At 38.9% G+C, this 230,686-nt stretch carries 198 protein-coding genes, 1 other RNA gene and 1 other annotated feature; of the genes, 107 read left to right on the forward strand and 92 right to left on the reverse strand.

The window, feature by feature from the left end; all coding sequences use genetic code 11:
- Positions 1-283 precede the first annotated feature (283 nt).
- Positions 284-1,494, forward strand: a protein-coding gene (locus tag F1325_RS02225) for an IS3 family transposase (RefSeq protein ID WP_160229872.1) whose coding sequence is annotated in 2 segments (ribosomal slippage) — positions 284-626 and positions 626-1,494 — 1,212 coding nt in all. Because the reading frame shifts where the segments join, the coding sequence is not laid out codon by codon here.
- A 42-nt stretch (positions 1,495-1,536) separates the two neighbouring features.
- On the opposite strand, the gene frdD is transcribed toward F1325_RS02225, so the two are convergent.
- From frdD to frdA, 4 genes are read right to left on the reverse strand one after another with little or no spacing between them, the layout of a single operon-like run.
- Positions 1,537-1,896, reverse strand: a complete 360-nt coding sequence (frdD, locus tag F1325_RS02230) for a fumarate reductase subunit FrdD (RefSeq protein ID WP_006535438.1) — start codon at positions 1,894-1,896, stop codon at positions 1,537-1,539.
- A gap of 14 nt (positions 1,897-1,910) precedes the next feature.
- Positions 1,911-2,303 (reverse strand): fumarate reductase subunit FrdC, encoded by a 393-nt coding sequence (frdC, locus tag F1325_RS02235; RefSeq protein WP_088493866.1) that lies wholly within the window; start codon positions 2,301-2,303, stop codon positions 1,911-1,913.
- A 14-nt stretch (positions 2,304-2,317) separates the two neighbouring features.
- On the reverse strand, positions 2,318-3,055 hold the full coding sequence (locus F1325_RS02240) for a succinate dehydrogenase/fumarate reductase iron-sulfur subunit (RefSeq protein WP_075672948.1): 738 nt from the start codon (positions 3,053-3,055) through the stop codon (positions 2,318-2,320).
- Positions 3,048-4,844, reverse strand: coding sequence for a fumarate reductase (quinol) flavoprotein subunit (frdA, locus tag F1325_RS02245; protein WP_109374308.1), 1,797 nt, complete (start codon positions 4,842-4,844; stop codon positions 3,048-3,050). The genes F1325_RS02240 and frdA overlap by 8 nt, the downstream gene beginning before the upstream one ends.
- Positions 4,845-5,787: 943 nt before the next feature.
- On the opposite strand from frdA, the gene epmA reads away from it, so the two are divergent.
- On the forward strand, positions 5,788-6,765 hold the full coding sequence (epmA, locus tag F1325_RS02250; RefSeq protein ID WP_023583702.1) for an elongation factor P--(R)-beta-lysine ligase: 978 nt from the start codon (positions 5,788-5,790) through the stop codon (positions 6,763-6,765).
- A 43-nt stretch (positions 6,766-6,808) separates the two neighbouring features.
- Here the strand turns inward: epmA and F1325_RS02255 are convergent, their stop codons facing one another.
- From F1325_RS02255 to glpT, 6 genes are all read right to left on the reverse strand, one after another.
- Entirely contained in the window at positions 6,809-7,222 is a 414-nt protein-coding gene (locus tag F1325_RS02255; protein WP_109374309.1) for a hypothetical protein, read from the reverse strand.
- A complete protein-coding gene (locus tag F1325_RS02260) occupies positions 7,219-7,761 on the reverse strand; it encodes a LemA family protein (protein ID WP_109374310.1) in 543 nt (180 codons plus the stop codon). The genes F1325_RS02255 and F1325_RS02260 overlap by 4 nt, the downstream gene beginning before the upstream one ends.
- A 9-nt stretch (positions 7,762-7,770) precedes the next feature.
- Positions 7,771-8,844 (reverse strand): hypothetical protein, encoded by a 1,074-nt coding sequence (locus tag F1325_RS02265; protein ID WP_160229942.1) that lies wholly within the window; start codon positions 8,842-8,844, stop codon positions 7,771-7,773.
- A gap of 21 nt (positions 8,845-8,865) precedes the next feature.
- Positions 8,866-9,423: a LemA family protein gene (locus tag F1325_RS02270; RefSeq protein WP_160229943.1), complete on the reverse strand. Its 558-nt coding sequence runs from the start codon at positions 9,421-9,423 to the stop codon at positions 8,866-8,868.
- Between the two features lie 403 nt (positions 9,424-9,826).
- Positions 9,827-10,906, reverse strand: coding sequence for a glycerophosphodiester phosphodiesterase (gene glpQ, locus F1325_RS02275; RefSeq protein WP_109372059.1), 1,080 nt, complete (start codon positions 10,904-10,906; stop codon positions 9,827-9,829).
- Between the two features lie 135 nt (positions 10,907-11,041).
- Entirely contained in the window at positions 11,042-12,394 is a 1,353-nt protein-coding gene (glpT, locus tag F1325_RS02280; RefSeq protein WP_072063819.1) for a glycerol-3-phosphate transporter, read from the reverse strand.
- Positions 12,395-12,774: 380 nt separating this feature from the next.
- Here glpT and glpA point away from each other — a divergent pair, with 380 nt between their 5' ends.
- The 3 genes from glpA to glpC are packed head-to-tail and all read left to right on the forward strand — an operon-like array spanning position 12,775 to position 16,920.
- On the forward strand, positions 12,775-14,433 hold the full coding sequence (gene glpA / locus F1325_RS02285) for an anaerobic glycerol-3-phosphate dehydrogenase subunit A (protein WP_208797905.1): 1,659 nt from the start codon (positions 12,775-12,777) through the stop codon (positions 14,431-14,433).
- Positions 14,423-15,730 carry a glycerol-3-phosphate dehydrogenase subunit GlpB gene (gene glpB / locus F1325_RS02290; protein ID WP_109372057.1) on the forward strand — a complete coding sequence of 436 codons (1,308 nt, stop codon included), beginning with the start codon at positions 14,423-14,425 and terminating at the stop codon, positions 15,728-15,730. The genes glpA and glpB overlap by 11 nt, the downstream gene beginning before the upstream one ends.
- The gene (gene glpC / locus F1325_RS02295) at positions 15,727-16,920 is read left to right on the forward strand and encodes an anaerobic glycerol-3-phosphate dehydrogenase subunit GlpC (protein WP_088493856.1); all 1,194 of its coding nucleotides are present in this window, start codon (positions 15,727-15,729) and stop codon (positions 16,918-16,920) included. The genes glpB and glpC overlap by 4 nt, the downstream gene beginning before the upstream one ends.
- Before the next feature lie 179 nt (positions 16,921-17,099).
- On the opposite strand, the gene F1325_RS02300 is transcribed toward glpC, so the two are convergent.
- The 3 genes from F1325_RS02300 to F1325_RS02310 all read right to left on the reverse strand — a co-directional run bounded on the left by F1325_RS02300 (position 17,100) and on the right by F1325_RS02310 (position 20,447).
- Positions 17,100-18,245 (reverse strand): phosphoenolpyruvate-utilizing N-terminal domain-containing protein, encoded by a 1,146-nt coding sequence (locus tag F1325_RS02300; RefSeq protein WP_109372055.1) that lies wholly within the window; start codon positions 18,243-18,245, stop codon positions 17,100-17,102.
- Positions 18,246-18,304: 59 nt separating this feature from the next.
- Entirely contained in the window at positions 18,305-19,408 is a 1,104-nt protein-coding gene (locus tag F1325_RS02305; protein ID WP_088493854.1) for a glycerol dehydrogenase, read from the reverse strand.
- Positions 19,409-19,772: 364 nt separating this feature from the next.
- Positions 19,773-20,447, reverse strand: a complete 675-nt coding sequence (locus F1325_RS02310) for a 7-cyano-7-deazaguanine/7-aminomethyl-7-deazaguanine transporter (RefSeq protein WP_160229944.1) — start codon at positions 20,445-20,447, stop codon at positions 19,773-19,775.
- A 205-nt stretch (positions 20,448-20,652) separates the two neighbouring features.
- On the opposite strand from F1325_RS02310, the gene tusA reads away from it, so the two are divergent.
- On the forward strand, positions 20,653-20,907 hold the full coding sequence (gene tusA / locus F1325_RS02315; protein WP_109372081.1) for a sulfurtransferase TusA: 255 nt from the start codon (positions 20,653-20,655) through the stop codon (positions 20,905-20,907).
- A gap of 64 nt (positions 20,908-20,971) precedes the next feature.
- On the opposite strand, the gene F1325_RS02320 is transcribed toward tusA, so the two are convergent.
- Together F1325_RS02320 and F1325_RS02325 are read right to left on the reverse strand one after the other, a co-directional pair.
- Positions 20,972-23,359: a zinc/cadmium/mercury/lead-transporting ATPase gene (locus F1325_RS02320; RefSeq protein WP_160229945.1), complete on the reverse strand. Its 2,388-nt coding sequence runs from the start codon at positions 23,357-23,359 to the stop codon at positions 20,972-20,974.
- 179 nt (positions 23,360-23,538) lie between these two features.
- The gene (locus F1325_RS02325; RefSeq protein ID WP_109372048.1) at positions 23,539-24,165 is read right to left on the reverse strand and encodes a lysoplasmalogenase; all 627 of its coding nucleotides are present in this window, start codon (positions 24,163-24,165) and stop codon (positions 23,539-23,541) included.
- Between the two features lie 147 nt (positions 24,166-24,312).
- Here F1325_RS02325 and F1325_RS02330 point away from each other — a divergent pair, with 147 nt between their 5' ends.
- Positions 24,313-24,699, forward strand: coding sequence for a DUF2500 domain-containing protein (locus F1325_RS02330; protein WP_208797906.1), 387 nt, complete (start codon positions 24,313-24,315; stop codon positions 24,697-24,699).
- Positions 24,700-24,779: 80 nt separating this feature from the next.
- On the opposite strand, the gene F1325_RS02335 is transcribed toward F1325_RS02330, so the two are convergent.
- Positions 24,780-25,076 (reverse strand): DUF1145 family protein, encoded by a 297-nt coding sequence (locus tag F1325_RS02335; protein ID WP_109372044.1) that lies wholly within the window; start codon positions 25,074-25,076, stop codon positions 24,780-24,782.
- A gap of 17 nt (positions 25,077-25,093) precedes the next feature.
- A complete protein-coding gene (gene rsmD, locus F1325_RS02340) occupies positions 25,094-25,678 on the reverse strand; it encodes a 16S rRNA (guanine(966)-N(2))-methyltransferase (RefSeq protein ID WP_160229946.1) in 585 nt (194 codons plus the stop codon).
- 228 nt (positions 25,679-25,906) lie between these two features.
- Here rsmD and ftsY point away from each other — a divergent pair, with 228 nt between their 5' ends.
- The 5 genes from ftsY (at position 25,907) to F1325_RS02365 (ending at position 31,526) form a co-directional block, all read left to right on the forward strand.
- On the forward strand, positions 25,907-27,421 hold the full coding sequence (gene ftsY / locus F1325_RS02345; protein ID WP_160229947.1) for a signal recognition particle-docking protein FtsY: 1,515 nt from the start codon (positions 25,907-25,909) through the stop codon (positions 27,419-27,421).
- A gap of 5 nt (positions 27,422-27,426) precedes the next feature.
- The gene (gene ftsE, locus F1325_RS02350) at positions 27,427-28,092 is read left to right on the forward strand and encodes a cell division ATP-binding protein FtsE (RefSeq protein WP_023583735.1); all 666 of its coding nucleotides are present in this window, start codon (positions 27,427-27,429) and stop codon (positions 28,090-28,092) included.
- On the forward strand, positions 28,085-29,062 hold the full coding sequence (ftsX, locus tag F1325_RS02355; RefSeq protein ID WP_109372037.1) for a permease-like cell division protein FtsX: 978 nt from the start codon (positions 28,085-28,087) through the stop codon (positions 29,060-29,062). Before ftsE ends, ftsX begins: the two co-directional genes overlap by 8 nt.
- Positions 29,063-29,434: 372 nt before the next feature.
- Positions 29,435-30,289, forward strand: a complete 855-nt coding sequence (gene rpoH / locus F1325_RS02360) for an RNA polymerase sigma factor RpoH (RefSeq protein WP_023583733.1) — start codon at positions 29,435-29,437, stop codon at positions 30,287-30,289.
- A gap of 94 nt (positions 30,290-30,383) precedes the next feature.
- Entirely contained in the window at positions 30,384-31,526 is a 1,143-nt protein-coding gene (locus F1325_RS02365; protein WP_160229948.1) for a glycerate kinase, read from the forward strand.
- A 172-nt stretch (positions 31,527-31,698) separates the two neighbouring features.
- Here F1325_RS02365 and panM read toward each other — a convergent pair whose 3' ends face one another.
- The gene (gene panM / locus F1325_RS02370; RefSeq protein WP_109372033.1) at positions 31,699-32,106 is read right to left on the reverse strand and encodes an aspartate 1-decarboxylase autocleavage activator PanM; all 408 of its coding nucleotides are present in this window, start codon (positions 32,104-32,106) and stop codon (positions 31,699-31,701) included.
- A gap of 11 nt (positions 32,107-32,117) precedes the next feature.
- Complete coding sequence (locus tag F1325_RS02375; RefSeq protein WP_160229949.1) at positions 32,118-33,305, reverse strand: MFS transporter; 1,188 nt, start codon at positions 33,303-33,305, stop codon at positions 32,118-32,120.
- Between the two features lie 117 nt (positions 33,306-33,422).
- Between F1325_RS02375 and F1325_RS02380 the strand changes: the two genes are divergently transcribed.
- Complete coding sequence (locus tag F1325_RS02380; RefSeq protein ID WP_160229950.1) at positions 33,423-33,890, forward strand: MarR family winged helix-turn-helix transcriptional regulator; 468 nt, start codon at positions 33,423-33,425, stop codon at positions 33,888-33,890.
- Between the two features lie 55 nt (positions 33,891-33,945).
- On the opposite strand, the gene F1325_RS02385 is transcribed toward F1325_RS02380, so the two are convergent.
- The 5 genes from F1325_RS02385 to ugpB form a co-directional block, all read right to left on the reverse strand.
- The gene (locus F1325_RS02385; RefSeq protein ID WP_109372027.1) at positions 33,946-34,698 is read right to left on the reverse strand and encodes a M48 family metallopeptidase; all 753 of its coding nucleotides are present in this window, start codon (positions 34,696-34,698) and stop codon (positions 33,946-33,948) included.
- 495 nt (positions 34,699-35,193) lie between these two features.
- Entirely contained in the window at positions 35,194-36,294 is a 1,101-nt protein-coding gene (gene ugpC, locus F1325_RS02390; RefSeq protein ID WP_109372024.1) for a sn-glycerol-3-phosphate ABC transporter ATP-binding protein UgpC, read from the reverse strand.
- A gap of 1 nt (position 36,295) precedes the next feature.
- The gene (ugpE, locus tag F1325_RS02395; RefSeq protein WP_109372022.1) at positions 36,296-37,144 is read right to left on the reverse strand and encodes a sn-glycerol-3-phosphate ABC transporter permease UgpE; all 849 of its coding nucleotides are present in this window, start codon (positions 37,142-37,144) and stop codon (positions 36,296-36,298) included.
- Positions 37,144-38,028 carry a sn-glycerol-3-phosphate ABC transporter permease UgpA gene (gene ugpA, locus F1325_RS02400; protein WP_109372020.1) on the reverse strand — a complete coding sequence of 295 codons (885 nt, stop codon included), beginning with the start codon at positions 38,026-38,028 and terminating at the stop codon, positions 37,144-37,146. Before ugpA ends, ugpE begins: the two co-directional genes overlap by 1 nt.
- Positions 38,029-38,090: 62 nt before the next feature.
- The gene (gene ugpB, locus F1325_RS02405) at positions 38,091-39,398 is read right to left on the reverse strand and encodes a sn-glycerol-3-phosphate ABC transporter substrate-binding protein UgpB (protein WP_160229951.1); all 1,308 of its coding nucleotides are present in this window, start codon (positions 39,396-39,398) and stop codon (positions 38,091-38,093) included.
- Positions 39,399-39,572: 174 nt separating this feature from the next.
- On the opposite strand from ugpB, the gene F1325_RS02410 reads away from it, so the two are divergent.
- Positions 39,573-40,307 (forward strand): glycerophosphoryl diester phosphodiesterase, encoded by a 735-nt coding sequence (locus tag F1325_RS02410; protein WP_109372016.1) that lies wholly within the window; start codon positions 39,573-39,575, stop codon positions 40,305-40,307.
- A gap of 323 nt (positions 40,308-40,630) precedes the next feature.
- On the forward strand, positions 40,631-41,578 hold the full coding sequence (locus tag F1325_RS02415) for a carbamate kinase family protein (RefSeq protein WP_160229952.1): 948 nt from the start codon (positions 40,631-40,633) through the stop codon (positions 41,576-41,578).
- A gap of 100 nt (positions 41,579-41,678) precedes the next feature.
- Here F1325_RS02415 and F1325_RS02420 read toward each other — a convergent pair whose 3' ends face one another.
- A complete protein-coding gene (locus F1325_RS02420) occupies positions 41,679-42,869 on the reverse strand; it encodes a cyanate transporter (RefSeq protein WP_109372012.1) in 1,191 nt (396 codons plus the stop codon).
- A gap of 118 nt (positions 42,870-42,987) precedes the next feature.
- Entirely contained in the window at positions 42,988-43,728 is a 741-nt protein-coding gene (locus F1325_RS02425) for a hypothetical protein (RefSeq protein ID WP_160229953.1), read from the reverse strand.
- 140 nt (positions 43,729-43,868) lie between these two features.
- On the opposite strand from F1325_RS02425, the gene F1325_RS02430 reads away from it, so the two are divergent.
- Positions 43,869-44,396 carry an SMI1/KNR4 family protein gene (locus F1325_RS02430; protein ID WP_244185006.1) on the forward strand — a complete coding sequence of 176 codons (528 nt, stop codon included), beginning with the start codon at positions 43,869-43,871 and terminating at the stop codon, positions 44,394-44,396.
- A 4-nt stretch (positions 44,397-44,400) separates the two neighbouring features.
- Here the strand turns inward: F1325_RS02430 and F1325_RS02435 are convergent, their stop codons facing one another.
- The 11 genes from F1325_RS02435 to F1325_RS02485 form a co-directional block, all read right to left on the reverse strand.
- Complete coding sequence (locus F1325_RS02435) at positions 44,401-45,153, reverse strand: DUF3307 domain-containing protein (RefSeq protein ID WP_109372006.1); 753 nt, start codon at positions 45,151-45,153, stop codon at positions 44,401-44,403.
- 1 nt (position 45,154) lies between these two features.
- Complete coding sequence (locus tag F1325_RS02440) at positions 45,155-45,787, reverse strand: hypothetical protein (protein ID WP_109372004.1); 633 nt, start codon at positions 45,785-45,787, stop codon at positions 45,155-45,157.
- A 237-nt stretch (positions 45,788-46,024) separates the two neighbouring features.
- Positions 46,025-46,321, reverse strand: coding sequence for a DNA-binding transcriptional regulator Fis (gene fis / locus F1325_RS02445; RefSeq protein WP_004245342.1), 297 nt, complete (start codon positions 46,319-46,321; stop codon positions 46,025-46,027).
- A gap of 20 nt (positions 46,322-46,341) precedes the next feature.
- The gene (dusB, locus tag F1325_RS02450; RefSeq protein WP_069368388.1) at positions 46,342-47,313 is read right to left on the reverse strand and encodes a tRNA dihydrouridine synthase DusB; all 972 of its coding nucleotides are present in this window, start codon (positions 47,311-47,313) and stop codon (positions 46,342-46,344) included.
- Positions 47,314-47,634: 321 nt separating this feature from the next.
- Positions 47,635-48,516: a 50S ribosomal protein L11 methyltransferase gene (gene prmA, locus F1325_RS02455; protein ID WP_109371982.1), complete on the reverse strand. Its 882-nt coding sequence runs from the start codon at positions 48,514-48,516 to the stop codon at positions 47,635-47,637.
- A 23-nt stretch (positions 48,517-48,539) separates the two neighbouring features.
- Positions 48,540-49,985, reverse strand: coding sequence for a sodium/pantothenate symporter (gene panF / locus F1325_RS02460; protein WP_109372079.1), 1,446 nt, complete (start codon positions 49,983-49,985; stop codon positions 48,540-48,542).
- Positions 49,975-50,223, reverse strand: coding sequence for a YhdT family protein (locus tag F1325_RS02465; RefSeq protein WP_023582900.1), 249 nt, complete (start codon positions 50,221-50,223; stop codon positions 49,975-49,977). Before F1325_RS02465 ends, panF begins: the two co-directional genes overlap by 11 nt.
- 272 nt (positions 50,224-50,495) lie before the next feature.
- Positions 50,496-51,845: an acetyl-CoA carboxylase biotin carboxylase subunit gene (gene accC, locus F1325_RS02470; RefSeq protein WP_109371980.1), complete on the reverse strand. Its 1,350-nt coding sequence runs from the start codon at positions 51,843-51,845 to the stop codon at positions 50,496-50,498.
- Between the two features lie 12 nt (positions 51,846-51,857).
- On the reverse strand, positions 51,858-52,328 hold the full coding sequence (gene accB / locus F1325_RS02475) for an acetyl-CoA carboxylase biotin carboxyl carrier protein (RefSeq protein WP_023582895.1): 471 nt from the start codon (positions 52,326-52,328) through the stop codon (positions 51,858-51,860).
- 33 nt (positions 52,329-52,361) lie between these two features.
- The gene (gene aroQ, locus F1325_RS02480) at positions 52,362-52,805 is read right to left on the reverse strand and encodes a type II 3-dehydroquinate dehydratase (protein WP_006535378.1); all 444 of its coding nucleotides are present in this window, start codon (positions 52,803-52,805) and stop codon (positions 52,362-52,364) included.
- Between the two features lie 478 nt (positions 52,806-53,283).
- Entirely contained in the window at positions 53,284-54,258 is a 975-nt protein-coding gene (locus tag F1325_RS02485; RefSeq protein WP_109371978.1) for an MDR family oxidoreductase, read from the reverse strand.
- Between the two features lie 687 nt (positions 54,259-54,945).
- Between F1325_RS02485 and mreB the strand changes: the two genes are divergently transcribed.
- From mreB to F1325_RS02535, 10 genes are all read left to right on the forward strand, one after another.
- Positions 54,946-55,989 carry a rod shape-determining protein MreB gene (mreB, locus tag F1325_RS02490; RefSeq protein WP_023582893.1) on the forward strand — a complete coding sequence of 348 codons (1,044 nt, stop codon included), beginning with the start codon at positions 54,946-54,948 and terminating at the stop codon, positions 55,987-55,989.
- Positions 55,990-56,080: 91 nt separating this feature from the next.
- Entirely contained in the window at positions 56,081-57,133 is a 1,053-nt protein-coding gene (mreC, locus tag F1325_RS02495; protein WP_160229954.1) for a rod shape-determining protein MreC, read from the forward strand.
- Positions 57,134-57,138: 5 nt separating this feature from the next.
- On the forward strand, positions 57,139-57,627 hold the full coding sequence (gene mreD / locus F1325_RS02500; RefSeq protein WP_100159963.1) for a rod shape-determining protein MreD: 489 nt from the start codon (positions 57,139-57,141) through the stop codon (positions 57,625-57,627).
- Between the two features lie 52 nt (positions 57,628-57,679).
- Entirely contained in the window at positions 57,680-58,267 is a 588-nt protein-coding gene (locus F1325_RS02505; RefSeq protein ID WP_109371974.1) for a Maf family protein, read from the forward strand.
- On the forward strand, positions 58,264-59,733 hold the full coding sequence (gene rng, locus F1325_RS02510) for a ribonuclease G (RefSeq protein ID WP_109371972.1): 1,470 nt from the start codon (positions 58,264-58,266) through the stop codon (positions 59,731-59,733). Before F1325_RS02505 ends, rng begins: the two co-directional genes overlap by 4 nt.
- A gap of 45 nt (positions 59,734-59,778) precedes the next feature.
- Positions 59,779-63,579 carry an AsmA2 domain-containing protein YhdP gene (yhdP, locus tag F1325_RS02515; RefSeq protein WP_160229955.1) on the forward strand — a complete coding sequence of 1,267 codons (3,801 nt, stop codon included), beginning with the start codon at positions 59,779-59,781 and terminating at the stop codon, positions 63,577-63,579.
- The gene (nit1, locus tag F1325_RS02520; protein ID WP_151434176.1) at positions 63,576-64,436 is read left to right on the forward strand and encodes a deaminated glutathione amidase; all 861 of its coding nucleotides are present in this window, start codon (positions 63,576-63,578) and stop codon (positions 64,434-64,436) included. The genes yhdP and nit1 overlap by 4 nt, the downstream gene beginning before the upstream one ends.
- Complete coding sequence (gene tldD / locus F1325_RS02525; protein WP_109371966.1) at positions 64,433-65,878, forward strand: metalloprotease TldD; 1,446 nt, start codon at positions 64,433-64,435, stop codon at positions 65,876-65,878. Before nit1 ends, tldD begins: the two co-directional genes overlap by 4 nt.
- 86 nt (positions 65,879-65,964) lie before the next feature.
- Positions 65,965-66,465, forward strand: a complete 501-nt coding sequence (locus F1325_RS02530; protein ID WP_160229956.1) for a ribonuclease — start codon at positions 65,965-65,967, stop codon at positions 66,463-66,465.
- Complete coding sequence (locus F1325_RS02535; protein ID WP_109371962.1) at positions 66,465-66,746, forward strand: barstar family protein; 282 nt, start codon at positions 66,465-66,467, stop codon at positions 66,744-66,746. Before F1325_RS02530 ends, F1325_RS02535 begins: the two co-directional genes overlap by 1 nt.
- Before the next feature lie 73 nt (positions 66,747-66,819).
- Here F1325_RS02535 and yjgA read toward each other — a convergent pair whose 3' ends face one another.
- The gene (gene yjgA, locus F1325_RS02540) at positions 66,820-67,380 is read right to left on the reverse strand and encodes a ribosome biogenesis factor YjgA (RefSeq protein ID WP_088495963.1); all 561 of its coding nucleotides are present in this window, start codon (positions 67,378-67,380) and stop codon (positions 66,820-66,822) included.
- 187 nt (positions 67,381-67,567) lie between these two features.
- On the opposite strand from yjgA, the gene pmbA reads away from it, so the two are divergent.
- Positions 67,568-68,896, forward strand: coding sequence for a metalloprotease PmbA (gene pmbA / locus F1325_RS02545; protein WP_109371960.1), 1,329 nt, complete (start codon positions 67,568-67,570; stop codon positions 68,894-68,896).
- A 116-nt stretch (positions 68,897-69,012) separates the two neighbouring features.
- Here pmbA and rnk read toward each other — a convergent pair whose 3' ends face one another.
- From rnk to F1325_RS02605, 12 genes are all read right to left on the reverse strand, one after another.
- A complete protein-coding gene (rnk, locus tag F1325_RS02550) occupies positions 69,013-69,423 on the reverse strand; it encodes a nucleoside diphosphate kinase regulator (RefSeq protein WP_075671465.1) in 411 nt (136 codons plus the stop codon).
- Positions 69,424-69,598: 175 nt separating this feature from the next.
- Positions 69,599-69,871 (reverse strand): PTS phosphocarrier protein NPr, encoded by a 273-nt coding sequence (gene npr / locus F1325_RS02555; protein ID WP_006535359.1) that lies wholly within the window; start codon positions 69,869-69,871, stop codon positions 69,599-69,601.
- Positions 69,868-70,722 (reverse strand): RNase adapter RapZ, encoded by an 855-nt coding sequence (gene rapZ / locus F1325_RS02560; RefSeq protein ID WP_023582880.1) that lies wholly within the window; start codon positions 70,720-70,722, stop codon positions 69,868-69,870. Before rapZ ends, npr begins: the two co-directional genes overlap by 4 nt.
- A 79-nt stretch (positions 70,723-70,801) precedes the next feature.
- On the reverse strand, positions 70,802-71,269 hold the full coding sequence (gene ptsN, locus F1325_RS02565; RefSeq protein WP_023582879.1) for a PTS IIA-like nitrogen regulatory protein PtsN: 468 nt from the start codon (positions 71,267-71,269) through the stop codon (positions 70,802-70,804).
- 149 nt (positions 71,270-71,418) lie between these two features.
- Positions 71,419-71,706, reverse strand: coding sequence for a ribosome hibernation promoting factor (gene hpf / locus F1325_RS02570; protein ID WP_036913954.1), 288 nt, complete (start codon positions 71,704-71,706; stop codon positions 71,419-71,421).
- Positions 71,707-71,729: 23 nt separating this feature from the next.
- The gene (gene rpoN / locus F1325_RS02575) at positions 71,730-73,211 is read right to left on the reverse strand and encodes an RNA polymerase factor sigma-54 (RefSeq protein ID WP_160229957.1); all 1,482 of its coding nucleotides are present in this window, start codon (positions 73,209-73,211) and stop codon (positions 71,730-71,732) included.
- A gap of 59 nt (positions 73,212-73,270) precedes the next feature.
- Positions 73,271-73,996 (reverse strand): LPS export ABC transporter ATP-binding protein, encoded by a 726-nt coding sequence (gene lptB, locus F1325_RS02580; RefSeq protein ID WP_006535352.1) that lies wholly within the window; start codon positions 73,994-73,996, stop codon positions 73,271-73,273.
- A gap of 6 nt (positions 73,997-74,002) precedes the next feature.
- Positions 74,003-74,536 carry a lipopolysaccharide ABC transporter substrate-binding protein LptA gene (gene lptA / locus F1325_RS02585; RefSeq protein WP_075671459.1) on the reverse strand — a complete coding sequence of 178 codons (534 nt, stop codon included), beginning with the start codon at positions 74,534-74,536 and terminating at the stop codon, positions 74,003-74,005.
- Complete coding sequence (lptC, locus tag F1325_RS02590) at positions 74,517-75,095, reverse strand: LPS export ABC transporter periplasmic protein LptC (RefSeq protein ID WP_075671457.1); 579 nt, start codon at positions 75,093-75,095, stop codon at positions 74,517-74,519. The genes lptA and lptC overlap by 20 nt, the downstream gene beginning before the upstream one ends.
- A gap of 16 nt (positions 75,096-75,111) precedes the next feature.
- Complete coding sequence (gene kdsC / locus F1325_RS02595) at positions 75,112-75,669, reverse strand: 3-deoxy-manno-octulosonate-8-phosphatase KdsC (protein ID WP_109371956.1); 558 nt, start codon at positions 75,667-75,669, stop codon at positions 75,112-75,114.
- A 27-nt stretch (positions 75,670-75,696) separates the two neighbouring features.
- On the reverse strand, positions 75,697-76,671 hold the full coding sequence (kdsD, locus tag F1325_RS02600; RefSeq protein WP_109371954.1) for an arabinose-5-phosphate isomerase KdsD: 975 nt from the start codon (positions 76,669-76,671) through the stop codon (positions 75,697-75,699).
- A gap of 18 nt (positions 76,672-76,689) precedes the next feature.
- Complete coding sequence (locus F1325_RS02605) at positions 76,690-77,670, reverse strand: calcium/sodium antiporter (RefSeq protein WP_160229958.1); 981 nt, start codon at positions 77,668-77,670, stop codon at positions 76,690-76,692.
- A gap of 241 nt (positions 77,671-77,911) precedes the next feature.
- Here F1325_RS02605 and mlaF point away from each other — a divergent pair, with 241 nt between their 5' ends.
- The 9 genes from mlaF to F1325_RS02650 all read left to right on the forward strand — a co-directional run bounded on the left by mlaF (position 77,912) and on the right by F1325_RS02650 (position 84,308).
- On the forward strand, positions 77,912-78,724 hold the full coding sequence (mlaF, locus tag F1325_RS02610) for a phospholipid ABC transporter ATP-binding protein MlaF (RefSeq protein ID WP_100159974.1): 813 nt from the start codon (positions 77,912-77,914) through the stop codon (positions 78,722-78,724).
- A 3-nt stretch (positions 78,725-78,727) separates the two neighbouring features.
- Positions 78,728-79,507, forward strand: a complete 780-nt coding sequence (mlaE, locus tag F1325_RS02615; RefSeq protein WP_109371950.1) for a lipid asymmetry maintenance ABC transporter permease subunit MlaE — start codon at positions 78,728-78,730, stop codon at positions 79,505-79,507.
- Positions 79,508-79,510: 3 nt separating this feature from the next.
- Complete coding sequence (gene mlaD / locus F1325_RS02620) at positions 79,511-80,047, forward strand: outer membrane lipid asymmetry maintenance protein MlaD (RefSeq protein ID WP_099074096.1); 537 nt, start codon at positions 79,511-79,513, stop codon at positions 80,045-80,047.
- A gap of 96 nt (positions 80,048-80,143) precedes the next feature.
- Positions 80,144-80,773, forward strand: coding sequence for a phospholipid-binding protein MlaC (gene mlaC, locus F1325_RS02625; protein ID WP_109371945.1), 630 nt, complete (start codon positions 80,144-80,146; stop codon positions 80,771-80,773).
- A gap of 1 nt (position 80,774) precedes the next feature.
- A complete protein-coding gene (gene mlaB, locus F1325_RS02630) occupies positions 80,775-81,068 on the forward strand; it encodes a lipid asymmetry maintenance protein MlaB (RefSeq protein WP_109371943.1) in 294 nt (97 codons plus the stop codon).
- 140 nt (positions 81,069-81,208) lie between these two features.
- Complete coding sequence (gene ibaG, locus F1325_RS02635) at positions 81,209-81,463, forward strand: BolA family iron metabolism protein IbaG (protein ID WP_006535338.1); 255 nt, start codon at positions 81,209-81,211, stop codon at positions 81,461-81,463.
- A 47-nt stretch (positions 81,464-81,510) separates the two neighbouring features.
- On the forward strand, positions 81,511-82,773 hold the full coding sequence (gene murA / locus F1325_RS02640) for a UDP-N-acetylglucosamine 1-carboxyvinyltransferase (protein WP_088493805.1): 1,263 nt from the start codon (positions 81,511-81,513) through the stop codon (positions 82,771-82,773).
- A gap of 194 nt (positions 82,774-82,967) precedes the next feature.
- Positions 82,968-84,029 (forward strand): DUF2157 domain-containing protein, encoded by a 1,062-nt coding sequence (locus F1325_RS02645; protein WP_109371941.1) that lies wholly within the window; start codon positions 82,968-82,970, stop codon positions 84,027-84,029.
- Between the two features lie 33 nt (positions 84,030-84,062).
- Positions 84,063-84,308: a CPCC family cysteine-rich protein gene (locus tag F1325_RS02650; protein WP_109371939.1), complete on the forward strand. Its 246-nt coding sequence runs from the start codon at positions 84,063-84,065 to the stop codon at positions 84,306-84,308.
- 27 nt (positions 84,309-84,335) lie between these two features.
- On the opposite strand, the gene degS is transcribed toward F1325_RS02650, so the two are convergent.
- The 3 genes from degS to zapG form a co-directional block, all read right to left on the reverse strand.
- Positions 84,336-85,406 carry an outer membrane-stress sensor serine endopeptidase DegS gene (gene degS, locus F1325_RS02655; protein WP_109371937.1) on the reverse strand — a complete coding sequence of 357 codons (1,071 nt, stop codon included), beginning with the start codon at positions 85,404-85,406 and terminating at the stop codon, positions 84,336-84,338.
- A gap of 206 nt (positions 85,407-85,612) precedes the next feature.
- A complete protein-coding gene (degQ, locus tag F1325_RS02660; RefSeq protein ID WP_109371935.1) occupies positions 85,613-87,004 on the reverse strand; it encodes a serine endoprotease DegQ in 1,392 nt (463 codons plus the stop codon).
- Positions 87,005-87,235: 231 nt separating this feature from the next.
- Positions 87,236-87,640, reverse strand: a complete 405-nt coding sequence (gene zapG / locus F1325_RS02665; RefSeq protein WP_023582864.1) for a Z-ring associated protein ZapG — start codon at positions 87,638-87,640, stop codon at positions 87,236-87,238.
- Positions 87,641-87,843: 203 nt separating this feature from the next.
- Between zapG and zapE the strand changes: the two genes are divergently transcribed.
- The 5 genes from zapE to sspB all read left to right on the forward strand — a co-directional run bounded on the left by zapE (position 87,844) and on the right by sspB (position 92,044).
- Positions 87,844-88,959: a cell division protein ZapE gene (zapE, locus tag F1325_RS02670; RefSeq protein ID WP_109371933.1), complete on the forward strand. Its 1,116-nt coding sequence runs from the start codon at positions 87,844-87,846 to the stop codon at positions 88,957-88,959.
- Positions 88,960-89,393: 434 nt separating this feature from the next.
- The gene (rplM, locus tag F1325_RS02675) at positions 89,394-89,822 is read left to right on the forward strand and encodes a 50S ribosomal protein L13 (protein WP_006535327.1); all 429 of its coding nucleotides are present in this window, start codon (positions 89,394-89,396) and stop codon (positions 89,820-89,822) included.
- 15 nt (positions 89,823-89,837) lie between these two features.
- Positions 89,838-90,230 (forward strand): 30S ribosomal protein S9, encoded by a 393-nt coding sequence (gene rpsI / locus F1325_RS02680; protein ID WP_004245284.1) that lies wholly within the window; start codon positions 89,838-89,840, stop codon positions 90,228-90,230.
- Positions 90,231-90,886: 656 nt separating this feature from the next.
- Positions 90,887-91,528, forward strand: coding sequence for a stringent starvation protein SspA (gene sspA, locus F1325_RS02685; RefSeq protein ID WP_023582862.1), 642 nt, complete (start codon positions 90,887-90,889; stop codon positions 91,526-91,528).
- 6 nt (positions 91,529-91,534) lie between these two features.
- Positions 91,535-92,044 (forward strand): ClpXP protease specificity-enhancing factor, encoded by a 510-nt coding sequence (gene sspB / locus F1325_RS02690; RefSeq protein WP_160229959.1) that lies wholly within the window; start codon positions 91,535-91,537, stop codon positions 92,042-92,044.
- Positions 92,045-92,160: 116 nt separating this feature from the next.
- Here sspB and F1325_RS02695 read toward each other — a convergent pair whose 3' ends face one another.
- From F1325_RS02695 to gltB, 4 genes are all read right to left on the reverse strand, one after another.
- The gene (locus F1325_RS02695) at positions 92,161-93,429 is read right to left on the reverse strand and encodes an amidohydrolase (RefSeq protein WP_109371927.1); all 1,269 of its coding nucleotides are present in this window, start codon (positions 93,427-93,429) and stop codon (positions 92,161-92,163) included.
- A 14-nt stretch (positions 93,430-93,443) separates the two neighbouring features.
- The gene (gene dcuC, locus F1325_RS02700) at positions 93,444-94,718 is read right to left on the reverse strand and encodes a C4-dicarboxylate transporter DcuC (RefSeq protein ID WP_109371925.1); all 1,275 of its coding nucleotides are present in this window, start codon (positions 94,716-94,718) and stop codon (positions 93,444-93,446) included.
- Positions 94,719-95,227: 509 nt separating this feature from the next.
- Positions 95,228-96,625 carry an FAD-dependent oxidoreductase gene (locus F1325_RS02705; RefSeq protein ID WP_109371923.1) on the reverse strand — a complete coding sequence of 466 codons (1,398 nt, stop codon included), beginning with the start codon at positions 96,623-96,625 and terminating at the stop codon, positions 95,228-95,230.
- Positions 96,626-96,634: 9 nt separating this feature from the next.
- A complete protein-coding gene (gene gltB / locus F1325_RS02710) occupies positions 96,635-101,095 on the reverse strand; it encodes a glutamate synthase large subunit (RefSeq protein WP_160229960.1) in 4,461 nt (1,486 codons plus the stop codon).
- A 674-nt stretch (positions 101,096-101,769) separates the two neighbouring features.
- Here gltB and arcB point away from each other — a divergent pair.
- The 3 genes from arcB to mtgA all read left to right on the forward strand — a co-directional run bounded on the left by arcB (position 101,770) and on the right by mtgA (position 105,712).
- Positions 101,770-104,106, forward strand: a complete 2,337-nt coding sequence (gene arcB, locus F1325_RS02715) for an aerobic respiration two-component sensor histidine kinase ArcB (RefSeq protein WP_160229961.1) — start codon at positions 101,770-101,772, stop codon at positions 104,104-104,106.
- A gap of 236 nt (positions 104,107-104,342) precedes the next feature.
- The gene (gene elbB, locus F1325_RS02720; RefSeq protein ID WP_109371917.1) at positions 104,343-104,993 is read left to right on the forward strand and encodes an isoprenoid biosynthesis glyoxalase ElbB; all 651 of its coding nucleotides are present in this window, start codon (positions 104,343-104,345) and stop codon (positions 104,991-104,993) included.
- Between the two features lie 20 nt (positions 104,994-105,013).
- Positions 105,014-105,712, forward strand: coding sequence for a monofunctional biosynthetic peptidoglycan transglycosylase (gene mtgA, locus F1325_RS02725; RefSeq protein ID WP_160229962.1), 699 nt, complete (start codon positions 105,014-105,016; stop codon positions 105,710-105,712).
- Between the two features lie 5 nt (positions 105,713-105,717).
- Here the strand turns inward: mtgA and F1325_RS02730 are convergent, their stop codons facing one another.
- Positions 105,718-106,608: an AraC family transcriptional regulator gene (locus F1325_RS02730; protein WP_160229963.1), complete on the reverse strand. Its 891-nt coding sequence runs from the start codon at positions 106,606-106,608 to the stop codon at positions 105,718-105,720.
- 494 nt (positions 106,609-107,102) lie between these two features.
- Between F1325_RS02730 and F1325_RS02735 the strand changes: the two genes are divergently transcribed.
- Genes F1325_RS02735 through ureG form a run of 7 tightly spaced genes read left to right on the forward strand, consistent with a single transcriptional unit; the run spans position 107,103 to position 112,148 of the window.
- Entirely contained in the window at positions 107,103-107,939 is an 837-nt protein-coding gene (locus F1325_RS02735) for an urease accessory protein UreD (RefSeq protein WP_160229964.1), read from the forward strand.
- Positions 107,940-107,960: 21 nt separating this feature from the next.
- Positions 107,961-108,263 (forward strand): urease subunit gamma, encoded by a 303-nt coding sequence (locus tag F1325_RS02740; RefSeq protein ID WP_023582851.1) that lies wholly within the window; start codon positions 107,961-107,963, stop codon positions 108,261-108,263.
- Between the two features lie 8 nt (positions 108,264-108,271).
- Positions 108,272-108,598 (forward strand): urease subunit beta, encoded by a 327-nt coding sequence (locus tag F1325_RS02745; RefSeq protein WP_069368686.1) that lies wholly within the window; start codon positions 108,272-108,274, stop codon positions 108,596-108,598.
- Positions 108,595-110,298: an urease subunit alpha gene (ureC, locus tag F1325_RS02750; RefSeq protein ID WP_109371909.1), complete on the forward strand. Its 1,704-nt coding sequence runs from the start codon at positions 108,595-108,597 to the stop codon at positions 110,296-110,298. The genes F1325_RS02745 and ureC overlap by 4 nt, the downstream gene beginning before the upstream one ends.
- 26 nt (positions 110,299-110,324) lie before the next feature.
- Positions 110,325-110,831, forward strand: a complete 507-nt coding sequence (ureE, locus tag F1325_RS02755; RefSeq protein ID WP_160229965.1) for an urease accessory protein UreE — start codon at positions 110,325-110,327, stop codon at positions 110,829-110,831.
- A gap of 24 nt (positions 110,832-110,855) precedes the next feature.
- Positions 110,856-111,521 carry an urease accessory protein UreF gene (locus F1325_RS02760; protein WP_160229966.1) on the forward strand — a complete coding sequence of 222 codons (666 nt, stop codon included), beginning with the start codon at positions 110,856-110,858 and terminating at the stop codon, positions 111,519-111,521.
- 9 nt (positions 111,522-111,530) lie between these two features.
- On the forward strand, positions 111,531-112,148 hold the full coding sequence (gene ureG, locus F1325_RS02765; RefSeq protein WP_006535303.1) for an urease accessory protein UreG: 618 nt from the start codon (positions 111,531-111,533) through the stop codon (positions 112,146-112,148).
- A 113-nt stretch (positions 112,149-112,261) separates the two neighbouring features.
- On the opposite strand, the gene dolP is transcribed toward ureG, so the two are convergent.
- The 4 genes from dolP to F1325_RS02785 form a co-directional block, all read right to left on the reverse strand.
- Positions 112,262-112,840: a division/outer membrane stress-associated lipid-binding lipoprotein gene (gene dolP / locus F1325_RS02770; RefSeq protein ID WP_023582845.1), complete on the reverse strand. Its 579-nt coding sequence runs from the start codon at positions 112,838-112,840 to the stop codon at positions 112,262-112,264.
- A gap of 9 nt (positions 112,841-112,849) precedes the next feature.
- The gene (diaA, locus tag F1325_RS02775) at positions 112,850-113,440 is read right to left on the reverse strand and encodes a DnaA initiator-associating protein DiaA (protein WP_004245257.1); all 591 of its coding nucleotides are present in this window, start codon (positions 113,438-113,440) and stop codon (positions 112,850-112,852) included.
- A 22-nt stretch (positions 113,441-113,462) separates the two neighbouring features.
- A complete protein-coding gene (locus F1325_RS02780) occupies positions 113,463-113,840 on the reverse strand; it encodes a YraN family protein (protein WP_109371903.1) in 378 nt (125 codons plus the stop codon).
- Positions 113,841-113,920: 80 nt separating this feature from the next.
- Positions 113,921-115,678 (reverse strand): penicillin-binding protein activator, encoded by a 1,758-nt coding sequence (locus F1325_RS02785; RefSeq protein WP_160229967.1) that lies wholly within the window; start codon positions 115,676-115,678, stop codon positions 113,921-113,923.
- Between the two features lie 61 nt (positions 115,679-115,739).
- Between F1325_RS02785 and rsmI the strand changes: the two genes are divergently transcribed.
- Positions 115,740-116,618 carry a 16S rRNA (cytidine(1402)-2'-O)-methyltransferase gene (gene rsmI, locus F1325_RS02790; RefSeq protein ID WP_023582842.1) on the forward strand — a complete coding sequence of 293 codons (879 nt, stop codon included), beginning with the start codon at positions 115,740-115,742 and terminating at the stop codon, positions 116,616-116,618.
- A gap of 60 nt (positions 116,619-116,678) precedes the next feature.
- Positions 116,679-117,054, forward strand: an RNA gene (gene rnpB, locus F1325_RS02795) — RNase P RNA component class A.
- Between the two features lie 67 nt (positions 117,055-117,121).
- Here rnpB and F1325_RS02800 read toward each other — a convergent pair.
- Entirely contained in the window at positions 117,122-117,826 is a 705-nt protein-coding gene (locus F1325_RS02800; protein ID WP_109371899.1) for a pirin family protein, read from the reverse strand.
- Between the two features lie 113 nt (positions 117,827-117,939).
- Here F1325_RS02800 and F1325_RS02805 point away from each other — a divergent pair, with 113 nt between their 5' ends.
- Positions 117,940-118,842 (forward strand): LysR family transcriptional regulator, encoded by a 903-nt coding sequence (locus tag F1325_RS02805; RefSeq protein ID WP_023582840.1) that lies wholly within the window; start codon positions 117,940-117,942, stop codon positions 118,840-118,842.
- 86 nt (positions 118,843-118,928) lie between these two features.
- Here the strand turns inward: F1325_RS02805 and F1325_RS02810 are convergent, their stop codons facing one another.
- The 5 genes from F1325_RS02810 to F1325_RS02830 form a co-directional block, all read right to left on the reverse strand.
- Positions 118,929-119,321 (reverse strand): DoxX family protein, encoded by a 393-nt coding sequence (locus F1325_RS02810; protein ID WP_023580968.1) that lies wholly within the window; start codon positions 119,319-119,321, stop codon positions 118,929-118,931.
- Between the two features lie 183 nt (positions 119,322-119,504).
- Positions 119,505-119,810, reverse strand: a complete 306-nt coding sequence (locus F1325_RS02815; RefSeq protein ID WP_232797544.1) for a YqjK-like family protein — start codon at positions 119,808-119,810, stop codon at positions 119,505-119,507.
- Complete coding sequence (locus F1325_RS02820; protein WP_160229968.1) at positions 119,791-120,201, reverse strand: phage holin family protein; 411 nt, start codon at positions 120,199-120,201, stop codon at positions 119,791-119,793. The genes F1325_RS02815 and F1325_RS02820 overlap by 20 nt, the downstream gene beginning before the upstream one ends.
- A 6-nt stretch (positions 120,202-120,207) precedes the next feature.
- Positions 120,208-120,513 (reverse strand): DUF883 family protein, encoded by a 306-nt coding sequence (locus F1325_RS02825; RefSeq protein ID WP_098941181.1) that lies wholly within the window; start codon positions 120,511-120,513, stop codon positions 120,208-120,210.
- Between the two features lie 267 nt (positions 120,514-120,780).
- Positions 120,781-121,440 carry a DedA family protein gene (locus F1325_RS02830; protein WP_109371893.1) on the reverse strand — a complete coding sequence of 220 codons (660 nt, stop codon included), beginning with the start codon at positions 121,438-121,440 and terminating at the stop codon, positions 120,781-120,783.
- A 713-nt stretch (positions 121,441-122,153) separates the two neighbouring features.
- Between F1325_RS02830 and sstT the strand changes: the two genes are divergently transcribed.
- Positions 122,154-123,407, forward strand: a complete 1,254-nt coding sequence (gene sstT / locus F1325_RS02835) for a serine/threonine transporter SstT (protein WP_109371891.1) — start codon at positions 122,154-122,156, stop codon at positions 123,405-123,407.
- A gap of 104 nt (positions 123,408-123,511) precedes the next feature.
- Here sstT and F1325_RS02840 read toward each other — a convergent pair whose 3' ends face one another.
- The gene (locus F1325_RS02840; RefSeq protein WP_160229969.1) at positions 123,512-125,530 is read right to left on the reverse strand and encodes an FAD-dependent oxidoreductase; all 2,019 of its coding nucleotides are present in this window, start codon (positions 125,528-125,530) and stop codon (positions 123,512-123,514) included.
- 270 nt (positions 125,531-125,800) lie between these two features.
- Between F1325_RS02840 and F1325_RS02845 the strand changes: the two genes are divergently transcribed.
- Positions 125,801-126,217, forward strand: coding sequence for a DoxX family protein (locus F1325_RS02845; RefSeq protein ID WP_109371887.1), 417 nt, complete (start codon positions 125,801-125,803; stop codon positions 126,215-126,217).
- Between the two features lie 151 nt (positions 126,218-126,368).
- Here the strand turns inward: F1325_RS02845 and F1325_RS02850 are convergent, their stop codons facing one another.
- From F1325_RS02850 to F1325_RS02870, 5 genes are all read right to left on the reverse strand, one after another.
- Positions 126,369-129,167: a M16 family metallopeptidase gene (locus F1325_RS02850; RefSeq protein ID WP_160229970.1), complete on the reverse strand. Its 2,799-nt coding sequence runs from the start codon at positions 129,165-129,167 to the stop codon at positions 126,369-126,371.
- Positions 129,157-130,866 (reverse strand): ABC transporter ATP-binding protein/permease, encoded by a 1,710-nt coding sequence (locus F1325_RS02855; protein WP_109371883.1) that lies wholly within the window; start codon positions 130,864-130,866, stop codon positions 129,157-129,159. The genes F1325_RS02850 and F1325_RS02855 overlap by 11 nt, the downstream gene beginning before the upstream one ends.
- Before the next feature lie 63 nt (positions 130,867-130,929).
- Entirely contained in the window at positions 130,930-133,677 is a 2,748-nt protein-coding gene (locus F1325_RS02860; protein WP_109371881.1) for a TonB-dependent receptor, read from the reverse strand.
- A 103-nt stretch (positions 133,678-133,780) separates the two neighbouring features.
- Positions 133,781-134,809 carry a FecR family protein gene (locus tag F1325_RS02865; protein WP_244313541.1) on the reverse strand — a complete coding sequence of 343 codons (1,029 nt, stop codon included), beginning with the start codon at positions 134,807-134,809 and terminating at the stop codon, positions 133,781-133,783.
- Positions 134,799-135,347, reverse strand: a complete 549-nt coding sequence (locus tag F1325_RS02870; RefSeq protein ID WP_109371879.1) for an RNA polymerase sigma factor — start codon at positions 135,345-135,347, stop codon at positions 134,799-134,801. Before F1325_RS02870 ends, F1325_RS02865 begins: the two co-directional genes overlap by 11 nt.
- A gap of 171 nt (positions 135,348-135,518) precedes the next feature.
- On the opposite strand from F1325_RS02870, the gene F1325_RS02875 reads away from it, so the two are divergent.
- Positions 135,519-136,316 carry an energy transducer TonB gene (locus tag F1325_RS02875; protein ID WP_109371877.1) on the forward strand — a complete coding sequence of 266 codons (798 nt, stop codon included), beginning with the start codon at positions 135,519-135,521 and terminating at the stop codon, positions 136,314-136,316.
- A 208-nt stretch (positions 136,317-136,524) separates the two neighbouring features.
- Here F1325_RS02875 and F1325_RS02880 read toward each other — a convergent pair whose 3' ends face one another.
- Together F1325_RS02880 and ettA are read right to left on the reverse strand one after the other, a co-directional pair.
- Positions 136,525-137,100 (reverse strand): type II toxin-antitoxin system PemK/MazF family toxin, encoded by a 576-nt coding sequence (locus tag F1325_RS02880; RefSeq protein WP_160229971.1) that lies wholly within the window; start codon positions 137,098-137,100, stop codon positions 136,525-136,527.
- 560 nt (positions 137,101-137,660) lie between these two features.
- Positions 137,661-139,328, reverse strand: coding sequence for an energy-dependent translational throttle protein EttA (gene ettA / locus F1325_RS02885; RefSeq protein WP_160229972.1), 1,668 nt, complete (start codon positions 139,326-139,328; stop codon positions 137,661-137,663).
- A 342-nt stretch (positions 139,329-139,670) separates the two neighbouring features.
- Between ettA and sltY the strand changes: the two genes are divergently transcribed.
- Complete coding sequence (gene sltY / locus F1325_RS02890) at positions 139,671-141,590, forward strand: murein transglycosylase (protein WP_109371871.1); 1,920 nt, start codon at positions 139,671-139,673, stop codon at positions 141,588-141,590.
- A gap of 99 nt (positions 141,591-141,689) precedes the next feature.
- The gene (gene trpR, locus F1325_RS02895) at positions 141,690-142,001 is read left to right on the forward strand and encodes a trp operon repressor (RefSeq protein ID WP_036911763.1); all 312 of its coding nucleotides are present in this window, start codon (positions 141,690-141,692) and stop codon (positions 141,999-142,001) included.
- Positions 142,002-142,139: 138 nt separating this feature from the next.
- Here trpR and yjjX read toward each other — a convergent pair whose 3' ends face one another.
- Positions 142,140-142,676 carry an inosine/xanthosine triphosphatase gene (gene yjjX / locus F1325_RS02900; protein ID WP_023580954.1) on the reverse strand — a complete coding sequence of 179 codons (537 nt, stop codon included), beginning with the start codon at positions 142,674-142,676 and terminating at the stop codon, positions 142,140-142,142.
- A gap of 51 nt (positions 142,677-142,727) precedes the next feature.
- On the opposite strand from yjjX, the gene gpmB reads away from it, so the two are divergent.
- Positions 142,728-143,375 (forward strand): 2,3-diphosphoglycerate-dependent phosphoglycerate mutase GpmB, encoded by a 648-nt coding sequence (gene gpmB / locus F1325_RS02905; RefSeq protein WP_109371869.1) that lies wholly within the window; start codon positions 142,728-142,730, stop codon positions 143,373-143,375.
- Between the two features lie 43 nt (positions 143,376-143,418).
- Here gpmB and robA read toward each other — a convergent pair whose 3' ends face one another.
- On the reverse strand, positions 143,419-144,327 hold the full coding sequence (robA, locus tag F1325_RS02910) for an MDR efflux pump AcrAB transcriptional activator RobA (protein WP_109371867.1): 909 nt from the start codon (positions 144,325-144,327) through the stop codon (positions 143,419-143,421).
- Between the two features lie 227 nt (positions 144,328-144,554).
- Here robA and creA point away from each other — a divergent pair, with 227 nt between their 5' ends.
- On the forward strand, positions 144,555-145,013 hold the full coding sequence (gene creA / locus F1325_RS02915) for a protein CreA (RefSeq protein WP_171455359.1): 459 nt from the start codon (positions 144,555-144,557) through the stop codon (positions 145,011-145,013).
- Positions 145,014-145,223: 210 nt separating this feature from the next.
- Here the strand turns inward: creA and arcA are convergent, their stop codons facing one another.
- Positions 145,224-145,940: a two-component system response regulator ArcA gene (gene arcA / locus F1325_RS02920; protein ID WP_006535263.1), complete on the reverse strand. Its 717-nt coding sequence runs from the start codon at positions 145,938-145,940 to the stop codon at positions 145,224-145,226.
- A 663-nt stretch (positions 145,941-146,603) separates the two neighbouring features.
- Positions 146,604-146,724: a sequence feature (Thr leader region), on the forward strand.
- 22 nt (positions 146,725-146,746) lie between these two features.
- Between arcA and thrA the strand changes: the two genes are divergently transcribed.
- From thrA to F1325_RS02940, 4 genes are all read left to right on the forward strand, one after another.
- On the forward strand, positions 146,747-149,206 hold the full coding sequence (gene thrA, locus F1325_RS02925) for a bifunctional aspartate kinase/homoserine dehydrogenase I (RefSeq protein ID WP_109371865.1): 2,460 nt from the start codon (positions 146,747-146,749) through the stop codon (positions 149,204-149,206).
- Entirely contained in the window at positions 149,188-150,138 is a 951-nt protein-coding gene (gene thrB / locus F1325_RS02930) for a homoserine kinase (RefSeq protein WP_109371863.1), read from the forward strand. The genes thrA and thrB overlap by 19 nt, the downstream gene beginning before the upstream one ends.
- A 3-nt stretch (positions 150,139-150,141) precedes the next feature.
- Positions 150,142-151,434, forward strand: coding sequence for a threonine synthase (gene thrC / locus F1325_RS02935; protein WP_160229973.1), 1,293 nt, complete (start codon positions 150,142-150,144; stop codon positions 151,432-151,434).
- A 192-nt stretch (positions 151,435-151,626) separates the two neighbouring features.
- Positions 151,627-152,181 (forward strand): hypothetical protein, encoded by a 555-nt coding sequence (locus tag F1325_RS02940; RefSeq protein WP_160229974.1) that lies wholly within the window; start codon positions 151,627-151,629, stop codon positions 152,179-152,181.
- Here the strand turns inward: F1325_RS02940 and F1325_RS02945 are convergent.
- Positions 152,135-153,082: an IS30 family transposase gene (locus tag F1325_RS02945; RefSeq protein WP_140035165.1), complete on the reverse strand. Its 948-nt coding sequence runs from the start codon at positions 153,080-153,082 to the stop codon at positions 152,135-152,137. The genes F1325_RS02940 and F1325_RS02945 overlap by 47 nt on opposite strands.
- Before the next feature lie 69 nt (positions 153,083-153,151).
- Here F1325_RS02945 and F1325_RS02950 point away from each other — a divergent pair, with 69 nt between their 5' ends.
- Positions 153,152-159,310 carry an RTX toxin gene (locus tag F1325_RS02950; RefSeq protein ID WP_160229975.1) on the forward strand — a complete coding sequence of 2,053 codons (6,159 nt, stop codon included), beginning with the start codon at positions 153,152-153,154 and terminating at the stop codon, positions 159,308-159,310.
- Positions 159,311-159,330: 20 nt separating this feature from the next.
- On the forward strand, positions 159,331-160,893 hold the full coding sequence (locus F1325_RS02955) for a calcium-binding protein (protein ID WP_160229976.1): 1,563 nt from the start codon (positions 159,331-159,333) through the stop codon (positions 160,891-160,893).
- A 75-nt stretch (positions 160,894-160,968) separates the two neighbouring features.
- On the opposite strand, the gene yaaA is transcribed toward F1325_RS02955, so the two are convergent.
- A complete protein-coding gene (gene yaaA / locus F1325_RS02960) occupies positions 160,969-161,751 on the reverse strand; it encodes a peroxide stress protein YaaA (RefSeq protein ID WP_109371857.1) in 783 nt (260 codons plus the stop codon).
- A gap of 304 nt (positions 161,752-162,055) precedes the next feature.
- On the opposite strand from yaaA, the gene tal reads away from it, so the two are divergent.
- The 5 genes from tal to dnaJ all read left to right on the forward strand — a co-directional run bounded on the left by tal (position 162,056) and on the right by dnaJ (position 168,643).
- Positions 162,056-163,009: a transaldolase gene (gene tal / locus F1325_RS02965; RefSeq protein ID WP_109371855.1), complete on the forward strand. Its 954-nt coding sequence runs from the start codon at positions 162,056-162,058 to the stop codon at positions 163,007-163,009.
- A gap of 183 nt (positions 163,010-163,192) precedes the next feature.
- A complete protein-coding gene (locus tag F1325_RS02970; RefSeq protein ID WP_109371853.1) occupies positions 163,193-164,176 on the forward strand; it encodes a tetratricopeptide repeat protein in 984 nt (327 codons plus the stop codon).
- A gap of 224 nt (positions 164,177-164,400) precedes the next feature.
- The gene (gene mog / locus F1325_RS02975; protein ID WP_109371851.1) at positions 164,401-164,988 is read left to right on the forward strand and encodes a molybdopterin adenylyltransferase; all 588 of its coding nucleotides are present in this window, start codon (positions 164,401-164,403) and stop codon (positions 164,986-164,988) included.
- 484 nt (positions 164,989-165,472) lie between these two features.
- Positions 165,473-167,398, forward strand: coding sequence for a molecular chaperone DnaK (gene dnaK / locus F1325_RS02980; RefSeq protein WP_109371849.1), 1,926 nt, complete (start codon positions 165,473-165,475; stop codon positions 167,396-167,398).
- 105 nt (positions 167,399-167,503) lie between these two features.
- A complete protein-coding gene (gene dnaJ, locus F1325_RS02985; RefSeq protein WP_109371847.1) occupies positions 167,504-168,643 on the forward strand; it encodes a molecular chaperone DnaJ in 1,140 nt (379 codons plus the stop codon).
- A 75-nt stretch (positions 168,644-168,718) separates the two neighbouring features.
- On the opposite strand, the gene F1325_RS02990 is transcribed toward dnaJ, so the two are convergent.
- Positions 168,719-169,564: a DMT family transporter gene (locus F1325_RS02990; protein WP_109371845.1), complete on the reverse strand. Its 846-nt coding sequence runs from the start codon at positions 169,562-169,564 to the stop codon at positions 168,719-168,721.
- A gap of 455 nt (positions 169,565-170,019) precedes the next feature.
- On the opposite strand from F1325_RS02990, the gene nhaA reads away from it, so the two are divergent.
- Positions 170,020-171,198: a Na+/H+ antiporter NhaA gene (nhaA, locus tag F1325_RS02995; RefSeq protein WP_109371843.1), complete on the forward strand. Its 1,179-nt coding sequence runs from the start codon at positions 170,020-170,022 to the stop codon at positions 171,196-171,198.
- 190 nt (positions 171,199-171,388) lie between these two features.
- The gene (nhaR, locus tag F1325_RS03000; RefSeq protein WP_109371841.1) at positions 171,389-172,309 is read left to right on the forward strand and encodes a transcriptional activator NhaR; all 921 of its coding nucleotides are present in this window, start codon (positions 171,389-171,391) and stop codon (positions 172,307-172,309) included.
- 72 nt (positions 172,310-172,381) lie between these two features.
- Here the strand turns inward: nhaR and rpsT are convergent, their stop codons facing one another.
- Positions 172,382-172,642 carry a 30S ribosomal protein S20 gene (rpsT, locus tag F1325_RS03005; protein WP_004248964.1) on the reverse strand — a complete coding sequence of 87 codons (261 nt, stop codon included), beginning with the start codon at positions 172,640-172,642 and terminating at the stop codon, positions 172,382-172,384.
- A 431-nt stretch (positions 172,643-173,073) separates the two neighbouring features.
- Between rpsT and ribF the strand changes: the two genes are divergently transcribed.
- The 10 genes from ribF (at position 173,074) to F1325_RS03060 (ending at position 185,847) form a co-directional block, all read left to right on the forward strand.
- Positions 173,074-174,015 (forward strand): bifunctional riboflavin kinase/FAD synthetase, encoded by a 942-nt coding sequence (gene ribF, locus F1325_RS03015; RefSeq protein WP_109371837.1) that lies wholly within the window; start codon positions 173,074-173,076, stop codon positions 174,013-174,015.
- A 29-nt stretch (positions 174,016-174,044) separates the two neighbouring features.
- Complete coding sequence (gene ileS, locus F1325_RS03020) at positions 174,045-176,855, forward strand: isoleucine--tRNA ligase (protein ID WP_109371835.1); 2,811 nt, start codon at positions 174,045-174,047, stop codon at positions 176,853-176,855.
- Positions 176,856-176,858: 3 nt separating this feature from the next.
- Positions 176,859-177,374, forward strand: coding sequence for a signal peptidase II (lspA, locus tag F1325_RS03025; RefSeq protein ID WP_109371833.1), 516 nt, complete (start codon positions 176,859-176,861; stop codon positions 177,372-177,374).
- Between the two features lie 69 nt (positions 177,375-177,443).
- Entirely contained in the window at positions 177,444-177,914 is a 471-nt protein-coding gene (gene fkpB / locus F1325_RS03030) for an FKBP-type peptidyl-prolyl cis-trans isomerase (protein WP_075673711.1), read from the forward strand.
- The gene (gene ispH / locus F1325_RS03035) at positions 177,895-178,848 is read left to right on the forward strand and encodes a 4-hydroxy-3-methylbut-2-enyl diphosphate reductase (protein ID WP_109371829.1); all 954 of its coding nucleotides are present in this window, start codon (positions 177,895-177,897) and stop codon (positions 178,846-178,848) included. The genes fkpB and ispH overlap by 20 nt, the downstream gene beginning before the upstream one ends.
- A 233-nt stretch (positions 178,849-179,081) precedes the next feature.
- Complete coding sequence (dapB, locus tag F1325_RS03040; protein WP_160229977.1) at positions 179,082-179,903, forward strand: 4-hydroxy-tetrahydrodipicolinate reductase; 822 nt, start codon at positions 179,082-179,084, stop codon at positions 179,901-179,903.
- Positions 179,904-180,336: 433 nt separating this feature from the next.
- A complete protein-coding gene (carA, locus tag F1325_RS03045; protein ID WP_160229978.1) occupies positions 180,337-181,500 on the forward strand; it encodes a glutamine-hydrolyzing carbamoyl-phosphate synthase small subunit in 1,164 nt (387 codons plus the stop codon).
- 17 nt (positions 181,501-181,517) lie between these two features.
- Positions 181,518-184,745, forward strand: a complete 3,228-nt coding sequence (carB, locus tag F1325_RS03050) for a carbamoyl-phosphate synthase large subunit (protein ID WP_109371823.1) — start codon at positions 181,518-181,520, stop codon at positions 184,743-184,745.
- A gap of 488 nt (positions 184,746-185,233) precedes the next feature.
- Positions 185,234-185,374, forward strand: coding sequence for a Hok/Gef family protein (locus F1325_RS03055; protein WP_406588702.1), 141 nt, complete (start codon positions 185,234-185,236; stop codon positions 185,372-185,374).
- Between the two features lie 107 nt (positions 185,375-185,481).
- Complete coding sequence (locus F1325_RS03060; protein WP_109371821.1) at positions 185,482-185,847, forward strand: hypothetical protein; 366 nt, start codon at positions 185,482-185,484, stop codon at positions 185,845-185,847.
- Positions 185,848-185,910: 63 nt separating this feature from the next.
- On the opposite strand, the gene F1325_RS03065 is transcribed toward F1325_RS03060, so the two are convergent.
- The 3 genes from F1325_RS03065 to F1325_RS03075 all read right to left on the reverse strand — a co-directional run bounded on the left by F1325_RS03065 (position 185,911) and on the right by F1325_RS03075 (position 195,266).
- Entirely contained in the window at positions 185,911-193,035 is a 7,125-nt protein-coding gene (locus F1325_RS03065; protein ID WP_160229979.1) for an Ig-like domain-containing protein, read from the reverse strand.
- 214 nt (positions 193,036-193,249) lie between these two features.
- Positions 193,250-194,080, reverse strand: coding sequence for a 2,5-didehydrogluconate reductase DkgA (gene dkgA / locus F1325_RS03070; RefSeq protein WP_109371817.1), 831 nt, complete (start codon positions 194,078-194,080; stop codon positions 193,250-193,252).
- 28 nt (positions 194,081-194,108) lie between these two features.
- Complete coding sequence (locus F1325_RS03075; protein WP_109371815.1) at positions 194,109-195,266, reverse strand: iron-containing alcohol dehydrogenase; 1,158 nt, start codon at positions 195,264-195,266, stop codon at positions 194,109-194,111.
- 180 nt (positions 195,267-195,446) lie between these two features.
- Here F1325_RS03075 and F1325_RS03080 point away from each other — a divergent pair, with 180 nt between their 5' ends.
- A complete protein-coding gene (locus F1325_RS03080; RefSeq protein ID WP_109371813.1) occupies positions 195,447-196,229 on the forward strand; it encodes a class I SAM-dependent methyltransferase in 783 nt (260 codons plus the stop codon).
- A 161-nt stretch (positions 196,230-196,390) separates the two neighbouring features.
- Here F1325_RS03080 and F1325_RS03085 read toward each other — a convergent pair whose 3' ends face one another.
- Together F1325_RS03085 and metC are read right to left on the reverse strand one after the other, a co-directional pair.
- Positions 196,391-197,059 carry a DedA family protein gene (locus F1325_RS03085; protein ID WP_109371811.1) on the reverse strand — a complete coding sequence of 223 codons (669 nt, stop codon included), beginning with the start codon at positions 197,057-197,059 and terminating at the stop codon, positions 196,391-196,393.
- Positions 197,060-197,184: 125 nt separating this feature from the next.
- Positions 197,185-198,375 carry a cystathionine beta-lyase gene (metC, locus tag F1325_RS03090; RefSeq protein WP_109371809.1) on the reverse strand — a complete coding sequence of 397 codons (1,191 nt, stop codon included), beginning with the start codon at positions 198,373-198,375 and terminating at the stop codon, positions 197,185-197,187.
- Positions 198,376-198,704: 329 nt separating this feature from the next.
- Here metC and exbB point away from each other — a divergent pair, with 329 nt between their 5' ends.
- From exbB to yedF, 14 genes are all read left to right on the forward strand, one after another.
- On the forward strand, positions 198,705-199,715 hold the full coding sequence (gene exbB, locus F1325_RS03095; protein ID WP_109371807.1) for a tonB-system energizer ExbB: 1,011 nt from the start codon (positions 198,705-198,707) through the stop codon (positions 199,713-199,715).
- A gap of 6 nt (positions 199,716-199,721) precedes the next feature.
- Positions 199,722-200,150, forward strand: a complete 429-nt coding sequence (exbD, locus tag F1325_RS03100) for a TonB system transport protein ExbD (protein WP_075674386.1) — start codon at positions 199,722-199,724, stop codon at positions 200,148-200,150.
- Between the two features lie 1,873 nt (positions 200,151-202,023).
- On the forward strand, positions 202,024-203,148 hold the full coding sequence (gene hybO, locus F1325_RS03105; RefSeq protein WP_109371805.1) for a hydrogenase 2 small subunit: 1,125 nt from the start codon (positions 202,024-202,026) through the stop codon (positions 203,146-203,148).
- The gene (hybA, locus tag F1325_RS03110) at positions 203,145-204,158 is read left to right on the forward strand and encodes a hydrogenase 2 operon protein HybA (protein ID WP_109371803.1); all 1,014 of its coding nucleotides are present in this window, start codon (positions 203,145-203,147) and stop codon (positions 204,156-204,158) included. Before hybO ends, hybA begins: the two co-directional genes overlap by 4 nt.
- Complete coding sequence (hybB, locus tag F1325_RS03115; RefSeq protein WP_023580918.1) at positions 204,145-205,326, forward strand: Ni/Fe-hydrogenase cytochrome b subunit; 1,182 nt, start codon at positions 204,145-204,147, stop codon at positions 205,324-205,326. The genes hybA and hybB overlap by 14 nt, the downstream gene beginning before the upstream one ends.
- A complete protein-coding gene (hybC, locus tag F1325_RS03120; protein WP_109371801.1) occupies positions 205,323-207,026 on the forward strand; it encodes a hydrogenase 2 large subunit in 1,704 nt (567 codons plus the stop codon). The genes hybB and hybC overlap by 4 nt, the downstream gene beginning before the upstream one ends.
- The gene (locus tag F1325_RS03125) at positions 207,026-207,514 is read left to right on the forward strand and encodes a HyaD/HybD family hydrogenase maturation endopeptidase (RefSeq protein ID WP_023580916.1); all 489 of its coding nucleotides are present in this window, start codon (positions 207,026-207,028) and stop codon (positions 207,512-207,514) included. The genes hybC and F1325_RS03125 overlap by 1 nt, the downstream gene beginning before the upstream one ends.
- Entirely contained in the window at positions 207,511-208,005 is a 495-nt protein-coding gene (gene hybE / locus F1325_RS03130) for a hydrogenase-2 assembly chaperone (RefSeq protein WP_160229980.1), read from the forward strand. Before F1325_RS03125 ends, hybE begins: the two co-directional genes overlap by 4 nt.
- A 62-nt stretch (positions 208,006-208,067) precedes the next feature.
- The gene (gene hypB, locus F1325_RS03135) at positions 208,068-209,303 is read left to right on the forward strand and encodes a hydrogenase nickel incorporation protein HypB (RefSeq protein WP_109371797.1); all 1,236 of its coding nucleotides are present in this window, start codon (positions 208,068-208,070) and stop codon (positions 209,301-209,303) included.
- A complete protein-coding gene (gene hybG, locus F1325_RS03140; protein ID WP_006535180.1) occupies positions 209,294-209,560 on the forward strand; it encodes a hydrogenase maturation factor HybG in 267 nt (88 codons plus the stop codon). The genes hypB and hybG overlap by 10 nt, the downstream gene beginning before the upstream one ends.
- Positions 209,547-210,683 carry a hydrogenase formation protein HypD gene (hypD, locus tag F1325_RS03145; RefSeq protein ID WP_075674243.1) on the forward strand — a complete coding sequence of 379 codons (1,137 nt, stop codon included), beginning with the start codon at positions 209,547-209,549 and terminating at the stop codon, positions 210,681-210,683. The genes hybG and hypD overlap by 14 nt, the downstream gene beginning before the upstream one ends.
- Positions 210,680-211,699, forward strand: a complete 1,020-nt coding sequence (hypE, locus tag F1325_RS03150) for a hydrogenase expression/formation protein HypE (protein WP_109371795.1) — start codon at positions 210,680-210,682, stop codon at positions 211,697-211,699. The genes hypD and hypE overlap by 4 nt, the downstream gene beginning before the upstream one ends.
- 208 nt (positions 211,700-211,907) lie before the next feature.
- The gene (gene yedE, locus F1325_RS03155) at positions 211,908-213,134 is read left to right on the forward strand and encodes a selenium metabolism membrane protein YedE/FdhT (RefSeq protein ID WP_109371793.1); all 1,227 of its coding nucleotides are present in this window, start codon (positions 211,908-211,910) and stop codon (positions 213,132-213,134) included.
- Positions 213,131-213,373 carry a sulfurtransferase-like selenium metabolism protein YedF gene (gene yedF, locus F1325_RS03160; protein WP_006535172.1) on the forward strand — a complete coding sequence of 81 codons (243 nt, stop codon included), beginning with the start codon at positions 213,131-213,133 and terminating at the stop codon, positions 213,371-213,373. Before yedE ends, yedF begins: the two co-directional genes overlap by 4 nt.
- Positions 213,374-213,445: 72 nt before the next feature.
- Here yedF and rdgC read toward each other — a convergent pair whose 3' ends face one another.
- Entirely contained in the window at positions 213,446-214,354 is a 909-nt protein-coding gene (rdgC, locus tag F1325_RS03165) for a recombination-associated protein RdgC (protein WP_109371791.1), read from the reverse strand.
- A 1,332-nt stretch (positions 214,355-215,686) separates the two neighbouring features.
- Between rdgC and F1325_RS03170 the strand changes: the two genes are divergently transcribed.
- From F1325_RS03170 to F1325_RS03195, 6 genes are all read left to right on the forward strand, one after another.
- Positions 215,687-216,880: a porin gene (locus F1325_RS03170; protein ID WP_244185004.1), complete on the forward strand. Its 1,194-nt coding sequence runs from the start codon at positions 215,687-215,689 to the stop codon at positions 216,878-216,880.
- A gap of 86 nt (positions 216,881-216,966) precedes the next feature.
- Positions 216,967-218,922, forward strand: a complete 1,956-nt coding sequence (locus F1325_RS03175; RefSeq protein ID WP_109371787.1) for a bifunctional 2',3'-cyclic-nucleotide 2'-phosphodiesterase/3'-nucleotidase — start codon at positions 216,967-216,969, stop codon at positions 218,920-218,922.
- A gap of 86 nt (positions 218,923-219,008) precedes the next feature.
- A complete protein-coding gene (locus tag F1325_RS03180; protein WP_160229981.1) occupies positions 219,009-219,785 on the forward strand; it encodes a ribonuclease T2 family protein in 777 nt (258 codons plus the stop codon).
- A 19-nt stretch (positions 219,786-219,804) separates the two neighbouring features.
- Positions 219,805-221,427, forward strand: coding sequence for a bifunctional metallophosphatase/5'-nucleotidase (locus F1325_RS03185; protein WP_109371784.1), 1,623 nt, complete (start codon positions 219,805-219,807; stop codon positions 221,425-221,427).
- Between the two features lie 337 nt (positions 221,428-221,764).
- A complete protein-coding gene (locus F1325_RS03190) occupies positions 221,765-221,995 on the forward strand; it encodes a ParD-like family protein (RefSeq protein WP_004245167.1) in 231 nt (76 codons plus the stop codon).
- Complete coding sequence (locus F1325_RS03195) at positions 221,970-222,296, forward strand: type II toxin-antitoxin system RelE/ParE family toxin (RefSeq protein WP_109371782.1); 327 nt, start codon at positions 221,970-221,972, stop codon at positions 222,294-222,296. The genes F1325_RS03190 and F1325_RS03195 overlap by 26 nt, the downstream gene beginning before the upstream one ends.
- Before the next feature lie 144 nt (positions 222,297-222,440).
- Here F1325_RS03195 and F1325_RS03200 read toward each other — a convergent pair whose 3' ends face one another.
- From F1325_RS03200 to sbcD, 3 genes are all read right to left on the reverse strand, one after another.
- Positions 222,441-223,040 (reverse strand): nitroreductase family protein, encoded by a 600-nt coding sequence (locus F1325_RS03200; RefSeq protein ID WP_109371780.1) that lies wholly within the window; start codon positions 223,038-223,040, stop codon positions 222,441-222,443.
- Between the two features lie 131 nt (positions 223,041-223,171).
- Positions 223,172-226,900, reverse strand: a complete 3,729-nt coding sequence (locus tag F1325_RS03205; RefSeq protein ID WP_160229982.1) for an SbcC/MukB-like Walker B domain-containing protein — start codon at positions 226,898-226,900, stop codon at positions 223,172-223,174.
- Positions 226,900-228,129, reverse strand: a complete 1,230-nt coding sequence (sbcD, locus tag F1325_RS03210) for an exonuclease subunit SbcD (protein WP_109371776.1) — start codon at positions 228,127-228,129, stop codon at positions 226,900-226,902. Before sbcD ends, F1325_RS03205 begins: the two co-directional genes overlap by 1 nt.
- A gap of 221 nt (positions 228,130-228,350) precedes the next feature.
- Here sbcD and phoB point away from each other — a divergent pair, with 221 nt between their 5' ends.
- Positions 228,351-229,040: a phosphate regulon transcriptional regulator PhoB gene (gene phoB / locus F1325_RS03215; RefSeq protein WP_075673984.1), complete on the forward strand. Its 690-nt coding sequence runs from the start codon at positions 228,351-228,353 to the stop codon at positions 229,038-229,040.
- Between the two features lie 23 nt (positions 229,041-229,063).
- Positions 229,064-230,362 carry a phosphate regulon sensor histidine kinase PhoR gene (phoR, locus tag F1325_RS03220; RefSeq protein ID WP_109371774.1) on the forward strand — a complete coding sequence of 433 codons (1,299 nt, stop codon included), beginning with the start codon at positions 229,064-229,066 and terminating at the stop codon, positions 230,360-230,362.
- The last annotated feature ends 324 nt before the right edge of the window (positions 230,363-230,686 follow it).

Below are 230,686 nucleotides of genomic sequence, written 5' to 3' on the forward strand. Positions count from 1 at the left end.
ATTTTAAATTATTATGTTATTAATAAAAATTCAGTGACCTATTTTACTAGATGGAACCTATTAATATTCATCATTACTGTATGTGTATTTGGGATAAGTAATTTTGATATTTTTTATTAAAGGATTTTTTAATAAGACATAAGTTGTTTAAATATACTTTAATAAGATAGATGTAATTAAAAAATTTCATAAAAAAAGCCACTCAATTGAGTGGCTTTTAATTTTTACGTTGACCCGTCCTGAATAAGGTTGACACTTTTCCAATCTGAAATTGGAGAGTGTAATGAAACCAATCACTAAACGAACTCAACGCGATTATTCTCTCGCTTTTAAATTACAGCTTGTTGACCAAGTTGAAAAAGGCGAAATAACCTATAAACAAGCCCAAGATCGCTATGGTATACAAGGATGCTCTACTGTTTTAGTTTGGCTTCGTAAGCATGGTAGGTTAGATTGGTCAAACGGTACCCCTGATACTTTTTATAGAGGTTCAGCTATGACCCAATCTTCTGAACAACAAACGCCGGAACAACGCATTAAGATCCTTGAAAAGGAACTTGAAGAGGCTCGGCTTAAATCCGATTTCTTCGAAGCAGTGGTTAAAGTCATGGATAGAGACTTTGGAGTTCGTTTGTCAAAAAAGCGCAAAGCCGAGTTATTAAAGAAAAAACGGTTAAAAACCTCACCGTAACAATTGCTTGCCGTTTTATGCAGATCAGCCGACAGGCTTATTACAAGAGACTGGATAGAACTGAGGAACGAAAGAAAGCCGATTCGGCCATCATTGATGCTGTTAAATCTGAACGAGTCTTACAACCTCGACTGGGTGGGCGTAAATTACATTTTATTTTAAAGCAAAAACAGATGGTTATTGGTCGTGATCGGCTATTTTCTTTATTGAAGGAACATCAGTTACTGGTGCCTAATAAACGGGCTTATCATCGAACAACCTTAAGCCATCATCGTTTTTATCGGCATCCAAATTTAATTAAGTCAGGGTTTATCCCCACACAACCAGAACAGCTTTGGGTAGCAGATATTACCTATTTATCGACGCATGAAGGTGATACTTATTTAAGTTTAATTACGGATGCGTATTCACGAAAAATCGTGGGATATCATTTAGATAACAATATGAAAACAAGTTCAGTGAAGAAATCGTTGGTTCAGGCGTTAAAAAAACGGACTTCGACAACTTCGTTAATCCATCATTCAGATCGAGGGATACAGTATTGTTCTTCGGAATATCAGGAGATACATAAAGAGCATAATATTCAATGTTCTATGACTGATGGGTATGATTGTTATCAAAATGCCTTAGCAGAACGAATTAATGGAATATTAAAAATGGAGTATCTACTGATAAAACCGAGTAATCTGGAACAAGCAAGAAAATTAGTAGAAGAATCAATCCAACTCTATAATGAAAAACGGCCACACTTATCGTTAAACTATAAAACGCCCGATGAAGTACATCGAGCGTTTTATGCCTGAAAAGTTGTCAACCTATATCAGGACTAGTCACGTATTAATCAATTACAGTGTAAATACACCAATGATAGCGATAACGCTGATAATTGCTGCACCACCATAAAATACCCATTTGCTTGCAGGTACATGCACTTTAAAATCGTGCAGAGTATGGTGAATACGGTGTAATGCACACCAAACTGGCAGAATAATCATTAGCAGTAAGAACAGACGGCCAATGATGCTTTGGCTAAATGCCATAATACGTTCATAAGTAAATGCTTCTGGCGCAATACCCATAGGGATTAGGATACCGAGCAGGATGATGATTGCTGGAGAAACAATCGCACTCCACATACCACCTGCACCAAATAATCCCCAGAAAATAGGTTCATCAGAGCGCTTAGGAAGTTGATTCTGATTCATTATTTCCTCCTGGGTTAAATTAACGCCACTGCCAGAATAGCGGCAGTAACAACGATAGTGACACCCCAGAAACCACGAACGATGGGTTCTTGTGGCATTTTTTCATCTTTAACAACGATAACCACTGCTTTTGGTGCAAGTTTGAACCAAGTTGCAGAGTGGAAGACCGTTGCAATTAGGGTCACAATGTTAATTAGCATTACAATTGGGTTGCTCAGGAATCCAACGAAACCTGCCCAACTTTCTGGTCCATTTTTCAGTGCGAATACACCAAACAGTACAACCAGACTGAACCAAAGTTGTGGAAGACAAGTCCCTTCACGGGTGATATAGAAACGATAGAATCCAAGTTTCGTCCACCAGTTTGGTTGCATGCCACGAACATAAGGCTTACGTTTTGTTGTCATGTCTTGTTTCCTCCTTAACGTGGTTTCAGCATCGCAATGACAAAGTCTTGCGCACTGGCTGCTTTACCTTGCTGAATAGCGGCAGCAGGATCCACATGTTTTGGACAGACTTCAGAACAGTAGCCAACAAAGGTACAAGACCAGACACCGTTCTCACCATTTAACTGAGGCATACGCTCTTTTGCCCCATGGTCGCGACTATCTGTGTTGTAACGTTGAGCTAATGTAATCGCTGCTGGGCCAATAAACTCTGGGTTTAGACCAAACTGCGGGCATGCTGCATAGCAAAGACCACAGTTGATACAACCAGAGAATTGGTGGTATTTCGCCATTTGAGCAGGAGTCTGTTTATTCGTCCCTTCTGAAGGCTTACGATCATTACCGATGATATAAGGTTTAATCGCTTCTAAGCTTTCAATAAAGTGAGTCATATCGACAACAAGGTCACGCTCAACTGGGAAGTTACCTAACGCTTCAACTCTTACACCGTCTGGATATTCACGAATAAACGTTTTACAAGCCAATTTAGGCACTTTGTTGACCATCATGCCGCAAGAGCCACAAATCGCCATACGGCAAGACCAACGATAAGAAAGATCAGGCGCTAAATTGTCTTTAATATAACCCAATGCGTCCAGTAATGAGGTTTGCTCATCATAAGGAACATCATAAGTGACGAAATGAGGCGCTTCGTCTGTTTCTGGGTTATAGCGCATGACTTCCATTTTAATGTGCTTCATGTCATCAGCCATTCGCTTTCTCCTTATTCTGCTTGTCTTGTGCAGTCGCTTCACCACCATAGACACGTTTAGCAGGAGCAGATTTCGTGATCTTCACATCGCTATATTCTAAACGAGGGGCACCTTCTGGGTTATAGAACGCCAGAGTATGTTTCAGGAAGTTCACGTCATCACGCTCAGTACAACCTTCGTCAAGACGTTGGTGTGCACCACGAGACTCTTTACGATTGATTGCGGAATGAGCCATACATTCAGCGACATCTAAACCAAAGCCAAGCTCAATTTTGTACAGTAAATCTGTATTAAAGACGCTACTCGTGTCTTTAATTTCAACGCGTTTGAAACGTTCTTTTAATTCAGCCAGTTTATCAATGGTTTTTTGCATTAATTCAGGTGTACGATAGATACCGCAACCTTCTTCCATTGATTCACCCATTTCGTCGCGAATTTGTGACCAGCTTTCAGAACCTTTTTGGTTCATCAGATTTTTCAGGCCATCTTCGATATCACGAGTACGAGCATCTAATGCTGATGCGTTAGCTGGTGCTGCTTCTTGTGCACAACGAACCGCTTCTTCACCAGCAAGACGACCGAATACAACCAGCTCTGCCAGTGAGTTAGAACCTAAACGGTTAGCGCCGTGTAAGCCAACAGATGAACATTCACCCACCGCAAACAGACCTTTAATACGAGTCTCAGTTTGTTGGTTAGTTTCGATACCACCCATAGTGTAGTGAGCAGTAGGACGAACAGGGATTGGTTCATTAACTGGGTCAACACCCACATACGCTTTTGCCAGTTCACAAATAAATGGCAGACGTTCATGAAGTTTTTTCGCACCCAGATGACGTAAGTCAAGATAAACAACGTCACCACGGTGAGTTTTGATGGTACGGCCTGCGCGCCACTCATGCCAGAAAGCTTGAGAAACTTTATCGCGAGGACCTAATTCCATGTATTTATTTTCTGGTTTACCTAATGGTGTTTCTGGTCCTAGGCCGTAATCTTGCAGATAACGATAGCCATCTTTATTGACCAGAATACCACCTTCACCACGACAACCTTCGGTCATCAGAATACCTGAACCTGGTAGACCAGTTGGGTGATATTGAACAAATTCCATATCACGCAGTGGAACGCCATGACGTAAAGCGATACCCATACCATCACCAGTAACAATACCGCCATTGGTATTGAAACGATAAACACGTCCCGCACCACCGGTTGCCATAATGACTGCGTTAGCACGAATTTGAACTTTCGTACCTTCCATCATATTAATAGCAACAAGACCACGAGCGTGACCTTCATCAACAAGAATATCGAGAACAAAGTGTTCGTCGAAACGTTGAATTTGTGGGTATTTTAAGGATGTTTGGAACAGGGTATGTAGCATATGGAAGCCGGTTTTATCGGCTGCGAACCAGGTCCGTTCGATCTTCATCCCACCAAAACGTCGGACGTTGACTGACCCGTCTTCTTTCCGGCTCCAAGGACAGCCCCAGAGTTCTAGTTGAGTCATCTCTGTTGGACAATGCTCAACGAAGTAATCGACGACATCCTGTTCACACAACCAGTCACCGCCTGAAACGGTATCATTGAAGTGGAAATCATAGGAGTCGTGAGCCTGAGTCACTGCTGCTGATCCGCCTTCTGCTGCCACGGTGTGGCTACGCATTGGGTAAACTTTTGAGATCAGAGCAATTTTCAGTTGAGGATTAGCTTCCGCTGCAGCTATTGCTGCTCGTAAGCCTGCGCCCCCGGCTCCGATTATCGCTATATCGGCATTAAAGGTTTGCACTGCGCTTCTCCATTGTTCAAGTGAAAATTGGAATAATTGTCTAGAATTCAATTCACTGACATTATTAATTTGTAATGCTATTTTTTTACGCTATCCGTAACGAAATTGTTTCACTACCTTGTGACTGCGCTTGATAACATCTTTATTATCATTGACTGTAATTTTAGTATAACGAAATGTAGGACACCGAAATTTGATATGAATGATGGTTTTCCCGTATTTCGCAAAAAAAGTGTGATCTATGCCAAGAATTCTGGGTTTAACTAATAAGCCACCAGAGAAACTTGAAGATTAAATAGAATATATTTTTCTAAATTGAAAATTTATAAATAGTAATGAATAACCTATTTTGAAAGTATAGATAACTTTAATTGAAAATGACAATGATTTTTCATTAAATGTTGATTTTAAAGGGTAAATGTTTTTATCTTTCTTAAGTCTAATTTAAATTAATAAAAGTCCATTTTAAAAACTAAAATAAATTTTTTACTATTTATCTAAAACAAATCGGTTTGTCTTGTTAATTGTTAATAAAATATTAATAATATTTCTAAAGGTTTTTAATACTCATCAAAATACGTAGATTTAAATAGAAAGTTAACTTTGAAGTTAAGATGAGTTTGGCTATTTAAATATAAGCATAATGTTAGTTTATTGTTATTTGTAATTGAGAAAAAGAATTATTCTAATTAACTCTTTTTATAAAAATAGCGAAAAAGCACTGAGTTTCTTACTCTAAACTGGTGTTTATTTAAACGATAAAAAGTGCCAAAAAGTAGATGTTTTGTAGAATTATATTTATTTATCTTATGTGTTTTTACTTAATAAAAGAAAAATCAGTGAAAAAATATAAAATGAAACCTCTCTTTATTAGGAGAAATTTGTCTGTTGAAGAGGATGCGAGTAAACTGCACGCTTTGTTTTCTGTTGGAGTTTTTCGTTCATGAGTGAAATCGCGGATTGGCAGCCAAGCGCCTCAATCGCCAACTTATTAAAAAAGGCGAAAATAGTCAGTAATATTAGGCGTTTTTTCACTGATCGTGGTGTATTAGAAGTTGAAACACCGATGATGAGCCAGGCTACCGTTACCGATGTTCATCTTTACCCATTTGAAACCCAATTTGTGGGGCCTGGTGCTTCTCAAGGGCTAAAACTTTATTTGATGACAAGCCCTGAATACCACATGAAGCGTTTATTAGCTGCAAACAGTGGGCCGATTTATCAAATGGGGCGTTGCTTCCGTAATGAGGAAGCCGGTAGATATCATAATCCGGAATTTACGATGCTTGAGTGGTATCGCCCTTGTTTTGATATGTACCGGTTGATGAATGAAGTCGATGATCTACTGCAAGAAGTGTTAGATTGTGAAGCGTCAGAGTCACTCTCTTATCAGCAAGCATTTTTGCGTTATCTCGATATTGACCCTTTATCTGTTGATAAAGAAAAATTGCGTGAAGTGGCTGCAAAACTGGATTTATCAAATATTGCAGATACTGAAGAAGATAAAGATACGCTACTTCAGTTGCTATTTGTTTCTGGAGTTGAACCTCATATCGGTTTAGAAAAGCCAACCTTTATCTATCATTTCCCTGCGTCACAAGCGTCATTGGCTGAAATCAGCTCTGAAGATCATCGTGTAGCAGAGCGTTTTGAAGTCTATTTTAAAGGTGTTGAGTTAGCGAACGGATTCCGTGAGTTGACGGATGCACAAGAGCAACGTCATCGCTTTGAACGTGATAATCGTCAGCGAGTGGCAATGGGATTACCAGAGCAACCTATTGATGAGCGCTTTTTAGCTGCTCTTGAAGCGGGACTACCTGAATGTTCGGGTGTAGCTTTAGGTGTTGATCGCCTTATTATGCTAGCACTGGGTGTTGAACGCCTTAGTGATGTTATTGCATTCCCTGTTTACAGGGCATAAATGCGATATCGATAATGCTAAAAAAGAGAGCTTAGGCTCTCTTTTATTTTTTGGATTTTCGGCTTTTTCTGCGTTTTTCTTCTGCTTCAAGGGCTTTTTCTTGAAACTTCGCAAACTTATTTCCTGTTACGTCTTTTATATAGCGATAATTAATAAACCAAAACGTAATACATGAAAATAAAATAACCCACCAAATTAACAGTAGCTTTAATGCAGAATTAACACCCAGCATTAAATTAAAGCTAATTAAGACCATTAAGCTGACAAATATCGAGCTAAATAACCCTCCTGCAATCTGCGACATATATTTTTTTAAAGGCGTGATACTGATTAATGGCAAAATAATTGCCATAGAGAACAGTACGCCAAATGTGGCAAACATAATAATCGAGATAGGTTCATTAAAGCTGAGAAACCAATCCGTTATACCAAAAAAAGAAAAGGGAATTTCTATCATGATATTGCCTCCCTACTAGGGCAAAAAAGAGGGATATCTTTAAATTTAAAAATAAACGTAAACACTATATTAGGAAAAATACGTATTTCAGTATTATAGAGAGTCACCGATTGATTGAAGAATTCTCGCCTGTCAGCTATGCATTCTTCTAATTCTTTCGCTTGTATTTGTAATAGGTGCAAATTTTTCCCACTGATAAGTTCAGGATATTTTTCAGCAATAATGAGTGATTTTTTTATTTGTGGTAATAACTGATTAGCTAAATTAACTTTTTCATCTAATACATCTGCATGTAAATAGTGATCTCTATTTTCAGCCAATTTTTCAAATAAGGCTTTCTCATGAACCATTGCTTTTTGTGTAATCACTATCAGCATGGGGATCAAGTCGGCTTGTTTTTTTAATAAAACATCAATGTTTGCAAAGGCTTTATAGCAATTATTTTTTAGCATCACCATGTTGTTATAAATCATCACTAATTGGCGTATTAAAAAATACACTAAGGTGAGAATAAAAATAATGAAAATAAGCCATTCCATAATAATTAATTACCAAGGTGAAGAGGTGTTATTAAAATAAAGCGTTAAGATGCCGTCTTGATATTCCATCGGTATTACTAAAATTGAAAAGATAACAAAAAGAGCAAGGATAACGATGATAGTCGCGTTACGACGTAAAGGACGCGCTTTGTTCCAACTAACAATATAATCTTGTGGCGATAAACCCAGTAGGTAATGAGGTGCTTTACGTGTGATAACCACTTCGCCATTGACGGACTCTGCATCACCAATTAATAAATATGTTGTATTTTTGTCTAAAATGTACTCTTTAAAACGTTTACTGTTGGATTCAAAATCTTGATGAGGTTTGATACCAAAGTGTATAAAAGGAGTATCAGCCGCAAGAACTTGAATTGATCCAGTATCATCTGTCATCGTGAAATTATTGATTTCTTTTTCGCAAAGCGTTTGCTGATAGCTTTTTTTACCTTCTTTGTCTGTGGATATGTCGTATTCATAATAGAAATAGCCATAACACTCTTTTTTACCTAATCGACTATTTAAGATTTTCCCCTCAGTTATCTTGCCTTCAATTTCAACAAGCCCAATGGCTAAAGAGCGAATTTTAGATGTCGCTAGAATTTTTTGAAAACGTAAAAAACGTTTTTCAGGTGTTCTTCTGACGATTTGGTAAACGAACATTAAAACGAAACTTAAAAAGAACAATCTTTGGTCGATAAATAAGCTGAAGCTTAAACTCAGCAATAAAAGGCTAATAAATACTGTGTTGATAAGTGCTGAAAATTTAGAGGTTCCTTCATTTTGTAATTGATGGTAATTCTTTATCGCTTTCTCTCCAATATTCGCAATATGGGTTGAAATACCATATGCAAATAGCAAAATAACAGCGAATGCAATTCCGGAGATAAGATTAACAACAGAGTCTTCGCCACTAGGATAAACGTCCGTTTCTCTCGAAAAAAACAGATAATTTCCAGCAGCAAAAGCAATCCCTAAAAAGGGAACAATACTCAAGCTGTTCTTCTTTTTTTGAGGACGTTTGCTGCGTAAAAAATAGATTAATACACCCACAGCACAGCCGATAAAAAAATAAATTAACACTGCAATTTATCCTTAATGCGGTTATTTAAAGTGAATTCCTTCAAATTTCATTTCTTCTTTTGGTATTTCTAGTAATTGCATACGTTCAAAGCGGAAAAGGCCAGCAATTAAGCTATCAGGAAACATCTCTATTGCAGTGTTGTAGTTAGTTGTTGCATCATTAAAGCCTTCACGACGTTGAGCAATTTTATTTTCTACATCACTTACACCTGTTTGAAGTAGTGCTAATTGCTCACCTGAAATTAACGTCGGATAATTTTCAGCAAGGGCAATCATGCCTCGCAGTGCTGTATTCATCTCATTTGTTGCGCTGATTTTTTCGTTAATATTTTGTGCTTTAAAATAGCGTTGTCTTGCATCACTTAATGCAATAAATACACCTTTTTCGTGCTCCATGGCTTTTTCAGCTATTGCCATTAATTGAGGAATTTGGTCAGCTCTTTGTTTTAAAATAACGTCAATATTCGCAAACTGATTACTTACTTGATTGCGTGTCGCAATAAGACGGTTGTAAATGGAAATTCCCCAACCAATAAAAAGAACGATAAGAACAAGTAAAATAATCGCCATTATTGTCATCGTGATCCCTTCCTCTAAATATTTAATAAATAATGATAGCTAAATTAAAAAGTGATTATAATTTCTAATTAAATTATTAGAATAAGTTAGAGAAAGATGAAGGAATATACAATCAGAAAGGGCGCAAATATCTAGGATACTCGTCATACTTCAAGGTGCAGCGTTGTTGACTACATTCATTCGTACTAGTCACATACTTATGTATGCTCCTAGCATCTCATTCATTTGTCGCCTAGCTGCATCTTGAATTATTTAGAGTATCTACTGGCTATACTCTAATAGCTACACATTGAATTATTTAGAATATCTACTTGTTAGACTGCAAGGTGCAGCGTTGTTGACTATATTCATTTGTCACCTAGCTGCACCTTGAATTATTTAAGCGTAAATAAAAAACGATGAGTTATTTAGCTTGTTTTTGTAAGAATTTAACCCCTAAATCAGGGAAGTCTGTAAAGACACCCTCAGCACCTGCTTGGTTATAAATGATGTCGTAAAGCTGATCACCATCTTTTGCGTATTTAGGCAGTTTATCAATACGAACAGTAAACGGATGAATGGTTAGTTTATTAGCATGCGCATCAGCAGCCATTCCCGTTAAGGTGATTTTTTCTGGTGTTGAATTTTCTTCGACTAACATGTGGTAGTCAGGGCCAATACCATCGGCATAAGTGGCAATTTCTTTCATTGCACCTGGCTTAAACATCCACTCATAGCTGTAGTTTGTCCATGTTCCATCAGGTTGTTTTTCATAAGTCTCATTCCAGTCTGTATAGGCAATTAACTGAACGAGTTTTAAATCCATACCCATTTTAGGCATCAATTCTGTTTTGATGCGTTTTAGGTCGTTAGCATCGAAAGATTGCAGATAAACATTGTCGGTTTTTTTCGTGTAACCATATTGTTTAAGCACTTCGAGCACTTTAGAGGTAATGTCTTTGCCTTCTTGTTCATGGAACCAAGGCGCTTTAATTTCAGGGTAAATACCAATATCTTGACCCGTTGATTTGTTTAAACCTTGAACAAATTCAATCTCTTCTTGGAATGTGTGTACACGGAAATCGGATTTGCCCATAGGGAAACGGTTTGGATAACTTTGGACTTTTTTACCGTCAACAATGTCAAAACCTTCGGTAAATTTTAGTCCTTTGATCTCTTCAAGCGTAAAGTCGATAGCGTAATAACGACCATCTTTTCTTGCTCTATTTGGATAACGTTCAGCCACATCTGTTACACGATCAAGATAGTGATCATGTAAGACAACCAGTTCGTTATCTTTTGTCATCACTAAGTCTTGTTCGAGATAATCTGCGCCTTGAGCATAAGCTAATGCTTTGGCAGGAAGCGTATGTTCAGGCAAATAACCACTTGCACCTCGGTGAGCGATAACGACCTTATCACTTGCCGCTTGTGCGATTGCACTTAAAGATAGAGTTAAAAGAACGCCTGCAACTAACGGTTTTATTCTAAAAGATGTACTCATAAAGCTGCTCCATTTTAATTCTATGTACAACAAAGTTATGTACAGTTGGCAATAAAAAAGCCACATCAAAACAGTTGATGTGGCTTGGTTTTTAGAGATGAGATTTAACTAATTTCATAAATAATCAGTTAGCGATTATTCGTACTTCTGAAGCATTTCACGTTTGTGTTTGGTTTCAGTAACCATCACGATAAGTAATAACACAACAGATAGTGCACTACCGCCGATCATGACCATAAAGCCGCCATCCCAACCGAAGTAGTCAACGGTGTAACCTACGATAGCACTCGCCGCAACAGAGCCACCTAAGTAACCGAATAGACCGGTAAAGCCTGCTGCTGTACCTGCTGCTTTTTTCGGTGCAAGCTCTAGTGCATGCAGACCAATCAACATAACAGGACCGTAGATTAAGAAACCGATGATTAACATACATGCCATATCAACATTCGGGTTACCCGCTGGGTTCATCCAGAATACGATAGTTGCGATAGTTACTAAGGTCATGAAGAACACGCCTGTTGCACCACGGTTACCTCTGAATACTTTATCCGACATCCAACCACACAGCAGTGTGCCTGGGATACCAGCGTATTCATATAAGAAGTAAGCCCATGATGATTTATCCATTGCGAAGTCTTTTACTTCACGCAGATAAGTCGGTGACCAGTCCAGTACGCCATAACGCAGTAAGTAAACAAACACGTTAGCAATTGCAATCATCCACAGAAGTTTGTTAGGGAACACATACTTCATAAAGATTTCTTTTGCAGTCAGCTCTTGTTCGTCAGTTTCTTTATAATCAGGTGGATAGTCGTTTTTGTATTCTTCAATTGGTGGAAGACCACAAGATTGCGGGGTATCACGCATTAATGCGAATGCAATCATAGCAACTAAGATTGCGGCAAATGCTGGCATATATAACGCTGCTTTCCAGTCGTTAAACCACGCCATACCTAATAAGAATAGTAATGGAGGTAAGCCACCACCAACGTTATGCGCACAGTTCCAAATAGAAACAATACCGCCACGTTCTTTTTGTGACCACCAGTGCACCATAGTACGTCCACAAGGAGGCCAACCCATACCTTGGAACCAACCACAAAGGAACAACAGAACGAACATTACCATAATGCTCGAAGTTGCCCATGGTACAAAGCCCATAAATAGCATCACTGCGGACGCTAAAATAAGACCTGCTGGTAAGAAATAACGAGGGTTAGCACGGTCAGAGAATGAGCCCATGATAAACTTAGAGAAACCGTAAGCAATCGAGATCCCTGATAAAGCAAAACCTAGGTCACCTTTAGAAAACCCTTCTTCTACAAGATAAGGCATTGCTAACGCAAAGTTTTTTCTTACTAAATAATAAGCAGCATAACCGAAGAAAATCCCCATAAAGATCTGCCAACGCAGACGACGATAGACAGGATCTATCTGCTCTTTTGGCAAACGCGCTTTATGTGGCGCAGGTCTAAACAGACTTAACATATTAGCCTCCGATGGCTTTTATTTTAATATGTTGATATTAAATAATGACAAAACGAACAGTGAAGTTATCAAAAAATTTTCTTTAACGAACTTAATAGTAAACTTATACAATCAAATTTACTGTGAGGTATTACTCAGTTGTCGAATAATTTTTCAAGATGTGCAATTTTGAGTGATATGTTAACTTTATCAAATACTTTTTGTTAAATAATTTGTGATTAGTATCACACTTGTGGTTTTAATTTTTCACTCGTGAGCGTTTCTCTTTCGTTTTTGCTCATTATCAAACATTAACCACATTTTTTGTGTATCTTATACACTATAATTAACGCTAAAGAATAAATAAGCGTTTGTTGAATGTAATGTGAGAGGGCATCTCTATGATGAGCGGTTCACCAGTGACAGAAACTGATGTCATTATTATTGGCGGGGGAGCAACCGGTGCAGGCATGGCAAGAGACTGTGCACGCCGTGGATTACGTTGCGTTCTGCTTGAAAGGCATGATATTGCAACCGGTGCAACCGGTCGAAATCATGGATTGTTACACAGTGGTGCGCGTTATGCAGTAACAGACCCAGAGTCAGCGCGTGAGTGTATTGAAGAAAACATGGTTTTAAAACGGGTCGCTCGTCATTGTGTTGAAAAAACGGATGGCCTTTTTATTACCCTTCCTGAAGATTCTTTAGAGTTTCAACAGACCTTTATTCAATCTTGCCAAGCAGCAGGTATTGATGCTCAAGCGATTTCACCCGAAGAAGCTATTTGCTTAGAGCCATCTGTTAACCCAAATTTAATCGGCGCGGTTAAAGTGCCAGATGGTACTGTCGATCCTTTCCGTTTAACTGCCGCAAATATGTTAGATGCTCGCGAACATGGCGCCCAAGTACTGACTTACCATGAAGTTGTTGGACTTATTCGTGAAGGCGACCGTGTTAAAGGTGTGAAAGTTTACGATCATCAAGCGAAAAAACTGTATGAAATTCGTGCGCAAATAGTGGCAAATGCAGGGGGAATTTGGGGGCAAAAAATCGCTGAATATGGCGAGTTAAAAGTTCGTATGTTCCCAGCCAAAGGTGCGTTGTTGATTTTGGGTCATCGTATTAACAATATGGTGATCAACCGTTGTCGTAAACCTGCGGATGCCGATATTTTAGTGCCTGGCGATACCATTTCATTAATTGGTACAACATCAACACGAGTACCTTACGATGAAATCGACAATATGTATGTCACCCCTGAAGAAGTCGATATTCTCATCCGTGAAGGCTCAATGTTAGCGCCAAAACTGGCTCAAACTCGCATTTTACGTGCTTATGCTGGTGTGCGTCCTTTAGTTGCAAGTGATGATGATCCATCTGGTCGTAATGTTAGCCGTGGTATTGTTTTACTCGACCATGCGCAACGTGATGGATTAGAAGGCTTTATTACCATTACTGGCGGTAAATTAATGACTTACCGTTTAATGGCTGAATGGGCAACAGATAAAATCTGCGAAAAATTAAATGTCTTTGCTAAATGTACAACCGCAGAAGAAGCCTTACCGGGCTCTCGCCAATCTGCAGAGCAAGCATTACGTAGCGTTGTTTCATTACCTGCGCCAATTCGTGGTTCTGCGGTTTATCGCCACGGTGATTTAGCGAATAAATTATTGAGTAATGAACGTAGCGATAAGAGTTTAGTCTGTGAATGTGAAGCCGTTACGGCGGGGGAAGTTCGCTATGCGGTTAACTCTTTAACTGTCAATAACTTACTTGATTTACGCCGCCGTACTCGCGTGGGTATGGGAACATGCCAAGGTGAACTTTGTGCTTGTCGTGCAGCGGGTTTATTAAACCGTTTACAAGTCACTACTCCTCACGAATCAGAACAGCAGCTTGCCCATTTCTTAAATGAGCGTTGGAAAGGTATTCGACCAATTGCTTGGGGTAATGCGTTACGTGAGAGTGAATTCACCAGTTGGGTTTACCAAGGTTTATGTGGTTTAGATGCTGATATGATTGAAAAAACAGCTTCAGCGGAGGCAGATAATGAAATTTGACGTCATCATTATAGGTAGCGGGCTTGCAGGATTAACCGCAGGTATTCGTCTTGCTGAAGCAGGTAAGTCTTGCGCAATTATCAGTAATGGTCAAAGCGCACTACATTTTTCATCAGGTTCGCTAGATCTATTAACTCATCTTCCTGATGGTTCGTTAGTGACTCAACCTAAAAAAGCGTTAGCAGCATTGGCTGAGCTTGCTCCGAAACATCCTTATAGTCGTATGGGTGAAACTCAGGTTTCAACCTTAATTGAACAGGCTCAAGCATTATTATCAAGTACGAAAGGCCTTGAATATCAAGGTAATGGTGATGAAAACCATTATCGTATTACACCCGTTGGGCGTTCACGTATGAGTTGGATGAGCCCAAAACGTGTGCCAACGCATGGTGTTGATCAAGCGTTGCCATGGAAAAAGCTGGCTGTTGTTGGAATCGAAGGCTTCTTAGATTTTCAGCCACAATTTGCAAGCAATACGCTGAATGAGCAAGGTGTTGAGTCTATTCCTTATCATATCCACTTACCGCTATTAGACAGATTGCGTGATAATCCAAGTGAATTTAGAGCAGTCAATATTGCGCGCTATTTAGATAAACCTGAAAACACTAAAGCGTTAGCGGAAGAGCTGAAAAAGCATATCGATGATAGTGTTGAAGCAATTATTTTACCTGCATGTATTGGACTGGATGCTGAAGAGCCAGTGATGCTACTTCAACAACTTGTCGGTAAACCTATCTGTTTATTACCGACATTGCCGCCATCACTATTAGGTATTCGCTTACATCAAGCATTAAAACTGCGTTTCCAAAAAGCTGGCGGTTTAATAATGCCGGGCGATCGTGCAGAACAAGTTGATTTAGTAGGGAATAAAGTTACAGGTATTCATACTCGAAACCATACTGACATTCCGATTCGCAGTGAGCATGTTGTATTGGCAACGGGCAGCTTCTTCAATAATGGGTTAATTGCAGAGTTTGATCGTGTCTATGAACCTTTGATGGAACTTGATTTGCTAGAAACATTACCTCGCAATGAGTGGACACAAAAGAATGTCTTTGCGAAACAGCCTTATATGCGATTTGGTGTTGATACAGATAGTCAATTAAGACCGATGAAATATGGCGAAGTCTTAGAGAATGTTTACGCCGTAGGTGCTGTATTAGGTGGGTTTGACCCGCTTAATGAAGGTTGTGGTGCAGGTGTTTCAATGATCAGCGCACTTTATGCAGCGCAGCAAATTTTACAGCACAATAAATCAGAACAGACCACATCTGCGGTTGTGGAGGCAGCACAATGAGTTTACATGATAACAGTTTTGAAGCGTGCATTAAGTGTACTGTTTGTACGACTTACTGCCCTGTTGCAAAAGTAAATCCACTTTATCCGGGTCCTAAACAAGCGGGTCCTGATGGTGAGCGTTTACGCTTAAAAGATCCGATGCTTTATGATGAAGCATTGAAATATTGCACCAATTGTAAGCGTTGTGAAGTTGCTTGTCCGTCAGATGTGAAGATTGGTGACATCATTTCGCGTGCGAAACTGAACTACAATACAAAAACACCAAAACTTCGTGATGCTATTTTAAGTCATACGGATCTCATGGGCACATTATCAACGCCAATGGCGCCGATAGTAAATACCATTACAGGATTAAAACCTGTACGCAAGATCTTGGATAAAGCACTTAAAATCGACCATCGTCGCGAATTACCAAAATACTCTTTTGGTACATTTAGAACATGGATGAAAAAACAAGTTGAAGAGCAGGCGCGTTTTAAAGATCAAGTTGCCTTCTTTCATGGTTGTTATGCTAACTATAACCACCCACAATTAGGGAAAGATTTAGTTAAAGTATTCAACAAAATGGAGATTGGTGTTCAGTTATTAAAACGTGAAAAATGCTGTGGTGTTGCATTAATTGCGAATGGTTTTGTTAAACAAGCTAAAAAACAAGCCGCGGTAAACCTTGAATCTCTGACAGAAAAAATTGTTGAAAACAATATTCCTGTTGTTGCAACATCATCAACCTGTACTTTCACTATTCGTGATGAGTATGAACATATCCTTGATGTTGATACATCAAAAGTACGTGAAAACATTGAATTAGCAACACGTTATATTTATCGCTTATTAGAAGAAGGTCGTGAATTACCACTGAAACACACTCCGTTAAAAGTGGCGTATCACACACCTTGTCATATGGAAAAAATGGGATGGACAGCGTATTCCATTGATTTAATTAAGCGTATCCCTGGTGTTGAAGTCATTGTTTTAGATTCTCAATGCTGTGGTATTGCCGGAACTTACGGTTTTAAATCTGAAAACTACGATGTTGCTCAAGGCATTGGTGCGGGCTTATTCCGCCAGATTGAAGAGAGTGGCTGTGATTTGGTAATTACAGACTGTGAAACCTGTAAATGGCAAATTGAGATGTCAACGACGAAAAAATGTGAACACCCTATTAGTTTATTAGCAAGAGCATTATAAGTACTACCTATTCGATAATAAAAAATAATTGATTACTAAGATAACAAGCAGCTAGGGAATAAAAGAGGATCTTTTATTCCCTTTTTTATTTTTAGTAAAAAAAGTTGTGAAATATAAAAGAATAAGGAAATTAAATAACCTGATACGGTGGAACTCAGGTTATTTAAATACTCTTATTTTTAATGTGAGATATAGGTATTTTGATAAAGCCAAATATTTTGGACTTTTTTGAGCGTTATATTCTGCCCGTCGGTCAGCGAGAGCGCTTGTTTTCCAGCTTCATTAATAATTGGAATATCTAGTGCATTAGCCAATTCAGTTGTATTAGACAGAGGATTGCCGTGACTTAATAAAATTCCTTTAATCTTATTGGTATCAAGAGCCATTAATGTGGAGGGATGAAGCTGTTTTGTCACCAGAATTGCGTTCGTATAAGGAGGATGCGTGATTGGCGGAGGTGCTGAAGTTAAATAGCGTAGTAATCGAGATAAAATATCATCTAAATCACTTTCACGAGCACGCATATTATCATCATCCATTTGCGCATAAGTATCTATTAAATCAATGAATGTCTGCTGTAAGGCAAATTCAGCATTACAGTGATGTTTGCTTATCATGCTACATACAGTCAGCTGTAATTCTGTATTTTCTAATAAGAAGCGGTGACTAGAAAAAATATGGGCATATTGTTCTCCAATCGTGCGGTACGCTTCTTCTGTTAACCAGTCTATATCTTTTTTGGAGCGCTCAATGGCTTTTACGAGACGTTTTTGCTCTTCAAGTAATAAGTGAGAGGATATTTTTTTACGAGGGATCACAAAACGATGATAAGGGTATAGCCAAACAGGTGCGGTGATAATTCTGACAGGTTCGTAATTTGTGTTTTTAGGGTGAATATTAAAATTAGGCAGATTTTCACCTAATTGCAGTTTTTTAATTGTAATGGTTTTATGCGCCGCTTTTTCTGCTTCTTCAAGCGAAGCGCCTAACGCAATACTATTGGCGGCAGCCAAGGTGCCTTCAACAATCGGTGCTGAACTTAACGCGACGTTAGTGGCTACGCTATGCTCCAGATTAGCGATAGCGAGTGCTGCATTTTGTGCTGAATGATAAGTATCGAGTAAAACGAGTACACCTTGTTTGCTATAACACTTTTTAATTGCTGTGAGTATCGTTTCTGGTGACACTTCATTAGCAAGATCAGAGGGTGTTTGATAGTTGGTCGCAATGGCAATTTTTACTTGGCGATCTACAGTCTGATTAACGAGCTCTTTAATACCATTGGCGAGCGTAAGGCTCTTTGAAACTAATACGATACTGACCATAAATCACCCTTTTTTGTAAATGCAAACAGGGAGATAAACACTCCCTGTTTACTCAGGCTTTAATAAAGCCATTCCCGTCCTAATTGGTCGGCAGTTAAAATAGCGGCATAAACCTTATCGGAATCGATATCAAATGGCATGTTGTAAATTGTCTCACCTTCAGCACAACTTAACTCAGCAACCGCCATGATTTTTTCATTTAATTCATCGCCTGTTGCATTGATACCCAACTCTTCTAAAGTGACCGGTAGTCCGACTAAGATACAGAAATCGAGGAACTCTTCTAACTCTTCTAATGGACTGTTTTCTAACACTAATTGGACTAATGTACCAAAGGCGACTTTTTCGCCATGGTACATATTGTGACACTCTTCTAATGCCGTAAACCCATTATGAATAGCATGGGCAGCCGCAAGACCCGCACTTTCAAAACCGATACCACTTAAGAAAGTATTAGCTTCGATAATATTTTCTACTGCCGTTGTACAAACACCTCGGCTGACTGCGAGTTTTGCTTTATAACCATCTTCTAAAAGGGTGTTATAGCAAAGTTCAGCCAGAGCTAGAGCTGCTAGTGTTGATTTGCCTCCTGCCATAGTCTGTTTTTGGGCATGACTACAGGCTCTTGCTTCGAAGTAGGTTGCTAAAGCATCTCCCATTCCAGCCACTAATAAACGAGCTGGTGCAGAAGCGATGATATTGGTGTCCATCACAACGACATCAGGATTTGTTGGGTAGAAAAGGTAACTATCAAACGCGCCTAATTCTGTATAAATGACAGAAAGTGCGCTTGTTGGTGCATCAGTGGAAGCAATGGTTGGAGAGATGACGACAGGAAGCTGGCATTTATAAGCAACAGCTTTGGCAGTATCAAGTGTTTTACCTCCACCAACGCCGATGATCACAAGAGAGGCTTGTGCTTTTGCGAGTTCAGATAACCGATTGATTTCGTTGTGTGTGCATTCACCATTAAACAGTTCAAAGTGCCCATTCACTTCATATTGAGACATGCTGTCTTTGACGGTACTTCCGACGAGCTCCATAACAAATTTATCAGCAATAATCAGTGCTCTATCGCCAAAAGGTTTTGCGTATTTACCAATATGGTATAGCGCATCTGGTCCTTGAATATATTTAGCGGGGGATTGAATAACTTTTAACATAATAGACTCCTACTATTCGCAAAAGAGAGTAAAAAATCCTTATGGTGGGGCTTGTCATCCCAATTGACACAGAATTCTATGGAGATGAACTTAAATACATTAACAGTTTAATAGACGAATAAAATATTTCATTGGAAATAATTAATCATTTTTATATTAGCATGCAAAAAACATCATAATAATGATATTTAAGTAATATTCTGTACGTTGTTTGACTAATCATGCTAATTAATTACTATAAGAAATATTTACGTAAAATAATAAATTATTTCGGTCAGAATAAAGCTTCATAAAATTGATTTATGAAGCTTTATTGTTTGAATTATGACATTTATGTCATTATTTTTTTGCGAGGTGAGACAGATTATGAGCGAATTTCAGCATAATCTTGTTTTTGATTTTCTTGTGCGAAAAAGTGACGCAAAATAAAATTCAACAAAACACCATATGCAGGCAAGAAAAACAGCATACAGATGGTCAATTTAAACACGTAGTCAACCAATGCAATTTCAACCCAATTCTCCGCCATAAATGCGTCAGTACTACGATAAAATGCAATAAAGAAGAAGGCGAGTGTGTCGAGTAAATTACCAAAGAACATCGCTGCACTTGGTGCTACCCACCATTTTTGTTGTTGTCTTAGACGATTAAAGACAGACACATCCATGATTTGACCTAACACATAAGCCATAAAGCTTGCTGTCGCAATTCTTGCCACCATGATATTAAAATCAGTTAATGAGGCAAAACCTTGCCAACTTCCTTGGAAAAAGAGCGTTGAGATCAGGTAAGAAATTGCTAATGCAGGGATCATGACGGCAGTAATAATGCGTCGAGCCAAAGGCGCACCATAAATACGAACCGTTAAATCTGTTGCCAGAAAAATAAACGGAAAAGTAAAGGCACCCCAAGTGGTATGGAAACCAAAAATGGAGATAGGCAATTGCACAAGATAGTTACTAGATGTAATTATCAGAATGTGGAACAAAGAAAGCCATAACAGCGCCACCGCTTTTTGGCGGGGAGTAAACATATACATAAATTGTACCTTTTTAGTGATTGGGGTGAGGGAACCCAATAAAACAGTGATTTCTCTCTTAAATGAGAGGATGCGCATAATACGCCTGTTGCGCAACAAAAGCAAAGGTTAGCGGGAATACCTTTGTGCTTAATGTGCCGTGATGTGAACACGAAAGCGAGATATAATGACGCAATCTGTCAGTGTAAGAAGAATGGTTAATAGAATGAATGCTCAATTTGATGATGCAACTAAGACATTAGATACGCTAGGCCTACGTTGCCCTGAGCCTGTGATGTTAGTGCGTAAAACCATAAGAAATATGGCATTAGGTGATACGCTTTTAGTCATTGCGGATGATCCTGCCACAGTGCGTGATATTCCCGGCTTTTGTCGTTTTATGGAACATGATTTATTAAATCAAGAGACTGAATCTGCACCTTATCGTTATCTTATCCGTAAAAAAGAGAGCAATCTGTAATTTATCATCGCGCTAAAAAATAACCCAAACCTCAATTATTGAAGTTTGGGTTTTTTAGTTTACTTTATTCTTTGCTAGATGATTTAAGTTTTACTCTTAACAATCTTACGGCATTGGCGGTGACAAGGGCTGTTGCACCAGAGTCAGCCAGTACTGCAACCCAAAGCCCTGTTATTCCTAATAAGCTGGTCACTAAGAACACGGCTTTTAAGCCTAGCGCGATAGTGATGTTTTCACGAATAATTTTGCGTGTTGCACGAGATAACTGAATAATTTCAGGTAAACCTGTTAAACGGTTATGTGTTAATGCTGCATCTGCGGTTTCCAGTGCGACATCAGTTCCGCTTCCCATTGCAACACCAATAGTCGCTGCTTTCATTGCTGGCGCATCGTTAATACCATCACCGACCATCATGGTGTTATGCGTTTTACTGATTTCCATCACTGAAGTCACTTTATCTTCAGGGAGTAATCCTGCACGGAAATCCATGCCAAGTTTTTTCGCAATCGCCGCTGCGGCTCTTGGATTATCGCCCGTTAGCATTACGGCATTAATGTTCATCTCTTTCAATAATTTCATTGATTCGATGGCATCACTGCGTAAGGTATCTTGCATAGCAATAACACCGATTAGCTGACTCTCTTTTAATACAACAACAACGGTTTTACCTTCATCTTCAAGGCGTGCAACCTCTTGTTGCCATTGAGGCGATAATGTTGTTGTTTCTGATAATTGAGACGGCGCACTCACTAGAATGTGTTGGCTATTTAAATAACCTTCAATACCTTTACCCGCTAAGGCTTTACGATCTTCCGCTTCAACAACAAGCACGCTTTGTTCTTGTGCTTTATTGATAATGGCTTTTGCTAATGGGTGATGTGATCCGACTTCTACGGATGAAGCAAAAGTCAGGACTTCTTTTTCATTAAACCCCGTTTCAGCAACAACATCCGTAACTTGAGGTTTCCCTTCAGTCAATGTACCTGTTTTATCAAGTGCGATGGTATTAACGGTGCCTAATTGCTCTAACGCTGCACCTCCTTTAATTAACGCACCACGTTTTGTAGCAGCAGCTAATGCTGAGGTAATTGCTGCTGGTGTTGAGATAACCAACGCACAAGGACAACCAATCAATAACAGCGTTAAGCCGCGATAGAACCATGTTTCCCAAGGCTGAGCAAAGAACAGCGGTGGCACAATAATCACTAATGCAGAGAACAGCATAATAGCAGGGGTATAGTAGCGACTAAAGCGGTCCACAAAACGCTCAATTGGCGCTCTACGCTCTTCAGCCTCTTCAATCAATTGCAAAATACGGTCAATAGCATTTTGCCCTTGTTCAGATACCACTTTCATCTGTACAGCTCTATCCACAGATAAACAACCTGCTGCCACTTTTTCGCCTTGTAGACGCTCTACTGGCACGGATTCACCCGTTAATGCACTTTCATCAAAGCTTGCAAATGCACTGACTAATTCCGCATCTGTGGGTAAGCGTGAACCTGGTGCAATTTCGATGATGTCGCCTGGACGTAATTGCGCAACAGGCACAGTTTGTTTTTTACCATCTTTGACTAATGTCGCTTCTTCTGGCACTAATGCCATTAATGCACTGACACCACGACGAGCACGTCCTGCGGCATAAGACTCCAGCATTTCACCAATCATAAACAGCAAAATAACCATTGCTGCTTCTTCGGTAGCATTAATAAAGAGCGCACCAATTGCGGCAACACTTATCAACGTTTCTATGGCGAAAGGTGTACCACTGCGAATAAGTTGCAAAGACTTTTTCACAATGGGGAATAGGCCAATTAAGGTTGTTGCAAGAAAAGCGGCACGTCCTGCTTGAGGATCAATAAACTCAGCACCCCAGCTAATTGCCATTAAAATCGCAAGTACAATGACAAACGAGCTCTCTTTTAATAGGCTTTGCTTATCCACTTTTTTAGATTGAGGAGATGAAAGATCAAAAAGCTCAAATCCTGCACTTTTAATTGCGGCAATGACATCTGCGCGTAGATCGCTATCCGCATCAACGACCAATTTTTCGGTGGCAAAAAGGACTTTTGCTTGTTTTACACCAGCCACTTTAAGTGCTGCGGTTTCAATTTTTTGTGCGCAACTTGGGCAGTCCATACCTTGTACTTTCCAGCTAAAGCGTTGTTGTGCAATCTTTTCTGGCTCAATGTTAGAAACAGGGGCGTTGATATCACAGCTTCCATGAGCATGATTATGCCCATCATGGCTATGATCGTGACCATCATGATCATGTTTGTGGTGATGCTCATCCTCGCATTCAGGATCACTTTTATCTGTCTTGGTATGAGAATGTCCGCTTTCAGTATGTGAGTGCGTACTATTCTCTGAGTGACCTGAACAGCATTGAGAGCTTGAGCAGCAAGCATCGGTATGTTTATGATTATCGTGTTGATGAGCATGTTTAGTCATAACTGGCTCTCCTTGTTCAACAAAGTAAAGTTTAAATTCATTTATCTGATAAGTACTTTACAGCTTGGAGTAGAGTCCAGAGTCAAGATACCGAAGGCATATTCATTGGCAAAAAGTGCGAATTAGGTCAAAAAATTAACCCCTCATTCTATTTTGTAAAAACAAGGGGTTAATGGATGCTAAATGAATAAGGCTCTGACGATAAAGAAATGCCCAATAAAATAACAGGCGCTGACAAGCCCTTTAGAAGCCGAGAATGAGAAGCGGAAGCGGTTGATAAGCCATATTGAGTAAGCAATTACTAACAACAATGAGCCAATCATAATAGATAGGTTGTAATCGTTACTTAAGTAGAAGAATTTTTCTCCAGCAATCCAAAACATAGCAAATGCAGCTAATAAAGTAAGAGACGCAGGGATAGCTAATTTATCGAGCTTACTCCAAACAATCACTAAAATGATAATGAAAGCAAGAATGACGAATCCAAGTAAAGGAAGATAGAAAGAGAGTTGCAGTGGTAATAAAAAGCTGACCATATAAAGAATGTAACTTAAGAAAACCAAGGCAAAAGATGGTAGTAAATACTTACTATCAAACATTCTTAATATATCAGAAAGCAAAGTAGCTAATAATGCACCTACAATAAGGTAGCTATTAATACTGTGTTCAGGAACTTGCCATGCCCAAAGTAATAAAAGAAGTAGCGTGATAGGACGGAATAACCATCGTTGCCAATTAGGGCCTCGATATGCTGCATCGATATAAAGCCACCCGGAGAATAATACGGCGAGAAAAGGCCAACTCATAATATCTTCCTTATATTCAGAACTGTTTTATTATTGATAACAGAAAGTTTAATTTAAGAATAGCGGTTAATGACGAAACTGACGGACTTATTAAAATAATATAAAGCACCTTACTTTTTAATCCATATAACGATAGGAATTAATGTAATGAATAAAGCGGCTATTTTAGGAATTGCAGTACTTATCATTATTATAGCGTCAGCAACTTATCGTTTTTTTGAACAAAGAAAGCAACGAATAAGTGATGATAATGCGCCCGTTAAACTTTATATGGTTGATGTTATTGATAAAAGAGAAGTTGCTGCAAATGAACGGCGCTCAAGAGAAAATGATGTGAATGGCCCTGAAACAACACATTATTATCAAGTGACTTTTCGTTTGACCACTGACTTGCGTAAAGATTTAGTGTTAAAGATTGATAAATCGTCTTATCACGATATCGAGCCTAAAATGAAAGGGCGTTTATTTATGCAAGGCAGTCGTTTTGTGAAATTTGAAACTGATATGCCAAATGATGAATCAAACAAGAAATAAGAGAATTTGTTGATAAGATTGGCAACCTCTGGGGTTGGTTGACCACCCCAGATAATTGCGAGGATATAACGATATTACGGTTATTGTTTCGTTTTATTCTTTTGTTTTTCTTCATATTCTTTTCGTAGTTCTTTTTGTATTTTTAATAGCTCAAAAATACCAAAAAAGAAAATACGAAATTGTAATGCCGTTGACGGTTTTTGATCTTTAGGCTGTCCTGCTTTATACATGACAATTTGTAAACCATGCATAATCACCATAAAAATCATAGCGATATCCATAAAATATTTTAAAGGCTTAGGAAACGGGGAAATAATATTTAAAAATAGAAAGCCCCAAACACCGACCATTAAAAATCGGCCAAAAAAGATTAACATAGCAGCTCCATAAAAAATTAAGCAGATAGACTGCGAATATAAAGACGATACGCAACTTGCCCTGCGATCTTCTCTCTATGCAATGTCCAAGTGGTAGGAAGCGTATAAGTCTGTGCTTTAATTTCTTCCTCAATATAAATATAGCAATCTTGCGCTAACCAGCCGTTATTTTCTAATAATTGGATAGTGTCTGACAACATGCCTTTATGAAAAGGAGGATCTAAAAAAACGACATTATAAGGTGAACCTTGTTTAGCGAGATATGACAATGCACTGTCTTGAATGACATGCCCATTCTCTGCATTTAGTAAGGTTAAGTTTGCGGTAATTTGTTGGGCAACTGCACGTTCATATTCGATAAACGTGGTTTCACGAGCATAGCGAGAAAGAGCTTCAATTCCTAAACCACCGCTTCCTGCAAAACAGTCGAGGCAACGGGCATCTTGGATAACAGGCATTAGCCAATTAAAGAGCGTTTCTTTCACTCTATCCGTTGTTGGTCGTAATCCTTGGCTATCGAGAACAGGAAGTTTACGACCACGCCATTTTCCCCCAATTATTCTGATTTGTCCCATTGGGGCTTTTTGTGGTTTTTTGGCCATATTATTTTGATTTATATCGTTTAAACGTGAGTTTTGGAGTGTCTTTTGGAATAAGGAATTCGTGTCTGTTGTTATCTCGATGACTTCCCTTGATTTAATCCGCAATAATTTACCATAAAATTCGTATAAAAGATGCGTTTATCTATGATCAAATGATAGACTTCATTATTATTTTCAATATCGTCAATGTAATCGCGCCATGATTTAGTGCGAGGAGTTTAGTAGCTAATGGCAAAAGAAAAAAAAGGTTTTTTCTCGTGGCTCGGTTTTGGGCGTAACAAAGAAGAAAATATTGAGCAAGAGAAAGAACAGCAACGCTTAGAAGAAGAGCGTTTAGAACAAGAACGTTTGGCAAAAGAGGCGCAAGAAGAAGCGGCTCGCCAAGCGCAATTAGAAGCGGAACAAGAACGTTTAGAAGTAGAGCGCCAAGAAGCGCAACGTGTTGTGCAAGATAGATTGGCACAAGAAGCTGAAAAACAACGTTTAGAACAAGAGAAAGCTCAGCGCCAAGCAGAAATAGATGCAGAGCAAGCGCGTTTAGAGCAGGAACGTCTGGCTCAAGAGGCCGAAGCCCAACGTTTAGCGCAAGAAGAAGCGCAACGCCAAGCTGAACTAAAAGCGGAACAAGAACGTTTAGAAGCGCAACGTCAAGAAGCGGCGCGTTTAGAGCAGGAACGTCTGGCTCAAGAAGCTGAAGCACAACGTTTAGCGCAAGAAGAAGAAAACGAACGTCTTGCTATTGCGCAAGCGGAAGCTGAAGATATTGAATCTTTACGCGAAGAAGTACTAGCAGATAAAGTTGTTGAACAAGAGAAACCTAAGAAAGAAGGATTTTTTAGCCGACTGAAAAAAGGTTTACTGAAAACTCGTCAGAACTTAGGTTCAGGGTTCCTTAGCCTATTTCGTGGTAAGAAAATTGATGATGAGCTTTTTGAAGAGTTAGAAGAGCAACTCTTAATTGCTGATGTGGGTATGGAAACCACCACTAAAATCATCACTAGCCTGACCAAACACGCCACCCATAAAGATCTTAAAGATGCTGAAGCCCTTTACGGAAAATTACGTGAAGAGATGGGCGATATTTTAAGTAAGGTTGATAAACCATTAAATATTGAAGGTAAAAAACCTTTTGTTATTTTAATGGTTGGCGTTAATGGTGTTGGTAAAACAACCACAATCGGAAAATTAGCGCGACAATACCAAGCTGAAGGTAAATCTGTCATGTTAGCTGCAGGTGATACATTCCGAGCTGCGGCTGTTGAACAGTTACAAGTTTGGGGCGAGCGTAATAATATCCCTGTTGTGGCACAACATACTGGCGCTGATCCTGCATCTGTTATTTTTGATGCAATTCAATCAGCCCAAGCAAAAGGTGTCGATGTTCTTATTGCTGATACCGCAGGACGATTGCAGAATAAATCCCATTTAATGGAAGAGCTGAAAAAAATCGTTCGTGTTATGAAGAAATTAGACGAAGAAGCACCACACGAAGTGATGCTGACGTTAGATGCAAGTACTGGACAAAATGCAGTTAGTCAGGCAAAACTCTTTAATGAAACAGTTGGGCTAACTGGATTAACATTGACTAAACTCGATGGTACAGCAAAAGGGGGCGTTATCTTCTCCATTGCTGATCAGTTTAGTATTCCTATCCGTTATATCGGGGTAGGTGAAGGTATTGAAGATCTACGTCCGTTTAAAGCCGACGATTTTATTGAGGCTCTGTTTGCCCGCGAGGAGTAGTTTTAATGATCCGCTTCGAACACGTCAGCAAGGCTTATTTAGGTGGAAGACAAGCATTACAGGGGGTTGATTTTCATCTTCGCCCTGGTGAAATGGCTTTTTTAACGGGTCACTCTGGCGCCGGTAAAAGTACATTGCTTAAGTTAATTTGTGGAATAGAACGACCAAGTGATGGTGCTATTTGGTTTGCTGGTCATGATATCAGTAGACTAAAAAATAGTGAGATCCCTTTTCTGCGTCGTCAAATTGGGATGATCTTCCAAGATCACCACTTATTGATGGATAGAACGGTTTATGACAACGTATCTCTTCCCCTGATTATTGCTGGCGCGAGTGAAGAGGATATTCGGCGAAGAGTTTCAGCCGCTTTAGATAAAGTAGGACTATTGGATAAAGCCAAAAATTATCCTATTCAACTTTCTGGTGGTGAACAACAGCGTGTCGGTATTGCGCGCGCTGTTGTGAATAAACCGACAGTTTTGCTTGCAGATGAACCAACAGGTAATCTTGATGGTGAGCTTTCAGAAGGTATCATGCGCCTTTTTGAAGAGTTCAACCGTGTTGGTGTAACGGTGTTAATGGCGACGCACGATATGTCTCTGATAGAGCGCAGAAATTATCGCATTCTTACATTAGGGCAAGGCAGAATGGTGGGAGGACAAAATGGCTAAAGCAAAAAGTTCCCGTAAATCAATGCCAACGCCAGGTGCAAAAACCAAGGCGCTAAAAGGGGGAAGACGAGAACAATGGCGTTACGCATGGCGTAATACTATGGCTGATTTTTTACGCCAGCCGCTCTCCTCTTTTTTAACGGTAATGGTTGTCGCTATATCACTCACTTTACCTAGCATCTTCTATATTGTCTGGAAGAATGTCTCAACTGCGTCAGAACAATGGTATCCAACACCACAATTAACAGTTTATCTTGATAAATCTCTTGATGATTCATTAGCTGAAGCCACGATCAAAAAAATAGAAGCCTTAGAAAAAGTCGAAGATGTTAACTATCTTTCACGACAAGATTCGCTAGTAGAATTTCGTTCTTGGGCTGGCTTTAGCAGTGCGTTAGATATGTTAGAAGAGAATCCATTACCTGCGGTTGCGATTGTGACACCTGTTATGGAGCCTAGCGATCAACAATTAATGACGAATTTGCGTGATACAGTAGCGAAAATACCCGGTGTTGACGAAGTAAGAATGGATGATAGTTGGTTTACTCGGCTTTCAACGTTAACTTCATTAGTCGGGCAAATTGCTTTGGTGATTGGCACATTGATGGTTGTTGCCCTGTTATTGGTAATTGGTAACAGTGTGCGCCTCAATATTTTCAGTCGCCGAGACACCATTAATGTGATGAAGCTAATTGGTGCAACTGATGGCTTTATTATGCGTCCTTTCCTTAATTGGGGATTGATCCTCGGCTTTATTGGTGCCGTATTTGCGCTGATCTTTTCAGCTTTACTGGTGTGGAAACTCTCTGATGTAGTGACTCAAGCCGCGATCGTGTTTGGGACTTCATTTTCCATTTCAGGACTAGGTTTTGATGAATCTATCATTCTTATTCTAGTTGCTATGACAATTGGCTGGCTTGCTGCATGGTTGACAACAATGCAACATTTGCGTCAATTCACACCAGAATAATGAATTAGAGTGTTTTTATACTTATCCTCATAAATAATGAGAAGATATTTTTTTTATCAGGCTGGGTTACGTTAATATTGTCACCCAGCCATTTTATCGACGCCCCGTCTCTGGCATAATAATGCACGCACTCTTTTCTACGATAAGGCAACAGTCATATTTGCTTCTGTGATAGAAAAGTACAAAGATATGTAAACATAGATGCGAGATGAACCTTTAGTCTTTATGCTGGTCAAATAGTCGTTATGATAAAAACACATCGTAAAAAACCTTAACAGACTTCCTATTTAAGCTATATTTATAAGGCTCATCTACTTTCCCTTACAGCGATAATTTTAATTAATTATTTATTTGATTTTCATGAGGATTTGAATGACAAAAGAAATGCAATCCTTAGCATTGGTTCCGCAAGGCAGCATCGAAGCGTATATACGTGCAGCCAATTCCTATCCGATGTTAACCGCAGAGGAAGAAAAGGAACTCGCTGAACGGCTGCATTACGATGGTGACTTGGATGCAGCAAGAACGCTTATCCTTTCACATCTGCGCTTCGTTATTCATGTTGCTCGCAGCTATTCAGGTTACGGCTTACCACAAGCTGATCTTATCCAAGAAGGTAATATTGGTTTGATGAAAGCGGTTCGTCGTTTTAACCCAGAAGTGGGTGTTCGACTAGTCTCTTTTGCTGTGCATTGGATCAAAGCTGAAATTCACGAATATGTGCTACGCAACTGGCGTATCGTGAAAGTCGCGACCACAAAATCACAACGTAAACTATTTTTTAATCTGCGAAAAAATAAAAAGCGTTTAGGTTGGTTTAATCAAGATGAAGTGGAGCTTGTTGCAAGAGAATTAGGTGTATCAGAAAGTGATGTCCGAGAAATGGAATCACGGATGTCAGCACAAGATATGGCATTTGATATGACCGCTGACGATAGTGATGACTCACATCCTATTGCCCCTGTACTCTTCCTAGAAGATAAGTCTTCTGACTTTGCCGACGGCATTGAAGAAGATAACTGGGATAATCATGCGACAGATAAACTGACGTCAGCAATTGAAACTCTTGATGAACGTAGCCAAGATATTATTCGTGCTCGTTGGTTAGATGATGATAACAAATCGACATTGCAAGACTTGGCGACAAAATACGGTGTTTCTGCCGAGCGTGTTCGTCAATTAGAAAAAAATGCGATGAAGAAATTGCGTTTAGCGATTGAAGATTAATCACATTTCAGACCAAGCACACGCTCCCATAAAGTAGAGTATGTTATAAAAGCGATATGAAAATATCGCTTTTTTATTGCTTGGAGAAAATAACGTGAAAATAGTTATCGCCCCTGATTCTTTTAAAGAAAGTTTAAGTGCGAAAGAAGTTGCAACAGCAATAAAACAGGGTTTTTCACGTTATTTACCCGATGCACAGTATTGTTGTATTCCTATGGCTGATGGTGGTGAAGGAACGGTGATATCACTGGTGGATGCAACACAAGGCCGTTTTATCTCTACACAAGTGTGTTCGCCTTTAGGTAAACAAGTGACCGCAACGTGGGGACTTTTAGGTGATAACACCACCGCTGTGATTGAAATGGCACAAGCTTCTGGTCTTCATCTTATTCCTTCATCTCAACGTGATCCCAATTTGACGACTAGTTATGGTACAGGTGAATTAATTAATGCTGCACTTGAAATGGGTGTTAAAAAAATTATTTTAGGATTAGGTGGAAGTGCTACAAATGATGCTGGTGCAGGGATGATGCAAGCACTCGGTCTTGGTCTTAAAGATAAATTTAGTACATCTTTGCCTTTTGGTGGACGCTCATTAGCCCAACTTCATTCTATTGATATCACCAAACTCAATCCCAAACTAAAACATATTGAAATTGAGATTGCTTGCGATGTCACTAATCCATTGTGTGGCGAAAAAGGAGCATCCGCTATTTTTGGTCCACAAAAAGGAGCAACCAAAGACGATATTGCGCAACTTGATAACGCATTACACCATTTTGGTACTTATCTTGAGAAAATGACGCAACGCACTCTTATCCATATAGCAGGAAGTGGTGCGGCGGGAGGATTGGCTCTGCCTTTGCTTGCATTTACGCAAGCAACACTTTCGCAAGGTGTCGAATTGGTAGCTAAAACCGTTGAATTAGAAAGACATTTTATTGATGCAGATTTGGTGATCACGGGCGAGGGGAGAATGGATAGCCAATCGGCGCAAGGTAAAACACCAACAGGCGTTGCTAAGTTGGCAAAAAAATACCACCTTCCTGTTATTGCGTTGGTCGGTGGTTATTTACCGGATTACGATGTAGTTCATCAGCAGGGTATTGATGCGGTTTTTTCTATTGTTCCTGGTGTTTCTACACTTTCTGATGCGTTAAGTAATGCGCAAAAAAATCTTAATGAGACAGCTTATAATGTGGCTCGACTTTATTATTCTTCATATTTCAAGCCGTAGCGTTTACTCGTCATACTTCAAGTTGTAGTGTTGTTGACTGCGTTCATTCGCATTAACATACTGATGTATGCTCCTAGCGACTCTTTCATTTGTCGCCTAGCTACATCTTGAATTATTTAGAGTATATGTTGCATATATTCAAGTTGTAGAATTGTTTAGAGTAAGAATATTGTCAAATATTGAGAACATAAAGATCAGATTGTGGTGATGGATTAAATTGATGGTGTGTTAAAAAAGCATGTGCAACATCATATCCATTTTCTTCAGCGGATAAGCTTATTGCTTGCCAATGGGTAATATCAGGATATGCAGATAAACATTGTGTCAGTAAATAATGCCCAACACCACGGCGACGTGTTACTTCTCTGACCATAAAATCGGTGATTATCGCTTTATTACCCGATAATTGAATACGGCAAGCCGCCAGTAATCGCTCATTAAAACGTGCCACAAAGAGAGTGTTATCTTCGGTAATTTCGGTTGTTAGTGCATGTTGATAACAAGGCTCTTGCCAAATTTTACCTAAATCGATACGGTCTTGTGCTGAAAGCTGTGTCAGTTTTTCAATAGTCAGTTTCATCAAATTTCCTGTTAGTTTGCAGTGTGCCTTTTTTCTTTTAATGATGACATTAATGTTTTGAATGCGAAACACAATGCCAAACTCGTGAAGATCACACAAGAATAAAAGACATACTCATAACTATTACCAGTGACAAAATAGGTCGCCACCATAGGACCCGCAGCCATTCCACAATAACGAATAAAGTTATAAATCCCCATTGCGGTTGCTCTGGTTGAACTAAAATAGCTCGCCAATAATGTGGTGTGTGTTGGCATGGTTAATCCGAGAGAAAGCCCATATAACACGGTTAAACCCAACATCACAGGAAGTGATATTTGCCAAAAGAGTGCAAATAACGTCAACATGATCAGGTTAATACAAGAGGTAATAATCACACCATATTCCACATTGAATAGATGGCAGATCCTACGGTAAAGATAACTACCTAAAATCAGAGCAATCGACATAGGGATATATAATCCACCGATTTCGGTACTGTTAAGCTGATAGAGATGAAAGGCTATTAAGGGTAAAAATACTAAGAGACAAAAATAGTTATAAAACACCATAAAACTGATGATAAATACAGATTTACCCGCAGGAGCTATAAGCACTTGTTGCATTGCAGACATGCTTGTAAAGGCGTCTTTCTGTTCTGGACGTGTTTCAGGTAAATAAAAGAGATGCGTAATAAGTAATATGACACCGACTACGGCCAAGAAAATAAAAATACCTTGATATTGATAATGTTGCGCTAAATACCCGCCTAATAAAGGACCACAAGCAGGAGCTAGTGCTAATAACATTTGATATGATCCCATTGCTTTAGCACGCTCGTTTCCTTGATAAAGATCCCCAAGAATAGTGGCTGCAACCACAGGAATAGCTGCAATACCAATAGCTTGGATCACCCGCCAAAAAATAAATACCCCAATAGAATCAGACCAAACACAACCCAAAGCACCCACAATTGAGATGGCTAACCCACTGAGTAAAATAGGTTTTCTTCCCCATTTATCAATCAAGGAGCCGTAAAACAGTTGCATAACAGCCATAGCAAAAGTAAATGCAGATACCGTTAAATTAACCAATGATAGCGTGGTATTAAATAGCTGTTGGATCAAGGGAAGTACAGGGGTATAGATATTTTGCGCCAAAGAGCCTAGTAGTGCGCTAAAACAAATGAGATAAAACAGACTGCGGATTGATAATTTCATTATATTGCCTCTTGTTGTTTTTGTTTCCATGGAAACAAAACAAATAATAGCGATATTTTGATTGTTGTAAATACTTTTGGTACTATTTTTTAAAAATATCCTTTCCAAGGAAACAAAATGGCAAAAGAGAATGTGACAACAGAAGACTTGTTAAAAGGGTTAAGTGATTTTTTGCATCTTAAAGATGAACAAGCCGATAGCGATCATAAAAAAGTATTAAAAGAGAATGGGTTAGATAATTACTCACTCACAGAACTGCATGTGATCCATTGTATTGGTGAAGAGAGTATGAGAAATCTCACAACCATCAGTGAATATATGGTAATGACACGAGGTGCTGTCTCAAAGATATGTAGTCGATTACAAAAGAAAGGCGCGATTGAAAAAATAAAATTAGCAGATAATCAGAAAGAAATATTTTTTATCTTAACAGAAGAAGGCGAGCGGCTTTTTCACGCGCATGAGGTGTTGCATCAACAATCTCAAGCAAAATGGTCTGCGTTATTTGAACAATATAATCAGAGTGAAAAACAAGCGATCCAACGTTTTTTTGCTGATGTGACAAACACTTTTCGCCATTCGTAAAAAGGATAAACCTGAAAAGAAAACCCCCATATCATGGGATACAGGGGCAAGGTAATTATTTTTTATCTTCAGCAATGCGATTACGGATATTATCTGCACGCTCTTTTGATGGTGGGTGAGAATCAAACATACTTGAATCACCGCCACCTAGTTTAGCTAATTTCTCAAAACCTGTGACTAAACCTGCGGTGCTTACCCCACGTTTTTTCAGCAGATCGTAAGAGAAATTATCTGCTTCTGACTCTTGGTGTTGAGAGAACTGAGCATTAACCAGTTTTTGTCCCATTTCAGCCAACTGAGAGCTACTTAATTGCGCTGCTACACCCCCCGCGGATGCTGCCGCAGTACGTGCTGCAACTGTTGCGTGTGCAACTTGAATTGCTTTACGAGTATGACCTAAAGCAACGTGACCCATTTCATGACCTAACACGCCTTCAACTTCGTTATCTGTCATCATGTCCATTAAACCGCTATAAACACGAACACAGCCGTTAGCCATAGCCCACGCATTCACATCTTTAGTCATATAAACTTTGTAGTTTACTGGCGTGCCATTAACTTCATTACCTAACGCTTTAGCGATATTATTTAAACGTTTAGTGTAGGTACTATTTGCGGGTGCAACTTTATTTTGAGCGTCCATTTCTTTACAAGCATCATTCGTTAGCGCTTTGATATCGTTATCGCTTAATGTTGCAGCTTGGAATAGTTGAGTGCCTGATTTGGTCAACATATCGGTATTAAGGTTTTGACAACCAGAGAGTAGTGCTGCTGATACCATCACTGTAGCAAGTAATTTGATTTTCATTTTGATTTAAGTCCTTTTCTGCTGCGCAGTTTTATATAATTGCGTATTAAATACGAGCGGAAGAATAACAGTGCTTATCTATCGGTGCAATATAAGCATTTTATGTAATAAATATTATCTGAATATATATTTCTATTTTTTTCATCTAAAAAATATTATTTTTTATTCTTAAAATGATGATGGAAAAACATATTGGTTATTTTAACTTCTTTAAATTTAAGAAGATTAATATAGTGTCTAATAGGGAGAAGATAAATTTTTCTTAGTAATATCTATGTAGATCATTGATTATACTTACTCTGAGTGTACGTTATGCTGTTTTGAATTTACTTGGAATAATATCAAAGGAACGTTGTATTTAGATGTGGGTTTTATTTGTTTAATTCTGACAAATTTTATATTTTTAATATTTATTGCTTAGTGATAAATAAATAACGATGCTTAAAGCACCGCTATTAAGATTAAACCGAAAATGAATAAATTGATATCGATGTATCAGGAAACCATTAATTCACTGATGAGCATAAAAGGGCGGTTAATACGTTTTCCTGTTTGCTCATTAAAGAAATGAAGGTTTTCAGGATGAATGGTTAGACCAATTTTATTACCAATATTCACACCATGATTGTTAGGTGCGCGAATAACAATAGACTGTTTTTGTTTATCACAAGTCGTGGCATAAATTAAAACATCAGCGCCTAGTGCTTCAATAAATTCCACTTCAACATGAAAAAGGGGATGTTGATGGCTAATGATCAAATGTTCAGGGCGTAAACCTAATTTAATGGCTTGATAAGGAAGATGCTGAGATGAAACGGCAATATGCCCATCAGCGATTTCAATTACACCATGATTAATTAGGACATCTAAGATATTCATTGCGGGAGAGCCCATAAACGTTGCCACAAACACGGAAGCTGGACTTTCATAAATCTCTAAAGGCGTCCCCACTTGCTCTATATTTCCTTGATTTAAAACCACCAGCTTATCGGCTAATGTCATCGCTTCTACCTGATCGTGCGTCACATAAATCGAGGTTGTGGAGAGTTTTCGCTGTAATTTTTTGATCTCCAGACGCATCTGAACACGTAATTTTGCATCAAGGTTAGAGAGTGGTTCATCAAATAAAAACACTTTGGGTTTACGCACAATGGCTCTTCCCATTGCGACACGTTGACGTTGTCCACCGGAAAGCTCTTTGGGTTTTCTATCCAATAAATGACTGATTTCCAGCATGTTAGCCGCATTTGTGACAAGTTCTTCTATTTGGGTTTTGGGTGTTTTTCGATTACGTAAACCATATGCCATGTTGTTATAGACAGACATATGAGGATAAAGCGCATAGTTTTGAAACACCATTGCGATATCTCGCTCACTCGGTTCATGTTCATTAACACGTAAATTATCAATGAGTAAATCACCTTGTGTGATGGTTTCTAATCCTGCAATCATTCGCAGTAATGTTGATTTGCCACAACCACTTGGGCCAACTAACACCACCATTTCACCTTGCTCAATAGAAAGGTTCAATTTCGAAATAGCTTGGTGTCCATTAGGATAGCGTTTTTCTAAATCAGTGAGCGTTACGGTTGTCATATTATTTCTCCGTATCAATAAAGCCTTTTACAAAGGCTCTTTGCATCAGAATGACGATAAGGACTGGCGGCAACATGGCGATCAATGTAGTTGCCATAATTTTATTCCATTCAACGACACCATCAGAAACCGCAACCATCTGTTTAATTCCCATCACAATGGTGTAGTAGTGGGTATCAGTTGTGATAAGCATTGGCCAAAGATATTGATTCCACCCATAAATAAAGGTGATAACAAAAAGGGCAGCGATATTGGTGCGAGAAAGAGGAAGCAAGATAGTGAAAAAGAATTTAATCGGCCCAGCGCCATCAATTTTTGCGGCTTCAATTAATTCAGGGGTGATGGTCAGGAAAAATTGACGAAACAAAAAAGTGGCTGTGGCGCTAGCAATTAATGGAATGGTTAATCCGGCATAAGAGTTCAACATATTAAGATCAGTGACGACTTCAAATGTCGGCATAATGCGAACTTCAACAGGTAACATTAAGGTAAAAAAGATAGTCCAAAAGGCGAGCATCCGTCCCGGAAAGCGAAAGAAAACCACGGCATAGGCCGATAAAATCGATATAGCTAATTTCCCTATGGTGATCACTAACGCCATAACTAACGAATTCAATAACATGCTGTTAATTGAAATTGCACTATTTTGCGTTGTACCTGCCTGTGAAAATATCGTTTTAAAAATATTGAAGCCTTCAGTACCAAACCAAAGAGGAGAGCCTGTGGCAAACTCGGTGTTTTGATGGGTTGTTGCCACTAGCGCAATCCACACAGGGAATGCCACAGAAAGAATGCCAACAATAAGAATAAAGTGGCAGAAAGCATGAAATAAAGGTCTACGTTCAACCATCAGTAAGCCACCTTTTTCTCAACATAACGAAATTGAATAATGGTTAATATCGCGACAATAAACATCAAAATAACGGATTGTGCGGCGGAGGAGCCTAAATCTAATCCCACAAAACCATCGTTATAGACCTTATAAACCAGTGTTGAGGTGCTACTACCAGGGCCACCTTGCGTCATCGCGTGGATAATGGCGAAAGTATCAAAAAAGGCGTAAGCAAAATTAACCACAAGTAAGAAAAAGGTTGTGGGAGAAATTAAAGGAAAACTGATAGTAATAAAGCGTTTAATGGGGCCACTACCATCAATAGCTGCAGCTTCTAAAAGAGATTTAGGTACAGATTGCAAGGCGGCGAGGAAAAACAGAAAGTTATAACTCACTTGTTTCCATGTCGCCGTTAAAATCACCATCCACATAGCATGATGTGTATTAAGTACAGGATCCCAATTAATACCTATTTTCTTTAATTGTTGGCTTAATACACCAATTGTGGGATCAAGCATAAATAGCCACAGAAAGCCTGCAATAACTGGCGCAATGGCATAGGGTGAAATTAAAATAGTGCGATAAAACAGTTTGCCACGTAAGACTTGCTCTGCAATACCCGCCAAAATAAGCGCTGACAGCATAGAGAGAAACACGACACTGATACTGAAAATTAATGTCGTGATTAAACTGTCAAAATAATAGCGATTACTAAAAAGTCGCTGAAAATTTTCAAAACCAACAAATTCTCGACTAAGTCCAAACGCATCTTCTAATTGAAATGACTGAAAGAAAGCTTGCCCCGCAGGCCAAATGAAAAAGATAAGCGTGATAGCTAATTGAGGAAAAATTAGCGCGAGAGGTAACCATTTTTGTTTAAAATAAATGGATTGAGAAGCCATACAATGTCCAGTAAATCGATAAAAACAGAAGGCGAGCGACTTTGCTCGCCTAATATAAGTGACTATTGTTGAGTTCGTTCAAAACGGCGTAACTGCTCATTCCCACGCGCAACAGCATTATCTAACGCAGCCTGAGCGGTCTGTTTTCCTGACCACACTTTTTCTAACTCTTCATCAACGATTTCTCGAGTTTGCAGGAAATTACCAAAGCGTAATCCTTTGGAATTGGCGGTAGGTTCAGAGGTTGTCATTTGTAATATTGCCGTATCTGCGCCCGGATTTTGCTGATAAAAGCCTTGCTGTTGTGTTAACGCATAAGCGGCTTTAGTCACCGGTAAATAACCTGTTGCTTGGTGCCAATCGGCTTGTACTTCAGGGCTTGAAAGATAGGTAAAGAATTTGGCAACACCGTTATATTCGGCATCTGGACGTCCCGACATAACCCATAAAGACGCTCCGCCAATAATGGTATTCGCAGGTTTTTGTACAAGAGAATCGTCATAAGGTAATTGGCTAACACCAATATCAATCCCTTTCATATTCTCTTTAATGCCCGCAAAACCTGCTGATGATTCCATCACCATGGCGCATTCTTGGGTATAAAACAGTGACATTGCATCCGATTGACGTCCGCCATATTTGAAAATACCAGATTTCGACCAATCTGCCATTTGTTGAATATGATTAACGAAAGGCGCTTTATTAAAAAGGAAGGTAGTGTCAAAACCATCGAAACCGTTATTTTTTGTCGCAATAGGTAAATTATTACGCGCACCAAAATTTTCGATTTGTGTCCATGATTGCCATGTGGTGGTAAATCCACATTTTACTCCAGAATCGAGCAGTTTCTGAGAAACAGCTTCCATCTCTTTCCATGTTTTTGGTGGTTGCTCTATGCCTGCTTTTTTAAAGAGGGCTTTGTTGTAATAAAGTACAGGCGTAGAGCTATTAAACGGCAGTGACATCATTTTTCCATCGCTGGTGGTGTAATAGCCCGTGACAGTTGATAAATAACTATTAGGATCAAAAGGCTCGTTAGTTTTTTCCATTAATTGATAAACAGGAAAAACGGCTTTTTTTGCCCCCATCATGCTCGCTGTGCCCACTTCAAAGACTTGCACAATAGCGGGTTGGTTTTTAGCACGAAATGAAGCCACTGCACTGGTCATCGTTTCAGCGTAAGTGCCTTTATAAACGGGTTTTATCTCATATTCAGATTGACTGGCGTTAAAATCAGAGGCGATTTGATTTACTTTTTGACCGAGCGCACCTCCCATTGCATGCCACCATTCAATTTGTGTTTTTGCGTGTGTAGGAGAAGTAAATAACGCCATTGCAACAGCAAGACCTGTTATTGATTTTATCGACATGCAGAATTTCCTTTTTAATCGAAAGTTAAAGGTGCAATCTAATCTGCGAATTACCCTAAATGTTGTTTATGACAAATGGGTGACAATTAAATGAAGATATATTGATGGTATGACTGTCAAATTGCTGTCATAAATGGTTGTCATGATGTCGGCACAAATGAAAAGGAGAGAGAAATGAAGATAGCTGCTCACCGAGGTTTTTCTGGAAAAGCGCCTGAAAATACATTGGCTGCGTTTAAAATGGCGATTGATTTTGGGTGCGAATGGATTGAAACGGATGTGCAATTAACCGCGGATCATGTTCCTGTGCTTATTCATGATAAAACAGTTAATCGTTGCACGAATGGGCAAGGTGCTGTGCGTTTTCATACCTTAGATGATTTACATCGCCTTGATGCAGGAAGTTGGTTTAGTTCACTCTATCAAGGTGAGAAAGTTCCTTCTTTAAGACAAGGATTGCAGCTTATTAAGCGTTCAGGAACAAAGCTCAATATTGAATTGAAAACATGGCCTGATGATGATGTTGAACGTTTATGTTTAGCGGTTTCTGACATGATAAAAAGTGCAGATATTCCGAATGAGCAAATTTTATTTTCTTCTTTTGATACGCATGCACTGATCGTTATGAAACGATACCTGCCTTTTATTCGCAGAGGCCAATTGTGGGATGAAATTCCTGATAATGCGTTAGAAACACTAAAAGCGATCGATGGTTTTAGTGTGCATTGTAATTACAAATATCTCACACAAGAACAAGCTCAAATGTTGAAACAAGCGGGTTATGAAATTTATTGTTATACCCCGAATAATCCTGAAGAAGTGAAAGATTTTGAGCAATGGGGTGTTGATATGCTGATCACTGATATGCCTGATGTTTATCTACCAAATGTTGATCAAATAGCAAAGTGAAAAAGCACTAACAATCCTGCTTACTTGTATTGAATAAGGTGTTATTGATGTGTTTGATGACGCCTTTTATCCTTTTCTTTCCGTATTTTAATTACAGAAATTAAATAAGAGAAACGTTGAGTAATAGATGTTTTCTTTACATTCTCTGCTATTATCCTGCGCAATTAATGAATAGATATTATTCAACTCGGTAATATTTATCTCATTAAAAATAAAAATGGGGAAAATGGTTAGCAAATATGGCGACCTTATCAACCCAACCTCTAAGAGTAGAGGTGCATTATTTCTACTTTAATTGCCAATAATATAATTGAGAGTGAAATATGAAAGAACTCGTTGTTGTTGCCATTGGAGGCAACAGTATTATTAAAGACAATGCTAGCCAGTCTATCGCTCATCAAGAACAAGCAGTACAAGAGGTTGCAGCCCATATTAGTGATATGGTGGCTGAAGGGTATAATATTGTTTTAACTCATGGTAATGGGCCACAAGTAGGGCTTGATTTACGTCGCGCTGAAGTGGCGCATGTGCAAGAAGGTTTACCGTTAACACCTTTGGCCAACTGTGTTGCAGATACACAAGGCGGTATCGGCTATTTAATACAACAAGCGTTAACGAATAAGCTTCGTGTTCAACAAAATAAACAAGCAGTTACCCTTATCACACAAGTTGAAGTAGATAAAAACGATCCTAATTTTGTTTCTCCAACAAAACCTATTGGTGCATTTTTCTCTGAACAAGAGATGGTGCAATTAAAGCAAGAAAATCCTCAATGGCATTTTGTTGAAGACTCTGGTCGTGGTTATCGTCGTGTTGTTGCCTCTCCAATTCCACAACATGTTATTGAATCTAGTGCAATTAAGTCACTATCAGAATGCGGCTATGTTGTTATTGCTGTGGGTGGCGGTGGTATTCCTGTGATTAAAAATGAACAGGGAAATTACCAAAGTGTCGATGCCGTTATTGATAAAGACTTGTCATCAACATTGCTAGCAAAAGAATTACATGCAGATATTCTTATCATCACCACAGGTGTTGAAAAAGTTAGTATTCATTTTGGTAAGCCAGAACAAAAAGCATTGGGTGAAACCTCGGTTGAGGAAATGACACAATATATGCATGAAGGGCATTTCCCTCCGGGCAGTATGCTTCCAAAAATCGAAGCCAGCCTCTCATTTTTAGCCGCGGGTGGAAAAAGAGTGATTATCACAACGCCAGAAAAACTGGCTTCTGCCTTAAAAGGTGAAACCGGAACGCATATTGTTGTTTAATTTTCGCAATCAAAAGTACTCCGTTATTTAATTGATAAGCGCCTTATTTATAAAAGAGTAAGGCGCTTATTTTATGCAGAGTTTCTTAATATATCGATGATTAAATAGTGTGATTAGCGGGGTAGGCTTTCGCGTAATGGCGCGGATTTAATCGTGAAAATAATCCTATCGTGATAATCACTAAAACCGCATGAAATGCCCATGCATAAGTAAAGCTTCCGTCAGGTTGACGCAATATCACTGCCACTAACGGTCCAAAGGCAGCAATGATAAATCCTCCACCTTGCATTAATGCCGACAGCGCGCCCGCTTGTGCTGGATCAGGAATATGATCGAGCGCGACAATCATCATCATGGAAAAACATCCACCTAAGCCACAGCCTAAGAAAATACTCCACAGATAAGGCGCACTCATCGGAATAGTCATTATTGCAATAAAACCGATAAATTGACTTAGTAATGTCAGCATAAGCCAAAAACGTCGGTCGTGATTTTTAGCCGCTAAGAAAGGAATAATTAAAGCAGCAGAGGCTTGGAAAAGCGAAAGGATAGCGACAAGAGAGCCACTTTGTGCACTTGGCATTCCTAACGATTGGTAGAAAGGTGCCAACCATGTCACAACTGAAGCGTAACCTGCATTAACGCAACCAAAACCTAAAATAAGCAATCCTGTTCTGGGGCGCCAAATTAAGGTATTGAGTGATATTTTATTAGCAGATATGGCACTGTTTTTAATAGAAAAAAGAATAGCGACAAATGCAAAGCCTGCTGGAAGTGCAAACCACGCTAAAGCATTTTGCCAATGACCATTAGATGCCGTAATAATCGGGGATAATTGAGCACCTAATGCGCCTCCCCCCATTAGCATGGCGGAATACAGCCCCATCATAATAGGCGTTCGATGTCCAAACCATCCTTTAATAATGCCAGGAAATACCGCTTGAATATAAGCCACGCTCAAACCGCAAAAGAGGGCAGTCAGTAATAACTGATTGCCATCAGAAACATAAGCTCGAGAAAATGAGCCTATAAGAAGCAACAACATTGCGACTAAAAGCCCTTTCCGAACTTGAATATAAGACTGTAAGAAAGGAACGATTAATGCGCCTATTCCCATTAAAAGCATGGGCAATAAGGTAAGTAATGAGACTTGGCTATAACTCATTCCTGTTGATGCAATAATATTATCAATAACAGGGCCTGGGCCAGTTAAGAAGGGGCGTAAATTTATCCCGACTAAAATAATAGTCAGGACAATCTGCCATGTTTTTTTTCTTGGTAAGGCAGTCATTATAATTCCCTGATAAACATAAATATTATCTACTTTATGGACAATGTTGATATAAACAGATGAGGGGTTTTATATCAACATAAATATCATTAGGTATTTTAATTAATCATCACGCTATTTAAGCGATGTATTTTAATTTCCACTGTTTAATCTGACTGTTGGGATTAATTAATACAAACTCATAATGTTCAAAATGAGAAAGTACCTTTTTAAATTCCAGTGCTGCTTTATCTAAATCCCACGATTTAGGGAAATAAAAGCCATCAAAAGGGATGTTTTCAAGTTGTGTACTAAATTGATGAATAAATTCATCAAACCCAGCATAAAAGAGTGCGATTTTTCCAGACCAATTAATGTGATAAGTATTATCTTGTTGGCGCTGGAAGTGAATTTGATGATTTTTACATGCATCATGGCCTAATAAGTAAATACTAAAAGCGGGGACTTCTGCTCTTTCTTCATCTTCATCACTATCGATTTGAGGGACAATATCAACATTAAATTGATGAGTAATAAAGTTATCAAAATCGAACGGCGTATTTCCTGTGCTGAGCAAAATACCTTGGTCATCAGACCAATAAGTTGAGGAGAGTGTACAACAGTGATAATTATCCCAAACAATGGGAGCTTGCCAGTGAGCTAGGCTGGTATATTCTTCTTCGTCATCTGATTCATCTTCGTCGATATCATCCAGATAATCCTCACCTTCACTTAAATAGTAATCGGCACTTCTAAGATGAAGATCAAACCAAAGTTGACCATGTTTATCTAATCGACCTGACCAGACAAATTCTGTAATTTTATGGGATTTCGGATAGGCACTATCAATAAAAGTAATGGTACGTACTGGTGTGGTCATGGTCTGTTTTCTTTTAAATATAGGTTTGTTTACTAGGGTAATAGAGTGATAACTATCAGCATGATTATGATAAAAGTGATACTCACTCTAAAATATCATACATTACACGGTGTAATAGAACTCAAATAAGTGAGATAGTGATGTTAACGGCATTAAATCAGCAACTACCTATTCCTTCTGCAATACATGAAAATGGAAAAGAAGAGAGATGGCCATTAATTGATAATAAATATGCCTTTCCCAAAGATTATATTGCGTTTATCACCCAATATGGATCAGGTCAGGTAGTTGATTTTATAACGTTATTTAACCCCTTTAGTAAAAATGAGTACATTAATTTTTTCCAGCAAAAAGAGCAGATCCTTGAAGATTTCAGCTCATTAATCAATGATGATCCTAATTACTATCGTTTTGTTCTATATCCAAAATGTAATGGGCTTTTACCCATTGGTGTTACTGATAATGGTGATACGCTTTTTTGGGTTGTTTTATCAGAAAATAGTGAGCTTTGGACAATGGCAATTATTCCATCTAGAGGATCAGAGGTAGAATTTATTGCAGAGAATCTGACAGGGTTTTTAGAGGGAGTTTTATCAAAACGAATACGTTGCCAATCATTCCCCGAGGGATTCCCATCAGAAAAAATGATATTTAGCCCAGAAGTTTGATGAGTTATTTTCCTATGGGGAGTTGAGTCACAAAATAGGAAGTAGCAAGTCCAATAAAGATAGAAATGCTAAAGCTAATCAGTGTACCTAACATAACATATTCTGTTAGCTTTTTATCTTGATCATTTTGTAATTCACCAAATCTAAATATTGATTTAGCTGCTAATAAAAAGCCAATTGCTGCAAATTGATTTAAAAGAATAAAAGTTAAGATTAGTATTCTTTCTAAATAACCAATAGATTGACCCGCAGAAACGAGTGTTGAGCCTTCTACTGCAACAGGTGTCCATTTCTTTAGTAACATATAAATAAGGCTCGAAATAGGCTTTAAAAGAATGATGTAGGCAAGAACAACAATAAGATATTTGTAGTTGATATTTTTAAAACTAAGATCATGGAATATTTGAGTATTTTGATCAACAAGCACTATCCATAAAAAGGTAATCATGAATAAATGAAGAGCTTGATCAGTAATAAACCATCTTAAAGAGTTATCAGTATAAGATTTACCAAGATCAAAAAAATAATGTGTTATTAATATAATTAGACTGTAAATGAAAATAAAACTAAAACTTATCTCAGACATTAAAACTAGAATAATAAAGGTTATTCCAGCGTGCAGTAGTGAGTGTAAGTAAAGCTCTTTAGATTTGTAATGTAGAGCATTTCGCGCTTCTATCCATGCTTTAGGTTGTAAATAAAAATCAAAAGCAATATGAGCAATATAGAGAGAAATAAGAAGCGTAAAATTATACATATCAATAAGCCTTGTTAATTAAATAATTAACGTATTGAATATATTCATCTATTAACTGGTAGTGGCTAGCGTTCAATAATCGTGTAATATTACTTCTCGATTTTTTTAATTCATTGGCAATAGCATAATGAGATTTATCTTCATTAACCATATATTTAAGTAAAACTTGCGCTTGTGCTCGAGTTATTTCTTTAAGTTGTATATCTAAGTATTTAGTCACTAAAGTAATATTTTTTTGAAATTCTTTATCTGATGTAGATATTGTTAATATTTCACTTTTCATCTTATCTAATCCTTCGCCCGATAAGATAAAGGCTTCACCCATTGATGTTCTAATATCATTACGCAATGGATTAATTTGACCGATACCAATACTTTGACGAGCACTGATGTTTAGTTCTGACGTTTTCAATGCTAATTGAATAACGATAGCAACTTTAATGGCATCATAAGCGTGTAAGCAAACAAGTTGGAAGGAGTCACCGCGATATCTGTCATATTTAAGTGGTAACTGTTCTGAGAGTAATTGAACCGTCTGCTCCAAGGTATAGAGCATAACATCATAGTTTTCAGGTGTGATGTTTCTAGAGCCTATGATATCACCTGTAATCACACTTACGATGTCTTTATTCATTAGCGTGCTCTTATTATTTTGTGAGAGAAATAGAATGAGTATAGTGATCTTTTACTCAGTTATTTAATTGAAATACAAAAAATAATGTTACCATATTTGGTAACATGGTCAAATGTTACCATATTGGGTAACTTAATGATTTATGTTATAGAGCAAGCGTGAAAAATAGGCAACAAAAAAGCCTTTTCTGGAAACCCAGAAAAGGCTTTTTATAAAAATAGACCTAACTGACTAGGATCAGTTCATGCCGTATTTTTTCAGTTTCTTACGCAGTGTACCACGGTTAATGCCCATCATTTGCGCTGCACGCGTTTGGTTGCCACGGGTGTACTGCATTACCATGTCCAACAATGGCTGTTCAACTTCAGCCAATACTAGCTCATATAAGTCATTAACATCTTGACCATTTAATTGAGCAAAATAGTTCTTCAGTGCTTGTTTAACTGAGTCACGTAAAGGTTTTTGGGTCACCTGATCTTGTGAATTTACGGTGGCAACTGTTAGTACGTCTGAATTTACGCGTTGTTCGAACATAGTTCTGTCAGCTCTTTTATTTATTTACGCAAAAAATTTTCGAAATATGCTTCCAACGCCTCCAGCTGTTCGCTGGCATCCTCTATGGCGTTGAAGGAGCGCCGAAACTGGTCATCAGGGGCATGTTCCTTGAGATACCAAGAGACATGCTTGCGTGCAATGCGAGTTCCTTTGCCTTGACCGTAAAAGTCGTGCAACTCACGCACATGCTTTTGCATTATTTGTTGTACCTCTGCAATCGGCAGAGGGGGCAACAGTTCACCTGTGTCCAGATAGTGCTGGATTTCCCGAAAGATCCAGGGTCTTCCCTGAGCAGCGCGACCGATCATCAAAGCATCGGCTCCAGTGTAGTCTAATACTGCTCTGGCTTTTAGCGGGTCTGTTATGTCTCCATTCGCAATAATGGGAATAGAAACACTCTGCTTAACTGTCCGAATACTGTCGTATTCGGCTTCCCCTTTGAACAAACACTCGCGTGTACGTCCATGAATAGTGAGAGCCTGAATACCACAACGTTCAGCCAATTTGGCAATCTCTACACAGTTACGTTCATCAGGTGACCAGCCAGTACGGATCTTGAGAGTAACAGGAACATCTACCGCGTTAACCACAGCAGAGAGGATCTCTGCGACAAGGTCGGGATGACGAAGTAGTGCTGAACCGGCTAGCTTTTTATTCACCTTTTTTGCAGGGCAACCCATGTTAATGTCGATAATTTGAGCGCCACTATCTGCGTTTATTTTCGCAGCTGCCGCCATATCAACGGGATCACTTCCTGCAATTTGTACGGAGCGGATCCCCAATTCATCACTATGTACCATTCGTAATCGAGACTTGTCTGTCTGCCAAACCTGAGGATTGGAAGAAAGCATTTCAGAAACTGTCATACCCGCACCCATATCATAGCAAAGTGACCGAAAAGGTCGGTCTGTAACGCCAGCCATGGGAGCCGCGATAAGGCAATTTTTTAACTGATACTGTCCGATTCGCATAGATGAAAAGAGGGCCAAACTGTGACTGCAAGGGCGCGTATATTACGCATTTTTTGCCAGATATGAAAGGACAAAGTTTAACCAAATTGCGAAAAAAAGTTACTTTTTTACACTTGATTTTTTATGAACTGATTATTTAATCAATAAAAACATAATGTTATGTATTTTTAAAAAATTAAAAATTGACGATATAGAATTGATAAACAAGTGGAACTAAGTAGAGTTTATCAGGCAAAAATGTGATTAATGCCTGATAAACAATAATTAAGTGAAATTTTAACGCAATGAGATTATCTCATTTTGGTTAATATTTGTTCGATGTTATTTTTTCACACCGGTAATACGGCACCACTCTTCTTTTTCGGCAACAGGATCTAAGTTAAATAGTCCTTCATAGGCGGCTGCTACACCTTCTGCTTGTGTCGCTAACACACCAGAAAGGCCTAGGTGTCCACCTTGACGTGGCAGTGTACTGATAACAGGTGCAAGTTCACGCAATGGACCTGCTAAAATATTAGCGACGACAACATCGGCACTGAGGTTATCTGGTTGGTCTTTTGCCAGATACAGTGTGAGTGCGTCAGAAACGCCATTACGCTGCGCATTATCACGGCTTGCTTGGATGGCTTGAGGATCGATATCAATACCAATTGCTTTAGCTGCACCCAGCTTTAATGCCGCAATAGCTAAAATGCCAGAGCCACAACCGAAGTCGATAACCGTTTTACCCACTAAATCTAAACCATCAAGCCACTGAAGGCATAATGAGGTAGTAGGGTGGGTACCTGTACCAAAGGCAAGACCAGGGTCTAGCATGACGTTCACGGCGTTAGGATCAGGTACTTCACGCCAGCTTGGGCAAATCCATAAACGCTCACCGAAACGCATTGGGTGGAAGTTATCCATCCATTCACGTTCCCAATCTTTATCTTCGAGTTGTTCAACTTTGTGCAGGAAGCCTTTACCGAGTAGTGGCGTATTTTCTAACATCGCCACAACGATTTTCATGTCAGTTTCTGCATCATATAAACCGATAACGTCAGTATCACCCCAAAGGCGAGTTTCACCCGGTAACGGTTCAAAAATAGGGGTATCGTGACTATCTTGGAAAGTCACTGAAACGGCACCGCTTTCAACCAATTCATCACCAATAGCTTCTGCATTAGCGGCGGTTGCATTAAGTCTTAATTGTATCCAAGGCATAATTAGTCTCTTTAAAAACGAATTCACTGTAATGATGCTGATTGAGGCAGAGTATGCTCTCCAAATCGATTAGCCACAAGAAACGCGACTAAGCTCAATAACAGTGATGGAACAATGGGGTGAAATCCAGCGATCTGGATGTTAAATGTCGCAAGGGTGGCATAGAGTGTGGCACCTGTGATCATGCCCGCAATAGCACCATAACGGTTAGCTTTTTCCCAATAAAGCCCAAGAACTAAAGGCCATAAGAAAACAGCTTGTAGGCCACCAAAAGCAAGTAAGTTAAGCCAAATAATCATTGATGGTGGGTTCCATGCTGCAAATAGCAGTAACACACCTAAAATCAAGGTCGAAAGGCTCGATAAACGAGAGATGCGTTTCTCGTTAGTTATCGCATGCGGAGCGATATTGAGATAGAGATCTTTGACCAAAGTTGCTGACGATTGTAACAGTTGCGCATTTATCGTCGACATAATGGCGGCCATAGGCGCAGCAAGGAAAATACCGGCTGCAATAGGCGGTAATACTTCAACCATTAATGTTGGAATAACTTGATCAGGAACAGTGAGATCAGGAATGATCGCCCGACCTAATGCGCCAGCAAAGTGCATACCAAACATCAATAATGACATCACGATTGTGCCAATAATGATCCCTTTATGCATGGCTTTACTGTCTTTGTAAGAGATGCAACGTACCGCAGTATGTGGCAAGCCAATAACACCAAAACAGACAAGAACCCAGAATGATGCCATAAACGGACCACTTAAAATCCCATCAGCCCCTTGAGGAGAGGTTAATGCAGGATCGATGGTATTGAGTTTTTGTATCGCAACATCTAATCCACCTGCTTTATAGATAATGGCAAACAGGAGAATAAATGTACCAAGTAGCATCACAAGGCCTTGTAAGGCATCGTTTAATACGCTGGCTCTAAATCCGCCAATCGCAGTATACAGCGCAATGGAGATCCCAAAGATCAGCAAGCCGAATTCATAAGGAATGCCTGCTGCAGTTTCTAATAAGCGTGCTCCACCAATAAATTGCACAGTCATCGCGCCGACAAAAGCGACTAACAGGCTTAAACTGGCAAACCAGACGAGGAAACGACTTTTGTAACGAGCATAAAGCATGTCATTTAAGGTAACAGCATTATAACGGCGCGCTAAAATGGCAAACTTTTTCCCTAAAACACCCAAAGAGAGCCAAATAGCGGGAAGTTGGATCATTGAAAGTAATACCCAACCAATACCGTATTTATAGGCAGCACCCGGCCCGCCAATAAAGGAGCTTGCACTGACATAAGTTGCAGTGATAGTCATGGCTAGCACGAAGCCACCCATTGAGCGGTTACCAAGAAAATATTCGTTAAGAAATTCGCCTTTTTCGCGCTTACGATAAGCATAAGCTGACAGCAGAAAAACTAACAGAAGGTAGCCAATCAGTGGCACTATGACTTCAGTTTGCATCGTCATGCTCATCTCCTAACGGCATATCTTTGAAAAAGTAGCGCACCATCAGATAGCACAACAGAAAAAACAAAACAGGTAGGAATAAGCATGAAAGCTCAAACCAAAGAGGTAAACCAGTAATGCCTAGTGTGTTATCAGGTAAATAGGCGGTAATTAACCAACCCAACAAATACATAAAAGTTAAAATTAGGGCCCAAAGGGCTTCTTTGTGGGCCTGAACAAAACGTTTGTCCATCTGTTCTCCCAATCTTAATAGGGTTAAAAATGAATGGGAGGATTGTACGGGAAAGTGAGTATTGATTCAGTGAAAATTAATCACAAAGTCATGAGGGAGTATTAAAAATAGATTATCTTATTGTTTTTAAATATAAATATGAAAGAAAACAGTACGGGTTTTAATTAAGAAATGCGCTTAATTTGTCCTCTATGGATCTGTTTATGGCGGGTCATCAGCAATAAAAAAGGCATAGTAAATAAACTATGCCTTTTTTTGTTAAGCGAGAAAGATTATTTCTCAGCTAAACCTAAACGTTTTTCAAGGTAGTGAATGTTTGTACCACCTTTTTGGAAATTCTCATCATTCATAATGAACTGGTGCAGTTCAATATTGGTTTTAATACCATCAATGATAAGTTCCGCCAACGCATTTTTCATACGAGAGATCGCGATTTCGCGTGTTTCACCGTAAGTGATCAATTTACCAATCATTGAATCATAGTGAGGTGGAACAGTATAACCTGCGTAAATATGCGATTCCCAACGTACACCAAATCCACCTGGTGAGTGGAAGCGAGTAATTGTACCCGGGCTTGGCATGAAGGTTTTTGGATCTTCTGCGTTGATACGACATTCAATTGCATGACCATGAACGTTAACTTGATCTTGCGTTACTGATAAAGGTAAGCCAGATGCAATGCGTAACTGTTCTTTGATTAAGTCGATGCCAGTGATCATTTCTGTTACTGGATGTTCAACCTGAATACGGGTGTTCATCTCAATAAAGTAGAATTCGCCATTTTCATACAGGAATTCGAATGTACCTGCACCACGATAGCCGATTTCAATACATGCGTTCGCACAGCGTTCGCCGATATTTTTACGGATTTCAGGGGTAATACCTGGTGCTGGAGCTTCTTCAACAACTTTTTGGTGACGACGTTGCATTGAGCAATCACGTTCAGCCAAATAGATTGCATTACCTTGACCATCAGCCATAACTTGAATTTCAACATGGCGTGGGTTTTCAAGGTATTTTTCCATGTATACCATGTCGTTGCTAAATGCCGCTTTTGCTTCCGCACGCGTCATTGTAATGGATTGTTCAAGATCTTTTTCAGCACGAACAACACGCATACCGCGTCCACCACCACCACCAGAGGCTTTGATGATAACTGGGTAGCCAATACGTTTAGCAATTTCAATATTTTTCGCAGTGTCGTTACCTAAAGGACCGTCCGATCCTGGTACACAAGGAACACCCGCTTTTTTCATCGCTTCAATAGCAGAAACTTTATCACCCATTAGGCGGATGGTTTCAGCTTTCGGACCGATAAAAATAAAGCCAGAGCGTTCAACTTGCTCTGCGAAATCAGCATTTTCAGACAGGAAACCGTATCCTGGATGAATGGCTTGTGCGCCACTGATCTCAGCCGCTGCGATAATTGCAGGGATATTTAGGTAACTTTTTGCTGAAGCAGCGGGACCAATACAGATAGTCTCGTCTGCCAGCAGAACGTGTTTTAAATCACGGTCTGCCGTGGAGTGAACAGCAACTGCTTTGATCCCAAGCTCTTTACATGCTCTTAGGATACGCAGTGCAATCTCACCACGGTTGGCAATGAGGATTTTTTCTAGCATGGACCTGCCTCGTTATTCGATAACAAAGAGTGGAGCGTCAAACTCAACGTTGTCGCCATCTTGGCAAAGGATAGATTTAACAACACCTGCTTTGTCAGATTCAATCTGGTTCATCATTTTCATTGCTTCAACGATGCACAGAGTATCGCCTACATTGACTTGCTGACCGACTTCAACAAATTTCTTAGCTTCAGGGCTTGGTGAGCGGTAGAACGTTCCGACCATTGGTGAACGAACAACGTGACCACTGATTTCTTGCGTTGGTGTAGCCGCTGGTGTTTCTGGCGCTACAGGCGCAACTGCATTTGCTAATGCAGGTTGAGGTGCCACTGGTGCCGCAAAATATTGCTGAGGAGCCATTTGACCCTGAAGACCAGAGTTACGACTAATACGTACTGACTCTTCACCTTCAGAGATTTCCAGTTCAGAAATGCCAGACTCTTCGACTAGCTCGATCAGTTTTTTAATTTTACGAATATCCATGAGTTGATTCCGTACTCTTTTTGATGTTTTTTATTAAGACAAGCGGCTGACCGCTGCCTGTAAAGCAAATCGATAACCTTCTGCACCTAATCCACAGATTACGCCTGTTGCGATATCAGAGAGATATGAATGGTGACGGAAAGGCTCCCGACTGTAGACATTGGACAGGTGAATTTCAATAAATGGAATATTCACCCCTAATAATGCATCACGCAGTGCAACACTGGTATGCGTGAAAGCTGCAGGATTGATTAATATATAATCGACATTACCCCGAGCTGCATGAATTTTATTTATCAGCTCAAATTCAGCGTTAGACTGAAAATGACTGAGTTTCACATTTAATGCCTGAGCATCTGCTGACAAACTTTGAACGATATCATCCAGAGTTAGGTGTCCGTAGGTTTCCGGCTCTCTTGTTCCAAGCAGGTTTAGATTCGGACCATTCAGGAGCAAAATATGAAAATTTTCCGACATTATGCTTCTATCTCCGTCAATTCGTCAACGAAATGACAAAATAACCTGTGCTTTTCGTTTTGTCATCTTTTATTGTATCCATTGCTACGATACATATCACAAAGTCCGACATTATAGACATTTCACAGAAGATAACAGCAAAATACTGGTCTAATCAGGGAATGAAGGGTTTATTTTGATGAAAAGTTAAAATTTTTTACAAGATTGTAAACGGGAGAAAGCAAAATAAACAGGTGTCTAAAAAATAATCATAACACCACGTTATTTATTGATGTCACTGGAAATCTGAACTTCTTTGAGATCAATCATCAATATATATCATAAATGTGATCTGAATCACAATTTTATATCTGTTTCACACACAAAGAAGCTTATTCTGGCACTAAATAAGGTGAATTAATGCCAGAAATAAGCAGATAAAAACCGAGAATTAGCAAAAAAATACCGTAAACCTTCGCCTAATGCGGGTGGGTAGCAGTTACAGTTTTACTAAGGTTCTACCTGTCACTTGATTATCCATAATCATCTGAGCATAACGAGGAACTTCATCAAGTGTAATTTCTGTCATCGCTTGCTGATAGAACGTTTCTGGTAGTAATTTTAATAAACGTTGCCAAACCTGAGCGCGTTTTTCTGCTGGGAAATAAACAGAATCGACGCCTTGTAAGCGAACATTACGTAAAATAAAAGGCATGACGGTTGTTGGCAAAGAGAAACCACCAGCTAATCCACAAGCCGCTACTGTTCCGTTATAGTTTGTCTGTGACAGAATATTGGCAAGAATTTGCCCACCTACGGTATCAATTGCACCCGCCCAGCGTTGTTTATCTAAAGCTCTGCCCGCAGGCTCAAACTCTTCACGAGTGATAATATTTTTGGCGCCAAGTTTGCGTAAATAGTCATGGTTACTCGCTCTGCCACTTAATGCGGTAACTTGATAGCCTAATGCTGTTAGCAAACTAATAGCGGTACTTCCGACACCACCACTGGCTCCAGTGACTAAAATATCACCACTTTCAGGTGTAATGCCGCCTTGTTCTAATGCCATCACACAAAGCATGGCAGTAAAACCCGCAGTCCCAATTATCATGGCATTTTTTAAAGAGAGTCCTTCTGGCACAACGGTTAACCAATCACCTTTTACACCTGCTTTTTGTGCAAGGCCACCCCAGTGATTTTCACCTACTCCCCAGCCGGTTAATAAGACATGTTGACCAATGTGGAAGCGAGGATCTTCGGTGTGATGAACAACACCCGAAAAATCGATACCCGGCACCATTGGAAATTGGCGCAGTATTTTTCCCTTGCCTGTGATAGCGAGTCCATCTTTATAGTTAAGCGTTGAGTAATGAATATCGACAATAACATCATGAATAGGCAGTATTTTTTCATCAATGTTTTGTACGTTGGTACTGAGTTTGTTGTCATTTTGTTCTACTAATAATGCTTTCATCTTGACCCCTCATCGATTTCTATTTGTGTCATGATAGGTGATTTTTTAGATTTCGTCGTGATTGTGCACAATATCTATTGTAATAATGAGACAAATAATCCTTTTTTAGTGTATAAACGGGGGTTCTACGTTTATTGGTGCAGAGATTATTCTGAGTTTTATATCTTGGTAATTAGATAACACCGTTAATGGGTTACGATTGGATAAAAATTAGCATTTCTCTTTATGCTCGAAATAAAGATAATGTATCGTCTTAGAAGTATTCGAGGTGGGTACTTTGGTTGTTATCTCAGTCAAATTTTGCCAGTAAAACACCATTTAATATCAATAGAATAATTGTGCTTATTCAAATGAATAAATTTTATTTGAACTTGCAATGAGACTTTTGAGTCACAGTGTGGCAACTAAGTAAGATTTTTCTTTATTGATGTGAGCGTTGTTTGTATTGTTACATAAGTCAAATATAAACAGCGTAGGATCGAAATTATGCGTTAATCGTTCTAATTAGCCCATTTTTATGCAGTTTTTTTCTGCTCCAATTGGGAAAAGTAACGTAGAATATTGTGCCTTTATGATTATTTACGTGTCCACTTTAATCTAAGTAGTGAATCGCGCCTTGTCGCTGCTTATTGTGGTTGATAGAGTAGACGGATTTTTCCGTCCCGGCTTGCAGGATTATCCTTTCGTATGTTTAAAAAATTTCGTGGCATGTTTTCCAACGATTTGTCTATTGACTTGGGTACCGCCAATACCCTTATTTATGTCAAAGGACAGGGTATTGTTCTCGATGAACCCTCCGTTGTCGCTATTCGCCAAGATCGCGCTGGCACATCAAAAAGTGTTGCAGCTGTAGGGCATGAAGCCAAACAGATGTTAGGGCGTACACCTGGGAATATCGCTGCTATCCGTCCAATGAAAGACGGTGTGATTGCTGATTTTTATGTAACCGAAAAAATGCTTCAGCACTTCATAAAACAGGTTCATAACAATAGCTTTATGCGTCCAAGTCCTCGTGTATTAGTTTGTGTACCAGTAGGAGCCACTCAAGTAGAACGCAGAGCTATCCGTGAATCAGCATTAAGTGCGGGTGCTCGTGAAGTGTTCTTAATTGAAGAACCTATGTCTGCGGCAATCGGTGCAGGCTTACCTGTTTCTGAAGCAACAGGCTCAATGGTGGTCGATATTGGTGGTGGTACAACAGAAGTTGCCGTGATTTCATTAAACGGTGTCGTTTACTCTTCTTCTGTTCGTATCGGTGGTGACCGTTTTGATGAAGCTATCATTAACTATGTGCGTCGTAACTACGGTTCACTGATTGGTGAAGCAACCGCAGAACGTATCAAACACGATATCGGTTCAGCTTATCCTTCTGATGAAGTCAATGAGATTGAAGTTCGTGGTCGTAACCTTGCAGAAGGTGTACCTCGTAGCTTTACTTTAAACTCTAATGAAATTCTTGAAGCATTACAGGAACCATTAACGGGTATCGTTAGTGCAGTGATGGTTGCATTAGAACAATGTCCACCAGAATTGGCCTCTGATATTTCAGAGCGCGGTATGGTATTAACAGGTGGTGGTGCATTATTACGTAACCTAGACCGTTTATTAATGGAAGAGACAGGTATTCCTGTGATTGTTGCTGAAGATCCTCTGACCTGTGTCGCTCGTGGCGGTGGTAAAGCATTAGAAATGATCGATATGCACGGTGGCGATCTGTTTAGCGAAGATTGAGATTAATTCTGACAAGGGAGAATGGATTCCCCCTTGATGAGAATATTAACACCTGTTCTTTTACTTCTCCGTGTGAGTGATCTTAGAGTTTATGAAGCCAATTTTTAGTCGGGGTCCTTCCCTGCAACTAAGATTAATAATCGCCGTGGTTGTCGCTATCTCTTTATTGATTGCTGATAACCGTATTGGTGCATTTTCTAAAGTCCGCCAGTATCTTGATACTGCTGTTAGTCCCTTCTATTTTCTTGCAAATGGTCCACGCCGTTTCCTTGATCAAATTTCAGAAACATTTGCCACGCGTGAGCGTTTACAATTTGAGAATCAAGCGTTAAGAAAAGAGTTATTAGTTCGTAGCGGAGAAAGCCAATTACTGGAGCAATTTAAGCAAGAGAATGCCCGTTTACGAGAATTACTTGGTTCACCACTGCGCCAAAATGAACAAATGACAGTAACGCAAGTTTTGTCTGGGAATAGCACGCCTTATCGAGATCAAGTGGTTATTGATAAAGGAACCAACGATGGCGTCTATGAAGGGCAACCTGTTATTAGTGATAAAGGTGTCGTAGGACAAGTTATTGCCGTAAGTGAGCTTACGAGCCGTGTATTATTAATATGCGACACTTCTCATGCATTACCTGTACAAGTTTTACGTAACGATATTCGTGTTATAGCTTCTGGTGCGGGCTGTGCCGATGATTTATTGTTAGAAGCATTACCTGCCAATATTGATATTCGTGTAGGCGATGTTTTAGTGACATCAGGATTGGGTGGTCGTTTTCCAGAAGGGTATCCTGTTGGTGTGGTATCTTCAGTTAAAGTGGATAATCAGCGGGCTTATTCCGTGATTAATGTTCGACCTTCAGCAGAGCTACAACGTTTACGCTATTTGCTTTTATTATGGAATGCATCAGACAAAATGGGAGAGCCTCCTCTACCTTCAGAGGTTTATCACGCGGCTAATGAGCGTTTAATGCAACTGATGCCTCAGGTTTTACCTAATTATGAACAAGCAGGGCCACCGCTTCCTCGTTCAATGTCTCAAGAGCCGTTAGACAGTACGACAGAAGAAACTAACGGAACCACGACACCAGCAACAACTCCTGCTACAACAAATACACCGACTAGTACAAATAGAAGTAGGTAGACACGATGAATCCATATCAAAGTCGTGGGCGTTGGGTTGTTTGGCTCTCTTTTCTTGTCGCATTAGTTTTACAAATTATGCCGTGGCCAGAACAGTTAGAAGTGTATCGACCTATTTGGCCGATGTTATTTCTTATTTATTGGATAACAGCAATACCTCATCGTGTTAGTGTCGGAACCGCATTTGTCTTGGGTATGATTATGGATCTAGTCCAAGGAACTACCCTAGGTGTCAATGCATTGGCCTATACTTTAGTGAGTTATGTCATCGCCTTTAAATATCAGCTTTTTTGTAATTTAGCGTTATGGCAACAAGCCTTAGTGGTAATGTTAAGTGTTGTCGTTGTTGATCTTGCTGTATTTTGGGCAGAATTTTTACTTTCACCTGTGACTTTTCACCCTCAAGTATTCTGGAATAGCCCAGTCAGTGGTATTCTTTGGCCATGGCTTTATTTTTTACTTCGCAAAATCCGTCACCAGTTTTTAGTTCACTAAGTTATTGGATCATGGCGGTCACTTTTGCGTTACCGTCATGAGGACATTATTTGTGACCACACTTTACCTTGCTTCCAGCTCACCAAGAAGACGTGAACTTCTCGCGTTATTAGATGTTGAATTTAGTATTATCACGCCAGCAATTGATGAAATTTGGCAACAAGGTGAAAAACCAGAAGAGTATGTTCTTCGTTTAGCAAAAGAAAAATCACAAGAAGGTGTAAGACAAGCACCTCACGATTATCCCGTTTTGGGCTCTGATACTATTGTGGTTTATGATGGTCATATTCTTGAAAAACCCCGTGATAAAACCCATGCCGCGCAAATCCTACGTTCACTCTCAGGTGCAACACATCAAGTGATGACAGCAATTGCTATCTCTAATAGAACACACACATTGAGTCAATTAGTCGTCACACACGTCACTTTTAGAGTGATGACAGAGAGTGAGATTAGCGCGTATATTGAGTCAGGAGAGCCAATGGATAAAGCTGGCGCTTACGGTATTCAAGGAAAAGGAGGCCGTTTTGTTCAACGGATTGAGGGGAGTTATCATGCTGTTGTCGGATTGCCTCTTGTTGAAACCGAAGCATTGATAGCTCAATTTTCGTCTCTAGCTAATGAGAAGGAGATTTCATGACAGCAGAGTTATTAGTGAATGTGACGCCTTCTGAAACTCGTGTCGCCTATATTCGCGGAGGCATACTTCAAGAAATCCATGTTGAAAGAGAAGCTAAACGAGGTATCGTCGGAAACATTTACAAAGGTCGGGTAAGTCGCGTATTACCCGGGATGCAAGCTGCATTTATTGACATCGGGCTAGATAAAGCCGCTTTTCTACATGCTTCTGATATTATGCCTCACACTGAATGTATTGCTGGTGAAGAGCAGAAGAAATTTAATGTTCGTGATATCGCGCAACTGGTGCATCAAGGGCAAGATTTAATTGTACAAGTGGTTAAAGATCCTTTAGGAACAAAAGGCGCTCGCCTTACCACGGATATTACATTGCCTTCTCGCTATTTAGTGTTTATGCCTGGTGCGTCTCATGTAGGCGTTTCCCAGCGAATTGACAGTGAAGAAGAGCGTGAGCGCTTAAAACAATTGGTTGAAGAGTATTGCGATGAAAATGGCGGCTTTATTATTCGTACCGCTGCCGAAGGTGTTGGTGAACACGAAATTAAGCAAGATGCCGCCTTTCTTAAACGCCTATGGAATAAAATCATTGAGCGTAAGAAAAGAAATAAAACCCGTATTCAAATTTATGGCGAATTAGCGTTAGCCCAGCGTATTTTACGTGATTTTGCAGGCTCTGAATTAGATAGCATACGAGTTGATTCTAAATTGACCTACAATCAACTACAGGAATTTATTGGTGAATATATTCCTGAATTAACCGCTAAACTTGAATTGCACCAAGGTAATCAGCCTATTTTTGATCTCTATGGTGTAGAAAGTGAAATTCAGCGGGCTTTAGAACGCAAAGTTGAATTGAAATCAGGAGGTTACCTGATTATCGATCAAACTGAAGCAATGACCACTATTGATATCAATACAGGGGCATTTGTTGGTCATCGAAATTTAGAAGAAACTATTTTTAATACTAATATTGAAGCAAGCCAAGCCATTGCCCGTCAATTACGGTTACGTAATTTAGGCGGTATTATCATCATTGACTTTATTGATATGAATAATGATGAACATAAACGCAGAGTATTGGCATCACTTGAACAAGCGCTAAGTAAAGATAGAGTGAAAACAACGATTAATGGCTTCTCCCAACTTGGCTTAGTAGAAATGACACGTAAAAGAACGCGGGAAAGCCTTGAACATGTGCTTTGTGATGACTGCCCAACTTGCCAAGGGCGAGGTACGGTAAAATCAGTTGAAACAGTTTGTTATGAAATTTTACGTGAAATAGTGCGCGTGCATAAAACGATTGATGCAGATCGCTTCTTAGTTTACGCCTCCTCAGCAGTTGCAGAAGCATTAAAAGGCGATGAATCACATGCATTAGCAGAGGTTGAAATTTTTGTCGGTAAACAAGTGAAAGTGCAAACTGAGCTACTCTATAGTCAGGAGCAATTTGATGTGGTGATGATGTAATGGATTCGCCTTCCTAATGAATATGATGGCAGAAAGGAGACAAAAATGAAGCGGCTGCCTAAATACCTGTTAGTGATAACAGTTTTTTGCCTCATCGTTTTTGCCTTGGTATTAAGCGGATTTCGCTACTTTCTGCCACGCTTAGATAGTTATCGCCCTGAAATAGAAACGTATCTTACGAAGCAACTCAATAGCCCTGTCTCAATGACAAAGATCACGGGGGAGTGGCAAAATTTTGGTCCTGATATTCAAGTGGAAGGACTGAATATTACCAATAAAGATGTGAACGTTACGGCAGAGAAAGTCACTTTTTCTTTTGACGTGTGGCGTTCATTATTCGCTTTTCGTCTTCATTTTCGTGAACTGACCTTTGAACAGTTATATGTTAATTACCAACAGCCAATTTTTACGGGGCAAAGTGGTGATATTACCTTAACTGAACCTGATGATATTTCTTCACTTTTTCTCGAACAGTTTGATCGTTTTAAACTGATTGAAAGCCGTTTTGTTTTTTTAACCCCTTCAGGAGATACCAGTACATTACATGTGCCTGAATTAATGTGGTTGAATCAGAAAAATCGTCACCGAGCTCAAGGTGAAGTCACTCTTGATACACCCATTAATCATTATGGGGGGTTAAAGGTACGCCTTGATCTCTATACCAAAGAGAACGGTTTGATCGATAACGGTAAAGTATTTCTTACCGCAGATGACATCGATATCTCACCTTGGCTTAGTCAGTGGGTAAAAAATAATAGTGGCGTAGGTGAAGCTAAAGCCAGTTTGTCTAACTGGATTGAAATTACTCAAGGGCGTATTACTGGAAGTCAGTTGCAAATTCATCAAGGTGAAATGGACTGGAGTAGTGATGGAACCTCGCACGTATTAAATGTTGAAGATTTAATTTTACGTATGAGAAGGCAAGAAAATGGCTGGCTTGCGGATGTTCCTTATACTCGAAAAATTACAATGGATGGTGAAGAGTGGCCTGATGGTTATTTAGCGGTGCTTTATCAACCAAAAGAAAAACAGCATGATGAAGCATGGCGTATTCGCGCCAAGAATATTGAGTTAGATAGGTTATATGCTGTATTGCCATTATTCTCTTTTTTAACACCTGATTTTGTTCGCCAGTGGCAGTATCGCCAATTTTCTGGTGTGGTTAATGACTTTGCATTAGATCTCACCCCAGAAAACTTCGAGCAAAGCACCATTAATCTCTCTTGGGAAAATGTGAGTTGGAAGCGTTGGCAAGAGATCCCCTCAGTACAACATTTCAGCGGGCAATTAAAAGGGAGTATGCAACATGGTGAGCTTAATTTTGCCCTAGCAGATAGTGAAATAGACACGGGCGAATTATTTAAAGCGCCGTTGAATATTGAAAAAGGAAAAGGAACGGTTTATTGGCAACATTCAGGGGATAACCTGTCTCTTTGGAGCCAAGGGCTCGATGTTAAAGCTACATCAGCATGGGTTGCGGGTGATTTTCGTTATGAGAAACAAGGTGAAGATCAGCGTCTTTCCATTTTATCAGGTGTTAGAGTTACAAATGCGGGTGATACATGGCGTTATTTGCCTGAGGAGTATGTCGGGAAGGCACTGACTCAATATCTCTCAGATGCGATTATTGCGGGTAATATCGATAATGGAACCTTTATTTTTGATGGCGATCCCGCTGATTTTCCTTTTGATAACCACAAAGGATGGTTCCAAGTTTATGCGCCCGTCAAACACGCGACCTTTAAATTTGATAGTGAATGGCCTGCGTTATTTGATCTCGATATTAATCTAGACTTTAAAAATGACGGCTTATGGATGTCTTCTGCACAAGCAAAAGTGGGTAAAGCGACAGCCACGAATTTAAGTGCAGTCATTGAAAGCTATCAACAAGAAAAAATCTTAATTAATGCGGATATTCAAGCCACAGGCGACGAGCTGAAAGAGTATTTCTTAGATTCTCAAATGGCGAGTATTGGTCATACACTTGAAGAGCTAAAAGTAGCAGGAAAAATTGACGGTACATTGAAACTTGATATCCCCTTTGGTGGTGATGAGGTTGTGGCTTCTGGTGAGGTTAATTTAAAAAATAATGATGTCACTTTGAACTTCATGGATACCACATTGAAAGGCGTGAGTGGGCAGTTTCGTTACCATAATGACAAACTTGAAAGTGATACATTAACGGCTAATTGGTTTGGGCAGCCGCTTGCTTTCTCATTTACAAGTTACAATGATACGGATAATTATCAGGTTGATGTCGGCTTAAAAGGCCAATGGGATATTCAAAAAATTCAAGGATTACCTAGTGATATTCAACATAAGTTTAGTGGTGTATTTCCATGGCATGGCAACGTTAATGTTAAGATCCCCGAAAAAGGTGATGTTGATTATCAAGTCGATCTAACCGGAAATATCAATGCATTAAGCAGCAAGTTAACAGCGCCTGAAACACAGGATTTAAAAAATTCACCACCTATTGTGATTTCTGCCAAGGGTAACAGTGAAACCTTAACCGTGAATGCCAGTGCTGAGAAACAGTGGAAACTTAATAGCCAGTGGGCATTAGGAAAACAGCTACGTTTATTACAAGGCCATGTTGTTTCTTCTTCTATTAAATTACCTGAATTGAATTCACAACAACGCTTAACTATCGCTCTTAAAGGATTAGAGGGGGATAAATGGTTGCCGACATTAATGGCTTTTTCGTCTTTAACGCCGTCTGAAAATGAAGTCACTTTTCCTGATAATGTGCATATCAGTTTACCTGATTTAAATTTTGCAGGGCAAAAATGGCGTAATCCTCAAACTGAGATTATGCGCGCTAGTGAAGGGGTAAAATTTGCCTTTTCAGGAAGTGAATTACGAGGCGATGTGTTTATTCCTGAAGCATCGACACCTTGGCAAGTGAATATTAATTATCTCTATTTTAATGGTGCAACTCTATCTCAAGAAGAAAAATCGTTAAAAATGGCAAACACTTCTGATGTGAATGCATTGAAGTTTTCAGTTAAAAACATTCCTTCTATTGATTTTGAGTGCCGAGAATGTTGGGTAAATGGCTTGCTTTTAGGGAAAATTGAAGGTTCGTTAAAACAAAATCAGGGTGCTTTATTTCTAACTGACGGTAAGTTGGAAAATAGCAGCGGTGAATTGTCTCTTAATGGTGTGTGGTCTGAAGATAATGCAGGTAATAATACGACGAAGTTAATAGGTAAATTAAAAGCGGAAGAAATTGATGAAATGGCCGCTTATTTCGGTTTTATTATTCCTATTATCCAGTCCCCACTTTCTGCTGATTTTTCATTACAATGGCGTGATACGCCGTGGAATTTTAATCTGGCGACCTTAAATGGTGATATTAAATCTGTCTTAGGGAAAGGGCGTATCGAAAAAGTGAATGTTGGACAAGCGGGTAAATTACTGCGTCTTGTGAGTTTTGATGCGCTTTTACGTAAATTACAGTTTGATTTTAGGGATACTTTCAGCGAGCATTTTGAGTATGACTCGATTAAGAGTGAAATTACGATCAATCAAGGTATTATGAATGCTGAGAGTGTCCGAGTTGATGGTGTTATTGCTGATATTGCGATAAGTGGGAAAGTTGATTTACTTGAACGTAAAATGGACCTACAAGTTGTGGTAACGCCAGAGATTTCAGCAACTGTCGGTGTTGCTACGGCTTTCGCGATAAACCCAATTGCAGGCGCCGCAGTGTTTGCGGCATCAAAGGTTCTGGGGCCACTTTGGAGTAAGATTTCAGTTATCCGTTATCATGTGACCGGAACTATGGAACAACCCAAAATTGACGAAGTACTGCGTCAGCTTAAGGAGAATCAGGCGTTATGAAAAAAGTTAATGTCGCACTTTTGCAACTTTGTAGCGGTAAAAACACAAAAAATAATCTGGCGCAAATTGAGCAACAGATTAAGCAATTACCCGATTCAGTGAAGCTTGTATTAACACCTGAAAATGCGTTACTTTTTTCGAACTCTAAAGATTATCATAAACATGCTGAAGTTCAGGGCGATGGGCCTTTACAAAATGCTATCGCTAAAATGGCTCAGCGCTATAAAGTGTGGATCTTAGTCGGTTCTATGCCATTGATTAGTCGAGACTCCCCAGACCAAATTACCAGCAGTAGTTTGGTGTTTGATGATGAAGGTGTTATTCGTGCTCGTTATGACAAAATTCATATGTTTGATGTCAGCATTGATGATGAGCAAGGCGAATATAACGAATCTTCTATTTATCAACGCGGTGAGCGCTTAACAGTCGTTGATACTCCGGTTGGGAAATTAGGTTTAACAATCTGTTATGACTTACGCTTCCCTGGTATTTTCCAAGCATTAAGAGAAAAAGGGGCAGAGATAATCTCTGTACCAGCGGCTTTTACCCGTTTAACAGGTAAAGCGCACTGGGAGCCTTTATTACGTGCTCGTGCCATTGAGAATCAGTGTATTATCTTAGCGCCAGCACAAGTGGGTACACATGATACGCGCCGGACTTGGGGTCATACGATGGCGATTGATGGTTGGGGTAAAGTCTTGAAAAAGAACCCTGATGCTGTTAGTGCGCTAACGCTGAATGTTGGTGTCGAAAGTCTACACGGTATGCGTGAACAGATACGGGTTGTAAAACATAACCGCTTTCGCCCGAAACTGACCCACTTAATCAAAAAAGTTAAGGATAAAGAAGAATTATGAGTTTAGCTGTTGTCAGCGAAAGTCTGTTGGAAGCAAACAAACTTAGTTTAGATGATTTAGCATCAACACTAGAGCAGCTTGCACAGCGTCAAATTGATTATGGTGATCTTTATTTTCAGTCAAGTTATCACGAGGCTTGGATCCTAGACGATCAGATTATTAAAGATGGCTCTTACAATATTGATCAAGGTGTTGGTGTTAGAGCAATTTACGGTGAAAAAACCGGCTTTGCTTATGCAGACCAACTAACGCTTAATGCACTTAACCAAAGTGCTCATGCTGCACGAAGTATTGTTCAGGCTAAAGGTAATGGTCGTATTCATACTTTAGGTGCTATTCAACATTCTCCGCTATACAGCTTAAACGATCCTCTGCAAAGCCTTTCTCGTGAAGAGAAAATTGCGTTATTGCATGAGGTAGATAAAGCGGCTCGAGCTGAAGATAAACGCGTTAAACAAGTTAATGCGTCATTAACGGGTGTCTATGAGCATGTGCTTGTTGCAGCAACCGATGGCACGTTAGCCGCCGATGTGCGTCCTTTAGTTCGCCTTTCAGTGAGTGTGCTGGTGGAAGAAGATGGCAAACGTGAGCGTGGCGCAAGTGGTGGCGGTGGTCGTTTTGGTTATGATTATTTCCTAACTAAAGTCGATGGTGAAAGCCACGCTATCACTTATGCGCGTGAAGCTGTGCGTATGGCATTAGTGAATTTATCTGCAATTGCGGCACCTGCGGGAACGATGCCTGTTGTATTGGGCGCAGGATGGCCAGGTGTGTTATTGCATGAAGCAGTCGGTCATGGATTAGAGGGTGATTTCAATCGCCGTGAAACCTCTGTATTTTCGGGACGCATTGGCGAGAGAGTAACTTCTGAGCTTTGTACTATTGTTGATGATGGCACAATTGAAGGTCGTCGTGGCTCTGTGGCTATTGATGACGAAGGTGTACCAGGTCAATACAATGTTTTAATCGAAAACGGCATCTTAAAAGGCTATATGCAAGATAAGATGAACGCGCGTTTAATGGGTGTTGCGCCAACGGGAAATGGTCGTCGTGAATCTTACGCGCATCTTCCTATGCCTCGTATGACAAACACTTACATGTTAGCAGGTAAGTCTTCACCAGAAGAGATTATTGCCAGTGTTGATCGCGGTATTTACGCACCAAACTTTGGTGGCGGTCAGGTTGATATTACATCGGGCAAATTTGTTTTCTCAACCTCAGAAGCTTATTTAATCGAGAATGGAAAAATAACCAAACCAATTAAAGGAGCAACTCTAATTGGTTCAGGTATTGAAGCCATGCAACAAGTTTCTATGGTAGGTAATGATCTTGCTTTAGATAAAGGGGTTGGCGTTTGTGGTAAAGAAGGACAAAGTCTCCCTGTTGGTGTGGGTCAACCAACGTTGAAGCTTGATAAAATCACGGTTGGCGGTACAGCTTAATTATCGCTATCGTTATTTGTCAGTATCTATTGAACTCCATCTTTTGATGGAGTTTTTTATCCTAGCAACAGTGAGGGAGCTAACTTATGGGTAAACGTTTATTACCAGTTATTATTGTTATTGCGGTTTTATTTGGTGTTCTTTATAAAGGTCTATTGCCTGAAACCAAAGCACCAACATCTTCATCTTCAGCTCCTATTCTGACATCATCAAGCAATAACACCAATAAACCAGCACAAATTCCACTATCTATTGATGAAAAAACGCAAACCAATGTAGTAGCTAACTATTTGCAACGTCATCAACAATTGCCAGATTTTTATCTCACTAAAAAAGAGGCGAGAGAAAAAGGCTGGAATGCGAAAGCGGGCAATTTATGTGAAGTCTTACCGGGAAGAGCAATCGGAGGCGATCGCTTTATGAACCGTGAAAAACAGTTGCCAGAAGAAGCTGGACGCCAGTGGTATGAAGCGGATGTAAATTATCAGTGTGGTCATCGTGGTAGTGACAGATTGCTCTATTCGAATGATGGGCTGATTTATGTTACCACTGATCATTATCGTACAATGACAAAGGTCGCACCTTAATGAAACAGGTTATCTTCAATTTTAAGACACTGGCAGATAGAGAAGCCTTTTATCACGATTTTGCACTGCAATTTCAGTTAGATGATAAATTTGGCGATAACCTAGATGCACTATGGGATGCGTTAGTGGGTGGAATAGAATTGCCAGTTAGTATTGTTTTCAGGCATTTACCTCATCATTCCCGTGATTTTCAACCTTTGGTGGAATTGATGCAAGAAGCACAAAATGAGCTTGGTAAAGATGTTTTAAACTTTTATTGTGAACATAAAGCACAAAAGTAATTCAGAGTAGAAAATACGCCCTGAAAATCGCAGTGAGGCCAAATTTACACTGCGTTTTCAGGATGATCAGGTTTTATGCTGATTCTGATAAATCTTTTAGATATTGAAATAGTAAGCGGAATGATTTTGGCGGCTTATTCGCTTCTTTTTCTTTTTTCGCATTACGGATAAGTGTGCGTAATTGTTGGCGATCAGCCATTGGGTAAAGCGCAACGACTTCTTCAATCACTTCATTGCCACCTTCAACAAGGCGAATTCGCAGATCTTCAAGTTTATGTAACACTAAGATCTGTTGGTTGTGGCGGTTTTTGAGTTTATCAAGCGCTTGGCGGATCGGATCTTCGTCTACATTGCGCAGTAGTTTTCCAATATATTGAATTTGGCGGCGGCGTGCTTCACGCTGTACTTTTTGTGCTAATTGAATAGAGGCTAATAATTTCTCATCTAATGGAACACGTTCTAATTCTTGTGCACTTAATTCAACTAATTCAGTACCCAGTTTTTTGAGTGCTTCAGCATCACGTTTAATTTCGCTTTTGCTGACCCAGATGATTTCGTCCTCTTCTTCCTCTTCTGACGAGGTATCGTCAAATTCAGGATTGAGGTAATGCCACTCTTCAGGCTGCTTTGCCATAATAAAAATTCCTGTTGCAGAGTAAGCCGGGAGTGTGATTTGGTGAATGACCAAAAGCCCGACGGGTGATAACATTCATATATCTTCTATTGTAACTGGGAAAATCGCTTGTTGACCACCTGTCAATTGATTTACTTTGCTAAAAATAAGTAAAAAGTGGTGTTCTCCTTAGGAAAAATGGTTCTCAATGAATAATTCAGATCAGGTAAAACAGCTTGAAGACGCCGTCTCACTCGCATTAGAGCTGGCTGCAAAACAGTGTGATGGAGCTGAAGTCGCTATTAATAAATCGACGGGTATTAGTGTAAGTACGCGTTATGGTGAAGTTGAAAATGTTGAATTTAACAGTGATGGCGCTTTAGGCATCACTGTTTATCAACAACAACGCAAAGGTAGTGCATCTTCAACAGATTTAAGTCCTGATGCGATTAAGCGAGCTGTACAAGCTGCTGTGGATATTGCACGCTACACTTCAGTTGACCCATATGCAGGGCCTGCTGATCAAGAGCTATTAGCGTTTGATGCACCTTTCCTTGATCTTTACCATCCTACCGAAGTCACGGCAGATAAAGCGATTGAATTAGCATCGAGAGCAGAAAAAGCCGCTTTAGATAGCGATAGCCGTATTATCAACACCGAAGGTGGCAGTTTTAATAGTCACAGTGGAACCCGTGTATTTGGTAATAGCCTTGGCTTATTAAAAAGCTATTCATCTTCACGCTATTCGATGTCGAGTTGTGTTATTGCTCGTGATGGTGAAGATATGGAGCGCGACTATGCTTACACTATTAGTCGTCGCTTTGATGATCTAGAATCACCTGAATGGGTTGGTCAAGAGTGCGCTCGCCGTACTTTATCTCGCCTTGCACCTCGTAAACTACCCACCATGAAAGCCCCCGTTATTTTTGCGGCAGATGTGGCGACAGGTATTTTTGGTCATTTGGTTGCAGCAATTAGTGGTAGCATGATTTATCGTGAATCTTCTTGTTTACTCGATAGCTTAGGTAAGCAAATTTTTCCTCAGTGGTTAAATATTCAAGAGCGCCCTCACTTAATGAGAGGTTTGGCATCAACACCGTTTGATAGTGAAGGTGTACGTACCACAGATGCTGAAATCATCAAAGATGGCGTATTACAAGAGTGGTTGTTAACCACATATTCAGCAAGAAAGCTGGGCTTAAAGAGTAATGGTCACGCTGGTGGTATTCATAACTGGTATATCCCTGGGCAAGGTTTATCGTTTGATGCACTGTTAAAAGAGATGGGAACAGGTCTTGTTGTTACTGAATTGATGGGACAAGGTGTCAGTACAGTAACAGGTGATTACTCTCGTGGTGCGAGCGGTTTTTGGGTTGAGAATGGCGAAATTCAATATCCTGTAAGCGAAGTGACTATTGCAGGTAACTTAAAAGATATGTGGGCAAATATTGCCACGATGGGTGATGATATTGAGACGCGCAGTAATGTTCAGTGTGGATCGTTGTTGTTACCAGAAATGAGCATTGCAGGTGAGTAAATTTTAGACACTCGTCACAACCCTTAATCTCAGCCCGCAATGGGCTGAGATATCGCGTTTATCAGTGTGCTTTTCAAACGATAAGATAAAAATAAGACGCGAACCTTCAGCTCTGCTTAACGGTGTAATTCACCCGCAGCTTCCGGTTGGTATAGAATTTCTAATACTTTAACCTTGGTTTCAAGGCCATTAGGCAGCTTCCAACTAATTTCATCATCAATGGCTAAACCCAATAGCGCAGCACCCATTGGTGCCATGACGGAGAGTTCAGTAGTGCTGTCTTTTAATGAAGCGGGATACACTAAAGTACGAGTACGCTCTTCATTATTTTTTAAGTCCATAAAACGGACTTTGCTGTTCATTGTGACAATATTAGCAGGGATATCAGCTGGTGTAACAATGTCAGCACGATCTAATTCTTCATTCAATGCTTCAGCAATCGGACTATCTGCAAATGCCGGTTGTTCAAGTAATGAATCTAAACGTTCTGCATCAAGTTCGTTGATGATAATTGTTGGCTTTGTCATACCACACTCCAATTTATTCCAATGCAAAACAACACCCCCACGAGTGAGGTGGGGGTGTTGTTAAACTCATATAAGAGATAATAGGCGGTTCTGTATAAAAAAGAAAGAGACAGTGATCACAGTCTCTTTCGGGTTATTTAGTTAAGAAATGCTAATCTATTGTTTTCTATTGCGATTATTCTTCATCAAACCCCGATTCAAATAATGCGATAATAGCATCAATAGCTTCATTTTCATCACTACCAGTAACTTCTATATCAATTTGACTGCCTTGCTCTGAATCTAACATTAGCATAGCAATCACACTATCCGCTTGTGCTTCAACCCCTTCGTTGTTGCGTAAAATGACGGTTGATTGAAATGTTTTTACTAAATCAAACAACTTCATTGCAGGTCTTGCATGCATACCGAGCCGATTTTTAATCGCAACTTGTCGATATTGGGTCATTTGCGTTTTTCTAGTGTTCTGTGGCGTGATTGTACGTTTTTCCCTCTAGAGCGGAAATAATCTGCGAGTTGCTCAGCAACATAAACAGAGCGGTGTTTACCTCCCGTACAACCGATCGCAACCGTTAAATAACTACGGTTATTGGTTTCTAACATCGGCAACCAAAGTTCAAGATAGCTTCTAGTTTGATAAATAAAGTTATGAACTTCGGTGTGTCTATCTAAAAATGCCGCGACAGGGCGATCTAGACCTGTCATTGGACGCAGTTTAGGATCCCAATGTGGATTTGGTAAGAATCGCACATCAAAAACATAATCCGCATCAATAGGAATACCATGCTTAAAGCCAAAGGATTCAAAAACCATCGTTAGCTCACGTTCACGCTTGCCTAATAAGCGAGTACGCAGCATTTCTGCAAGCTCATGAACTGACATTTCAGAGGTGTCAATGATGAGATCAGCTCGTGATCGTAATGGCTCAAGCAGATCACTCTCTGTATCAATCGCCATTTCTAATGAAAGATTTTTAGTTGAGAGAGGGTGTAGACGTCGTGTATCACTATAACGACGAATTAAGGTATTTCTATCTGCGTCTAAAAATAAGAGTTGTGGAGAATATTCAGCGGGTAAACTTTCCAGCGCTTTTTCGAAGATCTCCGGCGACTCTGGCATATTTCGGACATCAATACTGACTGCGGCAGCAGAAGCATCACGTTCAGCCAGTGTTTTTGCGAGCTCAGGTAAAAGATCAACAGGTAAGTTATCAACACAATAAAATCCCATGTCTTCAAGCGCACGCAAAGCGACCGACTTACCTGAACCAGAGCGTCCGCTGACTATCATCAGCACCATGAGGTAGCTCCCCTATAATTTCCCAGTGATGAATATCATTCCACTGTATGCTAATCGCGTCCTACTAAACCCGTAGGGGTTATTCAGTGATAATCTGATAAAGCTCTTCATCACTTTGTGCGGAGCGTAGTCGGCGACATAAATTTTTGTCTGCCAACTGTTTTGCAATCAAAGACAGTGTGTGTAAATGTTCCTTACATTGTGTTGCAGGAACGAGTAATGCGAACAACAAGTCGACAGGTTGATTATCAATAGCGTCGAAGGCAATAGGTTCGCTTAGGTGAAGAAACACTCCAACTACTTTTTCTGTTTCATCACTTTCAATACGTCCATGAGGGATAGCCAAACCACCCCCAATCCCTGTTGTACCGACTTTTTCACGCGTCAATAAGGCTTCAAATATCAGTGTTTCGGGTAAATTAAGTGCTTTTGCTGCATTTTCACTGATAATTTCTAACGCGCGCTTTTTACTCGTGCAATGTACATCATTATGCGTACATGCCAGAGAAAGTACGTCGCTAATATTCATCTTTGTATCGTTGTTCATTGTCTTATTCACTTAGACCAGCAAACCAGATGCCACAAAGTGACATCTGGTTTTTCGTTACTGATATTGATTAGGCGTTGGTTTAAACCGAGTCATAAACAACGCAGTAACTTCGCCGATTGTATCTCCATTTCACAATGGGAAATGAATTAATGTTGTCTCAGTTTATCTTTGTGTTTGGTTAATTGACGAGCCAGTTTATCCATTAATCCATCAATTGCTGCGTACATATCTTCTGCTTCTGCAGAGGCATGCAATTCACCGCCATTAACTTGAATGGTCGCTTCCGCGATTTTATTAACTTTCTCGACTTTCAGGATAACCTGAACGTTATTAATTTTGTCAAAGAACTGAGGTAATTTCGCGCTTTTTGCTTTGACGGTATCACGCAGAGCATCGGTTAATTCAATATTATGACCAGTGATTTGAAGTTCCATAGTGTCTTCCTTCTCAATTATGCTCAAACCAACTCTTTGCGTTGATTTGAAGGCGGGATGGATAATGACTCTCTATACTTCGCAACAGTGCGTCGAGCAACTTGTATTCCAAGTTCTGCGAGCATATCAGCCAGTTTACTATCACTAAGTGGTTTCGCTGGATTTTCTGCTGCGATTAGTTTCTTCACTAAAGCCCTGATTGCTGTTGAAGAGGCTTCGCCTCCGCTATCAGTATTCACATGGCTAGAGAAAAAATACTTCAATTCGAAAATTCCTCTCGGGCAATGCAAAAATTTTTGCGTTGTCACGCGAGAAATGGTGGATTCGTGCATTTCAACCTGTTCAGCAATATCGGCTAACACTAGGGGTTTCATATGCTCTTCACCCAATTCGAAAAATGCCTGCTGTGTGTCAACAATGCAATGAGCGACTTTTAATAATGTCTCATTACGGCTTTCTAAACTTTTTATCAGCCATTTGGCTTCTTGTAAATTGTCACGAATAAATTTTCCATCACTTTCATTTTGAGTCGATTGACCCAATGCTGCATAAGTCTCATTTATTCGTAGGCGAGGAATGCTATCTGTATTTAACTCAACTTGCCAGCGTTCACCTGATTTTTTTACCAGTATATCTGGAATAACATACTCTGACTCGCCTGTATCAATACTTAATCCGGGCTTAGGATCAAGAGACTGGATCATCTCAATAACAGATTTTAGTGTCTCTTCTCGTAATTTCGTTTGACGCATCAATTGACGAAAATCACGGTTACCTAGCAACTCTAAATATTGGCTAATGACTAACTGCGTTTCTTTAAGATAGGGTGTTTCTGTTGAAAAAGCGGATAGCTGAATCAAAAGACACTCTTTTAAATCACGAGCAGCAACACCAATAGGATCAAAGCGTTGAATACGTTTTAATACGGCTTCGACTTCATCAAGCTCTAATTCATCATCGCCCATTCCAGTAAGGATGTCATCTGTTGTGACAGTTAAATAGCCTGTTTCATCAATAGCATCGATAATACTTATCGCAATTGCTCTGTCTGTTTCTGAAAATGGGGTGAGATCAGCCTGCCATGTGAGGTAATCTTGCAATGAGGCAGTTGTTTCACCTTGATACAGTGGAAGCTCATCATCAGTATAGTCATTACTGGTGCCAGAAGGAGTGCCAGCGGTGTAGATCTCTTCCCATTGAGTATCCAAAGGGAGATCATCAGGCATCTCTTTTTGCTCTAAAGCATCCAGCGTGTCGAACTCTTCAACTCCGTTTTCAGTTGTTGTTTCTGTTGTAGAGTCTGACTGATTCTCTGTATGAGAGGTCTCATCTGAAACGGGATCTTGTTGATCGTCGTCTTGTTCTAGAAGTGGATTAGACTCAAGCGCTTGCTGAATTTCTTGTTGTAATTCAAGCGTCGAAAGTTGCAACAAACGAATAGCCTGTTGTAGCTGTGGCGTCATTGCCAGTTGCTGACTAAGACGAAGTTGCAGACTTTGTTTCATAATAATGCGATGAGTCCTTTGCTGTTGTCATCCATGACAGAGTAAAAGTGAATCAAAGATTACAGGCGGAAGCCTTCACCTAAGTAAACACGTTTAACTTGCTCATTTTCAAGAATTTCTTCTGGTGAACCATGAGCGATAAGGTGACCTTGGCTGACGATATAAGCACGTTCACACACATCTAATGTTTCACGAACGTTATGGTCAGTAATCAGTACACCTAATCCATAATCACGTAGATGCTGGATAATTTTTTTAATATCTAATACCGAAATAGGGTCAACACCCGCAAAAGGTTCATCTAATAAAATGAATTTAGGGTTTGCTGCCAATGCCCGCGCGATTTCAACGCGGCGGCGTTCTCCCCCTGATAATGATTGCCCTAAGCTGTTACGTAAGTGGCTGACATTAAACTCTTCTAGCAGTTCTTCTGCTCGATCTTTTCGTTCTTCAGGCGTTAAATCATGGCGGATTTCTAAGATCCCCATAATGTTGTCATAAACGCTTAAGCGTCTAAAAATAGACGCCTCTTGAGGAAGATAGCCAATGCCTTTACGTGCTCGTTCATGTAACGGTAACAGCGTAATGTCTTCATCATCAATTGTAATACTACCTGCATCACGAGCGACAATGCCAACAACCATATAGAATGTGGTTGTTTTACCTGCACCATTTGGTCCAAGTAAGCCGACAATCTCACCTGAATTAACGTTCAGGCTTACATCACCGACGACGGTGCGCCCTTTGTATGCTTTCGCTAAATTTTCAGCTTTTAACAGCGCCATAAAGTGTTACTTACCTTTGTTGTTAACACCAGGGCCTTTCTCTTGCAACTGGGAAGGCAGTAAAACAGTAGTCACTTGTTTACCTTTACCGCTAAAAGCTTCCATTTGCTGAGTTGGGACGAGATAAGTGATCTTATCACCGGTGATATTACTGTCTAATTGTTCAAGATAGGCTTTACCCGTTAAGGTCATTAACTCTTTATCCATTTCATAGGTCATTTTCTCGCCACGACCTTTGATAGGTTTACCATCATCTTGTAACTGATAAAAAGTCACTGGGTTACCAAAAGCTTCTATTACGATCCTTTTGGAGTCACCACCTGGGCGTGTGACAACAACTTTATCAGCACGAATATCGATAGAACCTTGTTTGATCACAACATTTTGTGTAAAGGTTGTGACGTTTTTTTCTAGATCAAGCGACTGTTTCTCTGAGTTCACAACGATAGGTTGTTGTGTGTCATCTTTTAGCGCCATCGCAGGTACACTTATCGCTAAAAGTGTACCGATAATCAGTGTATTACGGATTTTTTGATTCATTAGGGATCTCATAATAGGTGTTTACCTTTTCAATCAGCTCTGCACGTTTCTCGCGCAGATTGCCTCGCATTTTTAAGCCGACTGATTTCAGTCCGACGCCGATAATAGTCACTTCATCATCAGAGGAAACATCCTGTGTATCCAAATTTGCGATAGCATTGTCTGTGCTTATTCTCTGTAGTTGAGAATCATCGGTTAAACTATCAATTTGAACATCGCCATAAAGATAGAGCATTTTACTGTTTGTCAGCTTGGCTTTATTCGCACGTACTGTCCATGTTGCATCCCCTGTCGGTGAATAGGTAGTTAAGACAGGGTTAGTAAACCATGTAAACTTTTGCTGAGCATAATTTTTGACATCATCAGCAACAAGTTTATATCCGAGTATACCCGTTGGCTCGTAAACAAAAGATATCGATGATTTGGATTGATAAGTTGGCTGACCATCATCAACAATCTCACCATCACCGAATTCAGTGTTATTAGTGTAGTTCCAGCCAATCAGCCCAAGGGCGATAATGGCAAGAATTAAGGTAAACCAGGATTTTAATTTATTCATTCTGTATCGTTATACGTTAAATCGAAAGACCTTTAGCTTCTTCAAGCCGACCTTGCGCTAAAAGGATTAAATCACACAATTCTCGTACTGCACCACGACCACCCGCAATGCGAGTTACATAATTAGCATGAGGTGTAAGTAATGGATGAGCATCAGCCACGGCGACAGAAAGTCCCACTTTTTCCATTACAGGTAAATCAATCAGGTCGTCACCAATATAGGCTGTTTGTTCAGGTTTAAGGTTTAGTGTATCTAACAGTTGTTGATACGCCAAAAGCTTATTATGCTGACCTTGGTAAAGATATGTAATACCAAGGGTTTTAGCACGGTCTTCTAACAGTTTAGACTGACGACCTGTAATGATAGCAACCTCAATGCCGGATGTAAGCAAACAACGGATTCCATACCCATCACGGACATTAAAAGCTTTTAATTCTTCGCCATTATTGCCCATGTAAATGAGTCCGTCTGACATCACACCATCAACATCACAAATCAGCAATTGGATTTTTTCTGCTTTTTTGATGATTTGTTCGCTTACTGCACCATAACAAGTTTCTATCATTGTATTCATTTTTATCCTTCGAACGTTATGACTATCTTATACAACACCAGCCTGTAATAAATCATGCATATGTAAAACACCTAACAGGATATCACTATCTTGTTCTGTTACTAATAGCGAGGTGATATGTTTTGCTTGCATTAAATTCAGTGCTTCAACGGCCAAACAATCTGGGCGAATACGAATACCGCCTCTTGTCATCACATCAGAGATTTTGGCATTATTTAGATCTATCCCTAAATCAAATATTCTTCGTAAGTCACCGTCAGTAAAGATACCGTTGATCAGCATATTATCATCGCAAATGACGGTCATTCCTAATTTTTTACGGGTTATCTCGACAAGTGCTTCACGTAAAGTGGCATCTTTGGTGACACGCGGAATATCTGCCTCTTTATTCATTAAATCACTGACATGAAGGAGTAATTTACGACCTAGTGCACCACCAGGATGAGAAAGTGCAAAATCTTCAGCGGTAAAACCACGGGCACGTAAAAGTGCGATCGCTAGCGCATCCCCCATGACCAAGGTTGCCGTTGTACTGGTTGTTGGGGCAAGTCCTAAAGGACAGGCTTCTTTAGGTACTTTGATACAAAGATGAATATCGGACGCTTTCCCCATTGTACTTTGAGGAGTGCGTGTCATACAAATCAGAGTTATTTGTTTACGTTTAAGTACTGGAATAAGCGCAAGGATCTCGCTGGCTTCCCCTGAGTTTGAAATCGCTAGGACGATATCTTTTTCTGTCACCATTCCTAAGTCACCGTGGCTGGCTTCACCAGGATGAACAAAGAAAGAAGGTGTTCCTGTACTGGCGAATGTTGCAGCAATTTTATGCCCAATATGGCCAGATTTACCCATACCCATCACAATCACTCGACCTTGACAGTGAAAAATTTTTTCACAGGCAAGCGTAAAATCATCGTTGATATATTGTTCTAGTTCAGCTAACCCATCACGCTCAATATGAAGGACTTTTTTACCCGCTTGCTGAAAATCAAACTCGGTCATTTTTTTGTACCATTTATTTTAGGTTAAGAGAGAATGTGCGACGCACAACACCGTAATATAAACAATAAAGCAAACTAACAAGAATATCCCTTTTCCTCGATTAAGACGCTGTTTGCGCCCTAATGAAAAGAGAGAAAACAGTAAACTGGCGACACCAAGTACAGCAAAACTAAAATAAAATGTATTGATATTAAATGTGCTTGGTGAGAGTAATGCTGGCATGCCCAAGACAAAAGTTAGATTGAAAATATTAGCACCTATAATATTCCCTAATGCTAACTCATTCTCGCGTCTTAGTGCTGCCACAATGGTTGTTGCTAACTCAGGTAGGCTTGTTCCAATAGATAGCAAGGTTAAACCAACAAAAAATCCACTAAGATGATACTGTTGCATTAAAATAAAGACATTATCTAATATCATTTGGGTCGCAACTGGAATAATCAGTAACGCAATAACGACCCAAAAAAGTGCAACAGAATTACGGGGATTTGTCTGTAATTCAAAACGGGTTAAGGTTTCTAAAGGTAATACGTGGCGCTCTTGTGCTAGTGTTTTATGCATTGTTTTTATCATTAGAAAAATGGATGCAAAACCAATAAAAAAGAGCAGTGTGCCTTCTCTGAGCCTTAAGTTTCCGCTAGAAACAATAATGCCAACGAGCATGATGACTATAATCATCAAGGGAAGCTCTTTTTTTAGCACTGCGGACTGAATGTTCATGGGGTAAATCATCGCGCCAATACCTGCGATGAGGAGAAGGTTGGTGAGTGTCGAGCCAATGGCTGTCCCGATAGCGATATCCGGCAAATTATGAACTGCGGCATCAGTCGAAACAAAAAGCTCAGGCAGTGAAGTACCTGTACCTACAATTAAGATACCGATGACGGCTGGCGGAATTTTTAACGATTGCGCAAAAACGCTCGCACCATAAACTAATCGGTCTGATGCATAAACAAGTAACATCAACCCAAAAATTAAAAGAGACAAAGTAATCAACATGCCATCAGTTTTCCAACAAAATGAGCGAATAAAGAAAAAACCAATAAGACAGGGCTGATAAAAAAACATATTGTCAAAAGGTTTTGCTAATTCACCATATTTTGACTAGCCAAGCACGAAAAGTAAAATTAACCGTGCAATAAATTGCTAAATAGTGGTGATTTCTTTGTAACATGGCGAATGACCTGCCAAAATAGCGTAAAAATTCGTTTATGCAGACAGGCTTGAGGATGTTTTATTCATGAACGCACAATCTGACAATCTAATTGAAGTGCGCAATATGAACTTCACTCGCGGTAGCAGAAAGATCTTCTCTGAGATCAATCTTGTTGTACCGAGAGGGAAAGTGACTGCGATTATGGGCCCTTCAGGGATTGGTAAAACAACCTTGTTACGCCTAATGGGAGGACAAATCCTTCCAGATAGTGGTGAAATTTGGTTTGATGGCGACAATATTCCTGCGCTATCACGTTCTGCGTTGTATCAGGCAAGAAAAAAAATGAGTATGCTTTTTCAATCAGGCGCACTGTTCACAGACATGAATGTGTTTGAAAATGTGGCGTTTCCACTAAGAGAGCATACAAATTTACCTGAAGCATTGATCCGTACAACGGTGATGATGAAACTTGAAGCCGTGGGATTACGTGGTGCGGCAAGTTTAATGCCTTCTGAATTATCAGGAGGAATGGCGCGAAGGGCGGCATTAGCAAGAGCTATCGCGCTTGATCCTGAACTGATTATGTTTGATGAGCCTTTTGTTGGGCAAGATCCTATCACAATGGGTGTGCTGGTTAAGCTAATTGATGAGTTAAATCATGCGCTTGGTGTGACTTGTGTTGTGGTTTCCCATGATGTACCCGAAGTGTTAAGTATCGCAGATTACGCTTATATTGTTGCGGAGCAGAAAGTGATTGCTCAAGGCAGTGCACAAGAATTACAGGATAATCCAGATAGGCAAGTAAGGCAGTTTTTAGATGGTATTGCTGATGGCCCTGTGCCTTTCCGTTTTCCTGCGGGAGATTATCAGGACGACCTATTAGGACGAGGAAATTAGTACGTGGTAAATTTATTATCTCGCATTGGCACTAGAGCATTGGCGATTTTTGCTACCTTCGGAAGAGCTGGCATTATGCTCTTTCGAGCATTAGTCGGTAAGCCCGAATTTCGTAAACAGTGGCCTCTGTTAATGAAGCAACTGTATAACGTTGGTGTTCAATCCTTATTAATTATCATGGTGTCTGGACTGTTTATTGGCATGGTGTTGGGATTACAAGGCTATCTTGTTTTAACCACTTTTAGTGCTGAAGCTAGTCTTGGCATGATGGTCGCACTTTCATTGTTAAGAGAATTAGGTCCTGTGGTGACTGCATTATTATTTGCAGGTCGAGCAGGTTCAGCCTTAACTGCTGAAATCGGCTTAATGAAAGCCACAGAACAAATTTCTAGTTTAGAAATGATGGCAGTCGATCCTTTAAGACGTGTCGTTGCTCCTCGCTTTTGGGCGGGGCTTATTAGTATGCCATTACTTTCACTTATTTTTGTTGCCATCGGTATTTGGGGCGGTGCAATTGTGGGGGTGGATTGGAAAGGGATCGATGAAGGCTTTTTCTGGGCATCTATGCAGGGTGCCGTTGAATGGCGACTCGATTTAGTGAACTGCTTTATTAAAAGTGTCGTTTTTGCCATTACCGTCACTTGGATAGCGCTCTTTAACGGGTATGACGCAATCCCAACATCAGAAGGGATTAGCAGAGCAACAACACGTACTGTTGTTCATTCATCGTTAGCCGTATTGGGTTTAGATTTTGTGCTAACAGCACTGATGTTTGGGAACTAAGTCATGCAAAGTAAAAAAATTGAAGTTTGGGTTGGTCTATTTGTTCTGATTGCGTTAGCTGCTGTGATTTTCTTATGCCTTAAAGTCGCTGATATTAAAGAAATGGGTAATCAACCGACTTATCGCGTTTATGCCAGCTTCGGTAATATTGGTGGGTTAAAAGAGCGCTCTCCAGTTAAGATTGGTGGTGTGGTGATTGGTCGTGTTTCTTCTATCACCTTAAAAGAAGAAGATGAAGGAAACTATCGCCCTGAAGTCGCGCTCGATATTCTGAGCATTTATGACCACATTCCAGAAAGTAGCTCACTGTCTATTCGTACATCTGGTTTATTAGGTGAGCAGTTCCTTGCATTGAATTTAGGTTTTTATGATGAAGCGTTAGATTCTACTCTGTTAAAAGACGGGGGACGGATCACAAACACCAATTCAGCAATGGTGCTAGAAGATCTTATTGGTCAATTCCTTTATAAAACGGGTGATGGTGATGATTCAGCTAAATCTGAATCTAAACCAACAGAAGAACACTCTGCATTACCTTAATCATGAATTCCTATACGATGCACTTATACATTTAGCTAGATTTAGCGTAATAAATGCATCGTATTATTGAAACCCTATTTGAGGAGAAGCGAACATATGTTTAAACGCTTATTGATGGTCGCACTATTAGTGATAACGCCTTTTGCCATGGCGGTAGATAAAACCAATCCTTACGCATTGATGGAAGATGCGGCTCAAAAGACCTTTAGTAAATTAAAAAATGAACAGCCTGAAATTCGTAAAAATCCTGAACTTTTACGTCAAATTGTTCAGCAAGAATTACTGCCTTATGTGCATATTAAATATGCAGGTGCATTAGTGTTAGGGCCTCATTATCGTAATGCAACACCTGCGCAACGTGATGCTTATTTCACTGCATTTGAAGCGTATCTTGCCCAAGTTTATGGTCAAGCATTAGCAATGTATGAAGGTCAAGAATACCGTATTGAGCCAGCAAAACCTTTCGCAGATAAATCAACGCTAACTATTCGCGTCACCATTATCGATACAAATGGTCGCCCACCTGTTCGCCTTGATTTCCAATGGCGTAAAAACAGTAAAACAGGCGAATGGCAAGCTTATGATATGATTGCTGAAGGTGTAAGCATGATCACAACCAAACAGAATGAGTGGTCAGATATTTTAAATTCTAAAGGTGTTGATGGTTTAACAAAACAGTTAGAAATCAGTGCTAAAACACCAATCACACTGGATGAGAAAAAATAACATGTCAGCTTCGTTAAATTGGGAAAAAAAGGATGGTGTCCTTTATTTCCAAGGAACGCTAGATCGTGAAACGTTATTGCCTGCTTGGCAGCAACGTAAAGCATTATTAGCTGATATTAATATCATTGATATTTCTGCCTTAGGACATATTGATTCAACAGGGTTGGCACTTTTTGTTCACTTAAAAGCAGAAATGGAAGAGCAAAATCGTCAATTTATTATTCAAGGTGTCAGTGAGCGTTTTCAAACCTTAATTACACTCTATGATCTTGATGAAATTATGAATATTGCCTAATACAGATTTTGAGTAAAGGTATTAAAAAGCCCCCTTCATGATACTTTTATCATTAAGGGGGTTTTTGATGGTTTAAGAGTAGGGCGGATTCCATTAGGATAGACGACTGATTATTATTTTAACGTTGAGATTGAGCAATTATGGATACAAATGAAATCAAACAAGTATTAATGGACAGCCTGTCGTTAGATGAAGTCATCGTCAATGGTGATGGTAGTCATTTTCAAGTTGTCGTTGTTGGCGCAATGTTTGAGGGAATGAGCAGAGTAAAACAGCAACAAACCATTTATGCCCCTTTGATGGAATATATCGCAGATAACCGTATTCACGCTTTGTCTATTAAAGCCTACACACCTGAAGAGTGGAAGAGAGATCGTAAACTTAACGGGCTTTAATTCAGTAGGTATACAGCGTACAGCAAAATAAAAAGAGAGTTCTACAGATGGATAAATTTAGAGTACAAGGACCAACCTGTTTATCAGGTGAGGTCACTATTTCAGGCGCAAAAAATGCCGCACTACCAATCCTGTTCGCTGCGATCCTTGCCGAAGAGCCAGTAGAATTAACCAATGTTCCTAAATTAAAAGATATCGATACAACGATTAAGTTACTTAATCGCTTGGGAACTAATGTTGAACGTAATGGCTCTGTTTTCGTTGATGCTCGTAACATTAATGAATTTTGCGCTCCTTACGAGTTAGTAAAAACCATGCGTGCTTCTATTTGGGCTTTAGGCCCGCTGGTGGCTCGCTTTGGTCAAGGTCAGGTTTCTTTACCGGGTGGCTGTGCCATTGGTGCTCGTCCTGTTGATCTTCATATCACAGGTTTAGAGCAATTAGGCGCAGAAATCACACTGGATGAAGGTTATGTGAAAGCACGCGTTGATGGGCGTTTAAAAGGCGCACATATTGTCATGGATAAAGTGAGCGTGGGCGCCACTATCACTATTATGACTGCTGCGGTATTAGCTGAAGGCAAAACCATCATTGAGAATGCGGCAAGAGAGCCTGAAATTGAAGATACCGCAAACTTCCTCAATACATTAGGTGCCAAAATTAGTGGTGCAGGTACAGACAGCATTACTATTGAAGGTGTAGAACGTCTTGGTGGCGGTACTTATCAAATTCTACCTGATCGTATTGAAACAGGGACTTTCTTAGTTGCTGCTGCCATTTCGCGTGGTCGCGTTGTTTGTCGTAATGCAAAACCTGATACGTTAGATGCTGTGTTGGCAAAATTACGTGAAGCTGGTGCAGATATTGAAGTGGGTGAAGATTGGATAAGCCTTGATATGCATGGTAAACGCCCTAAAGCGGTAACATTGCGTACTGCGCCACATCCTGGTTTTCCAACCGATATGCAAGCACAATTTAGCCTTTTAAATTTAGTTGCTGAAGGCGCGGGCATGATCACTGAAACTATTTTTGAAAATCGTTTTATGCACATTCCTGAGCTTATCCGTATGGGCGCTCACGCTGAAATTGAAAGCAATACTGTGTTATGCCACGGTGTTGAAAAACTGTCAGGCGCACAAGTAATGGCAACCGATTTACGTGCTTCTGCAAGCCTAGTACTTGCGGGCTGTATCGCAGAAGGCACAACCATTGTTGATCGTATTTATCATATCGACCGTGGTTATGAAAATATTGAAGCTAAATTACAGGGATTAGGGGCAAAAATAGAACGTTTGCGCTCTAATGACTAATTTATTTTAGTTATCCTTTTTTAGCGATTTAAAACCATAGTGCATTGTTGTGCTATGGTTTTTTTTGCGCATTATTTCAATAGGACTCTCAATAGAATAGGATAATTCATAAGGCATTTCTTGTGTGACAAGATACAGTAAGAAAATAAACCTGTTTTAGAGAAATCTCTATGAGCTAAAAGGAAGGGACATATATGCAGGTAACAAGGAAACAAGAGCGCTTAGTTCGCCAAGCACTGGATGAATGGCAACAATCTGGTGCAATCTCGACACAAGAATATCAACAATTAGGAAGTACATTGCATCGTATTCCTTTTGATTGGAAAAGATTAAGTCGCTACGCATTTTGGATAGCAATGGTCTGTTTGATTATTGCCGCTGGGAGTATCTTTAGCGATAGCGCATTAGTCTATTATTTAATTGAGATTTTTAGTGTTTCTGAAATTATGCGAGTTATCTCTCCTGCACTTATTGCTTCTGCGCTCTATTTATGGGGATTTAAACGTCAGCGAAAAGAAGCACAGTGGCATTACAGTACTGAGTTTATTCTCTTTTTAGGTGTGATGTTTACGGCTATTTTCCTTTGGCAACTGGGAGAATTACTGGATACAGGAAGTGGTCATATTGCTCCTCTCTTTCTAATCGGTTGTGTCATTTATGGTGCAATTGGATTTATCAGTCGTTCCTCGTTGGTGTGGTTATTCTTCTTATTGATGTTAGGAAATTGGTTTGGTGCTGAAACTGGCTATATGTCAGGATGGGGCGCTTATTGGTTAGGGATGAACTATCCTATCCGCTTTGTCTTCTTTGGCGCAGTATTATTAGCAGGCTGTTATTTCCTACAAAATATATTGATACACCGTCGTTTATTTACCATGACAAAAATAATGGGGCTGACTTATCTGTTTATTGCACTATGGATAATGTCTATTTTCGGTAATTACGATCCAGATACATGGTATCGCACTTCAAGTGTGAATTTATTGCCTTGGGCGCTATTATTTGGTGTTGTCGCCGTTATCTGTATTTATATAAGCCTTAAAACAGATGACGGTATGTTAAGAGGATTTGGCCTAACATTCCTTGGTATCAACCTTTATACCCGATTCTTTGAATATTTCTGGGATAGTTTACACAGTGCGATTTTTTTCTTTATTTTGGCGGTTTCACTAATTTTAATTGGACGAAAAGCCGAAAAAATTTGGCACGCTGTTGAAAATAACTCAATTGCTAATAAAGAGAGTAAGAGCGAATAGTATAATTAACGATGTGATAGGAGAGCTAATCCTATGGAAAAGCGAAGTTGTCATCTTCCTTTAGAAGTGAGCTGTGTTGCATGCCATTATTTTGTTTTCAAAGATAAAGATGAGGCATTTTTTGAGATCTGCCCCGTATGTGGCTGGCAAAATGATGGTACTAAAGAAGGAGAATATAGCGGTTGTAATCACAGCACATTAGAGGACTATCGTAATACCCAAAGCTTTAAAGAAAGTTGCTTACAAAGTGCAACGTTCTATATGAAATCTCCCTACTAGCCAAAAATAGGGAGATTTTTTTGTTAGTTATGATTCTGGTTGGTATTCCGAAATGGTGACATCGACATTAATTTCATTGCCATCACGCAATAATGTTACAGGTAATACCGTACCGGGGCGCGTTTCAGCAATATAATCCATCATTTCCATCGCAGAAGTCGCTGGTGCATGATTAATGCTAAGAATGATATCGCCAGTTTTTATTCCTGCTTTATCTGCTGGGCTATTTGGTGTGATACGGAAAATGCGCAACCCTTGAATTTGTTTGATGTCGGTATTTGATGAACGAATTTTAGGTAATTCTTTTGCTGTGATACCAATAAAACCACGAATAACACGACCATCACGAATAAGCTTATTCATAATTTTTACAGCAAGTTCAGTCGGAATGGCGAAGCCTAATCCTTCTGCACTAGGGCGATATCCATTATAAGTACCTGAATCAAACGTCATGGTATTAATACCCACAAGTTCGCCTTCAGTATTAATTAATGCGCCACCCGAGTTGCCTTCATTAATTGAGGCATCTGTTTGTAGAAAGTTTTGGTAGCGTGTTGGACTTAACCCAACTCGACCCGTAGCACTGATGATCCCTTGAGTAATAGTTTGTCCAATATTAAAGGGATTACCAATAGCCAGTACAACATCACCAACATGAGAAATTCGTTTACTATTAATGGGGATAGTCGGGAGTTTATCTGCATCAATCTTTAACACAGCAAGATCAGTTAATGGATCAGAGCCAACGAGTAAACCTTCATAGAGATCACCATTTTGTAACGCAACAATAATTTGATCAGCATTATTAATAACATGTTGATTTGTCAGAATATAACCACGACCATCCATAATGACGCCAGCGCCTAAAGATGTCAGCTCACGACCTTCTTGAGAAAAGCTTCCCATCGTACTGCTATAAACATTAACAACCGCAGGGGCGGCTCGTCGTACTGCTGTGTTATAGCTAAAAGGCGCATTGAGAAAATCGCCATTAAGTAGGCGTTCAATAAAAATAGGGCGAATTGAAGGAACTGCAATCAAAAGAATTGCTGCTGTGAGAAGACCAATTAGAGTTGATCGCAGTAATTTAGTTAACATAAAAATCCTATATTTATGTCTGACTGTGAAATTATTCGCGTAGAAGGGGTGAGAATAGCATAGTTTAACTTATGAAAGCATCGCTCAACGCATAAAATCCCCTTTTAAGCCACTGACTCTCATCAAAAATAGATATAAAAAAAGCCCTATAATAGATATTACAGGGCTAAGGAAATCAATAAATTAGATAGGTGAAAGCTTACTTCTTAGCGCGGTGTATTACGTAACAGTAGATAAATTTGTTCATTGCCACGTTGAATATTCAATGCAAGAACAGGCGGTTTAGCATCAATTGCTTTGCGTAAATCGCCTAGTGATGTAATTGGCGTATTATTGATACCAATAATAAGGTCGCCTTTTTGTAAACCAGATGCAGCAGCGGCTGAATCTTTTTCTACAGAATCGACTGCAACAGCTTTCACTTGTTTATTCACATAGTTACTTAATGTTGCACCTTGTAGTGCAGGAGAGAAGTTATCTGCGCGTGTTGCATCTGCCGATTGTTTCTCTAATGTCACTTTAACATCCATTGGTTTACCTTGACGGATTAAACCAATTAGGATCTCTTTACCCGGCGGTGTTGTACCCACTTTAGCTCTTAATTCAGCAAAGCTATTGATACGTTTACCATCAACTGAAATTAAAACGTCACCCGGTTTAATGCCTGCTTTTGCAGCAGATGAATCTGGCATTACTTCGCTAACAAAAGCACCGCGTTGTGCATCAATATTAAAGGATTTTGCCAGATCAGAATTCATTTCTGTACCGCGAATACCTAATATGCCACGTTTAACTTCACCATGAGAAATCAGTTGTTGGCTAAGGTCACGCGCCATATTACTTGGGATGGCGAAGCCAATACCGATGTTGCCACCACCTGGTGCTAAAATAGCAGTGTTAATTCCGATTAACTCACCATTCAAGTTAACGAGCGCGCCACCAGAGTTACCACGGTTGATTGAAGCATCGGTCTGGATAAAGTTCTCTAAACCTTCAAGATTTAAACCGCTACGACCTAGTGCGGAAATAATACCAGATGTTGCTGTTTGGCCTAAACCAAATGGGTTACCGACTGCAACCGCAAAGTCACCAACACGTAGTTGGTCAGAATCCGCCATTTTAATTGCAGTTAAGTTGGTTGGTTTTTCAATTTGCAGTAATGCGATATCGGTTTGTGGATCGCTACCAATTAATTTTGCACTAAATTCACGGCCATCATTAATTTGCAGTTGAATTTTATCTGCGCCATCAACAACGTGGTTATTTGTTAATACATAGCCTTTTTGTGCATCAATAATGACGCCAGAGCCTAAGCCTTCAAAAGGGCGTACACTTTGTTGTTGTGATGGGAAATTGGGGCCAAAGAAGAATTTGAACTCTTCGGGCACTTGCTGGTTTTGTACTCGCGTTCCAGAAACGTGGACACTGACAACCGCAGGTAACACTTTTTCTAACATTGGTGCAAGGCTTGGCAGTTGTTCACCTGATGGCATAACCGCAGGCAGCGCGGCCATACTGGTTGCTGGAATAGTAGAGAGTGAAAGTCCGACACTCATTGCTAATGCACTAAGTAATAATTTTCTTTTTTTAGTCAACATGAATTAGAGTCTCTTGATACAGTTATCAAAATAAAAGTTATTGCTCAAAATGAGCGCGATGTCACTAAGACCTGTACTGACAAAGGAAAGTTCATTAAGACATGATGTGCTTTGCTTCCTTTTACACGGATTTACAAGACAAAAGCTATCTTTAAAACCATAGCAAATAATTGTCATTTTATGACGTTTGTTAGAAAGAAAAACGCCACAAAAAATGTGGCGTTTTTAATATTAACTGTCTTTTTTATCTGTGGGTCTGAACAATCCAGATGCTCCTTCGGAGTAATCACGAGGTGGCATTTTTATTGGAGATTGGTCATTCGCTGCTTCTGATTCGCTTAAACGGTAATTAAATGGATTTTCTTGAGCAGGCATATCAGGCATGAGCTCATTAGAGCTTTTTGCCATATGTTGATAAAGCTGACGGTAATCTCTCGCCATGTTATCTAATAGTTCAGCACTTCTAGCAAAGTGGCTGACAAGCTCATTGCGATAAGTATCAAGTTCTTCTTTTTTTGTGTCTAACTCTGCTTTGATAGCATCTTGTTGACGAAGGGTGCTGTTACCGTAACGCATTGCAAGTGCGCCGATAATAAGACCGACAACTAATCCAATCAGTGCATAAACCCAAACCATGGCAACTCCTTTTCATCTAATAGTGAGGACGATGGATTCTTATAACATCATAACCGCTAAAAGGCATGGGTGGAATAATATCCTTAAGCTTAATATAAAATTCGTGTGTTACGTTGATGTTAAAACAATTCTTAATGCTTATAATAGAGCCATTCGACAGACACAAATCAGTATGTCAGAAAATTAAGGATAAGAGGGCATTCATGACTGTTAGTACGCCGTTATCACTTTATGAAGCCGCATTGAAGCAAGGTGATTATCAACCTGATGATGTTCAGAGAAAAACGGTTCTCCATCTTCAACAGATATACCATGCATTATTAAAAGAGACTCCACCAGAAAAAAATTCGCTAACCCAACGATTATTCGGGCGAATTCGCACAAAAAAACAGATTGTTACACCAGAACGTGGTCTATATATGTGGGGCGGTGTTGGACGAGGTAAAACATGGCTCATGGATATGTTTTATCAAAGCTTGCCGACAGAACGAAAGCTTCGCTTACATTTCCATCGCTTTATGTTACGTGTTCAAGAAGAACTAAAAAACTTACAAGGCCATGAAAATCCGCTAGAAATTATTGCTGATGGATTTAAAACGCAAACTGATGTGCTCTGTTTTGATGAGTTTTTCGTTTCTGATATTACTGATGCGATGATTTTAGGTACCTTGCTTGAGGCGTTATTTGCTAGAGGTATCACATTGGTGGCGACATCAAATATTCCACCTGATGAGCTTTATCGTAACGGATTACAGCGTTCTCGTTTTTTACCTGCAATAGAGCAAATCAAACAACACTGCGATATTTTAAATGTGGATGCAGGGATTGATTATCGACTAAGAACATTAACGCAAGCGCATCTTTTTTTATCTCCACTTAATGATAAAAATCGTCAGGAAATGGATAGAATTTTCACGGATTTGGCAACCAGCGAACCGCAAGTTGATTGTACCTTAACCATTAACCATCGCCCCATGAAAGTAAGAAAAGCATCTAATGGGGTACTCGCTATTAATTTTTCAACCTTGTGTATGGAACCACGTAGTCAGCTTGATTACATTGAGCTTTCTAAGCATTACCACTCTGTTTTGTTATATGACATGGAGCAAATGGGGACATTAAATGAAGACGCTGCGCGTCGGTTTCTAGCGCTTGTTGATGAGTTTTATGAGCGTAAGGTGAAACTTATTATTAATGCAAATGTAGAAATGAACGAGATTTACCAAGGTGATTTTTTACGTTTTGAATATCAACGTTGCTTATCTCGTTTACAAGAGATGCAAAGTGAAGAATATTTAGTACAACCCCATCTCGCTTAATTTTTAATTCTTGAAGAAAGTCATCTTTCATTATGGTAGGATGACGCAGGTTAAGTTGCTTGATGTTTTTTTCTATGAAAATAGAGTGCATTAGGCAGCTTACAAGCGCTCTGGAAAGGAACAATTCTTCTCTTCAGGTAGCAAGAATTTATCAGTCAAATCAGAAAAAAGTGCCAGATTCGTTTTTTTCGCTGAAATATTGAAAAAGAATTCAATTGTTTTTCAATTATGACTCGATTTTTTTTTCTGACTTCTCTATAATCTTGCGACCCCACGTTGCAGCAAGTTTTTTATTTCCCAAAAAACTCGCATTTTAGAGTCAGCAGTGCTACTCGAAGGGGTAGGTTTGCTGGACACAAGAGTCGTGTGAACCTCAATAGTATTTGAACCGAGCGTTCACCAACGTGTAACTAAACATTGGGTAATTTTCAATAATGAAAACTTTTACAGCTAAACCAGAAACCGTAAAACGCGACTGGTACGTTGTTGATGCAGACGGCAAAACTTTAGGCCGTTTAGCAACTGAAATTGCTAGCCGTTTACGCGGTAAGCACAAAGCGGAATACACTCCGCACGTTGATACTGGTGATTACATCATCGTTTTAAACGCTGAGAAAGTAGCGGTAACTGGTCATAAACGTACTGACAAAGTTTACTACCGTCATACTGGTCACGTAGGTGGTATCAAACAAGCGACTTTCGAAGAGATGATCGCCCGTAGTCCTGAGCGTGTAATCGAAATCGCGGTAAAAGGCATGCTGCCAAAAGGGCCTCTGGGTCGTGCGATGTATCGTAAACTGAAAGTTTACGCAGGATCTGAGCACAACCACGCGGCACAACAACCGCAAGTTCTGGACATTTAATCGGGATAATAGGCAATGGCTGATAATCAATACTACGGCACAGGTCGCCGCAAAAGTTCTTCCGCACGTGTCTTCATTAAGCCAGGTAGCGGTAATATCGTAATCAACAAACGTAGCCTAGAAGTTTACTTCGGCCGCGAAACAGCACGTATGGTTGTTCGTCAACCGCTGGAATTAGTTGATATGCTGGGTAAATTAGATTTATACATCACTGTTAAAGGTGGTGGTATTTCTGGTCAAGCTGGCGCGATCCGTCACGGTATCACTCGTGCACTGATGGAATATGATGAGACTCTACGTTCTGATCTGCGTAAAGCTGGTTTCGTAACCCGTGATGCGCGTTCTGTTGAACGTAAGAAAGTGGGTCTGCGTAAAGCACGTCGTCGTCCACAGTTCTCTAAACGTTAATTTGTTATCTTTTAGATATCAATTTGATGTTGAAAACCCGTCTTCACAGGCGGGTTTTTTATTTTTAACTTATTTGTGCTTATTAATAATAAAAACATAATGTTGCTAATACATGAGGCTGTTACTCATAAAACAGGCTATATGTAAGATAGCGATAGTATTAAAAAGTCTATTTTTCAGATGTTATCTCTAAATAATTTCATTTTTTGATATTATAATCTTACTTTTAAGGTAGTGTGGCATATTGTGTTGAATTATTTGCATTAGCCCCCCTAAGTAACATGAATTCTGGTAGAATAGCGAGCTTTGATGTCTTTCTTTCTATGACTTCATCATGTTGCCAATGGGTATATTGATCGTAATACCAGTGATGAGTTTGAAAGTCATACCAAAATTATTATGACAATAATGATTGTTGAATGATTATTTTGGTATTACTTGATAATGATATGTGCCGCAAAGACAGGTGAGTTTTTAACCCTGTAAAATATGATTATCCCACGATAACACTGTTATACAGGTAGTTACCCAATGCAGTTAATAGCTTAAATGTTTATTTAGGTCTACTGCGTTTGTGTGCTTGTCTTTTAGGAATGGGGAAATGGAAAAGGCATTGTGCTAATTCATTTCTTTAATTGATTAACTTGGAGGTTTTCATGGCTGTCGCTGCCAACAAACGTTCGGTAATGACTTTGTTTTCCGGTCCGACTGATATTTTCAGCCATCAGGTCAGAATTGTCCTAGCGGAGAAAGGTGTCAGTGTTGAAATTGAACAGGTTGAAGCTGGTAATCTTCCACAGGATCTTATCGATCTAAACCCTTACCAAAGTGTACCGACTTTGGTTGATCGTGAGCTGACTCTGTATGATTCACGCATCATCATGGAATACCTTGATGAACGCTTCCCTCATCCTCCTTTAATGCCAGTTTATCCTGTTGCTCGTGGTAGCAGCCGTTTAATGATGCATCGCATCGAGCATGATTGGTATTCTTTAATGAACACCATCGAAAAAGGAACTGAACAGCAAGCAAATGCTGCTCGTAAACAGTTAGCAGAAGAGCTACTGGCTGTATCTCCTGTGTTTAAAGAATATCCTTACTTTATGAGTGAAGAGTTCAGTTTAGTAGATTGCTACCTTGCTCCTCTGTTATGGCGTTTACCAGTGCTCGGTGTAGATTTAAGTGGTGCTGGCGCTAAAGATGTACAAATTTATATGCAGCGTGTTTTTGAGCGTGATTCTTTCCTCGCGTCATTAACCGAAGCAGAGCGTGAGATGCGCTTACCTTCAAGAGGGTAATTAAGTATGGAGATTATGGATATGTCTCCGCGTCGTCCGCATTTATTACGTGCGCATTATGACTGGATCATCGAAAATGATTTAACACCACATTTAGTTGTTGATGTGAATGTTGTCGGTGTTCAAGTCCCAATGGAATATGCGCATGATGGTCAAATTGTACTAAATATTTCATCTCGTGCTGTAGATGAATTAGAGTTAACACCGTATCAGGTTTTATTTAGTGCAAGCTTTGGTGGCATACCTCGTAAAGTGCGAGTGCCTATGGCTGCTGTTATGGCTATTTATGCGAGAGAAAACGGTGCGGGAATGATGTTTGAGCCAGAGCCTGCTTATGAATCTGGCGCATCATTACAGTTTGCTGAAGATGAGCATCAAGAAACACCAGATGCTCCTGTTGGCGAAGTCTTATCATTAGTAACGGATAAACCTGTTTCTGATGATGTAACGCCACCAGATGATGATCCAGAGCCACCTCGTCCTACAGGTCGTCCATCATTGCGTGTAGTGAAATAAGAGATTATCTTGTTTATATTAATGAAAAACCCAGTTCATTTTTAACTGGGTTTTTTTGTACACAAAAAAACGCCCTATATTTCTATAGGGCGTTTAGATTAATGATTGGGCTGAAATTATTTCAGTAGTTCTTCTAAACAACCAGTGTAAAGATTAACTGCAGTCATTAATTGTTTTTCGTCGAAGTCAAAGCCTGCTTGGTGGTGACCAGCTGTTCTATCGGCACCAACAACGAAGTACAGTGATTTACCACCACAACGTTGTACACGTTTTGCTAATACTGTTGCATCTTCACTACCACCGAATGGGCGAGTTGCAACCGCAGTTAGCTCAGAATGTTTACCCACAACTTTGGTCATAACATCAATCAGCTCTTGGTCATTCGTCAAGTCAACGGCTTCACCCATGATTTCGCTTTCCATTTCTAACTGGAAGCTATGTGCTGCGCCTTCAGCCATACGTACCGCATTTGCAGCCATAAAGCTGTTGATCTCTTCATTTTCACCACGAACTTCAATTTGCATTTCAGCGTTAGCAGGGGTGACGTTACGGCCTTCACCGGCTTTTAATACACCGATGTTGATACGTGACATTCCTTTACCATGGCGAGAAATGCCCAGCATTTGTGTTGCTGCGTGGCAAGCACCCGCTAAAGCATTACGACCAAGTTCTGGCTCTGCGCCTGCGTGAGACGGTGCGCCTTTAAAGCGGAAGTCATATTTAGTGGTACATAAGAAATGTGTTGGGTTAATAACAATTTCACCACTGTTGGCGATAAAGCCTAAGTGAGCACCTAAGAAGTAATCAGCATCATCTGCGATACCACTTTCTGCCATTGCACGAGCACCACGAACACCTTCTTCTGCTGGTTGGAATAGAATTTTAACTTTACCAACCACTTTATCTTTATTCTCAACTAACCAGTGAGCAACACCTAAACCGATAGAGATGTGTCCATCGTGACCACAAGCATGCATTTCGCCTGCGTGACAAGAAGCAAAGTTCTCTGCATGAGGACGGTGTTTTGCTTCTGTTGCTTCGTTAACACCAACACAGTCGATATCAAAGCGCAGTGCTACTGTTGGGCCTGCTTTACCACTGTCAAAGATAGCCACACAGCCAGTTAGCTCTTTCATTTCATCAAGTAGAGCTTCATCAACTTTATGCTCTCTTGCAACAGCTAGACCTTTTTCAACGACTTGACGGCGGCGACCAAAAGCAAACTCTTGATTGATAACGTCTGGGCCAACTTTAACTTCTAAACCTAAGCTACGTAGTTCTTTGACGATTTTTGCTGTGGTTAAAAATTCTGACCAACCAATTTCTGGATATTGGTGAAACTCACGACGCCATTTAATTAATTTTTCTAGTGTAATTGCTGACATATTCATTTCTCCACTTATAACATGAATAACGCAACAGCGATGACGCCGATAATCATACCCGGTGCAGTACGTTTTGCGATTTCCATAGGGTTTACGTTTGCAAGACCAGCACAAACAATTGCTGCACCTGCCAGTGGTGACATAGTACGACCTAACGCGCCAGATAATGCCGCTGCCATACCCATATCTGGGATTTCATAACCGAATTGTGCAGCATGAGGTGTTACTGTTTCGTTGAATGCGAATGCTGCTGCGTCACCAGAACCTGTGATAATACCCATTAAGAATGGCCCTAAAGTACCACCCCAGCGAGCGAATTCAGGAGAATGAGTTAAGAAGTTGATGAACGCGTCGATTAAACCAGATGCTTTCAGACCTGCTGCGAATACTGCTGCTGCAATGATGATACCTAATACATCACCATAAGCATTACCCATACCTTTAAAGAACTCTTTCGTAATTTGAGCTGGGTTAGTTAATGTGATGAACAGAGCATAGATAGAACCGATTAACATTGCCGCTGGTACAGACAGTTTAAATGTACTGAAAGTCTCGAAGAATGGCAGAATTAACAGGATTAATGGAATGAAAGGTGCTGTTGCATATAAGTAGTTAGGGCGAATAGCTTCTGGCGTTGCTTGTGCTGATGAAGATGATGCATCACCCGCAACAGAAGCCATTTTGAACTCTTTTTTCACTAAAGCGACAACCGCCAGTGAAACTGCTGCGATACCACCAGCCATTAAGCTATATGGGCTATGGCGAGCGATTAAATCAACCACTTCCATATTCGCCATGTTAGCAACGAAGGCGTTATGCGACATACCTGGGCTTAGCATTGAGCCGATAGTACCACATAACACTGCACCACCAGCGATAGCTGGGTGAATACGTGCTGCGATTAATAATGGAATGAGTGTCGCACCTACCGCTGCCGCACAACCTGCTGCTGATGGGATTGCGATATTAATAAAATACGTTACGACGACCGTAGCTGGAATAAGGAAGAAGCCCAGACGAGTCATTACTTTTGATAAAACATGAACCAGATGCATATCGCATTTGGTATATTTCATAACATAAGCAAAACCCATACTCGAACAGATTGCTTGAATTAATGATGAAGATACCATGCGCTCACTAAATGCGGCAAACGCATCTAATGGGCTTAGGCTCAAAATACAAAGCAATAAACCCGCACCGATAAGTACCATTCGGGTTTCATATTTTTTTATTAGCAAATAGACAGTTACGATAATAACGGCTACGGCTATAAGTTGCATCACCATGGTGATCCCCTAGTTAATTATGACAATACTATTAATTATGAAAGCGAACCTAACATCAATAAATTATATTTTTCTGTAAAGTTATTAGGTGACTCCATTATGAAGTTGGTAGGTTGACAATATTTGATTGTTATCAAATTTAATAGCCGAAATAAAATCTATTTTTTTAGACTGTGATGTTATTAACAAATGCGGTAAAACAATGATCATTAAAAGATGACGAAAAGGTTAAATAAAAAGAGATAAAGTAAAAAATACGAAAATAAATTATATTTACTATAGATAAAGAGTGTTATTTTGATACAAAAAAGAATATCGCTTTTTATCAAAATATTATTCTATAAATTATATTAAATGGTAATGAGAATGATTATTTAGTCTGATATCTTAATGATCCTTAAATACTATTTATTAATTTCATCGATAATATTGAAAAATTATCCCACTTAAATCAAATGGGATAATAAACAAGAGAAATTGTTATTTAAAATAACGGAAATAAAAAATATTTAACATGATAAATATTGCAATATTCCTTCGGCAGCCTCTCTTCCTTCTGCTATTGCTGTTACCACAAGATCAGAACCTCGTACAATATCGCCCCCAGCAAACACTTTAGGGTTTGTTGTTTGATTTGGTATTTCTTGATTATCTGAAATAATAATTCTGCCTGAAGATGCATATTCAATATTATTTTCATCTAACCATGGATAATGTGCAGGTTTAAAGCCAAATGCCAGAATAACCGCATCAGTAGATAACAAATGCTCACTTCCTTCAATCGGCGTTAATGTTTTATCACTTTGAGTTTTAATAACGCGAATACCAACCACTTTATTTTGATTATCAACTTCTATATCTGTAGGTTGAAGATTAAATAAAAATTCGCCACCTTCTTCTTTGGCGTTTTTTACTTCACGTTTTGAACCTGGCATATTGCTTTCATCACGACGATAAACACAAGTGACTTTATTTGCACCTTGTCGAATTGCAGTACGCACACAGTCCATTGCGGTATCGCCACCGCCTAATATCACTACATTTTTATCTTTAAGGTCGATATAAGGTGTTTGAGGATCTTCACCATAACCCATTAAATAACGTGTATTACCAATTAAATAAGGTAGGGCGCTATAAACACCATCAGCATTTTCATTAGGAAAATGACCGCTTAAACTGTGATAGGTGCCCAATCCTAGAAAAACTGCGTCATATTGTGTTATTAGGGTATTTAGGGCGATATCTTTGCCTATTTCCGTATTAAGGCAAAACTCGATACCCATTTCACTAAATAATTCGCGGCGTCGGATCATCAGTGATTTTTCGAGTTTAAAAGAGGGTATCCCAAACGTAAGTAATCCGCCAATTTCTGGATGTTTATCATAAACAACCGGTTTCACACCTTGACGAATAAGAACATCTGCACAGGCAAGACCCGCAGGGCCTGCACCGATAATCGCAACTTTTTTATCAGTCATTGTGACGTGAGAAAGATCGGGGCGCCATCCTTGCGCTAAGGCGGTGTCATTGATGTAACGTTCAATATTACCAATTGTGACTGCACCAAAATCATCATTAAGCGTGCAGGCGCCTTCACAAAGCCTATCTTGAGGGCAAACGCGACCACAAATTTCAGGCAAACTGTTTGTTTGATGAGAAAGCTCGGCCGCTTCAATAATACGTCCTTCGTTTGCCAGCTTTAACCAATTAGGAATGTAATTATGAACAGGGCATTTCCATTCACAATAAGGATTCCCGCAACCTAAACAGCGATCAGCTTGTGCGGAGGCTTGCTGTGGTGAAAAGGCCTCATAGATTTCAACAAACTCAATTTTGCGAATTGCTAACGGTTTTTTAGTTGGCTCAACACGATTTAAGTCGATAAACTGATACACATTCTGACTCATAATATTCTCCTATTGTGCCTGAACGCGTAATTCAGCAGATGAACGACGAGGATGACCAAGCAACGCATTGACATCACTGGACTTTGGTTTAACCAACTTGAAGTGTTGTGACCAATATTCCCACTGTGAAAGTAATCTTTCTCCTTGCTGTGAGCCTGTTAGTCTGACATGTTCTGCAATCATGCCACGTAGATGTTCAGCGAGAATGGCAAAGGATGCAACAGGAAGCAACTCAATCGACGAAGTGTTGATCCGTTGCGATAATGTGAGGTCTTCATCTAATAGATAGGCAAATCCCCCCGTCATTCCTGCACCAAAGTTAATCCCTGTTTTACCGAGAACGCAGACAATACCGCCCGTCATATATTCACAGCCGTTATCACCAACGCCTTCAACAACAGCAATCGCACCAGAGTTTCTGACGGCGAAACGTTCACCTGCCAAGCCTGAAGCATACAGTTTCCCGCCTGTTGCGCCATAAAGGCACGTATTACCCATAATGGTTGCATGATGATTTTTAAAAGCAGAACCAACTGGAGGTGAAATTACAATACGACCGCCCGCCATACCTTTACCAACATAATCATTTGCATCACTGACTAAGGTTAATTCAAGGCCTTGTGCATTCCAGACACCAAAGCTTTGACCTGCGGTGCCCGTAAAATGAAGTTTTATAGGTGTTGCAGATAACCCATTCTCGCCATATTTCTTAGCAATAATGCCAGATAACGTTGCACCCACAGAGCGGTCTGTATTACGAATATCAAAATAGTGTGTTTGGCTTTTTTGCTGTTCAACGGCTTCAATCGTTTGAGTAACAATACGCTGGTTTAATTCACCTTTATCATAAGTTTCATTATTTTCCTGACAATAAAGGGCTTTACCTATGGGGGATGTCACTGTTTCTAGTAATCCGCCTAATGAGAGTTTTTGCTGTTTGCTCGTCACACCTTCTAAACAAGAAAGCAGATCGGTACGACCGATTAAGTCGGTAATTTTTCGTACTCCAAGCAATGCCATTAACTCACGGGTTTCTTGTGCAATAAAGCGGAAGTAGTTAATAACACGTTCAGGTAATCCGTGATAATGGTTACGACGTAGCGTTTCATCTTGAGTTGCAACACCCATTGCGCAATTATTTAAATGACAAATACGCAAGTATTTACAGCCTAACGCGACCATAGGACCTGTACCAAAACCAAAACTCTCTGCGCCCAAAATCGCCGCTTTAATAATATCGAGTCCTGTTTTTAATCCGCCATCGACTTGTAAACGAATTTTATGACGAAGATTGTTTGCCACCAGCGCTTGTTGGGTTTCCACTAAACCTAATTCCCACGGACTACCTGCATATTTTACAGAAGTTAAAGGACTTGCACCTGTACCTCCGTCATAACCTGCAATGGTTATCAAATCCGCGTAGGCTTTGGCAACACCAGTAGCAATGGTACCCACACCAGGCTCTGATACGAGTTTTACAGAAATCAGTGCAGTGGGATTGATCTGTTTTAAGTCGAAAATAAGCTGTGCTAAATCTTCAATAGAATATATATCGTGATGAGGTGGCGGTGATATTAAAGTAACACCAGGAACAGCGTAGCGTAATTGCGCAATATAAGGGGTGACTTTATCGCCGGGAAGTTGTCCTCCTTCACCGGGTTTTGCTCCTTGTGCGACTTTGATTTGCAAAACATCTGCACTCATTAGATAAGAAGGCGTCACGCCAAAACGACCCGAGGCAATTTGTTTAATGCGTGAGACTTTATTAGTACCGTAACGAGCCGGATCTTCACCGCCTTCGCCTGAATTTGAAAATCCGCCCAACGTATTCATCGCTTGCGCAAGGGCTTCATGAGCTTCTTTGCTTAAGGCACCAATTGACATTGCGGCGGTATCAAAGCGTTTAAATAATTCTGTTTCAGGTTCGACTTCTTCAATCGAGATAGGCGTTGCCTTGTTATTGAGGACTAGCATATCGCGCAATGTGGTTATTGGGCGTTGTTGTACCAGACTAGCATAATGCTGATACTCGGCATATTCCCCGCTATTTACCGCTTGTTGTAGTGCTTGAACGACATCAGGATTGTAGGCGTGATATTCCCCTTTATGCGCATATTTCAATAATCCCCCCGCCTCTAAAGGGTAACGGGTTAACCAAGCTCGTTTAGATAGATTGAATAAGTCGTGTTCAAAATCACTAAAGTCAGCGCCATTAATCCGATTATCAACGCCCGCAAAACAGAGCTCGACAACGCTATCATTTAATCCCACCGCTTCAAAAAGTTGAGAGCAACGGTAAGAAGCTACGGTTGAAATGCCCATTTTGGACATGATCTTATACAATCCTTTATTTATGCCGTTACGGTAATTAAGCATCACTTGGGCATAGCTTGCTTGCAGGATTTTTTTATCAACACGCTGAGCTAAAGATTCATAAGCAAGGTAAGGGTAAATAGCGGTAGCACCAAATCCGAGTAATACGGCGAAATGGTGAGGATCACGAGCACTGGCGGTTTCGACAATAATATTGGCATCACAGCGTAAGTTATTATCTACCAATGCTTTTTGTACCGCTCCAACTGCCATAGGAGCAGGAATAGGCAATCGCTCTTTAGTGATATTTCTATCTGATAAAACCAATAATACCGCACCACGGTGAACTTCCTGTTGTGCTTTTGCGCATAATTGGCGTAACGCTGTTTCTAGGTTGCATTCTGTTGGTTGATATGTGATATCAAGATGAACAGATTGGTAATAAGGACTTTCTTGATTAATAAGCTGTTGGAAATCGCTATAAAGCAAAATAGGCGATTTAAAACTCAGTCGATGAGCTTGACCTTCCGCTTCGCAAAACACATTCATCTCGCGCCCAATGCAGGTCGCTAAAGACATAACATGTGCTTCTCTTAATGAATCTATGGGAGGATTTGTTACTTGCGCAAATTTTTGTCTGAAATAGTCATAAATAAGCCGAGGGCGTTGAGAAAGTACAGCAAATGGTGTGTCATCGCCCATTGATCCTGTGGCTTCTTGCCCGTTTTCTGCAAGCACATGCAAAATGCTTTCAAGTTCTTCTTGGCTATATGCAAATTGTTTTTGATAAGTGGCTAATAAAGTGTCATCAAAGGCACGTTGTCCTGTAGCTTGTTGTTCTGGTAACTCTTCAAAGGGCGTTAAACGTTTGACATTGCGCTCTAACCACAGTTTATAAGGATGGCGTCTTTTTAAATCTTCATCGGTTTCGGCAGAGTGCAAAATACGCCCCTGATGAGTATCAATGACCATCAGCTCACCAGGACCTACACGTCCTTTTTCTCGCACTTCATCAGGCTGATAATCCCAAATACCAATTTCAGAAGCACAAGTGATGATGTTATCTGTGGTAATAACGTAACGAGCAGGGCGTAAACCGTTTCTATCTAGCGTACACGCAGCGTAACGACCATCTGATAATACAATGCCTGCGGGGCCATCCCAAGGCTCCATATGCATTGAGTTAAAATCAAAAAAGGCACGAAGATCTTCATCCATTTGTGGATTATTTTGCCATGCAGGCGGCACTAACAATCGCATTGCACGAACAATATCCATACCGCCATTGAGAAAAAGTTCTAGCATATTGTCGAGTGAACTTGAATCTGAGCCACTCTCATTCACAAAAGGCGCTGCACTTTGTAGATCAGGAATAAGTGGTGTATGGAATTTATAGGCACGCGCTCTTGCCCATTGGCGATTGCCTGTAATGGTATTTATTTCACCATTATGAGCAAGATAGCGAAAAGGTTGTGCAAGAGGCCATCTTGGTGTGGTGTTAGTTGAAAAACGCTGGTGGAATAAACAAATTGAAGATTCCATGCGTAGATCGGCAAGATCGGTAAAAAAGCGCGGTAAATCAATGGCCATGCAGAGACCTTTATAGATGGTCACTAAATTAGAAAGACTACAAATATAAAAATCATTGTCAGTAATGCGCTTTTCAATACGTCTGCGGGCAATAAAGAGTCGTCTCTCAATATCACTTATCCGCCATCCTGCGGGGGCATTAACAAAAACTTGTTCGATTAAAGGAAGAGAAGAAAGGGCAATACTCCCTAAAATATCAGTGTTAATAGGCACTTTACGCCAGCCGACAATAGAAAGTGTTTCACGTTGTAGCTCTTCTTCAACGATGAGACGGCATTGTTTGGCAATATTGGGATCTTGGCTTAAAAATAGCATCCCTACGGCGTAATTTTTTGCTAAATGCCAGCCTTTTTCTTGTGCAACTAATTGGAAGAAACGCTCTGGTTTTTGTAAGAGTAATCCGCATCCATCGCCGGTTTTACCATCAGAAAGAATCGCACCACGATGTTGCATTCTGGCAAGACCATGTATGGCATTTCTGACAATCTTATGGCTGGCTTGCCCTTCAATATGTGCAATCAACCCAAACCCACAATTGTCTTTTTCCTGTGTCTTTTGATAGAGCATTTTTTTGCTTCCTACTTAGTTTACTGGGCGCCTCAAAAAAGAGCGCAAAAGGAACGTTTTGGCTCTAAGTATGTAGGTAAATTTATGGGTGCTCAGTCGGGTGATGTTGTGTTTGCCTAGCTTGGTGTGTTTTTTATATTGCTATGCAATGCCTTTTCAACTTATCGATAAATAAAAATCAGGTCAATGTGTAGGGATATTTGACTGAGATAAAATAGATAAGGATATTTTTATTTTAATACATTGATTAATAACTAAATTATTCTATTTTAAAATAGTATGAGAGCGATTTTTTAATGTGAGCTATATCACTTTATTTGAGCGGTTTAGCTTTATCTCATCCTTTAATGATAAAAACGGGTAGTGAGTTATTCTACTGAATATATTGATTTTGGAGTTTTATTGTTTTTATACATTTTGTATAAAAAAAGACAAATTGAATTTTTTCTAATAAGGTCTATTTATCGTTGATATTGCTATCGTCTATGTTGCTTGGTTTTTGTATTATTTTTATGAATGCATATGTCTGAATAGACTCGTTGAGAGAAAATAGAGGGTTAAATCAAACAAAGTAATGAGAAATAACCACTCTTAGTAAGATTTCTGAATGTTCGCCACTGCGCCAATTCATTTTTGGGTTATCATTCCATAGATTCAATATATTGGAGTTTTCAATGAAATTGCTCAAAGGGCTTGCCCAATACTACGTTGACTTAATGATGAGGCTGGGGCTAATTCGCTTCTCATTGTTGTTAGCTTCTGCATTAGTTGTTTTAGCGATGGTTGTTCAAATGGCGGTGACATTCTTGCTTGCAGGTGATGTTACCAGTATTGACCTTGTTCGCTCTATTTTCTTTGGGCTGATCATTACGCCTTGGGCTGTCTATTTTCTCTCTGTTGTGGTTGAACAACTTGAAGAATCACGACGCCGTTTATCTCGTATGGTGGATAAACTAGGTGTAATGCGCCAGCGCGACTTAGAGCTTAACTCTCAATTAAAAGAGAATATTGAGCAATTAAACTTGGAAATTCAAGAGCGTGAAAAAGTTGAAAAAGCACACCTTGAACTACTAGAAAAACTAAAAAGTGAAATGAAGCGTCGTGAATTGACGCAAATCGAGCTTGAACAGCAATCCTCACTTTTACGCTCATTCCTAGATGCCTCTCCTGACTTAGTTTATTACCGTAATGAAGATAATGAATTTTCAGGATGTAACCGTGCGACGGAATTACTGACAGGTAAAAGTGAAAAGCAACTTATCGGTTTAACACCACTTGATGTGTATGACGAAGATATTGCGATAAAAGTGATGGAAACGGATGAAAAAGTCTTCCGTCATAATGTGTCGCTCACTTATGAGCAGTGGTTAGTTTATCCTGATGGCCGCAAGGCTTGTTTTGAACTACGAAAAGTGCCGTTTTATGATCGTATTGGTAAACGTCATGGCTTAATGGGCTTTGGACGTGACATTACAGAGCGTAAGCGCTATCAAGACGCGTTAGAGAACGCGAGCCGTGATAAAACCACCTTTATCTCAACAATCAGCCATGAATTGCGTACACCGCTAAATGGTATTGTTGGATTAAGTCGTATCTTATTGGATACCGAGCTTTCACCAGAACAACTCAATTACTTAAAAACGATCCATGTGAGTGCGATTACGTTAGGGAATATTTTTAATGACGTGATTGAGATGGACAAAATTGAGCGTAGAAAAATTCAGTTAGATAACCAGCCAATTGACTTTACTGAATTTATTTCTGATTTAGAAAACCTGTCTGGATTGTTAGTACAGCCAAAAGGATTGAAATTCACACTCGAAGCCGAAGAAACGCTACCGCATAAGATAACCTCTGATGGGACTCGATTACGCCAGATCTTATGGAATCTCATTGGTAATGCTGTGAAGTTTACTCAAGAAGGTGAAATCAAAGTGCGTATTTGGCAAGAAGCGCCAGATAAGTTGTTATTTGAAGTGAAAGATAGCGGAATTGGTATTCCAAAAAGTGAGCTTGAGAAGATCTTTGCTATGTACTATCAAGTCAATGATAGTCAAGGTGGTCGTTCTGCAACGGGAACGGGTATCGGACTTGCTGTCTCAAAACGCCTAGCACAGCATATGGGCGGCGATATTCGTGTTGAGAGTGAGTTAGGTGAGGGTTCTACCTTTACGCTCTCTATCGTCGCTCCTGCGATTGAAGAGCACCACGATATCGAAAGTGATGATGAACTCTTATTACCTGCTTTAAATATTCTGCTTGTTGAAGATATAGAACTTAACGTGATTGTTGCCTGCTCTGTTTTAGAAAAATTGGGTAATACCGTTGATGTGGCAATGACAGGGCAAGAAGCGCTATCGATGTTTAAGCCTGATGAATATGACTTAGTGCTACTAGACATTCAATTACCTGATATGACTGGCTTCGATATTTCAAGAAAATTACGTCAAGAATTCGACAGTAATGAACTTCCTCCTCTTATCGCTTTAACAGCAAATGTTTTGAAAGACAAAAAAGAGTATTTGGATGCGGGAATGAATGATGTGCTAAGTAAACCACTTTCTGTGGATGCACTTACCGCGATTATCAACAAATTCTGGGGTGATGGTGCGGTTTCTATGCCATGTAATGATCCATCGGAATTGTTGAATAAAAATGAAGAATTATTAGATATAGACATGCTGAATCAATACATCGAACTTGTCGGACCTCAATTAATCACTGATGGTCTAGATGTTTTTGAAAAGATGATGCCAAGTTATATGTCAGTCCTTGAATCTAACCTAACAGCGCGTGATCAGAAGGGCATCACTGAGGAAGGACATAAAATCAAAGGTGCAGCAGGTTCTATTGGTTTAAAACATTTACAGCAACTCGCTAAACAGATCCAATCACCGGAATTACCTGCTTGGTGGGACAATGTACAAGAGTGGGTCGATGAGCTAGGGAAGGATTGGAGAAAGGATATAGAAAGTTTAAGAAACTGGTTGGCAGACGCTAGAAAAAAATAACCCCAACCGAAGTTGGGGTGCGCGAATACTGCGCCAACACCAGGGAAACTTTTCTATCCGCTTTTTTTGATTCTCATTACATAGGCGAATAGGATGAAACTATTCCATACATCATACAAGCAACAAAATAGCAAAGATAAGTTTTTTTGTTACAAGAAACATTTAAATATGTGATGCCGATTGGTGTTTACACCTATAAATGGGTAACTAGTAATCTACTACAAACGGAGAAAGATATGAAATCAATTGCGGTAATTTTAAGTGGCTGTGGTGTATTCGATGGGAGCGAAATCCATGAATCAGTGCTCACAATGCTTGCTTTAAGCCAAAATAATGCTGAAGTTCATTATTTTTCACCTAATGATTTGCAACCAACTGTAATTAATCATATTACAGGTGAGGAAAAATCAGAAAAAAGGAATATGATGGAAGAATCCTCTCGTATTTCTCGTGGAAAAATCTCCCCTTTATCAGAGGCAAAGGCTGAAAACTTTGATGCTGTCATTATTCCTGGTGGCTTTGGTGCCGCGAAGAATTTATGCAATTTCGCAACAAAAGGGAGTGACTGTGAAATTAACAAAGATCTCTTAAGATTTGTACAAGCGATGCATCAGCAAAATAAGCCATTAGGGTTAATATGTATTGCGCCTGTAATGTTACCAAAAATGTTAAATTCTCCAGTAAAATTAACAATTGGAAATGACGCAGAAACAGCTCGTGCAATTGAAAAGATGGGCGGCGTCCATATAGATTGCCCGGTTGATGATATTGTTGTTGATGAAAAATATCGTGTTGTCACAACTCCTGCGTATATGCTTGCACAATCTATTGCACAAGCACAGGTAGGTATTGAGAAACTAGTTAAGAAAGTCCTTGAGATGGCATAAATAGTAGGTAAAAACAGCAGATGGTACTGGTGAGAAAGTTAAAAAAACTATTAATTATTTTAATTGCTTTATGGCTGTTAACAGTTGTGCTGTTTTCTTTTTTACCTGTGCCTTTTTCTGCTGTTATGGTTCAAAGACAAATTTCTGCTTGGAGTGAGTTTGATTTCTCTTATGTATCACATTCCACTTGGGTAAGTGAAAAAGAGATAGCTTCTGTGATGTATTTAGCCGTTATTGCTTCTGAAGATCAAAATTTTCCCAAACATTGGGGCTTCGATTTTGATGCTATTGAGAAAGTTTTCAAAAAAAATCATAACAACGGGAAAACATTACGTGGTGCATCGACTATTTCTCAGCAAACGGTCAAAAATCTCTTTTTATGGGATGGTCGTAGTTGGATAAGAAAAGGGCTTGAGACGGGAATGACGCCAGTTGTCGAGCTTATTTGGTCAAAAAAACGTATTTTAACGGTGTATCTGAATATTGTTGAATTTGGTGATGGGATCTTCGGTGTAGAGCAGGCTTCTCAATACTATTTTAGAAAGCCAGCGAAACAACTTACAAGCCATGAAGCTGCATTATTAGCCGCAGTATTGCCTAACCCGCATATTTATCACGTAAATAAACCTTCTGCTTATACCTTAAAACGGCAACAGTGGATCTTAAATCAGATGCGACTAATGGGGGGAATAGCCTTTTTAAAGAAAAATAATTTGTAACACCTTTATAAGGTCGGAAACACTTTACTTTCTGGCTCTGCGATTTTTTCTGACATTTTGTTTATCGTCGATGGATCATTAGCTTGACGAGATTGAATGCGAAACTGTGACGGTGTCATGCCATATTTACGTTTAAATGCATCACAAAAATAAGCATTGCTTCCAAATCCACAACGATGGCTGATTTGAAATACCGAGTAATTAGAGAATGTGAGGTAGTTTAAAGCGATCCCCATTCTGACATCTAATAGCAATTGGCAGAATGAAACCCCTTCTTTATTTAAATGCCGACGTAATGTCGATGGCGTCGTAAACAATGTTTTTGCGACATCTTCTAAATGCCATTTTCGCTGTGGATCTTGTGTTATCAGGTGTGTAATGGCCTGATTTTTCGGCTCATCATAGTTAAAACGAAAGATATTTAGAATATCCACACCTGCCTGATGTACCGCCATTAAAATAAAGAATAAGCACTGCTGCATAAACATGGTTTCTTGTGATGGAGAGCCATGTGGTAGCGGTAAACACTGTTTTAAAATTCCAAAATTACTTTTTATCACTTCAGGAGTTGATAAATGGTAAGAAGGAAGGTGGCTTGTGAGTGGCGAGCTAGATTTAATTAAAGGTTTTAGTAAAGAGAAAACCGATTGAAGCTCTGTTTCACATAACACAAGCGTGTGTAGTTCAATAGATTTATGCGTAAATTGGCTGACAATATCGCAAGAAACTTGACTGTATTTCGGAATAATAAGCGTTAAATGGCTTGATACATCAATAGTTTGCCCATTGATGCAAATTGTACCTTTTGCGCCACTAACCATCGCTATCATCGGGTTTTCGATGTAAAACGTTTTTAAAGACATTTGGTTAGAGGACAGGATGTGTTTGTATTCCATGATCTCCGATATACCGTAGGCAAGTTAAGCATTAATCTTGCTTAAATGAACAATACTCAAAATTAGCTCATTTGTTGTATAAACTGATAAGCCACGTCTAGAATAATAAATAGAGAGATTATTCTAATTTAAATTAGTGTTGTCATGCAAAGCAGAATGAGAGCAAAACAGAATATAATCTTGCTGATAAAACATGACAATATAGATATTTGCTCATTTTTTACATTTATTTTAAACAGTGTCATTTTTTCTAAATAAATTGTTATTTATTCAAAACGCATTTTTCGTAATAAGGTGTAGAATCGCGCGTCAAAGACGAAGGAGATTATCCTGTTCTTAGGATATCACTGTTTGTCTTTTATCCACACCCTATCCAACATTCATTAGCTTATTTTCTATTTGATTTTGAATGACTCAATCTTATGGATAGCGCTGTATGTATTCACGTATTTTCCTGATTTATTGATAATTTTGCCGAGTTGGCAGGAGTGAGTATGTCTGACTTTTCAGGGAAGGGTTGGCTTGCTGAAATCGTTTTACGTTATGAAGTAAAACGCGAAATAACACGTCTTACAGAAAAGCGCCATATCGGCCCATTAATGGTTCAGCGTCCTTTTTATCCTGAGCAAGGTATTGCACACACTTATTTGCTTCATCCCCCAGGCGGTGTGGTTGGTGGCGATAATCTATTGATCAATATTGATGTGCAGCCTCAAGCGCACGCGTTGCTCACAACACCTGGAGCCACTAAGTTTTACCGTAGTGCAGGTGGTGTTGCTCGGCAAGTTCAAACTTTAAAAGTGGCAGCTAATGGCTTTTTAGAGTGGTTACCTCAAGAAAATATCTTTTTTCCTGAAGCTCAAGTTTGCCTAGAAACGCATATTCATATTGCATCTACAGCCAGATTTATTGGCTGGGAAATCCAATGCTTTGGTCGCCCCGTTTTAAATGAATGGTTTGAAAATGGCAATGTAAAAGGGCGTTTAAATTTCTATATTGATGAAAAGTTGACATTAACTGAGTCACTTTTTGTCGATGGTTTACAAAAAAGATCGGCTGCCATGCGTGAATTTCCGATGTTGGGGGCACTTTATATTTATCCCGCAACAGACGAATTAAAAAGCCTCATTCAACAGAGCGTTGAGATTTCTTCAGCCACTTACGATCCTGTTATCGAATATGGTTTAACGGATGTAGACGGTATTTTAGTTTTACGGTTATTAGGCTCGCAAACAGAGCCGATGATGGCGTGTTTTGCTCAAGTTTGGCAAACCGTCAGACAACACTGGTTAGGGTATTGCCCTGAGCCGCCTCGTATATGGGCGACATAATCGTTAATTTTAGGAGCAGAAATGGAATTAACACCAAGAGAAAAAGATAAATTACTGCTTTTTACAGCGGGTCTTGTTGCTGAAAGACGTTTAGCGAAAGGGCTCAAGCTTAATTATCCTGAAGCGGTTGCACTTATCAGTTGCGCCATTATGGAAGGCGCGCGCGAAGGTAAAACTGTTGCCCAATTGATGAGTGAAGGGCGTACTGTTTTGACGGCAGAGCAAGTCATGGAAGGGGTGCCAGAAATGATCAAAGACATTCAAGTAGAATGCACATTCCCTGATGGCACAAAGCTTGTTTCTATTCACGATCCTATTGTGTAGGTAACAACATGATACCCGGTGAAATTAGAGTTAATCAGGCATTAGGGGATATCGAGCTTAATGCCGGTCGAGAGACAAAAACAATACAGGTTGCTAATCATGGTGATAGACCCGTGCAAGTCGGTTCTCATTATCATTTTTATGAAGTGAATGACGCACTGAAATTTGAACGAGAAGGCACTTTGGGTTTTCGTTTAAATATTCCAGCGGGCATGGCGGTTCGTTTTGAACCCGGTCAAAGCCGCACAGTCGAATTGGTGGCTTTTGCAGGAAAACGTGAAATTTACGGTTTTCATGGCAAAGTGATGGGTAAATTGGAGAGTGAGAAAAAATGAAAACTATCTCACGTCAAGCTTATGCAGATATGTTTGGCCCCACAACTGGCGACCGTCTGCGATTAGCTGATACTGAGCTTTTTCTTGAAATTGAAAAAGACTTCACCACTTATGGCGAAGAGGTCAAGTTTGGTGGTGGTAAAGTTATTCGTGATGGTATGGGGCAGAGCCAAGTCATCAATGCTGAATGTGTCGATGTACTTATTACAAACGCCATTATTTTAGATCATTGGGGTATCGTAAAAGCGGATATCGGTATTAAAGATGGTCGCATTGTGGGTATCGGTAAAGCCGGTAATCCTGATGTACAGCCTAATGTGGATATTGTTGTAGGGCCTGCCACTGAAGTGGTTGCTGGTGAAGGTAAAATTGTTACCGCGGGTGGCGTTGATACGCATATTCACTTTATCTGCCCTCAACAAGCACAAGAAGGTTTAGTGTCTGGTGTCACCACGTTTATTGGTGGTGGTACAGGACCAGTAGCTGGAACAAATGCAACCACAGTCACTCCGGGTATTTGGAACATGCACCGCATGTTAGAGGCTGTTGATGAACTCCCGATTAATGTTGGTTTATTTGGTAAAGGCTGTGTGAGTCAACCTGAAGCCGTTCGTGAGCAAATTGAAGCGGGTGCTATTGGTCTAAAAATTCATGAAGACTGGGGCGCAACACCAATGGCAATTCATAACTGCCTTAATGTTGCCGATGAAATGGATGTGCAAGTTGCTATTCACTCTGACACCTTAAATGAAGGCGGTTTCTATGAAGAAACTGTGAAAGCAATTGCTGGTCGTGTGATCCACGTTTTCCACACCGAAGGCGCGGGTGGTGGGCATGCACCCGATGTAATCAAATCAGTCGGAGAGCCAAATATTCTCCCCGCTTCAACCAATCCTACAATGCCTTATACCATTAACACGGTAGATGAGCATCTTGATATGTTGATGGTTTGCCATCACCTTGATCCTTCTATTCCTGAAGATGTGGCTTTTGCTGAATCTCGTATTCGCCGTGAAACCATTGCTGCGGAAGATATTTTGCATGATATGGGCGCTATTTCTGTTATGTCGTCGGACTCGCAGGCAATGGGGCGCGTAGGTGAAGTGATCCTTCGTACTTGGCAATGTGCACACAAAATGAAATTACAACGTGGCATATTAGAAGGTGACACACCTGAAAGTGATAACCATCGCATTAAACGCTATGTGGCGAAATACACTATTAATCCTGCTTTAGCGCATGGTATTGCACATGAAGTTGGTTCTATTGAAAAAGGAAAATTGGCTGATCTGGTTTTATGGGATCCGGCTTTCTTTGGTGTGAAACCCGCATTGATCATGAAAGGTGGCATGGTGGCTTATGCGCCAATGGGTGATATTAACGCGGCTATTCCAACGCCTCAGCCTGTGCATTATCGTCCAATGTATGCGTGTTTAGGTAAAGCGAAATATCAAACGTCGATGATCTTTATGTCGAAAGCGGGGATCGACGCAGGTGTACCTGAAAAGCTGGGCTTAAAGAGCTTAATTGGTCGTGTTAAAGGTTGTCGTAATGTGACTAAAGCTTCGATGATCCACAATAGTTATGTGCCTCATATCGAGCTTGATCCTCAAACCTATATTGTGAAAGCTGATGGTGTGCCATTAGTATGCGAACCTGCAACGCAATTACCTATGGCACAACGCTATTTCCTCTTTTGATTAGCGTTTTACCGAGAATATAGAGAATGAAACGATTTACTCAACTTATTGATAAACAAAAAGCGCTTGAAACAGCAACGTCAGAAAAACAGGCTCTTACTTTGTGCTTAACGATGGATGAAAGAACCAAAAGCCGTTTAAAAGTGACCTTAAGTGATGGGCAAGAAGCTGGGCTATTTTTGCCTCGTGGTACGGTGCTAAAAGAGGGCGATATCTTACTATCAGAAGATAATACGCTGGTAACGATTGAAGCGGCAAAAGAGCAAGTTTCAACCGTGTATAGTGACGATCCGCTGTTATTGGCTCGTGTTTGTTACCACTTAGGTAATCGTCATGTTCCATTACAAATCGAAGCGGGTTGGTGTCGTTATTTTCATGATCATGTTTTAGATGATATGGCGAGAGGTTTAGGCGCCAATGTAGTGGTGGGTTTAGAGAAATATCAACCTGAGCCAGGCGCTTATGGTGGATCGTCAGGTGGTCATCATCACCATCACTCTCATGACGATGACGATCATCATCATCATCACTAATTATTTGAATAAGGGAGCCTATTGATGCTTGCAGATCTGCGCTTATATCAATTAGTCAGTCCTTCTCTACCTGTGGGATCGTTTACTTATTCCCAAGGGTTAGAGTGGGCGATTGAAAAGGGTTGGGTTTGTTGTCCGCAAACATTATCGGATTGGTTAAGTACCCAAATGACCAGCACTATAGCAACGTTAGAGCTCCCTATCTTACGGCGATTACAAGAAAATTTGGCACAAGCCAAAATGAGTGAAGTGAAATATTGGTGTGATTTTATTGTCGCAAGTCGTGAAACTAAAGAGCTAAGACAAGAAGAGCGCCAACGAGGTATCGCTTTTGCTCGTTTACTTCCTCAATTAGATATTGAGTTAGATGAAACTTTACAAGCATGTGTAAAACAGACACAACTCATGGCGTTTGCGTTAGCTGCTGTGAAATGGAATATCTCCTCTGAAAAGTTATGTTGTGCTTACGCTTGGGGTTGGCTTGAAAATACAGTGATGTCAGGCGTAAAACTGATCCCATTAGGGCAAAGTGCGGGGCAGAAAATATTGTTTACATTAGCAGAGCAGATCCCTGCCATTGTTGAGCAATCTGCACATTGGCCAACGGAAGATATTGGGAGTTTTACACCCGCACAAATTATTGCCAGTAGTCGCCATGAAACACAATACACTCGACTTTTTCGTTCATGAGAAATCTATATGCAAGAATATAATCAACCACTACGTATTGGTGTGGGTGGTCCTGTTGGATCAGGAAAAACCGCACTGTTAGAAGTTCTTTGTAAAGCAATGCGCGACACTTATGAAATCGCGGTTGTGACTAACGATATTTATACTCAAGAAGATGCCAAGATCTTAACGCGTGCTGAAGCATTAGATGCGGATCGTATTATTGGTGTCGAAACGGGCGGTTGCCCTCATACTGCTATTCGTGAAGACGCATCAATGAACCTTGCGGCGGTTGAAGAATTAGCTATGCGCCACAAAAATCTTGATATCGTTTTTGTGGAAAGCGGTGGTGATAACTTAAGTGCGACATTTAGCCCTGAGCTTGCTGATTTAACTATTTACGTCATTGATGTTGCCGAAGGTGAAAAGATCCCTCGTAAAGGTGGTCCTGGTATTACTCATTCCGATCTACTCGTGATCAACAAGATCGATCTAGCACCTTATGTTGGAGCATCATTAGAAGTGATGGAAGCAGACACAGCAAGAATGCGTCCTGTGAAGCCTTATGTTTTCACAAATCTAAAAGAAAAAGTGGGCTTGGAAACGATTATCGATTTTATCATTGATAAAGGGATGTTAAGACGCTAACTACTTGTTGAGTAAAGGCGAGTTTTAGTCGAGAAAGAAACTGATAGTATCGGTCATTTTATTATAAAGACCGATACTGTCAGGATAATCTAAAAACGATATTAGCAATGGGATCAGTTAAGGTAAGTAAATGCGGTAGTGACTTTTACTACCCCTTTGGTTTCACTGGCAATTTTTGCAACAGCAGCCCCTTCTTGGCGGGTTAAAATACCAAACAAGAACACTTCACCATTTTCAGTGATCACTTTTACAGAAGAGGATTTTACTGAATCACTGCCTAAAATTTGAGAGCGAACTTTGGTTGTTAACCATGTATCTGAAGATGCTGTGCCTAATGTCACAGGCTCACCTTGGCGCACTTCGTTGTAGACGTTATTCACCCCTTCAACCTGACTTGCGACTTGTTTTGCTGTATTCGCAACAGACATATCAGGGCTTTGACCTGTTAACAGAATATTGCCTTGATAAGCAGTCGCCACAATACGTGAATTACTTTTCTTGATCTGTTCGTTTTTGTTTAGAGCACCAGAAACACGAGCTTCCAAGGTACCATCGTCAACTTGTTGCCCTAATGAGCGAGGATCGGTTGCAGTTTTACCCGCAACTGCGGCTGTGCCGACAACAGCTGCGCCGATACAACCTTGCAGTAAAAGTGCAGAACACAGCACTGCAGTGATAGGAAGCAATTTCATAGTAACTCCTTAGTCATCCTGATGTGGGAATAATGTATTATCAATCAAATCACAGAGACAATTGACTGTTAGCATCTGAACTTCCTGTATTCTGACGGTGCGTTGAGATGGAATACGAATTTCAACGTCTTGAGGACCTAATAATCCGGCAAGCTCTCCGCCATCATAACCTGTTAATGCAACAATGGTCATATCTCGTGTAACAGCGGCTTCAACGGCTTTAATAATACTTCTGCTGTTACCGTGCGTTGAGATAGCAAGTAGCACATCTCCAGCTTGTCCTAATGCACGCACTTGTTTTGCATAGATTTCATCGTGCTGCTGATTCCCCATAATTGCAGTCATCACAACGCTATCTGTGTTTAACGATAATGCAGGCAAGCTTGGGCGCTCAGTTTCAAAACGATGGATCATGCTTGCGGCAAATCGCTGTGCTGTTGCTGCTGAGCTACCGTTTCCACAGCTTAATATTTTATGGCCGTTTAACAAAGATTGAACCATCATCATGGCGGCTCTGGAAATGGCATCTGGTAATGCTTCTGCTGCTGCAATTTGAGTTTGAATACTCTCTGTAAAGCAGACTTTGATTCTATCAAGCACGTTAAGACCTATATAATCTAATTTAACGAATAAATTCCGTATAATCGAGAATGTTTTTTAACCATATTAGCTGGCGTTGATTAAATGCACAAATGTCAAAGCGACAGTCTGATGTCTCGATACTTTCTTGGCGTTGTGCTAACCAACACTGTGCTGTACGCCACAAGCGACGTCGTTTTGAGGGAGTAATAGAGCTTATTGCATCACCAAATAAGATGTTACGTCTAAAACGAACCTCAACAAATACCCATGTCCTCTTTTCCTGCATAATAAGATCAATTTCTCCGCAGGGATATCGGACATTACGCTCAATCAATATTAATCCTTGTTGGCGTAAATATTTTAGCGCTTTTTGCTCATAATACAGCCCTAAAAAATAAGGGCTTTTAGAAAAAATCATCCATGATTTCCTTCTTTATCTCACTCATAAAATAAACCGCCTTTATGGCGGTTTATTTTAATGATAACTAAATATGTGTATTACTGTACCACAGGTTCAATTTTACCTTGTTTAAACTGCATCCAAGGAAGTTCTCTATAAACAGTACAGTTGTTTTCAACACGTAATGAACCTGAAATACCATTAAAACGTAATGTGCCTTTTGTCAGATCATTGTAATTGTTTGCTAATGACCATGCATCAATTCCCATGGCATAAAGACGCATTAATGAGTAATCGTTCGCAAACTTGCTGGATGCTTTTTGCATTAACGGCAAATTAGCGCCAGCCATCAATGGAATATCACTAAATTGAATACCATCCATCTCCATACGGAAATCAGGGCCTGTTCCACCTTGGTTACTCCGCGAACTAACATAAATTGGTGGACGTTTTTGGGTGCTGATCGCCATATCAATCATTGGCTTAATTAAGGTTAATTCATCGCTGGTGGCAATGATGTAAACCGAATCAATGGCACCACCCACAGATGGAATAGATTGTGTCTCTAATGGTAAAGGTGCATTAGCTGTTGGTAGAACAGGCGTACCTGTCATACGAATACCCACACCACGGTTAATAGAGGCTTTTAAGCTATCAACAGAACTAAAAGTTTGTTGTAAAACGGTGCCACCACCTGTGCGTTGCCACTCATCAGCAAATGTTTGAGCCATTCTTTGACCAAATTTATTATCAGGAACAATAATTAATGGGTTTGATTTTTGTTGCTGACGTAAATGTTGTGCCGCATTACGTGTTTCATCTTCTGGCGAAAGCGAGAAGAAGCAAACCGTGGTTGCAGAAGGCACATTATCTAACTCATTGAGTGCTAATACAGGTAAACCACTTTGAAGCTCTATCGTCTTCATGACTTCAGGTTTTAGCAGCGGGCCAACAATTAAGTTAGCGCCGTCTTGTTGCACTTTTTTCATTAAAACATCAATAGGCTGGCTATTGGTATCATAAACAATTACTTGGCGTGAGTTTTGTGCAACAGGATCTAAGCGTAATGTTGTATCACCAGAAAATGTTGAGCTCTCTTTTTCTTGATTTTGAGTCGCTTGCGTATTTTCGGTTGTTTCTTTTGCCGTATCTGTTGCTGGTGTCTCTGTATTATTGATGCCCAACTCTTCTAAAATTGATGCAAGGCTGTCATCTTTTTTAGGCTCTTGCGGTGCTGTCGGCATAGCTTGAGGTTGCGGTAAACCACTTTGTGCATCAAGGAAACCTTGGCGAATAGCTTCACCAAAGACTTTCGCTTGCCCTGTTAAAGGTAATAATAATGCGATTTGGCTACTCGTACTTACAGAGGGTTGTGAAAGACGTAATAATGATGCTGGAAGGGTTAATGCAGCTGGATTACGAGGATAGCGAGTCTGCCATTCTCTGACTGCTGCTGATAGCTTATCAGCATCATCTTTGTTGTATTCATAGGTATTCAGTAAATCTAACCAACCTTGCAGTGTATTTTCATCTGCTTTGATAACAACGCCACGGCGTTGCTCTGGTGTGAGTTTGGTTAGCGTGAGCCATGTATCATCAATATTTTTCTGATGCAGTTGAGGATCAGTAATTAATGTTTCTAACCCAATATAGGCTCTAATAACATCTAAAGATGCTAGCCCTTGAGCGTCATCAATCACTTTTTGAAATTGTTTCATCTCCATTTCTGCTTTTGCAGCTGGAGTGAGAGGTTGTTCTTGTTGCCCCGTCAGGGTACAACCTGACATAATCAACGCAGAGAGTATCGCAGTATAGGATAAACCTGTTTTAAAACGCACAAAAATTGAGGAAAGCATACTGTACCCAGTGATGTTTTATAATTATGCTCAATTTTAAATCGGTCATTCGGAATAAACAATGAATCAACCTAATCGAGCAGCGGTAACGACATCCACACTGTACATAGTACCCACACCTATTGGTAATCTGGGCGATATCACCCAGCGGGCACTTGATGTGCTGTCTCATGTCGATTTAATTGCTGCAGAAGATACCCGTCATACAGGGCTTCTATTACAGCACTTTGCCATTAACGCACGTTTGTATGCGTTACATGATCATAATGAACAGCAAAAAGCGGATCAACTAATTAGCAAATTACAACAGGGGCTAAGTATCGCATTAGTCTCTGATGCAGGTACACCATTAATTAACGATCCTGGCTATCATTTAGTCAATCAATGTCGTAAGAATGGCATCAATGTCGTGCCATTACCCGGTGCTTGTGCTGCTATTACGGCACTTTCTGCGGCAGGGCTTCCTTCTGATCGTTTTTGTTATGAAGGATTTTTGCCAGCAAAAACAAAAAGTCGTCAAGATTGTTTACGCGCATTATCAGAAGAGCCTCGTACATTGATTTTTTATGAATCAACACATCGGCTGTTAGATAGTTTAGCTGATATGGTGACAGTTTGGGGTGAAGATCGCTACGTAGTATTAGCGAGAGAGCTCACAAAAACGTGGGAAACTATTCAAGGCATGCCTGTTGGTGAATTACTTAAGTGGGTACTTGAAGATGAAAACCGTCGTAAAGGTGAAATGGTATTAATTGTTGAAGGTTATGAAAAACCCGTTGATGACGATTTTTCCCCAGAAGTATTACGGACACTTGCGATTTTACAAAAAGAGTTACCACTGAAAAAAGCGGCAGCAGTCACTGCTGAGATTTATGGCGTGAAGAAAAATGCACTCTATAAACATGTCATTGAGCAAAATGGTGAAGCTCAAGACGAGTAAAGTGATTTTTTAGCTTCTTTTGCTATACATTTTCTACCAAAATCCCTATAATCCGCACCCTGAGTTGACTAGACAACCGCTGCTTTATCGTTGTCCCTTCGGGGGAGACGGATAGAGGGGAGGAAAGTCCGGGCTCCACAGGGCAGGGTGCCAGATAACGTCTGGGAGGCGCGAGCCTACGACAAGTGCAGCAGAGAGTAAACCGCCGATGGCCTGTTTACAGGATCAGGTAAGGGTGAAAGGGTGCGGTAAGAGCGCACCGCGCAACTGGTAACAGTTTGTGGCATGGTAAACTCCACCCGGAGCAAGACCAAATAGGGGTTCTTATGGTGCGGCCCGCATTGAACCCGGGTAGGTTGCTGGAGCCAGCGCGCAAGTTCTGGCCTAGATGAATGGTTGTCCACGACAGAACCCGGCTTAACGGTCAACTCACCTCATAAAAAACCCTCGATTCACACTGTGTTTCGAGGGTTTTCTGTTTTTAAGCCAATCCAAATCAACTATCACGAAATAATATCAATAAACAAGCCACGAAACTCAGCCGAGCTTTTTAACGTGATACTGTGGCTCTCTTGGATGAAAGCTCCATCACCACACTGAATTTGCCCATTTTCTTGTGTTGATGTTTGCAAATAGGTGCCACCTTTTATGGATTGTAAAAAGCCTTTCTGTCCTTTTATTGGCAGCGTAATTTCATCGCCTGCTTGCAAATGAATATGATAAAGCCAAATTGTTTGCCTTAATATTAATGAGCCATCATCACCGGTAGGTGAAGCTAACAATTGATATTTTAAGTTTTCATCTAAAGCCAATTTTTGTGAAGCTAAACTTTCTTGTTGTGGACACGCATTTAACCACAACTGAATACGGGTTAACGGTGTATCAGGGCTGCTGTTTCTCTCTATATACGTATCAGTATTATGCGGTGAAATAAGTAAGCACTCATTTTCTTTTGCCGTCACTGTACGCCCCATATTATCAAGGTATGTCGCTTCTCCTTGAAGGATCAAGTTAACCACATCAACATGAGGATAAGTCTTTGCTTTAAATTCAGAATTTGGGGCAAGCACTTCTTGGTTGAGAACTCTTAGCGTGCCGTAGTCTAAAAAATGAGGGTCAAAGTAGTGGCCAAAGGAAAATGTGTAGCGAGCTTGTAGCCAGCCATAGTCCGCTTTGCCACACTGTTGTGCTGTTCTGTATTTTATCATAGCGGTATTTTTCGAGTAGATTATCAATATATTTATCATAGAGGTATGGACTGTCTATTGTTAGCAAGTTAATCTGGTGCCTATAATCAAATTATTTGATAGAGATAAGTATAATGAGTAAAGACAAAGCAATTACGTTGGAATCTTTACGAGTCATGGATGCCATTGATCGTAGAGGGAGTTTTGCAGCTGCAGCTGATGAACTAAATCGAGTTCCATCGGCACTCAGTTATACCATGCAAAAATTAGAAGAAGATTTAGATGTTGTCCTTTTTGACCGTTCTGGCCATAGAACTAAATTTACTAATGTCGGCAGAATGCTACTTGATAGAGGACGCATATTACTTGAGGCTGCCGACAAATTAACGTCAGATGCCGAAGCCTTAGCAAGAGGCTGGGAGCCTCATATCACCATTGTTTGTGAAGCTCTTACTCCTGCATCTAGACTCTTTCCTTTGGTTGATAAATTAGCTGAAAAATCCAATACCCAACTCTCTTTAGTGACAGAAGTCTTAGCTGGTGCTTGGGAAAGCTTAGAAAGCGGTAAATGTGATATTGTGATTTCACCTGATATGCATTTTCGCACTTCATCGGAAATCAACTTTCGTCCTTTATACAATACCACTAGCGTTTATGTTGCCAGCCCAGATCACCCCATCCATAACGAACCTGAGCCATTAGCAGAAGAAACTCGCTTAAAATATCGAGGCATTGCCATTGCAGATACCGCAAGAGAGCGTCCAGTTTTAACTGTACTGCTATTAGATAAACAGCGCCGTTTAACGGTCAGTTCTATTGAAGATAAACGCCGAGCGTTAATTGCAGGTTTAGGTGTAGCGACGATGCCAATTGATTTGATTGAAGATGATATCAAAGAAGGGCGTTTACGTGTTGTTGGCCCTGAATATCACCATGAAAATAATATTATTATGGCATGGCGAAGAGACAGCATGGGCGAAGCAAAATCGTGGTGTTTACGTGAAATACCTAAACTCTTTGCGAACAATAAAAAATAGTTTTTGAAGCTCAGATAATCTTTAGATTTTATGCTTAAAACAAAAAAAGATCCTCTAGAGGATCTTTTTTGTTTCTCAAAGGGTTATTACCAATTTTTATTGAAAATACGATCTAAGCTCCATTTACCTGGACCGGTGATAACCAGTAATAAATATCCACCTGCGATTGTCATATTTTTCATAAACATTAATTGGTTCATGCCTTCAGCAAAATTACTGTGGAACAGTAGTGCGGTTAGAAGAGTAAATACCGCGGTAAAGATTGCTGTTGTGCGAGTTAAGAAACCAAATAAGATTGCTAATCCACCGCCTAATTCTAATAAAATAGTCAGTGGTAATAAGAAACCTGGAACACCCATTGCTTGCATATATTGCTGTGTACCTTCGTAACCACCAATTTTTCCGTAGCCTGCGCTGATAAATAAAATTGGCATTAAAATGCGGGCAATTAATAACGCAATATCTTCAAATTTTTTCATGATGTTTATTCCTAATTAAACTCTATTATTCGCAATGTATATCGATTTGTATTGTATTTTCGTCGGCTATTTTTCTATTTTTAGATTTAATAACCACGGCTACGTTGTGAGATATATAATAATGTGAGTTGAGTAAAGAGGATATTAAGAAGAATTAACATTCTTAGACAAAAAAATTGATGTTCAATCTGAGGTTTTTTTGAAGGACTTTTGGATTGTACGAATTAAACCAATTGCACCGATAGCTCGTTGTCCTAATCGTATGATTTTTTTAGGATGTTTAATGCTGTAAAGAGAAATAAAACTGGCACCCACTAAAAGCGCAGGTTTTAACGAAATGATAATTCTCCATGCTTTATCATAAGGCTCTGTCACATCAAGCCAAGTTTGCGTGCTTTGCCCTAAATCAGAGCGCTGTTGCTGAATTTTATTCAACAACAGCTTTTTACGTCTTGCGAGGATCGCCTGCTTATTTTGTTTGTTCATCATGATATTGCTCCAAAAGACGTTTATCTAATTCCAATTGTTGGCGAGTATCGCCTAACAAGGTGGAATTTCGCGCTTTTCTTAATGTCATGATGGCACCAATCAGTGCACAAAAAAGTAAAGTAGCGGTTGTGATGGCTAAAGCATGGACTCGATATTCAGGTGGAATAACCCAAAAAATCAGAATAAGTAGGCTCATTAAGCCAAAGGCGGTGAGCAACAAAGTAACACCAGCCATTAAAATAAGCTGGATAAGCGTGGTTTTTTCTTCTTCTAGCTCAACGGCAATCAAGTTTAGGCGTGTTTCAACCATGCCTATCATGATAGCGCCAATCTTACTGAGAGAATTCAGAACCCCAGATGCGGGGCCCTGTGGTCTTTGCGTATCACTCATGGGTGATTAGCGTTTAGCTAGAAGAACACCAAGAACAACACCAACTGCAGCACCAATACCGACACCTGTCCACGGATTTTCACGAACATAGTTGTCTGCTTTGCCTGCAATTTCTTTGGTGTTATCGACAATTTCACGACCTGCATCGCTCAATTTTGCACGAGAACCTTTGATTGCCGATTCTGCTTTTGCGCGTAAGCTTTGGATTTCTTCTTTGGATTTATCAGCAGAGGAGTTCAGCACTTCTTCTAGAGTATCAGCAAGAGATTTCAATTCACTACGCAGATCTTCATTTGAACGTTGATGAGACATAATTAACTCCTTTAATAGTGACAGGTTAATACTTATAACCATAGACCAATTTTATCTCTTAATAAAATTAAATATTGATGTAATGAGGTAAAAAAGAGAAAAGTCTTAATTAAACGGGAATATTTACTGTATTACTTGAGATAAAAAAAGAAGAGGTCACCCATAAAATAAAAGCCTGTTCAGTTATCTGAAACAGGCTTTAAGTATGAGTTTTATGACTCTATTTTGTATTCAGAATATCTTGATGTTATTAGAAAAAGCGGCGCTTTAGCTCACTTTCTTTTTCTTTTTAATCACAACCCAGATACTACCAATTAATCCCATAACTAATAGGCAAACTGGTAATAGCATAAGGATATTCATTAAATGGTGTTCATATTGGCGAAAGAGCGGGCTATTACCTAATAAGTAACCTAACGTAGTCAGTATACCAACCCATAAAAGCCCACTTAACCAATTGAAGATTTGAAAGCGCGTGTTGTTTAATCCAGCAAGACCCGCAATCGTTGGCAACAGTGTTCTCACGAAGGCTAAAAAACGTCCAATTAACAGTGCGGCTAAGCCATGACGATGAAAAAGCCCATGAGCACGTTGGTGGTAATGTTCTGGCAGATGCGATAGCCAACTGCGTACTAATTTGGTATTTCCAAGCCATCGCCCTTGAAGATAGCCCAACCAACAGCCTAGGCTCGCGCCTGCAGTCAAAATAAGTAAGGTTAATGGAAAATCCATTGTATCTTTAGCAATTAACACGCCCACTAAAATTAATAAGCTATCTCCTGGTAAGAAAGCTGCGGGCAATACTCCGTTTTCTAGGAATAGTATGGTGAATAATAAAATGTAGATAATCCATATTAATGAAGGATTAGCTAAGGTTTCGTAATCTTGGTGCCATAGCGCCAAGAATAGCTCTCTTACGATTTCCATATAAAAGGCTTCCTAAAACTGAGTCATTTGGGGGTAAATATAGAATCAATAGGTGTTGTAATCTATTTACCCGTTTTCTACTTCATAGGGTCTATTTTTCATTGTTTAAAACAGCAACACTCTAACAAAATCATGAAAAACTAGACAGAAAATTTTTTAACTGGATGACGACACTATTTATACATGGATATTGGATCTCGAAAAATAGACATCTAATCTCTTTTTGAGTTCAGAATAGGCGCTTTTTAAAAAGAAAAACTTAAGAAGAGGGATAATACCAAGAGGTGTTTTCTATTTTATAGCGTTCATAAAAGATAAGTTTTTAATATTATTTGCGAAAAAATAAAACATTATCTTGTTTATTATTTATTCAAATAAAGAAGGGCTAGAGAGAATAATTGTTAGTGATAATGTTAATAAAAAAGACTATTAATGGATTAAGAAAATATAAAAGAAGAGAAACAAAATAAAAAATAAGTAAGATGACTAGGTATAACTTACTGATAATAATAATTTCTTTCATTTCATGTCGGTCTATTAAAAAGAACAAAATCCTATTATGATCACAGTTATGTTATTTTATTGTTAACAAAAACGGTTAATGCTGTATATTTTGCATAATCAGCTTTTCAGCGCGATTCAATTCCTTATACTGGCATTGCAAACACTCAAAAATGCCTTTTTTAAATATTATTTTAAGTAATGGAATAGCTATGGATAAACAACAATCCAGAGTCTTCAGCCTGTTCTTTCAGGGAAGTCTCGTTAAACAAATTCTCGTGGGATTAGTCGCAGGGATCTTACTTGCTTGGTTAGCGCCAGAAGCTGCCAAGATGATGAGCCTGTTAGGTACTCTGTTTATTAGTGCATTAAAAGCTGTTGCCCCTATCTTAGTTTGGGTACTGGTTATGGCTTCAATTGCAAACCACCGCCAAGGGCAAAAATCTAATATTCGTCCTGTATTAATTTTATATCTGTTAGCAACGTTCTTTGCTGCGTTAACCGCAGTTGTTGCCAGCTTTATGTTCCCATCAGTTTTAACGTTAGTTGTTAACGAATCACAATTGTCACCACCTGAAAATATTGCTGAAGTTCTTAAAGGCGTATTAATTAATGTGGTTGCAAACCCTGTTGATGCGCTTATCAATGGTAACTATATGGGCATTTTAGCGTGGTCTATCGGGCTTGGTTTAGCATTACGCCACGCAAGTGATACTACTAAAGCCTTAACGCAAGATTTAGCTGACGCAGTAACTAACTTAGTGCGTGTTGTTATTCGTTTAGCGCCTATCGGTATTTTCGGCTTAGTGTCATCAACGATTGCAACAACAGGCTTTGAAGTCTTAGCTGGTTACTTACAAGTTCTTGCTGTATTGATTGGCTGTATGTTGTTCGTTGCTTTAGTCGTGAATCCACTGATCGTATTTTGGAAAATCCGCAGTAATCCATATCCATTAGTATGGGCATGTTTGCGTGAAAGTGGTGTAACTGCCTTCTTTACACGTAGCTCAGCTGCAAATATTCCAGTGAATATGGCAATGTGTCGTCGTATGAATTTAAACGAAGATACTTATTCTGTTTCAATTCCATTAGGTGCAACCATCAATATGGGGGGTGCTGCAATCACTATCACTATTTTGACATTAGCTGCGGTTAATACACTGGGTATGCCAGTTGATATTCCAACAGCGTTATTGTTAAGCCTTGTTGCTGCGATTTGTGCGTGTGGTGCATCAGGTGTTGCAGGTGGTTCTTTACTGTTAATTCCACTGGCTTGTAGCATGTTTGGTATAAGCAATGATATCGCTATGCAAGTGGTTGCTGTGGGCGTGATGATCGGAGTGTTACAAGATTCAGCTGAAACTGCACTGAACTCATCAACTGACGTTCTGTTTACTGCAACAGTTTGTATTGCTGAAGATAATCGTATTTCAGAAAATCCATTAACTGAAAAAAATAATGGGTAAAAAGGGTAAGTAGTAAGACAGGAAGAGTAGTAAAAATAATAATTAATAAAAAAATAAACCCCACATTTTGTGGGGTTTATTTTTGTCTTGCTAACCTTAATTGATTAAATTTCGAGGGCGAGTTCTGTGCCTTGCCTAATAGCGCGTTTTGCATCTAATGCACTGGCATCTTTTGCTCCACCAATAAGATGAACTGTTTTGTTTCCTTTTTCTAAAGGCGTAAGCAATGGGTGATAAGCGCGTTGCCCTGTACACAATATAATGTTATCGGCAGGGATAAGCTGTTGCTTTCCATCCTGTTCAATAATGAGACCTTCTGGTGTGATCCTTTGATAGTTGCAATGGGTTAAAAATTTAACGCCTTTTTTCTCTAGCGTTAAACGATGTATCCAACCCGTTGTTTTACCTAAGCTTAAGCCTATTTTCCCTGCTTTACGCTGTGTCATAACAATGTGTTTAGTATCGTCTTTTGAATGATTAGCGGGTTTTATGCCACCACGATAAGAAAGAGTCGGATCAATGCCCCACTCTTTATTAAAGGCACAAGGACTCAGGCTACTACATTGCCCTTTTTGCGTAAGATAAAGGCTGGTATCAAAGCCAATTCCGCCACTCCCCATGATCACGATATTTTTACCTACGGGCTGGTGGTATTTAAGAACGTCGAGATAAGATTTCACAATGGGATCATCAAGTCCTTCAATCTCAGGGATATGAGGTTTAACGCCACTTGCTAAAATCACTTCATCAAAGTTTTCAAGATGTTCAGGAGTGGCTTCGGTATTATTTTTAACAATGACTCCCGTGAGTTGTAATTGTCGTTTGAAGTAACGTAATGTCTCTTTAAATTCTTCTTTCCCCGGAATTTGGCTGGCGATATTAAGTTGACCACCAATCACATCTTCTTTTTCAAACAGGGTGACATGATGGCCTCGTTTCGCGGCGGTTACCGCAAAAGATAATCCCGCGGGTCCCGCACCAACAACAGCCAGTTTTTTAGGTTGTTGAGTTGGAATAACCAGAAGTTCGGTTTCTTGACAAGCAAAGGGATTAACTAAACAAGAGGCGGTTTGACCTGAAAATATTTCATCAAGGCATGCCTGATTGCAAGCAATGCAAGTATTGATTTCATCTTCGCGCCCCTGTTGTGCTTTAAGCACAAATTCAGGATCAGCAAGGAAAGGGCGAGCCATTGAAACCATATCAGCACAGCCTTCAGCTAAAATAGCTTCTGCGGTTTGTGGTGTGTTAATTCGGTTTGATGTAATCAGTGGGATATTCAACTTTCCCATTAATTCGCGTGTGATATTCGCAAATTGACCTCTTGGTACCATCGTGGCAATGGTCGGAATTCGCGCTTCATGCCAACCGATCCCTGTATTAATCATTGTAGCGCCCGCTTTTTCAATGGCTTTGGCAAGATAAAGTACCTCTGATGCCTCTGCGCCATCTTTGATTAAATCCAACATAGAAAGGCGGTAAATAATAATAAACGGCTCACCCACGGCTTTTTTAATGCCTTCAAGAATTCGTAAAGCAAAGCGACAACGATTTTCGATATTTCCTCCCCACTGATCGTCTCGCTGATTAGTGTGTCTGACTAAAAACTGATTAATTAAATAGCCTTCTGATCCCATTATCTCAACACCATCATAACCCGCCTTTTGAGCTAATTGAGCACAATGAATGTAATCATTGATGGTTTGTTCGATTTGTTCATGACTCATGGCTTTTGGCATAAACGGGGTGATTGGCGATTGAATAGCTGAAGGTGCAACTAAATTAGGTTGGTAGCTATAACGACCTGTATGCAATATCTGTAATGCAATTTTACCGCCTTGTTGATGAACCGCATTAGTAACAAGTTGATGAGTTGCCAGTTGGCTTTCAGATATCAATGTTGCAGCGTGTGGCAATAACACGCCTTGTTTATTGGGAGAGATCCCGCCAGTCACTATTAGTGCAACACCTGCCGCGGCTCTTTGGGCATAAAACTGTGCAAGTTTTGGGGCATCATTCGGATTTTCTTCAAGTCCAGTATGCATAGAGCCCATAAGAATACGGTTTTTAAGTACGGTAAACCCTAAATCAAGAGGCGAAAATAGATGAGAATAATGTGCCATCAGATACCCTTTTTATACTGGTCAGATGAGATATCTATTAGCATAACGAGAAGTGAGTAATTAAGAGTTTATTATGTTAATAAGTTGTGATCTTAATCATGGAAAAGGTGAATAGAGGACTATAAATCAATAATAATCTAAGTGATTAGTTAATGAGAACAAATAGTGATAATAAAAATCACACTCATTCATAATATTTCATCATATAATGTAGTGTACCTATTAATACGCATTAAAAACACACATCACTATTTTGAATTTGGAGACGTTATGATTAATAAATTTAATCAACTTGTTGACTGTTCTGACTTGGGTAAATTGGTATTACGTGTTTCTCTTGGGGTTTTAATGTTATTACATGGACTTCATAAAATGGAACCGGGTGGATTAGCAGGTATTCAGGGAATGTTGACCAATGCTAATCTACCTGCATTTATTGCTTATGGCACAGTGATTGGAGAAGTTGTTGCACCTATTCTACTGATTATTGGTTTATTTACTCGTGCTTCAGCGCTAGTTTTAGCGGGTACAATGTTTGTTGCTGTACTGATGGTGCACTCAGGTGATTTATTTGCATTAAACCCTAAAACAGGGGGATGGGCGCCAGAAAGCGCGGGCTTCTATTTATTTGCGGCAATTGCTGTCATGTTTTTAGGTAGCGGTCGTTTCGCTGTTAAGAAAGATTAATAAATTTAATAATCAATAAATTTGAATATTATCTTTATAACTTGATTAAAATAGATGATTAAACGCCCAGTTCTCACACTATATGCAGACGAGATCTGGGCGTTTTATTTTAGGCGACTTTATAGCTTATCGTTTTCAACCTAAGTTATTTTTATTTTTGATTTGGTGGCGTTAATTTAAATACTTTTTCATTTTCGCCTAGCCACTGACGAGCTACTTGGTTTATATCGTTAACACTTAATGTTTTTATAATGGCAGGATCAGTAAGTAAACGCTGATACTGCTGGTCATCAGTTGCAACTTGTGCAAGGGCATCTGTCCAATAGCTTGCACTGTCATTTACCTGTGAATTTTCAGTTAGCCAGATATTTTTAGCCTCTTGTAACTCTTTATCTGTAATGCCTGACTGCTTAACTTCGTTGACCACTTTACGCGCGAGAGTAATTAATTCATCTGCACGCTCAGGTGATGCTGTAAAGTTTAAACGGCCAGTATAGTAGCTTGTAGGGACTTTCGTTAACATTTCAGAGAAACCAAGTGAATAAATACCACCTGCTTTTTCACGTAGATTAAGTCTTAAGCGTTGGCTGATCACCGTATCGAGTAAATTTAGCGCTAATACTTGTTGCTGTGACCATTGAGCTGACGCTGCATATTGAATGCTAATCATGCTCTTATCACTACTTGCAATAGGATATGTTTTGCTAAACGAGGTAAGTTTAGGATTAATAGCGGGATCTGCCCAAAATAAGCGTTGCTCTGAACGTGTTGGCAGACTCGCAATCCAACGCTCAATAAGAGGTTTAACTTGATTTAGATTAACTGGGCCACTGATAACTAATGTCATATCAGCAGGTTGCCCTAAAATCATTTGGTTGGTTTGCTGTAATTGTTGGGCAGTAAACTGCTTCCAAGCACCTTGAGGAGAAACCACTAAACGATTGCCATTTTGATAACTTTCTTTATTGATATTATCTAAGAAGGTGCGTTCAACAGGTGTTTTTGAGATCCCTAATGCCATCGCTTGTTTTTGTTGCTCTAACTTCTCGCCATTAAATTGCGGTGACGTGATTTTTAAGTGCATTAACGTGAGTAAAGTTTCCAACTCATCAATGGGGGCTTCACCACGAAAACCGTGGAATAACAGTTCGCTATAAGGACGTAAACTAATTTGGTGTTGTTTGGTAAATAACGCCAATTCCCGTGCATTATAATGACCATATCCACTGACTTCAGGTAATTTTAATGCCCATTGCACCATGCCTAAGCTTTGATTGGTTTCAAGGGATGAACCACCCGGAATACGCAATGAAACTTGAATATTATCTTTAAGATAACTGTCATTTTTCACAATCACTTTTACGTTATTGCTCAGTATCCACTCTTGTGTTTTTTCAATCGGCAGTGATTGCGTTGAAACAATGGAGCCTGTTTGTTCAGGTTTGATATCTAACACAACGGCTTGTGTTTTTAACGTAAATGCACCTGGATTTGATTGTCTAATTTCTTGCCAGCGTTGTGCTGCTTTAGTTGCACTAAATACATTGGCATCACTATCAGGACCAATAACCGCCACTCGTGGTGATGCTTGTTTTAGATATTGAGCAAAATAGTGTTCTAGTGTTTCAGGTGTCACTTTATTGATGAGTTGATAGCTTAAATTTAATGCCTGTTTTTTTGTTTGAATTGGCATCTCCAATTCGATCGCGGTGGTAATTTGATTGGCTAAATAATCGTGTTCGTAACGTTCTTCGCCCGCAGCTTGTTGACTTAGACGTTTTAACATTGCATTGCGAGCATTATCTAACTCTTCTTGAGTTACCGGAACAGAGGCTAGGCGTTGAACCTCGGTAAATAAGATATCTAACGCGCCTTGGTAATCATTACCTTTAGGGTGCGCAATCATCAATTGCTGTGAGCGGCGAGCGTCTAACATTGCGCCTTGCGCATTCGCGCTAATGGACGCAATCAAGCCATTATCGACGATAGTTGAGAAGCGTTGATTTAAAATTGATAGCCATAATGAATCCATTAGGTCGTCATATTGACCTTGGCGGCTATTTAAAGGCGCAGGCAAAGTACGTTGCAAGGTAAATTGCAAAATACGTGAGCCTTGTTCTTTATCGAAAATAGTCTTAACGAGTAAATCTTTATGATCGATAAAGTTGTGCCAAGATGGGTCGTCAATCCCTTTGTTCTCGCTATTTTTAGCGTTAAACAGTTGTTTAATATCTGCGATTGCATCGCCTTGATTAAAGTTACCCACCAGCACTAAAGCCATTCTTTCTGGTTGATACCAAGCATCATAATAACGTTTCGCATCTTTTACATCGCCATGTTTAACGATGTCTAAATCGCCAATAGGATCACGATCCAGATAACGGCTACCGTAATAACGTAATTCTTCTAACTGGCGGTTAATTCGAAAACCAATACCTTGGCGCAAACGCCATTCTTCAACAATAACAGGACGCTCTTTATCAAACTCAATAGGGTCAAATGTCATTTCAAATGCCCAATCTGATAAGATTTTTAGCCCTGTTTTAATTTGGATGGGATTTGCATTCGGCAATGACAATTTATAGGTAGTTGCATTTAAACTAGTTGCTGCATTAACGTGGCTACCTAATTTCATGCCTAGGCTTTCAAGTTGTTTAAAGCCCGTTGTACCCGGAAAGTGTGTGGTGCCTTTAAACGCCATATGTTCGGTAAAGTGTGAAAAACCAAGTTGCTTTTCATCTTCTTGTACAGAACCGCTTTTCACTAATAGGCGCATTTCAACGCCAGTTTGTTGGCGTTGCAGTAAGTAGACGTCTAAACCATTATCTAACGTAAAATGGCGAACATCAGGGCGCAGTGATAGCGTATTTTTGTCATTTTGATTAGGGGTGCTTGCAGCACACCCTAAAAGTGAAAGACTGACTGAAACAATCAGTAAATTACGATACATATTCGGTAGCTCCAGCAGGTTGAGAGGAGGGTACGGTAGGGGCTTTTAATGAAAGCACATTATCTGCAATCACATGTGTAAAGCGCTGGTGGCTGACTAAGGCAATACCCGCGGTTGGCAGATGTTGTTTTAGTAACTTCAACATGTTTAATGCATTTTGTTCATCAAGTGCTGATGTGGTTTCATCTAATAAAATAAGCTCTGGTTTATTGAGTAATAAACGGGCAAAAATAAGGCGTTGTTGCTCACCACCTGATAGGCGTGTTGTCCAATCAGTTTCCAGTGAAAGTTGATTTTTTATTTTATCTAAGCCCACCAAATGAAGCGCTTCTTCGTACTCTTTGGCGGAGAATTGATTAGGCTGATAAGGATAAGCGAGCAAACTATCTAAACGCGCAAAAGGCAGATACATACGCTGTGGGATCCAACACACATTTGGTGAGCGTTGAATTTCCCCTTTGAAATAAGGCCAATGTCCACTTAATGCTCTAAGCAGTGTTGATTTACCTAAACCAGAACAACCTTCGATAACGGTTAATTCACCTGCTTTTACAGAGAAATTAATATCTTGGATTAACAGGCTGTTATCTTGCATAAATAGAGAAAGATTGGCTTTCAGCTTAGTCTTTTTATCATTTAAATCAGTGACTTCTGGCTCATGATCGTGCTCTAAAAGCACCACGAAATTGTAAAGACGCGTCACTGTTGCTTGCCATGCAGCAATCTCTTTATAGGAGAAAATAAACCAGCTTAATGCACCCGCAACGCTAGAGAATGCTTGTCTCAACTGCATTAATCCCCCTAGCATTAATTCGCCAGCAAGGAATTTAGGTAAGGCAAAAATAATTGGCGCCATTGCAGTAGCTTGTTGGTAGCCCACAGTGAAGAATGCAAGATTTCTTTCGTAGCGGATAAGGTTATTCCAGTTATGAATAACCCCTAAAAAACGACCCATTAATTCATTACGATCACTGATTTCACCACGTTGGCCTGCAATCGCATCGCCATGTTGTTTACGGGTGATGAGTGCAGTACGGTAATCAGCTTCTTTGCGCTGTTTATCCATATTAATTTTACGCAGTGGCGAACCAATAAACTGCGTAATAGTGATCCCAATAATGGTATACACGATACAAGCCCAGAACATATAGCCAGGAATTGTCCACTCACTCCCACCTAATGTGAAAGAGATAGCGCCAGACAGTGACCAAAGAATGGTGGCAAAAGAGATAAGCGTAAGTAACGAGTGCAAAAATGTCACGGTTAAACGCATTGTTGATTCGATCAGTAAACGAATATCTTCTGCAATACGCTGATCTGGGTTATCAGGCTCTTGAGAAGTGAGTCTTAACATATAGTGTTTACTGTTTTTTGATAACCAGCGATCAAGCACTTGTTCAGTCATGCCTTCTCGCCAGCGAATGACCATTTTTTGGCGTAAAAAATCGCCCATTACTACCACAGTAATTAATCCCGCAATAATAATGACAAATTGTTGAAGGAGCTTGTATAACGCTTGTCCGTCAAGTTGTTGTAATGCGTTATAGAAACTGCCATTCCATTCATTCATTTTGACGTTAAACCAAACCGATGACAGGGTTAAGGTTAACGAGACAATCAATAGAAACCAGCAGTAAAGGGCGGCACGCCGCCCCCAAAAAGGTGAAACTAAATAGAAAAATTGTTTTATTGTTTTCATTGCTTATTGGTCATATTTTTATTGTTTATCGACTAGGTTGCTCACATTAACTTCGTCAATTTATTAATAGTCGTAGCTGACTTGTAACCAGAATTGACGACCTGGTTCATAAGATTTGTAATCTTTATCTTGGTAAGTGAAGTAGTCAGCCACATTTTTGGTGTTAAGGACATTATTCACTTCAACAGAAATACCGACACCATAAGCAAATTCAGGTTTCCAACCCAGTTTGGTATCCCAAGTAAAACGACTACTGTAATTACGTTTTTTGTATTCAAATAATGGGCCATATTCACTTGGTTTTGGCGCGCCATTATTGACTTTTTCTGCTTGTGAACGAGCACCATTCCATTGAAGTCGGTTATACCAAGTAATATCCCAATCATCCCAAACACTGGTGAGTTCAGCCGTTACTTTTAATGGTGAGTTAAAATTGCCAGAAGGTAAGTCTTTGGCATTGATGATTTTTCCGTCATACCAAACTTTGTCATAGTTCATTCCTTGTGAACTCGGATCGAAATTGGCGTAACCAGAATCTTTAGGGGTATTGGTTTTGCTTTTCTGCCAACTAATAGAAGCATTAAAAACATGGTCTGCTTGGGCTAATTCCCAAGGCTGACTGTTTCTCACAGAAAGCGTTAAGGTATCGTGAGTGCTGCGACCATTATTATTGAAGTGACGAATTCTTATTTTGTCTTTGTCATTCGGGTATTTTGTATCACTACGGACTTCGTCACGACCTTCACGATGAACGTATTGCAGACGCCAAGTTGTAGACACAATTTCTTGTTGTAAACCTAACGTAATTTCATCGTTATACGGTGTTTTGAGAGAATCAACACCTTCAAAGTCGGTACGGTTTTCCCAATCATTTGGATTGTTGTTATCACAAGAGAAATAGCAATGCTGTAAGCCTGCATTTTGTGCGCCATACAGTGCGTAAGTCAGCATGGAACGACCGTAATAACGGTTTACACCACCAATAATTAAGGTATCACCTGTTCCCCAAAGATCATAAGTTCCGCTTAAACGTGGAGAAATATTATTTTTTTGAACAAAATCATCACGATCTAAACGGATACCAGGACGTAATGTGAGGCGTTTATATTGGATATTATCGTCGAGATAAATAGCGTAGTTAGTATACGAAGCATCATATGTGCCCGCTAAGAAACGCGTTGTTTGCTGCAATGAACCCATCCACTGATTATCCCATGTGGAACCCGTATAGGTGTAGTTGTAATAGGTTTTGTCGCGGATATAAGAGCCTTTAGTTCGGCTAATCTCAAATCCTGTCGTTGGCTGGTGACTTACGGCACCCCATTCAACAGGGTTAAATCGCATAATACTTTTTGCGTTATAGGTTTCTTGTCTACTTTTCAGATCACCTTGACCACCACTGCTAACCTGCTGTGGATTTTGCCAATCGGTATAATCTTTAATGGTAATAAAGTAGTCTTGATCATTAGTACGCTTATCTTCAAGGTTTTGATAACCCGCCGTTAATTCTAATGAACCAAGATCAAGTTGGTGTTTATAAAGTGCGGTAAAACTTAAACCATTATGTTCGTTGTCATAGCCTGAGTTATAGACAGAACCTGAGAATAAATAACTATTATAACGTGCAATATTGCTCGATAAATCAAGAGATTGTTTCTCTGAGATATCCCATGAATATTTAATAAAATAGTTATCTGATGTTCGAGTTTGATCTTTATAATGAGGCGTTTGCTCAACTTGTTCTAACTGACCATCTGGAGTCAGGATAATTCCGCCTTCTGCACTTATCATCATTGGGATCGTTGATTCACGACGAGATGCAGAGAAAATAAGTCCGGTGTTGTCTGTTAAGCCTGTTTCAAACCAACCACCAAAGTTTTGTTTATCGTATTTTTTCTGGAATCGAGCGGGATTACTAAAATCGTTATTTGCGGTATCAAAATTTAGTTTTGGATCGGTGAAAATATTGTTCCAGCTTGAACGTGTTGTACGATAATAGGCGTTAGCGTGTGTTTCACCAGACCAACGACGACTTTGTACTTCAACCGTTCCCCCCGTAAATCCGCCGAATTCGACAGGAATATTGTTATCGTAAACTGCGACGCTATCAATTAAGCGACTATCAAGGTACATCCCTTGTTCATCACTACTAATGCGTGTGTTGGTTTCACCTAAACCTGAATTTGCAGGGTCAAAATCGTTGTTAAAACTGACACCGTCAAGTTTATAGGAGTTTTGATAACTACTAGAGCCGTGAATAGAGATACGTGAAGGTTTAATTTCACCCTGATTCATTGAGGTGCTGTCGTTATTGGAAAATTGAACCGCAGGGTTACTTTTTAGTAAGTCAGTAACGTTTCCATCACCTGTATTACGCTGTTTTATCTCTTCTGAGGTGATGTATTGTGGGGCTGAAACCACATCAGTAGCTGGATGATATGTACTACCGACACCGGTTACTTTAACTTCAGGAATAACGATCGCGTTGGCAGTTGTAAGGGGACGAATAACAAACCCACTGCCTTGTGGAATAATTTCTAATCCACTCCCGATTAAGACTTTTTGTAATGCAGTTTGGGTTTCAAATTGACCTGAAAGTGCTGGAGCACGTAGGTTTTTAACCGAATTTGCATCAAATAAAATTTGTACTTGTCCTTGTTTTGCAATGGCACTTAATGAATCAGCTAAAGACTGCTCTGGTAAAGCCACTGAAACTGTAGATGCATAAGCGTAAGGTGCGGCAATCGTGGTACTTATTAGCAATGCTAGTAAAGACCTCTTAAGGATCCTTTTTTTGTTATTCATTCTCATTTCACCAATCCCATTCACTAACTTAATAATTGTTGTTACTAGGGAAGAGGGTGAAATGAGAATTATCCTCACCTGTAAAAAAGAATATTTTTCATATTTATTTTTACTTATTGATTATTAAAGCATTATTTTTATCAGTGAAAACAACATTAACCGGCAATATCAGTGGAATTGCGGTAATAAAGTCTTTGGCATCATTTATGTTAGCGATCCCTGAGACTTTCATTTTTGCGATTTCGGGGGAGGAAATTTGAATATTGATATCAAGATAAGGTTTGAGCTTGGTTATCACTTCATTCAATGGGCGCTCAAAGAAATGCAGTTGACCAAAACGCCAACTTCCCACGGAATCAATATTGACCGAAGAGATAACAAAGCTATCGCTGGCTAATTTGCTTGTAGCCTGAGAGCCTGCGTACAAATAGGCTGGCGAAGATTTCGGTGTTGCTTTTACTTCAACGATCCCTTCATGGACAGCAACGTTAATTTGATTGTTATCATAGCGACTAACTTCAAATTCAGTGCCAACTACTTTAATTAATCGGGTATCAGCATGCACATAGAAAGGGCGATACGGATTTGATTTTACCTTGAAATAGGCTTGTCCTTTATCCAACCATAAACGCCTTTCTTCTTGCACATAAGCCACTCTTACCTGTGTATTTCTGTTTAAATAGACTTTAGAGCCATCAGCTAAGGTCATTTCTTTCGGTAAATCGCTGGTTGCAAGTGTCATATTATCCATCAGTAATGCAGGTAAATGACTATAAGGAAGATATAAAACGGTGAGTAAACAAAGAGTAGCCGTGGTGTGGATCATCGGGCGCCAAGGAGAGCGTTTTTTCTTCTCAACGGTGGTTATTGTTGGGCGTGGTAATGCATCGCATTGACGCCAGATCCCTGCAATATCTTGATACACTTGCCGGTTTACATCATTTTCTATCCACATTTTAAACGCTTGACGTTGCTGAGGTGTCATCCTTTGGCTATATTGTCGGGTGAACCAAAGGGCTGCTTGCTCATCAGTCGATCCATTGAGTAATTCATCATTAGTCTCCAAAAAAAGGGAGTCTAGATCCTCATCTGTGTGAGGTTTTATTTCCGGTATATTTTTTTCCGGCTTACTCATCATTCGAGCATTTCTCCTGTCCTGCATCGACATATCTTTTGCAATGTAATAGGGCAGCGGCAATATGTTTTTCCACCATACTGATTGAGATTTCCATTTGCTCTGCAATTTCGCTTTGTGATAGTCCATCAAAACGATAAAGAACAAATGCTTCTCGACGGCGTGGAGGTAATGTTTCAATTGCTTCGCTAAGTAGATCTAAACGCTGTTGATGCTCAACGACATACCCCGGATCAAGCTCCGTGGTATAACTTTGAGCGGCGTCATCTAATTCACAATCATCCTGATAGATATCTTTTTGCTTTTGATTTTTTCTCCAATGGTCAATCAAAACGTGGTTCGCTATTTTAAACAGAAAAGCACGCTGTTCTTGCACAGGTGTTTGTTCTTTTCTGTTTAGCCATAGTGTAAACACATCTTGAGACAAATCATCTGCATCATGGTAATTACCCGTACGTTTGTGGAAAAAACGCACAAGTTGTCCATAGGTTGATTGATAGGCACAACTAATTTTTTGTGCCAATGATTTATCGCTAGCCATAATCTCTGGTGTCTAAAAAAGAGTGAAATAATAAGCTCTTACTGCTTCTCATGCGAACAAGTTATGATAATTATCAAGCTAATTTTTTATTGTATTATTAATAATAAGCAATATCATTTGTGTTTATATTATGCCTATAATTCACAAGAAAGAAAATCAGAGGCAAGAATTATGAGTAGTATGTCGGCGACTTTTTCACGCCGTGGATCATTTTCTATTGGTGGATTAACCGCCAGTATTTTATTTCATGCAACGTTAGCCGTTGTCGTTATTGGCTGGATAACATCTAAAGATGAACGCCATGGTGTTTTACCACCAGCGATGACAATGGATCTTGGTATCTATCAATTAGCAAAGGCAGAAACAAAAGAAGTTCCTGTTGGGCCTGAAAAAGTGATGTCTGTTCCTGAACCCGCAGAGGTAGAGCCAGAGCCTATCAAAGAAGTGTTAGATTTACCTAAAATGCCTGTAGTAGAACAAGGCACTTATGAGCGTGTTCCAGAAAAGCCAAAAGTAAAACCAGTGGTGAAACCAAAACCTGTTGCGGTGAAAGTACCTGATGATCTTCCTGTCTCAGAAGCACCATCAGATGTAACAAGCGCACCTATTTCTGGTTCTAATACAAGTAGTAGTGCTCAATTTAATAGTTTATCCACCTCTTCTGTGAGTGGGCAAATGGGCTGGGAAAGTTTAGTTCATAGCCATATTAATGCCTATAAACGCTACCCACGCACAGCATTGCGCTTTAAAGCAACGGGCGTGACACAAGTTTCTATTGTGTTAAATGCAAAAGGTGAGTTATTAGACGCGAAAGTAGAAACATCATCGGGTAATCGTATTCTTGATAGAGAAGCGTTAAATACGATTAAACGTGCTTCGCCATTTCCAGCGCCTGAAAGCTATCGTTTAGTAAATGGTAATATTTCATTTACTGCGCCTTTAACGTTTGATTATAGGCAAGATAGCTAAGTTATTATTTACTACATAATAAACTAATTATTAAAAATAAATAATTTAAAGAAACAGAAACTAAAAAACCACCGTAAGGTGGTTTTTTAGTTTTAATCTTTGTGTTCGTCGGCATCGCAATTTTTCAGCGTCGCGGGGAAGATTGCCGCCTCTTTTGTCCCCACCAACGAAATAAGAGTATCATAGTGAAAATATAACAGCAATATAATTATTCAATAGAGTTTTTGTATAATAAAATCTCATTATCAACCTCATCAATATATAATGCATTGCTTTCATGGGTATACATATACATTTCTTTTAATATTAATAAGTCATTTTTTAAAGAATATAACTCTGATTCTAAATTTTTATTTGTTTTTCTTAATTCTTCAATTTCTGTATAAAATTTATTTTTTGATATTGATGATAGTAGCCCTTTATCTAATAATTTTTTATCTCCACGACAAAGTGAAGCTCGATAGTCCTCATTTCTATAATATTGATTGTATCCTTTTAATTTAAATAAAGGAGGAAGTATTCGCGTTACACAAACAGTTTGGATCATATCACATAAAGCATAAGTTTCTTTTTTAGCAAGATCACCAATGTTTTTTATTGATTCATCTGATAATTTAAAAATAGAGGAATTAACAGCTAAGTCATGAGGCTTTTTTGATGTGAGTGGAATGACTTTAACTCCTCTGTCATCTGCTTTTACGACAATCGCAGGTCTTCTCTTATGCATTTCATCCTGTTGAATATTATCAGGATAGCGTTTATTTGTTTTTATACTGGCATCCAAAGTGACACATGAGAAGATATGTCCAAATTCAACAATAATAATTTTACCAAGATATAATATTGATTTAGCACTTTTATAATTTTTATTTTTTAATGTTTGAGATAAATAAATATCATCTGAAACATTTCTTGGAGATAGCCAAATATTTATAATAATATTGTTCTCAGATAGAGTTTGAATTTTTGAACTTTTTATTTTCCATCTGTGTTCTTTTCTACCGATAAATGATTTTGTGATAAAAACAGGATAGAAATTTTCTTTATCAATGTTATCTCTAAATAGTGGAGTGATGATTTCATTTATACCATTTAGGATAACATGACCTAATAATATTTAGGTCTGATAATTATGAAATTAAAAATAATTAATTCTTATCATAATATAATCCGTTAAGTAATAGTGAGGTATATCTGTGTTTTCGAGATTATTTTAAATTAATGTGACTTTATTTTTTCTATTTTAAACTTTAAATATATTTATTAAATTTAAAACTAATTAAATATAAAAAAGCAGAGAATAATCTCTGCTTTTATTTTTAGTCGTAAGGAAAATAATTAAAACTATTTTGTTATGCGTTTGTATTTCATGCGACGAGGCTGAATAGCGTCGTTGCCTAATGTACGTTTTTTGTATTCTTCATATTCAGTAAAGTTACCTTCGAAGAATTCCACTTTACCTTCATCTTGATAATCGATGATATGAGTGGCAATACGGTCAAGGAACCAGCGGTCATGCGAGATAACCATTGCACAACCAGGAAACTCTAATAGGGCGTTTTCTAACGCACGTAAAGTTTCAACGTCGAGGTCGTTGGTTGGTTCATCGAGCAGTAACATGTTACCGCCAACTTGTAGCAGCTTCGCAAGGTGTAAACGACCACGCTCACCACCAGAAAGCTCGCCAACACGTTTACCTTGGTCAATACCTTTAAAGTTAAAACGACCAACATAGGCACGGCTTGGGATCTCAAAGTTGCCAATACGCATAATGTCTTGGCCACCTGAAACTTCTTCCCAAACAGTTTTACTGTCGTCCATGCTGTCACGGAACTGATCAACAGACGCCAGTTTAACAGTATCACCTAAAGTGAGTGTACCTGAGTCTGGTTGTTCTTGACCCGAGATCATACGAAATAGTGTTGATTTACCCGCACCGTTAGGGCCGATAATACCGACAATCGCCCCTTTAGGGATAGAGAAGCTTAAATTATCAATCAGAACGCGATCACCATAAGATTTTGTTAGATTATTAATTTCTAATACTTTATCCCCTAAACGTGGTCCAGGTGGAATAAAGAGTTCACTGGTCTCATTACGTTTTTGATAATCAACGCTGTTAAGTTCTTCAAAGCGAGCAAGACGTGCCTTGCCTTTTGCTTGACGGCCTTTAGGATTTTGGCGGATCCATTCAAGTTCTTTCTGAATAGATTTATGACGAGCCGCTTCAGTTGCCGCTTCTTGCTCAAGACGCGCGTCTTTTTGCTCTAACCATGAAGAGTAGTTACCTTCCCATGGAATACCTTCACCACGGTCAAGTTCTAAGATCCAACCCGCTACGTTATCAAGGAAGTAACGGTCGTGGGTGATCGCCACAACAGTACCTTCATAATCATGTAAGAAGCGCTCTAACCAAGCCACAGATTCTGCATCCAAGTGGTTAGTTGGTTCATCTAATAACAGCATATCTGGTTTTTCTAACAGGAGACGACAGATAGCAACACGGCGACGTTCACCTCCTGAAAGTTTCTCAATTTTTGCGTCCCATTCAGGTAAACGTAGCGCTTCTGCTGCACGCTCTAATTGATTTTCAAGGTTATGGCCATCATGAGATTGAATAATCGCTTCTAACTGACCTTGTTCTTTTGCTAATTTATCGAAATCAGCATCAGGATCGGCATAAGCCGCATAAACTTCATCAAGGCGGTTTAATGCGTTTTTCAGTTCGCTGACGGCTTCTTCAACGGCTTCACGTACTGTATGTTCTGGGTTTAATTTTGGTTCTTGTGGTAAGTAACCAATTTTAATACCTGGTTGTGGACGTGCTTCACCTTCGATATCAGTATCAATACCTGCCATGATGCGTAGTAATGTTGATTTACCAGCACCATTAAGACCAAGCACACCAATTTTCGCGCCCGGGAAGAAGCTGAGTGAAATGTTTTTAAGGATATGTCGCTTAGGTGGGACAATTTTCCCGACACGCAACATACTATAAACGTATTGAGCCACTATAATTACCCTTTGATTATAAAAGAGATTTTATCTGAGGTGCCACTTTTTGCGCTAAAAACAAATTTTTTGTGATTAAGCCGCGTATTTATGGTACCAAAATGAACAATAGCAAAGTCGATGCCAGTATTTTGCCAAAGACCCGAAAATGATGAAAGTCGCCAGTATACCCGATTTATAAAAGAAAACCTTAGTCAAAAGAGAGGTTTTTATCCACCTTTCGTACTTCCTCTGAAAGTAAAGAAAATTTCTCTTAAAGAGGGGAACTTACATTGTTAATGATTATCATATTAGCTAATGTATTCACTCTTTGGTGGTTCTATTTGAGGTGGGAGAAATAACGTGGTGAAGCAAAAGTGGTCGTTAGCAGTGGCAATTGGGGCATTGTGTTTTTCTACATGGGTGCAAGCAGATTCATTAAATGAACAACGTGCTCGTTATCAAGAAATTAAGTCAGCATGGGATCTGAAAAAAACAGATGAAGTAGAAAAACTACTGCCCACATTACAAAACTATCCACTTTATCCTTATCTGGAATACCGTCAAATTACGGATAATCTTGATGTTATTGCGCCAGCAGTGGTTACTGAATTTGTTGCTAAATATCCCACATTGCCACCAGCAAAAGCACTTCCTTCACTGTTTGTGAATGAATTGGCTAAGCGCCAAGAGTGGCAGAACTTACTGACTTTTAGCCCTAATCCACCAAATCCTAAAGCCGCAAGATGTAATTATTATTATGCAAAATGGGCAACAGGTGATATTCAAACGGCATGGGTAGGGGCTAAAGAAGCATGGCTTAATGGCACATCAATGCCATCAAGTTGTGATTCACTTTTTGATGAATGGCAAAAAGCGAATCAATTAACACCAGAGTTGGTGTTAGAACGCATTAATTTAGCGGTTAAAAATGGTAATACGGCGCTTGCTGCTTACTTGGCTCGACGTCTCCCTGAAAATTATCAAACCATTAGTGATGCCTTGGTTGAATTACAAGACTATCCCAATTTAGTTGGGCGCTATGCAACCACTCTTTCACCGACAGATTTCACACGTTCAATCATACAATCTGCATTTTCACGTTGGGCAAGAAAAGACGCAGATGCAGCAAGAGCACAACTGGACAATATCGCGCATGCACAAAAAATGACAGCCAGTGAGCGCCAGTTAATGCGTGATACTGTGGCGTGGCAATATATGCCTTATGCGACACCAGAGCAGGTAAAATGGCGTGATAGCGTTATTCAAGATACAGCATCAGATACATTGCGTGAGCGTCGTGTACGTCTAGCATTAAGCCAAAATCAACCCGCTGAATTGGCATTGTGGTTAGAAAGGCTCTCTCCTGAAAGTAAAAATAAGGAAGAGTGGCGTTATTGGCGAGCAATGGTGTTGCAATCACAAGGTAAAAACAGTGAAGCACAAACTATTTTAGAAGCGCTAACACAAAATCGTGGTTTTTACCCAATGGTTGCAGCTGCCAAATTAGGTAAGCCTTATGTGATGGTGATAGATAAAGCCCCTAGTGTTTCATCAAACATCCCTAATCAGCCAGAAATACAGCGTGTTCGTGAGTTAATGTATTGGCAGATGGATAACTTAGCGCGATCAGAGTGGGCAAACTATGTCGCTTCACAGCCAGCGCAAATACAGTCTGAATTAGCGCGTTATGCATACGAGCAAAAATGGGCTGATTTAGCAGTACAAGCCACGATCACTGGAAAAATGTGGGATCATCTAGAAGAACGCTTCCCTCTTGCTTGGAAAAATGAGTTTGAGCAATATACGAAAGATAAATCAATAGACCGCAATTATGCGATGGCGATTGCTCGCCAAGAAAGTGCGTGGAATCCTCAAGCCCGTTCTTCAGCTGGTGCAACAGGTTTAATGCAGGTTATGCCAAAAACAGCAGAGTTTACGGTAAAACAAGCGGGGATTACGGGATATACAAGTAGTGCGCAATTGACAAATCCTGTGAAGAATATTGAGATTGGTACTGCTTATCTTGATTCTGTCTATCAGCGTTTTAACCAAAACCGTATTTTAGCAAGTGCTGCGTATAATGCGGGGCCTGCGCGTGTTGATCGTTGGTTATCTGATGCAAATGGTCAATTAGATGCAATTGCTTTTGTTGAAAGTATTCCTTTTGCTGAAACTCGTGGTTATGTGAAAAACGTACTCTCTTTTGCTGTTTTCTATAGCTATTTTGCGGGCGAACAGCAGCCAGTACTGACTGAAAATGAGTGGAATAGCCGATATTAAAGGATAAAAAAGGATTTATTGTTGGAGCCTCTTTGTACATTAGCAAAGTATGATATAGTTTGTACTAGTTAATGAGTGTGGCAAAAAGAGGTTCCCACGATGCAAGATCCTGCATTATCACCTGAAGAGAATGAGCACTGGCTAAGATTTGTTGAGTTATTACAACATGCTTTTGAGCAAGATGTGCAATTTCCTATTTTACAACTTTTAATGACACCTGATGAACGTAGTGCTTTGGCAACTCGAGTTCGTATTGTGCAAGAGTTAATGCGAGGGGATTTAAGTCAGCGTGAGTTAAAAGAAGAGTTAGGCGTTGGCATTGCCACCATCACTAGAGGCTCTAATAGTTTAAAAACAGCGCCACATGATGTGAAATTATGGCTTGAAAAAGAGCTAATGACGAAAAAATAGTCGCGTTGTTACTCTCTAAACTAGAATAATAAAAAGCCATTTAATTATTTGATTAAATGGCTTTTTTTGTTTCATTTTTATCTAACAGCAGACTTATCTAGAAGCTGGGTTATCTAAGAAAACGCATCAGATTAATTATTAATCTTCTTTTTGATTGAGTTCTTTATAGATATCATGAGTGACTGGTACTAATGCTAGCACTAATGCTTGTTGATACACAGAAGTACGACTGAGTAGGCCATCAGTAAAATAACCAATCGCACCGCCACGCTGTTTAATGTTGTCAATTTTTGTTAAGAAAGCCATTTCATCGCCAAGCTCACGACCTTCACGGATCCCTTTTAAGATCTGTTCTGGTAGCATAAGGCTTGCTGAGCGTGATTCTCCACGAATTTGTCCATGTTCGACAACAATCCAAGCAAAGGTCATATCATCTTCTATACCGGCTTCGACGCCAACCCAAAAATCAGCTTCAGGGCGAACTTGACGAGCCGCCATCACACGTTGACGTGCGCCAGTTCTCGTTTCTGTATTTCCGATAGGTTGCTGTGGAACACGACTATCGACATTAATATCTTCAATATCAAAGGTATCTTTACCGAATACTTGCTCAAAGGCGAGTTTTATCGCGTTGATTTTTGCTGGATTCGTAGTGGCTGCAATGACATGATACATAATGAATTAATCATCCTTTGAAAAATTAGAGCAGTATAACGGAAAAAATGTATGTTACAGGTCTATCTTGTTCGCCACGGTGAAACTGAATGGAACGTGGCGAGACGTATTCAAGGGCAATCTGATAGCCCACTAACAGCGAATGGTGTGCGTCAAGCACAGCAAGTTGCTGAAAAAGTAAAATCAGCAGGCATTACCCACATTATCTCAAGCGATCTTGGCCGTACTCGTCAAACGGCAGAAATCATTGCACAAGCTTGTGGCTGTGAAGTGATAACTGACCCACGTTTACGTGAACTTAATATGGGCGTTCTTGAACAGCGAGAGATCGCAACATTAAAGACACAAGAAGAGGCTTGGCGCAAGAGTTTGATTGATGGTACACCTGATGGACGAATTCCCCAAGGAGAATCAATGGCAGAATTAGCAAGTCGTATGCAGGCTGCGCTAAATCAATGTCTTGATTTACCCGCAAATAGCCGCCCACTCTTAGTCAGTCATGGTATTGCTTTAGGGTGCTTACTGAGTACTGTATTGGGATTACCTGCATATGCAGAACGCCGTTTAAGACTGCGTAATTGCTCAATTTCACGCGTTGATTATCAAAATAGCCCTTGGCTTGCTAATGGTTGGGTGATTGAAACAGCGGGTGATGTGAGCCATCTTACTGATACTGCATTAGATGAAGTTCAGCGCTAAAAAATAAAAGCTCTCTTTCTCATATTACAAAGAGAGCTTTTTCTTATGCGGTTACATCTTCGCGTTTAATTGGAATGTAATATTCAAAACGTTCGATATGATCTTGTGGCTCAGTCACCATCTCATTGCTGTAACTCACATTTTTAAGATAGTATTTTTCAACGTCATAGCCTTTACGGCGCGTTAATCCCATATTAGGTAAGCAGACACCATAAATTAGGAATAAAAATTCCTGCATTGCACCGCGTTTTGCCTCACCTTCAAAATCAAAGCGAATGTAATCACCGCCAGCAAGAGAGACTTCATTTGCTGCATCATCATCAATAAACGTTGCATAATCTGGCTCAACGGCAGTTGTGTAAAGCACACGTTGTTCATCTTCATGCTCATCGCTATGTTGTGCGTGGTGAAGCCCATAAACTTGATGAGGGACAGCGCTTATCTTGCTCATGTAGTAACGCCAGAAGGTTTGGCGCATGTTAGAGCAGGCTTCAGCCCATTGCTCAAGGGTGTGGCTACAAGTTTGCTCAATACCAATTAATTTCTTCTCAGATAGCGTTACAAATTCCCATTTAGGTAAATTTTGAGGATCTAAGGTAATTGGTGGACAAATTCCTACCGCACACCATTCATCAGTACGACGATAAAGTGCGGGTGTTCTATTAAATTGCTTTTTAAAAGCGCGGGTAAAAGTCTGTTGAGAATCAAAACGATATTGCAAAGCAATGTCTAAAATAGGGCGGCTCGTTAAACGTAATGCAACGGCTGCACGAGATAGACGCCTTGAACGAATATAAGAACCAATCGCTTGTCCTGTAACTTCTTTAAACATGCGTTGTAGATGCCACTTGGAGTAACCCGCTTTGGTTGCGACATTATCGAGGGATAATGGCTTGTCTAGGTTACTATCAAGCCAAGCGAGCAAATCACGTATGATGTTGGTTTGATCCATACATCTCCCTTAGTCATATTCGTTTGTTTATTGCAGTAGAAGTAGATGGTAAAGAGCCTGAACATCTATAACAAGTTATATTGTTAGACAATCGTAAAATATAGTCTTTTTCATCGACTAATGTACACAAATTCTTCTATCAGTTAGTAATAGATTGTTTTATTCTAGACAAAACTATTTTCTCATCTTTTCAATGGAACTAGGTAAATATGTTAAATTTCAAAAAGATGCTAGCAGTATCTATATTACTCCCTTTTTCTTTGATGGCAAAAGCAGAAGAAATTGGCTACGTGGATACGGTATTTAAGTTTTTTGGCGCTAACCATAAAATTGTGATTGAAGCATTTGATGATCCTGAAGTTAAAAATGTCACATGTTATTTAAGCCGAGCAAAAACTGGGGGCATTTCAGGGAGTTTAGGTCTTGCTGAAGATACTGCTGATGCGGCTATCTCTTGCCAGCAAGTAGGGCCTATTGAACTAAGCGAAAAGGTTATTAAAGGGAAAAATAATGGTGATGTTGTTTTCCAGAAAAGAACATCATTAGTATTTAAAAAGCTTCAAGTTGTACGTTTTTACGATAAACAGCGCCATGCTTTAGTTTATCTGACTTACTCAGATAAAGTCATTGATGGTTCGCCAAAAAATGCGATTAGTGCAGTACCTATTATGCCGTGGAAAGAGTGATTTTTATTTACTAGAGAAATTAATGGTTAATAAAATTAATACGAATAAGGTTTAAAATTTTTTTAAAAAAGAAGTTATATTTTTTATCAAAATAGTTGCTGAGATCAATTTTCACTATTTGTGATTTTATTAATCCTTCTTTAGATAAAAGAAAACCCCGAATGGTAATTCGGGGTTTTTTGTTAAGAAAGTGTTTGAGATAGAATCAAATCACTCGTCTAAATCACCACAGAAACGATAACCTTCACCATGGATTGTTGCGATGATTTCAGGTGTATCTGGTGTTGACTCAAAATGCTTACGAATACGACGGATAGTAACGTCAACAGTACGATCATGAGGTTTCAGCTCACGGCCTGTCATTTTCTTCAGTAATTCTGCACGAGTTTGGATTTTTCCTGGATTCTCGCAGAAATGTAGCATCGCACGAAATTCACTGCGTGGTAATTTATATTGTTCACCAGCAGGGCTGATTAGTGAGCGACTGTTAATATCAAGCTCCCAACCATTGAATTTATAGCTTTCCACTAAACGGCGTTCTTCTGTGCCATTAACTAAATTCATGGTACGTGACAGTAAGTTACGTGCACGAATCGTTAATTCACGAGGGTTAAATGGTTTAGTAATGTAATCATCGGCACCAATTTCTAGGCCTAAGATTTTATCAACTTCATTATCACGACCGGTCAGGAACATTAATGCAACACTTGCCTGTTCACGTAATTCACGAGCAAGTAACAGCCCGTTTTTACCAGGAAGGTTAATGTCCATAATGACCAGATTAATATCATGATCAGATAGAACATTGTGCATTTCGTTGCCATCAGTGGCTTCGTGTACGATATACCCTTCAGCTTCGAATATGCTTTTCAGGGTATTACGAGTAACAACTTCGTCTTCAACAATCAGAATGTGCGGGGTTTGCATATTTGCTACCTAAAATTACCAAAAATAGAAAAAGGAAATCTGTGTTTAACTTCTGTGTGCGCTTGTGTGGTTATTCATTTTTGTTATTAGCACGTAAAAACTAGACCCAGATTGAAATTCGATAAATAACCATCACGTTATTACAAAACTTGCAATTTTAATCGACAATGAACGCTAAAATCAGAATGCAAAACGCCCATAGTCTATTAACAGCAATATAACACCAGTTGTATTAAATACCATCTAAAAAGCTAACTTTTGTTGACACATATCAAAATCAAGATAACAGCTTAACCTTGATTTCAATAGTTAACTATATAATTTGATTTATGTAATGTAAAAGAAAAATATATGTTAAATATAGTGGGGGTTTATTTTTTTTCCAGTTTTGTTACACAATTTAAAGTAGCATAAAATACCTTATTCCTTATAAAAGTACAAATCCCCAAATAACTCTAAAATAGTAGCTTTATTTTCTTTGTTTATCCCTTTGTGATAGCAATATCTATACTACAATAGGAGTAAGGATCGAATAAATTTTATTTAAGTTGAGTTTATTTTTTGGTGAAAAAAAAGAAAAAATTTGACATCTCTCTCGCTTTGCTTTAACCAGTATATAGTCAAACTAAATTTGAGACAGACAGGATAGTTATGCGTATTTACAGCCCAGCTAAAATGACAATTATTACCACCACCACCGGAATCTTATATTGCGGGGCGGGCTGTCGCATATAAAAAACGAAAATCGAAAAAGCCCGCATTGAGAAATGCGGGTTTTTTTTTGGGTGAAAAATCAGGAGAGCTGTATGCGAGTGTTAAAATTTGGGGGAACTTCAGTTGCCAACGCAGAGCGTGTGCTGAATGTTGCTGATATCGCTGAGAAAAAAAGAGAGCAAGGACAAGTCGCTCTTGTATTATCAGCACCAGCCAAGATAACTAACTACTTGGTTGCAATGATTGAAAAAACGGCAGAAGGCGAAGATCCTCTCACTCAAGTACGAGAAGCCGAGCAAATTTTTGCCAACTTATTACAAGGTTTAAGAGAAAAACAACCTGGTTTTGACTATGAGCGCTTAAAAGATAAAGTTGAGCGTGAATTTGCAGAGATCAAACATATTCTTCATGGGATCTCTTTACTAGGTCAATGCCCTGATAGCATCAATGCAGCGATGATTTGTCGTGGTGAAAAGCTTTCTATCGCTATAATGGGATCCGTTTTGCAGGCTCGTGGCTATAATGTCACTGTGATCGATCCAGTCAAAAATTTACTCGCACAAGGTCATTACTTAGAATCGACAGTTGATATTCCTGAGTCTACTCGCCGCATCTTAGAACTCAATATCGCAAAAGACGATATGATTTTAATGGCAGGCTTTACTGCGGGTAATGAAAAGAATGAACTCGTGGTATTAGGTCGTAATGGCTCAGACTACTCTGCTGCTGTGTTAGCCGCTTGCTTACGTGCAGAGTGTTGTGAAATTTGGACTGATGTTGACGGTGTTTATACTTGTGATCCTCGTTTAGTTCCTGATGCACGTCTGTTAAAAGGCATGTCTTATCAAGAAGCGATGGAACTCTCTTACTTCGGCGCTAAAGTACTTCATCCTCGCACTATTGCTCCAATCGCCCAATTCCAAATTCCTTGTTTAATAAAAAACACTGGCAACCCAGATGCGCCGGGTACATTAATTGGTGATGGTCAAAAAGATGATAGTACACCAGTTAAAGGGATCACCAACCTTAATAATATGGCGATGATCAACGTATCAGGCCCTGGTATGAAAGGTATGGTGGGGATGGCCGCTCGAGTGTTCTCTGTTATGTCAAGAGCGGGTATTTCTGTTGTTCTGATTACACAATCTTCTTCTGAATACAGCATCAGCTTTTGTGTACCGCAAAAAGAACTTATGAGAGCGCAAAAAGCCTTATCAGATGAATTTTATTTAGAATTAAAAGATGGTGTACTTGATCCATTAGATATCATGGAAAACGTCGCTATCATCTCCGTTGTAGGTGATGGTATGCGTACTTTAAAAGGGATATCAGCGCGTTTCTTCTCTGCTTTAACCCGTGGCAATATTAATATCGTTGCGATAGCTCAAGGCTCTTCAGAGCGTTCTATTTCTGCCGTTATTGCGAATGATTCTGCAACTAACGCGGTGCGTTTATGCCATCAAATGCTTTTCAACACTAATCAAATTGTTGAAGTCTTTATTGTCGGTGTTGGTGGTGTTGGCAACGCATTAATTGAACAAATCCATCGCCAGCAAGCATGGTTGAAAAATAAGCATATCGATCTTCGTGTCTGTGGTATTGCTAACTCAAGAGCCATGCTGACAGATATGCAAGGTATTGATTTAGATAATTGGCAACAAGAACTTAAAGAAGCCAAAGAACCTTTTAGCTTTAGTCAGCTTATTCGTTTAGAAAAAGAGTACCACTTCTTAAATCCAGTGATCGTTGATTGCACATCAAACGAAGAAATTGCGCAACAATACGCAAATTTCTTACAAAATGGCTTTAACGTGGTTACACCAAACAAAAAAGCGAATACGCTGTCGATGGACTATTACTACCAAATTCGACAAGCAGCGGAAGCTTCACGCCGTAAGTTCTTGTATGACACTAACGTTGGTGCAGGTTTACCGGTTATTGAAAACTTACAAAACTTGCTCAATGCGGGCGATGAGTTAGTTCAATTTAATGGTATTCTTTCAGGCTCCTTGTCATACATTTTTGGTCAACTAGATGAAGGTAAAAGCTTATCTGAAGCGACTCTTTCAGCAAAAGATAAAGGTTTTACAGAGCCTGATCCTCGTGATGATCTTTCTGGTATGGATGTTGCGCGTAAACTGCTTATTTTAGCGCGTGAAGCGGGTTATAAATTAGAACTCAGTGATATCGATGTAGAGCCTGTGCTGCCTGTTTCATTTGATAGCTCAGGTGATGTAGCAAGCTTCTTAAACCGTTTACCTCAAGTTGATGTTGAATTTGATGCAAAAGTCGAAGAAGCACAAAAAGCAGGTAAGGTATTACGTTATGTTGGCATCATCAATGAAGGAAAATGCCAAGTTAAGATAATGGCAGTTGATGCAAATGATCCTCTGTTTAAAGTGAAAAATGGTGAAAATGCTTTAGCCTTTTACACTCGCTACTATCAACCTATTCCATTGGTATTACGTGGATATGGTGCTGGTAATGATGTTACTGCTGCTGGGGTGTTTGCAGATGTATTACGTACCTTATCATGGAAATTGGGAGTTTAAGCGTGGTTAAAGTTTATGCACCAGCATCAATCGGCAACGTGAGTGTCGGATTTGATGTCCTTGGCGCGGCAGTTTCACCTATTGATGGGCAATTACTGGGTGATTGTGTCACCGTTGAAGCGGCTTCGGTATTTACACTTGAAAGTAAAGGGCACTTTGTTAGCAAATTACCTTCAGATCCTAAGCAAAACATTGTGTATCAATGTTGGCAGTTATTTTGTGAAAAATTAGGCAAAGAACTTTCTGTTGCAATGACGCTTGAGAAAAATATGCCAATTGGTTCTGGTTTAGGATCAAGTGCTTGTTCTGTTGTTGCGGCATTGGTTGCACTTAATGAATTTGCCCAAAAGCCTTTTGGTGAGAGACAATTGCTGCTGATGATGGGGGAGCTTGAAGGACGTATTTCAGGTAGTGTGCACTATGATAATGTTGCACCTTGTTATTTAGGTGGGTTACAACTTATTTTGGAACAAAATGGCACTATTTGTCAGTCTGTACCAACCTTTGATGATTGGTATTGGGTTATGGCATATCCGGGAATTAAAGTTTCTACGGCAGAAGCTAGAGCGATTTTACCAAAACAATACTCTAAAGCAGACATCATTAACCACGGTCGTTATTTATCGGGTTTTATTCATGCTTGCCATACTCAGCAATCAGGACTAGCCGCTAATTTGATGCAAGATGTGATTGCAGAGCCTTATCGCACCCAACTTCTTCCGGGGTTTGAAAAAGCCAGAGAGGCTTCGCAGAAGAAAGGTGCGTTAGCTTGTGGTATTTCCGGCTCAGGCCCTACCATTTTTACGATTAGTGATTCATTAGAAATCGCACAAGAGATGGCCGAATGGCTGAAACAAAACTACGTACAAAACAGTGAAGGCTTTGTACATATCTGCCGTATAGATACGCGTGGCGCAAGACAGATAGGATAAGTCATGAAATTATATAATTTGAAAGATAATCAAGAGCAAGTCAGTTTTGCTCAAGCAGTAAAACAAGGTTTGGGTAAACAACAAGGGCTCTTTTTTCCACAAGACTTACCTTCGTTTTCTAAAGCTGAAATTGATGAATTATTAGCACTTGATTTTGCAACACGTAGTAGCCGTATTTTAACAGCCTTTATTGGTGATGAAATTCCTGCTGATGTATTAGAAAAACGTATTAGCACCGCATTTGCATTTCCTGCACCAGTAACCCAAGTTGAAGATGATGTAAGTTGTTTAGAGCTTTTCCACGGCCCGACGCTGGCATTTAAAGACTTTGGTGGTCGTTTTATGGCGCAAATGTTGTCAGAAGTTGCTGGCAACCAACCTGTTACAATTTTAACAGCAACATCAGGTGATACTGGCGCTGCTGTTGCTCATGCTTTCTACAAATTAGAAAATGTACAAGTTGTTATTCTTTATCCTGAAGGCAAAATTAGCCCGTTACAGGAAAAACTGTTCTGTACATTAGGTGAAAACATTCACACTGTTGCAATCAAAGGTGATTTTGATGCTTGCCAGTCATTAGTGAAACAGGCTTTTGATGATGAGTTCTTAAAGAAAACAATGTATTTGAACTCAGCGAACTCCATCAATATCAGCCGTTTGCTTGCTCAAATTTGTTATTATTTTGAGGCCGTTGCACAAATCCCTGCGGAAAAACATGAGCAGCTAATGATTTCAGTACCAAGTGGTAACTTTGGTGATCTCACGGCGGGTTTACTCGCTAAATCTCTGGGATTACCTGTAAAACGCTTTATTGCGGCGACAAACGTAAATGACACCGTTCCTCGCTATTTAGATAATGGTAAATGGGAACCACATCGCACTGTGGCAACGCTTTCTAATGCGATGGATGTTAGTCAACCTAATAACTGGCCACGTATTGAAGAATTGTATCGTCGTAAAGGTTGGGATCTTTCTGATCTTGCTCATGGTTCAGTGAGTGACGAAACAACAGAAGAAACGGTGCGTGAACTCGCGAAGAAAGGCTATATTTCAGAGCCTCATGCCGCGGTTGCTTACCGCTTACTGCGTGATGAGTTGAAAGAGGGCGAATATGGTCTGTTCCTGGGGACAGCCCATCCCGCGAAATTTAAAGAGAGTGTAGAGCGTATTTTAGGGGGTGAGTTGCCATTACCTAAAGAGCTAGCCGAGCGTGCAGATAAAGAATTGCTTTCGCATTTCTTACCTGCTGATTTTGCACAGCTACGTGAGTTTTTATTAGAACGTGCGCCTAAATAATAATTAGTAGTTTTTGAAATAATTAATTTCTAATTTAATTAATTATTTATCCTGAAAAAAGCTCAACATAATGTTGGGCTTTTTTTATGAGCTAAATTTTAAAAATAGGAAAATAAGGATTTAAAAAAGTGGATTTGAATTATATATTTTCTTTTTAGAAGGATATATCTATTCAACAAAAAGGAATGAAATATGAATGGATTCAGAAAGTTAATTTTTAAAGATGATATAAATAGAATTGCATTAATAATAGAAAATCATATAAAAGAGCATAGCGCAGAATTATTCTGTAAATTTGAATCAGTAAAAAGGGTATTAACTGAAAATTACACCTCGATCCTTATTTCTAAAAATGAATATGAAGCAAATGAATTTCTTAGAAGAATAGAAAATAATTTTTCACTCTATAATAAGAATGAATTTACTAAAAGTATTGATTTTTTCAGAGTAAAAATCAATTTAAGTATAGAAAATCTATTTTTAAATAGTGCTAAATTAACAGCTAGAGAGTCGATTAAAATAAAAAAAGAACGTATGAACACTCTCCTTTTTCAGCATTTTTCGGGAACTTATTATGTGGAGTTGGAGAAAAAAAGCCTTATTTTAGAAATAGATAATGAAAATGATATATTTAAAATAATTGATTTTGAAGGTGAATCCGATTTTTTTTATAGGGCGGATTCAAGTCCGAAGTGCAACGCTAAGCCGCCTTTCTTAGCTCCGCAAACACCACCGAAGGTTGTCTGAACCCCAGACACTTGCGTGGCCTGCTGTTCAACGCTCCCTGATAGCGTTGTAAGTCTTCTTCTGTCACTGTCCGCAGGTCTGTTCCTTTCGGGATAAACTGTCTTAACAACCCATTCGTATTCTCGTTCAGCCCACGCTCATGCGAGGCATACGGATGGGCAAAGTACGTATCTGCGTTCAGTGCTTCTGCTATCGCCTTGTGCTCACTAAACTCTAGACCGTTATCGAACGTTATTGTGTGACATACATCCTGATACTCACTCAGCAGTGAGATAATGGCCTTACTGACTTCCACCGCATCCTTTGAAAACACCTTTTTTGTCAGGTAAATACGGCTTTTGCGTTCTGCCAGTGTCACGATAGCACCAGTGCCCTGTTTACCCTGCACCAAATCGGCCTCCCAGTCCCCCAGACGGCTACGGTCATCGACGACTGACGGCCGTAGCTCAATGGATACCGCATCAGGGATGCGCCCTCGTTTCTGCCCGTAGCCCTTACGATATCGCCGTTTGCCCTGCCTAAGATGCCTGTACAACTCGCCACCGCTACGCTTATCCGCATAGATATACTGGTAAATCCATTCATGGCTGACGCTAAGACCAATAATGCTGCCAATTGCACTTATTTGCTCAGGACTCCACTTCCACTCCAGAGCAAATATCACGAAATCTATGGTCTGCTGAGGAATTGTCCTTTTGGCAGATGACAGCCGCCTATCACAGCACTTCTGGTGTGCCTGTTGCGGGTTATAACCAGTATCTGAAGTGTTACGCCTCAGTTCACGGGAGACCGTGGACTTGCTTACACCGATACGGATACCTATCTCATGGCAGGATAAATTATCCTCACGCAGTATCGATATCTGGTATCGTTGTCCTTCGGTTAGTTGCTGATACTTCATACTTACTCGCTCATCTTTGGTCGGAAGAGCAGGATAGCTTATCAGTAGCTAACCGTCCTTCCATCTAACATGACCGAGCGTTGCACTTATTATCTGAATTCGCGTAGTAAAGGTGATTTGATTAATAGTATAGGCAATAAAATTAAAGAAAACAACAATGACGATTTTTTATATTATCGTAATTATAATAAAAAAGAGTATTCAAATTATTTTAATTTAAATGAAGATTGGAATTTAAGTAATCATGATATAATAAATAAAATTATTAGTGATATAAAAATAAAAAAACAGATAGATATTAACTCACGTTTTTCAATTGAGCTTAATGAAAGCTACTCCTATAAAAATATTTTTATTATACGGGATAAGATAGAAGAAACCGAGAAAGTATTACATATCTATATTGATGATATAGAAGAGGCATTTACGATTGCGAAATCTAAATATAGCCAGATACCTGAAAATGGAGAACATCTAATTTATAAAGTGGGTACTGGCTTGTTTACGACTAAGATAAAAAATAATATAGAAAAGCGATTTTCACAATATGAAGATCTACTTAAGCCGCTTGAGAAAATAATGAGCCGAGTTAATCTTATTGCTTCAACAGAAACTAATTATGATTTTAGTCATTTCCAATCACTTGCTGGATTATGCTATGGTTTGAGTTTGAATTATTTATTAGAGATTAGAAATAGTGGATTAGAAGGGGGGCATAAATATTTATTTTGGCTAAAAGAAAATATTTCTTCTTATCAAAATGAAAAGGAAATTATACTAAATGAATTAGACTCTATTTTATTTAATAATATACAAGAGTATGAAGTATTAAATTTAATGAAAGAAGTAAAAAATATTATTTTTTCTCAACATTTTCAAATGGAGAGGTTATGTAATAAAGTTCAATATTTTGTTTTTGATTCATTAAAGTCGGCTAAATATGAAGAAATCTTAAATAAGAAAGGGTTGGGAAAATCAAATATTCATCATCTTGGTTTTAGTCAAGAAGAAGTTAGTCATCATATAGATCACATTATGCAGGGATATAATGATTATTATGCCATTATTGCATTCAAAGATCATGCTATAGCCATTGCATATAAAAAATATTCTGAAAATAATTATAAATTTACATTGTTTGATTCAAATAGTGAGTTACTTGAGTTTTCTGATCCTTTATCTATAAAAGAAGTATTGGCAAGCAAAATGGATTTCTATGGAGCTCATGAAATAGAAGGTAAAAAATATATTACTTTTGATGAGTATAAAAAAACAGATTCATTAAATTATAGAAGTGTGTGGAATAATGATGATGTTGATACCAATAAAGGTATTGCTGAAAGTATAAAGAAAATAGGCTTTTCATTACCTTTTAGCGAGGGTGTTACGGGACGTATTATTTATTATAGTGAACAGAGAGATCTTATTCTCGAGCTTAGAAAAGAGAATGTTTTAATAGAAGTTGTTGTAAAAAATTCATATGTTGATGAGGGTATTTACTTAGTTAAACATTATATTGATGATATTCTTGAAAATAATCAGGCAAGTAAGATTATTTTGAATAAGAATGATGATAATAGTATTGATATTGAAGTAGTCGAATTCAATAATTTCCAAGAGGTCAAAAAAAGAAATGGATATGTTGAATTTAATGATATTTATTACAGAAATTTAATTGAAATAAATAGTTATTTAGTTAAAGGAAATAAATCAAAAGAGTTAAAAGAAATTGTTTTTTTAATAGATATATTAAATGGAAATATCTATTTTGATAAGTTAACGGCTAGTTTTTCTCTCATTAATAAAATAAATTTATTTAACGATGATAAAAACATATCACTTAATGGAATTTTAAATAAGGTTAAAAATAAGTTAGAAGATAAATTGTTTTACGATAGATTGATTTATGGAAAAAAGAATTTAATTTCACTTGCTGAAAAAAACAGTTTAGTGGCTTCAAAGCTTTATCAATTAATGGTGAATGAAATTAACGATGGTTCTCATGGTGTTAGTAATTTTATTTATAATCAAATTATAGATAGTCCATATTTATTATGGGATAAAAATAGAAATGCTGGCATTGAGGGGTACGATTACACTATTGAATTTAAAAATAACTACCAATATTTAATTGAGATAATTGAACAAATTGATATCCCTGAATTAAAAAACACATTTCTGATAGAGGATAATAATAAACTACATTTAAAAGAAAACTATCAAAAACTATCAAAATATAGAGATAATGAAGATATAAATAAACTACTTGATTTAATTGAAATTGAAATAGATGTTAAAAAAGGTAATAATTTAAGCTCTTATAGTGACTTATACTTTGATTACTTTAGAAATAATCAATTTTCAAATAGAATGATCGTTCATGAAATAAATCAGTTAGAAACTTATTTTAATAACAATTATCGTGAGAGGAATTATGCTTATCATCCGAACAATTTTTATATTAATGAAGAAAATATTCATATTCTTTTTGATAAATCATTAAATCAAAATAGAAATAAAATAGATTGTAGTTATTTATTATTTGACGATAATAAAAATAACTTTAATTTTTTGTTTGATGATAAGAAACTATTTAATGGAGGAAACATTGATAACATTATTATAGATAGCATCGATTCATTCTATCAAGATGATATAATAATTTATTTTTATAATGGTATTAAAAATGAGAGTTTAAATGCTTACTTAAATGATAAACCAGAAATAAGCTATTTTCTTGATTATTGCTTAAAGAATAGAATAAGAGTAATTGCAACTGGGAATGAAGAAGATAGTTTTTTTAAACAAGATTTTATTAAACAAAAAAATGATGTTGAAACATTGCACAATATTATTTTAGAAAATCAATTTTTTAATGAAAAAACGATTATTTTTGCCAAAAAAGAAAAGTTGTTGAGTTATCAATCGGGTGATTTTTTTATTGAGGGTATTGCTCAACGATTAAATATGCCGATCTACCAGATTATTGATAATAAGGTTTCTCTTTTAATAGACAACATTATTGTTAAGCCGATTATTGAGAGGCAGTATATCGATAAACCACTACTTGGGAGCTCAAGGGTATCTAATATAATTACTACTGAAGCAGATTATGATGATGTTTTAGCTTTTTCAAATAAAGAAAAAATAACTGTAGAAAACAATCAAATTACAAAAGAAATCTATCAAATCATTTCTTCTTGGTATCCTAATTATCGAGAACGTGAAGAGTTTAAATTGGGATATGATAAAAATATAAAAAAAGTGATTGTAGATTATTCAAATGAAATCATATTATCTGATATTTTAGATTATATTAAATCAAATCGCTATGATCTTAATATCTATCAAATTGGCTCTATTATTAATAAAGTTGATCACCTTAATGTTGAGCAGCATAGGGAAATATTAAAAGAACTTAGTGACAAAATTATCAGTAATGATATTTCAATAAGTACTGCATGCAGAAAATATCTATATGAGCTATCTTCTTTTTTTAAAATTTCAGATGAAAATAATATAGAAAAAAAATTAACACAAGTAATACTTGATCCATTAGTTAATAAAAAATTCAATCGATATTTGATGGGCGAAATGACATATAAAAAATGGCTATCATCGGACTCATTATCAGAAGAAAAATTGACATTAACAGAAAAAACAAATCAAGCAATAGAAATTATTCATGCAATTTATGACAATCCAACATTAATTAAGAAATTAAGTTTACTTTCAAAAAATCTACTGGCTACATTTTTTGATAAAAACAAAAAAGGTATTTTATATCGAATGTTGCTAGACACTGTATCAACATTTGAAAACTATAAAAAAACAATAAACAAACTTAAAAATATCATTTTTATGACTAGCAATAAAATGATACTTGAATCATTATCACCAGAAATAGCATTAAGGAAAGTAAGTGATTTAAATTCGTTAGATATTTTAGATGTGAAAAATAAGATCTTTGATAATAAAAATAAAGAGATAGTGAAAATAAATGATGTCTCTTTTGATAAAAGTTTATTAGTCAGTTTAGGTGCTAAGATAAGTGGAAAAAATATCGATGACATTGATCTCAGTAATATAGAAAAATGGGACTTAAAATTAACATTTGATCCTCATCATCTTAATGATTATTTTCTATCAATATCGGGTAGTGAAAAGGATAAAAAAGTCATCTCTTTGTTTCGTTATTTGCTAAATAATAAAGAAGAGAAAGTTAAATATCTCCTTTCTAATGATGTAAATAGAATCGACTATCTTGCTGCATCTGAACGATTAACTAAAATGATTAAGCTAGGAAATAAAGGCTACAGTGATAAAGATTGGAATTTATTAAGAAATGCATCATTAACACTTCCTCGACATATGAAAATAATTAGTAAAATTGGTTACGCTAATATTACTTATGGTATGTGGCAGTCAATTAATTCCACGTTTATGCTTGCTGAACAACTAAATAACCCATTGTTATCGCCTAAAGAACGAAAAGAGATCATTAATAACTTAGCTATTATGTGGTCTGAGATGGCTTATAATGGTCTTTCTGAATTGATTGAAATTGCATTAGCTAAAGGATTGTTAAAATATCGTCATAATCCACTTGAATATGTAAGTAAGATAAGTACAAAAGTAGGAATTGGACTTAATGTTCTTTCTATCGGATTTGATATTTATAATGCCTATGATAATTTTAGCCGAATTTCTGGTGAAAATAATGAAAAAAGGAAAATTGATTATATTGTTAATGGTTCCTTTGCTGTTGTATCTGGGTTGGTTACGCTAGGGGTTTCTATTGCAATGCTTGCAGGTTCAACGATTGCAGGCCCTATTGGTATTGTGGCGGGTGCAGTTATTGCACTTGCAACATCGATTTATAATGCAGCAAGGCTTATTGAAGAAGCAAAGATAAAGGTAAATTTTACGCCATTAGAAGAACTTAATAATGGTTTTTATGCCTTTTTAATGGGAGATTTACTACCAAATAAAAAGAATGAAATCATCTATTTAGAAACAGAAACACAATTAGAAGAGATGATTGACAAAAATGCAGTCAATTATCTTGATGAGATAAAAAAACAAAATCATCAGAGCCGTTATTTTTATACAAATGAAAAACAGGTTTACCAAGAATATTATTATTATAAAGTCATACCAAACTTAATGGGAAAAACATTAGATTCAATTTTAAATCCTTTAGGAGAATATGTTGCTCAACGGATATCTCAAAATATCAGTCAAGAAATGGCTGAAAAAATAGCTGCACTTTCTTATCATCTTCGCTCAGAAAAAACAGAATATAAGTATTATCTTCCTAAAGAAGCAATAGCAACCCATGAGACACTAATTTTTGATGTCGATTTTTATGTTAATGAATTGAATCGCTATACAATGGATATTATTTCCGATGATGATTCTCCCATTTTTGATAATATGGTCGATAGTGATTTTTTAAAAAATATAAGAACAAATAGAGAAAATATAATTAATCTTTTAGGTGTGGAAAATTTATCGGAAAGTTTAATAAAAGCGAATCAGTATAAAAAATATTATGTCTCAGATTGGAATGAGAATGAAAAATTCTATTTTAATACCTATCATGGTAATGATGTTATTGCAGCACCTTTAATTACTCAAAATACCTTTGATATTTATAATGGTACTAAACGATTAAGTGGAGGCGAAAGAAATGATATGTTCAATTTATTTTCCTCTGAATCGCCACTTTATGCGAGTCGTTTTTATGGCAGAGAGGGAAATGACACACTTCGTATTATAAAAACAACAAACAAATATACGGGATATGAGGTTAGTTTATCTAATAACTATGTTAAATTCAGACAATCAGAAGAACAAACAAACAGTCAAAATTTTCATTCAAAGCTATTTCTTTATCAAGAGAATGGGCGTTTGTATTCAAAGCAATTAGTTGATTCCATGCCTAATATTGTCTTACAAGATCAAAATGTGATTGCCTATTTAGACAGTATTGAGAACGTAATTGGTAGCGAGGCCGGTGATGATATTATTTATGGTAACCAAGAGAATAATTATCTAGATGGTGCTGGCGGTGCCGATTTATTATATGGATTAGGGGGAAATGACACACTAGTTTTACGAGAAGGTTATGCTGAAGGGGGGGAGGGAAATGATAGCTATGTTATATTAAGATCTTCTTTGGAAAAAATTATAATATTCAATTTCAAAAAATTATTAATGAAGTGAGTCATATCGAGTCTAGTATTGTGCAATTAAACTATCATTTTGATGAAATCGCTGCTATTTCTCGTCAAGGAAAAGATATTATTTTTGATATGAAAGTAAATGATGGAAATGAAAATAATGAATTGATTTATCACTCTATAAAATTAAAAAATGTTTATGATGATTCTGTAAATAATACACTTTCACATTGTTATACGTTAATAACTCAAGATGGATTTTTACTCACTTTGGATGAAAATACTAAAGATAAAATATTATACAAATTTAGTTATTTAGAAAAATATAATAAATCAAAATTAATTATTAAAGATTTTTATATTAATGAGATCGAAAATTTAATTGTTACGGCTTTTAACAGTCAGAGTAGAAATATAAAACTATTGCCTGAATTTGAATACAGTGGTTTCTTATCTGGAACAAATTTACGACTTGGTATTCATGGGAATAACCAAAATAATAATTATTTTGGTATTGATTCTAACTCATACATTAAATTGAGTCAGGGTAATGACAGCTATCAAATAAAAACATTTTTAACAAAAAATAAGAATGAAAGAGTGAATATTTCACTGTCTGACTATATCGATAAACTAACTGATGATAATGTGAGCCATTTCTTTTTAACAGATATAAGTGGTTTTGATTTGACATTTAAAAATGGTCTTTTATCTCATCGCTATCTTCCAGATGATTATTTAACGCTATTTTTCGATCCAACGCTATTAAATAAAATTGTCGATACAAACGTGACTATTCGATTAATAGATAAAGATAATGTTGTTTTTACACTTCCTACAAAAGAGAGCCAACAACATTTATTAACACCAATGACGGATCTAAATTTTACTATTAGTGCAGGAAATGATGTGCTTATGATCCCTGAATCACTGACCTTAAATAAAGAGGCATTATCGACTTATTCACTTGATTCACCTTACTCTTTGTTAAGATCTATTTTAATGACTCAACAGAAACCACACAATCAATCAATTGAACACTTGCCTATTCTCGAATTAATGGCAGGTGATGATATCGTCGTTAATCATAATAAATGTAGCTCGGTGATTGATGGCGGAGAGGGAGATGATCATATTGTGGTTAATCACGGACATCATATTTTAATTGCGGGAGAGGGGAACGATAATCTCAGTGCAGGAGGTGGAAATGATCTTTTGATCTCTGAATCAGGTCTTGATTATTTAAGTGGTGGGAGTGGTAGTAATATTTATATTGTGAACAAGCGTTATGGTGAAGTCACTGTCTATGATGAAGGCGAAAATAGCCAACTTTTTATTTCAGGATTATCTGAACAAGATGAACTCATTTCTTCTCAAGTGGGTGACGATTGGCAGTATAGGACAGAAGATGGCCAATTTATTTTAACTCTAAAAACAAAAGAAAATCAGACGAATAGCTCGGTTACAATTATCAAAACAGAAAACACACTTTCAATGCAATCCCTCGCTTCTATTATTCAAGAAATGGCGCAATTCAATGAGCAACAATTGACAACAATGCAAGGTAGTGAATTTATTCCATCTCTAACATGGTCACCTCTACCATTAGTGACAAAACATTTGTGAGCCTCAATATAAAAAAACAGCACTGATTTTAGTGCTGTTTTTTTATTGATAGCTAATAGTTAATAGCTAATATTTTTATTTCGCCAGTGATTCTGCACGTTTAAATACGAGAGTGTTACCCTCTGATTCTGCTGAGTTAAATTGATAACCTTCAAGATCAAACTCTTTCAGTTGTGCTTTATTAGTCAGTTTTTCTTGAATAATAAAGCGACTCATTAATCCACGGGCTTTTTTAGCATAGAAGCTGATAACTTTATATTTGCCATTTTTTTCATCAAGGAAAACAGGTTTAATAATATCAGCATTGAGTTTTTTCGGGTTGACTGATTTAAAATATTCATCAGATGCTAAATTGATTAAAACATTATCACCTTGTTCTTCAAGTGCTTTGTTTAGTGCTTCTGTAATGGTATTTCCCCAAAATTGGTATAAATCACTTCCTTTTTTATTTTTTAGCTTTATTCCCATTTCAAGACGATAAGGTTGCATTAAATCAAGAGGGCGCAGTACGCCATATAAGCCAGAAAGCATACGTAAATGTTGTTGTGCAAACTGAAAATCATCTTCAGAAAAAAGCTCTGCTTGCATTCCGGTATAAACATCACCTTTAAATGCCAAAATAGCTTGGCGTGCATTTTCTGGTGTGAAATTAGGTTGCCATTCACCAAAACGAGCGGCATTTAATCCTGCGAGTTTATCACTTATTTTCATTAAGCTTGCGATATCGCTCGATGACAATTTTCGACATTCTTCGATAAGTTGTTGGGAATATTTTAGCAATTCAGGTTGGGTGAAGTGCGTTGTTGCTAAAGGCGATTCGAAATCCAGTGTTTTAGCTGGTGAAATGGTGATTAGCATAATTCCCTCGATACGTTATTTTAATGTTGACCAAATATAGCAAATTCTTTCAATTAAAGACTAAATTATAGTAATAGGAAAAAACAATGGTTTCTCTTATTTGTCGTAAAATTCGACAATTTAAACGATTCAGCCTGTGATTTTCTTCTGTTTTTTTCCGCTTTTGTTTTGCGAAAACGTTTGGCATTCAAATAATTGCTTTGTATGAATCTAAGCGTCTTGTAGTGTGAGCAGTCCATGTTATTATCAATAGATATCCGCAGGTGACTGCAAACAGATTTACCTAGTAGATGAGATAAACAAAATGACCAACAAATTGACTTCTTTGCGTAAGCTGACAACTGTTGTTGCTGACACTGGTGACATCGCAGCAATGAAACTGTATCAGCCACAAGATGCAACTACCAACCCATCTTTAATTTTAAATGCAGCTCAAATTCCTGAATATCGTAAATTAATTGATGAAGCGATTGAATGGGCTCGTTCACAAAGCGATTCTCGTGAACAACAAATCGTTGATGCTTGCGACAAACTGGCAGTGAATATCGGTTTAGAAATTTTAAAACTGATCCCAGGTCGTATTTCAACAGAAGTTGATGCACGTCTTTCTTACGACACACAAGCATGTATCGAAAAAGCACGTCATTTAATGAAACTTTATAATGATGCAGGTATCAGTAACGACCGTATTCTTATCAAATTAGCATCTACTTGGCAGGGTATCCGTGCCGCAGAGCAATTAGAAAAAGAAGGTATCAACTGTAACCTGACTTTACTGTTCTCTTTCGCTCAAGCGCGTGCATGTGCTGAAGCAGGTGTTTACCTGATTTCTCCATTTGTTGGTCGTATCATGGATTGGTATAAAGCCAATACAGATAAAAAAGAATTTGCTCCAGCTGAAGATCCAGGTGTGATTTCTGTTACTGAAATCTATAACTATTACAAACAACACGGTTATAACACTGTTGTTATGGGCGCAAGCTTCCGTAATATGGGTGAGATTTTAGAATTAGCAGGTTGTGACCGTTTAACTATTGCACCAGCACTGTTAAAAGAATTATCAGAAGCTGAAGGTGAAGTTGAACATAAATTATCCTACAAAGGGGAAGTGAAAGCGCGTCCAGAAGCTATCACTGAAGCTCAATTCTATTGGGAGCACAACGCTGACCCAATGGCAGTAGATAAATTATCTGACGGTATTCGCAAATTTGCTGTCGATCAGGAAAAATTAGAGAAAATGATTGCGGATTTATTATAATTCGTCGTTAAATTCTTATAAAAATCTTAAATACCCATCTTATACAGGTGGGTATTTTCATTTTTTGCTTCTCAAAATAACATTTAAGTAAATTTTAAGATTAAATTGATTGGAATATATTATTTATCCAGTAATAATTATAAAAATATATTATTAAAATACTCTATTTATTATTGGTGAATTATGAAAAAGATTGTCTTGGCAACGGTACTTGCATCGTTATTTTTTAGTGGCGCTGCAATGGCAGAAAGTAAAACAGCTTTCTCTTTACCTGCAATTGAAAAAAGTGCTGAAAGTGGAAATGCAGCATCTCAATATCAATTGGGTGTGAAATATGAGAATGGTGAAGGTGTTGAGCAAGACTCACAAAAAGCACTGGAGTGGTATACCAAAGCGGCAGAACAAGGCCATGCTGAAGCACAGTTAAATTTAGCACTTATGTATGACATGAGTGATGATATTGACCGTGATGCAGAAAAAGCGGTTTATTGGTATAACAAAGCGGCTGTTCAAGGTGTCTCCTTAGCCCAATACAATCTTGCTGTTTCTTATGATGATGGTGATGGCGTAGCGCAAGATCATGAGAAAGCAGTGTATTGGTATACTAAAGCTGGTGAGCAAGGTGATAGTGATGCTCAATACAACCTTGGGATCTCTTATGATGAAGGTATCGGTGTAGCGCAAGACCATGAAGCAGCGGTTGTTTGGTATACAAAAGCAGCAGAGCAAGGTCATGCAGACGCACAATATAACCTTGCTGTCTCTTATGATGATGGTGAAGGTGTAGAACGTAACGGCACTAAAGCGGTTTTCTGGTATACCAAAGCAGCAAACCAAGGTAATCGTGATGCGCAAAATAACTTAGGTGTAATGTACGATGAAGGCGACGGTGTCGCTAAAGATGCACGTAAAGCCGTTGAATGGTATAGAAAATCAGCTATACAAGGTAATGGTTTGGCACAAAATAACTTAGCTTTAAACTATTATTACGGTAAAGGCGTTAAACGCGATCTGAAAGAAGCTTATGCATGGTTCTCTGTTGCTGTTGAAAATGGTGATGGTGATGAAGCTATGCTAAAACGTACTGCCCGCGCATTAAATGCAGCACAATTAGCCGAAGCGAAAAAATTAGCAGCGTCTTATATTACTAAATATATTGATGAGTAATATTAATTAATATTATTCAAGATTAAAGAGGGGGAGCTTATGCTCCCTTTTTTATTTTTAGCTAAAGCCAAATAAAAATAGATTATTATCATTTCTTTATTATCCATTCTCAATAATCAAATTTTAAATATCAATAATATATTGAGATTCTTTTTAATTCTCTTGTGTTCTCATGGTAATATCTGCGCGCAAGTTAGACGGTGATTGATTAATAGAGGTTTGATATGAACGAATTACGCATAGGGTTAGTTTCTGTTTCTGATCGCGCATCAAGTGGGATTTATGAAGATAAAGGCTTACCCGCTTTAGAAGCTTGGCTAAAGGCTGCATTAACAACGCCTTTTCATATCGAATCACGTTTAATTCCTGACGAACAACTCATGATTGAGCAAACACTGTGTGAGCTAGTTGATGAAGTCGGCTGTCATTTAGTGTTAACAACAGGGGGAACTGGCCCCGCTCGTCGTGACGTTACTCCTGATGCTACGTTGGCTATCGCAGACAGAGAAATGCCGGGTTTTGGCGAGCAGATGCGCCAAATTAGTCTGAAGTTTGTACCCACAGCTATTTTATCTCGCCAAGTTGGTGTTATTCGTAACCAAGCGTTAATTCTAAATTTACCAGGGCAACCTAAGGCTATTGCAGAAACATTAGAAGGATTAAAAGATAACGATGGTAATGTGATTGTTAGCGGTATTTTCGCTAGTGTACCGTACTGCATTCAACTGCTTGATGGTCCTTATGTCGAAACTAATGAAGCTATTGTTGCTGCTTTTAGACCTAAATCAGCCCGCCGTTCCACTTCAGCATAAATAATGTAAGAGGTTATTTTTGTCACCAAACTTCTGGCTAGGAAAAGTTTTGACTAAGTTTGGATAACGCAAAAGTAACCCGATATTTATTTGATATTTTTATTATAAAATTTAAAAAATATTATTTTTCAAATAGTTATACTCTTATTCTAAGTATGGTCTTAAAAGTACATTTCAGATAATTCATGATGTTATTTGTGGTTGACGTAACATTATGAAAAATAACAAATTTTAATTATTATTTTGTTCTCAAACACAAAATTTTCGCATTTTTTGCATTTTTTTTCATTATTCCCCTTGATGAATGTATTTATGACCCCATCTTCTTTTTCAACTGCAATTACCACTATTGAGTTGCGTTGATTTTGTATCCGCTTGGAGATGATGTTGTTTAGTCTATTAATTTGTGACTTGAAAAATGAATATTCATCCTCATATAGATTGGTAATCAAATTGATAAAGAATTCTCTTTGGAGGCGTTTAAATGGGTAAAATTATTGGTATTGACCTGGGTACAACTAACTCTTGTGTTGCTGTAATGGATGGCAAAACTGCCCGGGTTATTGAAAACGCAGAAGGTGATCGTACTACTCCTTCAATCGTTGCTTATGCACAAGATGGTGAAATCTTAGTTGGTCAACCTGCAAAACGTCAGGCTGTGACTAACCCACAAAATACTTTATTTGCCATCAAACGTTTAATTGGTCGTCGTTTTGAGGATGCCGAAGTTCAGCGTGACGTTGCTATCATGCCTTACAAAATTGTAAAAGCTGATAACGGTGATGCTTGGATTGAAGCTCGTAACGAAAAAATGGCTCCACCACAAGTTTCTGCTGAAGTCCTGAAAAAAATGAAGAAAACAGCAGAAGACTATTTAGGTGAAGCAGTTACCGAAGCTGTTATTACTGTTCCTGCTTACTTTAACGATGCTCAACGTCAAGCAACTAAAGATGCGGGTCGTATCGCAGGTCTTGAAGTTAAACGTATTATTAACGAACCAACAGCGGCTGCTCTGGCTTACGGCTTAGATCGTGAAGTGGGTAACCGTACTATCGCAGTTTACGACTTAGGTGGTGGTACATTTGATATCTCTATCATCGAAATCGATGAAGTTGATGGCGAAAAAACCTATGAAGTTCTGTCAACCAATGGTGATACTCACTTAGGTGGTGAAGACTTCGATAGCCGTTTAATTAACTATTTAGTTGATGAATTTAAGAAAGAACAAGGCATTGATCTACGTAACGATCCATTAGCAATGCAACGTCTGAAAGAAGCAGCAGAAAAAGCGAAAATCGAATTATCTTCTGCACAACAAACAGATGTTAACTTGCCATACGTTACAGCAGATGCGACTGGCCCTAAACACTTAAATATCAAAGTCACTCGTGCAAAACTGGAATCTTTAGTTGAAGATTTAGTTAAACGTTCAATGGAACCAGTACGTGTTGCATTAGAAGATGCAGGCCTGAAAGTTAGCGAAGTTAACGACGTTATTCTGGTTGGTGGTCAAACTCGTATGCCAATGGTTCAAAAAACCGTTGCAGATTTCTTCGGTAAAGAGCCACGTAAAGACGTTAACCCAGATGAAGCTGTTGCAATGGGTGCGGCTGTTCAAGGTGGTGTGTTAGCGGGTGATGTTAAAGACGTTTTGTTACTTGACGTAACACCACTGTCTTTAGGTATCGAAACAATGGGTGGTGTAATGACTTCCCTGATTGCGAAAAATACCACAATTCCAACTAAACATAGCCAAGTGTTCTCTACCGCAGAAGATAACCAATCTGCTGTAACTATTCACGTATTACAAGGTGAACGTAAACGTGCAAGTGATAACAAATCACTGGGTCAGTTTAACTTAGATGGTATCCAAGCGGCACCACGCGGTATGCCACAAATCGAAGTTACTTTTGACATCGATGCTGATGGTATCTTGCATGTATCAGCGAAAGATAAAAACAGTGGTCGTGAGCAAAACATCACAATCAAAGCTTCTTCAGGTTTAAATGAAGATGAAATCCAAAAAATGGTTCGTGATGCAGAAGCAAATGCAGAAGCTGACCGTAAGTTTGAAGAATTAGTACAAACTCGTAACCAAGCTGACCAATTAGTTCACGGTACACGTAAACAAATTGAAGAAGCGGGTGATAAATTACCAGCGAACGATAAAGAAGCTATCGAAAAAGCGGTAAGCGAGTTAGAAATTGCTTCTAAAGGCGAAGATAAAGACACTATTGAAGCAAAAATTAAAGCATTAGTTGAAGCTTCTGAAAAATTACTAGAAATCGCACAACAACAAGCTCAAGCAGGTGCAGCAGGTAATGCCGCGGGTGCTGATGCAAGTGCGAAGAAAGATGACGATGTTGTCGATGCAGAATTTGAAGAAGTTGACGGCAAAGACAAGAAATAATGCCCTTAACGGGCCGCGGTAACTCACCTGTGAATAGTTACTGATACCGAACACGGGCGTCGAGGAAACTCAACGCCCGTGTGTTTATGTCAAGGGTAATCTAGAATGGCGAAAAGAGATTTTTACGAAGTACTCGGTTTAAGTAAAACTGCCGACGAAAAAGAAATTAAACGCGCATATAAGCGTTTAGCAATGAAATATCACCCAGACCGTAATCAAGGTGATAAAGAATCAGAAACAAAATTCAAAGAAATCAAAGAAGCCTATGAGATCTTAAGTGATGCTCAAAAACGTGCTGCTTATGATCAATATGGTCATGCTGCGTTTGAACAGGGTGGATTTGGTGGTCAAGGTGGCGGCGGCTTCGGCGGTGGTGCTGACTTTGGTGATATCTTTGGTGATGTATTTGGCGATATTTTTGGCGGTGGTCGTCGTCAACAACGTGCAGCGCGTGGTTCTGATTTACAATACAACATGGATCTAACGCTTGAAGAAGCGGTTCGTGGCGTCACTAAAGAAATTCGTATACCAACACTGGAAACATGTGACAAATGCCATGGTAGCGGTGCTAAAGAAGGCACATCAGCAGAAACCTGTTCTACTTGTCATGGCGCTGGTCAGGTTCATTTACGTCAAGGTTTCTTCACTGTACAGCAAGCATGTCCAACTTGTCATGGTCGCGGTAAAGTGATCAAAGAGCCTTGCTCTAAATGTCATGGTGATGGTCGTGTTGAACGCTCTAAAACGCTGTCTGTCAAAATTCCAGCCGGTGTTGATACTGGTGACCGTATTCGCTTAAGTGGTGAAGGTGAAGCAGGTGAAAACGGCGCGCCAGCAGGCGATTTATACGTACAGGTTCATGTTCGCCAACATCATATTTTTGAACGTGATGGCAATAATCTTTACTGTGAAGTCCCTATTAACTTCGCCATTGCTGCTTTAGGTGGCGAGATTGAAGTCCCAACACTTGATGGCCGTGTGAAACTTAAAATTCCAGCAGAAACACAAACTGGAAAAATGTTCCGTATGAAAGGCAAGGGCGTTAAATCAGTACGCAGTAGTAGTATTGGTGACTTAATGTGTCGCGTTGTGGTTGAAACACCCGTTAAACTGAATGAGAAACAAAAAGAGTTAATGCAACAACTAGGTGAATCATTCGGTGGCAAGAGTGGTGAGAAAAATACCCCTCGTTCTAAAAGCTTCTTAGATGGTGTGAAAAAATTCTTTGATGATTTAACCAAATAATTTTTCTTATCACCTTCAAAAAGGCCTGATGATAAATTCTGTCATCAGGCTTTTTTATTTGAATTATGTTTTGTCTTATCCCATCTTGATAGCAACAATACCGGCTAAAATCACTAAACACGCCAATAGCTGTTTACGGTTAAATTGCTCTTTTAACAGATAAACAGATAAGATCATGGCAAATAACACGCTGGTTTCCCTTAGTGCAGCGACAAGCACAATAGAGGCATGACTCATCGCCCATATCACTATGCCATAACTGACCAATTGCATCACGCCACCAAAGAAAGCTGGTTTCCAATAATCCTTTATCTTGATTTTTAAATGTTGGCGATAACGAAGCCAAGCAAGTAAATACATTGCGATACCATTTAAAAAGAAGAGCCATAAAATATAAGCAAACGGTGTTTCACCTACACGAGAGCCATTACCATCAGATAGGGTATAACTAGCGGTAAATAATGCGGTAAGTAGCGCAAAAAAGAGTGCATCTTTACGTAAATTAAACTCTGCTATTTTTCTACTACGTGAGATAAGGATAATACCCAAAATGATAAACAAAATGCCAATGAGTCCAGCAATAGGCAGTGTTTCATGGAAGAGAAAAAAACCAAGAAAAGCAGTCATTAATGGCGCACTGCCACGAGAGATAGGGTAGACCTGATTAAAGTCAGCTAGGGTATAACAGCGACTTAAAGAGAGTGTGTAACCAATATGAAATAAAACAGAAAGAATAAGCCATTTCCATGCACCAACATCAGGGAGTCCAACCCAAAACAAGGCGGGTAGAGTTACAGCGCCCGAAAAAAAAGTCAGTAACGAGATCCCTAAAAATCGATCACTACCTACTTTAACTAATGCATTCCAACATGCATGAAAGATAGCAGCAAATAAAACGGCAATAAAAACAGTAATCGACATATTGATAGAAACCTTAATGTAACGAGAGTATTCACTATCTATAGGACAATAACACAATGGTTAAATAGTGAAACATGCAACATTTTCTTTTTATTTATAATTGCGGGGTATATTTTAATATGAAGAATAACATTAGCATTATTTATGTAGATAAGAAAAATTGATACTTTTGATCTATTTTGTTGATTGGTGTTAATTATTAAATTAGATGCTTATTTTTGTTTTTTTATAAATAAAATTTCATTAAATCAATATGATAAAAATATCTTTTATAAATCTACTTTTATTCTATTTTTTTCGATGCTTTATTGATTTGCGACGATTATTTGCTTTGTTTTTCTTGATATTTTCTCTTTAATTCGAAAATATCGATTTGTTATCCATAAATAATCTGTTTTTTACGAATTCATAATTAGCATATTATTAACAAAATTAGTAATTTTGAGGTTAATATTATGACGGCAATTATTAGACAATTTTTGAGATTAGAGGCATCAGGCGGTATTCTTCTGATTATTGCTGCTATTATCGCATTGATTATGGCGAATACACCTCTAAGTGCTTTGTATAATGAGTTTTTATCTATTCCAATTATGATCAAATTCGGTGCATTCGAACTTGATAAACCATTATTACTTTGGGTAAATGATGCCTTAATGGCGATCTTTTTCTTAGTAGTCGGATTGGAAGTTAAACGTGAATTAAAAGAAGGCTCTTTGGCTCAGCGTGATAGAGCCATTTTCCCTGCGATAGCCGCAGTAGGTGGTATGTTAGCCCCTGCATTGATTTATTTGATGTTTAATCATGCGGACGCAATTGGACAGCAAGGTTGGGCAATTCCAGCGGCAACCGATATTGCTTTTGCACTGGGGGTCATGGCGTTACTGGGTAAGCGTGTTCCTGTCGAGTTAAAAGTCTTTTTGTTAGCGTTAGCTATCATTGATGACTTAGGTGTGATTGTCATTATTGCGCTCTTTTATTCAAAGAGTATTGCATTAATGCCTCTCGCTTTGGCAGGTTTGATAGTGATTGCTCTGGGCATAATGAACTGGCGTAAAGTGGGTAATACGGCTGCTTATTTAATTCTAGGGTTCATCTTGTGGGTGTGTATTTTAAAATCAGGTATTCATGCCACCATTGCAGGTGTGATTGTTGGATTTCTTATCCCATTGAGAAATAAAGAAGGTGATTCTCCTTCTGAAGAATTAGAGCATGTGCTACATCCTTGGGTTGCCTATTTTATTTTGCCGCTGTTTGCATTTAGTAATGCAGGGGTTTCTTTAAATGGTGTAACACTTGATGGCATGTTATCTGCTTTACCGTTAGGTATCGCGTTAGGTCTATTTTTAGGTAAGCCGATTGGAATTTTCCTCTTTAGTTGGATTTCGGTAAAACTAGGCATTGCAAAATTACCAGATGCGATTAATCTTAAGCAAATATTTGCAGTATCTGTGCTATGTGGTATCGGTTTTACTATGTCTATCTTTATCGCAGGGTTAGCATTTGATGGCGCGGATGAAGCTTATAATACCTATGCTAAGCTTGGTATTTTAGTCGGTTCAACAGTAGCCGCTGTTGTGGGATATTTGTTACTTCGTTCTGTTTTACCGAAGTTAAAAACGAAGTCAATATAGGGAAATTTATTACGGATTTGAGTTTCTCAACACAATAAATACCGAGCTATATATTTAAACCTACGGTGCAATACAGTGTATTGTGCCGTAGGTGTTTTTATGAGGATTGGGTGCAAGGAAAGCCAATCGCAAACTAATGCGTTATTACATAGTCTGTGTATGAAGCACAGAAGTTGAAAGGAAGATAACTATGCGGGTGTCACATCTCAATTTTAACCATCTTTATTATTTTTGGCATGTGTGTAAAGAAGGCTCTGTTGTGGGTGCAGCGCAAGCGCTGTATCTGACACCTCAGACAATTACAGGGCAAATTAAAGCATTAGAAGAAAGATTGGGTGGCAAGTTATTTAAACGCCAAGGAAGAGGATTAGTTCCTTCAGAATTGGGTCAACTCATTTTTCGTTATGCCGATAAAATGTTTATGCTCAGCCAAGAAATGCTGGATATCGTTAATTACAGTCGTGAATCGAATTTACTGTTTGATGTCGGTGTTGCGGATGCGTTATCAAAACAATTAGTCAGTCGCATATTAGAAACGGCTGTTATTGATAATGAGCAAATCCATCTGCGTTGTTTTGAATCTACTCATGAACTATTACTAGAGCAATTAAGTCAGCATAAGCTGGATATGATCCTATCAGATTGCCCCGTGGATTCGTCACAACAAGAAGGTCTGTTCTCTGTAAAACTCGGCGAATGTAATATGAGTTTTTTTTGCAGTCATCCGCTTCCTGAAAAGCCGTTTCCTGAATGTTTAGAAGAGCGAAAGCTCCTCATTCCGGGGCGTAGATATATGTTAGGTCGCCATTTATTAACATGGATACGTAATAAAAACCTGCAAGTAGAAATATTGGGTGAGTTTGATGATGCGGCATTAATGAAAGCATTCGGCTTAAATTATAATGCTATCTTTGTCGCGCCTTCACTGTATACCGACGAAACTTTTGCTCATAGTAATATCGAAGAGATTGGGAAGCTTGATACGGTAAAAGAAGAGTATTACGCGATTTTTGCAGAGCGAATGATCCAACATCCAGCGGTTCAACGTGTTTGTAATACTGATTTTTCAGAACTCTTTAATGGAGATAAAAAGAGCGTTGTAAACCCATAAAGTGGTTGCGGTTAAAAAGTAGAAAATAAAAAACCGGCATAAGCCGGTTTTTTATAACACAAGAAAGCAATATTACATTGCTTTGATTTGTGCTTGCAGATTAGCTTTATGACGTGCAGCTTTATTCTTGTGAATTAAGCCTTTAGTTGCCTGACGGTCAACAATTGGTTGCATGTCATTAAATGCTTTTTGTGCTGCTTCTTTATCACCTGAAGCAACTGCTGCGTATACTTTTTTGATGTAAGTACGCATCATAGAACGACGGCTTGCGTTGTGCTGACGACGCTTTTCAGACTGAACCGCACGTTTCTTAGCTGATTTGATATTAGCCAAGTTCCAACTCCCAAATATATTCTAGCGAGGACAAATACAAAGGTGAAGGAATATGCCTTTTCAACCTAAGTTTGTCAATGGATTTATACAAAATTAGCGTCGTTGTACGCGACACTTGTTTCGTTGTGATGGCGCAAGATTTTATCAGTTAAGACGGGTAGAATACAGTCTTTTGAGTGAAAAAATCATCAAAATCGTGTATATGAGTAATAAATAATAGATTCTAATAGGATCTATGCTTGATTTTATGCGATTTTATAACCAAGAAGTGAGTGATAGTCCATTTTTTGTTTGATGTGAGCAATCAAATTTAAGAATAACAGTGAATCGACTTGTCGAGATATTACTCATCAATAAACATTGATATATTGGGTTACTCTCAAGCCTTTGACAAGGTATAATCCAATAATTTCCACGGTATTGAGCCAGTTATGGAGCTAATTCGCGGTATACAAAATATTAGAGCGCTACACCACGGTTGCGTTCTGACAATTGGGAATTTTGATGGTGTCCATAGAGGCCATCAGGCATTATTGAAACACTTGAAGCAAGAGGCATCGCAGCGAGGATTACCCACGGTTGTGATGACATTTGAGCCTCAGCCACTTGAGTTCTTTTTACCAGAAAAGGCACCAGCACGTCTGACTCGTTTACGAGACAAGATTAAGTATTTAGCTGAATGTGGTATTGATTACCTTTTGTGTGTCAAATTTGATAAACAATTTGCGGCACAAACACCGGAAGAATTTGTTTCATCACTGTTGGTGAATAAATTAGGGGTGAAGTTTCTTGCTATTGGTGATGATTTTCGCTTTGGCAAAAATCGTGAAGGTGATTTCCATTTTTTACAACAAGCCGGTGTTAGATATGGATTTGAAGTCGCTAATACTGAAAGTTATTGCGATAAAGGATTGCGTATCAGTAGCACTGCGGTACGAGAAGCGTTACTCAATGATGATTTAGTTCTTGCTGAATCACTACTAGGACACCCTTACAGCGTTTGTGGGCGTGTTGTTCATGGTAATGAATTGGGTAGAACCATTGGTTTTCCGACAGCCAATATTCCTATGAAACGCTTAGTTGCACCAGTTAAAGGCGTTTATGCCGTTGATGTCTATTTATCAGATAATCAATCACCTTTACCCGGTGTGGCAAATATCGGAAGTCGTCCTACTGTAAAAGGGACGGGCGTACAATTAGAAGTGCATTTAATCGACGTTAATATGGATTTATATGGACGTCGTATTGATGTTGTGTTACGAAAGAAATTACGTAATGAACAGCGATTTGCATCATTGGATGCATTGAAGCAGCAAATCGCAGATGATGTGGCTACTGCTAGGGATTTTTTATCGCAGCGGTCGGAGTCATAAACTAGCGGAAAATTGGAACTGAGAATCGAATGAGTGACTATAAAAATACCCTGAACTTACCAGAAACAGGGTTCCCTATGCGCGGGGATTTAGCAAAGCGCGAGCCAGAGATGTTATCACGTTGGTACAAAGAAGGTTTGTATCAAGCAATTCGTCAGGCTAAAAGTGGTAAGAAAACATTTATTTTGCACGATGGCCCTCCATACGCCAACGGCAATATTCATATTGGTCACTCAGTAAACAAAATTCTCAAAGATATTATTATTAAATCCAAAGGGCTGTCAGGCTTTGATTCTCCGTACATTCCAGGATGGGATTGTCACGGATTACCTATCGAACTAAAAGTTGAACAAATCGTAGGTAAACCAGGAGAGAAAATATCTGCAGCGCAATTCCGCGAGGAATGCCGTAAATATGCTTACGAGCAAATTGAAGCACAGAAAAAAGATTTTATTCGTTTAGGTGTTCTAGGAGATTGGGAAAAACCTTATCTCACTATGGATTACAAAACCGAAGCGAACACTATTCGTGCGTTAGCGCGTATCATCGCAAATGGTCACCTGTTAAAAGGGGCTAAACCTGTTCACTGGTGTACTGCGTGTGGTTCATCGCTGGCAGAAGCTGAAGTTGAATATTACGATAAAACTTCACCGTCGATTGATGTGCGTTTCACCGCCGTTGATCCAAACGCCGTTGCCGCAAAATTCCATGCAGTAACAGATAAGCCTATTTCTTTGGTTATCTGGACAACAACACCGTGGACATTACCTGCTAACCGCGCTATCGCATTAAATGCTGAATTTAATTACGCATTAGTCTCTTTTAACGATGAATGCGTGATTTTAGCCGCTGATCTTGTTGAAGGCGTAATGAAGCGTATTGGCGTAACAAGCTGGGCTGTTTTAGGCGAATGTAAGGGTGCTGATCTAGAACTACTGCGCTTTAATCATCCATTTATGGGCTTTGATGTACCTGCAATTTTAGGTGATCACGTTACTTTAGAAGCGGGTACAGGTGCTGTTCATACTGCACCAGGCCACGGTCCTGATGACTTTGTTGTCGGTCAAAAATACGGTTTAGAAGTGGCAAATCCTGTTGGGCCTAATGGTTGTTACTTGCCGGGCACTTATCCAACATTAGATGGCGTTTTTGTTTTCAAAGCAAATGATGTCATTGTTGAGCTGTTAAAAGAAAAAGGTGCTCTGTTACATCACGAAGCCATGCAACACAGTTACCCATGTTGCTGGAGACATAAAACGCCAGTTATTTTCCGCGCTACACCACAATGGTTTATTGGCATGGATAAAAACGGTTTACGTCAGCAATCATTAAAAGAGATCAAAGGTGTTAAATGGATCCCTGATTGGGGTCAAGCACGTATTGAATCAATGGTTGAAAACCGCCCTGACTGGTGTATTTCTCGTCAACGTACTTGGGGTACGCCAATGTCTCTGTTTGTTCACAAAGAGACTCAAGAGCCACATCCACGTACTTTAGAGTTGATGGAAGAAGTCGCAAAACGTGTTGAAGTCAGCGGTATTCAAGCATGGTGGGATTTAGATATCCGTGAAGTGCTGGGTGATGAAGCTGACGATTACATGAAAACGCCAGATACACTGGATGTTTGGTTCGATTCAGGATCAACACACTCAACAGTGGTTGATGCGCGTCCTGAATTCCATGGCAATTCAGCAGATATGTATTTAGAAGGCTCTGACCAACATCGTGGTTGGTTTATGTCTTCACTGATGATTTCGACTGCAATCAAAGGCAAAGCGCCTTACCGTGAAGTTTTAACACACGGTTTTACCGTAGATGGACAAGGCCGTAAAATGTCTAAATCCATCGGTAACACAGTAAGTCCACAAGATGTAATGGATAAACTGGGTGCTGATATCCTACGTTTATGGGTTGCATCAACAGATTACACTGGTGAAATCGCCGTATCTGATGAAATCTTAAAACGCTCGGCTGATACTTATCGCCGTATTCGTAATACTGCACGTTTCTTCTTAGCGAACTTAAACGGTTTTGATCCTGCAAAACATCAAGTTAAACCAGAAGAGATGGTCACATTAGATCGCTGGGCAGTAGGTCGTGCGAAAGCAGCACAAGCGGATATCCTAAAACATTATGAAAATTACGATTTCCATAATGTTATTCAGCGCCTGATGCAGTTCTGTTCAGTGGAAATGGGTTCTTTCTACTTAGATATCATCAAAGACAGACAGTACACCGCGAAAAGCGATAGCGTTGCTCGTCGTAGTTGCCAAACAGCGTTATTCCATATCTGTGAAGCATTAGTTCGTTGGATGGCGCCAGTTATGTCATTCACAGCAGATGAGATCTGGAATGAGTTACCAGGCGAACGTGCAAAATATGTCTTAACGGAAGAATGGTATACCGATTTATTTGGCTTAGATGCGTCAGAAACCTTAAATGATGACTATTGGGCTGAATTACTTGCCGTTCGTGGTGAAGTCAATAAAGTATTAGAGCAAGCTCGTACAGATAAACAACTGCGTGGCTCTTTAGAAGCATCAGTAACTCTGTATGCAGATAAAGCTTTAGCAGATAAGTTAAATGCGTTAGGTAACGAATTGCGTTTTGTTTTATTAACTTCTCAAGCGAAAGTGGCAGATATTAATGAAGCACCAGAAACAGCATTAGCTTCTGATATGGCGGGTTTAAAAATCGCCTTTAACAAAGCAGACGGCGAAAAATGCCCTCGTTGCTGGCATTATGCGACAGATATCGGTCAAGTAGCGGAACACGCTGAATTATGCGGACGCTGTGTTACTAACGTAGCCGGTAACGGTGAAGAACGTAAGTTTGCTTAATTAATGAAGAAAACACTTTGCTCTACAGGTTTACGCTGGCTATGGCTAGCCGTCGCCGTAGTGGTGTTGGATTTAGGAACGAAACAGTATTTCATGCAGACATTTCGTCTGTATGAATCTGTTGCCGTGATGCCTTTTTTCAACTTCACTTACGCCCATAACTATGGTGCTGCCTTTAGCTTTTTAGCAGATAAAGGAGGATGGCAACGTTGGTTTTTTGCACTGATTGCATTGGCAATCTGCATTACTTTATTGGTAATGATGTATAAAAACAAAGCGAGCGCTAAGCTAAGTAACGTTGCTTATGCGCTAATTATTGGCGGAGCATTGGGTAATCTCTCTGATCGTCTGATCCACGGGTTTGTCATTGATTTTCTTGATGTTTATATTGGAGATTGGCATTGGCCTACCTTTAATATTGCTGATATGGGGATTTGTATCGGTGCAGGGCTTATTATTATTGAGAGCTTTTTCCCTGATAAAAATGTCAGTCCTCAAGATACAAAAAAGCAAAAGTAATCAGACAAGAAGTTAACTAAAATAACCCCTGCCTTATGGCGGGGGTTACGCTTAATAGAAGGTATTAGTATGGTTATGCAGGTACTCAACGACAGCGCAGTGTTGCTGAATTTCACTTTAAAGTTAGCAGATGGCTCTGTTGCTGAATCTACACAAGCGCATGGTAAACCCGCTCTTTTTCGTTTAGGTGATGAAAGTTTATCGCCAGCCTTAGAAGCTGAATTATTGGGATTATCAACGGGAGATAAAAAAACTTTTACGCTTGCGGGTGAACATCTTTTTGGTAAATACAATCCTGACTTGATCCAATACTTTATGCCTTCTGACTTCGCAGAGTCTGGTGTGCCTGAGGCAGGCACTATCATGCTATTTACAGCAATGAATGGCAGTGAAATGCCAGGCATTGTAAGAGATGTCACTGAAGATTCTGTAACCGTTGATTTTAATCATCCGTTAGCGTCAGAAGAAGTGACATTTGATATTGAAGTTGTCAGCATCAATCCTGAGGAGGAAACAACACATGCAAATACTGCTGGCTAACCCACGAGGCTTTTGTGCGGGTGTTGACCGAGCTATCAGCATTGTTGACCGCGCTCTGGAAATCTATGGCGCACCTATTTATGTTCGTCACGAGGTCGTTCATAACCGCTATGTCGTTAACGACTTACGTGAACGAGGTGCTATCTTTATTGAAGAAATTTCAGAAGTCCCCGATAACGCGATTTTAATTTTTTCAGCTCATGGTGTTTCTCAAGCTATTCGTCAAGAAGCTCGCTCACGTAATTTAACAATGCTCTATGATGCAACTTGTCCACTCGTAACCAAAGTGCATATGGAAGTGGCAAGAGCGAGCCGTAAAGGCAAAGAAGCTATCTTAATAGGTCATGCAGGACACCCTGAAGTTGAAGGCACAATGGGGCAATACAACAACCCTGAAGGGGGAATGTATTTAGTTGAGTCGCCTGCTGATGTGTGGAAATTAGAAGTCAAAGATGAAGATAATCTTTGCTTTATGACCCAAACAACGCTTTCTGTTGATGATACATCTGAAGTGATTGATGCTTTAAATGCACGCTTCCCCAAAATTATTGGGCCTCGTAAAGATGATATCTGCTATGCAACAACCAATCGCCAAGAAGCCGCAAGAGAGCTTGCTGAAAAAGCGGATGTTGTATTTGTCGTTGGCTCTAAGAACTCATCAAACTCTAATCGCTTAGCGGAGCTTGCACAGCGTGCAGGTAAGCCTTCTTATCTGATCGATAGCTTTGAAGATATTGATGAGTCATGGGTGGCTAATGCAAATATTGTTGGCGTTACAGCAGGGGCTTCAGCACCAGATATTTTGGTTCAACAAGTATTAGAACGTTTAAAAACCTTTGGTGCTGATGACGTGATTGAATTATCAGGGCGTGAAGAAAATATTGTTTTTGAAGTGCCTAAAGAGCTTCGCCTAGATTATAAAGTTATCGAATAATCTCACTTAAATGTGATAGTGAATTTAAAAAGCAGAGTGAATGACTCTGCTTTTTTTATGTATAAAGTAAAGTTAAATGAATAATCATGCTGTTCATCTCTTTTACTGATAATGACTACGGTTTTGTGTGTTTTTCTTATCTCGAACGTTAAATGCTGGCATCAAGTGGATGACATCGTTAATCTGTAAACAATAAATAGAGACAATAAGTATTGTTAAGGAGAAATTGAGTTATGTCTGCAAAAGAACTTCGTCTTGCCGTTGTTGGTGCGGGTGGTCGTATGGGGCGCCAATTAATTCAGGCAATTTCTCAACAAGAAGGAACCGTTTTAGGTGCTGCTTTTGAGCGTACTAATTCTTCATTGATTGGCGCTGATGCTGGAGAATTAGCGGGTATTGGGCATATTGGTGTCACAATCACCGATAACTTGCTGTCTCAAGCGAGTGAATTTGATGTGTTAATTGATTTTACACGCCCTGAAGGCACGCTTTCTCATATTGCATTTTGCGTAGAACAGAAAAAAGGCATGATTATTGGTACGACAGGCTTTGATGATGAAGGTAAAAAAGCCATTGAAAATGCCGCCAAAATGATCCCAATAGTGTTTGCTGCTAACTTTAGTGTTGGTGTTAACTTGGTGCTTAAGTTACTTGAAAAAGCGGCGAAAGTGATGGGTTCTTACAGTGATATTGAAATTGTAGAAGCGCACCATCGTCATAAAGTTGATGCACCATCAGGCACTGCATTAGCAATGGGTGAATCTATTGCAGATGCGTTAGGCCGTGATCTTAAAGAGTGTGCTGTTTATGAACGAGTAGGGCATACGGGAGAGCGTGATCCTCAAAGCATTGGTTTTGCTACTATTCGTGCAGGTGATATTGTAGGGGAGCACACTGCCATTTTTGCTGATATTGGTGAGCGTGTAGAGATAAGCCACAAGGCTTCTAGTCGAATGACCTTTGCAAATGGTGCGGTTAAAGCGGCCATTTGGTTAAGCTCTAAAAAATCAGGGTTATATAATATGAAAGATGTGCTTTCACTAGAAGATTTATAATTTATTAAATTTATAATGTAATGAAAACTCATGATTATTTTTTGATTATGAGTTTTTATTGATTTTTATTTGTAATTATTTGCATATGTGTTTTTTATATCTATTTTCTCTGTATTCTTGTCTGTATTTTCTTTCTTAATATCAAAAATCATCTATTTTTCCTATTTAAACTCTAATTTTAAATTATCTTGGTAAGCAAACGGTTAAATTTGTAAGATTGATTATATAAATTGTCACTTGGTTAACTAAATTGCTAATGATTGATATTTTTTTAATTAAAAAGGTGTTTTTTCTAGACATCTGCTCGTTCGATCTTTAGAATGCGCCCAATTTGCCAAAAATTTGCCCAATTTTATGTTTTTGGCATTGATTTAGAGTCTTAAATCTGAATTAATATGCATGAAATGTGATTTATTATTCTCTGGAGGGCGTTTTGATTAAATCAGCTATACTGGTTCTAGAAGATGGGACCGAATTCCACGGCAAGTCGATTGGCGCAGAAGGCGCCGCTATCGGTGAAGTCGTTTTTAATACTTCAATGACCGGTTATCAAGAAATATTAACCGACCCTTCTTACTCCCAACAAATTGTTACTCTCACTTATCCCCACATTGGCAACACCGGCGTTAATCGTTCAGACGAAGAATCAGAAACCATCCATGCTCAAGGCTTAATTATTCGCGACTTGCCATTAGTGATGAGCAACTATCGTGCTCAAGAAACGTTATCTGATTATCTTAAACGTCATAACATTGTTGCGATTGCGGATATTGATACACGTAAGTTAACGCGTTTGCTGAGAGAAAAAGGCGCGCAAAACGGTTGCATTATCGCAGGCAATCATCTTGATGCTCAACAAGCTCTCGAAAAGGCCAGATCATTTCCTGGTTTAAAAGGAATGGACTTAGCAAAAACGGTGACAGTGAAACAGCCTTACCAGTGGACTCAAGGAAGTTGGACGTTAGAGAATGAATTACCAGAAGCTAAATTAGCGACTGAGTTGCCATTGCATATTGTGGCGTATGATTTCGGTGTAAAACGTAATATTTTACGTATGCTGGTGGATAGAGGATGTCGCGTTACTGTTGTACCTGCTCAAACGTCAGCTCAAGATGTTTTAGCCCTTTCACCAGATGGTATTTTCCTTTCCAATGGCCCCGGGGATCCAGAGCCCTGTGATTATGCCATTAACGCCATTCAAACCTTTTTAACCACTGATATTCCGGTATTTGGTATCTGTTTAGGGCATCAGCTATTAGCATTAGCTAGCGGTGCAAAAACCATCAAAATGAAATTTGGTCACCACGGTGGTAATCATCCTGTTAAAGATTTAGATAAAAATACGGTGATGATCACAGCGCAAAATCATGGATTTGCTGTTGATGAAACCTCTCTTCCTGCCAATTTACGTGTGACACATAAATCTCTATTTGATGGTTCTTTACAAGGTATTCATCGCACAGATAAACCTGCGTTCAGTTTCCAAGGTCACCCAGAAGCTAGCCCAGGGCCACATGATGCCGCACCGCTTTTTGATCACTTTATCGAGCTTATCGCGCAATATCGTCAAAACCTGCAATCAGTGACAACTAAATAAATCAGGAGCGAAAGAAAATGGCTAAAAGAACAGATATCAAAACAATCCTGATTTTAGGTGCTGGGCCGATTGTTATCGGGCAAGCGTGTGAATTTGACTATTCAGGCGCGCAAGCATGTAAAGCCCTACGTGAAGAGGGATATCGAGTTGTTTTGGTAAATTCAAATCCTGCAACCATTATGACCGATCCTGAAATGGCCGATGCAACGTACATCGAGCCTATTCACTGGCAAGTTGTGAGAAAAATTATTGAAAAAGAGCGCCCTGATGCGGTATTGCCAACAATGGGTGGGCAAACTGCACTGAACTGTGCGCTAGAGCTAGAGCGCCAAGGTGTCTTGGCTGAATTTGGTGTCACCATGATTGGTGCAACAGCCGATGCAATTGATAAAGCAGAAGATAGACAACGCTTTGATAAAGCGATGAAAAAAATCGGTTTAGATACTGCTCGTTCAGGTATTGCACATAACCTTGATGAAGCTTTTGCTGTTGCTGAACAAGTGGGTTTTCCTTGTATTATTCGCCCTTCATTCACAATGGGCGGAACGGGGGGCGGGATCGCCTATAATCGTGAAGAATTTGAAGAAATTTGTACGCGAGGCTTAGATTTATCACCCACCAATGAACTGTTAATTGATGAATCTTTAATTGGTTGGAAAGAGTATGAAATGGAAGTGGTGCGTGATAAAAACGACAACTGCATTATCGTCTGCTCTATCGAAAACTTTGATGCAATGGGAATTCATACAGGCGATTCCATTACCGTCGCGCCAGCACAAACACTTACTGACAAAGAATATCAAATTATGCGTAATGCCTCGATGGCGGTATTACGTGAAATAGGTGTTGAAACGGGCGGTTCTAACGTTCAGTTTGCTGTTGATCCTAAAACAGGGCGCTTGATTGTTATCGAAATGAACCCTAGGGTTTCTCGTTCATCAGCTCTGGCATCTAAAGCGACAGGCTTCCCAATTGCGAAAGTTGCTGCAAAATTAGCAGTAGGTTACACCCTCGATGAGCTGATGAATGATATCACTGGAGGGAGAACACCAGCCTCTTTCGAACCTTCTATTGATTATGTTGTGACAAAAATTCCTCGCTTTAACTTTGAAAAATTTGCAGGAACCAATGACAGATTAACAACGCAAATGAAATCTGTTGGCGAAGTGATGGCAATTGGTAGAACACAACAAGAATCTTTGCAAAAAGCATTACGAGGCCTCGAAGTGGGGGCGACAGGTTTTGATCCTAAAGTCGATTTAGACGATCCAGAAGCATTAACGAAAATTCGCCGTGAGCTAAAAGAAGCAGGCTCTGACCGAATTTGGTATATCGCGGATGCCTTCCGAGCAGGGCTATCCGTTGATGGTGTATTTAACCTCACCAATATTGATCGCTGGTTCTTAGTTCAAATAGAAGAAATCGTTCGCCTTGAAGAAAAAGTCAGTGAAGTCGGTATAAAAGGCTTAAGCGCTGATTTCTTACGTCAGTTAAAACGTAAAGGTTTTGCTGATGCACGTTTAGCTAAAATACTTAACGTAAAAGAGCCTGTTATTCGCCAGTTACGGGAGCAATATCAACTCCATCCTGTCTATAAACGTGTTGATACTTGTGCAGCAGAATTTGCTACGGATACCGCTTATATGTACTCGACTTATGAAGAAGAGTGCGAGGCAAATCCACATCAAGACAAACCTAAAGTCATGATCTTAGGTGGTGGACCAAACCGTATAGGGCAAGGAATAGAATTTGATTATTGTTGTGTTCATGCCGCGCTTGCGTTGCGTGAAGACGGTTACGAAACCATTATGGTGAACTGTAACCCTGAAACGGTTTCAACAGATTACGATACTTCTGACAGACTCTATTTTGAACCTGTCACATTAGAAGATGTACTTGAAATTGTACGAATTGAAAAGCCGAAAGGGGTTATCGTGCAATATGGTGGACAAACACCATTAAAACTAGCCAGAGCACTGGAAGCTGAAGGCGTGCCAGTTATTGGCACAACGCCAGATGCTATTGATAAAGCAGAAGATCGTGAACGTTTCCAAAAAGCAGTGGATAAATTAGGGCTTAAACAGCCTGAAAATGCCACTGTAACCGCTTTAGAAGAGGCGGTAGAAAAAGCACAATTAATTGGCTATCCGCTGGTGGTTCGTCCTTCTTATGTACTTGGTGGACGCGCAATGGAGATTGTTTACGACGAAATCGATTTAAGACGCTATTTCCAAACTGCGGTTAGTGTGTCAAACGATGCTCCCGTGTTGTTAGATCGCTTCCTTGATGATGCGATTGAAGTCGATGTTGATGCGATTTGTGACGGTCAACAAGTCGTGATTGGTGGCATTATGGAGCATATCGAACAAGCGGGTGTTCACTCTGGTGACTCAGCTTGCTCATTGCCTGCTTATACCCTAAGCCAAGAAATTCAAGATGTGATGCGTAAACAAGTACGCTCACTTGCGTTTGAACTTGGAGTCAAAGGGCTAATGAACGTACAATTTGCGGTGAAAGGTAACGATGTTTACCTTATCGAAGTCAATCCTCGTGCTGCTCGTACCGTACCTTTTGTGTCAAAAGCCACAGGTGTGCCATTAGCCAAAGTCGCTGCGCGTGTCATGATTGGTCAAAGCCTTGAAGAGCAGGGGGTTACAAAAGAAGTTATTCCACCTTATTACTCTGTAAAAGAGGTAGTTTTACCTTTCAATAAGTTTGCAGGTGTTGATCCGATTTTAGGGCCTGAAATGCGTTCAACAGGTGAAGTGATGGGCGTTGGTGCAACCTTTGCTCAAGCCTTTGCTAAAGCAATGTTAGGTAGCAGTTCTACCATGAAGAAAAAAGGCAGAGCGCTTCTTTCTGTGCGTGCTGGTGATAAAAAGCGAGTTGTTGATTTAGCAACAAAATTACTAAAAAGTGGATTTGAATTAGATGCTACACATGGTACAGCCATTGTATTAGGTGAGGCGGGAATAAATCCACGCTTAGTGAATAAAGTTCATGAAGGTCGGCCACATATTGAAGATAGAATTAAAAATGGCGAATATGACTATATTGTTAATACGACTTCTGGTCGTCAAGCCATTGAAGATTCTAAAATTATTCGTCGTAGTGCATTAAGATATAAAGTCCATTATGACACGACGTTAAATGGCGGATTTGCGACAACGCTGTCATTAACAGCAGACCCTACGGAAAGTGTTATCTCAGTTCAAGAAATGCATAAAAAGATAAATAAATCTTAATATTATTTATTGTTGTAATAATGATCCCGAATATGAGGAGACTTGTATTCGGGATTTTTTATTTTTCTATTTGATATAAAAAAGATAGCCCCAAATAAATTTATTTGGGGCTAGTGCAAAACAAAGAGGTAGGTGCGGATCTTTTTGTTTCAAGTAAGGAGTCAAGAAGATAAAACAAGTTAATTTCTTTGTTTTAGCGGGTTAATTTTGTCTTTTTTTGTCGCTTGAGTCAAGAGAAAATCATTTTGCATGACTTAGTAATATGTTGTTTTAATTGATTTAAATTTTTTGTTTGCTACTGATAAGGTATAGGGGATAGAGAAATTTCTGTTACTATATTGGCGGGTGCTTGGATCATTTTGGTTCAAGCATTTTGCTAGAGCCAAAAAGAGAAAAGCCCCGAATTCTATTTTCATAAAATCCGGGGACAGACTCAAATATCAACAACTTGATTCTGTGTCCTTTTCCGAAAGCAGTCAATGAAATTGATGAAAATAACCTTATTTGGCATTACGGTTATCTGTGTGACTGTTCTATGTTTTACAATAATTGTAGGCGAACGATTATGTTCACTTAACATTAGTAATGGAAACACAGTCGTTCAAGCTATTTTGATGTGTTATAAATAGTTTGCTGGGGGGGCGGTTTTCTTCCTCCCCATTTTTCTTCAAATTGTCAGATTTTTGGTACAAGCACTCTATTATCTAAAATCAATGCGATCCAAATTGTGGGGTGAATGGTCACTCTGTTCTTTGGTTGTGGTGGTGGGGCTTGGTTAATCAATAAAATCGGTGTTTGGCGTGCTTTTTCCGCAGGATTATTGTGTGCTTTAGGCGCTTTATCTTCGGGGATCACTTCTGTAGCTATTATGACCGCAGGTATGCGATTCGCTTCAACAGATAATCAAGCTGGTACAGATATGACAGCCGTGCAAAGCATGCGTGATATTGGTGAAATTGCGTGTGCAATGATGTTAGTGAGTTTAACTGCCATTATTGGATATCGTGGTGGTTTTGGATTGGCTGCAATGATTGTACTCTTTGCTTTATTAGTAACGTTGGTAAACGTAAAGTATCAAAAGAGATATCAATCAACGAAATAAACTGATTTAGAAAAACAGCTTTAAATTAATAAAGAGCCTCGAGAGGCTCTTTATGGTTATTAACTAAAGTTGGCTAATTTTTGTTATATTATTTTGTGATGAAGCACCATCTCCATCCCAATTAACATGTTGTTTAAACTCATATGTTTCACCTGCGATAGTGACAGAGGTAATTAACGTTGCATTACCATGATGGGCAGAAGCACCGCCACCACTCCCCCAACAGTCTTCTTTTATTGCCAGTGAATGACTATTAAATGGGAAACGTTGGTTCTCAATTCTAGATGTATAAGTATCTCCATCGTTGTAATCGACTGAACCACGAGTAGAATCGCCTTGTATATCAATAAGTTTGTGAGATACCGTGGCGGGCTCAAAGAAATCACTTGCGTGGTTTCCTAATGTAAACATCGGCCTTGCAATAACATGAACCATACTATCCAATCCACTCATTCTACATGAATTTCTCGGCACACTAGCACTAGTAGTATTAATAAATGAAATAGAGCCGTTTAATTCTAAATCCATATACCTAGGATGAATCGGTTTTACATCTAGTGGATAATAAACCGCATATTGTCTACCTGTATTTGTACTTGGATCATGATCGTAAATGTCAAACACAATGACTTTGATTTTAAGCTGAGTACTTTTAAATAAATTTTTATCAAGCTTAAATGAGCTAGTGATTTTTGGTCTACCAATAAGCTGATTGTGGTCATAAGCAAGGATTTGACTGGTTTTTTGATTTCCATCCCATAATTCAAGATTAACTGCATAATCACTTGCTGCTGTATCTGGCGGTAACCAAGAAAAAGTTAACGAATCATCTTCATAAACAGGAGTCCAATTTATCGATATATTCTCATGAGGCATGATTTGTGCATTTTTATTGTTATCAACCCTTCGTGTTACTGAGTTAATAGTGATATGAGGTACTTTTCTGACATCGACAGAATAAGAACCTTGAGATTGATGAAAGTAATCATTTTCTTTTGATGTCAAAATGATATCTGTTTTACCTGGATTGACTTTAACAATAACCCCGCTTTCTTTTATTGCCACAATATTAGGATCTTTTGCTGACCAGATACCTAGAGCTTCTTTAGGCAATGGAATTGTTGGTTGTTGTACATCAATATTAGTATCCGTTTCAGATAAAATAATGTCATTTTTTGCAAAAGCGATTTGGAGTGTTCCTTTATCTTGCTCGTAATCCACTGCCAACGTATCTGCTAGAAATTGATCAGTCGCATCACTTTTGATGTGTATTTTCGTTTTGCCTGGTTTTACTTCTGTAATAGTGCCTTGTGTATCAACAGTGGCTACACGTTGATCATCACTGAGATAATACAAAGGAATATTTTTTACGTCTGTATTGCCAAAAGTGGCGTTAACGTTATGCACTACTCCATCATTCCATACCGATTTAATCGTACCCGATGACGCTAATTGTAAAATAGGTTTCGCTTTTTCAATGACTAAAGGATAACTACTTTGCGCTGGTTGATATTGATCATTACCTGATGTTTGTAATGTGATAACTGTAGTACCCGCTTTTTTCATCGAAATACGACCGCTAGTTGTATCGATAGAGGCAATAGTCGGATCGGAACTAGACCACATCATATTAATATTATTAGGCAATCCGGTATAACCTAGTGCGCTGATCGGTGCTGAAGCGTAGGTTTCTTGTTGGATTTGTTTGTCAAAAATAATATCAGGTTTCGGAATAGTGACTTTTATGGTTAATGGTTTCGCAATGGCTAATCCTTCCGCTTCAGCCGTTAAAATAATATCTGTTTTAACATTTGAAGTAAGATTAGTTTGATATTTCCCCTTTCCTAATGAATTGAGTGGGTTATCACTAAAATTAGGTTTACCACTGGTTGTTTTTATTGAAACTTTTTTACCGTCAATGGCATTGCCATATTTATCCATTAAATTTACAGTGAGTAGGGCGCTATCTTTATCATTTCCCCCAATTGATTGACGGTTACTATTAAAGGTTGATTGATTGGCATCAATATCAGCTGGATTTACGGTTACATCTTGAATTGGCTTATAATTATTTGAATCAAGAGCCACGTCCATTTTCAATATACCGGCAACAGTACTGGTGACTTTTGTTCTTGCGATACCATGGGTATCTGTATAGGTAATATGGTTATATTTATCAGCTACACCTTGTAACTCCCATACTACAATAACGTTAGACAATATATTGTCATTGGCATCCACAATGGTTGCTTGATAATTAACACCATTATCTCCGGCGATTATGCTTGTTCTATCGACATCGACAGATTTTATTTTCCTGGTTTTTGCATCTGCACGTAGTTGTAAGATTTTTTGTTTTTTGAAATCAACACCATTAACTCTAACACCTAATGGTACTGTACCTGCTTTAGTGCCCGTTACTTCAATTTCATAATGACCTGAAGAGACTTGTTGGGCTTGGCTAAACTGAACAATTGAGTTATTAGGGATACCTTCAACTTGCTGATCCGGTAGAATATTGCCGCCTTTATCTTTAATCGTTAAAGTGAGTAATGCTTTATCTGTGCCATTGGCGATGATTGTGGCTGGTATTAAGTTGATTTCTGAAAGGTTTTCATCAACGTCATTAGCGATAAAGTTGACATCTTTTGCAGGGTAATCCCCTGATTTTAAGTGGACATTAACTTTTGCTAATCCAGCTGGGCCGCGTGTTAATTTTGTTTTCGCTACACCTTTATCATCTGTAAACGTCAGTGCTGAGGTTAAAACACTGACATTGTCGGATGTCCAAGTGACAGGCGTATCATTACTAACAGGATTATCATATTTATCAATTAAATAAGCAGTATAAGTGATAGTGTCTCCGGCTTTAGGTGCCATATCACTGATAATAATATCGCGTACTTTAGCACTGAGATTATCAGCAACAACGGTTAGTGAAACCGATTGAGCTAAGGTTATACTGTTAATAGTGGCATGAATTTCTGTTGTACCTGTTTTTTGGGCGCTGATTGTGGCTTTATAAACACCTGTGCTACTCTCGGTAAATTTACTCTCTTTAAGATTAGTGGAGTATTGAAGTTTAATATCATCTTTTAATCCAGTGAGTAAGTTCCCCTGATTATCTTTTGCAATGACCGTAATATCTGATTGATCATAAGAGTGAGTTCCATCACCCGCTGTAATGATGGATGGTGAAAGAGCAAGTGTAGAGCGAGTTGCAGAGATGACATCAGTTGTAAATATGATGTCATGATCAGCTTCAAGAAACTCTTGAGCATCTAGCATTGCAGTGACTTTTGCTGTGCCTGCTTGTGTACTTATCAGCGCAATCTCTGCAACCCCATTCTTATCTGTTTTACTAATTGGTAATGGTGAAAGTTGACCTAATGAGGTTTGCCAACCTACCGTAATGCCTTCCATGCTTGGGTTGCCTTGCTTATCTACAATATGGGCTTTAATAACGACACTATCTTTCCCATTTGCAGTGACAGTATAAGGCGCAATGACGTTTACAGATTGGATCATGGCATTTTGCGTGTCGGCAACAAAACCAAGAGGCTGTGTTAGGGAAAATGGATTTGTTACACCATATTTTGCTGTTATCTCACTAATACCTTCTTTTTTCCCTTTAATTTCAAACTGATAAATTCCGTTGTTTTTATCAATAACATTACTGAATGTAATAGTGGGATTATTGCCACTAAGGCTGATATATTTTTCTTGTTTAGGAACTGGGTTATCAAATTGGTCTTTTAATTCGATAGTACCAATAGAGACATTTTTACCATTAGCTACGATGGTTTGTGGATCTAATTTAAAGTGGCTATGGGCTTTCTCTACGTCCCCAGGTTTAAATAAAAGATCAATTGATGCATTTTGATTATTATCTAGACGGCCAGTTAATTTTATTGCCTGTGCTATTTTTCCTTTTATTTCGACTTGTGCATTACCATGAATATCTGTTTTTACTATCTCTTTATTAGGATGATTGGGTGATGCATTCCAGAAAACAGATTGTTGGATTAACGGATTATTATTAGCATCAACGACATGAGCTGTAACTATAATGGTATCATTATCATTAGCAATAGCTTCTGTTTTATTATTAGCCAATAAAGAAATTGTTGCACTGTTCGGATCAGAAACGGCTATTATTGTCGTCTGGTCTTTATTTCCATTTTCGAGTAAAGCAGTGGCGGTAATGGTTCCTGCTCGAACGGTATTAATCAAAATAGCCGTTTCACCTTGTTGGTTGGTTTTTGTCTCTTTTTGATTTGCTGTTCCGCCGTTAATATCCCAATTGACGGTAACATTAGGTAATTTATTGCCGAACTTATCTTTTACAACCGCGCTTAATACGGCCTGTTCTTTATTATCTGCAGTAATTTGAGTTTTATTGCTGGTTAAGGTAATTAACCCTTTTTTGTCATCGGCAATAAAAGTAATAGGTGATTCATTATGTGACCCATTACTGAGGCGGGCAGTAACAATAACATCAAAGGCTTGAGTACTGGTCACTGTCGTTTGAGCAACCCCTTGGTTATTAGTGGTTGAAATTTCATTAATAGAAACAATCTGTTGATCACGATCAGTTGTCCAAATGACTTTTGCATCTGGCAAGATGTTGTGGTTGTTATCTTCAACGACAGCAGTAAAGGTTACTGCTGTTTTACCATCAGCAATATAAGGTTTTGCCGATGGCGTTAATGAAATAATTTTACCGTTGGATAGATCGGCAATAAAATGCGTTGTCTCTTTCCTGTCTTTTTGATTAACCCATGCAGTTACCGTGGTTACGCCTGCTATTTGGCTGGTCATCGTTGTTGATGCATTACCTTGAATATCCGTCAGCAACTCAGTTTTTTTAAGTTGAGCTTGATTATCAGCAGATAATTCAATTTCGATACCAGGAACAGGGTTGTTATTTTTATCAATAATATTGAAAGCAATATGCTTTTCATCTTTGCCATTGGCAAATGAATTATTTGGATTAATTGTGAAAGCATTTATTTGGGCCGAACTTTTATCAGCAATAAAATCAACATTAGTTGAATAGGGGATATTTTTAACACTAACATCAATTATGCTTTTACCACTACGTGTATTGGTAATGGGAACAATGATTTTACCTTCAGCATCTGTATTTGCTTGCCCAATAATCGTTGCTCCATTATCTGCAGTAAAAGAGACGGGATAGTTAGGAATTTTATTGGCATTAATATCAGTTACGATAACTTGGATTTTATTTTGGCTTTTACCATCAGCAGGTTCGCCGTTTTTAATTACGGTTAATCCACCTTTAGCAATAATGGCGGAATGTATATCAGCAACAAAAGCCACTTGTGCCTGATTAAAGGTGTTATCTCTAAATTTGGGTGTTAATGTCACCATTTCAGGTGTACTTCCTGCGGTGATTGTGACTTGATATTTCCCTGCATCTATTCGGCTGAAATTGGAAACTTTGCTATTACTGATAGGATTATTAGATTGAACTTGTAGTGAGAGTTCTTTGATATTGATATCAACGGGAAGTTTATCATTATCGAGGATTGATAAAGTCAGATTTTGTGAAGAATGGTTGTCAGCAGACAGTTGTGTCACTTTAGGTGTAAATTGGCTATTTTGTGTATTAACCGCGGATTGATCAACCGTAATTTGACTTTGTACGGGATCAGAACGATTACCTTGTTCATCAATAGCAACAGCACTTATTGTGTAGCTGTTTTTTTCAGTTGAACCTGAAATATGACGAGGAAGAATTATAGAATAGTTAAGATTATTATTATGATTAATTTTACCTCCATTAGCGATTAAGCGACTTGCTGACCACTCAATCTGTTTAACAGGATATTTTGAACGAACTTGCACACCTAAATCTTTTTCTTCTTTCGCATAACCGTTAAGGGTTGGATTTATAGAAAGGAAGACTAAATTTTTCTTTTTATATTCCAAAACAATGTCATTATTTCTATCAACAAAATCATAGCGATTTCCTGACATTAAACGAGTTGCTCGAACATTATCGGGGTTAAGTTGTGAAGAGAGTGATTCTCCAAGTCGATATTGGATATTCACATCAAATTTATTATCACTGTTGTCATTTAAACCAAAACGACGTTCAGCGCCAAAGGTAATTAAAGGTACTGGTGTATAAGTTAATCCCGCAGTATAAGCGTGAGGATTTTCTTGGCGATTATCTTTGCCAAATAAGCCGACTTCTTTACCGTAATATTGTTCAAAAATAAGTTTTGCGCCTAATTGTGGGTAAGCGGGCAGATAGCTTTCTGTACGAATATCCCACCCATTAGCAGGACGCTCGTTATAATCTATAACGTCGTCAGAGGTACGCCAATTAGATAGACGGTGATAGTGATTTACACTTAATTTAAAATAGTCTCGCCATACTTCACCTCCCACACCAAAACGGCTGTGATAACGACTTAAATCGTAGTCATAAAAAGCATTCAGACCCACCATAAATTTATCAGTAAAATATCGGTAGCCAATCCCTTGGTTTAATTGGCTACGAGAGTCTTTACGATGATAACTGGTTTGAGAGAAAACTAAGTTTTTTTCTTGATCGTACAATGGGATCAAGAGATCGGCTGAGCTATTTTCTAATGTGAAATTTTTATCAGTAGAAAGTGACACACGAGCATGGCCAAATTGATTAAGCCATTGTTCTATTTGTTGATTGGCTTTATTTGATATTTTGCTTATTGCGAATTGTGTCGCATCAGTATCTCTATTTAATAAAGATGAATTATCGACAATAATTTGGGCTAGTTCTTGCCCGTTAGTTGAAGGGATCGGAATATCTTGATTATTATTTAGCCATTTTTTTGTTAATAAAGGCTCATCGGGGATATTAAGTGTTATGCCCACCTTTATTTTTAATTTACCCACTAAAGAGACATAATCAGGATTAGCTTCTATAAGCTTAAATAATTTTATATTAAATTGCTTAGCGATAGATTCCGGTGTATCGCCCGCATTAACCTGATAAGTTTTCTGTTTTTTTAATAAATTAATAGCCTGTTTTTCTTGGTTATTTCCGTCAGCAAACACATTGGCTGGAAGGGTTGCTGAGATAGGAAATGCCAGTTGAATAAAAATATTAAACCAAGCAACTTTCTTTGTAATAGAAGAGAGTTGAGGCGTTAGTCCACTTTTAAATTTTGTCATTTTTAAACTCACCGTAACAAATAATGATGAGATTCTCGTATTTATAGATGTTTTAGATATCAGAAAGTGAACTTGAATTAATTAATTATTCAATATATAAAAATAAATGATCAAAAAAATAAAATAAGTTTAGAAATAAAAATTGAAAGGGAATTTTAGGTATAAAAAAGCCAATAGGAATAAATACTATTGGCTTTTTATTCAACATCAAAAATTAGATATCAACAAAAATATCAGGATCAGGACCTAAACGTTTTTTCTGATCAAGTGCTGCCATTTCTGCAACTTCCTCTTTCTCCAATTTAAAATCAAAAATATGGAAGTTTTCTTCTATGCGAGAAGGCGTAACAGATTTAGGGATCACCACAAGTCCACTATCTAGGTGCCAACGTAAAACAATTTGTGCTGGGGTTTTATGATATTTTTCGGCAAGTTTTTGAATAATGGGCTGGTTGAAAACACCTTCACCACCTTGTGCTAAAGGGCTCCAAGATTCGGTCACAATATTATGCGTTGTGTTCCATGCTCTTAATGGCGCTTGTTGCATTAAAGGGTGAATTTCAATCTGATTAATAACTGGGGTTACACCTGTTTCAGTAATGATACGTTCAAGATGTTCTTCTTTAAAATTACAAACACCAATACTTTTTACTAACCCTTCTTTTTGCAAAATAATCATCTGTTTCCACGCTTCAACATAAAGCTCGCGTGAGGGGGCAGGCCAATGCATTAAATAGAGATCAATATAATCAAGTTGCAAACGCTGGAGACTTTCTAAGACAGCACCACGAGCATGCGTTTGATCGTTGTTCCATAATTTTGTTGTGATAAAAAGCTCCTCACGAGGAACAGTGACCTGTTTTAACGCTTTACCCACACCTTCTTCATTATGATAAATCGCTGCCGTATCAAAAAGGCGATAGCCTGTATCAAGTGCGTGATGAATAGCGTTAACAACTTGATGATTATCTGCTTTCCAAACACCAAGACCAAGTTGTGGAATGGTATTTCCATCAGATAGCTTGATCAGTTTAGGTTTATCCATTTCTGTCTCCAAAGTCGCATTAAAGTACTTAGAGTGCCGCTGTATAAATACGTTGACTGACTTCTAATGTGATATCTTGATGCTCGCCTAGTGCGGTTTGTCCGTGCTCTTCCAATTTTCGCACTAAAGCTGGAATATCTTCTTCAGTGATTTTGAAATCAGTTAGTCGAGTTCTAAGTCCCATTAATTCAAAGAATTTTCGAGTTTCATTAATCGCAGTTTCAATTTTAAAAGCGTCAGAACCTTGGTTTATACCCCAAACTTTTTGTGCATATTGGATTAACTTCTCATATTTAGCCTGCCGTTTTTCATTTAATAGGGCAGGTAAAACGATGGCGAGAGTTTGTGCATGATCAAGCCCGTGTAATGCCGTGAGTTCGTGGCCTAATGCATGTGTAGCCCAATCTTGAGGAACACCAACACCAAGGATACCATTAAGGGCTTGTGATGCTGTCCACATTATATTAGCACGGATATCATAGTCTGTAGGTGATGTCAGCGCTTTTGGTCCTTGATCAATTAAAATCCGTAAAAGACCTTCTGCATACTCATCTTGTACACGAGCATTCACCGGATAAGTGAGATATTGCTCTAATATATGAATAAAAGCGTCAACAACACCGTTTGCGGTTTGTCTTGGTGGCAGAGAATAAGTGGTTGTTGGATCTAAAATAGCGCAATGAGGGTAAACATGAGGGCTAGCAAAGCTTTGTTTATCCATGGTCTGTTTTCTGCTGATAACAGAAAAACTGTTGGTTTCTGTTCCCGTTGCTGGAAGTGTTAATACACAGCTTAAAGGTATTGCATTTTCGATGACTTTACCGCGACTGGTAACGATTTCCCAAGGTTCACCTTTATAAGGTATCGCGGCTGCAATAAATTTTGTGCCATCAATAACTGACCCGCCCCCTACTGCTAATAAATGCGTAATACCATGATATCTGGCATAAGAAACGGCTTTCATTAATGTTTCATAAGAAGGATTGGGTTCAATACCACTAAATTCATGAATTTGATAACCAGGGAGTGCCGTATAGATTTGATCTAGAACGCCGTTGCGTTTAATACTGCCACCACCATAAGTCAGCAAAATTCTTTCATTTTTTCCGATTTCAGAACGTAGTTTTTCTATTTGCCCTTGACCAAAATGAAGGCGAGTGGGGGAGTAATAAGTAAAGTTTTGCATTTTGTATCCACCTTAATTTGATGTTCTGCAATATGACAATTAATCAGGAAAAAGTTTTTCACTGTGTCTAGACGAAATAGCATGACATAACTATAACTGTAAGGTTGTAGAAATAAGAGATGAATTATCTTTCTTAATGACTACAACAATTCAAATTGTAGCTAATTTATAAGGAGTAATATGGAAAATCATTATTTAACATTAAACCAAGAACATTGGGATAAACAAGCCGCAATGGAAAATCAGTGGTCTAAACCTGTAAGTGATGAAGAAATTATCGCGGCAAAACAAGGAAACTGGAAAGTCCATTTAACACCTCATCCGGTTAAAAAAGAGTGGTTAGCAGATATTAAAGGTAAAAAAATACTCTGTTTAGCTTCTGCCGGTGGGCAACAAGCGCCTATTTTAGCTGCTGCTGGTGGCATTGTGACGGTATTTGATTTATCAGAAGGTCAATTAAGCAAAGACCATCAATTGGCACAAAAGCATCAGTTAGATTTGGTCACAGTACAAGGTGATATGGCGGATTTAACCGCATTTGCTGATGAAAGTTTTGATATTATTTTTCATCCTATTTCAAACTTATATGTAGCGGATGTTAATCCCGTTTGGCAAGAGTGCTACCGTGTTTTGAAAAAAGGCGGTGTCTTGATGGCGAGTTTTTATAATCCCGTTGTTTTTATTGATGATAGAGATCCGCAATTGCGCTCACAGGGATTAATAAGACCGACTTACCGATTACCATATAGCGATCAAGGTTCACTACCTTCGGAGATCCTGCAAGAAAAAGTCGCAAAAGGTGATGGACTTGTATTTGGTCATTCTTTAACTGACCTTATTGGTGGGCAGCTAAAAGCGGGTTTCTTATTACAAGATTTTGTTGAAGATTTTGCCCCTCATGCTCGTTTTCTCGTTGATAGTTATATTCCAACGTTTATTGCGTCAAAAGCCATTAAGCTTTAACGACATACAGATTAAGGCAAAAAGATGACGGTGATAAATATCAATGAATTTTTACTGAGATATTAAAAAGATAGGAGATAAGACAATGAACAACTGAACTTTTGAGGTATTAGATGATTAAAAACGCCATTATGATGATTAACATAATGGCGTTTTTTTAATTACTTATTACTGGTACTATTTTTACGATGGCGAATATACATCACAATCGAACCAATTAAACCTGCACTTAAGAGTAATACAGGTAATGTCATCAAAATATTCATGACTAAGGTTTCATGCTTTTGAATAAAAGGAATAAGATTTAGTACATAGCCTAAAGAAACAATAATCCCCACCCATAAGAAACCACTTAACCAGTTAAATATTTGAAAGCGACGTTGTTGTAATTCTGATAAGCCAGCCAGCGTCGGTAATAATGTACGCACGAACCCAATAAAACGACCCAGTAATAGCGCGTATAACCCTTGGCGATGGAAGAGATCATTTGCCTTATGATGATATTGCTCTGGTAATTGAGCCATCCAACGTTTAACTATTTTTGTATCACTTAGCCAGCGGCCCTGTAAAAATCCGAGCCAACTCCCAATACTCGCGGCAGCGCCTAATATAATGATAGTCGGGAAAAAGTGTAAAACACCTTTTGCAATTAAGGCACCGCAAAGAATAAGCAGTGTATCTCCTGGTAAAAATGCGGCGGGTAATACCCCGTTTTCCAGCATAATAATAACAAAAAGAACAATATAGATAACCCACAGCACATTTGGATTAGCTAACACCATATAATCGTGTTGCATTAGCGCGTGAATGATCTCTTTTAATGTACCCATTAGCGAACTCGCATTAAAAAAGGACTTTATGTTCGCTATTCTAACGCAAAATAAAGAGAACAGTTTGATTTAATCCCTGTGGAACCACAGGGATAGATTTTTTTTAATAAAAAATTCATTCTTTATTAAGAAATACGTAAAAAGGCTTGTTCTAGATCTTCAATAAGGTCATCTACATTTTCTAATCCAATATGAATGCGAAATAGTGTTCCCGTAAATGTTGGCTGAGTTTCATATTGGCGCATCGCTTTAATATCATTAGGTTGATAACCCAAAATTAAAGATTCAAATCCTCCCCATGAAAACGCCATCTTAAATAATGAGAAGTTATCCAAGAAAAGTGCAAATTCTTCAGTGGTTAGGATTTTCCTTAAACTAAAAGAGAACAACCCATTGCTACCAGAGAAATCACGTTGGAAATATTCATGTCCTGGGCAAGAGACTAAAGCAGGGTGATAAACATTATCAACTAAAGGATGTTGTTTTAACCAGCGAGCGACTTCTAATGCACTTTGTTCGTGTTGTTTCATCCTGACAGGTAATGTTCTTAATCCTCTTGTTGTCATATAAGCAGTATCAGGATCAACACATTGACCTAATAAATAGGTATTTTCACGTAACTGCGCCCAGCAACGTTCATTAGCCACAGCAAAACCTAACATGCCATCAGAGTGACCATTAATATATTTTGTGGCAGATTGGATTGAAATGTCAGCACCCAATGTTAGTGGTTTAAGCAGTAATCCCGCCGCCCAAGTGTTATCAATCATAATAATGATTTCAGGGTTATATTGGCGCACTGAATTGACTATTCCTTGTAGATCTTGAATTTCCATCGTGATTGATCCTGGAGATTCAAGAAAAACGATTTTTGTTTCAGGAAGTAGCAATTGGCTGATCTCTTTGCCGATTAAAGGATCAAAATAAGTCGTTGTCACTGAGAATTTACGTAAGATCTGATCACAAAAATTTTGAGTTGGATCGTAGGCAGAGCCTGTAACAAGAATATGAGCACCTTGCTCAATAAATGCGAGTATAGATTGCGTAATCGCAGCTGCACCTGAAGGAAATAATGCGCAGCCTGCACCTTGCTCTAATTCCGTTAAAGCTTCTTGTAAGGCAAAATGTGTGGTTGTACCTCGACGGCCATAAAAAAGCGTACCTTCCGCTCGTTTTTTCGTTGCTTCACGTTTTTGTGCAACGGAATCAAAAATAACGGATGATGTTCGTTGTATAATTGGGTTTACTGCGCCTTGGGAATATTTTTTAGCTCGACCAGAAAGGAGGAGTGAGGTTTCTTGTTTTTTTAGCGTCATCCTTAATACCTTCTTTTAATTGATGGTGTGTTTACCTCAAGTTAATTCATTTTTTGGATAAGTACAAAAGGCTTGCAGAGTAGTTGATAAAATTTCACGTTACGTGAAAGAACGATAATTTGTCTTAAAAATCGACAAATGAAAAAAAAATAGCCAAATAGTAATGATAATTACTATCAAAATGCTTCATGTTTGATATCATTTGAGCGTTTTCTCTTTCCTGATGGCAAACAGGATGATTGTAAGCGAACGATTTTGGGTAAGTAGTGAAGAAAAAGCTTCATTACTGAATAAATAAATAGATAAAAAAGAGAGTAAAAGGCCAACTGATGCGTAATTTGACAGCTTCTATTCTATTGGCAATCGGTCTGACAGGCTCTGCTTTTGCGGATACGATTCCTGCCACACCAACTGAACAGCCAACTACTGCTGCCGTTTCTTCAACAGCTTCTACACCGGGAACAGCTACACCAACAACTGCTACTGCTTCAACGACTTCTACAACGGGTAATGAAGTGAAAGCAGTAGGTACTGAAACCACTAAGCCTGAAGGTGAAAATACACCTGTAACAACGGCTGAGAATTCAGAAAATGTACCTTCAGCGACAGAAAATACACCATCAGAAGTACAACCTGAAATGGTTGCTGGTGGTGGATTCGCTGAAGATTTATCTGTAATGGGCATGTACCGTAATGCAGACTTAGTCGTTAAAAGTGTCATGATTGGCTTATTGTTAGCCTCTATTGTTACTTGGGCACTATTTTTCGCGAAAGGAAGTTACTTGATCTCACTGCGTCGTCGCTTAAGAAATGAGACGGCTCAGTTAGTTGAAGCTAAATCACTTAACGATGCGTTAGCGATTAGCAAAAAATTTGGTAATAAGAGCGCAACCGCTGATCTCTTTAATGATGCAGAATTAGAGCGTACTTACTCTCAAGAAAGTAAAGTGGCATCAGGCATTAAAGAGCGTGTTGAAATGCGTATGGAACGTCGCGTTGCAGCAATTATTCGTGAATTAGGTCGCGGTAATGGTTACTTAGCCACAATCGGTGCAATTTCTCCCTTTATCGGCCTTTTCGGTACGGTTTGGGGGATCATGAATAGCTTCATCGGTATTGCACATTCTCAAACGACAAATCTTGCTGTTGTTGCACCAGGTATTGCAGAAGCGCTATTAGCAACCGCGATTGGTCTGATTGCGGCAATTCCAGCGGTTATTATCTATAACATTTTTGCTCGTATGATCGCAGGTTATCGTGGTGAAATTGGTGATATCGCAACAGGTGTGGTGACATTAGTCAGCCGTGATTTAGATATCGAAAACAGCAAAGCAAGGTAATGAATTATGGCAATGCGTCTTGGTGATGATTCAGGTGATGATAATGAATTGCATGATATCAATGTGACGCCTTTTATTGATGTCATGTTGGTTCTACTCATTATCTTTATGGTGGCGGCACCTTTAGCTACTGTTGATATAAAAGTAAATTTACCCGCTTCAAGTGCTAAACCACAACCTCGTCCTGAAAAGCCTGTTTATTTAACGATTAAGTCGGATAAACAAATTTTCATTGGTGAAGAGATGGTCACACATGAAACGATGGCGAATGTGTTAGATACCATGACACAAGCAAACAAAGAGACAACAATCTTTTTCCAAGCTGATAAAACGGTTGATTATGAAACGTTAATGTCGGCAATGGATTCGCTAAGAAAAGCGGGTTATCTCAAAGTTGGACTAGTGGGAATGGAAACCGTCTCTACGGGTGGTTAAATTTTAGCAAATAAGCTATTTATTTAAGTATTATTACTCTATTTTAAAAGCACTTTATTTGTCGTTGTGAAATGATGAATAAAGTGCTTTTTTATTGTATAGAAGAAATAGAGTTTATATTTTTACCGTTTTTAATGGTTATCGATATTATTAATAAAATTGAGTTAGAATAAAATTTAACTTTAGTGTTAAATAAGATTAATAATAAGTAGATTAAGTTTATGAGTAAACGATTAATTAAATTTATTGAGTAATGGCGGGCTGAATCAATTAATGCTAAGTAGATATCATTATTTGAACTCCTATAACATTAATATTCATTAACTCTTCATTTTTTTTCATTTTTAGATTTGTTTAGTTCGACATTTTAAAGTTAAATTTATCTATAACCTTATGATTTATAATGTCTTTATGTAAATTTGATTTAAGTGTAAAAAAACTTGCGCAAAAAATCTTATTGGATATAATGCACTCACGTTACAAATTGAAATATTTTGTAATGTGTTATAACGCCTAATTTATTTATTATCTAAGTTATCCGTATTTGGGTACTTATTTTTTTATTGCACCAGGTAGACCGTTGTTTTCAGTCATTCCAATTTCTGGTAAGTAGATTTTATTTACTTATTCAAACCACTACTTATCTTTGATACGCAGTGAGTAAAATAAAACGTGAAAGGCAGAGAACTACACATAGCATTTTATTATTTTAATAAATTTAGAAGCCATAACATTTCGGTGTTATGGCTTTTTATTTTTATCAACTGGGATTTTGCTTTTATCATTATTTTACCTGTCCTGTCTTTCTCATCACTTTAGAGGGCATACACCTCATTACCTGCTGATCTTCACAAGTACTTGTCATACTGAATACTACAAACAGTTAACAAAGCATATTTTAATTTTTTAGATTTATGACCACTTCTTTTATCTATTCTCACAAAAAAAAGAAATCAGCTCTATTTAGGGATTATTTATCGATAAATTGTATTTTTTTTATCCACAAAAATAACAGTGATTTAACATGAGATTTTATTTACGTTAATTTCGTTATAAATTCGATATATTATAAAATAACTTAACGAAACTATTGCAAATGTGTACTAATTAGTAATTATTAATGATCTTATCTTTTTGATGATGTTTATATCGATATGTACTTAATTTTATAACGATTTTATACTAGAGGAATTTCTTATTCCAAAAATGAATATACTTATAACTATATGAAAAACGATAAGAAAAACAGGTTAACTTTTGTCTATTAAATAAACAGTAATTATGGTGATTAAAAATTAATAACGAAAGAAGATTAGCTAAATAGGTAATGAAAATAAGCTGAAATTAAATATATTAATGTAATCATTTCTTGTTTATGAAATGCAATTTTTAACATTACTTATGATGTAATATAAAGGTTGATATTATGAAAACAAGAGTCATCATTATAATTAAATAATATATTGAAACTTATTTTTAATAATTTTTATTGGAATATAGGAATAATGGATTATTAATTTTGTATTATTTTAAATATATTGTCTTATAATTTGAATGTTTTTTGTCTTTTTTGTATCTAATTGATTAATATAGATTTTAAAAATATCTTTATCTTGTTTGTTGAGATAATGAGAATTATTTCTATTTAAATTATCATTATTAAATAGAGCTTAAATAAATTTAAAATGACGAAATATATAAAAAATAGACATTAAACCTTATATTGCTGAAACGTTTTTACTCACATAAAAGCGTAATTTATTTTTTAATGAATTATCGCTTGATAATGATCAAGTCATTATTGTGTCGTAGTGTTAAAAAGGCGGTGTTTTAAAATTATTCCAATTAAAAATCATCATATCAGGAGAGATATATGGCCTTGGGGAATAATGTTTTTTCCCATCATGGTATTAACCGACGCGATTTTATGAAATTGTGTGCTGCGTTGTCAGCTACCATGGGATTAAGCGGCAAAGCTGCCGCAGAAATGTCAGATGCAATGGCATCATCTGAACGTCCACCCGTTATTTGGATTGGCGCTCAGGAGTGTACAGGGTGTACGGAGTCTTTATTACGTGCAACTCACCCGACTCTGGAAAACCTCGTTCTTGATGTTATCGCACTCGAATATCACGAAGTGCTTTCTTCGGCCTTTGGTGAACAGGCTGAAGAAAATAAACACAATGCGATGGAGAAATACAAAGGTAAGTACGTCCTCGTTGTCGACGGTTCAATCCCAGACAAAGATGGCGGTGTTTACTGTATGGTTGCAGGAAAACCAATTCTTGAGCATATCAAAGAAGCCGCTGAAGGGGCTGCTGCGATTATTGCTATTGGTTCATGTTCTGCATGGGGTGGTGTACCTGCTACTGGGGGTAACCCAACAGGCGCTAAATCACTGGAAGCTATTTTACCGGGTAAAACTGTTATCAATATTCCAGGGTGTCCACCAAACCCACATAACTTCTTAGCAACTGTTGCACATATTATTACTTTCAACAAATTGCCTAAGTTAGATAGCAAAAACAGACCGCTTTTTGCTTATGAGCGTTTAATTCACGAAAACTGTGAACGTCGCCCTCATTTTGATGCGGGTCGTTTTGCTAAAGAATTTGGTGATGAAGGTCATCGTCAAGGCTGGTGTTTATACCATTTAGGCTGTAAAGGCCCTGAAACTTATGGTAACTGCCCAACATTAGAATTCTGCGATGTCGGTGGTGGGATCTGGCCTGTCGGTATCGGTCACCCCTGCTATGGCTGTAACGAAGAAGGTATCGGCTTTACTAAAGGTATTTTCCAATTAGCGAACGTTTATCAGCCAACACCAAAAGCACAAGTACCTGATGTTAATGCAAAAGAAGGTGGTGGTGTTTCTTATGGTGCTGCTGGCTTACTGGGTGCTGTCGTGGGGGCAGTTGCAGGTGTTAGTGTGATGGCTGTGCGTCAATTAGGCCGTGACAAGAATGCCACAGGAGCCTCACAGGAGGATAAACGGTGAATAGGCGTCATTTCTTTAAGCTGGCATCAGGTGGGGTTCTCCTTGCGGGAATGGCACCCACTGCGAGTCATGCTGCGGCGCAGAACCGTCCCCCAATTCCTGGGTCTCTCGGTATGCTCTACGACTCTACACTGTGTGTAGGCTGTCAAGCATGTGTCACAAAATGTCAGGAAATTAATCACCCGGAGCCAATGGAGCGTGGTGATACTTACGCTAATGGTGATCCGATTTGGTCAAACAATGACAAATTAAGTCCTTACACAAATAACATTATTCAAATTTGGCGTGATGGTACTGGTGAAAATAAAGATCAACTGGAAAACGGTTATGCCTTTATTAAGAAACAATGTATGCATTGTGTTGATGCAAACTGCGTTTCTGTTTGTCCTGTTTCTGCGTTAACCAAAGATCCAAAAACCGGTATTGTCCATTATCACGCGGATATCTGTACAGGTTGTCGTTATTGTATGGTGGGATGCCCTTATAACATTCCAAAATACGATTATGATGATCCATTTGGTAAGCTCTATAAATGTGAGCTTTGTAACCAAAAAGGGGTTGAGCGCTTAGATAAAGGCTTATTACCAGGCTGTGTTGAAGTTTGTCCTACTGGTGCGGTTATTTTCGGTACACGTGAAGAGTTGTTGGAAGAAGCAAAACGTCGTTTAGCGAAAAAAGCGGGTGAAGAGTATCATTACCCACGTCAAACCATTAGTGGTGGCGATACTTATTTACATAAAATTCCTGAATATCAAGATCATATCTATGGTGAGTTTGAAGGTGGTGGTACGCAAGTCATGGTACTTTCTGCTGTTCCTTTCGAAAATTTAGGAATGCCAGAAGTGGCACCATTATCAACGGGTGCGCGTTCTGAACATATTCAACATACGCTTTACAAAGGCATGGTATTACCAATAGCAGCCCTCGCAGGGATCACCTATTTGGTTAACCGTAATAGTAAAAAACAAGAGCAGGAACACCACAAGGAGGATAACGATGTCGAGTCATGATCCTCGTCCACTTGGCGGTAAGTTATTTACTCTAGCAGTAAGAGTATTTTTACCGCTTGCTGTGCTCGGTTTTATTCTTATTGGTAAGCGTTTGGTATTGGGTCTGGGCGATGTCTCTGATCTGAATGGGGGATATCCTTGGGGTATTTGGATTGCCTTTGACTTATTGATAGGGACAGGCTTTGCATGTGGTGGTTGGGCACTTGCATGGGCTGTTTATGTCTTTAATAAAGGGGAATTTCACCCATTAGTGCGACCTGCATTGTTAGCGAGCTTGTTCGGCTATTCATTAGGTGGTTTATCTATCGCCATTGATATCGGTCGTTATTGGAACATGCCTCACTTCTTTATGCCGCAATACTTCAACGTTAACTCAGTGTTGTTTGAAACAGCGACCTGTATGACCATCTATATTATGGTGATGGCATTAGAATTCTTACCTGCGTTATTAGAACGTTTAGGTTGGAAAGTGTCGTTGAAACGTCTTAATAAAGCGATGTTCTTTATTATTGGTCTTGGTGCTTTACTGCCAACCATGCACCAATCTTCAATGGGATCATTAATGATTTCAGCGGGTTGGAAAGTACATCCACTGTGGCAATCTTATGAGATGTTACCGCTATTTTCTCTGTTAACAGCCTTTCTCCTTGGTTTCACTATCGTTATTTTTGAAGGTTCGCTGTTAAAAGCAAGCCGCACCATGAACGATGATGAAACACCGCTATTTACCAAGTTAACCAAAGTGATTGAAGTGTTACTGATTGCTTTCTTGGTATGTCGCTGGGGCGAAATTATTTGGAACGGTAAACTGAGTTATATCGGAAATGGGGATATGTTCTCGTGGTTATTCATTGCTGAAAGTGCATTATTGTTACTTCCTCTTATTTTGATGCATTTAAATAATAACCGCCGTAGTCCAAAAATGTTGTTTGTCTGCGCTGTATTTATCTTAATTGGCGCAGCAATGTGGCGTATGAACTACTCTTTAGTTGCTTACAATCCAGGCAATGGTTACCACTATTTCCCAACAGCAAGTGAATTGCTGATTTCTATTGGTTTCGTTGCATTTGAAGTAACAGCTTACATTCTTATTATCCGTTTACTGCCGGTCTTACCTGCACAAACAGACTCAAATATACAATTAAAAAAGGCTGAGGTTAAATCATGAGCCAACGCATTACTATTGATCCTATTACCCGTATTGAAGGGCATTTACGCGTCGATTGTGAAATTGATAACGGAAAAGTTGTTAAGGCTTGGTCTTCCGGTACCATGTGGCGCGGAATGGAGGAGATCCTAAAAGGAAGCGATCCTCGTGATGCATGGATTATCGTGCAACGTATTTGTGGGGTTTGTACGACAGTTCACGCCATTGCCTCAGTACGTGCTGTTGAAGATGCCTTAGGTATGGATATTCCTGTCAATGCGCAGTATATCCGTAACATTATTTTGGCTTCGCATATTCTTCATGACCATATCGTCCACTTCTATCAGCTTTCTGCGATGGACTGGGTTGATATTACTTCAGCATTACAAGCCGATCCTGAAAAAGCGTCAGCGATGCTAAAAGGCGTTTCTCAGTGGCAATTGAACTCTGCTGAAGAATTCAGAAAGGTTCAGAAGAAAATTCAAGGTCTGGTTGACAGCGGTCAGTTAGGTATTTTCGCTAATGGCTACTGGGGTCATTCAGCCATGAAATTACCACCAGAAGTTAACCTGATTGCTGTTGCTCACTATCTGCAAGCACTTGAATGTCAGCGTGATGCTAACCGTATCGTTGCGGTTCTTGGTGGTAAAACACCACACATTCAAAACTTGGCAGTAGGGGGTGTTGCTAACCCAATTAACCTTGATGCACCAAGTGTTCTTAACTTAGAACGTCTAATGTATGTGAAGCACTTTATCGATAATCTTGGCGATTTTATTGAACAAGTTTATAAAGTCGATACTGCGATTTTTGCTGCTTATTACCCAGAGTGGCTAAAAATTGGTAAAGGTGCGAACTACTATTTATCTGTACCTGAATTACCTATTAACGGTAATAACACTGAGTTTTTATTGTCTGGTGGTTATATGGAAGGCGTTGATTTCTCAACGTATCGTCCAATTAAAGACTGGAAAGATGAAAACCTGAAAGACGGTATCGAAGAAAGTGGTAAACACGCATGGTATGAAGATGATGAACCATTAAAACCGTGGGAAGGTTTGACTCGTCCTAAATATACAGGTTGGGATGAGAACGAAAAATACTCATGGGTTAAATCACCTACATTCTATGGCAAACCTGTCGAAGTGGGTACGTTAGCATGGTTAGTATGTGGTTTAGCAGGTAAGCATGAAGGAACTGTTAAACACTATAACGAAATCAATGAGATATACACTAAATTAACGGGTGAAACGCTGGTTAATGAGCAGTTAGAGTCAACTTGGGGACGCATTATTGGACGTACTGTTCATGCGTGTGTGTTACAAGATTCTCTAAACTTCTTGTGGCAATCACTGGTTGATAATATTGGTCGTGGCGATACAGCTGCCTTTATTAAACCAGAGTTTGAACCAGGTAAAGAGTACCGAGGTGTGGGTTTTGAAGAAGCCTCTCGCGGTATGTTATCTCACTGGATCGTGTTTAAAGACGGTAAAATCACTAACTATCAGGCGGTTGTTCCATCAACATGGAATGCGGGTCCTCGTAACTTTAATGATGAACCGGGTCCTTATGAGTTATCACTTGTTGGTACACCTGTTGCTGATCCGAAAAAACCATTAGAAGTGGTAAGAACGATCCACTCCTTTGACCCATGTATGGCGTGTGCTGTGCATATGGTTGATTTAACAGGTAAAGAACTAAGTAAGGTGAAGGTATTATAATGCGAACTCTCGTCTTAGGTATTGGTAATTTATTACTAAGCGATGAAGGCATTGGTGTTCGTATAGTAGAAGCGCTCGAAGAGCGCTTCTCTTTACCAGAGAACGTCGATGTTATTGATGGTGGCACATCAGGTATGGAAATTTTGCAAGATATCGCTGCAAGAGATCTCCTGATTGTTGCCGATGCGGTAAGAAGTAATCATGAACCTGGCAGTATTTTTGTGTTACATGATGATGATGTTCCCGCACTTTTTACGCAGAAGATCTCGCCTCATCAATTAGGCTTATCTGATGTGCTTATGGCATTGCGTATGACAGATGAATTTCCACGCAAGCTTATTTTAGTGGGCATTGAACCTGCGTCATTAGAGCCAAGCATGTCACTGTCTGACATTGGTCAAAAATCAATGGAAATTGCGTTGGAACATGTCGTCAATATTTTGCGTGAATACGGCATTCCTGTCACACCCAAAGAGGTAACAGCATGAGTGAAATGAGCTGGGATATCGTAGGATACGATGAACCACCTGTTGAGCAACTTGAAGCGCGTTTTAGTGAAATTGCTGAAAAAGAGATGAAAGGGCTTCCTTTTTATCGAGAAGGTATTCCTGTAAAAGCAGGGGGCTTTACCTTATTTGAAAACCAGTGGATTGGGGCTGTCCTTACTCCTTGGATGCTAGAGCTTGTCGTTTTCCCGGGGCCTTCACAAGAATGGCCACATCGAAACGTAGGTGATCGCATTGGGTTAGAATTACCTTGTGGTCAGATTAAATTCGTTGTGGGTGAGCTTGCTGGTGATATGCAATATCTCGCGTGTTCATTAATGTCGCCACTTGATAGACACCTTTCAGGGGAACATGCTGTTGAGTTGGTGGAAAATAGTGTAAAAATGGCACTTTCTCTTCCTGTTCAGACACAATCCGTAGCAGAAGTTGATTTAAGTCGTCGTTCTCTCTTCCGTGGTCAGTTAAGATCATAGTGTAGAAATTTTACGCGACACAGAGTCACATTCTTCTTATTGAATAGTACAGGAGTCAGAATATGTGTAGCACTTGCGGTTGTGGCGAAGGCAATGTCAGAATTGAAGGCGTAGAGCCTCATTCACATGAGCACCACCATCATCACTCTCATGACCATGATCATCACGACCACGGTCATCATCATGATCACGGCCATCATGGGCATGATCATCATCATGAACACAATGCTACTCCAGCGAATACTGTTCATAAATATATTGATAAGTCTGAACAAAAGCATAAACATAACTACGAAACACATGGTCAGCCTATCATCGTTCATCACCACTATTACCATAACAGTGGTGATGTTCATCTCCATTTTCATAACGATGCACAGCTAAACGAAGCGCCTGTTTTCCATGAACATCATCATGGACATGACGATCATCATGAGCATGATCATTCACACAATCATGACCATGCTCACAGTCACGATCATTCTCATGATCATAACCATGAGCATTCACATCATCATTCTCACAGCCACGATCATGACCACGATCACGAACATGAGCACGAAGAGCAATTTAGCCCTGTGATTGAAAATCAGAATATGCATTATGGCCAAGGTGAAGCGGGAACACATGCTCCCGGTATTAGCCAAAAGCGTATGCTGAAAATTGAAATGGATGTGCTGGATAAAAATAACCGTATTGCTGTTCATAACCGTGAACATTTTGAACAACAAAATGTGTTGGCATTAAACTTAGTCTCAAGCCCAGGCTCCGGTAAAACAACGCTATTAACACAAACCTTAAAACAGTTAGCGCAACGTGTGCCTTGTGCGGTGATCGAAGGCGATCAGCAAACCACTAATGATGCGGATCGTATCCGTGAAACTGGTGTGCCAGCGATCCAAGTGAATACAGGTAAAGGTTGCCACCTTGATGCACAAATGGTGCATGATGCGACACACCAATTAGGCTTACATGATAACAGCGTTCTCTTTATTGAAAACGTGGGTAACTTAGTTTGTCCTGCCAGTTTTGATCTGGGTGAAAAGCATAAAGTTGCGATTCTTTCTGTCACTGAAGGTGAAGATAAGCCACTGAAATACCCGCATATGTTTGCTGCGGCTGATTTAATGATTATCAACAAAATTGATTTAGTGCCACATCTGAATATTGATGTTCAAGCCTGTATTGAATCCGCTCGCCGTGTTAACCCAAATATCGAAATCATTGCGTTATCAGCAACAACGGGTGAAGGCATGGAAGAGTGGTTAGCTTGGTTGGAGAGTCGTTTATGTGCTTAGGTGTTCCAGCTAAGATTGTTGAGGTGGGCGAAGACGTCCACCAACTCGCTTATGCCGAAGTCAGTGGCGTCAAACGTGCTGTTAATATTTCGATGGTATGTGAAGGCGAACCTAGTGAATTATTAGGCAAATGGGTACTTATTCATGTGGGATTTGCCATGAGTATTCTTGATGAGCAAGAAGCACAAGATACCCTTGATGCATTACAGCATGTCTATGGTGTGACCCTCGAAGAGGCTGATGATGCAGTACGTTGATGAATTTCGTGATCCCGAACTTGCGAAAGCCTTACTAGCCCAAATCCGTGAAACTATTTCACAATGGCCTCATCCTATTAAACGTCCATTACAAATTATGGAAGTGTGTGGTGGGCATACACATGCCATTTTTAAATTTGGTCTAGATCGCTTATTACCAGAAGAAATTGAATTTGTTCATGGACCGGGTTGTCCTGTTTGTGTATTACCGATGGGGCGAATTGACGCCTGTTTAGAAATTGCAGCCCGTCCTGATGTCATTTTCTGTACTTTTGGTGATGCAATGCGAGTACCGGGACGTAATGGCTCAATGCTTGATGCACGTCGTCGTGGCAGTGATATTCGTATTGTCTACTCACCGCTCGATTCCCTCAAAATTGCACAAGATAATCCAGATAAACAAGTCGTCTTTTTTGGTTTAGGTTTTGAAACTACGATGCCAAGTACTGCAATGACGCTACAACAAGCGAAATTGCGCGGACTCAAAAATTTCTCTCTGTTTTGCCAGCATATTACTATCGTGCCGACTTTACGTTGTTTACTAGAACAAGATGATGTTCGCATTGACGGCTTTATTGCTCCAGGGCATGTGAGTATGGTGATTGGCTGTACGCCATATCAACCGCTATGTGACGAATTTGAAAAGCCTTTTGTGGTGACAGGATTTGAACCATTAGACTTATTACAAGCTATACTGATGGTCATTAAACAACTTAAAGCAAAAGCAGAAAATACAGATTATGTTTTAAGTATTGAAAACCAATATAGTCGCATTGTACCGAATGAAGGTAATAAGTTGGCTCAAAAAGCACTTAGCGAAGTGTTTATGTTAAAAGAAACCAGTGAATGGCGTGGACTGGGTGAAATCCCAATGTCAGGTATTCAATTAACACCTGCTTATTCTGAGTTTGATGCTGAATTACGTTTTACTCCCGCCCCGCAGAAAGTGGCTGATAATCCGCAATCTCGCTGTGGTGATGTATTAACAGGACGATGCAAACCTTCCGATTGCCCACTCTTTGGTAAAAGTTGTACACCAGAAACGGCATTGGGTGCCTTGATGGTATCATCTGAAGGTGCATGTGCGGCTTATTATCAGTATCGCCGTGAAGGTAATATATGAAACAACCTGATGAAATCACCTTAGCCCAAGGAAACGGCGGGCAAGGTATGCAGCAACTTATCGAAGGACTATTTTTAAAAGCGTTCGATAATCCATTATTAAATGAAAAAGAAGATCAAGCGCGGATCGCCTTAAATGAGTTAACCACACTGGGCGATCGTCTTGCTTTTAGTACAGATAGCTATGTCATCGATCCCATTATTTTCCCTGGTGGAAACATTGGTAAATTATCGGTCTGCGGGACGGCTAACGATCTTTCTGTTGGTGGTGCGGTTCCTCGTTATCTTTCATGTGGTTTTATTTTGGAAGAAGGGCTTCCTTTTGAAACCCTAGAAACCCTTGTGATGGCAATGGCAAAAGCCGCGCAACAAGCGGGCATTCAAATTGTTACGGGTGATACGAAAGTGGTTCCTCGTGGTGCTGCGGATAAGATTTTTATTAACACTGCGGGTATTGGTGTGATCCCAACTAAAATTCATTGGGCTGCATCAAACATTAAAGCAGGCGATAAGATCTTAGTGAGTGGCACGATTGGCGATCATGGTGCAACAATCCTGAATCTGCGTGAAAATTTAGGGCTTGAAGCGGATCTGCAAAGTGACTGCGCGGTTCTTGAGCCAATGATTGCCCCTTTACGCCAAATCGAAGGAATTAAAGCACTACGTGATGCAACTCGAGGTGGTGTGACGGCGATTTTGCATGAGTTTGCTCAAGCCAGCGGTTGTGGCATGAACGTGCATGAAAGCAAATTACCTATGAAACAATCTGTTCGTGGTGTATGCGAATTATTGGGACTTGAAGCGCTTAATTTCGCTAACGAAGGAAAAATTGTTTTAGTAGTTTCACCAGAAGCGGAAGCTCAAGTACTTGAAGCACTGCATCAACATGCTTTAGGCAAAGACGCTTGCACGATTGGCGAAGTCACAACGGATAATTATATTCGTTTAACAGGTATTTTCGGTACTAGTCGTATTCTCGACCTACCTTATAACGAGCCTTTACCTCGTATCTGCTAAACACTTATTCCCCACTTATAAATTGAAATGTTCACTGAATTTATAAGTGGGATAAGTTACCCACTTGTTACAAAAAATTGTTATAACGCAAATTTCTCTCATTTATCTGAATACTGACTCTTTGATAAAAAAATTATCGGAGTAACATGTTCGCCTCATCCTACTGCGTGGAGAGTGTCTCTCGTAGAGGTTAGCTCTAGGAAAAAACATGTCTTGGTCAGAATTTAAATCTCAATACCTGATCCGTTTTTGGAAGCCTCTTCCAGCAGTTATCGCGGCAGGTATCTTATCAACTTATTACTTTGGTTTAACCGGCACTTTCTGGGCTGTCACTGGTGAGTTTACTCGCTGGGGTGGTCACGTTATGCAATGGTTCGGTGCTCATCCTGAAGAATGGGGTTATTTTAAAATCATCGGTCTTGAAGGTACGCCATTAACGCGTATTGATGGCGTGATGATTATCGGGATGTTTGGAGGTTGCATTATGGCGGCTCTTTGGGCCAATAACGTCAAACTTCGTCATCCTCAACATAAAATTCGTATTCTTCAAGCTGTTCTAGGTGGGATCATCGCAGGTTTTGGTGCTCGTTTAGCAATGGGTTGTAACCTTGCTGCCTTCTTTACGGGTATTCCTCAGTTCTCTTTACATGCTTGGTTCTTTGCGGTTGCAACGGCAGTCGGTTCCTACTTCGGTGCCAAGCTGTCATTGATGCCACTGTTCCGTATTCCAGTAAAACTGCAAAAAGTCAGCCAAGCGTCACCTATCACTCAAGATAAACAACGTGCGAAACGTCGCTTTAGATTGGGAATGGTTATCTTTTTTGCCATGATTGCGTGGTCTTTAATTATTCTCTTTGATTCACCAAAACTGGGTTTCGCCATGCTAGGCGGTATTGGTTTTGGTATTTTAATTGAACGTGCACAAATCTGTTTTACTTCTGCTTTCCGTGACTTATGGATAACAGGCAGAACCCATATGGCAAAAGCGATTATCATCGGTATGGCGGTGAGTGCCATTGGGATCTTTAGCTATGTCCAATTAGGTGCAGCACCTAAAATTATGTGGGCGGGACCTAATGCGGTAATTGGCGGTTTACTCTTCGGTTTCGGTATTGTGCTTGCTGGTGGGTGTGAAACTGGCTGGATGTATCGCGCTGTTGAAGGTCAAATTCACTTTTGGTGGGTTGGATTAGGCAATGTGATTGGTTCGACGTTACTCGCTTATTATTGGGATGATTTTTCAGCCATCTTAGCGACTGATTATGACAAAATTAATTTACTTGATACTTTTGGGCCAGTAGGTGGATTAGGCGTGACATATCTGATGTTGGGTCTGTCATTTGTGTTGTTGCTTTGGTGGGAGAAACACTTCTTCCGTAAAAAAACACAACAAGCACACTCTATTTCAACCCAGATTAATAAGGAAATCGCATGAGCCAGAAAGACACTATTATTCCCGATTATCGTTTAGATATGGTTGGCGAACCTTGTCCTTACCCTGCGGTGGCAACGCTTGAAGCCATGCCATCTCTGAAAAAAGGCGAAATTTTAGAAGTGGTCAGTGATTGCCCGCAATCAATCAACAATATTCCACTTGATGCGAAAAACTACGGTTATACCGTGTTAGATATTCAACAAGATGGCCCAACTATTCGTTATTTAATTCAAAAATAATCTTTATTTTTCATTAAATAAAAAAACAGCCTATACATAGAGAATGATAGGCTGTTTTCTTGAATAATATTATTACTCTGCTTCGCCGCCTAGGACTTCGGTGACTCGTTCAATTAAAGCGCTGAGTTCACCGGTCATTAAAATAAAGTCGGCATCAAAACGTTGGGCAAAATCAGCTTTATCAATGTCATCATTTTGCTCACGTAAAGTTTCACTGAATTTAATGCGTTTGATAGAACCATCATCACAAAGCATAAATTGCAGGCGATCTTCCCAATCTACAGAGAGTTTGGTGACAAATTTACCTGCTTCAATATGCGTCGCAATTTCATCAGAGACTAATTCCTGTTTCTTACAACGAATAACGCCACCTTCATCTAAGACCGCTTTTAGCTCGGCTTCATCCATCAAGGTAAAGCCAGCTGGGAGTTCTCCAGAGCGTACCCACTCTGTCATTTTTAATTCAACGGATTCATTAAAGTTCAAAGGAACAACAGGTAATGAACCTAAGGTCTTACGCAGCAGGGCTAAGTTATCTTCAGCGCGTTTTGCACTGCCCGAATCAACAATAACGAGTTGTTTTTCTAAATCGAGCCAAATAAATGTTTGTGAGAATTTACTAAAAGCACGAGGAAGCAGAGTGTGCACCACTTCATCTTTTAAGGTGGCTTTCTCTGTTTTTTTCAGTTTACGTCCTTGCTCACCTTCAAGTTTTTCAACTTTGTCTTGCAGTGCTTGTTTAATAACTGTCGCAGGTAAAATTTTGTCTTCTTTCCGTGCACACATCATGACTTGTTTGCCAGCAACATGGATAAGCGCTTCACCGCGATCACCCATCGGCGAAACCCAACCTGTCCGAGTCATATCTTGGCTACTACAAGGTGTGAATGCCAATGAGGCAAGCTGTTGTTCTAACTCATCCATTGACAGTGCTATCTCTTTATTTAAGCGATAGACTAAAATATTTTTAAACCACAGCATCTGACATTCCCCTTAATCATTATTTACCACAATATGATACTGAATGTTTAGGGTATCTAAAAGGTAATATCCCTTAAAAGAAAATCTATACCGTGCTATTTAATAAAAAGATAAAAAAAGCTGAAACGAATAATTAGTAAATCTACTCTATGATAATGAGTTTTATTCTTATCTGAATTAGATCGATTAAGAATATTGATAATGAAATAGCATGATTTTTAGTACAAACCATTATGTGATAATAATCACAAGATTTTATTTTTATACTCTTTTTTGTTTACAAACTGAAATCACTTTCAGATTTATCTCTGCATTAATTTACAAAACAAAAATATTCTTGACGCTCTTGTGTGATAATTATCACAAAATAAGGAAAATGTAGGAGGTGGTTTTTCACAATAAGCAAAGTGATTAAGATCACAAATATTGATATTTTTTTTTCAAATATCGTTAAAAGAGCACGATTGGGCTTTTTATATTAACCAGTGTTATAGTTTAGATTTTATAATGTTTCATTGGGTTTTGTTGTTGCTTGTACGTATTGATTAGATATTGTAATTGAATAGCATTCTTGTGCTTCTCTTTTGAATATTTATAGATAATTATTCTTTTTATGATGGGATGTTACTCGTTACCACTAGTTAAATTGTATTTAAATTCGACTTTGCCTTTATTTAAATAAGAAATAAATATAAAGATAAAAAATTATTAATTAGGAATAACAATATTTAAATCTTTAGTGTTATTTATTTAGTGGTTAAAATTAATACTTCCTTTTAAATATATTAAATAGGGGGATAAATTTTTTATTAGCAAAAAAAAGAGTCTTATAAAGAAATGAAATATAAAAGAAAAATCTAAAAGTGCTATTTTTAAAAAGTTGATTAAGTTCAAAAAACACGTATCTTTACCTTTAATTGTGATACCTATCACTTGAGTATGTAACCATGAAAATACACATTGGTGTAATTGTGGGCTGTATCACGAAAGTTGGGCTTTTTTTTGAGTAACATGCCATCGAAAACTCAACAACCTATTTCTTTTCCTGACAGAAATAAAAGTAATGCCTTTATTTAAATATAATGAGGATATTATTTTTGTGTCTTATTGGTGATTACGTCTGTGTCAAGGAAATTAAAGCCTTTAAGAAAATTTTGTAGAGTCATAATTAGTAGCTATAAAAATTATCAATTGTGAGAGCGATTTTCTTTTTCGAAATTCGTGGCAGGGATCTTTTGCCTGAATCTCAGGTCAACTATATACGGCGGTATTATTTTTGACCTTAAAGAAAGTCATAAAACTATAGAAAATAGATAGATGGGTATTTTAATCATGAAAAGCTTGAAGCCTCTAGCAGCACTGGTTGGTTTGTTGGTTCTTTCTGGATCGGCAAACGCGGTAAACGTGTATAACGATAAAGGTACACGTTTCGATGTAAATGGTCAGTTCCGTTTAAAAACACAAGTGACCAGCCAAAATCACGAAATGAAAATGACGGATGATGGTAGCCGTATCGGTTTCTTCGGTTCACACGAACTGACTAACGATATCAAAGTCTTTGGTAAATTAGAGTGGGGTTCAGACACTCAAAGAACGAATAGCGAAAACCCTAAATCAAACTTTGAAATGTACAACCGTGTGGGTTATGTCGGCTTTTCTCACCGTGATTATGGTCAAATCCAATTTGGTCGTACTTATATTCCAATTGACTGGGTGAAAAAATCAAGCTACGGCTACGGTAACACAGGTGTATTTTACTTTAGCGATGTATTAGGTCGTTCAGTAGGTTACTCTGGTGGTGAAACTAGCGTTAATGGTAAATATGTAAACTATAATGGTGTTGGTAAAAACAACTTTATGACCCGTTTACCACAAACTATTTTCTTAGAAACTAACCGTTATGAAGGCTTTAAATTAGCAGGTACTGTAACAGGTAAAACTGGTGATGATGGTCGCCGTGTAGCGGGTGATATTACTCGTGCTTACTCATTAGTTGGTTTCTATAAATCAACTTTCGGTTTAGAGTTTGATGCGGGTTACTCTGCGGCTAAAGGTGAAGCAAATAATTCAGGTCCAAATAAAGATAAAACACCAGAAAACAGTATCTTAGCGTTTGGTGCGGAATACTTCTTCCCAGGTCGTGAATTTTCTATCGGTTTAGACTATGGTCAATCTCGTGGTAAAAATCCAGGCTTAGCACTGTATTCAAACCAAGCTCCGCGTGGCTGGAACTCAGTGAAAGGCGATTGGAAAGCTGACTTGTATGGTGTTGGTGTGAAATGGCACTGGGATCGTATCGAAAGTGGTATGTATGCGGGTTACTACCTGCGTGATGGTGATGCCAACACATTCAACTACAAAAAAGAAACCTATACTATGGGTGTAGATAAACGTTTTGCGGTATCTAAATACAACAACTTACGTTTATTCGCTGAAGTTGCATATGATGACGCACGTAGCGAAAACCCGAAATATGAAGATAAAAAGCAATATATCTTCGAAACTGGTATGCGTCTGTACTTCTAGTCCTGACAAAAGCATTACCGTTTGATAGAAGTAACCAAAGGAGAGCGATTTCGCTCTCCTGTTAACCAATATATAAGGGGTGTGTAATGGTTAAGAACGTGTTGAAAATTTCAACATTAGCAATGTTTGTCGCATTCAACGTGAATGCTGCGACAGTCGATCTTCGTATTATGGAGACGTCTGATGTTCACAGTAACTTAATCGACTTTGACTACTTCAAAGACAAACCAACAGAACAGTTTGGTTATGTCCGTACTGCTAATTTAATCAAAGCAGCAAAAGCTGAAGCAACCAATGCGATTTTAGTTGATAACGGCGACTTGATCCAAGGTAGCCCGCTGGCTGACTATCAAGCAGCTAAAGGCTTAGAAAAAGGCGAATCTCATCCAGCTCACCAGCTGATGAACACCATGGGTTACACAGTAGGTAACTTTGGTAACCATGAATTTAACTATGGTTTAGATTACCTGAAAAAAGCCATTGCCGGTGCTAAATTCCCTTACATCAACGCCAACGTGATGGATGCGAAAACAGGCAAAAACTATTTCACACCTTATATCATTGTTGATACACCAGTAAAAGATCGTGATGGTAAAGAACACACTATCAAGATTGGTTATATCGGCTTCGTTCCACCACAGATCTTAATCTGGGATAAAGCCAATCTGGATGGTAAGGTCGTTGTAAACGATATTACAGAAACAGCGAAAAAATTCGTCCCTCAAATGAAAAAAGAGGGTGCTGACCTGATTGTGGCTATTCCTCACTCTGGTTTTGCCTCAGAGCCATACAAAGCAATGGCTGAAAACTCTGTTTATTATTTAAGCGAAGTTGAAGGCATCAATGCAATCATGTTTGGTCACGCTCATGGCGTATTCCCAAGCAAAGAATTTGAAGGCATTAAAGGTGTTGATGTTGCTAAAGGTACTGTAAATGGCGTTCCTGCGGTTATGCCAGGACAATGGGGTGATCACTTAGGTGTCGTTGATATGGTTATCAACAACGACAGCGGCAAATGGGTGATGACACAAGCAACAGGTGAAGCACGTCCTATCTTTGATAAAGCGAACAAAAAAGCATTAGTTGAACGTGATGCTGAATTAGCGCAAATCATTGAAAAAGCACACCAAGGTACTCGTGATTTCGTGGGTAAACACATTGGTAAAGCTTCTGCCAATATGTACAGTTTCTTAGCATTAGTACAAAGCGATCCAACTGTACAAATCGTTAATGATGCACAAGTTGATTACACCAAACACTTTATTCAAGGTGATCCGAACTTAGACGGTTTACCAGTATTAGGTGCAGCTGCGCCATTTAAAGCGGGTGGTCGTAAAAACGCACCAGCAGACTTCGTAGAAGTTGAAAAAGGTGACTTAACATTCCGTAACGCTGCAGACTTATACCTGTATCCAAACACATTAGTGGTCGTTAAAGCGACCGGTGCTGATGTTGTTGAGTGGTTAGAATGTTCTGCGGGTATGTGGAACCAAGTTGATCCAAATTCAACTAAACCACAAGAACTGATCAACTGGGATGGTTTCCGTACTTATAACTTCGATACCATTAGTGGTGTGAACTATAAAGTTGACCTAACTCAACCAGCTAAATATGACGTTGATTGCCAAGTCGTTAATAAAGATGCGAATCGTATCAAAGACGTGACTTATGAAGGCAAGCCAATCGATCCTAAAGCAACATTCCTGATCGCAACAAATAACTACCGTGGATACGGTGGTAAGTTTGCGGGTACTGGTGAAGCAAATATTGCGTTCGCATCTCCAGATGAGAACCGTGCAATCTTAGCTTCTTACATTGCTAAACAAACGAAAGAAAAAGGCGAAGTTGCAACTAAAGCTGCTAACAACTGGTCATTCTTACCTATTAAGACTGACAAAGCGTTAGATGTACGTTTTGAAACGTCGCCAAGTGAAAAAGCGGCTGCATTTATTAAAGATTTCTCTCAATATCCAATGACCTTTGTGGAAAATGATGAAATCGGTTTTGCAATTTACAAAATTGATTTAACAGAGAAAAAATAAGCCATTAAAGCCTGTCCATTCTGGGCAGGCTTCTCTTACCTTTTTGAACCAAAAGAGTAAAACTTATTGCTCTTTAAGGGGATTTTATGCGCTTTATGAAGCTATTACCTGCTGCTTTTGCTTTAGTATTAGCAGGATGTGCAACGCAAGCACCTGAAATTACAGAACCATTAAAACCTCAAGCTAAATTAGTTGAAGGCGTATCTTGTATTTTACCTGATGCACCAACAGCACCTTACGACTACATTGCTTCTAATGATCGCTATGGTCAAAACAGCACAGCATCAACAGATTACTTTAAGTTAGCGATTAACTACTCACCCGCTTTTTGTGATTATAAAAGTAATAACATTAAGCGTTTAAATAACGACAATGAAAAAGATCGTGCAAAACGTGAGTATGATAAATTTGAAATCCAATGCTTCTCAGATAATAAATTTGGTTGGATTGTTCATGGGCTGTGGGCTGAAACCTGTGATGGTAAATCATGGGAAGAGTGCCGTGATTGGAAAGACATACGCAAGCATCCTCGTTTATGTAAAGGCGATTTACCATCTTTAGAATACTCTGCTATCAAACCTTATCTGTGTGATTCTCCGGGTATCGACTTACTACAAGGTGAGTGGGAAAAACACGGTGTATGTGCGTTTGATACACCAGATGCATTCTTTGGTAAACAAAAAGAGTTGTATGAAGCGTTAGTATTACCAGAAGGCCGTCCTTCAAACAGTGCATTGATTAAGTTCTTAAAAGAACACAATCCATCATTGAAGGATAAGGAAATTCAAATTAATCGAGATGAATTCTATATCTGTTATAGCAAAGATTTCGAAGTCATTGATTGTCCGAAACGTGAATTTTGATCTTAGGGATAAATTTTAAATGAACCATAAATATAAACTCGTTGCACTGGCAGTAAGCTCAGTCTTATTAGCTGGTTGTGCAAAGAACTACGACGAAGCTAATGTTGTTGATGTGCGTGTTATCGCAATGAACGACTTCCACGGTGCACTAAAAGCGCCAGGTCCAAACAAACCTGGTGGCATTGAGCACATGGCAACATTAATCAAAGAAATGAAGAAAGATAACCCGAACAACATCGTTGTTGCAGCGGGTGATATGGTTGGTGCAAGCCCACTGTTATCTTCAATGTTCCATGATGAACCTTCTATTGAAGCGTTATCATTAGCTGGCTTAGAAGCAACGTCTGTGGGTAACCACGAATTTGATAAAGGCATGAGCGAGTTACTGCGTAAACAGAACGGTGGTTGCCACCCAGTAACAGGTTGCCAAGGTCCAACTGAATTTAAAGGCGCTGATTTCCAATACTTAGCCGCTAACGTTATTGTTAACGAAACAGGTAAAACATTACTGCCTGAATATGTTATCAAAGAATTTAATGGTATCCCTGTTGCATTTATCGGTGTCACACTGGAAGGTACTGCGGCAATCGTAACACCTAAAGGTACTGAAGGTTTAAGTTTCCATAACGAAGCGAAAACAATCAACGCATTAGTGCCTCAGTTAAAGGCGCAAGGTGTTCAAGCGATTGGTGTGTTAATTCACGAAGGTGCTGCACAACGTCGTGACGGTGGTCCTGTGAATATCAACGCATGTAATGGTATTACTGGTAAAGTATTAGGTGTTGTTGATCAATTAGATCCTGCGATTGACTTCGTTGTGACCGGTCATACTCACCAAGCTTATAACTGTACTATCAACGGTAAATCAGTGACATCTGCGCAATCAAATGGTGCAATGTTAACGCGTATCGATCTGAAACTAGACAAAACAACAAAAGACGTTGTTGATGTTGAAGCACGTAATATTTGGGTTGATAACCGCAAATATGAAAAAGATCCAGCCGTTACCAAACTGTTAGAAGCTTACGAAAAAATCGCAACCCCATTAGCTAACCGTATCATTGGTAAGTTAGAAGGTAATTTAACGAAGCAAACTAACGACGCGGGTGAGTCTGCACTGGGTCAAGTGATTGCTGATGCGCATTTATACACTGCAAAACCAAAAGATATGGGTGGCGCACAAATCGCATTTATGAACAGCGGTGGTATTCGTGCTGATATGACAGGTGGCGACGTTTCTTATAACGCAATCTACACAGTACAGCCATTCTCTAACGTACTGTTAACTCAAACATTAACAGGTGAGCAAATCAAACGCCTGTTAGAACAACAATGGGATCGTTCACGTCCACAAGTGTTAGCGATTTCAGGTAACTTCCAGTACACATGGGATAGCAAAGCATCTAATGGTAACCGTGTTATCGTTGAATCAATGAAAATTGATGGTAAACCAGTAGATATGAAAGCGAACTACCGTGTTGTTGCTAACGAATACTTAGCAACAGGTGGTAGTAACTTCTCTGTACTGAAAGAAGGTAAAGATCCAGTTTACAGCGTGCCAGATGTTGATGCAGTCGTGAAATACTTTGCTGAGCAGTCTCCAATTGCTCAACCAAAAGCGAATAACATCACACGTAAATAACGTATTTTCATACGCCTTGTGAAAATCGCACCTCTTACGGGAGGTGCGTAAATAAATAAAGAGAGCAAAGTGTTGAACACAAAGGGTCCATCCCTACCTTTGTATTCATTACGCACTTTGCTCTTTTTTATGTTTTTTATTGGAGAATAAGTATTTTTTTAGTGAGCATGAAGGCATAAGCAACAAAGTTGGAATCTTTACAACATATCATCTGTGGTGTATTGTTGCGTTTAGCGACAAAAGATTTCATTTTTTGTCGTGAGTTATTAACATAAAAATTTATAGCGTTTTAATTCTATAAAGTTGTAACACCCGATAGGTATTAGGAGTGTAAATCATGGCTATTTCCGTAAGATTAGATGAAGACTTTGTGTCTGATGCTAAAATTCATGCGGAAGCGAAAAGCAGAAGTGTTCCTAAACAAATTGAACACTGGGCTAAAATAGGGCGTATAGCTGAAGATAACCCTGATCTGCCATATAGCTTTATCGAAGAATTGTTACTGGCACAGGCGGAAGTCGAAAACAAAAAGGTTTCTCGATATGTCCGAACCACAAAAAGAGATTGATGTTTATCAGTCAGCTCGATTTGAAAAGGCAATGAAAAAGTTGCCTGAATCAGATGTGAAAATTATTGAAGATGAAATTGATCAAATAATTGATAATCCATTGATTGGTGAACAGAAAAAAGGTGATCTTACTCATCTTAGAGTACATAAATTTAGGCTTAATGAGCTGACTGTACTACTCGGCTATTCATGGGTCGCCAACAAAGTTGAACTGTATTTATTGCATATAGGTTCTCATGAGAATTTCTATAATGCTCAGAAGAAACAGCGAAAGACTGATCTAAAACTGATTACAACATAAAAGAAAGGTGGCCTAATGCCACCTTTCTTTTATGTTGGATATGGGCAAAAAAAAGCCCACAGTGGATGTGGGCAAGGAATGAAAGTAAAAAAAAGAGGGTATTACTTATTGCTAGGGTCTTTTGTCAGATGTCTGTTCTAACACTTATTTGAAGATTTTAAAGCGTGCATCATCTTCCATATAATTCTTTTCACCAGCCTCTTGTTCAATTGAACCAAAGACCATTTGAGCTCTTAGTTTCCATGTTTTTGGCAGATCCCAAGTTGCATGAACTTCGTCATCAATAATTGGGTTGTAGTGTTGTAATGAAGCACCTACGTTCTCTGCTGCTAATGCAGTCCAAACAGAGAGTTGCGCCATACCACTTGCTTGTTCTGACCATACAGGGAAGTTATCCGCATACAGTGGGAATTGTTCTTGAAGACCTTTTACGATATCAGTGTCTTCAAAATAAAGAATTGAACCTGCGCCTGCTGCAAAGCTATTAATTTTCGCTTCAGTTGCACTAAATGCTTCTGCTGGCACTAATTTTTTCAGGGTATTTTTAACGATATCCCACAGTTTTTGATGTTGTTCACCAAACAGAACAACAACACGAGATGTTTGTGAGTTAAATGCAGTTGGGCTCTCTTTAACCGCTTCTTTGATAACTTCAGTGACTCTGTCTTCGCTAATTGGAAGTTGATTACCTAAATGATAAATTGTTCTACGTTTTTTCATTAAATCAGTAAATGCGTTAGACATGATTGTCTCCTTGATAAATTTAAGCGCTTAAAGCGTGTCTTAGCTTGAGCTAATCTATGGACATACTATAGGGCTTAGTAGTGATTTATTGATATATAAAAAATTTAATCAGCTACGTCAAAATATTCGACCTAGTTTTTAACTACTTGATTTAAAATCTGTTTATCTACATATCTAAACTCAGGAGCAAGCTGGCTAATGCCAACACCTCCGGCTTTCTTCACTTTAATTTGCACTGGAATGCGCTCTTTCATGGCTTCTACGTGACTAATTACACCAATAATTTTTCCAGATGCGTTGAGGCTATCGAGAGCGTCTAATGCAATATCTAAGGTATCAGGATCTAATGTGCCAAAGCCTTCATCTAGAAATAGTGATTCGATTTGAGTTTTGTTACTGACCAAATCTGAAAGCGCTAAGGCGAGCGATAAGCTGACTAAAAAACTTTCGCCACCAGAGAGCGTGCGAGTATCCCGTAGCGCATCAGCTTGCCATGTATCGGCAATTTGTAATTCAAGGCTTGCTGGTGTTTTACGTTGCAAGAAATAACGACCATGAAGCTTTTCTAAACGACGATTAGCCAAATAAATTAGATGATCAAGCGTTAAGCCTTGAGCAAATCGGCTGAACTTATCTCCTGATGCAGATCCCACCAATTCGTTTAAGTAACTCCAATCATCAAAGTGAGATTGCTGTTTCGTTATTTTGTCGAGTAAGGCTTGTTGTTCTTTGCGTTTTTCTTCATCAGTACGCAGTTGCTCTTGAATGCGGAATTTGGTTTCTTGTATATGAGCCAGCTGTGTTTCTAGTGCTAATAAATGTGTAGTGATTTGTTCAATATTTTGCTCAGTCGATAACAACGGTTGTTGTAACAAGTGCTGCTGATATGCCTTTTCTTGAGTGTCTAAGCGAGTTTTTTCTTGCAATAATCTATCAAGTCGTTGTTTTTGCTGTTCTTGTAAACAGTTTCTTTCTTCGACTGATAACAGAGAGGCTAAAAATGCATTTTCATCAGCAAACGGACTGTTTTTTAACGCATGTTGATATTGTTCAATAATGTCTTGTGAACGCGTTTGTAACCGTTGTAGTGATTTTTCATTTTCCTGATATTGACCAATAAGCTGATTTAAACGGATTTCGAGTCGGTTTTTTTCTTCGCTATATTGCTCAATTTGTTTTTGTAACAATTGACTCTGTTTATCTAATTCATTACGCGCATCTTCGGTGGTTTGTGTCCCGAATAACGCTTGGCGTTGTGCTTTTAGCTGTTCTTGTTGCTGATGTAGTTGTTGTAAATGGATTAAAACAGCATCAAGTTCTTTTTGAATTTCAGATAAATAGCGTTTTCTTTCTTGCAGTGTTGATAACAATTCGCGGATTGTTTGTTGTAATTCGTGATGTGTTTTTAAGGTTGATTGATATTGTTGGCTCTCTTTTTTACGCGCAATAAGCCATTGAATTTTATCTTCACATTCCTGTAATTCATAACCTTGCTGTTTGACAAGAGATTGAAGATCCTGAGTTAACTGGGTTTGTTGTTGAAGATATTGCGTTGTTTGTTGTTGTTTATTGATTGCTTCTTTTTGTTGTTGCGCAAATTCATTTTGCTGATGAAGGATCGCTTGCTGTTGTTGATTAAATTGCTCTTTGGTATCAGATAGCAGTTTGTATTCTTGCTGAATTTTGGTTTCTAACGCTTTATAGCTGGATTGCTTTTGTGTGAGTAAATTATCTTTTTTCTCAAGCTCTGCATCCAATTTAGCCAAAGCATCTTCTTCGCAATCAACATCAGGTATTGTGTGCGTTTGTGCTAAGGTTCGCCATTGTTGTTTTAATGTCGCTATATCTTGGGTGAGTTGCTCAAGATCTTCATTAAGCTTTTCGTTTTGAGTTTGATAGCCAGCACACTGTGTTTTTTGTTCCACTAACTCTATAGTTAATGCATGTACTTGCTGTGTTAAGGTATCTAACCGTGATTTCGTTTCATCAGTTTGAATTTCTTTATATTTTTCAACATAAGGATGCTCGGTTGAACCACAAACAGGACATGGGGTATCTTTAACTAAACGTTGTCTCTCTTCTTCATATTCTGCTAACTTTCGTATTAGCAGATAATTATCGTTTAAGTCTTTAAGATGTTGTTCTTTCTCTTTTAAAACAATGTCATTTTTATGGATGCTTTCAGTCAGCATTGCTATTTTTTGCTGATTTTCTGAATAGCTTTTTTGGTATTGATATTCAGTTTTGATATTGCGTTGTAATTGGGTTTGTAATCCCATTAGTTTAGCGAGTGCATTTCGTTGTTGTGAAATTTGTTGCAAACGATGAGGGATATCCGCAATAGCATCAGCTTTATTTTGTTGCTCAAGTTGTGTTTGTAATTCGCTTAATTGTTGTTGCTGTAAGTTAAGATTGTACTGTTGCACTTCTAGCGCTTTGGTCGCTTTTTCTAATTCGAGTTTAAGTAAGCATTCTTTTTCTTGTTCTGCTTTTTCACTTTTCTGGCTAATTAGATATTTCTCTGTAATTTCATCATATTGCTCAAAATAACGTTGCCATAACGGTAAATTTTCAGCCAGTTGAGCATGAGCTATATGCTGATTTAAATATTCGTCTAATTCATTAAATTGTTTTTGTGAGCCAGCTAATTTGGCTTCAGTTAACTGTATTTTTTCCAGATATTCTGATTGCGTTTTTTCTAGCGTATTTTTTTGCTGTGTTTTTACTGAAATATCTTGTTGTAGCAAGATTAACCGATTATCTAATGGTGCTACTTTTTCACGTATAAGCTGCAATATTTGCTGTTTTTTTTCATCGTGTTGTTTAAATGTGTTACGAGCCTCGATTAAATGCTGATTAATAGGTTGGCTCTGTTGTTCAATGAGCTGTTTTTCTGCTGTTAGTGTTGAGAGTTGTGACTCAATATAGGTTTGTTCTTTTAATAGACGATCCTTTTCATCATAAATTGGGCGGATTTTTTCTGCTGGTTCGCTATTTTCAAGACGTTGAATATCGGGTTTGGCGGCGATTAAGGCTTCTTGTGCTAAGTTAACTTCGGTTTGTGCTAATACTTTGTTTTTATTAAGTTCAGTTTCTTTTTCTTGCCACTGTTTTGCTGCTTGATATTCCAGCTGTTCTTTTTGTAATCGGCTCTCTTTGACAAAAAGATCGGTTTGTTCAGTTAATAACGCTTGGCGAGCATTTTCATCTAATAACGCCATCATTTCGGCTTGCTGTTTTAGTGTTTTTAATGCTTGTTCTTCTTCACGCCAATGTTTAAAGATAGATTGGGAGATATGGCGATAAATATCTGTGCCAGTGAGTTCTTCGAGTAATTCAGCACGAGATTTATCATCTGCATTTAAAAAAGCCGCAAATTGTCCTTGAGAAAGCAACATAGATTTAGTGAAACGATCAAAATCAAGGCCCGTAATATTAATGATCATCTCTTTCACTTGGCTTATTTTGCTTGCTAATATTTTGTCTTCGCCTCCTGTTGTATTTATTTTAACAAGTTCAGCCTGTGGCGCTTGAAGATTGCCATCTTCTTTATAATTAGCTCGGCGTTGTTCCCAAAATGCTCGATAAGCCACACCTTTGACTTCAAATTCGACTTCGGTCAAACACTCTGCGGTATGACGAGTCATTAATTCATTTTGAGATTGTGTGACTTTATCTAATCGTGGTGTTCTATGATAAAGCGCCAAACTAATCGCATCTAACAGAGTGGTTTTTCCTGCCCCCGTGGGGCCTGTAATGGCAAATAATCCATTGCTGATAAAAGGCTCTTGGTTAAAGTTAATCTTCCACTCGCCTTTTAAGGAGTTAATATTTTTAAATCGCAGACTTAAGATTTTCATTATGCTTCGTTATCCTCTTTCTCTGCCATTTCAACTGCTTGTTTAAATAATGTTGTTAAACGAGTTTTAGTTTCTTCTGAATCAAACTCATGCTGTTCTAAACGTCTTTCAAAAACATCATAAACGGTTAATTCGGTCAGTGTTTCGTTCTCATTTTGAGTGAACGCTTGGCGTTGTTTTCTCGCTCTTCTTAATAAGATCACATCAAAAAGCGGATCGTTAGTTAGCTCTTGAATACGGGTTTGTATATCACTGAGATAATCTTGTGTTGAAACTTCGATATCCAACCAAATAGTGGTATCTATTTCACCGTATTGTTTTTTTAAATCCTCAAGTTGTATCGCTATTTCTTTTAATGAACCACTGATAGTGCGTAGTAACTGAAATTCAGGAATAGGTAATAGTGTGAGGTTAGTTAATTTTTCTTGCTCAAAATCGATAAGGCAGATACTTTTCTGTTGTCCACATTCATCAAAACTTAACGGAATAGGAGAGCCGCTATAACGAATATGACCTGATTTATTCACCACTTGAGGGCGATGAATATGACCAAGGGCAATATAGTCAAATTCAGGAAATAGGGTTGCTGAAAAGGCTTCTAAGGTGCCGATATAAATTTCACGGACGGAATCTGTCACACTCGCTCCAATCGTGGTGAGATGACCCGTTGCAATAATGGGAATATCGACATTTAATTGCTGACGTAATTCGAGAGCTGCTTGATATTGAGCTTGATAATATTCAGCAATCGCTTCTTTTAAGGCTGTTTGTTTTTCAGCACCTGATTGCCCACTTTTACTGCTGATCATGTCTCTAGGGCGTAGATAAGGGATTGCACAAAGTAATGCTCCTGGAGTGTTATCTTTTTTAGGAAGAATTAACGGAGCTTGTGGTGTTTCAGCATGAACATTGGCAATAACGGTCGTATTTAAACATGCCAACAGTGATTTTGATTCATTTAGTGTTGCCACCGAATCGTGATTACCACCTAGAATAACGAGCTGACATTGTGTATCTCTAATAGCAACAACAAAACGGTTATAAAGCTCTCGGGCGTAGCTTGGAGGGGAGCCAGTATCAAAAATATCACCCGCAACAATCAGAGCATCAACTTGGTAATGTTTAATTTGTGCTAATAACCAATCAAGAAACTGTTGGTGTTCTTTAGCTCGAGTCTTAGTAAAAAAATATTGCCCTAAATGCCAGTCTGATGTGTGAATAATCCGCATTGCTATCCCTCTTTTTTATCTGGTGAAGAGTATAGCGCACCTTGCTTTTTTAGTGAAAACTCAACAATAACTCCCTTTTTTGAGTGATATTTCACCAAAAAATGATTTATTTACCTTAACAACAGGGATCTATTTCAGTAATGTTAAGGCTAGTCATAAATCTGTCATAAAAGTGCATCATAATCATTTTGACCCTCTATATACATTACACAGGATAGAGTATGGCAAGGCGTATTCTTGTTGTTGAAGATGAAACCGCAATTCGAGAGATGATCTGTTTTGTTTTGGAACAAAATGGTTTTCAACCTATTGAAGCAGAAGACTATGATTCTGCATTGAGTTTTCTTATCGATCCTTACCCTGATCTGGTTTTATTAGATTGGATGATCCCTGGTGGATCAGGCTTGCAGGTAATAAAACAGATGAAGCGGGAAAGTAATACCCGTGATATTCCCATTATTATGCTAACGGCAAAAGGGGAAGAAGAAGATAAAGTCCAAGGCCTAGAGACGGGTGCTGATGATTATGTTATCAAACCGTTTTCACCTAAAGAGCTTGTTGCCCGAGTGAAGGCGATTTTACGGCGTTTATCACCGATGTCAGCGGAAGATGTTATTGAATTCAATGGACTCGGTCTTGATCCTGTTTCTCACCGCGTCACAAGTCAAGATAAGCCGATTGATATGGGCCCTACCGAATTTAAACTCCTACACTTTTTTATGACACATCCTGAACGCGTATATAGCAGAGAACAACTGCTAAACTACGTTTGGGGAACCAATGTTTATGTCGAAGACCGTACTGTTGATGTGCATATTCGTCGTTTACGTAAGGCTATTGAAGAAGATGGCCATGACAGAATGATACAGACAGTACGTGGAACGGGATATCGTTTTTCTGCCCGTTTCTAAGTCAATATGGGAGTAATCGTCAGGTGTTAGAACGACTATCGTGGAAAGCCCTCGTTTGGGGGCTATGTCTATTTTGCTTGCCTGCCTTTATATTATCGCTTTTTATTGGGCATCTTCCTTGGTTGCTGGTGGCATCGCTTCTCAGTGCCCTTGTGTGGCATGCCTATAATTTGCTGAAATTATCTAAATGGTTATGGTTAGATCGCTCTGTATTACCTCCGGAAGGGAGAGGGGGATGGGAGCCTATTTTTTATGGTATTCGACAGACCCAACAACGTAATCGTAAACGACGCAGAGAATTAGGCGACTTAATTAAACGTTTTAGAAGCGGGGCTGAAAGTTTACCCGATGCTGTTGTGATGATGACAAATGAAGGGAATATTTTTTGGTGTAATAGTCTAGCTCAACATCTATTAGGCTTTCGCTGGCCTGATGATAATGGGCAAAATATTTTTAACTTATTACGTTATCCTGATTTTTTGCACTATTTTACCGCAGGTGATTTTAGTCGCCCCTTAACTATTTCACTAAATAATGGCTCTATTGTTGAGTTTCGTGTGATGCCATATAGCGAAGATCAGCGCTTAATGGTGGCGCGCGATGTAACAGAAAAAAATAAACTAGAAAACTCACGACGTGATTTTTTTGCTAATGTCAGTCATGAGCTAAGAACACCACTAACCGTTATTCAAGGTTATCTTGAGATGATGGAAGAAAATAGTGTAGCAAAACCCGCAGAGCATAAGGCGATAGTTACGATGCAAGAGCAGGCTAAACGTATGGATACGCTTGTTCAGCAACTCTTACAGCTTTCTCGTATCGAATCTGCTCCTCATATTGATTTAAACAAAATTGTTGATATTCCTGCCATTTTGGCTTTATTACAACAAGAAGCGAACTCACTAAGCCAAGGTCAACATCAGATTGTTTTTGATGTTGATGAAGAGTGGGCTGTTCGTGGTAATGAAGAGCAACTGCGTAGTGCTGTTTCTAATTTAGTGTATAACGCCATTAATCACACTGAAGAGGGTACAACAATCAAAGTGAGTTGGAAGAAAATACCCCAAGGTATGTTATTTAGTGTTTCAGATAATGGGGCGGGGATCAGCGCTGAACACTTAACACGTTTAACAGAGCGTTTTTATCGCGTAGATAAAGCTCGCTCTCGTCATTCTGGCGGTACTGGTTTAGGTTTGGCGATTGTGAAAAAATCGTTGCTTCATCATCACTCTCAATTGAATATTGAAAGTAAAGTAGGTGTTGGGAGTACATTCTCTTTTATCCTTCCTCAAACATTGCTTACTGCTAAAAAAACACACTAGCAGAATGTCTTTTTTAAAGCCTTTATCACTTCTATTCAATCAGTGATAAAGGCTTTTTTGTCCTTTTTTAATCTTTTTAATATCAATAAAAACTAATATCGTAGCGTTAAATTTTAATATTATTAATTAATGGTAACTTTAAATGACGCTAATATTCAATATTATTGGTGATAAAATGCACAAATCATATCATGTATATTCGATGATATATGACAGTTATAACTAGACCTGAAAAATAGTTTAGATGATTCTTCTGGTTTTTAGATTGGCTATTGCCTTTTTTCATTATAAAAGTTTTACTTGTGACCAGTTATCGGCAATTTT

Origin of the sequence: Proteus columbae (genome assembly GCF_009914335.1) — a bacterium.
In the GTDB taxonomy this organism is placed as follows: Bacteria; Pseudomonadota; Gammaproteobacteria; order Enterobacterales; family Enterobacteriaceae; genus Proteus.

Bases quoted from the DNA above. Each gene is read 5' to 3' on its own strand.
- frdD (WP_006535438.1), bottom strand. From the start codon at position 1,896: ATGAATCAGAATCAACTTCCTAAGCGCTCTGATGAACCTATTTTCTGG.
- frdC (WP_088493866.1), bottom strand. From the start codon at position 2,303: ATGACAACAAAACGTAAGCCTTATGTTCGTGGCATGCAACCAAACTGG.
- F1325_RS02240 (WP_075672948.1), bottom strand. From the start codon at position 3,055: ATGGCTGATGACATGAAGCACATTAAAATGGAAGTCATGCGCTATAAC.
- epmA (WP_023583702.1), top strand. From the start codon at position 5,788: ATGAGTGAAATCGCGGATTGGCAGCCAAGCGCCTCAATCGCCAACTTA.
- F1325_RS02255 (WP_109374309.1), bottom strand. From the start codon at position 7,222: ATGATAGAAATTCCCTTTTCTTTTTTTGGTATAACGGATTGGTTTCTC.
- F1325_RS02260 (WP_109374310.1), bottom strand. From the start codon at position 7,761: ATGGAATGGCTTATTTTCATTATTTTTATTCTCACCTTAGTGTATTTT.
- F1325_RS02270 (WP_160229943.1), bottom strand. From the start codon at position 9,423: ATGACAATAATGGCGATTATTTTACTTGTTCTTATCGTTCTTTTTATT.
- glpQ (WP_109372059.1), bottom strand. From the start codon at position 10,906: ATGAGTACATCTTTTAGAATAAAACCGTTAGTTGCAGGCGTTCTTTTA.
- glpT (WP_072063819.1), bottom strand. From the start codon at position 12,394: ATGTTAAGTCTGTTTAGACCTGCGCCACATAAAGCGCGTTTGCCAAAA.
- glpA (WP_208797905.1), top strand. From the start codon at position 12,775: ATGATGAGCGGTTCACCAGTGACAGAAACTGATGTCATTATTATTGGC.
- glpB (WP_109372057.1), top strand. From the start codon at position 14,423: ATGAAATTTGACGTCATCATTATAGGTAGCGGGCTTGCAGGATTAACC.
- glpC (WP_088493856.1), top strand. From the start codon at position 15,727: ATGAGTTTACATGATAACAGTTTTGAAGCGTGCATTAAGTGTACTGTT.
- F1325_RS02300 (WP_109372055.1), bottom strand. From the start codon at position 18,245: ATGGTCAGTATCGTATTAGTTTCAAAGAGCCTTACGCTCGCCAATGGT.
- F1325_RS02305 (WP_088493854.1), bottom strand. From the start codon at position 19,408: ATGTTAAAAGTTATTCAATCCCCCGCTAAATATATTCAAGGACCAGAT.
- F1325_RS02310 (WP_160229944.1), bottom strand. From the start codon at position 20,447: ATGTATATGTTTACTCCCCGCCAAAAAGCGGTGGCGCTGTTATGGCTT.
- tusA (WP_109372081.1), top strand. From the start codon at position 20,653: ATGAATGCTCAATTTGATGATGCAACTAAGACATTAGATACGCTAGGC.
- F1325_RS02320 (WP_160229945.1), bottom strand. From the start codon at position 23,359: ATGACTAAACATGCTCATCAACACGATAATCATAAACATACCGATGCT.
- F1325_RS02325 (WP_109372048.1), bottom strand. From the start codon at position 24,165: ATGAGTTGGCCTTTTCTCGCCGTATTATTCTCCGGGTGGCTTTATATC.
- F1325_RS02330 (WP_208797906.1), top strand. From the start codon at position 24,313: ATGAATAAAGCGGCTATTTTAGGAATTGCAGTACTTATCATTATTATA.
- F1325_RS02335 (WP_109372044.1), bottom strand. From the start codon at position 25,076: ATGTTAATCTTTTTTGGCCGATTTTTAATGGTCGGTGTTTGGGGCTTT.
- rsmD (WP_160229946.1), bottom strand. From the start codon at position 25,678: ATGGCCAAAAAACCACAAAAAGCCCCAATGGGACAAATCAGAATAATT.
- ftsY (WP_160229947.1), top strand. From the start codon at position 25,907: ATGGCAAAAGAAAAAAAAGGTTTTTTCTCGTGGCTCGGTTTTGGGCGT.
- ftsE (WP_023583735.1), top strand. From the start codon at position 27,427: ATGATCCGCTTCGAACACGTCAGCAAGGCTTATTTAGGTGGAAGACAA.
- ftsX (WP_109372037.1), top strand. From the start codon at position 28,085: ATGGCTAAAGCAAAAAGTTCCCGTAAATCAATGCCAACGCCAGGTGCA.
- rpoH (WP_023583733.1), top strand. From the start codon at position 29,435: ATGACAAAAGAAATGCAATCCTTAGCATTGGTTCCGCAAGGCAGCATC.
- panM (WP_109372033.1), bottom strand. From the start codon at position 32,106: ATGAAACTGACTATTGAAAAACTGACACAGCTTTCAGCACAAGACCGT.
- F1325_RS02375 (WP_160229949.1), bottom strand. From the start codon at position 33,305: ATGAAATTATCAATCCGCAGTCTGTTTTATCTCATTTGTTTTAGCGCA.
- F1325_RS02380 (WP_160229950.1), top strand. From the start codon at position 33,423: ATGGCAAAAGAGAATGTGACAACAGAAGACTTGTTAAAAGGGTTAAGT.
- F1325_RS02385 (WP_109372027.1), bottom strand. From the start codon at position 34,698: ATGAAAATCAAATTACTTGCTACAGTGATGGTATCAGCAGCACTACTC.
- ugpC (WP_109372024.1), bottom strand. From the start codon at position 36,294: ATGACAACCGTAACGCTCACTGATTTAGAAAAACGCTATCCTAATGGA.
- ugpE (WP_109372022.1), bottom strand. From the start codon at position 37,144: ATGGTTGAACGTAGACCTTTATTTCATGCTTTCTGCCACTTTATTCTT.
- ugpA (WP_109372020.1), bottom strand. From the start codon at position 38,028: ATGGCTTCTCAATCCATTTATTTTAAACAAAAATGGTTACCTCTCGCG.
- ugpB (WP_160229951.1), bottom strand. From the start codon at position 39,398: ATGTCGATAAAATCAATAACAGGTCTTGCTGTTGCAATGGCGTTATTT.
- F1325_RS02410 (WP_109372016.1), top strand. From the start codon at position 39,573: ATGAAGATAGCTGCTCACCGAGGTTTTTCTGGAAAAGCGCCTGAAAAT.
- F1325_RS02415 (WP_160229952.1), top strand. From the start codon at position 40,631: ATGAAAGAACTCGTTGTTGTTGCCATTGGAGGCAACAGTATTATTAAA.
- F1325_RS02420 (WP_109372012.1), bottom strand. From the start codon at position 42,869: ATGACTGCCTTACCAAGAAAAAAAACATGGCAGATTGTCCTGACTATT.
- F1325_RS02425 (WP_160229953.1), bottom strand. From the start codon at position 43,728: ATGACCACACCAGTACGTACCATTACTTTTATTGATAGTGCCTATCCG.
- F1325_RS02430 (WP_244185006.1), top strand. From the start codon at position 43,869: ATGTTAACGGCATTAAATCAGCAACTACCTATTCCTTCTGCAATACAT.
- F1325_RS02435 (WP_109372006.1), bottom strand. From the start codon at position 45,153: ATGTATAATTTTACGCTTCTTATTTCTCTCTATATTGCTCATATTGCT.
- F1325_RS02440 (WP_109372004.1), bottom strand. From the start codon at position 45,787: ATGAATAAAGACATCGTAAGTGTGATTACAGGTGATATCATAGGCTCT.
- fis (WP_004245342.1), bottom strand. From the start codon at position 46,321: ATGTTCGAACAACGCGTAAATTCAGACGTACTAACAGTTGCCACCGTA.
- dusB (WP_069368388.1), bottom strand. From the start codon at position 47,313: ATGCGAATCGGACAGTATCAGTTAAAAAATTGCCTTATCGCGGCTCCC.
- prmA (WP_109371982.1), bottom strand. From the start codon at position 48,516: ATGCCTTGGATACAATTAAGACTTAATGCAACCGCCGCTAATGCAGAA.
- panF (WP_109372079.1), bottom strand. From the start codon at position 49,985: ATGCAAACTGAAGTCATAGTGCCACTGATTGGCTACCTTCTGTTAGTT.
- F1325_RS02465 (WP_023582900.1), bottom strand. From the start codon at position 50,223: ATGGACAAACGTTTTGTTCAGGCCCACAAAGAAGCCCTTTGGGCCCTA.
- accC (WP_109371980.1), bottom strand. From the start codon at position 51,845: ATGCTAGAAAAAATCCTCATTGCCAACCGTGGTGAGATTGCACTGCGT.
- accB (WP_023582895.1), bottom strand. From the start codon at position 52,328: ATGGATATTCGTAAAATTAAAAAACTGATCGAGCTAGTCGAAGAGTCT.
- aroQ (WP_006535378.1), bottom strand. From the start codon at position 52,805: ATGTCGGAAAATTTTCATATTTTGCTCCTGAATGGTCCGAATCTAAAC.
- F1325_RS02485 (WP_109371978.1), bottom strand. From the start codon at position 54,258: ATGAAAGCATTATTAGTAGAACAAAATGACAACAAACTCAGTACCAAC.
- mreB (WP_023582893.1), top strand. From the start codon at position 54,946: ATGTTTAAAAAATTTCGTGGCATGTTTTCCAACGATTTGTCTATTGAC.
- mreC (WP_160229954.1), top strand. From the start codon at position 56,081: ATGAAGCCAATTTTTAGTCGGGGTCCTTCCCTGCAACTAAGATTAATA.
- mreD (WP_100159963.1), top strand. From the start codon at position 57,139: ATGAATCCATATCAAAGTCGTGGGCGTTGGGTTGTTTGGCTCTCTTTT.
- rng (WP_109371972.1), top strand. From the start codon at position 58,264: ATGACAGCAGAGTTATTAGTGAATGTGACGCCTTCTGAAACTCGTGTC.
- yhdP (WP_160229955.1), top strand. From the start codon at position 59,779: ATGAAGCGGCTGCCTAAATACCTGTTAGTGATAACAGTTTTTTGCCTC.
- nit1 (WP_151434176.1), top strand. From the start codon at position 63,576: ATGAAAAAAGTTAATGTCGCACTTTTGCAACTTTGTAGCGGTAAAAAC.
- tldD (WP_109371966.1), top strand. From the start codon at position 64,433: ATGAGTTTAGCTGTTGTCAGCGAAAGTCTGTTGGAAGCAAACAAACTT.
- F1325_RS02530 (WP_160229956.1), top strand. From the start codon at position 65,965: ATGGGTAAACGTTTATTACCAGTTATTATTGTTATTGCGGTTTTATTT.
- F1325_RS02535 (WP_109371962.1), top strand. From the start codon at position 66,465: ATGAAACAGGTTATCTTCAATTTTAAGACACTGGCAGATAGAGAAGCC.
- yjgA (WP_088495963.1), bottom strand. From the start codon at position 67,380: ATGGCAAAGCAGCCTGAAGAGTGGCATTACCTCAATCCTGAATTTGAC.
- pmbA (WP_109371960.1), top strand. From the start codon at position 67,568: ATGAATAATTCAGATCAGGTAAAACAGCTTGAAGACGCCGTCTCACTC.
- rnk (WP_075671465.1), bottom strand. From the start codon at position 69,423: ATGACAAAGCCAACAATTATCATCAACGAACTTGATGCAGAACGTTTA.
- npr (WP_006535359.1), bottom strand. From the start codon at position 69,871: ATGACCCAATATCGACAAGTTGCGATTAAAAATCGGCTCGGTATGCAT.
- rapZ (WP_023582880.1), bottom strand. From the start codon at position 70,722: ATGGTGCTGATGATAGTCAGCGGACGCTCTGGTTCAGGTAAGTCGGTC.
- ptsN (WP_023582879.1), bottom strand. From the start codon at position 71,269: ATGAACAACGATACAAAGATGAATATTAGCGACGTACTTTCTCTGGCA.
- hpf (WP_036913954.1), bottom strand. From the start codon at position 71,706: ATGGAACTTCAAATCACTGGTCATAATATTGAATTAACCGATGCTCTG.
- rpoN (WP_160229957.1), bottom strand. From the start codon at position 73,211: ATGAAACAAAGTCTGCAACTTCGTCTTAGTCAGCAACTGGCAATGACG.
- lptB (WP_006535352.1), bottom strand. From the start codon at position 73,996: ATGGCGCTGTTAAAAGCTGAAAATTTAGCGAAAGCATACAAAGGGCGC.
- lptA (WP_075671459.1), bottom strand. From the start codon at position 74,536: ATGAATCAAAAAATCCGTAATACACTGATTATCGGTACACTTTTAGCG.
- lptC (WP_075671457.1), bottom strand. From the start codon at position 75,095: ATGAATAAATTAAAATCCTGGTTTACCTTAATTCTTGCCATTATCGCC.
- kdsC (WP_109371956.1), bottom strand. From the start codon at position 75,669: ATGAATACAATGATAGAAACTTGTTATGGTGCAGTAAGCGAACAAATC.
- kdsD (WP_109371954.1), bottom strand. From the start codon at position 76,671: ATGACCGAGTTTGATTTTCAGCAAGCGGGTAAAAAAGTCCTTCATATT.
- F1325_RS02605 (WP_160229958.1), bottom strand. From the start codon at position 77,670: ATGTTGATTACTTTGTCTCTTTTAATTTTTGGGTTGATGTTACTTGTT.
- mlaF (WP_100159974.1), top strand. From the start codon at position 77,912: ATGAACGCACAATCTGACAATCTAATTGAAGTGCGCAATATGAACTTC.
- mlaD (WP_099074096.1), top strand. From the start codon at position 79,511: ATGCAAAGTAAAAAAATTGAAGTTTGGGTTGGTCTATTTGTTCTGATT.
- mlaC (WP_109371945.1), top strand. From the start codon at position 80,144: ATGTTTAAACGCTTATTGATGGTCGCACTATTAGTGATAACGCCTTTT.
- mlaB (WP_109371943.1), top strand. From the start codon at position 80,775: ATGTCAGCTTCGTTAAATTGGGAAAAAAAGGATGGTGTCCTTTATTTC.
- ibaG (WP_006535338.1), top strand. From the start codon at position 81,209: ATGGATACAAATGAAATCAAACAAGTATTAATGGACAGCCTGTCGTTA.
- murA (WP_088493805.1), top strand. From the start codon at position 81,511: ATGGATAAATTTAGAGTACAAGGACCAACCTGTTTATCAGGTGAGGTC.
- F1325_RS02645 (WP_109371941.1), top strand. From the start codon at position 82,968: ATGCAGGTAACAAGGAAACAAGAGCGCTTAGTTCGCCAAGCACTGGAT.
- F1325_RS02650 (WP_109371939.1), top strand. From the start codon at position 84,063: ATGGAAAAGCGAAGTTGTCATCTTCCTTTAGAAGTGAGCTGTGTTGCA.
- degS (WP_109371937.1), bottom strand. From the start codon at position 85,406: ATGTTAACTAAATTACTGCGATCAACTCTAATTGGTCTTCTCACAGCA.
- degQ (WP_109371935.1), bottom strand. From the start codon at position 87,004: ATGTTGACTAAAAAAAGAAAATTATTACTTAGTGCATTAGCAATGAGT.
- zapG (WP_023582864.1), bottom strand. From the start codon at position 87,640: ATGGTTTGGGTTTATGCACTGATTGGATTAGTTGTCGGTCTTATTATC.
- zapE (WP_109371933.1), top strand. From the start codon at position 87,844: ATGACTGTTAGTACGCCGTTATCACTTTATGAAGCCGCATTGAAGCAA.
- rplM (WP_006535327.1), top strand. From the start codon at position 89,394: ATGAAAACTTTTACAGCTAAACCAGAAACCGTAAAACGCGACTGGTAC.
- rpsI (WP_004245284.1), top strand. From the start codon at position 89,838: ATGGCTGATAATCAATACTACGGCACAGGTCGCCGCAAAAGTTCTTCC.
- sspA (WP_023582862.1), top strand. From the start codon at position 90,887: ATGGCTGTCGCTGCCAACAAACGTTCGGTAATGACTTTGTTTTCCGGT.
- sspB (WP_160229959.1), top strand. From the start codon at position 91,535: ATGGAGATTATGGATATGTCTCCGCGTCGTCCGCATTTATTACGTGCG.
- F1325_RS02695 (WP_109371927.1), bottom strand. From the start codon at position 93,429: ATGTCAGCAATTACACTAGAAAAATTAATTAAATGGCGTCGTGAGTTT.
- dcuC (WP_109371925.1), bottom strand. From the start codon at position 94,718: ATGGTGATGCAACTTATAGCCGTAGCCGTTATTATCGTAACTGTCTAT.
- F1325_RS02705 (WP_109371923.1), bottom strand. From the start codon at position 96,625: ATGAGTCAGAATGTGTATCAGTTTATCGACTTAAATCGTGTTGAGCCA.
- gltB (WP_160229960.1), bottom strand. From the start codon at position 101,095: ATGCTCTATCAAAAGACACAGGAAAAAGACAATTGTGGGTTTGGGTTG.
- arcB (WP_160229961.1), top strand. From the start codon at position 101,770: ATGAAATTGCTCAAAGGGCTTGCCCAATACTACGTTGACTTAATGATG.
- elbB (WP_109371917.1), top strand. From the start codon at position 104,343: ATGAAATCAATTGCGGTAATTTTAAGTGGCTGTGGTGTATTCGATGGG.
- mtgA (WP_160229962.1), top strand. From the start codon at position 105,014: ATGGTACTGGTGAGAAAGTTAAAAAAACTATTAATTATTTTAATTGCT.
- F1325_RS02730 (WP_160229963.1), bottom strand. From the start codon at position 106,608: ATGGAATACAAACACATCCTGTCCTCTAACCAAATGTCTTTAAAAACG.
- F1325_RS02735 (WP_160229964.1), top strand. From the start codon at position 107,103: ATGTCTGACTTTTCAGGGAAGGGTTGGCTTGCTGAAATCGTTTTACGT.
- F1325_RS02740 (WP_023582851.1), top strand. From the start codon at position 107,961: ATGGAATTAACACCAAGAGAAAAAGATAAATTACTGCTTTTTACAGCG.
- F1325_RS02745 (WP_069368686.1), top strand. From the start codon at position 108,272: ATGATACCCGGTGAAATTAGAGTTAATCAGGCATTAGGGGATATCGAG.
- ureC (WP_109371909.1), top strand. From the start codon at position 108,595: ATGAAAACTATCTCACGTCAAGCTTATGCAGATATGTTTGGCCCCACA.
- ureE (WP_160229965.1), top strand. From the start codon at position 110,325: ATGAAACGATTTACTCAACTTATTGATAAACAAAAAGCGCTTGAAACA.
- F1325_RS02760 (WP_160229966.1), top strand. From the start codon at position 110,856: ATGCTTGCAGATCTGCGCTTATATCAATTAGTCAGTCCTTCTCTACCT.
- ureG (WP_006535303.1), top strand. From the start codon at position 111,531: ATGCAAGAATATAATCAACCACTACGTATTGGTGTGGGTGGTCCTGTT.
- dolP (WP_023582845.1), bottom strand. From the start codon at position 112,840: ATGAAATTGCTTCCTATCACTGCAGTGCTGTGTTCTGCACTTTTACTG.
- F1325_RS02780 (WP_109371903.1), bottom strand. From the start codon at position 113,840: ATGATTTTTTCTAAAAGCCCTTATTTTTTAGGGCTGTATTATGAGCAA.
- F1325_RS02785 (WP_160229967.1), bottom strand. From the start codon at position 115,678: ATGCTTTCCTCAATTTTTGTGCGTTTTAAAACAGGTTTATCCTATACT.
- rsmI (WP_023582842.1), top strand. From the start codon at position 115,740: ATGAATCAACCTAATCGAGCAGCGGTAACGACATCCACACTGTACATA.
- F1325_RS02800 (WP_109371899.1), bottom strand. From the start codon at position 117,826: ATGATAAAATACAGAACAGCACAACAGTGTGGCAAAGCGGACTATGGC.
- F1325_RS02805 (WP_023582840.1), top strand. From the start codon at position 117,940: ATGAGTAAAGACAAAGCAATTACGTTGGAATCTTTACGAGTCATGGAT.
- F1325_RS02810 (WP_023580968.1), bottom strand. From the start codon at position 119,321: ATGAAAAAATTTGAAGATATTGCGTTATTAATTGCCCGCATTTTAATG.
- F1325_RS02815 (WP_232797544.1), bottom strand. From the start codon at position 119,810: ATGATGAACAAACAAAATAAGCAGGCGATCCTCGCAAGACGTAAAAAG.
- F1325_RS02820 (WP_160229968.1), bottom strand. From the start codon at position 120,201: ATGAGTGATACGCAAAGACCACAGGGCCCCGCATCTGGGGTTCTGAAT.
- F1325_RS02825 (WP_098941181.1), bottom strand. From the start codon at position 120,513: ATGTCTCATCAACGTTCAAATGAAGATCTGCGTAGTGAATTGAAATCT.
- F1325_RS02830 (WP_109371893.1), bottom strand. From the start codon at position 121,440: ATGGAAATCGTAAGAGAGCTATTCTTGGCGCTATGGCACCAAGATTAC.
- sstT (WP_109371891.1), top strand. From the start codon at position 122,154: ATGGATAAACAACAATCCAGAGTCTTCAGCCTGTTCTTTCAGGGAAGT.
- F1325_RS02840 (WP_160229969.1), bottom strand. From the start codon at position 125,530: ATGGCACATTATTCTCATCTATTTTCGCCTCTTGATTTAGGGTTTACC.
- F1325_RS02845 (WP_109371887.1), top strand. From the start codon at position 125,801: ATGATTAATAAATTTAATCAACTTGTTGACTGTTCTGACTTGGGTAAA.
- F1325_RS02850 (WP_160229970.1), bottom strand. From the start codon at position 129,167: ATGTATCGTAATTTACTGATTGTTTCAGTCAGTCTTTCACTTTTAGGG.
- F1325_RS02855 (WP_109371883.1), bottom strand. From the start codon at position 130,866: ATGAAAACAATAAAACAATTTTTCTATTTAGTTTCACCTTTTTGGGGG.
- F1325_RS02860 (WP_109371881.1), bottom strand. From the start codon at position 133,677: ATGAGAATGAATAACAAAAAAAGGATCCTTAAGAGGTCTTTACTAGCA.
- F1325_RS02865 (WP_244313541.1), bottom strand. From the start codon at position 134,809: ATGATGAGTAAGCCGGAAAAAAATATACCGGAAATAAAACCTCACACA.
- F1325_RS02870 (WP_109371879.1), bottom strand. From the start codon at position 135,347: ATGGCTAGCGATAAATCATTGGCACAAAAAATTAGTTGTGCCTATCAA.
- F1325_RS02875 (WP_109371877.1), top strand. From the start codon at position 135,519: ATGAGTAGTATGTCGGCGACTTTTTCACGCCGTGGATCATTTTCTATT.
- trpR (WP_036911763.1), top strand. From the start codon at position 141,690: ATGCAAGATCCTGCATTATCACCTGAAGAGAATGAGCACTGGCTAAGA.
- yjjX (WP_023580954.1), bottom strand. From the start codon at position 142,676: ATGTATCATGTCATTGCAGCCACTACGAATCCAGCAAAAATCAACGCG.
- gpmB (WP_109371869.1), top strand. From the start codon at position 142,728: ATGTTACAGGTCTATCTTGTTCGCCACGGTGAAACTGAATGGAACGTG.
- robA (WP_109371867.1), bottom strand. From the start codon at position 144,327: ATGGATCAAACCAACATCATACGTGATTTGCTCGCTTGGCTTGATAGT.
- creA (WP_171455359.1), top strand. From the start codon at position 144,555: ATGCTAGCAGTATCTATATTACTCCCTTTTTCTTTGATGGCAAAAGCA.
- arcA (WP_006535263.1), bottom strand. From the start codon at position 145,940: ATGCAAACCCCGCACATTCTGATTGTTGAAGACGAAGTTGTTACTCGT.
- thrA (WP_109371865.1), top strand. From the start codon at position 146,747: ATGCGAGTGTTAAAATTTGGGGGAACTTCAGTTGCCAACGCAGAGCGT.
- thrB (WP_109371863.1), top strand. From the start codon at position 149,188: ATGGAAATTGGGAGTTTAAGCGTGGTTAAAGTTTATGCACCAGCATCA.
- thrC (WP_160229973.1), top strand. From the start codon at position 150,142: ATGAAATTATATAATTTGAAAGATAATCAAGAGCAAGTCAGTTTTGCT.
- F1325_RS02940 (WP_160229974.1), top strand. From the start codon at position 151,627: ATGAATGGATTCAGAAAGTTAATTTTTAAAGATGATATAAATAGAATT.
- F1325_RS02945 (WP_140035165.1), bottom strand. From the start codon at position 153,082: ATGAAGTATCAGCAACTAACCGAAGGACAACGATACCAGATATCGATA.
- F1325_RS02950 (WP_160229975.1), top strand. From the start codon at position 153,152: ATGACCGAGCGTTGCACTTATTATCTGAATTCGCGTAGTAAAGGTGAT.
- yaaA (WP_109371857.1), bottom strand. From the start codon at position 161,751: ATGCTAATCACCATTTCACCAGCTAAAACACTGGATTTCGAATCGCCT.
- tal (WP_109371855.1), top strand. From the start codon at position 162,056: ATGACCAACAAATTGACTTCTTTGCGTAAGCTGACAACTGTTGTTGCT.
- F1325_RS02970 (WP_109371853.1), top strand. From the start codon at position 163,193: ATGAAAAAGATTGTCTTGGCAACGGTACTTGCATCGTTATTTTTTAGT.
- mog (WP_109371851.1), top strand. From the start codon at position 164,401: ATGAACGAATTACGCATAGGGTTAGTTTCTGTTTCTGATCGCGCATCA.
- dnaK (WP_109371849.1), top strand. From the start codon at position 165,473: ATGGGTAAAATTATTGGTATTGACCTGGGTACAACTAACTCTTGTGTT.
- dnaJ (WP_109371847.1), top strand. From the start codon at position 167,504: ATGGCGAAAAGAGATTTTTACGAAGTACTCGGTTTAAGTAAAACTGCC.
- F1325_RS02990 (WP_109371845.1), bottom strand. From the start codon at position 169,564: ATGTCGATTACTGTTTTTATTGCCGTTTTATTTGCTGCTATCTTTCAT.
- nhaA (WP_109371843.1), top strand. From the start codon at position 170,020: ATGACGGCAATTATTAGACAATTTTTGAGATTAGAGGCATCAGGCGGT.
- nhaR (WP_109371841.1), top strand. From the start codon at position 171,389: ATGCGGGTGTCACATCTCAATTTTAACCATCTTTATTATTTTTGGCAT.
- ribF (WP_109371837.1), top strand. From the start codon at position 173,074: ATGGAGCTAATTCGCGGTATACAAAATATTAGAGCGCTACACCACGGT.
- ileS (WP_109371835.1), top strand. From the start codon at position 174,045: ATGAGTGACTATAAAAATACCCTGAACTTACCAGAAACAGGGTTCCCT.
- lspA (WP_109371833.1), top strand. From the start codon at position 176,859: ATGAAGAAAACACTTTGCTCTACAGGTTTACGCTGGCTATGGCTAGCC.
- fkpB (WP_075673711.1), top strand. From the start codon at position 177,444: ATGGTTATGCAGGTACTCAACGACAGCGCAGTGTTGCTGAATTTCACT.
- ispH (WP_109371829.1), top strand. From the start codon at position 177,895: ATGCAAATACTGCTGGCTAACCCACGAGGCTTTTGTGCGGGTGTTGAC.
- dapB (WP_160229977.1), top strand. From the start codon at position 179,082: ATGTCTGCAAAAGAACTTCGTCTTGCCGTTGTTGGTGCGGGTGGTCGT.
- carB (WP_109371823.1), top strand. From the start codon at position 181,518: ATGGCTAAAAGAACAGATATCAAAACAATCCTGATTTTAGGTGCTGGG.
- F1325_RS03055 (WP_406588702.1), top strand. From the start codon at position 185,234: ATGAAAATAACCTTATTTGGCATTACGGTTATCTGTGTGACTGTTCTA.
- F1325_RS03060 (WP_109371821.1), top strand. From the start codon at position 185,482: ATGGTCACTCTGTTCTTTGGTTGTGGTGGTGGGGCTTGGTTAATCAAT.
- F1325_RS03065 (WP_160229979.1), bottom strand. From the start codon at position 193,035: ATGACAAAATTTAAAAGTGGACTAACGCCTCAACTCTCTTCTATTACA.
- dkgA (WP_109371817.1), bottom strand. From the start codon at position 194,080: ATGGATAAACCTAAACTGATCAAGCTATCTGATGGAAATACCATTCCA.
- F1325_RS03075 (WP_109371815.1), bottom strand. From the start codon at position 195,266: ATGCAAAACTTTACTTATTACTCCCCCACTCGCCTTCATTTTGGTCAA.
- F1325_RS03080 (WP_109371813.1), top strand. From the start codon at position 195,447: ATGGAAAATCATTATTTAACATTAAACCAAGAACATTGGGATAAACAA.
- F1325_RS03085 (WP_109371811.1), bottom strand. From the start codon at position 197,059: ATGGGTACATTAAAAGAGATCATTCACGCGCTAATGCAACACGATTAT.
- metC (WP_109371809.1), bottom strand. From the start codon at position 198,375: ATGACGCTAAAAAAACAAGAAACCTCACTCCTCCTTTCTGGTCGAGCT.
- exbB (WP_109371807.1), top strand. From the start codon at position 198,705: ATGCGTAATTTGACAGCTTCTATTCTATTGGCAATCGGTCTGACAGGC.
- exbD (WP_075674386.1), top strand. From the start codon at position 199,722: ATGGCAATGCGTCTTGGTGATGATTCAGGTGATGATAATGAATTGCAT.
- hybO (WP_109371805.1), top strand. From the start codon at position 202,024: ATGGCCTTGGGGAATAATGTTTTTTCCCATCATGGTATTAACCGACGC.
- hybB (WP_023580918.1), top strand. From the start codon at position 204,145: ATGTCGAGTCATGATCCTCGTCCACTTGGCGGTAAGTTATTTACTCTA.
- hybC (WP_109371801.1), top strand. From the start codon at position 205,323: ATGAGCCAACGCATTACTATTGATCCTATTACCCGTATTGAAGGGCAT.
- F1325_RS03125 (WP_023580916.1), top strand. From the start codon at position 207,026: ATGCGAACTCTCGTCTTAGGTATTGGTAATTTATTACTAAGCGATGAA.
- hybE (WP_160229980.1), top strand. From the start codon at position 207,511: ATGAGTGAAATGAGCTGGGATATCGTAGGATACGATGAACCACCTGTT.
- hypB (WP_109371797.1), top strand. From the start codon at position 208,068: ATGTGTAGCACTTGCGGTTGTGGCGAAGGCAATGTCAGAATTGAAGGC.
- hybG (WP_006535180.1), top strand. From the start codon at position 209,294: ATGTGCTTAGGTGTTCCAGCTAAGATTGTTGAGGTGGGCGAAGACGTC.
- hypD (WP_075674243.1), top strand. From the start codon at position 209,547: ATGCAGTACGTTGATGAATTTCGTGATCCCGAACTTGCGAAAGCCTTA.
- hypE (WP_109371795.1), top strand. From the start codon at position 210,680: ATGAAACAACCTGATGAAATCACCTTAGCCCAAGGAAACGGCGGGCAA.
- yedE (WP_109371793.1), top strand. From the start codon at position 211,908: ATGTCTTGGTCAGAATTTAAATCTCAATACCTGATCCGTTTTTGGAAG.
- yedF (WP_006535172.1), top strand. From the start codon at position 213,131: ATGAGCCAGAAAGACACTATTATTCCCGATTATCGTTTAGATATGGTT.
- rdgC (WP_109371791.1), bottom strand. From the start codon at position 214,354: ATGCTGTGGTTTAAAAATATTTTAGTCTATCGCTTAAATAAAGAGATA.
- F1325_RS03170 (WP_244185004.1), top strand. From the start codon at position 215,687: ATGAAAAGCTTGAAGCCTCTAGCAGCACTGGTTGGTTTGTTGGTTCTT.
- F1325_RS03175 (WP_109371787.1), top strand. From the start codon at position 216,967: ATGGTTAAGAACGTGTTGAAAATTTCAACATTAGCAATGTTTGTCGCA.
- F1325_RS03180 (WP_160229981.1), top strand. From the start codon at position 219,009: ATGCGCTTTATGAAGCTATTACCTGCTGCTTTTGCTTTAGTATTAGCA.
- F1325_RS03185 (WP_109371784.1), top strand. From the start codon at position 219,805: ATGAACCATAAATATAAACTCGTTGCACTGGCAGTAAGCTCAGTCTTA.
- F1325_RS03190 (WP_004245167.1), top strand. From the start codon at position 221,765: ATGGCTATTTCCGTAAGATTAGATGAAGACTTTGTGTCTGATGCTAAA.
- F1325_RS03195 (WP_109371782.1), top strand. From the start codon at position 221,970: ATGTCCGAACCACAAAAAGAGATTGATGTTTATCAGTCAGCTCGATTT.
- F1325_RS03200 (WP_109371780.1), bottom strand. From the start codon at position 223,040: ATGTCTAACGCATTTACTGATTTAATGAAAAAACGTAGAACAATTTAT.
- F1325_RS03205 (WP_160229982.1), bottom strand. From the start codon at position 226,900: ATGAAAATCTTAAGTCTGCGATTTAAAAATATTAACTCCTTAAAAGGC.
- sbcD (WP_109371776.1), bottom strand. From the start codon at position 228,129: ATGCGGATTATTCACACATCAGACTGGCATTTAGGGCAATATTTTTTT.
- phoB (WP_075673984.1), top strand. From the start codon at position 228,351: ATGGCAAGGCGTATTCTTGTTGTTGAAGATGAAACCGCAATTCGAGAG.